At 55.9% G+C, this 230,686-nt stretch carries 208 protein-coding genes, 2 tRNA genes, 1 pseudogene and 1 other annotated feature (1 of these 212 cut by a window edge); of the genes and pseudogenes, 60 read left to right on the top strand and 151 right to left on the bottom strand.

Annotated elements, in window-relative coordinates; all coding sequences use genetic code 11:
- Nucleotides 1–133 precede the first annotated feature (133 nt).
- From BN4275_RS11770 to BN4275_RS11750, 5 genes are all read right to left on the bottom strand, one after another.
- The gene (locus BN4275_RS11770; RefSeq protein ID WP_066458478.1) at nt 134–1,387 is read right to left on the bottom strand and encodes an ABC transporter permease subunit; all 1,254 of its coding nucleotides are present in this window, start codon (nt 1,385–1,387) and stop codon (nt 134–136) included.
- A complete protein-coding gene (locus tag BN4275_RS11765; RefSeq protein ID WP_066458473.1) occupies nt 1,384–2,433 on the bottom strand; it encodes an ABC transporter permease subunit in 1,050 nt (349 codons plus the stop codon). The genes BN4275_RS11770 and BN4275_RS11765 overlap by 4 nt, the downstream gene beginning before the upstream one ends.
- Entirely contained in the window at nt 2,430–4,025 is a 1,596-nt protein-coding gene (locus BN4275_RS11760) for a sugar ABC transporter ATP-binding protein (RefSeq protein WP_341423443.1), read from the bottom strand. The genes BN4275_RS11765 and BN4275_RS11760 overlap by 4 nt, the downstream gene beginning before the upstream one ends.
- A gap of 78 nt (nt 4,026–4,103) precedes the next feature.
- Entirely contained in the window at nt 4,104–5,327 is a 1,224-nt protein-coding gene (locus BN4275_RS11755; protein ID WP_066458470.1) for a DUF3798 domain-containing protein, read from the bottom strand.
- A 168-nt stretch (nt 5,328–5,495) separates the two neighbouring features.
- On the bottom strand, nt 5,496–6,329 hold the full coding sequence (locus BN4275_RS11750) for a class B sortase (RefSeq protein ID WP_066458468.1): 834 nt from the start codon (nt 6,327–6,329) through the stop codon (nt 5,496–5,498).
- A gap of 288 nt (nt 6,330–6,617) precedes the next feature.
- Here BN4275_RS11750 and BN4275_RS11740 point away from each other — a divergent pair, with 288 nt between their 5' ends.
- Nucleotides 6,618–8,108 (top strand): oligosaccharide flippase family protein, encoded by a 1,491-nt coding sequence (locus BN4275_RS11740; protein WP_066458463.1) that lies wholly within the window; start codon nt 6,618–6,620, stop codon nt 8,106–8,108.
- Nucleotides 8,109–8,155: 47 nt separating this feature from the next.
- Here the strand turns inward: BN4275_RS11740 and BN4275_RS11735 are convergent, their stop codons facing one another.
- From BN4275_RS11735 to BN4275_RS11655, 17 genes are all read right to left on the bottom strand, one after another.
- Nucleotides 8,156–8,986, bottom strand: a complete 831-nt coding sequence (locus BN4275_RS11735; RefSeq protein ID WP_066458459.1) for a sugar phosphate isomerase/epimerase family protein — start codon at nt 8,984–8,986, stop codon at nt 8,156–8,158.
- A 42-nt stretch (nt 8,987–9,028) separates the two neighbouring features.
- Nucleotides 9,029–9,355, bottom strand: coding sequence for a cupin domain-containing protein (locus BN4275_RS11730; RefSeq protein ID WP_066458456.1), 327 nt, complete (start codon nt 9,353–9,355; stop codon nt 9,029–9,031).
- Nucleotides 9,352–10,092 carry a GntR family transcriptional regulator gene (locus tag BN4275_RS11725; protein ID WP_066458453.1) on the bottom strand — a complete coding sequence of 247 codons (741 nt, stop codon included), beginning with the start codon at nt 10,090–10,092 and terminating at the stop codon, nt 9,352–9,354. The genes BN4275_RS11730 and BN4275_RS11725 overlap by 4 nt, the downstream gene beginning before the upstream one ends.
- A 96-nt stretch (nt 10,093–10,188) precedes the next feature.
- Nucleotides 10,189–11,481, bottom strand: a complete 1,293-nt coding sequence (locus BN4275_RS11720) for a TRAP transporter large permease (RefSeq protein WP_066458450.1) — start codon at nt 11,479–11,481, stop codon at nt 10,189–10,191.
- Complete coding sequence (locus BN4275_RS11715) at nt 11,481–12,053, bottom strand: TRAP transporter small permease (protein WP_066458447.1); 573 nt, start codon at nt 12,051–12,053, stop codon at nt 11,481–11,483. Before BN4275_RS11715 ends, BN4275_RS11720 begins: the two co-directional genes overlap by 1 nt.
- A gap of 97 nt (nt 12,054–12,150) precedes the next feature.
- Nucleotides 12,151–13,218: a TRAP transporter substrate-binding protein gene (locus BN4275_RS11710; protein ID WP_066458444.1), complete on the bottom strand. Its 1,068-nt coding sequence runs from the start codon at nt 13,216–13,218 to the stop codon at nt 12,151–12,153.
- A 66-nt stretch (nt 13,219–13,284) separates the two neighbouring features.
- Nucleotides 13,285–13,656 carry a cupin domain-containing protein gene (locus tag BN4275_RS11705; protein ID WP_066458442.1) on the bottom strand — a complete coding sequence of 124 codons (372 nt, stop codon included), beginning with the start codon at nt 13,654–13,656 and terminating at the stop codon, nt 13,285–13,287.
- Between the two features lie 309 nt (nt 13,657–13,965).
- Complete coding sequence (locus BN4275_RS11700; RefSeq protein ID WP_066458440.1) at nt 13,966–14,910, bottom strand: AEC family transporter; 945 nt, start codon at nt 14,908–14,910, stop codon at nt 13,966–13,968.
- Between the two features lie 202 nt (nt 14,911–15,112).
- Nucleotides 15,113–15,742, bottom strand: a complete 630-nt coding sequence (locus tag BN4275_RS11695; RefSeq protein ID WP_341423441.1) for an RraA family protein — start codon at nt 15,740–15,742, stop codon at nt 15,113–15,115.
- A 38-nt stretch (nt 15,743–15,780) separates the two neighbouring features.
- The gene (locus BN4275_RS11690) at nt 15,781–17,520 is read right to left on the bottom strand and encodes a CoA-transferase (RefSeq protein WP_066458430.1); all 1,740 of its coding nucleotides are present in this window, start codon (nt 17,518–17,520) and stop codon (nt 15,781–15,783) included.
- Between the two features lie 17 nt (nt 17,521–17,537).
- Nucleotides 17,538–18,827, bottom strand: coding sequence for a TRAP transporter large permease (locus BN4275_RS11685; RefSeq protein WP_242863652.1), 1,290 nt, complete (start codon nt 18,825–18,827; stop codon nt 17,538–17,540).
- A complete protein-coding gene (locus BN4275_RS11680) occupies nt 18,824–19,330 on the bottom strand; it encodes a TRAP transporter small permease (protein ID WP_066458427.1) in 507 nt (168 codons plus the stop codon). The genes BN4275_RS11685 and BN4275_RS11680 overlap by 4 nt, the downstream gene beginning before the upstream one ends.
- A 40-nt stretch (nt 19,331–19,370) precedes the next feature.
- Nucleotides 19,371–20,411 carry a C4-dicarboxylate TRAP transporter substrate-binding protein gene (locus BN4275_RS11675; RefSeq protein WP_066458425.1) on the bottom strand — a complete coding sequence of 347 codons (1,041 nt, stop codon included), beginning with the start codon at nt 20,409–20,411 and terminating at the stop codon, nt 19,371–19,373.
- Between the two features lie 11 nt (nt 20,412–20,422).
- The gene (locus BN4275_RS11670) at nt 20,423–21,106 is read right to left on the bottom strand and encodes an enoyl-CoA hydratase/isomerase family protein (RefSeq protein WP_242863650.1); all 684 of its coding nucleotides are present in this window, start codon (nt 21,104–21,106) and stop codon (nt 20,423–20,425) included.
- 62 nt (nt 21,107–21,168) lie between these two features.
- Entirely contained in the window at nt 21,169–22,347 is a 1,179-nt protein-coding gene (locus BN4275_RS11665) for a type 2 periplasmic-binding domain-containing protein (RefSeq protein ID WP_066458412.1), read from the bottom strand.
- Nucleotides 22,348–22,365: 18 nt separating this feature from the next.
- Complete coding sequence (locus BN4275_RS11660; RefSeq protein WP_066458410.1) at nt 22,366–23,565, bottom strand: CaiB/BaiF CoA transferase family protein; 1,200 nt, start codon at nt 23,563–23,565, stop codon at nt 22,366–22,368.
- 145 nt (nt 23,566–23,710) lie between these two features.
- A complete protein-coding gene (locus BN4275_RS11655; protein WP_066458408.1) occupies nt 23,711–24,775 on the bottom strand; it encodes a LacI family DNA-binding transcriptional regulator in 1,065 nt (354 codons plus the stop codon).
- A gap of 227 nt (nt 24,776–25,002) precedes the next feature.
- Between BN4275_RS11655 and BN4275_RS11650 the strand changes: the two genes are divergently transcribed.
- Both BN4275_RS11650 and BN4275_RS11645 read left to right on the top strand, forming a co-directional pair.
- On the top strand, nt 25,003–25,443 hold the full coding sequence (locus tag BN4275_RS11650) for a cell wall hydrolase (protein WP_161940202.1): 441 nt from the start codon (nt 25,003–25,005) through the stop codon (nt 25,441–25,443).
- 15 nt (nt 25,444–25,458) lie between these two features.
- Entirely contained in the window at nt 25,459–25,839 is a 381-nt protein-coding gene (locus tag BN4275_RS11645) for a hypothetical protein (protein WP_066458403.1), read from the top strand.
- A 229-nt stretch (nt 25,840–26,068) separates the two neighbouring features.
- Here BN4275_RS11645 and BN4275_RS11640 read toward each other — a convergent pair whose 3' ends face one another.
- The 9 genes from BN4275_RS11640 to BN4275_RS11600 all read right to left on the bottom strand — a co-directional run bounded on the left by BN4275_RS11640 (nt 26,069) and on the right by BN4275_RS11600 (nt 33,712).
- Complete coding sequence (locus BN4275_RS11640; protein ID WP_066458400.1) at nt 26,069–27,394, bottom strand: MATE family efflux transporter; 1,326 nt, start codon at nt 27,392–27,394, stop codon at nt 26,069–26,071.
- 184 nt (nt 27,395–27,578) lie between these two features.
- Complete coding sequence (locus BN4275_RS11635; RefSeq protein ID WP_066458398.1) at nt 27,579–28,640, bottom strand: type IV pilus twitching motility protein PilT; 1,062 nt, start codon at nt 28,638–28,640, stop codon at nt 27,579–27,581.
- 21 nt (nt 28,641–28,661) lie between these two features.
- Complete coding sequence (locus BN4275_RS11630) at nt 28,662–29,165, bottom strand: hypothetical protein (RefSeq protein ID WP_066458396.1); 504 nt, start codon at nt 29,163–29,165, stop codon at nt 28,662–28,664.
- Nucleotides 29,166–29,203: 38 nt separating this feature from the next.
- A complete protein-coding gene (locus tag BN4275_RS11625) occupies nt 29,204–29,659 on the bottom strand; it encodes a type IV pilus modification PilV family protein (RefSeq protein ID WP_066458394.1) in 456 nt (151 codons plus the stop codon).
- Between the two features lie 32 nt (nt 29,660–29,691).
- Nucleotides 29,692–30,177: a DUF4860 domain-containing protein gene (locus tag BN4275_RS11620; RefSeq protein ID WP_066458390.1), complete on the bottom strand. Its 486-nt coding sequence runs from the start codon at nt 30,175–30,177 to the stop codon at nt 29,692–29,694.
- Between the two features lie 21 nt (nt 30,178–30,198).
- Entirely contained in the window at nt 30,199–30,549 is a 351-nt protein-coding gene (locus BN4275_RS11615) for a hypothetical protein (RefSeq protein WP_066458386.1), read from the bottom strand.
- Nucleotides 30,550–30,677: 128 nt separating this feature from the next.
- On the bottom strand, nt 30,678–31,730 hold the full coding sequence (locus tag BN4275_RS11610; protein WP_066458378.1) for a type II secretion system F family protein: 1,053 nt from the start codon (nt 31,728–31,730) through the stop codon (nt 30,678–30,680).
- 33 nt (nt 31,731–31,763) lie between these two features.
- On the bottom strand, nt 31,764–32,813 hold the full coding sequence (locus BN4275_RS11605) for a transglutaminase-like domain-containing protein (protein WP_242863648.1): 1,050 nt from the start codon (nt 32,811–32,813) through the stop codon (nt 31,764–31,766).
- Between the two features lie 32 nt (nt 32,814–32,845).
- The gene (locus BN4275_RS11600; protein WP_066458375.1) at nt 32,846–33,712 is read right to left on the bottom strand and encodes a sortase; all 867 of its coding nucleotides are present in this window, start codon (nt 33,710–33,712) and stop codon (nt 32,846–32,848) included.
- A 227-nt stretch (nt 33,713–33,939) separates the two neighbouring features.
- Here BN4275_RS11600 and BN4275_RS11595 point away from each other — a divergent pair, with 227 nt between their 5' ends.
- The 4 genes from BN4275_RS11595 to crcB all read left to right on the top strand — a co-directional run bounded on the left by BN4275_RS11595 (nt 33,940) and on the right by crcB (nt 36,999).
- Nucleotides 33,940–35,160, top strand: a complete 1,221-nt coding sequence (locus BN4275_RS11595) for an AfsR/SARP family transcriptional regulator (protein WP_066458372.1) — start codon at nt 33,940–33,942, stop codon at nt 35,158–35,160.
- 193 nt (nt 35,161–35,353) lie between these two features.
- Nucleotides 35,354–35,863 (top strand): hypothetical protein, encoded by a 510-nt coding sequence (locus BN4275_RS17720; protein WP_242863646.1) that lies wholly within the window; start codon nt 35,354–35,356, stop codon nt 35,861–35,863.
- A 143-nt stretch (nt 35,864–36,006) separates the two neighbouring features.
- A complete protein-coding gene (locus BN4275_RS11585) occupies nt 36,007–36,591 on the top strand; it encodes a sugar O-acetyltransferase (protein ID WP_066458368.1) in 585 nt (194 codons plus the stop codon).
- A gap of 30 nt (nt 36,592–36,621) precedes the next feature.
- Nucleotides 36,622–36,999, top strand: coding sequence for a fluoride efflux transporter CrcB (gene crcB / locus BN4275_RS11580; RefSeq protein WP_066458365.1), 378 nt, complete (start codon nt 36,622–36,624; stop codon nt 36,997–36,999).
- Nucleotides 37,000–37,056: 57 nt separating this feature from the next.
- Here the strand turns inward: crcB and BN4275_RS11575 are convergent, their stop codons facing one another.
- The 5 genes from BN4275_RS11575 to BN4275_RS11555 all read right to left on the bottom strand — a co-directional run bounded on the left by BN4275_RS11575 (nt 37,057) and on the right by BN4275_RS11555 (nt 42,421).
- Nucleotides 37,057–38,733 (bottom strand): carbon starvation CstA family protein, encoded by a 1,677-nt coding sequence (locus tag BN4275_RS11575; protein ID WP_066458363.1) that lies wholly within the window; start codon nt 38,731–38,733, stop codon nt 37,057–37,059.
- Between the two features lie 92 nt (nt 38,734–38,825).
- Nucleotides 38,826–39,109: a binding site (T-box leader), on the bottom strand.
- A 166-nt stretch (nt 39,110–39,275) separates the two neighbouring features.
- The gene (locus BN4275_RS11570; protein ID WP_066458359.1) at nt 39,276–39,872 is read right to left on the bottom strand and encodes an ATP-binding cassette domain-containing protein; all 597 of its coding nucleotides are present in this window, start codon (nt 39,870–39,872) and stop codon (nt 39,276–39,278) included.
- Nucleotides 39,869–40,657, bottom strand: a complete 789-nt coding sequence (locus BN4275_RS11565; protein ID WP_066458356.1) for an ABC transporter permease — start codon at nt 40,655–40,657, stop codon at nt 39,869–39,871. Before BN4275_RS11565 ends, BN4275_RS11570 begins: the two co-directional genes overlap by 4 nt.
- Nucleotides 40,632–41,726 (bottom strand): ABC transporter substrate-binding protein, encoded by a 1,095-nt coding sequence (locus BN4275_RS11560; protein WP_066458353.1) that lies wholly within the window; start codon nt 41,724–41,726, stop codon nt 40,632–40,634. The genes BN4275_RS11565 and BN4275_RS11560 overlap by 26 nt, the downstream gene beginning before the upstream one ends.
- Before the next feature lie 38 nt (nt 41,727–41,764).
- Nucleotides 41,765–42,421 carry a Crp/Fnr family transcriptional regulator gene (locus tag BN4275_RS11555; RefSeq protein WP_066458352.1) on the bottom strand — a complete coding sequence of 219 codons (657 nt, stop codon included), beginning with the start codon at nt 42,419–42,421 and terminating at the stop codon, nt 41,765–41,767.
- Nucleotides 42,422–42,555: 134 nt separating this feature from the next.
- Between BN4275_RS11555 and BN4275_RS11550 the strand changes: the two genes are divergently transcribed.
- A complete protein-coding gene (locus tag BN4275_RS11550) occupies nt 42,556–43,011 on the top strand; it encodes a metallopeptidase family protein (protein WP_066458351.1) in 456 nt (151 codons plus the stop codon).
- A gap of 57 nt (nt 43,012–43,068) precedes the next feature.
- Here the strand turns inward: BN4275_RS11550 and BN4275_RS11545 are convergent, their stop codons facing one another.
- Nucleotides 43,069–44,376 carry an amidohydrolase gene (locus BN4275_RS11545; protein ID WP_066458343.1) on the bottom strand — a complete coding sequence of 436 codons (1,308 nt, stop codon included), beginning with the start codon at nt 44,374–44,376 and terminating at the stop codon, nt 43,069–43,071.
- Nucleotides 44,377–44,621: 245 nt separating this feature from the next.
- On the opposite strand from BN4275_RS11545, the gene BN4275_RS11540 reads away from it, so the two are divergent.
- A complete protein-coding gene (locus BN4275_RS11540; RefSeq protein ID WP_066458340.1) occupies nt 44,622–45,248 on the top strand; it encodes an RICIN domain-containing protein in 627 nt (208 codons plus the stop codon).
- Between the two features lie 68 nt (nt 45,249–45,316).
- Here BN4275_RS11540 and BN4275_RS11535 read toward each other — a convergent pair whose 3' ends face one another.
- Nucleotides 45,317–45,841, bottom strand: coding sequence for a transcription repressor NadR (locus BN4275_RS11535; protein WP_066458336.1), 525 nt, complete (start codon nt 45,839–45,841; stop codon nt 45,317–45,319).
- Nucleotides 45,842–45,876: 35 nt separating this feature from the next.
- Nucleotides 45,877–46,422 (bottom strand): phosphodiesterase, encoded by a 546-nt coding sequence (gene yfcE, locus BN4275_RS11530; protein WP_066458334.1) that lies wholly within the window; start codon nt 46,420–46,422, stop codon nt 45,877–45,879.
- 149 nt (nt 46,423–46,571) lie between these two features.
- Between yfcE and BN4275_RS11525 the strand changes: the two genes are divergently transcribed.
- Entirely contained in the window at nt 46,572–47,915 is a 1,344-nt protein-coding gene (locus tag BN4275_RS11525; protein WP_066458332.1) for an MATE family efflux transporter, read from the top strand.
- Between the two features lie 29 nt (nt 47,916–47,944).
- Here BN4275_RS11525 and BN4275_RS11520 read toward each other — a convergent pair whose 3' ends face one another.
- The 3 genes from BN4275_RS11520 to BN4275_RS11510 form a co-directional block, all read right to left on the bottom strand.
- On the bottom strand, nt 47,945–48,724 hold the full coding sequence (locus BN4275_RS11520) for an HAD-IIB family hydrolase (RefSeq protein WP_066458328.1): 780 nt from the start codon (nt 48,722–48,724) through the stop codon (nt 47,945–47,947).
- Between the two features lie 238 nt (nt 48,725–48,962).
- Nucleotides 48,963–49,496 carry an RNA 2',3'-cyclic phosphodiesterase gene (gene thpR, locus BN4275_RS11515; protein ID WP_066458327.1) on the bottom strand — a complete coding sequence of 178 codons (534 nt, stop codon included), beginning with the start codon at nt 49,494–49,496 and terminating at the stop codon, nt 48,963–48,965.
- Nucleotides 49,497–49,588: 92 nt separating this feature from the next.
- Complete coding sequence (locus tag BN4275_RS11510; RefSeq protein WP_161940201.1) at nt 49,589–50,908, bottom strand: serpin family protein; 1,320 nt, start codon at nt 50,906–50,908, stop codon at nt 49,589–49,591.
- A 224-nt stretch (nt 50,909–51,132) separates the two neighbouring features.
- Here BN4275_RS11510 and BN4275_RS11505 point away from each other — a divergent pair, with 224 nt between their 5' ends.
- Nucleotides 51,133–52,236, top strand: a complete 1,104-nt coding sequence (locus BN4275_RS11505; RefSeq protein WP_066458318.1) for a Gfo/Idh/MocA family protein — start codon at nt 51,133–51,135, stop codon at nt 52,234–52,236.
- A gap of 53 nt (nt 52,237–52,289) precedes the next feature.
- Here BN4275_RS11505 and BN4275_RS11500 read toward each other — a convergent pair whose 3' ends face one another.
- The gene (locus BN4275_RS11500) at nt 52,290–53,900 is read right to left on the bottom strand and encodes a gamma-glutamyltransferase family protein (protein ID WP_066458317.1); all 1,611 of its coding nucleotides are present in this window, start codon (nt 53,898–53,900) and stop codon (nt 52,290–52,292) included.
- A gap of 116 nt (nt 53,901–54,016) precedes the next feature.
- On the opposite strand from BN4275_RS11500, the gene BN4275_RS11495 reads away from it, so the two are divergent.
- Entirely contained in the window at nt 54,017–54,892 is an 876-nt protein-coding gene (locus tag BN4275_RS11495; protein ID WP_079988361.1) for an NAD(P)-dependent oxidoreductase, read from the top strand.
- Nucleotides 54,893–54,922: 30 nt separating this feature from the next.
- Here BN4275_RS11495 and BN4275_RS11490 read toward each other — a convergent pair whose 3' ends face one another.
- The 6 genes from BN4275_RS11490 to spoVG all read right to left on the bottom strand — a co-directional run bounded on the left by BN4275_RS11490 (nt 54,923) and on the right by spoVG (nt 60,273).
- A complete protein-coding gene (locus BN4275_RS11490; protein ID WP_066458312.1) occupies nt 54,923–55,369 on the bottom strand; it encodes a MarR family winged helix-turn-helix transcriptional regulator in 447 nt (148 codons plus the stop codon).
- The gene (locus BN4275_RS11485; RefSeq protein WP_242863644.1) at nt 55,369–56,742 is read right to left on the bottom strand and encodes an MATE family efflux transporter; all 1,374 of its coding nucleotides are present in this window, start codon (nt 56,740–56,742) and stop codon (nt 55,369–55,371) included. Before BN4275_RS11485 ends, BN4275_RS11490 begins: the two co-directional genes overlap by 1 nt.
- Nucleotides 56,743–56,883: 141 nt before the next feature.
- Nucleotides 56,884–57,453, bottom strand: a complete 570-nt coding sequence (locus BN4275_RS11480; protein WP_066458310.1) for a dipicolinate synthase subunit B — start codon at nt 57,451–57,453, stop codon at nt 56,884–56,886.
- Nucleotides 57,453–58,334 (bottom strand): dipicolinate synthase subunit DpsA, encoded by an 882-nt coding sequence (gene dpsA, locus BN4275_RS11475; RefSeq protein ID WP_066458307.1) that lies wholly within the window; start codon nt 58,332–58,334, stop codon nt 57,453–57,455. Before dpsA ends, BN4275_RS11480 begins: the two co-directional genes overlap by 1 nt.
- A gap of 92 nt (nt 58,335–58,426) precedes the next feature.
- Nucleotides 58,427–59,827, bottom strand: coding sequence for a D-alanyl-D-alanine carboxypeptidase family protein (locus tag BN4275_RS11470; RefSeq protein ID WP_066458304.1), 1,401 nt, complete (start codon nt 59,825–59,827; stop codon nt 58,427–58,429).
- Between the two features lie 116 nt (nt 59,828–59,943).
- Nucleotides 59,944–60,273, bottom strand: coding sequence for a septation regulator SpoVG (spoVG, locus tag BN4275_RS11465; RefSeq protein WP_066458301.1), 330 nt, complete (start codon nt 60,271–60,273; stop codon nt 59,944–59,946).
- Between the two features lie 155 nt (nt 60,274–60,428).
- Here spoVG and murC point away from each other — a divergent pair, with 155 nt between their 5' ends.
- Together murC and BN4275_RS11455 are read left to right on the top strand one after the other, a co-directional pair.
- Nucleotides 60,429–61,793, top strand: coding sequence for a UDP-N-acetylmuramate--L-alanine ligase (murC, locus tag BN4275_RS11460; protein ID WP_066458299.1), 1,365 nt, complete (start codon nt 60,429–60,431; stop codon nt 61,791–61,793).
- Nucleotides 61,794–61,947: 154 nt separating this feature from the next.
- A complete protein-coding gene (locus BN4275_RS11455) occupies nt 61,948–62,727 on the top strand; it encodes a CAP domain-containing protein (RefSeq protein ID WP_066458297.1) in 780 nt (259 codons plus the stop codon).
- A 110-nt stretch (nt 62,728–62,837) separates the two neighbouring features.
- On the opposite strand, the gene BN4275_RS11450 is transcribed toward BN4275_RS11455, so the two are convergent.
- The 3 genes from BN4275_RS11450 to BN4275_RS11440 are packed head-to-tail and all read right to left on the bottom strand — an operon-like array spanning nt 62,838 to nt 65,786.
- Nucleotides 62,838–63,206, bottom strand: coding sequence for a VOC family protein (locus BN4275_RS11450; protein WP_066458295.1), 369 nt, complete (start codon nt 63,204–63,206; stop codon nt 62,838–62,840).
- A gap of 46 nt (nt 63,207–63,252) precedes the next feature.
- Nucleotides 63,253–64,044 carry a dihydropteroate synthase gene (locus BN4275_RS11445; RefSeq protein WP_066458292.1) on the bottom strand — a complete coding sequence of 264 codons (792 nt, stop codon included), beginning with the start codon at nt 64,042–64,044 and terminating at the stop codon, nt 63,253–63,255.
- Nucleotides 64,041–65,786, bottom strand: coding sequence for a bifunctional homocysteine S-methyltransferase/methylenetetrahydrofolate reductase (locus BN4275_RS11440; RefSeq protein ID WP_161940200.1), 1,746 nt, complete (start codon nt 65,784–65,786; stop codon nt 64,041–64,043). Before BN4275_RS11440 ends, BN4275_RS11445 begins: the two co-directional genes overlap by 4 nt.
- A 228-nt stretch (nt 65,787–66,014) precedes the next feature.
- Between BN4275_RS11440 and BN4275_RS11435 the strand changes: the two genes are divergently transcribed.
- From BN4275_RS11435 to BN4275_RS11415, 5 genes are all read left to right on the top strand, one after another.
- Nucleotides 66,015–66,377, top strand: a complete 363-nt coding sequence (locus BN4275_RS11435) for a BlaI/MecI/CopY family transcriptional regulator (protein ID WP_066458288.1) — start codon at nt 66,015–66,017, stop codon at nt 66,375–66,377.
- A 4-nt stretch (nt 66,378–66,381) separates the two neighbouring features.
- The gene (locus BN4275_RS11430) at nt 66,382–68,667 is read left to right on the top strand and encodes a M23/M56 family metallopeptidase (RefSeq protein WP_161940199.1); all 2,286 of its coding nucleotides are present in this window, start codon (nt 66,382–66,384) and stop codon (nt 68,665–68,667) included.
- A gap of 177 nt (nt 68,668–68,844) precedes the next feature.
- Entirely contained in the window at nt 68,845–69,282 is a 438-nt protein-coding gene (locus tag BN4275_RS11425) for a MarR family winged helix-turn-helix transcriptional regulator (RefSeq protein ID WP_242863723.1), read from the top strand.
- A gap of 4 nt (nt 69,283–69,286) precedes the next feature.
- A complete protein-coding gene (locus tag BN4275_RS11420) occupies nt 69,287–71,020 on the top strand; it encodes an ABC transporter ATP-binding protein (protein ID WP_464833773.1) in 1,734 nt (577 codons plus the stop codon).
- Nucleotides 71,020–72,876 (top strand): ABC transporter ATP-binding protein, encoded by a 1,857-nt coding sequence (locus tag BN4275_RS11415; RefSeq protein ID WP_066458277.1) that lies wholly within the window; start codon nt 71,020–71,022, stop codon nt 72,874–72,876. Before BN4275_RS11420 ends, BN4275_RS11415 begins: the two co-directional genes overlap by 1 nt.
- A 129-nt stretch (nt 72,877–73,005) precedes the next feature.
- Here the strand turns inward: BN4275_RS11415 and BN4275_RS11410 are convergent, their stop codons facing one another.
- The 3 genes from BN4275_RS11410 to clpB form a co-directional block, all read right to left on the bottom strand.
- Nucleotides 73,006–74,097 (bottom strand): anti-sigma-I factor RsgI family protein, encoded by a 1,092-nt coding sequence (locus BN4275_RS11410; protein ID WP_066458265.1) that lies wholly within the window; start codon nt 74,095–74,097, stop codon nt 73,006–73,008.
- On the bottom strand, nt 74,097–74,657 hold the full coding sequence (locus tag BN4275_RS11405; protein WP_066458263.1) for an RNA polymerase sigma factor: 561 nt from the start codon (nt 74,655–74,657) through the stop codon (nt 74,097–74,099). The genes BN4275_RS11410 and BN4275_RS11405 overlap by 1 nt, the downstream gene beginning before the upstream one ends.
- Nucleotides 74,658–74,836: 179 nt before the next feature.
- Nucleotides 74,837–77,443, bottom strand: a complete 2,607-nt coding sequence (clpB, locus tag BN4275_RS11400) for an ATP-dependent chaperone ClpB (protein WP_066458261.1) — start codon at nt 77,441–77,443, stop codon at nt 74,837–74,839.
- Nucleotides 77,444–77,680: 237 nt separating this feature from the next.
- On the opposite strand from clpB, the gene BN4275_RS11395 reads away from it, so the two are divergent.
- Nucleotides 77,681–77,998 carry a DUF6442 family protein gene (locus BN4275_RS11395; RefSeq protein WP_066458258.1) on the top strand — a complete coding sequence of 106 codons (318 nt, stop codon included), beginning with the start codon at nt 77,681–77,683 and terminating at the stop codon, nt 77,996–77,998.
- A gap of 1 nt (nt 77,999) precedes the next feature.
- Nucleotides 78,000–78,209: a helix-turn-helix transcriptional regulator gene (locus BN4275_RS11390; RefSeq protein WP_066458255.1), complete on the top strand. Its 210-nt coding sequence runs from the start codon at nt 78,000–78,002 to the stop codon at nt 78,207–78,209.
- 67 nt (nt 78,210–78,276) lie between these two features.
- On the opposite strand, the gene fba is transcribed toward BN4275_RS11390, so the two are convergent.
- Nucleotides 78,277–79,140, bottom strand: coding sequence for a class II fructose-1,6-bisphosphate aldolase (gene fba, locus BN4275_RS11385; RefSeq protein ID WP_066458252.1), 864 nt, complete (start codon nt 79,138–79,140; stop codon nt 78,277–78,279).
- A 177-nt stretch (nt 79,141–79,317) separates the two neighbouring features.
- On the opposite strand from fba, the gene BN4275_RS11380 reads away from it, so the two are divergent.
- On the top strand, nt 79,318–80,703 hold the full coding sequence (locus BN4275_RS11380) for an alanine/glycine:cation symporter family protein (protein ID WP_066458249.1): 1,386 nt from the start codon (nt 79,318–79,320) through the stop codon (nt 80,701–80,703).
- On the top strand, nt 80,693–81,382 hold the full coding sequence (locus BN4275_RS11375; RefSeq protein WP_066458247.1) for a YjjG family noncanonical pyrimidine nucleotidase: 690 nt from the start codon (nt 80,693–80,695) through the stop codon (nt 81,380–81,382). The genes BN4275_RS11380 and BN4275_RS11375 overlap by 11 nt, the downstream gene beginning before the upstream one ends.
- Before the next feature lie 44 nt (nt 81,383–81,426).
- On the opposite strand, the gene BN4275_RS11370 is transcribed toward BN4275_RS11375, so the two are convergent.
- The 6 genes from BN4275_RS11370 to BN4275_RS11345 all read right to left on the bottom strand — a co-directional run bounded on the left by BN4275_RS11370 (nt 81,427) and on the right by BN4275_RS11345 (nt 88,568).
- A complete protein-coding gene (locus BN4275_RS11370) occupies nt 81,427–82,545 on the bottom strand; it encodes a chorismate mutase (protein WP_066458246.1) in 1,119 nt (372 codons plus the stop codon).
- Between the two features lie 19 nt (nt 82,546–82,564).
- The gene (gene aroF / locus BN4275_RS11365; RefSeq protein WP_066458244.1) at nt 82,565–83,584 is read right to left on the bottom strand and encodes a 3-deoxy-7-phosphoheptulonate synthase; all 1,020 of its coding nucleotides are present in this window, start codon (nt 83,582–83,584) and stop codon (nt 82,565–82,567) included.
- A 326-nt stretch (nt 83,585–83,910) separates the two neighbouring features.
- Entirely contained in the window at nt 83,911–84,222 is a 312-nt protein-coding gene (locus tag BN4275_RS11360) for a hypothetical protein (RefSeq protein ID WP_066458236.1), read from the bottom strand.
- Between the two features lie 59 nt (nt 84,223–84,281).
- A complete protein-coding gene (locus tag BN4275_RS11355) occupies nt 84,282–85,316 on the bottom strand; it encodes a sugar kinase (protein WP_066458233.1) in 1,035 nt (344 codons plus the stop codon).
- A 140-nt stretch (nt 85,317–85,456) separates the two neighbouring features.
- Nucleotides 85,457–86,848, bottom strand: coding sequence for a cation:proton antiporter (locus BN4275_RS11350; RefSeq protein WP_066458229.1), 1,392 nt, complete (start codon nt 86,846–86,848; stop codon nt 85,457–85,459).
- Between the two features lie 154 nt (nt 86,849–87,002).
- Nucleotides 87,003–88,568 carry a ClC family H(+)/Cl(-) exchange transporter gene (locus tag BN4275_RS11345; protein ID WP_066460386.1) on the bottom strand — a complete coding sequence of 522 codons (1,566 nt, stop codon included), beginning with the start codon at nt 88,566–88,568 and terminating at the stop codon, nt 87,003–87,005.
- Between the two features lie 289 nt (nt 88,569–88,857).
- On the opposite strand from BN4275_RS11345, the gene BN4275_RS11340 reads away from it, so the two are divergent.
- Nucleotides 88,858–90,171 (top strand): hemolysin family protein, encoded by a 1,314-nt coding sequence (locus tag BN4275_RS11340; protein ID WP_066458226.1) that lies wholly within the window; start codon nt 88,858–88,860, stop codon nt 90,169–90,171.
- 60 nt (nt 90,172–90,231) lie between these two features.
- Here the strand turns inward: BN4275_RS11340 and BN4275_RS11335 are convergent, their stop codons facing one another.
- The 10 genes from BN4275_RS11335 to BN4275_RS11290 form a co-directional block, all read right to left on the bottom strand.
- Nucleotides 90,232–90,492 carry a zinc ribbon domain-containing protein gene (locus tag BN4275_RS11335; RefSeq protein WP_066458224.1) on the bottom strand — a complete coding sequence of 87 codons (261 nt, stop codon included), beginning with the start codon at nt 90,490–90,492 and terminating at the stop codon, nt 90,232–90,234.
- 10 nt (nt 90,493–90,502) lie between these two features.
- Nucleotides 90,503–92,029, bottom strand: a complete 1,527-nt coding sequence (gene putP / locus BN4275_RS11330; protein ID WP_066458222.1) for a sodium/proline symporter PutP — start codon at nt 92,027–92,029, stop codon at nt 90,503–90,505.
- Between the two features lie 64 nt (nt 92,030–92,093).
- Nucleotides 92,094–93,890: an ABC transporter ATP-binding protein gene (locus BN4275_RS11325; protein WP_066458219.1), complete on the bottom strand. Its 1,797-nt coding sequence runs from the start codon at nt 93,888–93,890 to the stop codon at nt 92,094–92,096.
- Nucleotides 93,891–94,063: 173 nt separating this feature from the next.
- Nucleotides 94,064–95,431, bottom strand: a complete 1,368-nt coding sequence (locus BN4275_RS11320; RefSeq protein ID WP_066458217.1) for a citrate/2-methylcitrate synthase — start codon at nt 95,429–95,431, stop codon at nt 94,064–94,066.
- 121 nt (nt 95,432–95,552) lie between these two features.
- Complete coding sequence (gene mutY, locus BN4275_RS11315; RefSeq protein WP_066458211.1) at nt 95,553–96,611, bottom strand: A/G-specific adenine glycosylase; 1,059 nt, start codon at nt 96,609–96,611, stop codon at nt 95,553–95,555.
- Nucleotides 96,608–97,168, bottom strand: a complete 561-nt coding sequence (locus tag BN4275_RS11310; RefSeq protein WP_066458207.1) for an NUDIX hydrolase — start codon at nt 97,166–97,168, stop codon at nt 96,608–96,610. Before BN4275_RS11310 ends, mutY begins: the two co-directional genes overlap by 4 nt.
- Nucleotides 97,155–97,610, bottom strand: a complete 456-nt coding sequence (locus tag BN4275_RS11305) for a DUF3795 domain-containing protein (RefSeq protein ID WP_066458204.1) — start codon at nt 97,608–97,610, stop codon at nt 97,155–97,157. The genes BN4275_RS11310 and BN4275_RS11305 overlap by 14 nt, the downstream gene beginning before the upstream one ends.
- A 103-nt stretch (nt 97,611–97,713) precedes the next feature.
- Nucleotides 97,714–98,823: an immunoglobulin-like domain-containing protein gene (locus BN4275_RS11300; RefSeq protein WP_066458201.1), complete on the bottom strand. Its 1,110-nt coding sequence runs from the start codon at nt 98,821–98,823 to the stop codon at nt 97,714–97,716.
- Between the two features lie 10 nt (nt 98,824–98,833).
- The gene (locus tag BN4275_RS11295; protein WP_066458199.1) at nt 98,834–99,901 is read right to left on the bottom strand and encodes a DUF4367 domain-containing protein; all 1,068 of its coding nucleotides are present in this window, start codon (nt 99,899–99,901) and stop codon (nt 98,834–98,836) included.
- Nucleotides 99,898–100,437 carry an RNA polymerase sigma factor gene (locus tag BN4275_RS11290; protein ID WP_242863722.1) on the bottom strand — a complete coding sequence of 180 codons (540 nt, stop codon included), beginning with the start codon at nt 100,435–100,437 and terminating at the stop codon, nt 99,898–99,900. The genes BN4275_RS11295 and BN4275_RS11290 overlap by 4 nt, the downstream gene beginning before the upstream one ends.
- A 333-nt stretch (nt 100,438–100,770) precedes the next feature.
- On the opposite strand from BN4275_RS11290, the gene BN4275_RS11285 reads away from it, so the two are divergent.
- Genes BN4275_RS11285 through BN4275_RS11275 form a run of 3 tightly spaced genes read left to right on the top strand, consistent with a single transcriptional unit; the run spans nt 100,771 to nt 105,519 of the window.
- Nucleotides 100,771–101,346, top strand: coding sequence for a hypothetical protein (locus BN4275_RS11285; protein ID WP_066458194.1), 576 nt, complete (start codon nt 100,771–100,773; stop codon nt 101,344–101,346).
- A 1-nt stretch (nt 101,347) separates the two neighbouring features.
- Nucleotides 101,348–102,997, top strand: coding sequence for a GH3 family acyl-acid amido synthetase (locus BN4275_RS11280; protein WP_066458192.1), 1,650 nt, complete (start codon nt 101,348–101,350; stop codon nt 102,995–102,997).
- On the top strand, nt 102,994–105,519 hold the full coding sequence (locus tag BN4275_RS11275; protein ID WP_066458189.1) for an HD domain-containing phosphohydrolase: 2,526 nt from the start codon (nt 102,994–102,996) through the stop codon (nt 105,517–105,519). Before BN4275_RS11280 ends, BN4275_RS11275 begins: the two co-directional genes overlap by 4 nt.
- A gap of 54 nt (nt 105,520–105,573) precedes the next feature.
- Here the strand turns inward: BN4275_RS11275 and BN4275_RS11270 are convergent, their stop codons facing one another.
- The 8 genes from BN4275_RS11270 to rlmD (BN4275_RS11235) all read right to left on the bottom strand — a co-directional run bounded on the left by BN4275_RS11270 (nt 105,574) and on the right by rlmD (BN4275_RS11235) (nt 115,674).
- Complete coding sequence (locus tag BN4275_RS11270) at nt 105,574–105,999, bottom strand: VOC family protein (RefSeq protein WP_066458186.1); 426 nt, start codon at nt 105,997–105,999, stop codon at nt 105,574–105,576.
- Between the two features lie 28 nt (nt 106,000–106,027).
- Nucleotides 106,028–106,570, bottom strand: a complete 543-nt coding sequence (locus tag BN4275_RS11265; protein WP_066458182.1) for a GNAT family N-acetyltransferase — start codon at nt 106,568–106,570, stop codon at nt 106,028–106,030.
- Between the two features lie 27 nt (nt 106,571–106,597).
- Complete coding sequence (locus tag BN4275_RS11260; RefSeq protein ID WP_370219249.1) at nt 106,598–107,935, bottom strand: sodium-dependent transporter; 1,338 nt, start codon at nt 107,933–107,935, stop codon at nt 106,598–106,600.
- A 195-nt stretch (nt 107,936–108,130) separates the two neighbouring features.
- Nucleotides 108,131–108,748, bottom strand: a complete 618-nt coding sequence (locus BN4275_RS11255; protein ID WP_066458178.1) for a DUF1847 domain-containing protein — start codon at nt 108,746–108,748, stop codon at nt 108,131–108,133.
- 68 nt (nt 108,749–108,816) lie between these two features.
- Complete coding sequence (locus tag BN4275_RS11250) at nt 108,817–109,659, bottom strand: GIY-YIG nuclease family protein (RefSeq protein ID WP_066458176.1); 843 nt, start codon at nt 109,657–109,659, stop codon at nt 108,817–108,819.
- Nucleotides 109,656–110,828 carry a 23S rRNA (uracil(1939)-C(5))-methyltransferase RlmD gene (gene rlmD / locus BN4275_RS11245; RefSeq protein WP_066458169.1) on the bottom strand — a complete coding sequence of 391 codons (1,173 nt, stop codon included), beginning with the start codon at nt 110,826–110,828 and terminating at the stop codon, nt 109,656–109,658. Before rlmD (BN4275_RS11245) ends, BN4275_RS11250 begins: the two co-directional genes overlap by 4 nt.
- Complete coding sequence (locus BN4275_RS11240) at nt 110,825–113,854, bottom strand: bifunctional diguanylate cyclase/phosphodiesterase (protein WP_242863642.1); 3,030 nt, start codon at nt 113,852–113,854, stop codon at nt 110,825–110,827. The genes rlmD (BN4275_RS11245) and BN4275_RS11240 overlap by 4 nt, the downstream gene beginning before the upstream one ends.
- Nucleotides 113,855–114,315: 461 nt before the next feature.
- Entirely contained in the window at nt 114,316–115,674 is a 1,359-nt protein-coding gene (rlmD, locus tag BN4275_RS11235) for a 23S rRNA (uracil(1939)-C(5))-methyltransferase RlmD (protein WP_066458167.1), read from the bottom strand.
- A gap of 216 nt (nt 115,675–115,890) precedes the next feature.
- Between rlmD (BN4275_RS11235) and BN4275_RS11230 the strand changes: the two genes are divergently transcribed.
- The 5 genes from BN4275_RS11230 to BN4275_RS11210 all read left to right on the top strand — a co-directional run bounded on the left by BN4275_RS11230 (nt 115,891) and on the right by BN4275_RS11210 (nt 121,187).
- Nucleotides 115,891–116,352: a GNAT family N-acetyltransferase gene (locus BN4275_RS11230; protein ID WP_066458164.1), complete on the top strand. Its 462-nt coding sequence runs from the start codon at nt 115,891–115,893 to the stop codon at nt 116,350–116,352.
- Nucleotides 116,353–116,503: 151 nt separating this feature from the next.
- Nucleotides 116,504–117,505, top strand: coding sequence for an ATP-binding cassette domain-containing protein (locus BN4275_RS11225; RefSeq protein ID WP_066458162.1), 1,002 nt, complete (start codon nt 116,504–116,506; stop codon nt 117,503–117,505).
- Nucleotides 117,502–119,298, top strand: a complete 1,797-nt coding sequence (locus BN4275_RS11220; protein WP_066458154.1) for a COG1361 family protein — start codon at nt 117,502–117,504, stop codon at nt 119,296–119,298. The genes BN4275_RS11225 and BN4275_RS11220 overlap by 4 nt, the downstream gene beginning before the upstream one ends.
- A complete protein-coding gene (locus BN4275_RS11215) occupies nt 119,285–120,715 on the top strand; it encodes an ABC transporter permease (RefSeq protein WP_066458151.1) in 1,431 nt (476 codons plus the stop codon). The genes BN4275_RS11220 and BN4275_RS11215 overlap by 14 nt, the downstream gene beginning before the upstream one ends.
- Nucleotides 120,708–121,187 carry a hypothetical protein gene (locus BN4275_RS11210; protein WP_066458148.1) on the top strand — a complete coding sequence of 160 codons (480 nt, stop codon included), beginning with the start codon at nt 120,708–120,710 and terminating at the stop codon, nt 121,185–121,187. Before BN4275_RS11215 ends, BN4275_RS11210 begins: the two co-directional genes overlap by 8 nt.
- 15 nt (nt 121,188–121,202) lie before the next feature.
- On the opposite strand, the gene BN4275_RS11205 is transcribed toward BN4275_RS11210, so the two are convergent.
- The 14 genes from BN4275_RS11205 to ruvC form a co-directional block, all read right to left on the bottom strand.
- Nucleotides 121,203–121,430: a helix-turn-helix domain-containing protein gene (locus BN4275_RS11205; RefSeq protein ID WP_066458146.1), complete on the bottom strand. Its 228-nt coding sequence runs from the start codon at nt 121,428–121,430 to the stop codon at nt 121,203–121,205.
- 271 nt (nt 121,431–121,701) lie between these two features.
- The gene (locus BN4275_RS11200) at nt 121,702–124,014 is read right to left on the bottom strand and encodes an ATP-dependent Clp protease ATP-binding subunit (protein WP_202614990.1); all 2,313 of its coding nucleotides are present in this window, start codon (nt 124,012–124,014) and stop codon (nt 121,702–121,704) included.
- Between the two features lie 138 nt (nt 124,015–124,152).
- Nucleotides 124,153–124,707: a CDP-alcohol phosphatidyltransferase family protein gene (locus BN4275_RS11195; RefSeq protein ID WP_066458136.1), complete on the bottom strand. Its 555-nt coding sequence runs from the start codon at nt 124,705–124,707 to the stop codon at nt 124,153–124,155.
- 24 nt (nt 124,708–124,731) lie between these two features.
- Entirely contained in the window at nt 124,732–125,454 is a 723-nt protein-coding gene (locus BN4275_RS11190) for a CvpA family protein (RefSeq protein WP_066458134.1), read from the bottom strand.
- A 110-nt stretch (nt 125,455–125,564) separates the two neighbouring features.
- A complete protein-coding gene (locus BN4275_RS11185) occupies nt 125,565–126,989 on the bottom strand; it encodes a DUF5711 family protein (RefSeq protein WP_066458132.1) in 1,425 nt (474 codons plus the stop codon).
- A gap of 17 nt (nt 126,990–127,006) precedes the next feature.
- A complete protein-coding gene (gene truA, locus BN4275_RS11180) occupies nt 127,007–127,744 on the bottom strand; it encodes a tRNA pseudouridine(38-40) synthase TruA (protein ID WP_066458124.1) in 738 nt (245 codons plus the stop codon).
- A gap of 130 nt (nt 127,745–127,874) precedes the next feature.
- Nucleotides 127,875–128,696: an energy-coupling factor transporter transmembrane component T family protein gene (locus BN4275_RS11175; RefSeq protein ID WP_066458121.1), complete on the bottom strand. Its 822-nt coding sequence runs from the start codon at nt 128,694–128,696 to the stop codon at nt 127,875–127,877.
- A complete protein-coding gene (locus BN4275_RS11170) occupies nt 128,689–129,558 on the bottom strand; it encodes an energy-coupling factor transporter ATPase (RefSeq protein ID WP_066458119.1) in 870 nt (289 codons plus the stop codon). Before BN4275_RS11170 ends, BN4275_RS11175 begins: the two co-directional genes overlap by 8 nt.
- Complete coding sequence (locus BN4275_RS11165; protein WP_066458117.1) at nt 129,555–130,406, bottom strand: energy-coupling factor transporter ATPase; 852 nt, start codon at nt 130,404–130,406, stop codon at nt 129,555–129,557. Before BN4275_RS11165 ends, BN4275_RS11170 begins: the two co-directional genes overlap by 4 nt.
- Nucleotides 130,407–130,498: 92 nt before the next feature.
- Complete coding sequence (locus tag BN4275_RS11160) at nt 130,499–131,368, bottom strand: class I SAM-dependent methyltransferase (RefSeq protein WP_066458115.1); 870 nt, start codon at nt 131,366–131,368, stop codon at nt 130,499–130,501.
- Nucleotides 131,369–131,387: 19 nt separating this feature from the next.
- Entirely contained in the window at nt 131,388–132,743 is a 1,356-nt protein-coding gene (gene glmM / locus BN4275_RS11155; protein WP_066458113.1) for a phosphoglucosamine mutase, read from the bottom strand.
- A gap of 24 nt (nt 132,744–132,767) precedes the next feature.
- Complete coding sequence (gene ruvB, locus BN4275_RS11150) at nt 132,768–133,823, bottom strand: Holliday junction branch migration DNA helicase RuvB (RefSeq protein WP_066458110.1); 1,056 nt, start codon at nt 133,821–133,823, stop codon at nt 132,768–132,770.
- Nucleotides 133,824–133,841: 18 nt separating this feature from the next.
- Nucleotides 133,842–134,450 carry a Holliday junction branch migration protein RuvA gene (gene ruvA / locus BN4275_RS11145; protein ID WP_066458108.1) on the bottom strand — a complete coding sequence of 203 codons (609 nt, stop codon included), beginning with the start codon at nt 134,448–134,450 and terminating at the stop codon, nt 133,842–133,844.
- 49 nt (nt 134,451–134,499) lie between these two features.
- Complete coding sequence (ruvC, locus tag BN4275_RS11140) at nt 134,500–134,991, bottom strand: crossover junction endodeoxyribonuclease RuvC (protein WP_066458106.1); 492 nt, start codon at nt 134,989–134,991, stop codon at nt 134,500–134,502.
- Nucleotides 134,992–135,553: 562 nt separating this feature from the next.
- On the opposite strand from ruvC, the gene BN4275_RS11135 reads away from it, so the two are divergent.
- Nucleotides 135,554–135,629: transfer RNA gene (locus BN4275_RS11135), tRNA-Val, on the top strand.
- Nucleotides 135,630–135,820: 191 nt separating this feature from the next.
- Here the strand turns inward: BN4275_RS11135 and BN4275_RS11130 are convergent.
- The 21 genes and pseudogenes from BN4275_RS11130 to BN4275_RS11035 all read right to left on the bottom strand — a co-directional run bounded on the left by BN4275_RS11130 (nt 135,821) and on the right by BN4275_RS11035 (nt 157,461).
- Complete coding sequence (locus BN4275_RS11130; protein ID WP_066458103.1) at nt 135,821–136,384, bottom strand: chromate transporter; 564 nt, start codon at nt 136,382–136,384, stop codon at nt 135,821–135,823.
- Nucleotides 136,381–136,938, bottom strand: coding sequence for a chromate transporter (locus BN4275_RS11125; RefSeq protein ID WP_066458100.1), 558 nt, complete (start codon nt 136,936–136,938; stop codon nt 136,381–136,383). The genes BN4275_RS11130 and BN4275_RS11125 overlap by 4 nt, the downstream gene beginning before the upstream one ends.
- 30 nt (nt 136,939–136,968) lie before the next feature.
- A complete protein-coding gene (locus tag BN4275_RS11120; protein ID WP_066458098.1) occupies nt 136,969–138,579 on the bottom strand; it encodes a gamma-glutamyltransferase family protein in 1,611 nt (536 codons plus the stop codon).
- 98 nt (nt 138,580–138,677) lie between these two features.
- Nucleotides 138,678–139,931, bottom strand: a complete 1,254-nt coding sequence (locus BN4275_RS11115) for a dicarboxylate/amino acid:cation symporter (protein ID WP_066458090.1) — start codon at nt 139,929–139,931, stop codon at nt 138,678–138,680.
- Nucleotides 139,932–140,151: 220 nt separating this feature from the next.
- Complete coding sequence (locus BN4275_RS11110; protein ID WP_066458088.1) at nt 140,152–140,796, bottom strand: GntR family transcriptional regulator; 645 nt, start codon at nt 140,794–140,796, stop codon at nt 140,152–140,154.
- Nucleotides 140,797–141,369: 573 nt separating this feature from the next.
- Nucleotides 141,370–141,543, bottom strand: coding sequence for a hypothetical protein (locus tag BN4275_RS17335; RefSeq protein ID WP_154018879.1), 174 nt, complete (start codon nt 141,541–141,543; stop codon nt 141,370–141,372).
- 133 nt (nt 141,544–141,676) lie between these two features.
- Nucleotides 141,677–142,585: a LysR family transcriptional regulator gene (locus BN4275_RS11105; RefSeq protein ID WP_242863721.1), complete on the bottom strand. Its 909-nt coding sequence runs from the start codon at nt 142,583–142,585 to the stop codon at nt 141,677–141,679.
- A gap of 86 nt (nt 142,586–142,671) precedes the next feature.
- The gene (locus BN4275_RS11100) at nt 142,672–143,943 is read right to left on the bottom strand and encodes a TRAP transporter large permease (protein WP_066458083.1); all 1,272 of its coding nucleotides are present in this window, start codon (nt 143,941–143,943) and stop codon (nt 142,672–142,674) included.
- The gene (locus BN4275_RS11095) at nt 143,943–144,464 is read right to left on the bottom strand and encodes a TRAP transporter small permease (protein WP_066458078.1); all 522 of its coding nucleotides are present in this window, start codon (nt 144,462–144,464) and stop codon (nt 143,943–143,945) included. The genes BN4275_RS11100 and BN4275_RS11095 overlap by 1 nt, the downstream gene beginning before the upstream one ends.
- A gap of 67 nt (nt 144,465–144,531) precedes the next feature.
- On the bottom strand, nt 144,532–145,620 hold the full coding sequence (locus BN4275_RS11090) for a TRAP transporter substrate-binding protein (RefSeq protein WP_066458076.1): 1,089 nt from the start codon (nt 145,618–145,620) through the stop codon (nt 144,532–144,534).
- A 41-nt stretch (nt 145,621–145,661) separates the two neighbouring features.
- Nucleotides 145,662–147,026 (bottom strand): dihydroorotase, encoded by a 1,365-nt coding sequence (locus BN4275_RS11085; RefSeq protein ID WP_066458074.1) that lies wholly within the window; start codon nt 147,024–147,026, stop codon nt 145,662–145,664.
- On the bottom strand, nt 147,023–148,573 hold the full coding sequence (locus BN4275_RS11080) for a nitrilase-related carbon-nitrogen hydrolase (protein WP_066458071.1): 1,551 nt from the start codon (nt 148,571–148,573) through the stop codon (nt 147,023–147,025). The genes BN4275_RS11085 and BN4275_RS11080 overlap by 4 nt, the downstream gene beginning before the upstream one ends.
- Nucleotides 148,574–148,790: 217 nt before the next feature.
- Nucleotides 148,791–149,021 carry a hypothetical protein gene (locus BN4275_RS11075; protein ID WP_066458069.1) on the bottom strand — a complete coding sequence of 77 codons (231 nt, stop codon included), beginning with the start codon at nt 149,019–149,021 and terminating at the stop codon, nt 148,791–148,793.
- A gap of 16 nt (nt 149,022–149,037) precedes the next feature.
- A complete protein-coding gene (locus BN4275_RS11070; protein WP_066458066.1) occupies nt 149,038–149,250 on the bottom strand; it encodes a hypothetical protein in 213 nt (70 codons plus the stop codon).
- 104 nt (nt 149,251–149,354) lie between these two features.
- A pseudogene (gene ilvD, locus BN4275_RS11065) lies at nt 149,355–151,087 on the bottom strand (dihydroxy-acid dehydratase).
- Nucleotides 151,088–151,135: 48 nt separating this feature from the next.
- Entirely contained in the window at nt 151,136–152,155 is a 1,020-nt protein-coding gene (locus BN4275_RS11060; RefSeq protein ID WP_066458064.1) for a Gfo/Idh/MocA family protein, read from the bottom strand.
- Nucleotides 152,156–152,298: 143 nt separating this feature from the next.
- Entirely contained in the window at nt 152,299–153,951 is a 1,653-nt protein-coding gene (gene ilvD / locus BN4275_RS11055; protein ID WP_066458062.1) for a dihydroxy-acid dehydratase, read from the bottom strand.
- A gap of 28 nt (nt 153,952–153,979) precedes the next feature.
- Nucleotides 153,980–154,408 (bottom strand): RbsD/FucU family protein, encoded by a 429-nt coding sequence (locus tag BN4275_RS11050; protein ID WP_066458058.1) that lies wholly within the window; start codon nt 154,406–154,408, stop codon nt 153,980–153,982.
- 15 nt (nt 154,409–154,423) lie between these two features.
- Nucleotides 154,424–155,704, bottom strand: coding sequence for a TRAP transporter large permease (locus BN4275_RS11045; protein ID WP_066458057.1), 1,281 nt, complete (start codon nt 155,702–155,704; stop codon nt 154,424–154,426).
- A 61-nt stretch (nt 155,705–155,765) separates the two neighbouring features.
- Complete coding sequence (locus tag BN4275_RS11040; protein ID WP_066458054.1) at nt 155,766–156,248, bottom strand: TRAP transporter small permease; 483 nt, start codon at nt 156,246–156,248, stop codon at nt 155,766–155,768.
- Nucleotides 156,249–156,375: 127 nt separating this feature from the next.
- Nucleotides 156,376–157,461 carry a TRAP transporter substrate-binding protein gene (locus tag BN4275_RS11035; protein WP_066458051.1) on the bottom strand — a complete coding sequence of 362 codons (1,086 nt, stop codon included), beginning with the start codon at nt 157,459–157,461 and terminating at the stop codon, nt 156,376–156,378.
- Between the two features lie 356 nt (nt 157,462–157,817).
- Here BN4275_RS11035 and BN4275_RS11030 point away from each other — a divergent pair, with 356 nt between their 5' ends.
- Nucleotides 157,818–158,963, top strand: a complete 1,146-nt coding sequence (locus tag BN4275_RS11030) for an iron-containing alcohol dehydrogenase (RefSeq protein WP_066458048.1) — start codon at nt 157,818–157,820, stop codon at nt 158,961–158,963.
- A 106-nt stretch (nt 158,964–159,069) separates the two neighbouring features.
- Nucleotides 159,070–160,197: a GntR family transcriptional regulator gene (locus BN4275_RS11025; protein WP_066458045.1), complete on the top strand. Its 1,128-nt coding sequence runs from the start codon at nt 159,070–159,072 to the stop codon at nt 160,195–160,197.
- 29 nt (nt 160,198–160,226) lie between these two features.
- Here the strand turns inward: BN4275_RS11025 and BN4275_RS11020 are convergent, their stop codons facing one another.
- From BN4275_RS11020 to BN4275_RS11005, 4 genes are all read right to left on the bottom strand, one after another.
- Nucleotides 160,227–160,991, bottom strand: a complete 765-nt coding sequence (locus BN4275_RS11020) for an HpcH/HpaI aldolase family protein (RefSeq protein ID WP_066458041.1) — start codon at nt 160,989–160,991, stop codon at nt 160,227–160,229.
- A gap of 24 nt (nt 160,992–161,015) precedes the next feature.
- On the bottom strand, nt 161,016–162,008 hold the full coding sequence (locus BN4275_RS11015) for a Gfo/Idh/MocA family protein (protein ID WP_066458037.1): 993 nt from the start codon (nt 162,006–162,008) through the stop codon (nt 161,016–161,018).
- A 66-nt stretch (nt 162,009–162,074) separates the two neighbouring features.
- A complete protein-coding gene (dgoD, locus tag BN4275_RS11010) occupies nt 162,075–163,223 on the bottom strand; it encodes a galactonate dehydratase (protein WP_066458034.1) in 1,149 nt (382 codons plus the stop codon).
- Between the two features lie 259 nt (nt 163,224–163,482).
- Nucleotides 163,483–164,712, bottom strand: coding sequence for a YgeY family selenium metabolism-linked hydrolase (locus tag BN4275_RS11005; protein WP_066458031.1), 1,230 nt, complete (start codon nt 164,710–164,712; stop codon nt 163,483–163,485).
- Nucleotides 164,713–165,044: 332 nt separating this feature from the next.
- Between BN4275_RS11005 and BN4275_RS11000 the strand changes: the two genes are divergently transcribed.
- Both BN4275_RS11000 and BN4275_RS17330 read left to right on the top strand, forming a co-directional pair.
- Nucleotides 165,045–165,833, top strand: coding sequence for a FadR/GntR family transcriptional regulator (locus BN4275_RS11000; RefSeq protein WP_066458029.1), 789 nt, complete (start codon nt 165,045–165,047; stop codon nt 165,831–165,833).
- Nucleotides 165,834–165,982: 149 nt separating this feature from the next.
- On the top strand, nt 165,983–166,156 hold the full coding sequence (locus BN4275_RS17330) for a hypothetical protein (protein WP_154018877.1): 174 nt from the start codon (nt 165,983–165,985) through the stop codon (nt 166,154–166,156).
- A 43-nt stretch (nt 166,157–166,199) separates the two neighbouring features.
- Here BN4275_RS17330 and BN4275_RS10995 read toward each other — a convergent pair whose 3' ends face one another.
- From BN4275_RS10995 to BN4275_RS10960, 8 genes are all read right to left on the bottom strand, one after another.
- A complete protein-coding gene (locus tag BN4275_RS10995; protein ID WP_066458027.1) occupies nt 166,200–166,727 on the bottom strand; it encodes a cysteine hydrolase family protein in 528 nt (175 codons plus the stop codon).
- A gap of 51 nt (nt 166,728–166,778) precedes the next feature.
- Nucleotides 166,779–167,720, bottom strand: a complete 942-nt coding sequence (locus tag BN4275_RS10990) for a 1-phosphofructokinase family hexose kinase (RefSeq protein WP_066458020.1) — start codon at nt 167,718–167,720, stop codon at nt 166,779–166,781.
- A gap of 30 nt (nt 167,721–167,750) precedes the next feature.
- Nucleotides 167,751–169,760: an ATP-dependent zinc metalloprotease FtsH gene (ftsH, locus tag BN4275_RS10985; protein ID WP_118479415.1), complete on the bottom strand. Its 2,010-nt coding sequence runs from the start codon at nt 169,758–169,760 to the stop codon at nt 167,751–167,753.
- A gap of 107 nt (nt 169,761–169,867) precedes the next feature.
- Entirely contained in the window at nt 169,868–170,407 is a 540-nt protein-coding gene (hpt, locus tag BN4275_RS10980) for a hypoxanthine phosphoribosyltransferase (RefSeq protein WP_066458018.1), read from the bottom strand.
- Nucleotides 170,397–171,788 carry a tRNA lysidine(34) synthetase TilS gene (gene tilS, locus BN4275_RS10975; protein WP_066458016.1) on the bottom strand — a complete coding sequence of 464 codons (1,392 nt, stop codon included), beginning with the start codon at nt 171,786–171,788 and terminating at the stop codon, nt 170,397–170,399. Before tilS ends, hpt begins: the two co-directional genes overlap by 11 nt.
- A complete protein-coding gene (gene dnaB / locus BN4275_RS10970; RefSeq protein ID WP_066460382.1) occupies nt 171,778–173,094 on the bottom strand; it encodes a replicative DNA helicase in 1,317 nt (438 codons plus the stop codon). Before dnaB ends, tilS begins: the two co-directional genes overlap by 11 nt.
- 66 nt (nt 173,095–173,160) lie before the next feature.
- Nucleotides 173,161–173,610 carry a 50S ribosomal protein L9 gene (rplI, locus tag BN4275_RS10965; protein ID WP_066458013.1) on the bottom strand — a complete coding sequence of 150 codons (450 nt, stop codon included), beginning with the start codon at nt 173,608–173,610 and terminating at the stop codon, nt 173,161–173,163.
- Nucleotides 173,611–173,774: 164 nt separating this feature from the next.
- Entirely contained in the window at nt 173,775–175,751 is a 1,977-nt protein-coding gene (locus BN4275_RS10960; protein WP_066458010.1) for a DHH family phosphoesterase, read from the bottom strand.
- Between the two features lie 241 nt (nt 175,752–175,992).
- On the opposite strand from BN4275_RS10960, the gene BN4275_RS10955 reads away from it, so the two are divergent.
- Together BN4275_RS10955 and BN4275_RS10950 are read left to right on the top strand one after the other, a co-directional pair.
- Nucleotides 175,993–176,475 carry a DUF6530 family protein gene (locus BN4275_RS10955; RefSeq protein ID WP_066458008.1) on the top strand — a complete coding sequence of 161 codons (483 nt, stop codon included), beginning with the start codon at nt 175,993–175,995 and terminating at the stop codon, nt 176,473–176,475.
- Nucleotides 176,475–176,816, top strand: coding sequence for a GIY-YIG nuclease family protein (locus tag BN4275_RS10950; RefSeq protein WP_066458007.1), 342 nt, complete (start codon nt 176,475–176,477; stop codon nt 176,814–176,816). The genes BN4275_RS10955 and BN4275_RS10950 overlap by 1 nt, the downstream gene beginning before the upstream one ends.
- A gap of 166 nt (nt 176,817–176,982) precedes the next feature.
- On the opposite strand, the gene BN4275_RS10945 is transcribed toward BN4275_RS10950, so the two are convergent.
- Together BN4275_RS10945 and BN4275_RS10940 are read right to left on the bottom strand one after the other, a co-directional pair.
- Complete coding sequence (locus BN4275_RS10945) at nt 176,983–179,202, bottom strand: RNase J family beta-CASP ribonuclease (protein WP_242863639.1); 2,220 nt, start codon at nt 179,200–179,202, stop codon at nt 176,983–176,985.
- Between the two features lie 213 nt (nt 179,203–179,415).
- Nucleotides 179,416–181,734: a sugar phosphate nucleotidyltransferase gene (locus BN4275_RS10940; RefSeq protein ID WP_066458005.1), complete on the bottom strand. Its 2,319-nt coding sequence runs from the start codon at nt 181,732–181,734 to the stop codon at nt 179,416–179,418.
- Between the two features lie 223 nt (nt 181,735–181,957).
- Between BN4275_RS10940 and rnhA the strand changes: the two genes are divergently transcribed.
- The 3 genes from rnhA to nifU all read left to right on the top strand — a co-directional run bounded on the left by rnhA (nt 181,958) and on the right by nifU (nt 184,154).
- Nucleotides 181,958–182,407, top strand: a complete 450-nt coding sequence (rnhA, locus tag BN4275_RS10935) for a ribonuclease HI (protein WP_066458002.1) — start codon at nt 181,958–181,960, stop codon at nt 182,405–182,407.
- A gap of 88 nt (nt 182,408–182,495) precedes the next feature.
- A complete protein-coding gene (nifS, locus tag BN4275_RS10930; RefSeq protein WP_066457999.1) occupies nt 182,496–183,686 on the top strand; it encodes a cysteine desulfurase NifS in 1,191 nt (396 codons plus the stop codon).
- A gap of 39 nt (nt 183,687–183,725) precedes the next feature.
- Nucleotides 183,726–184,154 carry a Fe-S cluster assembly scaffold protein NifU gene (gene nifU, locus BN4275_RS10925; RefSeq protein WP_066457997.1) on the top strand — a complete coding sequence of 143 codons (429 nt, stop codon included), beginning with the start codon at nt 183,726–183,728 and terminating at the stop codon, nt 184,152–184,154.
- A 235-nt stretch (nt 184,155–184,389) separates the two neighbouring features.
- Here nifU and BN4275_RS17325 read toward each other — a convergent pair whose 3' ends face one another.
- Nucleotides 184,390–184,581: a hypothetical protein gene (locus BN4275_RS17325; RefSeq protein ID WP_147349458.1), complete on the bottom strand. Its 192-nt coding sequence runs from the start codon at nt 184,579–184,581 to the stop codon at nt 184,390–184,392.
- Between the two features lie 118 nt (nt 184,582–184,699).
- On the opposite strand from BN4275_RS17325, the gene BN4275_RS10920 reads away from it, so the two are divergent.
- Entirely contained in the window at nt 184,700–184,927 is a 228-nt protein-coding gene (locus BN4275_RS10920) for a helix-turn-helix domain-containing protein (RefSeq protein ID WP_066457995.1), read from the top strand.
- A gap of 335 nt (nt 184,928–185,262) precedes the next feature.
- Here BN4275_RS10920 and BN4275_RS10915 read toward each other — a convergent pair whose 3' ends face one another.
- From BN4275_RS10915 to BN4275_RS10905, 3 genes are all read right to left on the bottom strand, one after another.
- Nucleotides 185,263–186,198 carry a magnesium transporter CorA family protein gene (locus BN4275_RS10915; RefSeq protein ID WP_066457991.1) on the bottom strand — a complete coding sequence of 312 codons (936 nt, stop codon included), beginning with the start codon at nt 186,196–186,198 and terminating at the stop codon, nt 185,263–185,265.
- Between the two features lie 370 nt (nt 186,199–186,568).
- On the bottom strand, nt 186,569–187,045 hold the full coding sequence (locus BN4275_RS10910) for a DUF4358 domain-containing protein (protein WP_066457989.1): 477 nt from the start codon (nt 187,043–187,045) through the stop codon (nt 186,569–186,571).
- Between the two features lie 13 nt (nt 187,046–187,058).
- Nucleotides 187,059–188,012, bottom strand: coding sequence for a GDSL-type esterase/lipase family protein (locus BN4275_RS10905; protein ID WP_066457986.1), 954 nt, complete (start codon nt 188,010–188,012; stop codon nt 187,059–187,061).
- Nucleotides 188,013–188,540: 528 nt separating this feature from the next.
- On the opposite strand from BN4275_RS10905, the gene BN4275_RS10900 reads away from it, so the two are divergent.
- Nucleotides 188,541–188,623, top strand: a tRNA-Leu gene (locus tag BN4275_RS10900).
- 160 nt (nt 188,624–188,783) lie between these two features.
- Entirely contained in the window at nt 188,784–190,565 is a 1,782-nt protein-coding gene (locus tag BN4275_RS10895; RefSeq protein WP_066457983.1) for a glycerophosphodiester phosphodiesterase family protein, read from the top strand.
- 78 nt (nt 190,566–190,643) lie between these two features.
- On the opposite strand, the gene BN4275_RS10890 is transcribed toward BN4275_RS10895, so the two are convergent.
- Both BN4275_RS10890 and BN4275_RS10885 read right to left on the bottom strand, forming a co-directional pair.
- The gene (locus BN4275_RS10890) at nt 190,644–191,255 is read right to left on the bottom strand and encodes a hypothetical protein (RefSeq protein WP_066457981.1); all 612 of its coding nucleotides are present in this window, start codon (nt 191,253–191,255) and stop codon (nt 190,644–190,646) included.
- A gap of 375 nt (nt 191,256–191,630) precedes the next feature.
- Entirely contained in the window at nt 191,631–192,659 is a 1,029-nt protein-coding gene (locus tag BN4275_RS10885; RefSeq protein ID WP_242863637.1) for a YeiH family protein, read from the bottom strand.
- A gap of 186 nt (nt 192,660–192,845) precedes the next feature.
- Here BN4275_RS10885 and BN4275_RS10880 point away from each other — a divergent pair, with 186 nt between their 5' ends.
- The 6 genes from BN4275_RS10880 to BN4275_RS10855 all read left to right on the top strand — a co-directional run bounded on the left by BN4275_RS10880 (nt 192,846) and on the right by BN4275_RS10855 (nt 199,484).
- Entirely contained in the window at nt 192,846–193,742 is an 897-nt protein-coding gene (locus tag BN4275_RS10880) for a LysR family transcriptional regulator (protein WP_066457979.1), read from the top strand.
- Between the two features lie 136 nt (nt 193,743–193,878).
- Nucleotides 193,879–194,325: a C-GCAxxG-C-C family protein gene (locus tag BN4275_RS10875; protein ID WP_066457978.1), complete on the top strand. Its 447-nt coding sequence runs from the start codon at nt 193,879–193,881 to the stop codon at nt 194,323–194,325.
- Between the two features lie 427 nt (nt 194,326–194,752).
- A complete protein-coding gene (locus BN4275_RS10870; RefSeq protein ID WP_066457972.1) occupies nt 194,753–195,436 on the top strand; it encodes a response regulator transcription factor in 684 nt (227 codons plus the stop codon).
- On the top strand, nt 195,433–196,728 hold the full coding sequence (locus BN4275_RS10865) for a HAMP domain-containing sensor histidine kinase (RefSeq protein ID WP_066457970.1): 1,296 nt from the start codon (nt 195,433–195,435) through the stop codon (nt 196,726–196,728). Before BN4275_RS10870 ends, BN4275_RS10865 begins: the two co-directional genes overlap by 4 nt.
- A gap of 315 nt (nt 196,729–197,043) precedes the next feature.
- Nucleotides 197,044–198,126, top strand: coding sequence for a hypothetical protein (locus tag BN4275_RS10860; protein WP_066457968.1), 1,083 nt, complete (start codon nt 197,044–197,046; stop codon nt 198,124–198,126).
- Between the two features lie 419 nt (nt 198,127–198,545).
- Nucleotides 198,546–199,484: a hypothetical protein gene (locus BN4275_RS10855; protein WP_242863636.1), complete on the top strand. Its 939-nt coding sequence runs from the start codon at nt 198,546–198,548 to the stop codon at nt 199,482–199,484.
- A 70-nt stretch (nt 199,485–199,554) separates the two neighbouring features.
- Here the strand turns inward: BN4275_RS10855 and BN4275_RS10850 are convergent, their stop codons facing one another.
- Together BN4275_RS10850 and BN4275_RS10845 are read right to left on the bottom strand one after the other, a co-directional pair.
- Nucleotides 199,555–200,280, bottom strand: a complete 726-nt coding sequence (locus tag BN4275_RS10850) for a response regulator transcription factor (protein WP_066457963.1) — start codon at nt 200,278–200,280, stop codon at nt 199,555–199,557.
- Nucleotides 200,281–200,679: 399 nt separating this feature from the next.
- On the bottom strand, nt 200,680–201,117 hold the full coding sequence (locus tag BN4275_RS10845; RefSeq protein WP_066457960.1) for a MarR family winged helix-turn-helix transcriptional regulator: 438 nt from the start codon (nt 201,115–201,117) through the stop codon (nt 200,680–200,682).
- Nucleotides 201,118–201,326: 209 nt separating this feature from the next.
- Here BN4275_RS10845 and BN4275_RS10840 point away from each other — a divergent pair, with 209 nt between their 5' ends.
- Nucleotides 201,327–202,715: an MATE family efflux transporter gene (locus BN4275_RS10840; protein ID WP_066457957.1), complete on the top strand. Its 1,389-nt coding sequence runs from the start codon at nt 201,327–201,329 to the stop codon at nt 202,713–202,715.
- Between the two features lie 153 nt (nt 202,716–202,868).
- Nucleotides 202,869–203,864 carry a DUF4397 domain-containing protein gene (locus BN4275_RS10835; protein ID WP_161940198.1) on the top strand — a complete coding sequence of 332 codons (996 nt, stop codon included), beginning with the start codon at nt 202,869–202,871 and terminating at the stop codon, nt 203,862–203,864.
- 82 nt (nt 203,865–203,946) lie between these two features.
- On the opposite strand, the gene BN4275_RS10830 is transcribed toward BN4275_RS10835, so the two are convergent.
- Nucleotides 203,947–204,456: a hypothetical protein gene (locus tag BN4275_RS10830; RefSeq protein ID WP_066457952.1), complete on the bottom strand. Its 510-nt coding sequence runs from the start codon at nt 204,454–204,456 to the stop codon at nt 203,947–203,949.
- A gap of 148 nt (nt 204,457–204,604) precedes the next feature.
- On the opposite strand from BN4275_RS10830, the gene BN4275_RS10825 reads away from it, so the two are divergent.
- Nucleotides 204,605–205,153 carry a glutathione peroxidase gene (locus tag BN4275_RS10825; protein WP_066457949.1) on the top strand — a complete coding sequence of 183 codons (549 nt, stop codon included), beginning with the start codon at nt 204,605–204,607 and terminating at the stop codon, nt 205,151–205,153.
- Between the two features lie 52 nt (nt 205,154–205,205).
- On the opposite strand, the gene BN4275_RS10820 is transcribed toward BN4275_RS10825, so the two are convergent.
- From BN4275_RS10820 to BN4275_RS10785, 8 genes are all read right to left on the bottom strand, one after another.
- Nucleotides 205,206–208,322 carry a UvrD-helicase domain-containing protein gene (locus BN4275_RS10820; protein WP_066457944.1) on the bottom strand — a complete coding sequence of 1,039 codons (3,117 nt, stop codon included), beginning with the start codon at nt 208,320–208,322 and terminating at the stop codon, nt 205,206–205,208.
- A gap of 127 nt (nt 208,323–208,449) precedes the next feature.
- A complete protein-coding gene (locus BN4275_RS10815) occupies nt 208,450–211,209 on the bottom strand; it encodes a hypothetical protein (protein ID WP_066457942.1) in 2,760 nt (919 codons plus the stop codon).
- Entirely contained in the window at nt 211,178–211,576 is a 399-nt protein-coding gene (locus tag BN4275_RS10810; RefSeq protein ID WP_066457939.1) for a hypothetical protein, read from the bottom strand. Before BN4275_RS10810 ends, BN4275_RS10815 begins: the two co-directional genes overlap by 32 nt.
- Entirely contained in the window at nt 211,570–211,965 is a 396-nt protein-coding gene (locus BN4275_RS10805; protein ID WP_066457936.1) for a BlaI/MecI/CopY family transcriptional regulator, read from the bottom strand. The genes BN4275_RS10810 and BN4275_RS10805 overlap by 7 nt, the downstream gene beginning before the upstream one ends.
- Nucleotides 211,966–212,102: 137 nt before the next feature.
- Nucleotides 212,103–212,900: a gluconate 5-dehydrogenase gene (locus tag BN4275_RS10800; RefSeq protein ID WP_066457934.1), complete on the bottom strand. Its 798-nt coding sequence runs from the start codon at nt 212,898–212,900 to the stop codon at nt 212,103–212,105.
- Nucleotides 212,901–212,914: 14 nt separating this feature from the next.
- Nucleotides 212,915–213,757, bottom strand: coding sequence for a 5-dehydro-4-deoxy-D-glucuronate isomerase (gene kduI / locus BN4275_RS10795; RefSeq protein ID WP_066457931.1), 843 nt, complete (start codon nt 213,755–213,757; stop codon nt 212,915–212,917).
- A 161-nt stretch (nt 213,758–213,918) separates the two neighbouring features.
- Entirely contained in the window at nt 213,919–214,122 is a 204-nt protein-coding gene (locus BN4275_RS10790) for a hypothetical protein (RefSeq protein ID WP_066457926.1), read from the bottom strand.
- Between the two features lie 199 nt (nt 214,123–214,321).
- Nucleotides 214,322–214,531 carry a hypothetical protein gene (locus tag BN4275_RS10785; protein ID WP_066457925.1) on the bottom strand — a complete coding sequence of 70 codons (210 nt, stop codon included), beginning with the start codon at nt 214,529–214,531 and terminating at the stop codon, nt 214,322–214,324.
- Nucleotides 214,532–214,784: 253 nt separating this feature from the next.
- Between BN4275_RS10785 and BN4275_RS10780 the strand changes: the two genes are divergently transcribed.
- Nucleotides 214,785–215,108 (top strand): helix-turn-helix domain-containing protein, encoded by a 324-nt coding sequence (locus BN4275_RS10780; RefSeq protein ID WP_066457924.1) that lies wholly within the window; start codon nt 214,785–214,787, stop codon nt 215,106–215,108.
- A gap of 12 nt (nt 215,109–215,120) precedes the next feature.
- Nucleotides 215,121–215,894 carry an ImmA/IrrE family metallo-endopeptidase gene (locus BN4275_RS10775; protein ID WP_066457922.1) on the top strand — a complete coding sequence of 258 codons (774 nt, stop codon included), beginning with the start codon at nt 215,121–215,123 and terminating at the stop codon, nt 215,892–215,894.
- 90 nt (nt 215,895–215,984) lie between these two features.
- Here BN4275_RS10775 and BN4275_RS10770 read toward each other — a convergent pair whose 3' ends face one another.
- Together BN4275_RS10770 and BN4275_RS10765 are read right to left on the bottom strand one after the other, a co-directional pair.
- Nucleotides 215,985–217,280, bottom strand: a complete 1,296-nt coding sequence (locus BN4275_RS10770) for a HAMP domain-containing sensor histidine kinase (RefSeq protein WP_079988222.1) — start codon at nt 217,278–217,280, stop codon at nt 215,985–215,987.
- Nucleotides 217,277–217,963, bottom strand: coding sequence for a response regulator transcription factor (locus BN4275_RS10765; protein WP_066457920.1), 687 nt, complete (start codon nt 217,961–217,963; stop codon nt 217,277–217,279). Before BN4275_RS10765 ends, BN4275_RS10770 begins: the two co-directional genes overlap by 4 nt.
- Nucleotides 217,964–218,153: 190 nt before the next feature.
- Here BN4275_RS10765 and BN4275_RS10760 point away from each other — a divergent pair, with 190 nt between their 5' ends.
- The 3 genes from BN4275_RS10760 to BN4275_RS10750 all read left to right on the top strand — a co-directional run bounded on the left by BN4275_RS10760 (nt 218,154) and on the right by BN4275_RS10750 (nt 223,940).
- Nucleotides 218,154–219,635, top strand: coding sequence for an efflux RND transporter periplasmic adaptor subunit (locus tag BN4275_RS10760; RefSeq protein WP_066457917.1), 1,482 nt, complete (start codon nt 218,154–218,156; stop codon nt 219,633–219,635).
- A gap of 15 nt (nt 219,636–219,650) precedes the next feature.
- Nucleotides 219,651–222,725, top strand: a complete 3,075-nt coding sequence (locus tag BN4275_RS10755) for an efflux RND transporter permease subunit (protein ID WP_066457915.1) — start codon at nt 219,651–219,653, stop codon at nt 222,723–222,725.
- 285 nt (nt 222,726–223,010) lie between these two features.
- Entirely contained in the window at nt 223,011–223,940 is a 930-nt protein-coding gene (locus BN4275_RS10750) for a transglutaminase domain-containing protein (protein WP_066457912.1), read from the top strand.
- A gap of 28 nt (nt 223,941–223,968) precedes the next feature.
- Here BN4275_RS10750 and amrB read toward each other — a convergent pair whose 3' ends face one another.
- Together amrB and BN4275_RS10740 are read right to left on the bottom strand one after the other, a co-directional pair.
- Entirely contained in the window at nt 223,969–224,910 is a 942-nt protein-coding gene (gene amrB, locus BN4275_RS10745; RefSeq protein ID WP_079988220.1) for an AmmeMemoRadiSam system protein B, read from the bottom strand.
- Nucleotides 224,907–229,850, bottom strand: a complete 4,944-nt coding sequence (locus BN4275_RS10740; protein WP_066457907.1) for an Ig-like domain-containing alpha-2-macroglobulin family protein — start codon at nt 229,848–229,850, stop codon at nt 224,907–224,909. The genes amrB and BN4275_RS10740 overlap by 4 nt, the downstream gene beginning before the upstream one ends.
- A gap of 335 nt (nt 229,851–230,185) precedes the next feature.
- On the opposite strand from BN4275_RS10740, the gene BN4275_RS10735 reads away from it, so the two are divergent.
- A complete protein-coding gene (locus BN4275_RS10735) occupies nt 230,186–230,608 on the top strand; it encodes an Hsp20/alpha crystallin family protein (RefSeq protein ID WP_066457906.1) in 423 nt (140 codons plus the stop codon).
- 62 nt (nt 230,609–230,670) lie between these two features.
- Here BN4275_RS10735 and BN4275_RS10730 read toward each other — a convergent pair whose 3' ends face one another.
- Nucleotides 230,671–230,686, bottom strand: the final stretch of a protein-coding gene (locus BN4275_RS10730) for a hypothetical protein (protein WP_066457904.1). The gene runs 197 nt beyond the window's last position; only the last 16 of its 213 coding nucleotides appear in the window; its start codon lies beyond the right edge, outside the window — the gene reads right to left on this strand; its stop codon occupies nt 230,671–230,673.

The following is a 230,686-nucleotide window of genomic DNA, read 5'->3' as shown; positions in this document are numbered from 1 at the left end:
CCCATTATAACACACCAAACCTGCTTTGAAATTGTGTCAGGAACCAAAAATTCACCAGTTTTTGTGGCAATACGAACATACCAGGACATACAGAGGAAAGCGCCCCGGCCAAAGGCCGGGGCGCTTTCCTCATTCAAAGGAGCTTATTCTTTTCACGCTGCTGCACAACCTTTTTCCAAGCGTAAAGCGCCAGCGTCACCGCGATGATGCCGTATGCGATAAACACCCGGAAATATTCGCCGATCTCGGCGCTGCCGAACAGGTTCTTGCCCGCCATCGGGGAGACGTTAAAGAGCAGGTGGAAGAGCACCGTCCCCATCAGCGCCTGCCCAACCGTGGCTTTCGAGACCGCCGCGCCGCCAATCAGCAGCGCCGCCGCCGAAAACATGCCGACATTTTCGTGCGCATTGTAAGTGGAAAGATTGCCGAGGTTCTGCAAAAAAATGATCTGTCCGAGCGCCGCGATCACCGTCGAAATACAAATGGCGATGATACGGGTACGGTTGACATCGATGCCCGCCACAGCCGCGACCCCCATGTCCTGTCCAACCGCGCGCATCTCCTGACCCAGCTTGGTCCTCAAAAACGCGGGGATCAGCAGGCACAGTCCCGCGATCAAAAGAAACGGCGCCATCGGAATCTTTACCAGCATCTGATAGGAGGCAAACTGCGGCAGTCTGCCTCCCACCAAACCGAACACGGTTACGGTCCCCCAGAGCACGGTTATGGAAATACGTCTCCTGACACGATTTTGCGGCCGCAGAAGACGGATTGCGTTCACCGCAAGCAGCAGCGCGCCAAGCAACGTGATGCCGGTGAATAGATCGACCTTCCAGAGGTTATCAAGCGCGTATTTCATATTTCCAAGATCGATCGTATTGCGCACGCCGACCCCTGTACCGAGCATGATTTCCGGTGCGTCAATCGGGAAGATCCCGCCGAGCGCGAACAGAAAGATAAACTGGTAGACGCCCGCCGCGAAAAAACCCAGGATCATGCTGGTGATCATCTCCTGCCCCTTCGTGCGGTTTAAAAGCAGGCCGGACAGCCATCCGAACAGCACGGCCAGTGGAATCGAGATCACCGCCGCGATGAAAACGGCGGTCATACCGGTCAATCCAATGACACAGACAATAAAAATAGCGACCTGCCCGGCCATCGCCCCGAGCACGATGCCGAAGTTGAGACCCAAACCGGTGAGGATCGGGATGATCAGAGAAAGCACCAAAAAAGCATTGCGGTCAAAACGCGCGACCACATCCATCAGAATGACAGCCGGATTCGAACCGGAAAAAAGGACGCCCAGAAGGCAAATTGCCGAAAAAAGGATTGGCACGATATTCGCAACCAGAAAGCGCTTGACTGCGCCGGATTTTGGACGATTCATTTTCCTTTCCCTCCCGTCTGCGAAAGCGCGTATAGGATGATGCCGTTTGAAACAATGATCCGGATGACCTCCGACAGGCTCCCCTCCGGCATCAGCTGGTTTGCGACGGGCAGCGCGATGGTGAGCAGCGCCTGGAACAGGAAGGTGCCGAGGATCACATGCGAAATGCGGATCTTCCCAGCCGACGCGCCGCCCAGCAGCACCGCCGCGACCGGCGCGAACGCCATATTGAGCGGCGCGTTATAGAGCTGGTAAAAACCAAAGCTCTGCGCATAGAAAATGATCCCAACCGCGCCGATCACCGTGGAAAGCACTGTGCCAACCATCCTGCTGCGGTCGACCGAGATTCCGCTTGCCGCCGCAAAGCGTGGATTATCGCCCGCGGCCTGCATGGAAATACCGGTTTTTGACCGGGTGAACAGCCACATCAGCAGGCACGCAAACAGTGAAAACAGGATGAGTCCCGTCGGGATCTTCACCCCGAATACGGTGAAGGAGAGGAAGTTGTTGAAGATGGCGTCATAGTTCCCGGCGAGCGCGATGGTTGAGCGCAGGCCCGATCCCTGCCCGCCGATCGGCCAGACCATCTCCGGCGACCGAAACGGGATCACCAGCCAGCCGATGCACATAAGCGATACGACCGAATAACCCACATAGGTGCCAACCACCATCTCAGAACCCTTGACCGCGTTTAAAAGTTTTCCGTAAAGCCAACCCGCCGCCGCGCCAATTGGCAGCGAAATGGCGATTGCCGCAAGGATTCCCGCCCAACCGAGAAGCCCCAGCTCGATACTGATCAGCCCGGCCAAAATGCCGCATAAGAGCCCGACCGGCAGGCCAAAGTTCATGCCGGTGCCGGAAAGCACCGCCGGCACCATCGCAAGCGACATGACCAGATTCATTCCGAACCGCACCAGCACGTCGGAGGTGAGTGTCGCAAGGTCCTGCCGCTGGAAAACCGCCGTCACGGTAAGCAGCAGCAAAAACGCCAGGATGATGAGGCGCGGAAGTCCCATCTTTTGAATCATCAATTTCGGATTGTTCATTGCGCGCCTCCTTTCCCGGTGCTGCCGGACATCGCAAGCCCAAACGCCGCGTCCGCATCGTCCGGCCGCAGGACGCCCGCCAGTTTTCCGCCGGTTATGATCGCGATCCGGTCGCAGACCAGCCGCAGTTCAGCCAGCTCCGACGATGTCATGATGACCGTGAGCCCTTCATCCTGGTTGAGTTTCACGATCGTGTCAAGCACCAGGCTTTTCGCGCCCACGTCGATTCCGCGGGTCGGTTCCGAGATGAGCAGCACATCCGGGCCGAGCAGCAGGGCCCGCGCGATGCAGACCTTCTGCTGGTTTCCGCCCGAAAGGCGGCGCACCGGCTGGGCGGGCCCAGTACAGCGGATGTCGAGCTCCTGAATATACCGATTTGCGGTTTCACGTACTGCGGCCATATCGAGCTGGCTCAGGACGCCCACCCCTTTCAGAAACCGGTTCTGGTTCACGGCCGCCGGGATGACCATATTCAGTTCAATCGCGGTGTCCGGCAGCAGCCCAACGCCGCGCCGGTCCTCCGAAACAAAACTCAGCCCGGCGGCGATTGACGCTTTCGCATCGTTCAGCTTGAGCGGCTTTCCGGTGACAAGAACCTCCCCGTCCGCCGGATAAAGCCCCATGAGCCCATTGGCCACGCCGATCTTTCCCTGCCCGGCCAGACCGCCGAGGCCGAGGATTTCGCCTTTATAAACATCGAGGTCGATCCCGCGCACCATTTCGCCCGGCATCTGCACCCGGAAATTGCGCAGTGAAACCGAAATCTGCGACCGGTCTCCCGAATAGGCGCTTTCCTTTTGTTTAAGGTCAATCTTTCGGCCAACCATCAGCTCGGCAAGCTGCTCGATGGTGGTGTCCTCCTTGTTAAGCGTCCCGATCAGCGCGCCGTCGCGCATGATTGTTACCTTGTCCGCCGCATCGATCACCTCGTCGAGACGGTGGGTGATAAACAGAATCCCCACCCCGTCCTCCGCCAGCTTTTTCATCGCTTTGAGCAGGCTTTTCGCTTCGCTTTCGGTGAGCACAGCGGTCGGCTCGTCAAAGACGAGCAGGCGGGTGTTCTCCCGGTCGATTTCGCGCGCAATCTCAATAAACTGCATATATCCCACCGGAAGCCCCGCCACCGGTAGCTGTTCATCCACATCCATCCCCAGCCGGTCGAGCGCCGCACGCGCATCGGCCGCCATCTTTCCGGCGTCGAGCGTCTGCAGCTTTTGGCCGAACAGCATCCCGAGCAGTCCAGGTTTCAGCGGCTCACGGTTCAGCTTGATATTTTCCGCGATGGTGAAGCCCGGGATCAGCATAAATTCCTGATGCACCATCCCAATCCCCAATTTCATCGCGTCGGATGGACTGCGCACCGCGACCGGCGCACCGCCAATCTCGACCGAGCCGGTAAAACCGCCTGTCTCATGGATCACCGGCATCCCGAAAAGGATGTTCATGAGGGTTGATTTGCCGGCGCCGTTTTCGCCGCAGAGCGCGTGGATCTCGCCAGGCATGACCTCAAGCGAGATGCCCTTGAGCACCTGGTTTCCATAATATTCTTTTTTGATATCCCTCATACGAAGGACGGGTGTGGTCTCCTGCAAAACGCATCGCTCCTGGTTTTGTTGGTTTTGTTAGAACGCGCGCCGCGGGAATTTTCCCGCGGCGCGCCGGTAGGTTCTTCAGATTTCCGAAGCAGCTTCGGAAGCGGAGGCTTCTTCCCCCGCCGCATCCGCGGCGCCGCCGTAAGTGTAGTAAGGCGACAGCAGGGTGAAAAAGTTGTCGTATTCCTTGCCGTTTTCGGTGAGCTTGCGCAGGGAGGTGCCCTCCGAAAGCTCTGCGCAGATTTCGGCCATCGCATCCATGTCGCTGCCCGATTCGATCTTGCCGTCGAGATAATCCATTGCATACTGGACGCCCGCGCGGACAAACAGCATGTTGATCGGCACCGGCCAGGTGGACATCCGTCCGGCGTTTTTGCCTTCGGTGATCTTGCGGGTGGTTTCCGAAAGAATATAGCCAACGTCACCCGCTTTATCCTCGGGGATCGCGATGCCGAGCGCGCCCGGATAGCCGTGATACGGGCTCGGGCAGCACTGCTGCGGGAAAATCGCGCCGCCCGCGATAACCTGCTTGATGAGCGGTTCCTGCATCGAGCAATTGGTTGCGAAGAAGGCGGTGTCCTTACCGTATTTGGCAATCATCTTCGGCACATCCTCAAGGATAAACTGCTGGGCGCCGGGCACGCCGGAATCGCCTGTCGGGTCGGGCGCTGTGGCTTCCACAAATTCGATGCCAAGTTCCTCCGCGGTTTGTCTCAGCAGGTCGCGGCGGCCGGCCAGCAGCGCGACCGACATGTGGCGCGGGAAGGAGTAGTGCACGAAAGTTTTCGCACCCATCGCCTTCGCCTGCTCCATAATGGTGCGTCCCATGCCGAGCTCATCCGCATTCAGCACCATATCGGCTTCCCGCGCGATGACCGCCGGATCTTCTCCGGTCACGCCCGCGATCACCAGCAGATCGGGACGCAGTTCCTTCGCTTTGGAAATGGCCGCCGCCGCGCCGGGCACCGCCTGCAAAAAGACCAGCGCCTTGACTTCCGGATCGGCCACGAGGTTCAGGACGTTTGAGATGGTGGTTTCCTGTTCCTTTGAGAAGTTGTCCGGGTAGGTCGCTGTGACGACGATATCCGGATATTTTTCCTTCATCTCCTGCGCGGCGCGGAATTCCTCCTCGCCCTGGGAAACAGTGCCCGTGATGATTGCAATTTTATAAGGTGCGGCGGCATCTCCCTGCGGCCCGCTGCCGGAAGAACCGGAAGGTGCGCCAGAACTGGATGAGGTGCCGCAGGACGCAAGGCCGAAGGCCATCGCCAGCGCTAGCAACGTTGAAATCAGTTTTTTCATTTGGAAATCCTCCTAAAATGGTATGGATTCTACAATCCGGAGCCTAACATACCACAACCGTTCGTCCGGCGCAATCTCCAGAGGCAGATGCTGGCGTGTCGGCCATCATTTCAAGTCGGGAATTTCCAAAAAAATACGAATTCAGCAGCGGCTGGCAAGATCATTTTCCTAAAATTGCGGAGCTTTTGGGGACGCATTGGCCGTAAGATTCGCGGTTTCGTGATAGCTCTCCCCGGGTTTTACCAGACGCCCCAATACAATATACCGCTGATCCGGATTCTGGGAATAGGTACCATATTTATAGGAACAGGTGGAAAGCGTGATGATCCGGTCCTCCGGTGCGACATCTACGTCATAGGTGTATTGGGAACGCGCTTTCATGTCCGCGATGAGCGCATCGAATTGTTCGTCCGAGTATTCCGCGTAGTGATATGGGACCGGCGTAGTCTCGCTTTCGCAGTAGACAACCGCAAAAATTTCAAAAATATGGGTTTCGGCCGGGGTGGTGAAATAGATATAGGGGGTCTTTTTGGCAATCTCGATATCATCGAGCTTTAAAAGCTGCGCGAACTTCACCCCATCCGGATTGTCCTTGACGCCCATTGGATCTCCGAGGTTATGTCCATAGATGATGCTGTTCTGCGCAAGATCGGCGCCGTCGTCGAATAGGAGGCTTTCGTAGTCGAGATAATAGCAGCCTTCATAGGCATATTTTTTCTCCACGTCGCGCCGCAGGTAATATTCGTTGTCGGTGGTCTGCACCACCGCCTCATTGATGGCGGTGTTCGGCAGCTGCAGCCAGCCAACCACATCGCCGTTCTTTGCAATCGCCGCTTCGAGCTGCGCGCTGACATCCGGCACCTTCGGCTGGTATCCGCCGCCCGATGTATATTCGCCTTCCGGCGGCAGGATTTCTCCCTGCTCCTTTTTGCAGCCGGCGCATTCGATCAGCAAAAGCACGCCAAACGCCGCGGCCAGAAGCCTTCGAGGGATTGCCGTCATGCTCAATCATCCTTTCAGAGAATGCTTTTCCCGATCTATTGTGTGCAAAGGATCTCTGGATATTACACGGCACACAAAAATCCACATCTGGAGGATAACGCCATAAAGGAATAAAACAGCATCATCGACGCCGCGCTGGGCACGAAAAATGAAATCGCCGCGCCAGCGCTTTTCACTGTTAAAGAATAAATGCTGGACAAAATCCACCCGCTTTCCTTTGGAAAACGGGCTTTTTTCGGCTCGCGTTTCATATAGTTATTTGTAATCAACAAATATTGTGGTGAAACTATGAAACGTATCCAGATCTTTTTGGTCAACGCCGGCATCCTCACCGCGACCTCCCTGCTCATCAGCAGCGCCGGGGTCTGGTTCAACCTTTATATTTCCGAAAAGCTCGGCGCGGTCGGCATGGGCGTGTTCCAGCTGATGATGTCGGTCTATTCGCTGACTGTAACGCTGGCTTCCTCCGGCATCAACCTCGCCGCGACCCGTCTGGTTGCCGAGGAAACGATCCGCGGCGGCGCGGGCGGCAGAGCCGCGATGCGCCGCTGCCTTGCCTACAGCCTTTTCTTCGGGAGTCTTGCGGGCTGCGCGCTCTTTTTCGGCGCAAACTGGGTCGGTACAAACTGGCTGCACAATGAGGATACCATCCGGCCGCTCATGGTCATGGCGCTTTCGATGCCGCTCATTGGCATGTCCTGTGCGCTCACCGGATATTTCACCGCCGTGCGCCGGGTAGCCAAATCCGCCGCTTCGCAGATTCTCGAGTCCTTCCTCAAGATCACCCTCACCATCTTTGCCCTCACCTTCCTGATGCCTGAAGGGCTAGAGCATGCCTGCCTTGCAATCACCCTCTCCGGCGTGATCGCGGAGGGGGCCTCCTTCCTCTTCGCCTATGCGCTCTACCGTGTGGACAGCCGCCGCCATCAAACGCCCGGCGCGCCATCCAGAGGGCTCACTGTCCGGTTGCTGGGCATCGCACTGCCGGTCGCACTGAGCAGCTATCTGCGTTCCGGGCTCGCCACCGTCAAAAACCTGCTCGTCCCGGTACGGCTTCAAGCGGGCGGCGTGGCCGCCGGGGATTCCTTTGCCATGTTCGGCCTGGTGCATGGCGTAGCGCTGCCGGTCATCACTTTCCCATACGCTTTTTTGAACGCCTTCAACGCGCTCATTGTCCCGGAGCTTGCCCAGTCGCACAGCCAGCACCAGAATGTCAGCCGGATGATTGAGCGGATGTTCCAGCTCACGCTTTTCTGCGCGTTTGGGGTCTGCGGGGTGCTCTTCGCCTTTCCGCATGAGATCGGCGCGATGGTTTCCCAAAACCCGGATACCGCCGTCTACATCCGGCTGCTCGCCCCTGTCATTCCGGTGATGTACCTCGATACAGCCGTGGACAACATGCTCAAGGGCCTCAACGAACAGCTCAGCGTCATGCGCTACAACGTGATCGACGCCTTTCTCAGCATGCTGATGGTCTACGCCCTGCTGCCGTTTTGGGGGATCAAGGGGTATATCATCGTCATCTGTTTAAGCGAGGTATTCAACTTTTCGTTAAGCGTCGGCCGGCTCATCAAAGTCACTCAGTTCCGATTTGATCTCACCGAGCGGGTCGTCAAGCCGGTCCTCTGCATCGCCATCGCGGTGCTTGTGAGCCGCATACTGATGCGCGGCGTCCCGGCCGCCTTCCTCCCGCTTATGCGTTCGGTGCTGCTTTGCGGCTTCGCGGGGAGCATCTACACCGGGCTGCTGTTCCTCTGCGGTTATTTTAAACGCGGTTAAATAAAAAGAAGGGATTGGCCGGGGCCAATCCCTTCTTTTTATTCTTTTCAGGCTACCGCGATTTCCCTTGCCGCGCGCTGTGCCGCGCCGGAGAGGTATGCGCAGGTCTGGTCGATATCCTCCGCGAGCGATCCGAAATTGCGGCCTTCGATCGTGATCGTCCCGTTGTAATTTAAGCCGCGCAGCGCGCGCAGGACCGCATGGAAATCGATCGCGCCGAAACCGGGATAATACCGGTTGTTGTCGGAGATGTGCAGATTCCGGAAGAGCTCCCCGTACGCGCTCAGCGCTGCCACCGGGCTGCATTCCTCGATGTTCATGTGGTAGGTGTCTGGCAGAACCTGCACCGGGCCTCCAGCCTCCCGCGCGAAAGCCGCGCCTTCGGCCACCGTGTTCACCAGGAGCGCCTCATAGTGATTGGTCGCCTCCAAGTAAAGCGGCGCGCATTCAAGCGCCCCGCGTCCGGCAAGCTCACCGAGTGAACGCCGCATCTGCGCGGCGCAGACGGCGTGATTGCCGTCCGGGCCGCCTTTGAGAAAGCCGCAGATCACGCCCGCGCCGCATTTCCCGGCATATTTCAGGATTTTTTCCAGCGCATCCACCGTGGCGGCGCGCGCGGTTTCATCCGTGCTGCTCAGGGAAAGTCCGTTTTGTTTGGCATATGCTCCGGACGCGATCATCGTGAGCTTCAGCCCATGCGCATCCAGAACCGTCTGGAGCCTTTGCCGCCCCTTTTCGGAAAAATCCAGCAAGTTCAGCTCCACGCCGTAAAATCCACGCGCCTGAAGCTGCCCCAATATGCGCAGGAATTCCGGGTTGTCCGGATCCGGTGCCGCCGGCAATTGGATGCAAAGCGGATATAGATATGGATGTTTCATCGGTCAGTCTCCTCGAAAGACCGGGAAACTGAGAACTCCTTTTTAAAAATGGAAGAGGAATATCTTCAATTCCCCGCAATCTTTGTCTTTTTTGATTTGATGCTTGACCCCGGCGGGCGCATAAAAGCAGCAGCCCTCCGAAATCGCGGTCTCCTCGTCTCCGACCTTCGCCATCCCTTTTCCAGCGTAGACATAAAAGCCTTCATTGTCCTCATGGACGCCGGGCACGGGGTATTCGTCATTGAGATAGACGGCGGCGGATGCCGAAACGCCGGATACCGGTGCGTTTTCAGCCGTAAAAATGGGGTAATTGACCGAACCGTGCGGCTCGGTATAGACAGCAGGATTCATCCTGGCAAAATAACTCATGCAATATCGCTCCTTCCGGGATAGAGGGTTTTCAGCGCCTGGGGTGAAGTCAGGTTGCGGATCAGCCGAATCCACTCCTTCGCGGACATCCGCTGCAGCGCGTTTTTATACCGTTCGACAGTGATGTGCAGGTGCGCGCGCATCGCTTCCTCCGCGGCATGGATATCACGCGCTTCCAGCGCGTCGATAATGTCAGCATGCTCCCGAACCGTAAGCGCGCTGCGCTGGTCATCGATCAGGGTCAGGAACCGGTAGCGCCGCATCTGCAGCTGGGACACCCGGAACTGTTCAAGCATACGGCTGCTCTTCGATTTTACCGCGATATAATCATGGAGCCGTTCATCGATTTCGAAGGTTAGATGGATCTGGTTGGCCTGGTTCATCTTTATCATCTCGTCGTTGAACGCGCGCATCTGCGCGATATCCTGCGCGGTGAGCTCCCCATTCTGGATGGTCAGGCGCAGCATCATTGTTTCCAACGCTTCGCGCATATGGCAAAGGTCGGTTAGGTCGCCGGCGTCAATTTTCCGGACAATCTGCCCTTTTTCACTCATTGTGACAAGGCCGTCCTTCACAAGGGAGGCCAATGCTTCCCGTACCGGTGTCCGGCTGATCCCGAGCTGCTTGGAAAGGGTGAAATCCGAAACGCGCTGCCCTGGTTCCAGGTCGAAGCAGAGGATCATATCCCGGATCATGGTATAGGCCTGGTAGTTGATTGAATCGTTCGTCTTTTTCATGGTCTCCCTCGATTGATGTTTCATTGTAAAATCATCAGAATTCTTATCCTATTATTTTACATGAACCAACCCTATTAATCAAGCGGTGGATTTGTTTTAGAACGACCAATCCGGTTTAATCAGTCGTGGGACCGCAAAGGCAATGTCCGGGAAAAACGCAAGCAGCACCGCAACCGAAGCCGTGACCGCTATGTAGGGCAGCACCGCTTTGAACGCCCGGTGGATCGGCATGTGCGCGATATCGCTTGCAATCAGCAGGCAGAGCCCATAAGGCGGCGTGACCTGGCCCACGGCGAGCGTGATGACAATGACGATCCCCATCTGTACCGGTGTGACGCCGAAGGTTTCCCCAATCGGCAGAAGCATTGGGACAAACAGGATCATAGCCGGGTTGGCGTCCATGAAGGTACCCAGGAACAGGAAGAACAGGAACACCATGAACATAAACATAAAGCGGTTATTGACGATACCGTTTTCAAAGAACGCGGCGATGATCGTGGACACCTTATAGTAGCCCAGCAGCTGGCCGAGCGCATTGGCCGAAGCCAGCGCAAACAACGAAATCGCACTCGTCTTTGCGGATTCCATAAAGATCTCCGCAATATCACGCGGATGGATGGTACGGAATACGAAAATACCCAGGATTCCCGCATACAGGCAGGCAATACACGCCGCTTCAGTCGCGGTGCATACCCCGGCGAGCACGCCGCCCACAATGATGACCGGAGCCACCAGCGAAGGCAGGTTGATAAACGCCTGCCGGGCGATCTCTTTGAGCGGTACGCGCGGGCGGCAGGGGTAATTATGAATTTTCGACGCAATAAATACAACCGCCATCTGTCCCAGGCCGATCAGAATACCCGGGATGACGCCGCCCAGGAACAGCGCACCGATTGAAGCGTTGGCCACGCTGCTGTAGACGACCATTGGGATGGAGGGCGGGATGATGATGCCGATGGTGCTCGAAGCCGCGGTCACGCCGACCGAGGTTTCCTCCGAAAAACCCTCCTCGATCATGCCGGGGATCAGGATCTTTCCGATACCGGCGGTGTCCGCCTGCGACGAGCCGGAAATACCGGCGAACAGCATCGACACCAGGACGTTCGCATAGCCGAGCCCGCCTTTGATGTGCCCGACCAGCGCACAGCAGAAATCAATCAGCTTGTTGGAAATCTGGCCGCGGTTCATCAGGTTTGCCGCCATGATAAACAGCGGGACTGCCAGAAGCGTAAAAGAATTGAGCCCGCTGAACATCCGCTGTACGACCGTGATAAGCGGGACCGTCCCCATCGCCATAATGCCCGCGACGGCAACCGCCACCAGCACATACGCAATGGGAAGACCCATGATGAGCAGAAGGATAAACAAACCGACCAGTGAAACGCCCATCAGCGCTGGCCTCCTTTCTGGTTCTGTGTCTGCCCGGCCTGTTGTTCCGCAAGCTCCGCCTCGCGGATTGCCGCGGTCGCCTCATCCACGATTTCGCGGGAGGAGGGATCACGGATGAATTTGTAGATCGCCTCGATACAGTACATGGTCGAGGTGAATCCGCAAAGCGGCAGGCAGAGCCATGCCCAGCCGAGGCTGACGGAAGAAAGCGAGGTGAAATGCCAGGTCCAGAACTTTTGGGTAAGCTGCGCGCCGTGCACCAGCATCAAAAGACTGATGCCCAGCAGGATCAGCATGCAGATCATCTCGTTGGCCCAAAAGAGCTTGCCCTTGAATTTTGCCGCGATCGCGGTGAAACGGAAATGGCGGTTCTCCCGGAGCATCAGCGCCGTTCCCATAAAGGTCACCCAGATAAACGCATAGTTGGAGACCTCTTCGGTGAAGTTCGCCGGAATGCCGAGAATCCGGGAGAATACCTGAAAGGCAACCCCGCAGAAAAAGACCGTCAGACACGCAACCGCAAACCAGGTCTGTATTTTAAACAGGATATTGTTTAACTTGGTTAAAATCATAGAAATCTACCTTTCGGAGATACTGTGTGAAGTTCCATATAAGGGAAGGAGGCCATCGTCTGACCTGGCCCCCTTCCCATCGCGGGAATTTTCCGCCTTATTTGCTCAGTTCCACAATCTTTGCATACTGCTCGGAAACGCCGAGCTTCTCCGCGACCGATTCGATGACCGGGGTCGCGGTGGCGATCCACTGGTCGATGTCCTCAACTTCGATGAAGGTGCCGCCTGCGGCTTCGATATCCTTCTGGGCCTTTTCGGTCAGCGAAAGGTCATATTCCCACTGTTTCTCACGGGAGATCTCCGCCGCTTGGTCGACCCAGGCTTTCTGTTCGTCGGTCAGGCTGTCATATTTGGCTTTGCTGATAACGCACATGCGGGTCGCGTAGTCATGCTGGCTGAGCGCGATATACGGGCCGGCCTCATAGAATTTCTGGAGCAGGATATTGCCGAGGTCGTTTTCCGCGGCGTCGATGACCTTGTTCTGCAGGCCGGAATAAAGCTCGTTATACGCGAGGGAGGTCGGCTGCGCGCCGAGCGCCGCCCAGATCGCCTGGACATTTTCACTGCTGTGGACACGAATCTTCACGCCCTTGAGATCGGACATATTGTGAATTTCCTTGGTGCTGAAGATGCTGCGGATGCCGCACATCCAATAAGCGGTGATGCGGAAATCGGATTTTTCTTCGAGCAGCTGCGCCATCGTCTGGCCGACCTCGCCGGACGTGACCTCTTTCCAGTGGTCAACGCTGGTGTAGAGGAACGGCATCGAGAACAGGTCCATTTCCGCGACCGAGGAAGCCAGGAAACTCGGGGAAGTTGCAATCACGTCGACCGTGCCGGTGGCCATCTTCTGAACCAGCTCGGTTTCATCGCCGCCAAGTTCGCCGTTACCGTGGACTTCCAGCGCCATTTTGCCGCCGGAAACTTCTTTCAGCGCGTCGGCAAAGGCCACCATGCCGACATTGAAGGAGCTGTCATCCGAGTTAACATGGGCGCCGATCAAGGTAACTTCGGGGGTGACTTCCGCGGACCCGGCCGCGGAGGAAGCAGGAGCCGCCGTGGAACCCGCCGGGGCTGCGGAAGATGCCGGAGCGGCAGAACCGCCGCAGCCAACCAGGTTTACAAACATCAGGGCGCTTAACAGGACACCAAAAATTCTCTTCATATCCATTCTCCTTATCTTTTTCTCGGGATAAACTTTGCCTCCTGACGGAAACAAAGATGCGGGCCATTATTTTTGATTGTAGCGCGCAAGGATCAGGTCGGTACAGGCGGGGTCCGAGAACACATAGGTATGGTAGGCGGGCTTTTCGGTACGGTTGAAGATCTGATGCCACTCGCCGGCCGGCACATAAATCACGTCGCGCGGGCCAAGCACTTCGGTCCTGTCTGCAAAAACGAACTCGAGCTCGCCTTCGACCACATGCATCACCTCGTCCGCATCATGCACATGGTTTTGATTGCTGCTGTGCGGCGGGACTTCGCAGCCGCCGCAGCCAAGCCGCACACCGTCCGCAGTTGAGAGCTGCACAAACGAAGTGCGTTTCGGCTCGTCAAATACGACTGCGGCGGCATCTTTGAAATGATTTACCTTGTGTTCCATGTAAAATTACCTCCAAAGTGTATACATATTTTTCTTATATTTCAAAATATATTTGAAATATTATGTATACATAATAGCCCTACAACATCCCAATGTCAAGCTTATTTTACCATATTTGTTTATATTGTTAGGATAATATATGCTTTTATTGTCAATAATCCATTATTTCAATTTGATTTTGAATCTGATAAATGTATACACATCCGTTTCTTCCGGAATTCGTGCAAAAATCTACAGAAATGTAAGACAAAGAAGCCCATCTTCCCCAAACGAGGGAAGATGGGCTTCTTTGCTGAAAAATGTATACAGTTATTGCAGCAGCCCCGCCACCAGCGGCAGGGTGAACGCGCTGCAAAACACCGTGATGATCGCCGCCTGCGAAGCGTAGTCCACCTGGGTATTCCCGTAATCCCGGCACATCAGCGCAAACATGCTGCTGGAGGGCAGCGCCGTAATGAGCGTCAGAAAAATCCGAGCCGGTTCATAGATTCCCAACCAGCCAGCCACATGGTGGACCAACAGCGGAGCCAGGATCATCTTGATCACCACAACCGCAACAGACGGCCATCCCCGGTAAAGCTTACGCAGATCGATCCGGGCGATACTCGCGCCGATGCAGATCATCGCCAGCGGCGAGGAACAGCTTCCGATCTGTCCCAGCGCCTCCATTACCAAATTATCGGTTGGAACCCGCAGCAGCATAAATAAAAGTCCGATAAATACGCCCACCGACGCGGGCTGGAGGATTTTTCCCAACCGGTCCCGCATGGTAAGCGGCCCGTTGTCATCCGTCTGCCCGCGCGAAAGCGCCAGTCCAATTGTCCAGCAGGCGATATTGTCGACAATCGAATAGATCCCGAAAGCAGCCGCCCCCGCGGGCCCCCAAACGGCCTTCACCAGCGGGATTCCAAAGAATCCGAGGCTGCCGAAACTCATGAGCGCCATCTGCGCCTTACGCAGATCCCCTTTAAAGCGCATCAGAACCGCACTGATCCATCCAGCCCCCAGCAGCAGCAAAAAGGTGCAGAATCCACCGGCTGTCATTGGGAGAAACAGCCGTATATTTTCCGGGCCGGCGCTTCTGGTCATCGTATCGATCAGCAGCGCCGGCAGAATGAGCCGCATAATAATGGTATTGAGCCGGTCGTGCAGTTCATCGGTCAGCAGCCCGCACTTCTTGGCAAAAAAGCCGAATGCGATCAGGATGAGAAATCCATAGAGGCGCGCGGTTAAAATCTGCATATCGATCTGCATGAAACCATTCCTTTCGTCTCATCCGCCCCAAAACCGGATAAAAATACGGTTTTAATCATAGCCAAACCATCCGGCAAAGTCAATAGAAAGTTCCGCGGCACCCTTCTCTGTCCGCTGTTTTCGCAAGCTTCTTTACAGCAAACGGGCTCCAGGCCGATGCCCGGAGCCCGTTTTATTCAGGATAGGAGCTGGCGCGGCCTTCTCAAAGAATGCCAAATTTGGCAAATGCGGCCGTAGCGGTCATCCCGCCTTCAATTGCCTGGCGCACCACCTTTTCCCCGCGCGCTTTTTCAAGCGCCTGTTCAATCACCTCATGTTCTACCGCGCGCGGGATAATGAGCACACCGTCCACGTCGCCAAAGACCAAATCTCCAGGTTTGACCGTGACTGCTCCAACTTCAATCCGGCAGCGATAATCGATGACCTGCGTGCGCACGGAGGAGTCCTGCGCAAACCTTCCCCGGCTGAAAACCGGAAAGCCCTGCGCTTTCACCTGCGGGCTGTCACGGTAGTAACCGTTGATCACAGCGCCCACACAGCCGCGCACACGCGCCGCAGCGGTCAGCAGCTCTCCCCAATAGGCGCAGCGCATCTCTCCTCCGCTGGCAAGATAGACCTCTCCTTCCCTCAGCTGGTCGAGCGCCTCGGTCAAATAGCCGAACGGTTTCTTCTGCGGGCCGTAGACGTCGGTCATCAAAACCGGCATTGCACGGCCTACAAGCTTGTCCTCCTCCCGGATTGGGGACAGCCCCGCCGGCAGGAACTGGTGATAATAACCCAATCCATCCAGGATGTCCCCCACCACAGGGGTATACAGTTCCGTCCTGATCATTTCAAATAGCTCTTTGTCCGAATTCCACATATTTTGATTCAACCTTTGTCCTTTACCTCTATTAGTTCCGCTTCCTTTTCTAAGATTTCGCGGATTAGGTTCATCCGTTCTTCCCCGCCCGTGAACTCCAATCGGCGATAACCGAACGGGTCGATCTCATGGCGGATTTTGTAAAGCTCGTCTGCCGTGGGCGGCTGTGTTTCCTGTACGTCCGGGCTGAACATCACGTCGAACCCCGTATTCCGCCGGATCTGCTCCCGTGTGACGCCGGGATGAATCTGCGTGACCCAAAGCCTGCGGCTTTGCTGTTCTAGCTCCAGAACGCAGAGATCGGTAATAACCCGCATGCAGCCATCCGGCAGCCCCTGCTTCTCCCGTTCTTCGGCGGTGACATAACAGAACCTGCCTCCGGGATAGGAGACCGCTTCACCAATCCGGCGCGGCTCATGTTTTGTAATGTAGTAATAGGCATTGTGATGCAGGTTCAGGATATCTGCCAGTCCAGCCTGTCCCGGCAGCAGCACCTTGAGCGCACCCTGTGTATCACGGATTTGAGAATTGTTGATATTCCCGTTTGCATCCAGTTGGGCGCATCCGCCAAATTCCACCGCGGTGAGACTCTTCTGGTAAATCCATTGCCATAAATCTTCAATCGCCCAGTGCGCAGCAGCCGCATGATAGGCCACCGGTTCCGCAAAGGAAAGGGACGCCGGGCCATACGGCAGATCGACCAGCCCACAGAACGGGATCAGCGTACAGTGCGGCGCGCGGGTCCCCTTGGCCAGCAGATAGGCGACCATCGCAAGCGGGGTGTTCGAACCTACTGTCGTCACCATGTGATCCTGGATCTGCCGGGACATCAGGCAGGCCATCAGTTCATCCGGCGTATAACCCTCCGGATCCGGGGTCCGCGCGCACGGCGCAATCGCCTTTCTCAGCCGGTTATTGGTCATCCCCGCATATTCGCGGAGCCTCGCAAGGCGCACTTTTAAAGGGTTCTGGAAAGGCTCCCCGGGCAGCGCTTCGAGCAGCCGTTCATAATCGGTGGCATAATACGGCAGACAGGAGGCTGGATAAGCCCCGCCACTGTGCACGCATAAGCCGCTGATCAAAAAATGCGGAAAGATATGCGCACGGCTGTCCTGTAAAAAATTATGCGGCTCCACCAATTCCTCCACGCTGACAAAGGCTTTTTTGGACGCTCCGATATAGAGTTTGTCCAGCCCCATCGTCCCGAATACCGCCACATTTCCTTCCCGGTCGGCCTGCTGCGCGTGGATGAGCGCAACATCCGGGCAAAGTGCCCGTACAAGCCCTATTTTCCTGCCAGTAAACGGACAATCCGCATGCCGGTAGGAACTGGTTTCCCGGTCGAACGAGGAACCTTCCGGCGGCTGGAGCACCCCATAGGGAAGTCCCAGCCGCGCGGCTTCCAGCGCGGTGTTCATCTGTAAGGCGGTCCACTCCTCGTATTCGATCTTCCCGTTCTGGCAGGCCGACCGAAAAGCCGGTGCAAGCCCGAGCAGATCAAGGCTGATAAAACTGTAGATCACCTTTTTCACAAGCCCCGCACAGATCAGCTGTTCCAGCGCGTAACCGCTCGCCTGCGTTATGATGGTAAGGTCTTTTACACCCCTTCTGACCAGCGCCCCGATGAGCGCCAGAGGAAGGCGGATGAACCACAGCCCCCCAAGCGCCACCGTATCTCCGTTGTGAATCTGCGCGGCAATCCCATCCGCGTCATAAAACGCGGCCGCGCCTAAATTGCGGTAATCCATTCCACCCCTCCGTCAGATCACATCAAAAGATTCGGCAGGAAAGTCGCAAGCGGCGGGATGAAGGTGATCATCACCAACACCACCAGCAGTGCTGCCAAAAACGGCCAAACATCCTTGATAAAATCGGCAATCCGCAGTTTCAGCACCGAACAGACGGTGAACATAATGGTTCCAAACGGCGGCGTCACGCCCCCGATGGTGATGTTGACCACCATGACGATTCCAAAATGAATCGGATCGATCCCCAGCGCGGTGATCACTGGAACCAAAAGCGGCGTCAGGATGATCAGCGTAGGCGTACCTTCCAGGAACATCCCCAGGAAGAGCAGGAACACGTTGATAATCATCAGCATCAGGTATTTGTTGTCCGTGAGGCCGACAAGCATCTCGGAAATCATCTGCGGGATCCGTTCCCAGCTCATATAATAGCCGAAAGCCGACGCCGCCACGATGATCAGCATAACTGTACAAGTCGAGAGGACCGATTCCTTGATAATGGCGGGAATATGCTCAAACCGGAGCTCTTTGTAGATGAAAAGCCCGACCAGGACGGTGTAGACCACCGTCATTGCGCCCGCCTCGCTCGCGGTGAACATTCCCAGCCGCATTCCCATGATGAGCCCGAACGGCAAAAACAGCGCCCAGATGGATTTTTTAAATTCTTCCCAGATCTCCCGTCCGGTCGCGCGTTTCTCACGAGAGGGTTTATAGCCGCGCTTTTTAGAGATAATCGATACCACAATCATCAGAGCAATGGTGATCAGGATACCCGGCACATAGCCCGCTAGGAACATCTTGCCCACCGACACGTCCGCCATGAAAGCAAACAGAATCAGGCTGATGCCCGGTGGGATGATCGGCGTGATGACTGCCGAGGTTGCGGTGATCGCGGCGGAAAAGCCCATGTCATAGCCGCGGCGGACCATTTCCGGGACGAGCATCTTGCTCTGCATCGCGGCGTCGGCATTGCCCGATCCGGACACGCCGCCCATCAGGGCGCTCAGGAGAACATTGACCTGACCGAGCCCGCCTCGCATGTGCCCGGTGAGCACATCCGCAAAATTGAGCAGGTGCGCCGAGATGCCCGAATAGGTCATGATCGTACCGGCCAGAATGAAAAACGGAACCGCCATCAGCGGGAAGGACTCCGCTCCGGAGACCATCCGCTGCACCACCATTTCGATCGGCATGCCTGTATCAAAAAACAGGAAATACGAAAGGGTCGAAGCGATCAGGCAGTAGGCCACCGGAACCTTGATCAAAAAGAGCAGGAACAAAAGGAGCAGCGGCAGCATTCCCATATTCATATCGGCTCCTCCTGTCCTTCGATTTTTTCCGGCGCGTTGAAATTTCGGATATCACCGATGAGAAACTTAACGGAATAGATCGACATCAAGCCGAACCCGACCAGAGCCGCAGCGTCAATGACGCTGTAGGGCATGCGCAGCGACGGAGTCAGCTTGCTGCCAGCCGACAATGTGAGCTTCCAGCTCAGATAGGTCATGTAGAAATTGACCGCCAGCAGCAGGACATCCACCGCAATTTCAACTGCCCGGCGCGCTTTCAGCGGCAGAAAATTGACAAAGCAGTCAATCCCAATGTGGCTCCTTTCCTTGTAGCAGACGCTTGCCCCCACGAAGATAAGCCATACAAACATGGAGGTTGCGATCTCCTCCGCCTGCATCAGCGGGGAATTGAAAAAATAACGCGAAATAGCGTTTACCGCAACGATCAGCGTCATGATCGAGATCGCAGCTCCCGCAGCATACAGGCCGAGTTCCTGCACAGGCGGCTTGGCGCCTTTTTTCATCTTCACATCTTCCTTTCAGAAAGCCGGTATCCTTACCGACTTATTTCAGCGCTTCCTGAACGGTTTCATAAAGTCCAGGGGTCCACTCGGGGAATTTGTCGTACGCAGCCTTCGCAGCCTCGGCAAACGGCGCGCGGTCGACCTCGTGGACGGTCACGCCTTCGTCGATCAATTTCTGTTTCCAGGATTCCTCATCCGCGATAACTCCCGCGCTGTATTTTTCCCCCTGCTTGGCTACCTCTTCAGTGAGGATGGTTTTATGCTCGTCGGACAGCGAATCCCAAATCTGCTGGGACATCTCCAGGCCGATGATGCCGGTGAAGTGACCGGTCAGCGAAACGTTTTTGGCCGCTTCCTGCAGTTTCGAAGTGTAGATGGTTGAGAGCGGCGCTTCCGCGGCTTCCACAACGCCCTGTTCCAGGCCGCTGTAAACTTCGCTCCACTGCAGAGTGGTCGGAACAGCGCCCATGGCTTTCATCGTTTCAGCCCACATGGTTGCAGACGGGACGCGCACTTTCATGCCTTTGAGGTCGGCGGGCGTCTGGACCGGCTTTTTCGAGATGATATGCCGCTCGCCGAAATACCAGTTCATCGCCAGCACTTTGATTCCCTGTTCGCTGCATTTCTCCTCGATGCCGTCATGCCACGCGGAATTATAGAGCTTCTGCAGGTCGTCGTTCGATTTGAAGAGGAACGGTCCGTTCATGACACTGTAGTCGGGAACATAGTCAGCCATCAGCGCCGGGTCGGCATTGGCAATGATATTCGCGCCATTTTTGATCTGCTCCAGGTTGTCCTTGTTGCTGCCCAGCTCAGAATTCGCATAGACCTGGATTTCCAGCGTGCCGTTCGAGCGCTCCATCACATTCTTCGCCAGTTCTTCAAACGCCGCGTGCGCGGGGTCGGTGTTGCTCTGGACGTGATTGAGCTTCAGGAGCACGTGCTCCTGTTCGGATTGCGCCGGCTGGGATGCGGACGCGGCCGGCTGAGAAGCGCCCGCGCCGGACGAAGCTGCCGGAGCCTTCGACCCGCAGGCCGAGAACATCATCATAAGGGCGAGTAGCAAAGCAATCTTTTTCATTTTCATTCTCCTCATCTGTTTTTGTTCATAAAGTCTTCTATCTTCTGCCTGGCCTCCGGCGTTTTAAACAGCCGCAGGACCGTATTGCCTTCTTCGGTCATCCGCTCGTCGAGGTCCTTGGGGCAGGTGCTCAGGTAAACCAGCCGCTTGAGTTCCGCAAGCGCGGCCGGACTGCGCCGGGCAAGCTTCTGCGCGATTGAAACAGTGAACGCTTCCAGCTCCTCCGGTTCGGTCACATAGTTGACCACACCCCATTCCTGCATCTGTTCGGCAGTGTATTGGTCTCCCAGGAAAAGCATCTGCTTGATGCGGTTGATGCTGAGCTTCTGGATCAGGCGCTGGGTTCCGCCGCCGCCCGGAACCAGCCCGAGATGTACCTCCGGCAGGCCGAACTTCGCCTCCTTGGACGCGATAATCAGATCGCAGGCGCAGGCGATTTCAAACCCGCCCCCCAGCGCGAAGCCGTTCACCATTGCGATAAACGGCTTTTTGCCGCGTTCCGCCTGGCGGTAAAGCGCGGTCCCGCGTTCCTGGAACGCGAGGAACTGCGCATCGGTCTGCACAGCGTATTCCTTGATGTCGGCGCCCGCCATAAAAGCCCGGCCGTTCCCGGTTACGATTACAGCGCGCACCTCGTCGTCCGCGTTCATCTCGGTGAATGCCTCCACGATCTCATCCATGAACGCACGGTTCATGGCATTGAGCTGGTCCGGCCGGTTGAACCGTACAAACCCAACCGGGCCCTGTTTTTCCTTAATCAGATACTGGCAGATAACAATCTCTCCCCGGTTTTCAGATATTCATGATACAGCTCATTGAGTTTCTGCAAAATTGTATCGGTTTTCATATTCTTGGAAATCCCGTCACACAGCGCCACCGATCCGGTTTCCTGGAACCTGTTCCAATTGGGTACACGCGGGCGCAGATAGGCGTGTTCGATCGTTTCGATGGTATTTTGGAAAAAGCCGTTGCTTGCCTGGTTGATTTCACTGGAAAGCCATGCGTCCCGCTGTCCGGGCTGACCGCCGCCGGAAAAATAAATTCCCTTTTGCACCTCGGGCAGCGTGACATATTCCACAAACCGCGCGGCGCTGCCGGTATGCGTGCACTGGCTAGAGATCGCAATACCCACGCCGCCCAGAATCGGCGCATACCGTGCAGATTCCCAGAGCGGGGAATTGTAAAAACGCACGATATTCGGATAATTCCCCGGGATGGAATAGTTGACATACCCAAACAGGAACGGGCAGTAGACCGCATCCTCCCGGCAGGACATCTCATCGAGTACATGCACCGGGTTCATTGCGAAGGGGTTTCCGCCGCATATTTTTGCAAGTGCCCGGATATTCTCAATCTGCCGCCCACCGACAGCAGGGTCAATCCCATCCTGTTCCCGCAGAAACGCGTCCCCCGCGTCCGCCGCGCACAGGCTCAGGAAAAGGCACCAGATATCGGTGGGGCAAAGCGGCGCCAGGATTTCCATTCCAGACGGAAGGCGTTCTCGCAGACGGAAAACCTCCGAAAGATTTTGGGGACGCTCGATCCCCAGCTTTTCTAACAGATCGTCCCGGGAGGCGCTGACCAGCGCCGCAACGTCCACCGGAAAGGCCAGCTGTTTTCCATCGTAGCAATAGCTGGAAAACGACCTGCCAATCTCCTGCTTTCGCACCAGTTCGAAATGTTCCGGGGATATGCAGGTTTCCAGATCCACATAAAGCTGCTTGCGGCAGGCTTCCCCGGTGAAGGGATGATCGATCAGCAGCAGATCATAATCCGCCGCAAGCTTTTCCACCGGATAATCTCCAAAATCACGCAGGGAACGTTTCTTCCAGGTGATTTTTATATCGGGATGAAGGCTTTCAAACTCCTTTGTAACATGAATCAGCGGATCGAAACCGCGTTTATGATCCCAGGTGATCCCATTTAACTCTATCAAACTCGTTACTCCTCAGGTTCAAATTTCCTCGCTGATGATATGCTCGTTCAGAAGTTCTTCGATCTGCGCCTCGCTCATGGAAAGCTCGCGCAGGATTTCACGGCTGTGTTCACCTACCATCGGCGGCGCCAGATCGATGGTGGGCTGTGTTTCACTCATCGTGATGGCCGGGGCGACACACCGGAAGGTCCCGGCTTTTCTATGTTCAAAACTGCCGATTGCGTGCATATGCTGCACCTGCGGATCGAATTCCACTTCGGTGATGTCTTTGACAGGGGCAACCCACAAATCGCGTGAAAGCATCGTTTCCAGCCAGTGGTCAACCGTCTTGGTGGATGTGACTGCTTCGATCGCGGCAAAGACTTCGTCCCGCCGCTCATAGCGTACAGTTGGATCGGCATAGCAAAGGAGATCCGGATCGCCCAATGCGTCCACCAGGACCTCAAACGGTCCCATCGCAATGGCAAGATACCCGTCCGAACAGCGGTAAATTCCAAAGGGGGCCATCTGGAACGGATGTGCGATACCGGAATCCGGACGCTCATATTTCACATCAGAATTGAGAAGCATCATAAATTCCTGGCTTTCCAGCGCCATCGACGAACGCATCAGATCGACCTCGATACGCTGTCCCTCACCGGTGCGCTGGCAGTAGATCAGCGCGGAAAGGATCCCATAGACCAGATGGAAGGAGGAAAGCTGATCCGGCAGACCGGTCCCAAGCGGCGTGGGCGGGTCGTTTTTACGGCCGGTCAGGCCGGCGAGGCCCACAAAACTTTGCAGCAGCAGGTCCTGTCCAGGCCGTTTCACATACGGGCCGGAAGAGCCAAACCCGGAATTGCTGGCGTAAATCAGGCGGGGATTGATCTTTTTGAGATCCTCGTAGCCGAAGCCAAGCTTATCCATGACGCCGGGACGAAAGTTTTCGACAACAACGTCGGCCTTTTCAACCAGTTTATAAAGGATCTCCTTTGCCTTTGGATTTTTCAAATCCATGGCGATTGAACGCTTGTTGCGGTTCCACGCCATGTAATTTGGGGAGCTGTGGCCTTTCAGGAACTCATTGCAGAAGGTGTGGGTCCGAAAGTTGTCTCCGACGTCCAGGCGTTCCACCTTGATGACTGAAGCGCCCATATCCGCGAGCATCATCGTGGCAAACGGTCCGGCCAGAAACTGGCTGAAATCAAGGATGGTGATGCCTTCCAATGCTTTTTTCATAATCTCTTCCTCTCTCAATTTTTATGAACGCGCGTTTATAAATAATTATAAATAATGCACTATATTTTTAAAGAACAGCGGTTTATAGCCTCATTTTTGTGAAAGCGCGTTTATGAATCTCCAAAAGCAACCGGAGAACGACCGCCTATATATCGGTCGGCGTCTCCGGGGCATTGATGTTCAGGATACTTTCCCGCACAATCACTTCAAATTCTTCCAACTTTAGATTTTGCCTGAGACATTCCTTCCCCTCCACCAGCGCAACAAGATTGTCAATCGCCAGGTTGGAAAGCTTTTCCACGCTGGCCGCCACCGTGGAAAGAGGTGGAGTTGTGAACCGGCTGATCTCGGTATTGTCAAACCCGATGATGGATACGTCCTGCGGAATCCGGAAACCCATATCGCCCAGAGCACGCATCGCACCCAAGGCAAGCAGGTCATTACTGGAAAAAATCGCGGTGGGCAGCCGGCCCTGGTTGTTTGCAAAAATCTGCTTGGCAGCCCAGTATCCGTTTTCCTCCCGGTGGATGTTCATTTTAACCACCAGGTTTTCTTCAAACGGAATTCCGTTTTTAAGCAGGCAGTCCCGATAACCTTCAAACCGTTCGCGTGTCGAGCTCTTATCGATCGAACCCGCAATGTGCGCAATCCGTTTGTGCCCGTTTTCGATCAGGGTATTGACCGCCTCGTAGGCGCCCCAATAGTTCTCCGTATTCGCTGTCAGTATCCCGGGATAATTGACCGATTCACGTTGGTTGATTAAAATCGATGTACAATGCGCGTCGGACAGAGCCTTCAAAATCGAAGAAGGCACCAGGTCGCCCATGAAAATACCGCCAGAGACCATATTCTCCTGGAACATATTCAGGATGTTTTTCATCTGCATCCGGTTTTTGATCACCGAAACCAGCAACTGGTAACCTTTTTGCTGAAGGCGGTCGGCCGCATAGGTCAGAAAAGCCGAATAGAACGGGGATGCGTGGATGATATTCTCGCTCGTTTCGTCCAAGTCGACAATGAACAAGCCGACGATCCGGCTCGGCTTCCCCGCAAGGTTGCGAGCCGCATTGTTGGGGGAATATCCATATTTTTCAACAACGTCCATCACCCGTCTGCGGGTTTCGGGCGGCACATTGCTGTATCCGTTGATGACCCGCGACACGGTGCTCCTGGAAACGCCTGCGAGTTTTGCAATTTCTGTCGATTTCATTGCGCCTACCTCATGAACACGTGTTTATGATTTTATTGTAACATATTGTATCTGCTTGTCAACAAAAACTCCCTATCATTTATTCCAATTTTTTTAACTCATTTTTATCATTGTTGCTGATTTCTAATTCAAATTTCACAAAATTCAAGTTCTATTTTTAACCACCTCTTTCCGGGATCATAAAACTTGGGAGCCATACATATTCATTAACAAGAAAAAGGAGTGGTGTGTGCATGACCGACAGGGAATTGTTTGCGCGGCTGATCCAATGCGAAGCTGGAGGGGAAGGTGACAACGGCATGAAGGCGGTTGCCAGCGTCGTCATGAACCGTGTGAACGCCACCGGCGGTGAATATAAGCGCGTCGGACAGGGCAGCATCCGGAAAATCCTCTATATGACCGGCCAATTCGTCTGCATGTCCGAAACCGAACGCGGCAAATACAATCCCCAGAATATTTACAACATGAGCCCGGAACCGATCCATTTTGAGATTGCGGACTGGGCGATCGCAGGCAACCGGCTGCTCAACCTGGAGCTGGCCCTGTGGTTTTATAACCCATTCTCCCCGAACTGCCGCCAGAATTTCCCTAGCAAAATTGGCTATTGGGTGACGCGCATCGGTGACCATTGTTTTTATAATCCATCTTCCTCTTATTTTGAAACCTGAAAGGAATGATTTGTTTTGCCAAATGAACAGCTCTCCAGCAATATGCAGCAGACGCAAAAACCGGTGACGCAGCCGGACAGCACCAGTGAATTTTACCGGGAATCCTTCGCCGAAGTCCTGGTCGACAACATCGGCATCTATGTCACATGTGAATTTCTCATCGGCACGGGTGGTCTGGTCGACAAATCCGGCATCCTTTATGCCGCTGGCGTCAATTTTGTCACCTTGTATGACGATGAACAGGACCGCTATATCACCTGCGACCTCTATTCGCTTAAATTTGTGACCTTCTACGGTTCCCGGCCCACTCCGCGCAATCCAAACCCGGCCAGCCGCACCATGCAGAACAATATGTCCTATCCGCAAAATCCCAACCGCCCGATGGGACGCGGATAAACAGATCTTCCCGATATTTGCAAAAGCAGTTTCATGGCACATTACAACACCCCCAGATGCGAAAATCAAACCGCATCCGGGGGTGTTGCCGCGTCTTTCAGCCCTTTCAAACAACTACTGATGCCTCACATCTTAAACTATTTTCCCTGTCCAGGCTAAACATGCTGTCACAGCCCCAATTGCGAACCATAAAAATCCATGCTTCACCATTGACCCGAGCCATCCAATCTCAGATAAAGTTTTTGTTCATCCATCTGCCTCGTACAAATCGGACTGTGAATACGGCCGACCGGAAGATCCAATCGATGCACATCGCGGCCCAAACGCCAAACACGCCCCAGCCAAGGTATTGCCCCAAAAAATAGCTGAATCCAACCCGGAAGATCCACATTGACAAGATCGAAGTGGTCATGGTAAACCGGACGTCGTTCGCGGCCCGCAGGCCATTCGGCAGCGTGAATGAGAGCGGCCACGCGATACAGTCCATGACACAGGCCAGCGCGGAGATTTCCCAAGCGATTTCAGCAGTCTCCGCTGGAAGCGCAAAACAGGCGATGATTGGGTTTAATAAGAAAAAGACCAACAGGTTGCAGCCGATCATCAGCCCATAGGATACCCCCATAAGCTTGATGGTGTAGCTCTTCGCAGCCAAAAAATCCCGCGCGCCGACACACTGCCCCACAACGGTGATCATCGCCAGACCGACCGCCGCGCCCGGGATCTGCGCCATTGCAAGGATGCTGTTGGAAACAGCGTTCGCGGCCAGCGCGACCGTCCCGAATGAGGTGATGAGCCCCGCTACGAGGATCTTGCCAATATGGAACATGCTGTTTTCGAGGCTGTTTGGGATACCGAGCCGAAGAATATTCTTCACCATTCGCCCATCCAGCCGAATTCCCTGCTCCCACTCCAAATGGATGCGGTGTTCGCCTTTATGCAGCAGGAACATCAGGAACACCGCGGCAAACGCACGCGCCGCGAGGGAACCGAGCGCCGCGCCCGCGACGCCCATATGAAATCCAAAGATAAACAGCGCGTTCAGTGAGATATTGATGATATTCATGATGAGCGCGGCCAGCATCGAAACGCGGGAATTCCCCTGCACGCGGAACAGCGCCGCCCCCACGTTATAGAGTGCGATCAGCGGATAGGTCAGCGCCGAGATCCAGAAATAGGTCTGCGCATTCTGCATGACGGCGGACTCCGCCGAACCGAACAGCGCGTAAAGGATCGGAGCCTTCCCGATCAGGCAGACAGCCCCCACCAGAAGCCCAGCCCCGGTTGTCACCATCAAGAGCTGTTTGGCGGCGATATTGGCATTTTCGCGATCCTCTCGTCCGAGGTACTGCGCCGCCACGATGGCGCCGCCAGTTGCGAGGGCTGCAAAAATGCTGTTGAGCAGCAGATTGATCGAATCCACAAGTGAAACGCCGGATACCGCAACCTGCCCAACCTGAGCCACCATGACGGTATCCGCGATGCCGATGGTCGCGTTTAGGATCTGTTCGATCACCAGCGGCACGATCAGATTAAAGAGATCTCTGCGCGTAAACATGAAATTCCAATCCGTCCTTCCTTCATTCTGTTACCATATTGCACCTTTTTTACCAAGAGATCAAGTCTTTTTTACATTTTCGTGATTTGGTCACTATGTGGTAAATTTATCAAAATTTTCTAGTGCATTATTACAAATAAAAAGAAGAACCGAATGGAATTCAGTTCCTCTTTAGGGATTTCTCTTAAAGTTTCAACTTTTTGGCCATCGTATCCGGATTGGTGGAATATGCAATTGCATCCGTTTCGGAAATCTTTCCCTGTTTATACAGGGCCAACAGGCTCGCATCCATCGTGACCATCCCCTCGCCCGCCGACGAATAGATCACCGTGTCGATCTGATGCACCTTCGATTCGCGGATCATATTGCGGATCGCGCCGTTGACAAGCATGATCTCGAACGCGGGCACCACCTTGCCGTCGGTCGTAGGGATCAGCTGCTGGGAAACCACCGCCTGCAGCACCATGGCAAGCTGGATGCGGATCTGATGCTGCTGATTCGGCGGAAATGCGTCGATGATGCGGTCGATGGTATTCGCCACGCCGATCGTGTGCAGCGTTGAAATGATCAGATGCCCTGTTTCCGCCGCCGTCATGGCCACGTTGATCGTCTCATAGTCACGCATCTCCCCAAGCAGGATCACATCCGGCGACTGCCGCAGCGACGCACGCAAAGCCTTCACATAGCTGTCGGTATCGGTGGTAATCTCGCGCTGGCTCACAATGCTCTTCTTATGCCGGTGCAGATACTCGAGCGGGTCCTCCAGTGTGATCACATGCGAACTGCGGGTCTGGTTAATCCGGTCGATAACACACGCGAGCGTGGTCGTTTTTCCGCTGCCCGCGGGCCCCGTGACAAGCACCAGCCCTTTGGAACGGCTGCCGAGCTCCAGAATGACCTCCGGGATGCCCAAGTCCTTCGGATCCGGCAAGTCGAAAGTGACCACCCGGATCACCGACGCGAGCGAACCACGCTGTTTATAAGTGTTCGCGCGAAAGCGTGAAACCCCTTTGATTGCAAAGGAGAAGTCGTCGTCCCCGCCGAGCAGCACATCGTTCACGTCCCGTCCCCCGGCAAGCTGATAGACCCCTCGGACAAATTCCTCCGTCTGCGCGGGCATGAGGCTCTCCTCATTTGTGCGCACGATGTGGCCGTTCACCTTGTAACAGACTGGCAGGCCGGCCACCACATAGATGTCCGACGCTTTCTGCCGGACCGCTTCGGTTAAAATTGCAGCAATATCCATCCGTATTCCCTTTCCAAAAGCTCAGGAGCCCATCAGGTTCATTTCTTCCCCGCCATCCCAAAGATTGAGGGTATCGTCCGCTTCCCATTCTCCGGTGTACACGGACTGCCAGGCGGCCAATTCGTAACGCGGCTGGCCGGCGCCGCCGGGATAAATGAGCAGCAGCCGCACCTTCAGTGTGTGGCTCTCGTCAATCGGCACCTCGTAAGATGCAAAAAACGATCCCGCGTCCTGTTCGAGCGTTACACCGCCGGGCATTCGGGTTTCCGCGGCTGAAAAATAACTTTCCGGGCTGTCCAGTGGGATCTGTTTCAACTGGTAGTCAATCTCTGCAAGCAGCGTCTGTGCCGAAGCATCCGCCTGATAGTATGCCGCCGTCGCTTCAGCGGTTTTCCGGGAAAGCTTCTGATCCGCGTTCGCGCTCACCAGCGAAAGGGTTGCAAAGGTTGTCAGGCACAAAAGCACAAAGATCACCAGGATCGATGCGCCGCCGACATTCACGCCGGTTTCAGCGCTCCGCTTCATCCTGCATCCCTCCTCTTTCGTATCGTATTCCGGCGGGCTTACGCGCCCAGCGGATGGTATTCTTCATTTTCCAGATATTCGCCCACTTCAAGTGAAAAGACTGTCTCCCCGCCCATCTTTTCCACATCGATCCGCGCAATTACGGGGTTTCCTTCGATAAGCACCACATTTAACCGGTAAGCGGCCAGGGATTCACTTGCCGGAGCCCAGTCCCGATCGTAGTAAACCGCCACGCCGTTCCCCGCAGGCTGTGCGCCGTCCAGAAGCTGGGTGAGTTTTTCCGCCGAACCGTCCGCGCTTTTGAAGCATTCGGCCGCAGTCTGTGCTGTAACGGTCGCCATGCTGAGTTCGCTACTCGACACGCTCGTCAGATGCGCCCAGGCAAACAGCCGGATGCAGATTGCGCTTGCAAGCGAAAAAAACAGGATCGCGATCATCAGCTCCATCAGGAATAACCCCGACTTGGAAGAACGCCGCTTCAATTCAATTTTCACAGGGCGTCACCTGCCTTTCCATGGTCCCCGTATCAGCCGCACCGCGGGCTCACCGCAATCTGCGCGCTTTTGCCGCTTTCATCGGTCACCGTGAAGCGGTAAAGGCTTTCTCCTGCCTGTTCAGCCGTAAAACCGCCGGCCCGCATGATCTCTTCGCCGTCCGCAGGGCTCATATCCGCCCCCTCTGCGACAAAAAGTTCCCTGATCGCGCCGCTGTCATAATAAATCCAGGTCTGGTAAGTTTCTCCTTCAAGCTCCTGTTCAAGCACCAGGGCATTGCCTTCCCCAAATTGTTCGAGCCGCACGCCGCCCATAAGATCGTTCTGCCGGACTTTCTGCGCAACATACGAAAGGGAGGTCCTCAGGTTAAAGTTTCCGTTCATACTGGAAACGGTACCTTTATAAACGTTCGCGCCGATGATCACCACCATCAGCGACGAGGCCGCGAACACGCAGAACAGCGCCAGCGTAAAAAGCAGGTCCACCATATGGGCGTGGGTTTTTCTGGGCGTTCTCATCGCGCCGCCTCCTTTCCAGGATTATTTGGGATCTTTTGCAGGCTCCAAACCGAGCACCGTGATGTCCGGCATGATATTTGAAGCAAAACACTGGTAATCCACCAGATACTTTTCCCGGTCGATGCGCAGGCCGTACTTCTCTTCCAGGTACTCCAGACTTGGTGGATAGGCGCCCTCCACCGCATAGCAGTGCACCGCCGCACGGGTGATCGCCTGCCGGGTGGATTTGAGCTGCTCGGCGCTGGCTGCGGCCGAAACGGATTGGATGCCCTGCACGAACAGAACCGAGATCACAGCGAATAAAACGGCCGGCAGCACCAGGCCGCGCAGCAGCATATGGCTGCGTCTGGATTTCGCAAAGCGGTTTTTCATCCGCCGTCCTCCCTTTCAAGTTTTCACGCCGCAAAGGCGGCACGCACAGCCGGTTTTCACCGGCTTCGCCGCACCGCCGCCAGAGGCGGCGGGCCTGCGGGCTTTGCCCGCAAGGGAAAACCGGCCCTTTAGCCGATCGATGACATGATGCCCATGAGCGGCAGCATCACCGACAAAAGGATCATGCCGACTATAATGGAAAGCACCGCCACCAGGGTCGGCTCCAAAATCGAAATGGTGTTGCCGATCTGCGCGTCGATCTCATCTTCATAACGGTCGGCCAGCTTTTTCATGACCGTATCGACAGAACCGGTTTTAAATCCAACCGAAATCATCCGGGCATAGACGCCGGTAAAGATTTCTGTTTTCGCCAGCGCGTCCGAAAAGGAAACGCCCTGGGCAATATACTGTTTGCAGGCGGCGATTTTTTCGCTGATGGTCACATTGTCCACCAGATGCCCGACCATCTCGAGCGACTGGTCGGTGTCGAGCCCGCTCGAGAGCATCAGCGACATGGCCGAAGCGAACCGTCCCGAAGCAATCTTGGCGGACAGCTTGCGGGTGAGGAAGAAGGTCGCGCGGAAACGACTGAGCATGTCGCGGCCCCCCTTGGTCGCACGCATCACGAAATAGGCGGCCGCCAACACGGCGATCACGCCCACAATCACCGCGGAATACCGGCCGACGGCGCTGCCAAAGTTCATGATGCCCACCGAAAAATCGGACATCTCAGCGCCGAGCTGTGCAAACACCTGCGCGAAAATCGGCAGAACCTTTACAATCAGCACACCGATGACAATTACCATCATCGCAATCATGATGAGCGGATAGGTAATTGCGCTTTTGACGCTCTGCGCGATACTCTCCTCCCGCTCATAATAGTCGCAGAGGGAATCCATGACTTCATCAAGCCGGCCGGACTGCTGGCCGATCTCGGTCATATCGATCACATATTTTGGAAAAACGCCGGTTGCGGCAAGCGCCATATGCAGCGGTTCGCCCGCCTCCACATGGTCCTGGATCACCCCGATGATCCGCTGTCCATCGGAATTTTTCATATCCTCCCGCATAATTGCAACGCCTTCGCTCACCGGAATCCCCGATTTGAGGATCATTGCGATCTGGGTGCAGAATGTGGAGATTTCATTTGGGGAGAGCATCCCGCCCGTCCTGTTTGCCATGGTCCGGTCTCCTTCCTCTATGTAAGGCAGATTCTAATAGACATACTTGGTACTGTAGTTGCTTCCATTGCCGATAAACTGCATGATGCTGTCACTGCTGTTGCCGTTCGATGCAAAGGTCGGGTCCATCAGCTTCCAGCTGGTGCCGTCAAAATAGATGATCCCGTTGACCCAGCCGATCTCCTTGAGGTAAACGCTCACCCACGCATGATAGGTGCCACCCGATACGTAACCGACTTCCAGGCGCGTGGGGATATTCTGGGTGCGCAGCATGGTCGCCATCACCGCGGCGTAATCGAAGCAAATCCCCTTACCGGAAGCGAGGACGCTGTCCACCTTCGGCAGATAGCCCGACTTGACCGACGAAGCCTTGTTGTAATCGTATGTAATGTTGCTGATCACATAATTATAGACTGCCTGCACCACGCCCAGGTCGTCCGCCGCTCCCGCGGCGAGCTCCGCTCCTTTTTGGACGGTGGTGGAATCGGCGGAAAAATTCACATACTGGTTCGGATAGAGATATGGCAGCAGCGAACTCGAAAGCTCGACCTTGATCGATTTTGAATAGAGCTGCGCGTACTGATTGCCGGAAACATTTTTAAAGACCTTGATCGAATAGCTTCCGCTTCCGGAGGTCAGCGGAAATACCTCATAGCCGCCTTTTCCAAGGTCATAGGTGTAGGTGGTCTTGTTGCTGCCGGTAATCTGCAATTTGATCTTTCCGCCAGCCGAACACTTGACCATCACATACCCTTCGAAAGCATTCGAAGCGTCGATGGTCACCCCACCGCCCGAATAGGTCGTCACGCCGGACGCATCCGGCACGCGGATGGTGGTCTGCACCGGACGCGCCGCTATCGGGACCTCCCCATCCAGGATTTCGGTAAGCCCTCCGCCCTGCGGCAGCAGCTGGTTCTCCTGTTCGGACGGGTTCAGCCCGTCCTGCACCGGCCGGGAGGCCTGCGGAACCTGCGGCTGGCTGGAGAGGTTGTTTTGGGACACAGAAGAACAGCCCGCCGTCAAAACGGCAAGCATCAGCGCAAGCAAAGCCAATATCATTTGTTTGGAACGAAACATATTCATACAGCAACCCCTTTGCTGTGTTGCTCAAAATGTCAGGTTTGACCTTCTGTCATGGTTTCCGGTGCCGAAAGTTCGGCAGGCGCACCGGACGTTTCCAGCGTCTCGCTTTCTCCGGACGCGCTAGGCGCGGGTTCCTCCGGCAGGTCGTTCACCGCGATGAGACGGCCGGTAACGACGATCCGGTTGAGGTGTGTCCCGATCGGGTCGCAGGAGGTGAGGGTCAGACGGTTATAATCCTTGATGCGGATCGGGTCCCAGTCATCGGCCTGGATAATCTCAGTGCCCTCGTATTCATAGACATATTCCTTGCCTTCATAATCGAGGTACATCAGATCGCCGTCGGTGACCGTCTGAATATCGAGGAATTCGCAACCATAGATATCCCGGTGGCCGGCGATACTGACATTCGGGTTCCCTTCGCCCGGAACCTGTCCATATTCGTAAAGCCCAACGCCGCCCTTGAGCGTCTCGTCATCCGAGCCGCCCCGCACCTCGGAGACAAGGTTCAGGCGCGGGACACGCAAAACCATCGATTTATCCACATAGGCGGAACGTCCGTGCGTGCCGACCAGCTTGCCGACCGGATAGACCTGTTCCCGGTACGGTGCGAGCGGATCGGCCGGTTCAGATTCGGAGGAGCCGGGTTCCGGCTCTGGTTCGGAGGCGGAAACAGACGGCGCTTCCGAGGAGGGCGCGGGCGCGGAAGCCCCCTGCCCGGCAAAGAGGAACGTCCATGCGCAATATCCCAACAGCGCCGCACCAATTACCGCAAGCAAAGCAGGCAGCAGGCGGTTTCTGCGCCCATTGGGCTTTTTCGGCGCGGGTGTTTGGAGCTGATTTTTTGACTGTGGGGACGTATCGTTCTGTTCCCGGTTCACGGGATTCGGATTTTCTTCCATTATAGACCTCCCGCAGGATATCGTTAGATGTTTTTATTATATACATTTTGACAGAAAAAGCAAAGCCTATTTTATCCTCATATTCGGCCGAAAAGATTTTCTGATCTGAATAAGCGGTCACAAATTCCGTCTAAAAAGAACTTTACTTTTACCCAAAATATGATAAACTTAGCTTGAGAGAATCCGACTATTTATTCATAATGCTTTATTTTTGGAGGAATTCGGTCATGGATCAGTCTGTTCAACCGCCGCAGGACAATACCATTTACATCAGCATGCTCGGTGGATTTAAGCTAACCGTGCAGGATAAGGTCCTCAGCGACACCCTCAACCGAACCCACCAGCTCTGGAACCTTCTGGAATATCTGATTGCATTCCGCAACAAGACGGTTTCACAGGACGAGCTGATTGAAGCGCTCTGGCCGAATGACGGCAGCGAAAATCCCGCCAATGCACTCAAAAACCTGATCTACCGGATTCGCAACCTCTTCACCAACCACGAAATCCCCTTTGCCAAAGAGATTATCATTTTTCATCGCGGTTCCTACCGCTGGAACAACCAGCTTCCCTGTGTGGTGGATATTGAAGAATTTGAAAAGACCTTCCGAATCGCTTCGGATGTGGAGCAGCCGAGCGAATTCAGGATCGAGCAGTACCGCAAGGCGCTCGATCTCTACAAAGGTGATTTCCTGCCCGGGTCGAATTACGAGGAGTGGGTTGTCCCCCTCACCGGCTATTACCGGTCGATCTATTTCAAATGTGTCTATGAGGCGATCAGGCTGCTCATCAAACAGGAAAAGTTCGACGACATCCGGATTATCTGCGAACAGGCCATTGTGATCGATCCATTTGAGGAAGGCGCGCATAAACACCTGATCCACGCGCTGGTCAAGCAGAATAAGCAGAGCGAGGCGCTCGCCCATTATAACTATGTGACCGATCTGTTCTACCGGGAGCTCGGCGTCAGGCCCTCCGACGCCATGCGCAACCTCTACCGCGAGATTGTCAAATCGGTCAACAATGTCGAAACCGACCTGGGCATCATCAAGGAGGACCTGAGTGAGCGCAATGCCGTCAAGGGCGCGTTCTACTGCGACTACGAGGTCTTTAAAAACATGTACCGGCTCGAAGCGCGCACCGCCACCCGCACCGGCCAGTCGGTCTTTATCGGGCTCATCACTGTGACCAACTCGAAAGATGAGGTTCCCGATCCGCAGACGCTCAGCAGGATCATGGACCAGCTGCTCGAAACGCTGCGTACCAGCCTGCGCCGCGGCGACGTGATTTCCCGCTTTTCTTCGACGCAATATGTCCTCATGCTGCCTACGCTTACCTATGAAAATGGCGAGATGGTTATCAGCCGGATCTGTAAAAAGTTCCGTTCCGAATGCAAGCTGAAGGATGTCAAGCTCCATACTACTTTACAGCCCCTCGACCCGATCCTCTGAAAAACAGACACCGCCCGGCTGCAAGCTCACCGCAGCCGGGCGGTTTTTGGCTGGATTTTCCTGTTTCTGTCGCATTTTGTAAACGCGGTCATATTTGCTCAACATCAAATCTTGTCTGGATTCGAAATTGTGACCGCCGTATGACCGTTCCATGCAATAATAAAAACAGTAAATTATAAAGGGGGATTGTTGCTTGCCGATTCGTGGTTCCACAATGCTTCCCAGCAATGTCACCCGAACGCTCGTCTGCATTGACCAGGCATTCGTTGCAGAAATGGCCGGCCGCCTTTATAATCCGTTCGCAGAGCATCCCATCGAGTTCCATGGGGTCATCGATATGGCGACCCGGATGGACCGGCTGTTTGATGCCCTGTCCTTTCCGCAGGTTTATTTCGACTACCGTTCTTTCCGGAAGGAAAACACCGCGCCGCCGGCACGTTCCAAAGCGAAGGAGGTTCAACGCTATATGGATGACAGCATTTTTGAAACTGAAAAAGGGCAAAAGGCCACTTTTATCGTCCAGGTACAGTTCCGGCAGAACGCCACCTGGCAGGGAACGATCCAATGGGCTGACCAGAAAAAAACCCGGCGTTTTCGCAGCACGCTGGAAATGATCAAGCTGATGAGCGACGCGCTCGAAGAGGAGAGCGGCGATTCAGTCGAGCTTGCCAGCTGGGAGAAAGAGCCTGAAAATGAAAAATAGATGATTTCCGCTCCACTGTCCGGCTTTACCGGGCAGTGGACTTTTTTTCCTGCGCCGCTGGTTTCGCTTGATGTGCGGCCGCCAATTGGATATAATGATATCAATTTAAGCCTTCCGGCGCGCCGGAAGGAAGGAGGCCTTCCATGAACGAAAAAGAACGGATGCTGTCCGGCGAGTTCTATCATCCCGGAGACGAACAGCTCGTCGCCGACCGCCTGCGCGCCCGCTCCCTCACCATGCGCTACAACGCTCTGCCGCCCGGCGCCTGGGACGAGCATGCAAAAATTCTGGAGGAGCTGCTCGGCCACGCGGGATATGACTGCTGGTTTGAACCGCCGTTTCATTGTGACTACGGCTATAATATTGCGGTGGGGGACGGTTTTTATGCAAACTTCAACTGCACCCTGCTCGACTGCGCGAAAATCCAAATTGGCAGCCATGTGATGTTTGGCCCAAACGTGGTCATTGCCGCCGCGACCCATCCGCTGCTCCCGGAACAGCGCAACAGCGGTTTTGAATTCGGCCGTCCGGTCACCATCGGCAACAATGTTTGGCTCGGCGCGGGCGTGGTTGTCAATCCCGGGGTAACCATCGGGGATAACGCGGTCATTGGCAGCGGCAGCGTGGTCACAAAGGACATCCCGCCGGATGTGCTCGCGGTGGGCATTCCCTGCCGCGTGCTGCGCCCGATCACCGAGGCCGACCGTATGGAGATGGGCCGTCCCTGAGCATACCGGCTGTCAAAAGGAGTGTCCAAAATGAAAACCTGCCTGCTAATCGGGATCGGCGGCGCGGCCGGCGCGATCCTCCGTTATCTGCTCGGCATGCTGCCGCTGTCGGGAGATTTCCCGCTGGCCACCTTTCTCACCAACCTGCTCGGCGCTATTGCGATTGGGTTGGTCATTGGTGTATCCGAACGGTTCCCACAGCTGCCGCGCGAACTCGTCCTGTTTTTAAAAACTGGATTCTGCGGCGGCTTTACCACCTTTTCCACCTTCTCGCTGGAAACCCTAACCCTGCTCGAAGGCGGACAGGCCGTGCTTGGGAGCCTTTATGCCGTCCTAAGCGTCCTTTCCTGCGTGTTCGGCGTGTTCCTCGGCCGGCTGTTGGCGGTTTCCCTCTCCCCGGCCATCTGACCCAAACGCGAAAAGGCGCGCACCGTGTAGCGGTGCGCGCCTTTTTAATCATTACAATTACGCAGCGGCTTTTGCGCCGGTCTTTTCGGTCAGCTTGCGAATACCCTGGAAAGCGACCACAACGCCAAGCGCGAAGAGAAGGACTGCAAAGACAAGCTGCAGGCCGTCCCCAAAGGCATTGGCCGAGGCGGAAAGGCCGGTGGCAAGCTGGACAATCTTCATGGTGAGCGCGGTGAAGGTGACCGCCAGCATGCAGACCATCGGGATCCAGAGCATGAAGCCTTTGCGGTTGGTGTGTTTGAGGAAAACCGCACAGGCGATCAGCGAGAGCGCGCCGAGCAGCTGGTTGGCCGAGCCGAACAGCGGCCAGATATTTGCATAGCCCATCTTTGCGAGGATGAACGCGAGCACCAGCGTAATGACTGTGGCAAAATATTTATTCGAAGCGAGCTTCATCGCAGGGCTGAGGTTCGCCGGATCAGCGTCCGGATCGGCGAAAAATTCCTGGAAAGAGAGGCGGCCGATACGCGCCACCGAATCGAGCGAGGTGAGCCCGAACGCGGAAACCGCCAGCAGGATCAGGGTGGTGGAAACCGATTCAGGGATCGACAGCTTGGTGAGGAAGGTTGCGATTGCGCTTGCAAAGACCTGCGGCGGGGTTCCTTCCGGCAGGGTTGCGCCGGAGGCAAGGAATGCCACACAGATCAGCGCGATGATGCCCAGCATGCCTTCGAGCAGCATGGCGCCGAATGAAACCGGCAGCATATCCCTTTCATTTTTAATCTGTTTGGATGCGGTGCCCGACGATACGAGCGAATGGAAACCGGAGATCGCGCCGCAGGCAATGGTGACGAACAGGGTCGGGAACAGGTACTGACCTTTTACCACGAAGCCGTTGAAAGCGGAAAGGTTGATCGACGGGTTATAGACGAAGATACCCACAATCGCGGCGACAATCATCGCGACCAGCAGATAGCTGTTGAGGTAATCACGCGGCTGCAGCAGCGCCCAGACCGGAACAACCGACGCGATAAAGATGTAGATAAAGATCGAAATATGCCAGAAACCAGTGGTCTGGTGGATCGGGAACGCAAGCCCCAGCGCAATGCAGGCAACCAGCAGCACAAGCGCCACCGTGGTGTTGATCCAGGTTTTCTGTTTTGAATACTTGAGGAACATCCCGAGCCCCACCGCCGCAGCGATAAAGAGGATTGAGGTGGTTGCAACCGAGCCGTTCGCGTCGATCATCGCGCCATCCGCGGCAAAACCGTTGAAGGTGCCCGCGACGATGTCCGCGAAGGCGGCGACCACAAGGATGCAGAAGAGCCAGCAGAAAAGCAGGAACAGCTTCTTGCCGACCTTGCCGATATACATTTCAATGATGATGCCGATCGAATGGCCTTTGTTTTTCACCGAGGCGTACATGGCGGAAAAGTCCTGCACCGCGCCAAAAAAGACGCTGCCCAGCAGGCACCAGAGCAGAACCGGCACCCAGCCGAAGATCGCCGCCTGGATCGGGCCGTTGATCGGGCCCGCGCCCGCGATCGAAGCGAACTGGTGTCCAAAGACCACATTGGCATCCGCGGGAACATAGTCCACCCCGTCCTCCAGTTCATAGGCCGGGGTCTTGGCTTTCGGGTCTACGCCCCAGGTTTTTGCAAGGTAGCGCCCATAGACCAGATACGCGCCGCCCAGCACCACCAGGGAGATTGCCATGATTGTTAAGCCGTTCATTTTGATTTCCTCCAAATCTTCTGTTTTACAGCCGGTAAAACAGTTGCTGTTACAGAACCGAAACGCAAAAAAGGCCCCGTCCCTTAAAACTTTTAAGAGACGAAGCCGAAGCCCCGCGTTACCACTCTTGTTGCCGTACGTACACGGCCGCTCTGCCATATCGAACAATCCGACCGCGCGGCCACCTCAAAGCAACACGGTTTCGTTGTTGAATATGTTTCCCGTTAACGGTGGAAATCCGGTCACACCTACTGGGTTTCCCGTTCAGCTGACTGCTCGCAGGGGATCAATCTCCGGGCTTTCACGCCGCCTTTCAGCGGATGGCGGCTCTCTGTGGCGGAAACTTCCAGAAACCATTCCTGTTCATCGCATTTGCATGATTCTGTATTGTGATGATTCTAACAACATTTGCGCGGTGCGTCAATGCGCTTTTCACACTTTTTCTGAAATATTGCAATATTATTCCCTTTTCTACAAAAATCCGGGCCAATCAAAAACGCTTTTCAGCAAAATTTATTGTATAAGTTGCTAAGCAATCAGGCTTATTTTTCGTCATTTCGCCCTAAGTCCCGCATCTGCAAAATTTGGGCGTCCAAAAGCCGCGCCTCGGCCGGATCGTGGGTCACAGCAAACAGGACCCGGCCCCGCGCATGGTGCAGAAGGAACCGCGCGGCGCGCTCCCTGTTTTGCTCATCAAGTCCGGTGAACGGCTCGTCAAGCAGCATCAGCGGGCTTTGAAAGGCCGCCGCCCGCGCGATCGCCGCGCGGCGCTTCATCCCGCCGGAAAGTTCCGCTGGGTAACGCCCCGCTTCCTCCCCAAGCCCCAATTCCAAAAGCAGCGTTTCCAGCTCCCGCGCCGGCCGGCGCGGTGCTACCAATGAAAGATTATCCAAAAGGGTCAGCTGTCCGACCAGCCGGTTTTCCTGAAACACCATCGCAACCCCTTCCGGCGGAAGCCCTGCGATGCTTCCCGTGTCCGGGCGTTCAAGCCCGGCAAGCAGGCGCAGCAAGGTCGTTTTTCCGCAGCCGGACGGCCCCATCAGAGCGGTTCGGCTGCCGGGCTGCAGCGTAAAATTCAGGCCCCGCAGGATCTGCTTTTCACCGTAGGAAAAGGAAACATCCCTGCATATGATCTTCATTCCCGCACCTCCCGCTTCATACGGCTCAGGCGCTTGGTCAGCGCGTCAAAACCCACCAGCATCATCCGTTCAAGCAGCACCGACAGCAGGATAATCACCGCTGTCCAAGCAAACAGGTCGGCCGTTTCGAGGTAGACCTTTGCATTGTAGAGCTGGGTGCCGATCGCAGCCGTGGGAATGGCAATGACTTCGCCCGCGATGCCCGCTTTCCACGAAAATCCAAGTCCCACCCGCGCGGCCGATAAAAAATACGGAAGCGCCGCCGGCACGGTGATTGAACGCAGAACCGAGGCGTGCGGCAGCCGGAACACCTTTGCCATTTCCAAAAGCTTCGGATCGGTACTTTTGATTCCCTGATGGACATTTGACCACACGAGCGGCAGCACCATCAGGAAAGCGATAAAAACCGAAAGGTTTTTCCCGCTGATCCACACAAGCGCAAGGATCACAAAGGAAGCGACCGGCGTTGCCTTGATGATATTCATCGGCAGTGAAACGAATGCGTGAGCCCATCTGGAATGCGCGGTGGCAAAAGCAACCGCCGTACCGCAAACGAGCCCCAACAGGAATCCTGTAAGGATCCTGCCGAGGCTTTGGACGATGATTCCCCAAAAGCTGCCGCTCACGGCGAGCTGGGCCACCCGGACAAGGGTGGCTGCGGGAGAGGCCAGCAAAAGGTCCTCCCCCACAGCGAGATAAGCCGCCTGCCACAGGAGCAGCCAGAGGACGATCACAATGATTCTTGTCGGGAACGGGTGTTTATCCGAGGAAGTAGAGGTTTTCATCCGGCAGCTTGCCTCCTACTGACTGGGGGTCCGCGTCGAACAGCACTTGATAGAATCCGCTGGCGATCGTCTTCATCTCCTCACCGGTTTTGAATACGATGCTGCATTCGGGGATTGCGGCTTTTGCGATCGGCGCTTTGGGGATGATGCCCCGCGCCACAACCAGTTCAGCCGCCGCATCGAGATTGGCAGGGTCGGTCACGAATTCGACCGAGGCCCTGTAGTTTTCCAGAAAGGCCTTGACCGCTTCGGGATGTTCTTCGATGAACTGCTGCTGGATGACGATGCAGCCCATTGTCAGGCCGCCCGCGCCGCCAGAAACCGCATCCCATTCCTTAGTCAGGTCAAGCGCCACGCGGATGTCCGGATTCTGCATGGTGACGGTGGTGACAAACGGCTGCGGCAGTACCGCCAGATCCGCCTGGCCCGCCGCGAGCAGGTTTGCAAGCTCGGTGTGCTCGGACTTGTATTCGACGGTTACCTCCCCGAGGATATCGTTCTGCGCAAGGATATAGTTGAACGCAAATTCCGGCACGGAACCTTTTCCGGTCGAATAGACCGTCTTGCCGGCAAGGTCGGCGATCGACTGGATGGTATCGCCGTTTTCCACAACATACAGGATTCCCATTGTATTGAGCGCCGCGAGCTTCACTTTGCCCTCGGTCTTGTTATAAAGGGTTGCGGCAAGGTTGGTGGGCACGGCAGCGATGTCAAATTCTCCTTGGATGATTTTTCCGACGATCTCATCCGGCGCGCCCGCCATCGTGAATTTGTAGTTTGAAAGGTCTTCGCCGTCAGCTTCCTCCATCAGCTTGACCATACCGATCGCGGTCGGGCCCTTGAGCGCCGCAACGCGCACCTCCACATCGTCGGTGGGGATGGTGAATACGGGTCCTGCCGGAGCGGGAGCTTCGGATAGGGCAGGTTCGGCAGAAGCCGGCTCAGCTGTTCCAGAGGAAGCGGGCGCACTCTCAGGCATGACGGAAGAAGACGGGGCTTTTGCCTGGCCGCAGGCGGCAAAGGAAAGGGTCAATGCGAGCGCCAGCAAAATGACGGATCGTTTTTTCATAGGACAGGTCCTCCTTATGCAATTGGAAATTATTTTTGTCAGAATGGATGTTTCAGGGCTGCCGGGATGCGAACCGCAACCGTCTTCTCAGCGCGGCGGATAATCCCCCGTTTCTCCAGCACGTCGAGGCTCCGGTAAAGCGAAGCGCGGCCGATGTTGAGCTGGCGGGCGAGCTGTGCATAACCCTGAGAAACGACCACCGTGCCTTCCTGTTCATTCTCCAGCAGGTAAAAGCGCAGGGCCTCCAGCGCGCTCGGCGCGGTAAAACGCTCAATCTTACGATTGAGGAACCGGATACGGCAGGAAAGAAACGCGATGTAGTTGACCGCTGTCTGCGGAAACTCTGCAAAAAGTCCGGTCAGCTGCCGGTCGGTGATGAAAACAACCTGTGCCGCCGTTTTGGCTGAAACCGTTGCGATATAGTCCTCTTCCGGCGAGAAAAGCGCCGCCACTCCAAAGCAGTTTCCGGCGTCAAGTGTGTTGAGCAGCACGCCAGACGCATTGTGAACAACCGCCGCGCCTTTGGTAACGAACCCCACCGAGCGGGCGAACGCGCTGGCTGTATAGATTTCTGCGCCAGCCGCAAAGCTTTCGGCATGCAGCTCGTCAAGGAATCCCTCCACCAGCTGCGGGGGGATCTGCTCAAACAGGAAACTGCCGAGCAGCAGCTGTTTTTGCCGGTTTGTCAGCGACACAAGGCACTCCTCCCCAAAACTGTCTCATTTGATACAGATTCATTATATCATGGAAGTATTTTCTGTCAAGCCGCAGTTGCGTCAAAGCCACAAACATGCTATGCTGGGAACATCAAAACCGCAAGGAGGCCGCGATGATTTCGATCGACGAAATGCAGGAGATGCTTTCTGAACTGCTTGATGAACTGCCGGAGCCTTTTTTTGCCGAGCTCAACGGCGGCGTAAGCCTGCTGCCCGAGGCAAAACCGAATCCGGCAGCCCGCGCCGATGATCTCTATATCCTTGGGGAGTACCATTCGGGCGGGTTCCTCGGCCGGGCGGTCTTTCTTTATTATGGCTCGTTTGAACGGGTATTCGGCCATCTCGCCCCACTGGCGCTCAAGCGCGAGCTGCGTAAAACACTGCGCCACGAATTCCGGCATCACATCGAATCGCTCGCCGGTGAGGACGGGCTCATCCTGGAGGACAAGCGGCAGCTCGAAGAATACTTCCGGCAGGACGCCGCGCACCGCGCACCCGGTGAAGCCGCCCGGCAGGCGCATGAAAACGGTCTTCGCGAAGGCCTGCGGTTTCGCCGTAAGTCATTTTAATATACCGGCCAACGGCCAATAAGCAAAAAAACAGCCGTTTTTGCGGCTGTTTTTCTATTATTTTTTGTCGAGTCCTTCCACATAAGCCGTATAGCTTTCCTTTGTAAACACCGGCTGGAACTCCGCTTTGATTCGGCGGGCTTCCTTTCCGCCGTCCCGGAGCAGCTGATAAACGGTAAGCGCCATCAGCTTGGCCGGAACGGCCAGGGCTTTATATTCGTCGGTAATGGTGAAATCCTGGCTGTGCAATGATCCGGAAAATCCGCCGTGGGTGAAGTTCACGACCGGCAGCAGATGCGTCAGGTCGCCCACATCGGTGGATGCGGTGTTGTGGCGGATGATATCCACCGGCTCCCAGCTCACGTCCTCGAGCAGCGCGGCCGATTTCAAAAGGACCTCGTCCGCCTCCCGCGCGATGATCGGCAGATACCCCTGTTCGTCCAGAATTTCGGCAGTCGCACCGATCGCATACGCCGCGCCGGTGAATGCCCGGTCGACCTTTTCGCTTGCCGCGCGCATCGCGCCAAGCGTCTTCGCGCGCACCTGCATCTCCAACCGTACCTCGTCCGGCACGACATTGACTGCGCTTCCGCCTTTCGTGATGATCGGATGCACACGGACATAATCCTGCTCCCGAAAGGTTTCCCGCAGCATCCCGATGGCGGAAAGCCCCAAACTGGCTGCATTGAGCGCGTTTACAGCGAGATGCGGCGCATTCGCCGCGTGCGCCGCCTTGCCATGCAAAACGACCGTCTTTGCAACAAAACCATTGCAGGAAAGATTTCCAAGCAACAGATCACTGCCGCATTCGACCATATGAACATGGGTGGTAAGCGCCACATCCACATCGTCAAACGCGCCAATCCGGATCAGCTCGCTCTTGCCGCCGTTAAAACGGATCTTCCCGGCCTCGCGCAGCTCCCGGCGTATAGGAGCGTCGACATGCTCCTCCGCGGGCACCGCGAAAAAGACTGCGTCGCCGTCAAGCGCTTCGCGCACCTCTGGGTCGGTAAGCGCCATCGCCGCGCCAAGCATCGCGGTCATCTGCGCATGATGCCCGCAGGCATGCGACACACCGTTTTCCGGATTCGCAAAGGGATGCTCCGCGCAGCGGATCCCATCCAGCTCGCTGATGACCGCCGCTGTCGGACCCCTGCCGCTGCCAAGCCGCGCCTTCACGCCGGTGACCGCCAACCCTTCCGCTACCGGCAGGCCAAGCGCCCTAAACTGCCGCGCAATTTTTCCAGCAGTACAAAATTCCCGGAAGCCGGGCTCCCCGCGGGAATAAATATCATTTGCAAACCGATACAGTTCCGGCGTTTTTTCATCGATAATCGTAAGAATCCGCTGTTCAATCGGGTCCAAATCAGTCACCTCACCGCTTTATTTTTTGACGCTCCCATTTTACTCTCCTTGGCCTGTTTGGTCAATTCCCTTTATTTTCAATATATTTCCATTTTAATTGTGTGATTCCACTAATAAAATGCGTTGCTGTTTGTCCAAGTCGGTGAATCCTCTGTAAATTTCAGGAATCGTTTGACAATCTAAACAGAGCGGGTATAATTTAAATATGCAAATTAACTACCAACTGCTTAAGGAGTGTGAACAGGATGGCTTTCAAGAAAAACCAGTATTACCTGATCCTTTCCCGTGTGAACAAAAAGGCCCTTGGGATTGAAAACGCGAGCTTGGAAAACGGCGCCCTGGTGCAGCTGCAGGATAAGGACGGCAGCGACGCGCAGCAATGGCAGGCCATCGGCGGCGAGTCATCCTTCAAGCTGATTAACAAACTTTCCGGGAAGGCGTTGGACGTCGTCTACGGCGGCACCGAGTGCGGCTCCTGGGTCCACCAGTGGGAGGATCTGCCCACCGATACCCAGCAGTGGTATCTGGAACACGATCTCGACGGTTATGTCCGCATCAAATCAAAAAAATCCGGGCGTTGCCTTGACATTGTGGCAATGGTCGCCGCATACGGCGCGAACATCCAGATTTGGGACGACGTGGACGGCATGAATCAGCAGTGGACGATCGAACCGGCTCCGGCTGCCGAAAAGCCCGCTAAAAAAACCGCCGAAAAATCAGAAAAACCCGCTGACAAGAAACCGGCTGCGAAAAAGCCCGCTACGAAAAAGCCCGCCACCAAAGCGCAAACCTCTGCAAAGGCGGAAAAACCCGCTGCAAAAAGGGCCGCGAAAGCACCGGCTAAAAAAGCCGCCGCGGAACCTGAAAAGTAATCCGCAGATTACAAAGGAGCGTCCCTGATGGGACGCTCCTTTTATACGCGAAAAAATCGCTTTGGGATTCAGTGTATAGAATTTTCAAACAGGATGCCTTTTTCCGCGAGCGCCGCGCAGATGCGGCGGAAAGTTTCCTGATCCGGGCAGGAGATGGTGTGCAGGTGCACGCCGCCGGTCAATGCGGAAAGCGGCGTACCGCTGCTCGCGCGCAGCTTTCTCAGAAAGGAGTCCGCGTCGTAGCGGGAAAAAACGTGCAGCTGGCCGGAAATCTGGCCGTAGACCGCATGTTCGACCACCACGTCGATAACACCGCCGCCGTTATCGACCACCGCGTACAGCTCCTGCGCAATCTGGTCCTGTCCATGTTTGCAGGCGACCGTATAACAACGCTCCCGTTCGGATTGCTGCGCAAGGATATAGCCGCGCGGGGTGGCAGATATTGTCAAATTGGAAGCGCGCAGGAGCGCGATATCCCCCACGATGATCTGCCGGCTGACACCCATCTGCTTTGCAAGTACACTTGCGCTGACGGGCTGGCCCGCCGCCATCAGAAGTTCTTTGATTTTTTCACGCCGCTCGGAAGCGACCATTTCCATCACCGCCTTTTTTGATCGTCCGCTTTCTGTCAGCGGATGCTATAGTTCCTGATCTCGTTCCCGCTGAGATCCTTGATGGTGAACAAGCCGTCCTCATAGGTCATATAGCTGTGGGCGTTTCCCTCCTTCGGAATCGCGACCGAACCGGGGTTCAGGTAAACATAGTCCCCAACCGCTTCCATCGCCTGCACATGGGTATGGCCATGCAGCAGGATGTCGCCCCTTTTGAGCGGAGGAAGCGCCCCTTTGTTGAAATGATGTCCGTGGGTGGCAAAAACCATCCGTCCGTCGAGCCAAAGCGCCATATATTCCGCCATAACCGGGAAATCCAGCACCATCTGGTCGACCTCGGCCTCACAGTTGCCGCGCACGCAGAGCAGCTCGTCCTTCATACCGTTTAACAGCGCAATCACCGCCTTGGGATTATAGTCGCGCGGAAGATCGTTACGCGGCCCATGATAGAGCAAATCCCCGAGCAGAATCAGTTTTTCGGGCCGTTCTGTTTTCCAGCATGCGATCATCTTTTCACAATAATAGAGCGATCCATGAATGTCGGACGCAATCATCAGTTTCATAAGGAACCTCCTGGATTGATTTCTATTCCATTGTACGACAATGTGAAAATTCCGTCAATTACCCCGTGCATTTTTACGCCAAAAAGCTTTTCCAACCGGTTCCATCGTAGTATAATGGTTCGGGATTTAATTGTAAAGAAGGTTCGGAAATGCTCACCGATATGACCGAAGGTTCCCCCGCCAAAATTCTCTGGCGGTTTTCCATCCCCATGCTGCTGAGCGTGGTCTTCCAGCAGCTCTATAACATTGTGGACAGCATCGTCGCCGGGCAGTATGTCGGCATGGACGCGCTCGCCGCGGTTGGAGCCTCCTTTCCGGTCACAATGATCTTCATGGCGGTTGCGACCGGTTCCAATATCGGCTGCTCGGTCGTGATCTCACAGTTGTTCGGCGCAAAGGATTTCAGCAAGATGAAAACCGCCGTCAGCACTTCTCTTATTGCGAGCGCGGCGCTCAGTTTTCTGCTCACCCTGTCGGGATTTTGGTTCTGCGGCCCGCTGATGCGGCTCCTGCATACCCCACAGGAGATCTTTTCAGACGCGGAGCTCTATCTGCGCATCTATACCGGCGGGCTTCTCTTCCTGTTTCTCTATAATATCTGCACCGGAATCTTCACCGCGCTCGGCGACTCCCGCACCCCGTTATATTTCCTGATCGCCTCGTCACTCGGCAATATCCTGCTCGACCTTGTTTTTGTGATCGTTTTTAAATTTGGGGTGGCAGGCGTGGCATGGGCCACCTTTCTGGCACAGGGGATTTCATCGGCCTCAGCGCTCGCGGCGCTCGTTTTCCGGCTGCGGGCGGTCCCCTCCGGGGGCGCGGTTGAACGGTTTTCTTTCCCGATGCTTGGACGTGTCGCGGTCATTGCCGTGCCGAGCATTTTGCAACAGAGCTTTATCTCAGTCGGCAACCTGTTTGTGCAGGGGCTGGTGAACACCTTCGGCGCGGCAGTGGTCGCGGGCTTCTCGGCTGCGGGCAAGCTCAACACTTTTGCAATCACCTCTTTCACCACCCTCGCAAACGGGCTTTCCAGCTTCACGGCGCAGAACATCGGCGCCGGAAAACTCGATCGGATTGGCCGTGGCTTCACAGCCGGGCTCATTATGGTACTGTGCGTGGTAAGCTGTTTCTTCGCGGCTTTTTTTGTATTCAGCGGACAAATGATGGGTATTTTCCTCGATGCCGAGAATACCGACGTGATTGCGGCGGGTTCCGCCTTCCTGCGCGTAGTTTCACCATTTTATTTTGTCGTTTCAGTCAAACTCATCGCAGATGGCGTCCTGCGCGGCTCCGGCGCAATGGCGCCCTTTATGATCGCCACCTTTTCCGATCTCATTTTACGGGTGGTGCTGGCCTTTGTGCTGGCCGCGCGGCTTGGCTCCGTCGGCATCTGGATCGCCTGGCCGGTCGGCTGGACGATTGCGGCAGCGCTTTCGTATGCTTTTTATGCAAGCGGGATCTGGAAAAAGAGGCTTTTCCGCGAGGAACTATAAAAAAGGCGGCTGCCCAGCAGCCGCCTTTTTTATAACAGCCTTCCCTCCAGGAAGGCTGCCAGTGTATCCTCCACACGTTTGGCATGCAGCGGAAAGCGCTCCCTGAGCGGTTCGGCTGCGTTCTCCATGATATAGCCATGCCCAACAGCCTCCAGCATCTGCAGGTCGTTGTAATTGTCTCCAAAAGCCATCATTTCCGCCTTTTGAAAGCCGAATTTCTGCTGCAAAAGCCGGATGGCCCCACCTTTGTTGGCAACCGTGAAATCCATCCATTCCTCGCCCGAAACAGCCGCCGAAACCACGCCGCCCCATCTCTCCTGGAAATGCGCCGCCGCATGTTCGATACCTTCCGGATCGAATGCTGAAATTTTCAGGAAAGGTTCGTCCACCTGCGCAAAATCATCCACAATCGTCACAGCGTTGCGGGTGTCATAGAGCAGCGCGGCGGCCAAATCTTTGGATCTTGTGTGCAGATAGGAGGTGTGTTTTCCCGAAAGCAGCACCTCGCAGCGTCCATAGGTTTCGATGTCCCGGATAATCGCAAGGCCGGTTTCCCGCGCGACGGGATACGATGCGATCACTTCCCCGTGCTGCATCATCAGCGCACCGTTCTCCGCCAGAAAAATCATATCCTGCCACACCGGTGAAAACAGCCTGCGCAGATTCGGATACTGTCTGCCGCTTGCCGCGGCAAAGACGATCCCTTTGCGGCGCAGCTCCCGGATAAGCGGGAAAACTTCCGGATTCAGCTTCTGCGCGCCGTTCTGCAAAAGCGTACCATCCAGATCACTGGCAATTAACTTGATCATACCGATCCTCCGATTTCCTCTAAAATGGGGATGGAAGCTTCCCATCCCGGCCGCAAATGGCTTTCCAACAAGATTGGACCGCAGCGGAGCGCCAAGCCGCGCGGCCAACGGCCCCGCCTCTTGTCCCTGCGGATATTGTACCATATCCGGACATGGAAATCCGATACGCCGCGCGGAGAATCTGCGCGGCGTATCGCCGGATATTCTGTTGAAATTGCCTCATCCGGACTGTACCGCATCAAAGCAGCCGCTCGTAAACAGGCGTATAGGCAATTTCCCCTCCAACCCGGTCGGAACGCATCAGGCTGACCCGCTCCGCTTGCATGGCAACCGGCTCCATAAGCCTTTCCAGCCTTTTTGCATCGACGCCTGGCGCGAGAATCACCTCTCTGCCGAGGGTGATATGCGGACAAAAGGGCCTGCTCTCGAGCGCAAAGCCCGCCTCCCGCAAATTTTTGCAGAGCTCTGCCTGCAAATCATACAAAGGGCTCGATTTTTCCACCCCGGCCCAGTAGAGTTTTTCCGATCCGCGTCCGGAAAAGCTCCCAATCCCGCAAAAGACAAGCGGAATCGGTCCAAATCGCCCCACCGCATCCAGGATCGCTTTGGCCGTATCCACCTCTGCGGTTTCTCCAAGGAACGCAAGGGTCAGATGCAGGTTTTCCCGCCGGGTAAAGCTGCCGCGCACAGCCAGTTTGCGCAAATGCCCGATTGTCCGGCAGAACTGTTCCCCAGCCTCCCCGGACAGATTCACCGCGATAAAAAGCCGCATGGCGTTTCCCCCTTTCCATCAAAACAGCTGCAAATATCATAGCACAAAAATACCGTCCGGCAAAATCGCCGGACGGTATTTTCACTTTGTTTTTATGGACTCATAATTGCCCCGCCGAATAGGATGAGCCCGGTTTCATTGTCCACAATCGCGGCGTAAAACGGGCGGTCGCAGACCATTACGGTCTGATCGAGCGCCATCGATTTGCCAGCGATCCCAAGCCCGGTCATGCCGGCGGCCTCGGTGCCCTCCTCATCGACCTTAAGCGCCGTCTTATGGACCGCGCTGCTCACATAGAGGCTCTGGTCGCCGGTGATACCACTCAAATCCGCGTTTTCCCCGAACACGTCGGTCACACCCAGCGCCTTCATCGCATCGATCAGGCTGGTGCCATACTGCAGATCCATCTTCGGCATCTCGAAGAACACCTTACGCGATACGAGATCCGCAAGCACACTTTCGATGAGCCCGGCGTTTACCGTCTTGAGAAAATTCGTTTCACCCTCCCGCGGCAGCAGGACAATCATAGAAGTCTTTCCATCCTTATATGGCAGCCGGATTGCCTGATACTGGTCGTTTTCCAGATAATCAAAGTTTGCCTCGCGCCGCATCATCTGCACCTTGATATCCCCGGACGGCGCATGGAAATCCTGTTCCCGCGTACGGCCGGGATCGAAGGCATCCTCCCACTGCGCTTTGAAATAGATCGTGTTGACCAGATACATAACCGTGTTCGGATCAATTTCCCCTTCAATCAGCTTTTCAATCAGGCCGTTGGTATTGCTTTTGATCCAGTTGTTGATCTTCCCGGCAGCCTCGGCACTGTCAAAATCGAGCGCTTCCACATGTGCGCTGAAAGCCGACTGCACGGCGTCCACAAACTCCTGCCGGATATCCTTAGCGGCGCTCTCCCGCATCCAAAGCGAATTGGAAAGCCGCATATCGGTCTCCCCGCGTTCCTCCAGGAGCTGTTTTTGCAGCTGCTGGCAGAATGCGTTCAGCACGGCGGTATCCTGTTGTCCAAGCAGGCTCCCGAGCTGTTCGGCGCTTTCCCCTGCCGCGCCGTTTTGCAGCATCCCGAATGCAAGATAGATGCTCACCGGCGACAGGAAGGTGTTTTCATCCTCCTTATAAAGCTGTTCATACAGCCGGAAGCCAAATCCGTTCACCGCGCCGACACCCTGCGCGTCAAGCACGCCGCCCACCGCAGCGGGCAGTTTTTCGGTCTTTTGCGATCCGGGTTCGGAAGACGAAGCGGCGGACGCGCCGGATGGCGCGGGCGCCGCCGGTTCTGACGCTTCCCCGCTATTCACCGCCTGCTGCGGCTCGCTGGACGAAACCGGCGCGGGCGCGCAGGCTGTCAGCAGCATCGACAGGCAAAGCGGATAAATCCAAAGTTTCTGCCATTTCATATCCAGTTCCCCTTTCATGGCTTTCACCAGAAAAGTGGCAATTTTTTTTGAAAATCATGCATCCCGCAAGAAGAAATCTCCACTCCAATCCGGGTGGGGATTTCTGCATCATTCCGTGCCAGCCAGTCTGTCATCAAAATCCACCGCTGGCAAATTCCAGACTAGGAACCACCGCGCGATTATGCTATACTATATAAAATCCTAACGAAAAGAGGCGCAACAGCTTGGAGAAAGTCAGATTTGGAATTGTCGGTATGGGCGTTATCGGTTTGATCCATGGAAAATCTCTTTTAGACGGAAGTGTCCCGGACGGCATTCTCACGGCCATCAGCAGCCGCAGCGACAGCTGTCTGCCGCGCTGCCGGGAGGCTTTCGGATGCGATCTTCCCTTTTTCACCGACTATCATGAAATGTTCCGTTCCGGACTTATTGACGCGGTTATCATCGCGACACCGCACAAATTCCACCCGGAGCAGGTGATTGCTGCTTTCAAAAACGGCCTGCATGTGATGGTGGAAAAACCCGCCGGTATCGACCCGCAAAGCGTTGAGGAAATGAACCGCGCGGCAGCGCAGTCCGGCAAGGTGTTTGGAATCATGTTTAATATCCGCACAGAACCAGTTTATCAAAAACTGCGCGAGCTGGTACAGGGCGGACAGCTTGGCCGGCTGAAGCGGATCGGCTGGACCATCACCGACTGGTACCGCTGCGACCCGTACTACGCTTCCAGCAGCTGGCGTGCAAGCTGGAAGGGCGAAGGCGGCGGCGTACTGATCAACCAGTGTTCCCACACCCTCGATCTGTGGCAATGGATGTTCGGCGTGCCCGACCGCATCCAGGCCTTTTGCAGTTTCGGCAAATATCATCCAATCGAGACGGAAGACGACGTCACCGCCTATATGGAATACAATTCCGGTGTGACCGGCACACTGATCACCTCAACCGGCGAGCTGCCCGGCACCAACCGGCTGGAAATCGCCGCCGACAACGGAAAACTGGTTTTTGAAGATGGAAAAATCCATCTCTACCAGGCGGAGTGCCCAGAGCCGGAATACCGCAAGCTCGACCGCAAGCCGTACGATCAGAAGGTACCCTGCACAGTCCGCGAAATCCCAGTGGAAGGCACCGCCTCCTGGCGCGCGGGGATACTGGAAAATTTCTCGTCCGCGATCCTGCGCGGCGAACCGCTCATCGCACGCGGCGAAGACGGCCTTGGCAGCCTGCGTATGTCCTGCGCCATGGTCCAGTCGGCCTGGACCGGCAAAATGGTCCATATCCCGGATGATCTTTCCGCCTATGCCGAGCTGCTCCGGCAGCATCAAAAGTAAAAAACAGAAGAAAGCAGCGCGTCCGCACGCGGACGCGCTGCTTTCTTCTGTTTTCACCACGCGGCGACCGTGCCGTCCGCGCGCGGCTCCGCGCCGCCGCAGAGCACGCCGTTTTCCATCCGCCAGATGATTTCACCTTTTCCCATACAATCGTTGTCGTTCAGAATTACAATTTTATGTCCGCGGTCTGCAAGCTCCTGGGCGATATGGGCGGGAACCTCCCGCTCGAGATAAACTGTCTTTCCTTCGATCCACTGCCAGCGCGGGGCATTCAGCGCGTCCTGCGGGTTCATTGCGAAATCAACCGTATTGGCCACCACCTGCACATGCCCCTGCGGCTGCATAAACATGCCCATCACGCCGAACGGCCCCACCGGTTTCCCATCTTTGGAGAGAAATCCCGGGATGATCGTATGGTACGGACGTTTGCCCCCTGCAATGAGGTTGTCATGGCCCGGCTCGAGCGAGAAATTGTTCCCGCGGTTATGCAAGGCGATGCCGGTGCCCGGCACGACCAGGCCTGACCCCCAGCACATATAGTTCGACTGAATGTAGGAAACCATGTTTCCTTCGTTGTCCGCAGCGGCAATGTAGACCGTCCCGCCTGGCTGCGGCCTGCCCGCCTGCGGAAGGATCGCATCGCGGCCGATCAGTTTGCGGCGTTCGGCGGCATATTCTTCGGACAGCAGATCCGAAACCGGTATCGACAAGAGCCTTCCGTCGGTCACGTAGCGCTTCGCATCGACAAACGCAAGCTTCATCGCCTCGAGCTGGAGATGGTAGCTTTCCGCGGTTTCGCGGTGCGCACCAAGATCAAATCCGTTCAAAATGTTAAGCGCCATCAGCGCCGCAATCCCATGTCCATTCGGCGGGAGCTCGTGCACGTCGTAACCGCGGTAGTGGACACTGATCGGTTCGACCCATTCCGGTTTGAAGTCGGTGAAGTCGCGCGGCGCGAACCATCCGCCGCACCGGTCGGAAAAAGCAACGATCTTTTCCATCAGGTCCCCGCGGTAGAAGCTTTCCGCTTTGGTCTTGGCGATCGATTCGAGCGAATCCCCCAGCTCCTTGCAGCGGAAGATTTCCCCCGCTTTCGGCGCGTGTCCGTCGATCGAAAAAGCCTCGAACCAATGGCGGTATTCATCACCTTTGAGATCCTTTTGGTAGCGCGCGTACATCTCCTGCCAATCACGGGCGTTCGCAATTGAAACCGGATGCCCCTCCCGCGCGTAGGAAACGGCGGGCTGCATCACTGTCTCCAGCGGCAGGCGGCCGAAGCGTTCGTTCAGCGCGGCCCATGCGGACGGCGCGCCGGGAACGGTCACCGCGTCAAAACCATATTTGGGCATCTCCTTGTGCCCCTTTGCCCACAGCTTCTCCGCGCTGATCGCACGGGGCGCCGGGCCGCTGGCATTGAGCCCATAGAGCTTTCCCCCGCTCCAGACCTGTGCAAACGCGTCCCCGCCGATGCCCGTGGAGCTGGCCTCCACCACAACCAGCGCCGTTGCGGCGGCAATGGCCGCGTCAATTGCATTGCCGCCGCGGCGCAGCGCTTCCAGCCCCGCCTGTGCGGCGAGCGGCTGGGCGGTGGCAACCATCCCTTTCCCGGCATAAACAACATTGCGCCGGGAAGGATACCGGTAAACCGTTGGATGAAACTGCATGATTTTATCCCCGCTTTCCCCATAATCTGTCCCCAGTATACCACATTTCGTACAGCAGCACTATTGCTTTTGTGATTCGATGCGCCTAAAATAGAAATGGAATTTTAAAAATGGAAATGGAGGATTTCCCAATGAAGAAAATTGGATTTATCGGGCTCGGCGTGATGGGCCAGAGCATGGCCCGCAACCTGATGAAAGCAGGCTTTTCGCTTACCGTCTACAACCGCACGAAATCGAAAGCCGACGGGCTCATTGCCGAAGGAGCCGCCTGGGCGGATACCCCCGGACAGTGTGCAAAGGATCAGGACGCGGTCATCACCATTGTCGGCTATCCAAAGGATGTACACCAGGTTTACTTTAACGAGGATGGCATTCTCGCAAACGCGAAGCCAGGCGCCTATCTGATCGATATGACCACCACCAGCCCCAAGCTGAGCATCGAAATCTATGAAGCCGCCAAAGCGCGCGGCATTTTTGCACTTGACGCACCGGTTTCCGGCGGCGATGTGGGGGCAAAAAACGCGACTCTCGCCATCATGGTTGGCGGTGATCAAGCGGCTTTCGACACCTGCATGCCGATCTTCTCCGCAATGGGGCAGAATATCCGCCATATGGGCGCGGCAGGCGCGGGTCAGCACACCAAGATGGCCAACCAGATCGCCATCGCTGGCGCGGTCGCGGGGGTTTGCGAGGCGCTCGCCTACGCAAAAGCGGCCGGACTCGACCTGCAGGGCGTGCTCGATGCAATCAGCACCGGCGCGGCAGGAAGCTGGCAGATGAGCAACAACGCGCCGCGCATGCTGGCCGGCGACTACGCCCCGGGCTTTTTTATCAAGCATTACATCAAGGACCTTGTCATCGCCAAGGAGGGCGTGGACGGCGTGAGCCTTTCGCTGCCGGTAGCAGAAGTGGTGCTGGGCATGTACCAGCAGCTGCAGGAGGAGGGCTTTGGGGACGACGGTACCCAGGCGCTCATCAAATATTATAAATAAAACGAGAGGCGCGGCCAGCCGCGCCTCTCGTTATTTTAGAGCTTCCTCCCCGGCCTTTTGAAAATGGGCGGACAGATTCTCCTTCATCCGCCGGGCAAACGATGCAGCCTGGACAATCTCCTCCTGCGACATCCCGCAGTACAGGATCTCATGCAGCTCGTCAATCACCGATTCCACCCGGGGCCGCAGCCGGAGCGCTGTTTCGGTCGTATAGATATGGTTGATCCGGCGGTCCGCCGGATCAACTTCCCGGCGTACAAGCCCTTTTCCCTCCAGCTTTTTGACGCCGCGCGCGACCGCGCCCTTGTCAAGCCCGCGGTTCGCCGCAATCTGATCTTGTGTCACGCCGGGGAACTGATACGCCTGCATCAGCACCGGGAGCAGTCCGACCTCAAGGTCAAGCTCCCCAAGGCGGCCGGTAAAAAAACGCTGCCCATACCGGTAGAGGATCGAAAGGTCGCGGTTGATCCGTTCCATCAGGCATCGGCACCCCCCTCCTGCGCTTCCCGCAGCTCCCGCAGGACCCTGATCCCGATCACCACCGAAAGCGCGAAACAGAAAACATCTGAAACCGGCTGCGCCATCTGAATTCCCAGAACACCGGCAACCGGAGGCAGAATCAAAACCGCGGGCACGAAGAAGAGCCCCTGCCGCGAAACTGAAAGCAATGTGGCGCGGCCCGATTGGCCAATCGTCTGGGTCATCATATTGTTGAGAATGACCCAGCTCATCAATGGAAAGGTGATACACTGCAGACGCAGTGCGAGCGCGCCGACCGCAACAACCTGCGCGTCCTCCCCGCGAAACAGCGCAATCACTTGCGGAGCGAAAATGAAACCGGCGGCTGCAATACAGACCAATACGCCGACCGCGGCGCGCATACAGAACCAGAATGCTTCCCGCACCCGGTTATAGTATTTCGCGCCGTAATTGAAGCCGCAAACCGGCTGAAACCCCTGCCCGAAACCAATCAGCGCGGATGACGCAAACATATTGACCCGCGAGACGATCGACATCGCCGCAATGGCCGCGTCCCCATAGGCGCCTGCCGCGTGATTTAAAAAGATTGCCGCCACACTTGCCAGCCCCTGCCGCCAAAGCGACGGCATGCCCCCACGCAGGATTTCAGAGAAAAAGTGCCACTTGAAAGTCACCATTTTCCAATGAATGCGCAGATTTCCGCCGCGCGTGCAGCCGTAAAGCAGGATACAGAAACTCACAAACTGGCTGATGACTGTCGCGAGCGCCGCGCCGCCCACCCCCATGTCAAACACAAAGATAAACAGCGGGTCAAGCGCCACATTCAGAACCCCGCCCGCCGTGATGCCCACCATCGCATTCATTGCGCTGCCTTGGAAACGCAGCTGATTATTGAGTACCAGCGACGCAACCATATACGGCGCGCCAAGCAGGATATATTTCGCATAATCGCGCGCAAGCGGCAGGATGGTTGGGGTCGCGCCAAGCATCGTCACCAGCTGATCCAGAAAAATTTCTCCAAGCAGGGCCATCGCGCCGCCCGCGATGAGCGCGGAAAAAAAGCCGGTCGCCGCCATGCGGGAAGCTTCCTCAAATTCCTGTTCTCCAAGTTTGCGGGAGATATAGTTACCCGAACCCTGCCCGAACAAAAAGCCCAGCGCCTGGATCACCGCCATCAGCGAAAAAACCACGCCAACCGCGCCGGTCGCGGTGGTGCTGATGCGCCCGACAAAAAACGTGTCCGCCATATTATAGATCGAAGTGATCAGCATGCTGATGATTGTGGGTACTGCCAGGGTGCAGACCAATTGGGGGATGGGGGTCTGGGTCATACGCAGAAATTTTTCGTCGGCCGTTTGATCGCTTTGCAAGAAAACCGCTTCCTTTCTCTTTCCTTCCTATTGTACATGGGGACAAATTAGTTGTCAAGTCAACTAATTTGTCCCCAAAAAGCAGCAGTGGCTGCCGTATGCATACGGCGGCCACTGCTGCTGATTTATATGGAGGCGCTCTTAAAGGTAGAGCGGCTGGAGCTGTTTTCCGGAGAGCGATGCCTCGACCGTCTCCCCGATCTTATCAAAATGCGCCACCAGCGAGGTGGGCTTCCCCTGCGGATCGTCCTGCGACATCGGGACGAAATAAACATTCTTTGCATTCATAAGCGTGGCGATGTTGCGTGCCGACGCGCCGAGCGCGTCGTTTGTGGAAACCGCGATCACCAGCGGATTCGCGTTGCGCAGGCTTGCCTTGCAGGCCATGCAGACACAGGTGTCCGTGATACCGTTCGCAAGCTTTCCGAGGGTATTTCCAGTGCACGGCGCGACCACCAGCGCGTCGAGCAGGTTTTTGGGGCCGATCGGCTCGGCCTGTTCGATCGTGCGGATCACTGGGCGGCCGCAGATCTTCTCAATCTTTTCAATCCACTCATCCGCCTTGCCGAAGCGGTTATCGGACACGCAGGAAATCGGGGAAATGATCGGCATTATCTCATAGGTTTTCGCGAGCTTCTCCATCTGGGGCAGCACATGCCCCCAGGTACAGAAGGAACCGGTCAGCGCAAAGCCCAATTTCAGCTTTTCCATCAGAGCACCCCCTGTTCCGCAAGGCAGTTGCCGATCGTTTCAAGGATGATGTCCCCTGCGGATATCGGCGCGCATTTCCCGGGCAGCGAAAGCGCCCAAACGGTCTTGATCCCCAGTTCCCGCGCCGTATCAAATTCAACCCCGCCGGGTTTCGAGGCGAGGTCGATAATGAGCGCGTCCTTGCGCAGTTTCGACAGGATCTCGCGGCCGAGCACACAGGCGGGCACCGTATTGAATACCAGATCCGCCCTGCCGACATGTTCGGCAAGCGAAGCGATATGTATCGCATGGCAGCCCTCGGCTTCGATCCAGGCAAGATCCCCATATTTTCTTGCGGCGACAGTGACCTGCGCGCCCATTGCATTGAGCACGCGCATCAGCGCGCGGGAAATCCGTCCATGGCCGGTGATCAGGCATTTTGAGCCGAACAGCGCGGTCGGCATCTCTTCCATCGCAATAGCAATTGCGCCTTCCGCCGTGATCACCGCATTTTTAACGGCGAGCTCCTCGCGTTTGAGATAGTCGGCCAGGGCCATTTCTTTTTTTGCGGCAAGCTCCTGCATGGCGGGGCTCACTTTTCCGGCAAAAACCGCAGCGCCGGGCCTGATGCAGTCAAAGCATTCTTTTACAAAAACGCGCTTCTGGGAAAATGGCGCGTTAACAGTGGCTTCGTCAGTGGTGAGCGGCAGCGGAAAGATCACCACATCGCACTCCGGAAGCACTTCGGCCGGATCGTCCGGACAGGAAAGCTCCGGCCGAAGGGTCGCATTGTTTTCGAGCAGCAGGGCGTAGACCCGGTTGCCCTGTTCGGCCAGCCGGTTCGCAATGTGCGCCTGGCGCAGATCGCCGCCGACCACCGCTATGGTTTTATATTGAATCATAAAGACAACCCCCATAGGAATTTAATGTATCCGTACATTGTTACATCCTATGAGGGTTTGACATGATGGGTGATTTATTTTCAAAGATTTTGTCAGGTCTCCCGTTCATCGATCACAGTGATCCGGTTTTGTTTTTTCTTATCCACCGTCACATCGATCACCTGCTGCTGCGCCCGCCGCGCCGCAATACGCTCGCGGGCCTGCATCTGCCGTCTCTGGCGCGCAGCCTCCTGTTTTCTGCGTTTTTTTGCGTAATGGCCGCGTATTATCATACGCAGAAGCACCAGCAGCAGTACCAGCGCCAGCAGTCCGGCGCCTGTCCACTTCACGAACGCGGGCAGCTTTGGCGGACCGCTCTTCCCAGGCTGTACCGGCTCACTTGCCGGCGCGGCAGCCGGCCGGGCCTTCACAAAAGTCAGCGGGACCGACGCGACCTGTGGGTCCATGAATGTTTTAACCGATTCCGGCGCCGTAATTTGCAGCATGTTTTCGCCATCCAGCTCCATTTTAAGTGAATCCGCCGAAACCGCGTCCGGAAGCAGGATGGCGAGGTCCTTTCCCAACTGCCAGACGCCATCCTCCGTTTCCCGCGTGGGCAGCTGCTCCTGCGGGATGGTCACCTTTTGGAAATTGTCAAAACCATAGTCAAGCAGCGCGGTCGAATCCTTGAATTCCCCGTCGACCGTACCGGATGGTTTCATCACCACGCAGATGAGGGTCACGCCATCCCGTTCGGCCAGCGTCACCAGTGTTTTGCCCGATTCCTCGCTCCAGCCGGTTTTTCCCGCGAACGCGCCCGGGTAGGTGTCATTCAGGGTGAACATATACTGACGGTTATTGAGTTTCCGGGTTTCCGGCTGTTTGTTGGTGGGAGGGATTTCATAATGCTGGGTTCCGGCCAGCGTCCGGAACTCCGGGTGCGTCATTGCCTCCCGGGTGATGAGCGCCATGTCGTAGGCGCAGGTGTAGTGGTTATTCTCCGGCAGGCCGTTCGGGTTATTGAAATGGGTATTCACCGCGCCGATTTTTTCCGCGCGCAGATTCATTTTTTGAGCGAACGCCTCGAGCGAGCCCGCCAGATGAATCGCGATCCCATTGGCGGCGTCATTGGCCGATTCAACCATCATCGCGTATTCAAGCTGTTCAAAAGTGATCTCCTCGCCCGGCGTGAGCGCGATATGTGTGGTGCTGCGCGGCACCGACCAGACCCCTTCGTCGGTCATCGTGACCACGTCAGCCGGATTTCCTTCCTCCATTGCAATGAGCAGGGTCATGATCTTCGTGATGCTTGCCGGGTGCATCCGGGCGGTCTGCCGCTTTCCGTAAAGCACCTGGCCGGTATCGCAGTCCATCAGGACGGCAGCCTCGGAATAGAGGCTCGGCGGCGACGGCTTCTGAGCCCGCGCGTCCGTCCCCTGCGCGGCAAGGGCCGCGGCCGGGATATTCAAGCATAGAAACGCCGCCGTGAACAGGGCGGTCAACAATTTCCGCATCTTAACGCCTCGCTTTGTCCGGGATAACATACGAAAATTATTTTAACATATCAGCGGGGATTGTTTGTGAAATCCTTGTGAAAATTTTCCGAAGTAAAAAGAAAAATCCTCCGCGCTTACTGCGCGGAGGCGTGTTCATCCGGATGGTTTCCTGACGCATGTCCGACAGCGGCATCTTCCTGCTGCTTGGCCGCCATATGTTCCTGATATGCCGCGAGGATGCTGTCTTCAACCTGCCGGCGCGCGGCGGTCGTGATCGGATGGGCGATGTCACGAAAGACGCCGTTGTCGTCCCGGCGGCTGGGCATCGCCACAAAGAGGCGCTCCGGGCCTTCGATCACCTTGATGTCGTGGACGGCGAGTTCCCCATCGACCGTGATGGAGACCAGTGCGCGCAGGCGGTTGTCCTGATAGGTGCGGCGGATTTTGATATCTGTGATATTCATTGCTGTATTTCCTCCTAAATGTTTGTCAAGGATAGTATTTGGCACGATTGGCAAAGATATACACTGAGGCCGGACCACGGGCTTGAATTTTTCACAGAATCAGCCTATACTACATAGGAATAGGTTATCTGAATTGTTTTGGAGTTGAAAACACCATGTTTGATGGAAAGATCCTCAAAAATGCAAAGCATATCCACTTTATCGGAATCGGCGGGTCCGGCATGTTCCCCATCGTGCAGATCCTGCATGGGCAGGGCTATCACATCACCGGCAGCGACAACAACGAAACCGACACCCTCGCGTTCGAGCGGGACATGGGCATTGAAATTTTCCTTGGCCAGCGCGCGGAAAACATCAAAGGCGCGGATCTCATCGTCTACACCATCGCGATCATGGACGACAACCCCGAACTGATCGCCGCGCGGGAAAGCCGCGTCCCGCTTGTTGAGCGCGCCGAGCTGCTCGGCTACCTCACCAGCCTGTATGAAAACTGCATCTGTGTCTGCGGCACCCACGGCAAAACCACCACCACCGCCATGCTCACCCAGGTGCTTATGCAGTCGGGGCTCGATCCGACCGTTTTTATCGGCGGAAAGCTCCCGCTCATCGGCGGCAGCGGCCGCACGGGAAAATCGGAACACATGGTCTGCGAAGCCTGTGAATTCAAAGATCATTTTCTCCAGCTTTTCCCGGATGTGGCAGTCATTCTGAACGTCGACGCCGACCACCTCGAATACTTCAAAACGCTCGACAACATCATCAAGTCCTTCCACCGGTTCGCCCAAATGGCTACAAAAGCCGTCATCGTGAACGGCGACGACGTAAATTCGATGAAAGCGGTCGAAGGGGTCTGCGGCAAGCCCATCGTCACCTTCGGCTGGGGCGAGAAAAACGACTACCGTCCGGCGGATCTCGTCATGAGCCGCGGCGCGCAGTCCACTTTCACCCTTTATGAGCGCGGCCAAAGCCTTGGAACCTTTACGCTCAACATCCCCGGCCGCCACAATGTCCTGAATGCGGCAGCGGCGGTCGCCGCCGCGCGGATGGCGGGCGCGCCGCTCGAGGAAATCCGCGCGCATCTCGCGGAATTTCACGGCGCGGGGCGGCGCTTCGAAATTCTTGGCCGCCCGCGCGGCGTGACCATCGCGGACGACTACGCGCATCACCCGGCTGAGATCGCCGCCACCCTCAAGGCCGCCAAGGAAATGCCCTTTCAAAAGGTCTGGGCGGTCTTTCAGCCATTCACCTACTCGCGGACCAAAATCCTGATGGACGATTTCGCCAAAGCGCTTTCGATCGCGGACGAAGTGGTCATGAGCGAAATTATGGGCAGCCGCGAGAAGAACACCGAAGGCGTTTACACCAGCCAGCTCGCGGAGAAAATTCCCGGTTCTGTGTGGTTCCCCACCTTCCAGGAGATGGCCGACTACGTGATGGGCCGTGCCGGGGAGGGCGACCTGGTCATCACTCTCGGCTGCGGCGATGTTTACAAATGCGCCAAACTGATGCTTAATAAATGAAAAGAAAACGGGGCAAATGCCCCGTTTTCTTTTATATACAACGGATAAAATTCCCGGAAGCTTAACCATTCCGTAAATTTTTTCATCCATGCCTTGCATCGAAAATATGATTGTGCTACCCTTAAATTGAATCTTGTTTAAAGGAGCCGTTGCCATGAAAAAAATCGCATTCCTGCTTGCCATATTGCTCGCCCTGTCCGGCTGCGGCGCGCCCGCCGCTGAACCGTCTTCCGCTCCAAAGCCTTCAAACGCGCCCGAAGCTTCCTCCTCGGAGCTTTCCGCTTCGGAAATCGCCGCGTCCGAGGCTGCCGAAAAAGCCGCTGCGTCCGAGGCTGCTGCAAAGACCGCTTCCGAAGCCGCTGCCGCCGAGGCTGCCGCAAAGGCCGCTTCCGAAGCCGCTGCCGCCGAGGCCGCCGCAAAGGCCGCTTCCGAAGCCGCTGCCGCCGAGGCCGCCGCAAAAGAAGCCAAATCCCAAAACAAAGCGGTCACCGGTTCAAATTTTTACAGCAAGGTCGAATCGGCCATCATCAAAAAAATCAACAAGGAACGCGTGGACAACGGCCTGGAGGAACTTGAATACAATGAGGATCTGCGTTCGGCGGCGCGAATTCGCAGCCGGGAGCTTTGCAAGGCCCGCAAATTTTCCCACACCCGGCCCAACGGTGACGACTGGTCGACTGTCATCAAAGAGGATGTGCCGATCGATTTCATCACAGCCGGTGAAAACCTCTGCACGACCGAATATAACGACCCGTCTGCCAACTACGCGACGTCCGCGTCCTTCTGGTTCAACGAGTGGAAGGACAGTCCGCCCCACTATGAAAATATCCTGCGCGAGGACTTCACCCATATTGGCGTGGGCGTGTATATCGTGGAGAAGGACGGTTGGACCCGTGCTTATGCCACCACTGAATTTGCGCACCTGCCCAACTGACCTATTGATTAAAAGCGGCCCCGCTCCTATGGAACGGGGCCGCTTTTCATATTTTTTCTGCCGGCGCATCCGGCCAACTGCCGAAACAGCAGAGCGCGCCGGCCATACCGTCATATGTTCCGCGGAACAATTTCAATCCAGTAGCCGTCCGGGTCGCTGATGAAATAGATTCCCATACCGGTATTTTCAAAGCAGATGACATCCATCTCCCGATGTTTTTGGCGGGCCGCTTCAAAGTCGTCCGCCATCAGTGCCAGATGGTACTCGAGATCCCCCAGGTTGTAGGGCTCCTTACGGTCTCGCAGCCAGGTCAGCTCCAGGGTAAATCCGGTCTGTCCGTCGCCCAGGTAGACAATTTTGAACGAACCGTCTGCGGCGTTTTTTTCACGCACCGGTTTGAGGCCAAGCGCTTCCTCATAAAATTTGAGGCTGCGCTCGAGGTCGAGGACGTTGAAATTGAAATGGTTGAAAGTGAGCATTTACATTCTCCTTTTGCTTTCGGAATTGGATATTTATTGAAGCGGATCATGCTTCCTGGCTGCGGATATAGGTGATATACTCCATACAGTAGTCGTCCAATCCAGCCACGACATTCGCGGCTGCAAGCGCATCCCGCATAGCCGGGCTGGCCGGGTCGATAATCGCGCTCGAAAGTCCCGTGAACACCGCCGCCGAAAGGAACGCCGCATTCACCAGCGCCCGGCGTGGCAGGCCGAACGAAACGTTTGAAAGCCCGCAGGTGGTTTTCACATCGGGATAGTGTTCCCGCACATGGCGGACAGCGCCGATCGTATTGCGCGCGCTTTCGCTGCCTGTCGCAAGTGTCTCAACCAACACGTCGACATAGATCTTTTCATCCGCAAAGCCGGCCTCCCGCAGTTTTTTCACCAGAAGGTCGATCTTACCACATTTGTCTTCAAGCGAATGCGGCATGCCGTCCGCATCGATTGGAAGCCCTACGACCGCCGCCCCGCTTTCCCTGGCAAGCGCGGTCACCCAGCCGAACCGTTCGTCAATTGTTGCTGAATTAAGGATCAGTTCCCGTCCGGCGGCGGCTTCAACCGCTCTGGACATAACCGCTTCATCAGTCGTGTCAATCATAATTCCACAGTCGCAGTGCGACTTGATCAGCCCGATCACCCAGAGCATCCGATCAAGCGCGTCCTCCCCGCAGATCGCGGTGTTCACATCGAGAAACCGGGCGCCCGCGTCCGCCTGACGGCGGATCAGCGCCACAATCGAAGCTTCATCCCGCGCGTTCATCGCTTCACAGGCCGCAGGGATCGAGCTATTGAGTTTTTCTCCGATTAAAATCATCTTCCTGTTTCCCCCATTTTTTTGATTTCCCGCATCAGGCCGCGCACGATTGCCACCCTGCGCAGCGGCGTCATAATATAAAAACCGTCGGCTTCGTCATAAATCTGCCGCGCGATCCCCGCGCTGTAGGCTATCGAGATCTCCGCCGCCTCTTCAGGGGTTTTGTCTCTGAGACGTTCCACCACGTCGGGCGGTATCTCGATACCGGAGACCTCATTTGCCAGAAAGACCGCGTTGCGGTAACCCGCGACCGGCAATATCCCCGCAAACAGCTTGCATCCCAACGCCGCGCGCGCCGCGCGGAAATTTTCAACCGCCTCCCGGCTGAAGATCGGCTGGGAAAAGAGCATCTTCGCCCCCAGCGCCACCTTGCGCTGGGCACGCGCGAGCTCCGCTGGGAAATTCACCGCGTTGACATTGAGCGCCCCCGCGACCAGGAACGGATTCTCGGTGAATAGTTCATCATTGAGGCTCTCAATGAAGGAAATGAGGTCATACGAATTAAAACTGAACACCCCGTCCGGCTTTCGCCCGCCTGTCTGGATTGGCGGGTCCCCGGTGAGCGCCAGTATTCTGGAAATCCCTTCGGACGCCGCGCCGAGCAGGCTTGCCTTAAGCGCGTTCTGGTTGCGGTCGCGGCAGGTGATGTGCGGCAGCACCTCAATCCCGGCTTCGCGGCGGATCCGCGCCGCCATCATGACGCTGTCCGCGCGCGGACGCGAAAGCGGCGAATCCGCAATCGTGATCATGTCCGCGCCATCCGCTTTGAGCGACGCCGACGCGGAAAGCAGAAACGAACAGTCATAATCGAGGGGCGGGTCAAGCTCAACGGCGATCACCTTGTCGGTTCGCGCGAGGAAGTCGGTATTTTTCCGCCGTGTTTCCGAGATGCCGTGTTGTCCGGACGGCTGTACCGTTTTTTCCCGGCGTTCGGCCCTCCGGACCCTTTCGGACGCAAGCGCGATATGCCGCGGCGTGGAGCCGCAGCAGCCGCCCAGAATATCCGCACCCGTCTCATAGAGCTCCGCCAGCTTCTGAGCGAAATAGTCCGCATTGTCCTCAAAGACCACCCGTCCGTTTATCGCGGAAGGATATCCGGCGTTTGGCATTGCGATAAACGGCTTGGGGAACCCCCCAAGCGACCCGGCCAGTTTCAGCATATGGCTGGGACCGCAGACGCAGTTGAGGCCCGCCGCATCGATCCCCCCATTTTCCCAGGCCTCGCCCAGCAGCGTGCGGTAATGCAGGCCGCGCCGGGTATAGCCGTCCGGCGAAACGGCAAATGAAACAAACACCGACGCATCCGGCGCGGCCTTTTTGATTTTCTCCACCGCCGGAACGATCAAAGCGTATTCCGCGAGCGTTTCAAATAGAAAATCCTTCGCGCCAAGCGAAAGAAACCACCCGGAAATCTGTTCATAATCGGCGGCGGCGGTTTCGAGCTCACTCCCCCCGATATCCGCGAACACCCGCGCGCCATAGGGTTTTGCGGCGGCACAGGCATTTTCCCATCCCGCTTTGATCACTGCATAAAGACGTTCCGGGTCCGCTTCCAGCGACGGATTGGCAGCGAAGGTATTGGTTTTGATAGCGTTGGAACCGGCTTCGAGGTACTCCCGATGAATTTTCCGCACCGTCTGCGCATCGGTACGGTTTGCAAGCTCGCACGGACGTTCGTCCCCGGTGAGGCGCAGATAGTAGGTTCCGAACGCGCCGTCAAAAAACAGCGGTCCTGCCGGCACACGATCCCCTCCCCTCAAGCATTTTCGTTTTATGATACCGCAAGCGCGAAGCGTACGGTGGGATAATTGGCCATCGGATAATATGATAGAATAGCCGCTCTGCGGCTATTCTATCATATTATTTATGAAACTTCCAGTGCGGCTGGAACATTTCGCTTGACATTTACTACATGATGTAGTAATATTTAATCACTACAAGCCGTAGTATAAAAACAGCGAGGTGAGATCATGCAAAAACTTTCCGATTCCGAGCTTGCAATCATGCAGCATATTTGGCGTGGGGCCCGCCCTGTCACCGCAGGCGGGCTGGTCGGCGCCTTCTGCGAAAGCCGCGGCTGGAAGATTCAAACGGTCAACACCTTCCTCACCCGGCTGACGGAAAAAGGGTTCCTGACTGTACGCAAGCAGGGGCACCAGAATTTATACAGCGTGACGGTCAGCGAGGCCCAATACCGTGCCGCTGAAACCCGCAGTTTCCTCGACGAAATCCACGGCGGTTCGGTGCAGAGCCTGATGGCCGCGCTTTACCAGTCCGATGGCCTCACAGCGGACGACGTCGCGGAACTCAAGCGCTGGCTCAGCGAGAGGTGAAATGATGACAGCATTCTTTTTTGAAAAAATCCTTCCCCTGACCCTTGCCGGTTCGGCGGTCGCCCTTCTGGCGCTGCTGTTTTCCCCGTTCGCACGCAGAAAATTCTCCTGCCGTTGGAATTACTACAGCTGGGCAGCGGCGCTGCTGCTCTTCCTCATCCCGTTTGCGCTGCCGGTCCGCTCCGCCGCGCATACCGCTGCGGCCGTTCCCGAATGGACCGCAGCCATTCCGTTTGCCGTCCCGGATTTTGCGGCAGCGGCGCAGGCCTCCGCGATTTCCGCCATCCCCTGGCAGACGGTTTTTGCGGCAATTTGGCTTGCCGGAACCGCGGCGCTGGGTATAAGATATCTCGTCGCCGCCGCACGTTTTTACCGGGAGCTGAAAAAAGCCTGCGTGCCGGCCGAAGAACCGGAAATCCAAAACCTTTTCGCAGCCTGCAAAAAAGAGCTGCAAATTCGCCGCAGCATCCCGCTCTCTCTTTGCGGAAAGGTTTCCTCCCCGATGCTTGTGGGGCTTTTCCGACCGCGCATTGTCCTGCCTGACACGGCGCTTCGTCCGCAGGAATACCGGCTGGTCTTTCTGCACGAGCTGACCCATTACCGGCATGCCGATCTCTTTTATAAAGCGGCGGCACTTGTGGTCTGCACGCTGCACTGGTTCAACCCGCTCGCCTGGATCGTCCTGAAACGGGTAAACCTTCTCTGCGAACTCGCCTGCGACGAATCGCTTGTGCGCGGCATGGAACGCGAGGAACGCCGCAATTACGGGATGGCCATCCTCAATATCATGGGCGACACACGGTTTGCGCCCCCGGTTTCCTCCGCCTTCAGCCTGCAGAAGGAACAGCTCCGACAGCGGCTTTCCCGCATCATGGACGGCCAAAAATCCACCCGTCTGCTTGTCTGCGCCGGGGTTTTCGCCGCCGCGCTGCTGCTATTTGTCGGTGTTTCGGTTTCCTCTTTCGTGCTTGCGGACAGGGACGGAGAGGCAGTCGTCATCGGCGGAGCGGACGGTCCCACCGCCGTCTTCACCGTCTCAACGAAATCGGAGGAACTGCCCGACGAATTGATTGGGCAGGTGATGGCTTCGATCAAATTCGATACCGAGCAGGGGCTTATCCGGTACGGCCTGCCCGCTGGCGCGGATAAAATCCGCGCTGAAAAGGGCTGGCGGATAGAGTTGGTAATCGCCGGCCGGCGCGCCGGCGGAAACTATCAGGAATTCTTACGCGAAAAGGATTTACAGGGCGGCTCCATCAACTTCTGCACGGTGGACTTGCATGAAATGGAATCCTGCTGGACGGAAATCACCCTCTATGACAGGGACGGAATTTTCCTCGTGCGCGCCGCCGTGCCGTGGGAACCCGGCCAGCAATCCGATCCGATCCCTGCGCTCAAAACCTTCTATGACCAACTTGGCGCTTCGGCGGGCGACACCATCCGGCTCACCAGCGGCGACGGCGCGTCCGGCACGATGGTCCTGCCCGACCTGGACGTGGTCTCCGACCTTCCCGCCGCCCAGAGCCTGCTTTTACAGCTGACCACCGCGCCAGTGGTAGAACTCATCGGCAAAACCGACGGTTCGGTTTTGGCCGTCCGCACCAATCCCAAGCTGGAGATGGAAACCTCCCGACTGCGTCTGCCAGTTCCGCTGCCGCAAAACCGCGCTGTTTCCATCTCGATTACCGCAATCCAGAACGGCAAAGAAACGGCTGCTGAAACGATCCAGCCGGAGGATGCAGACCAGTGGTCACCGGCGCTCGCCGGAAAAGGGCGCGAAACGGTCGAAATCCAGCTCGACGGCGCGCCGTATAAGGTTTATGAGGTGGATTTCGTCCAGCGCAGCTACCTGCTCACCGGGGATGGCAGCGCGGACACGGCCCTGCCGCCGGACGACGGGATCTATACCGGTGAAGCACTTGACATCAGCCTGCAAAAACCGGTGGACAACGCATATGTCAGCGCCGGGTTCCAATCCTATCACGGCCATACGGGGATCGACCTCGCGGCGGAAAAAGGGACGGAGATCCGCGCGGCCGCGGACGGGGTCGTCCTCACGAGCAAATATTCCGTGTACGGCTATGGGAACTATCTGATCATCGACCATGGGAACGGCATCCAGACCCTTTACGCACAGTGTGACGAACTTGCCGCCGAAGCCGGCGATAAGGTGGAGCAGGGGCAGTTGATCGCCACCGTCGGGCGCACGGGAAACGCCACCGGAAACCATCTGCATTTTGAGCTGCGCTGCAACGGACGGTATGTGGACCCGACTGCATATTTTATTTGAGAAATCCAATCTCTGATGGGGCAAACTGCTAAAATTAAGTGCGAATTTTTTGTGAACAATTCCCTTTTCACGTTGACTTTGGTTAACAATTCCTCTAAAATTAGTTAGACGGCTAATAATTAGCCGTCTAACTAATTTTATTTACAAGCAAGTCAAGGAGATGGTCTTTTGAGCGATGTGAACGATGCAATCCGTTTGGACTGGGCGCTGCATGCCCTGCAAAAACAGTGCCTTGCCCGACTGTTTTTCAATCACAGTATCCATTTTGGCCAGCCGCCCCTGCTCTGCACGATCAAAAAGCTCGGCTCATGCAGCCAGAATGAGCTGGCGCGCACCCTGAATGTATCCCCCGCGTCGATCGCGGTTTCGCTCAAGCGGATGGAGAAATCCGGCTATATCCAGAAGATGCACGATCCGAACGACCTGCGTTCCAACCGCATCGCGCTGACCGCCGCGGGCCAGGAAGCCGCATGCTGGTCGGAAGACGTGCTGCGGGATGTAACCCGCCAGAAATTCGCTGGCTTCACCGAGGAGGAATGCGGCCAGCTTATGCATTTTTTTGCCAGAATGCAGCAAAATCTCATTGACTACAAAAATCAGCTCGAAACGGAGTGACCCTATCTTGCGGAAAATTCTTTCCTATTTTTCCCCTTATAAGAAGCCGATTGTCATCGCAGTCGCCTTCATGCTGCTCGACGTCGTCTGCGAAGTGATACAGCCCACCTTGATGTCGAATATCGTCGGAAAGGGCATCCAAAGCGGCAACATCCCCTATATCCTCGGTACCGGCGCCATCATGATCCTGACCGCGCTCATCGCGATTGTCGCGGGCTTCGGCAACGCGCGCAATTCCGCAATCGCGGGTGTCGGCTTCGCGGCAAACCTGCGTCGGGGACTTTTTGAAAAGGTACAGCAGTTCTCGTTTAAAAACATCGACGATTTCTCCACCGCGTCGCTCGCCACAAGGCTCACAAACGACGTCACCCTCATGCAGAACTCCGCCATCATGGGGCTGAGGCTGATGATCCGCGCGCCGCTCATGTTCATCTTCGCGATGATCATGGCGGTCCGGATGAACGCCGAACTGGCCGTGATCCTCTGCATTATCATCCCGGCGGTCGTGCTCTCGCTCGCCTTTATCATCCGCAAAGCCATGCCGCTTTTTGACAAGATGCAGGGCCGGGTCGACGCGCTCAACGGCAGCGTGCAGGAAAACCTCACCAATGTGCGCGTCGTCAAGTCCTTCGTCCGCCAGGACTACGAAAAGGAAAAGTTTGAAACCGCCAACAACAGGCTGATGGAAGCCTCTCTGCGTGCGATGAACGTGGTCATCTTCAACATGCCGGTGCTCATGTTCATCATGAATATGTCCGCCGTCTCGGTCATCTGGTTCGGCGGCGGTCAGGTCATTGAGGGCAGCCTCAATGTGGCCGAAATGACCGCCTTCATCAACTACATCTTTCAGATCCTCATGAGCCTCATGATGCTTTCGATGATGTTCATCCTCTTCTCCCGCGCGTCCGCTTCCTTCAAGCGCGCCCGCGAGGTGCTCGAAACCGAGATCGACCTCACCGACAGCGAAAACGCTGAAAGCGCGCCAAAAATCCGCGGCGACGTGGAATTCGACCACGTTTCGTTCAAATATGCGGCGGAACATGAAGAATACATCCTGAAGGATATCTCCTTCACCGCGAAGGCCGGCGAGGTCATCGCGATCATTGGAGGCACCGGCGCGGGCAAGAGCTCGCTCGTGCAGCTCATCCCGCGGCTTTACGACGCAACCGAAGGCGCAGTGCGCATCGATGGGAAGGACGTGCGCGGCTACACTGTCGAATCCCTGCGCAGCCAGATTGGCGTGGTACTCCAGAAGAATACCCTCTTCTCCGGCACCATTGCACAAAATCTGCGCTGGGGCAACCCGCACGCCACCGATGAGGAGATTGTCGAGGCCGCGAAGGCCGCTCAGGCGCACGACTTCATCGAATCTTTCCCGAACGGTTATGACACCTGGATCGAACAGGGCGGCGTAAATGTCTCAGGCGGGCAGAAACAGCGGCTCTGTATCGCGCGCGCCATGCTCAAAAAACCGCCGATCCTGATCCTCGACGACAGTACCAGCGCGGTTGACACCGCAACCGAACAGCGCATCCGCCAGGCGTTCGACACCACACTGAAGGACACCACCACCTTCATCATCGCGCAGCGTATCTCGTCGGTGAAGGACGCGGATAAGATCATCATCCTTTCGGATGGGAAGGTCAGTGCGATCGGTACGCACGACGAGCTGCTCAAAAATAACGAGGAGTACCAGGAGATCTATTACTCCCAGCAGGAAAAGGAGGCGACTGCGTAATGCCGGGACCGCATAAACAATCGGCCATGCAGAAGCCGAAAAACTTTAAGCTTTCGATCGCCTTCGTCTGGGGTTACCTGAAACGCCGCAAGGTCCTGCTCATCCTGGCGGGCTTCATGGTGTTTCTCAATATCGGCGCTTCCTTGGCCGGAACCGCCATGCTCCAGCCCATCATCGACAATTTCCTGCAGCCGGTTCATGAAATTACCGCCACGCAGCGGTACGCGGGACTCGCGTCCGGTGTTCTCACGCTACTGTGTATCTATCTGGTTTCGGTGGCTGCAAGCTATCTGCAATCGAAACTGATGCTGAACGTCACCCAGGGGTCCATCAACGACCTGCGCCGGGAACTTTTTGACCATCTGCAGGAGCTCTCGGTGCGCTATTATGATACCCATACCCACGGCGAGATGATGAGCCGTTTTTCCAACGACGTGGACACCCTCAATGACGCGCTCTCGAACTCGCTTACCTCCCTCTTCTCGAGCGTTATCACCCTGGCGGGCATCCTGGGGCTCATGCTTTCGAAAAGCATCCCGCTCACCATCCTCACCCTTGCGATGGCGCCGCTGATGCTGTTTGTGGCGGGCCGGCTCATGAAGCGCAGCAGCAAGTACTTTATCGCCCAACAGGCGAATCTCGGAAAGGTCAACGGCTACGTCGAGGAGATCATCACCGGCCAGAAGGTCGTCAAGGTCTTCTGCCATGAGCCAGACGCGGTGGAGGAATTCAACCGCCTCAACGGCGAACTGCAGGAGGCGGCGACCACCGCGCAGAGCTATTCCGGTCTCATGATGCCGGTCATGATGAACATCACCACCATCAACTATGCGCTCGTCGCGGTCATCGGCGGCGTATTGTCGGTCTTCGGCATCATGAGCGTGGGCGCGCTGGTCGTCTTTCTGCAGCTCACCCGCCAGTTCGGCCGCCCGATCACCGAGGCTTCCAGCCAGTATAACGCGGTCATCACCGCGATCGCGGGCGCTGAACGGATTTATGAGGTCATGCGGGAACCCGCTGAAGAACCTGATCCGCCGCATGCGGCTGACCTTGTGCAGGCTGGCCATGACTATTTCTGGCAGCGCTACCACGAGGATGGGACCCCCGCGGACCGGGTGCCGGTCGCAGGAGACGTGCGCTTTTCCGATGTGACTTTTGGCTACGTCCCGGAAAAGACGATTCTCAAGAACATCTCGCTCTATGCGAAACCCGGCCAGAAAATTGCCTTCGTCGGCTCCACCGGCGCGGGCAAAACCACCATTATCAACCTGCTCACCCGCTTTTATGATATTGAACACGGCACCATCACAATCGATGGGATCGATCTGCGTGCGATCAAAAAAGACAGCCTGCGCCGTGCCATGTCGGTGGTCCTGCAGGACACCCACCTCTTCACCGGAACCGTGCGGGAAAATATCCGTTACGGGCGGCCCGCCGCCACCGATCAGGAGATTGAGGACGCTGCGAAGCTGGCCTCCGCGCATTCGTTTATCTCCCGCCTTCCGCACGGCTATGACACGGTGATCGAAGGCGACGGCGCGAACCTTTCCCAGGGACAGCGCCAGCTTCTGAACATTGCGCGCGCCGCAGTAGCCGACGCGCCGGTGCTCATTCTCGACGAGGCGACCAGCTCGGTTGATACGCGCACCGAGCGCCATATCGAACATGGACTCGACCGGCTGATGAAAGGCCGTACCACCTTTGTGATCGCGCACCGTCTGTCGACCGTGCGCAACTCCAACGCCATCATGGTGATGGAGCAGGGCCAGATCATCGAACGCGGCAACCACGAGGACCTGATCGCGGAACATGGGCGTTACTACCAGCTTTACACCGGCGTGGCCGAACTCGACTAATCCCCAAAATTCAAAAGGCTTGCCGCATTCTTTGCGGCAAGCCTTTTGATCGTCTTTCAGGGCGGTATTTCAGCAGCAGTCCCAGGGATTCAAAACCCTGATGAAATTAAATCGTGTCAGATTTTCCATTTAGTCGTCATCATTGTCATCATCGCCGTCGTCATCATCGTCGTCGCCGTCGTCATCATCGTCGTCATCGTCATCATCGTCATCATCATTCTGAGGGCGGCTCTTTTGTTCGTATTTCTCACGGTCATCGTCGTCCTGGTTGTCGTCCCAATCATCGTCATCCCGATCGTCATCGTCCCAATCGTCGTCCCAATCGTCGTCCCGATCATCGTTATCGTCCGTGTCCTCGATCCAGTCGTCGCGGTCGTCATCCGCGCCGCTGCGGTCGTTCAGTTCGTCGATCGTATCCTCGATCTTGTCGTCGAGGTCGTCATCCCAGTCATCATCATCCACGATCACGATATCGTTGATGTTGAGGCCGCGTTCGGAAATGAGCCTTGCCAATTCCTTAATCGGCAGCGTGACAAGCTCTTCGGCGGTAAGCGACGGGTCCTTCGCGATCAACTTCCGGATAAAATCCGCGCGGCCGATTGAGATGCTGTACCGGTCGGCAAACTTCTGCAAATCTTCAAGACCGCTGTCCAGCGTTTCGCTCTGGCGGTAGACCCTCGCCTGCGTTTTACTTTCCCGCAGCATCCCATCCACCATGCCGGCAAGCCGCTCCTGGAGCGCTTCGGCCTTCTGTACATCCTTATTTGCAACCGAAATCAGGATTGCATTGTCGGCTCTATCGGCGCTGAGATAGCCGTTTTGAAACATCGAGCCGATAATCGCGTTGGTCGCCACGTCGATCTGCACCTTGCGCAGATCCATCCCGCCGAGCACCTTTTCTGCATCGGCACCCGCTGCCTCACACTTGATCACCCTCTCCTTATCATCGATCGAAAGCTCGACGCCAGGATTCACATCGATGCTCACGAGCGCGTCGACCCGTGGGACAAACGCCGTCAGCCCGCCCAGGCAAATCAGGAACGCCGCCGCTGCCGAACCGACCGCGGTCACCAAACGCCTTTTTCGTTTGGGCGGCTGAATATTTTCAAACCGCACCACATTGCCGCCGTTTTCCGCGTCCGCTTTCAAAATCCGATCCAGGAGATCTGGGGATGGCGAAACCGCGCGCCGAAGCGACGCTTCAATCTCACTGCGTTTCATCAGTATCCCGCCTCCTTCATCGCTTTCTGTAATTTTTTGATCGCCCGGTTGTAGGCTGAAAGCGCCGAACCGATCGGCATTTCAAGCTGTGCGGCGACCTCCCGGAACTTGAGCCCGGCCACCGCGTGCAGCAGCACGATCTGCCGGTCGCGGTCCTCAAGAATTTCCAGCGTCTTTTGCAGCACCAGTTTATCGACGCTCGAAACGGTATCGTCTTTCGTTAGAAAATTTTCATAATCCGCAAAATCGGCGGTTTCCCGCTTTTTGCGCAGTTCCATATAAGCCAAGTTCTTTGCAACCGTAAAAATCCATGCCAGCGGCTTGCCGCGCGGCTGGTAGGAGCCGATCGAACGCTTCACCGAAAGATAGGTGTCCTGCATCAGGTCCTCGGCGAGCGCGTGGTTTTTGACAATCGAAAGCAGCAGACAGTAGACCGCCTGCTGGGTCGCATGATAAAGGCGTGCGAATGCGTCGCCATCGCCCTGCGCGACCAGAAGCATCATCTCATCGGTCAGCGCGGGTGGTTTTGTTTCAGTCTGGATGGTGGCGAACAACAGCATATCCTTTACCCTCTCATCTACCTAATGCGCCGCCCGGCTGTTTTATTGCAGGCCGGCGCAAAAAAATTTTCAAAATCCATTATACCGGAACCGCACCCGTCCCGCAACCTACTTTACAAGGATTTTACACTAGGACGAAAAAAAGGCCGCATCCAAATGGGACGCGGCCTTTTGATGACTTATTTTACAATGTGGATCACAAGGTCTCCACCGCTGACATCCACCTCGAGGCGGGTATTCGGCGCGAGATCCTCGGCAATGATCATGCGGGCAAGCAGCGTTTCCACCTTGTGCTGGAGGAACCGTTTGAGCGGGCGCGCCCCATAAACCGGGTCGTATCCGTGCTCGACCACAAACTCCTTTGCCGCCGGCGTGATCGATAGAGTGAGCTGTTTGTCCGCCAGGCGTTTTTGCAGACCGGCCATCAGCAGATCGACAATCTGCCCGGTCTCCGCCCGGGTGAGCGGTTTGTAAAACACAATCTCGTCGAGCCGGTTGAGGAATTCCGGACGGAACTGCTGCTTTAAGAGCACATCCACCTGTTTGCGGGCTTCCTCGGTGATCTGCCCATTCTGATCAATACCGTCGAGAATATATGGGGAACCAAGATTGCTGGTCAGGATGATAATCGTGTTCTTGAAATCGACCGTGCGGCCCTGGCTGTCGGTGATACGGCCGTCGTCGAGCACCTGTAAGAGGATATTGAAAACGTCCGGATGGGCTTTTTCGATCTCGTCGAACAGCACAACCGCATATGGTTTGCGGCGCACCGCTTCGGTGAGCTGGCCGCCTTCCTCATAGCCGACATATCCCGGAGGCGCACCGATAAGGCGGCTGACCGCGTATTTCTCCATGTATTCGCTCATGTCGATGCGCACGATGTTCTTCTCGTCGTCGAAAAGCGCCTGCGCCAGAGCCTTCGCGAGCTCGGTCTTGCCGACGCCGGTCGGGCCCAGGAACAAAAATGATCCGATCGGGCGGTGCTGGTCCTGGATGCCCGCGCGCGAACGCAGAATCGCTTCCGAAACGGTCCGCACCGCCTCATCCTGGCCAATGACCCGCTTATGCAGGATATTCTCCATGCCCAGCAGCTTCTCGCGCTCTCCTTCCATCAGCTTCGCGACCGGAATGCCGGTCCAGCGGCCGACGATCCGCGCGATCTCCTCTTCGGTGACCTTGTCTCGCAGAAGGGTGCTGTCCTTTTCGGCTTCGCCCGCGAGCTTCTCCTCGGCTTCCAGCTCCTTCTGCAGGGCGGGGAGTTTGCCGTATTTGAGCTCGGCGGCCTTATTGAGGTCGTAGCTGCGTTCCGCCTTCTCGATGTCGGCGTTCACCTGTTCAAGTTCCTCGCGCAGCTTCTGCACCTTGCCGATGGCGTTCTTTTCGTTTTCCCAGCGCGCTTTCATCGCCTTGAAGCGTTCGCGCATCTCAGCGAGCTCCTTCTGGATCTCTTTCAGATGTTCCTGCGAAATCTGGTCCTTCTCCTTCTTGAGCGCGGCCTCTTCAATCTCATGCTGCATGATCTTGCGCGAGAGATCGTCGAGCTCGCTCGGCATCGAATCCATCTCGGTGCGGATCATGGCGCAGGCCTCGTCCACCAGGTCGATCGCCTTATCCGGCAGGAACCGGTCGGAGATGTAGCGGTTCGAGAGCGTCGCCGCCGCAATGAGCGCCTGATCCTGGATCTTGACGCCGTGGAATACCTCATACCGCTCCTTGAGCCCTCGCAGGATCGAAATGGTGTCCTCCACGGTCGGCTCCGGCACCATGACCGGCTGGAACCGGCGTTCGAGCGCGGCATCCTTCTCGATGTACTGGCGGTATTCGTTCAGGGTGGTCGCGCCGATGCAGTGCAATTCGCCGCGGGCGAGCATCGGCTTTAAAAGGTTGCCGGCGTCCATGCTGCCCTCGGTCTTGCCCGCACCGACAATGGTGTGCAGCTCGTCGATGAACAGGATGATTTTGCCCTCGCTCTTTTTGATCTCCTGCAGCACAGCCTTGAGGCGCTCCTCGAACTCGCCGCGGAACTTTGCCCCCGCGATCAGCGCGCCCATATCGAGCGAAAAAATGGTGCGGTCCTTGAGGTTCTCCGGCACGTCCCCGCGCACGATGCGCAGCGCAAGCCCTTCCGCGATGGCGGTTTTGCCGACGCCCGGCTCGCCGATCAGAACCGGGTTGTTCTTGGTCTTGCGGGACAGGATACGGATGACGTTGCGGATTTCGTTGTCACGGCCGATAACCGGGTCAAGTTTCTGGTTGCGGGCCAGCTCGACGAGGTCAGAGCCGTATTTTTTGAGCGCGTCATAAGTGTCCTCCGGGCTGTCCGAGGTGACGCGGGTGTTGCCGCGCACGCTCACGAGTGCGTTGAGGAAACCGTCCTTGGTGAGCGAAAACCGTTGGAAGATCGCTTTGAGCGCGCTGTTTGGGCTTTCGAGCAGCGCGAGCATGACGTGCTCGACCGAGACGTACTCATCCTTCATGCGTTCGGCGTGGCGTTCGGCCGCGACGAGCGTGCGATCCACCTCCTGGGAGATGTAGATCTTGCCCTGTTCCCGGCCGGGTCCGGAGACGCGGGGGAGTTTCTCAATTTCGGCACGGACCTCCCGTCCGAGCGCGGCGGCGTCAGTCCCCATTTTTTTGAGCATCTGTCCGATGAGCCCTTCCTGCTGGGAGATCAGCGCGTCGAGCAGGTGCTGCTGCTCGATCTGCATGTTCTGGTACTCGACCGCGAGGTCCTGCGCGGACTGCAGGGCTTCGAGCGATTTCTGGGTAAATTTCTGAGCGTTCATAGGTGAAATCCCTCCTCATGTATATGAATGAATGTTTTAACCAAATAAAGCTTGTTAGCACTCTATATGATTGAGTGCTAATTGTATTGTAAATCACTTCTTCCCAAAAATCAAGTACAAATTGTAAACTTTTTATTGCAAAGTTTTCTTTTCATATTGACAAGTTTACTTGACAATATGAAAAGTTTGCTGTACACTGTAGTTGCAGTAAAACACATGAGGAAAAGAGGACTCTCTATGGACCGGGAAGAAATCCTGAAGCGCGGCCGCGAAAGCAACCTGGACGAACGGGAAAAATGGATCGACGACCACGCCAAAATCGTCGGTGTATCCGCCTTTCTGGTGACGTTCATCGCTCTGGTGATCGCAAAGCTGGCCGCCGGGCAGCCGACCCACGACCTGCAGGCGCTTTTCTGGGCGTACGCCGCAACGGAAGTGTACTGCCGCTATCGCCACAAAAAACAATCGGCGCTTCTCGCCACCGCGATCCTCAGCGGCTTTTGCGCGCTTGCAAATCTCGCCGCGGCACTCATCGGGCTGTTCGCAGGTGGCTGATATGGAAGAAAAACTGGTTTTGCAAAACCGCCTGCGGGTCGCCCGGGCGGAAAGGCGGATCTCCCAGGGGGGGCTGGCGGAAATGGTCGGCGTCTCCCGCCAAACGATCAGCTCGATCGAAAACGGACAGTTCTGTCCGAGCGCAAAGCTCGCGCTGCTCTTATGTGTGGCGCTTGAGAAGCGGTTTGAAGAGCTTTTTTATTTTGAATGAGCAAGAGAAAACGGGCGGGATTCCTGCAAAAGCATGAATCCCGCCCGTTGCACATAGGATTTTACAGTCAGGCCTTCCCCGCTGAGCCGAACAGTTCCATTTTCTCCCGAATCGTGTCACAGATTGCCTGGGTTCCCGGTGCAAGCAGCTTGCGCGGGTCAAAGCCCTTGCCCACAAGGTCCTTGCCCGCCTCAATATACCTGCGGGTCGCCGCGGCAAACGAAAGCTGGCATTCGGTGTTGACGTTGATCTTCGCCACGCCCAGCGAAATCGCCTTTTTGATCATCTTTTCCGGGATGCCGGTGCCGCCGTGCAGTACCAGCGGCACCCCATCGGTCAGCGCCTGGATCTTTGCGAGCGCGTCAAAATCAAGTCCTTTCCAGTTGGCAGGGTATTGGCCATGAATATTGCCGATGCCCGCTGCGAGCATGGTAACGCCGAGGCCGGCGATCCGTTTGCATTCCTGCGGGTCGGCGATCTCGCCCGCGCCGACCACGCCGTCCTCCTCGCCGCCGATCGACCCGACCTCGCATTCGACCGAAAGGCCCTTTTCCCTGCACAGCGCAATGATTTCCCTGCTCTTTGCAATATTTACATCGATCGGATCGTGCGAGCCGTCGAACATGATCGAGGTGAAGCCCGCCTCGATTGCTCTTTTCGCTCCTTCATAGGTGCCGTGGTCGATATGAAGAGCCACAGGGATGGTAATCCCCAGTTCCCCGATCATCGCCCGCACCATTGCCGCGACTGTACAAAAGCCGCACATATATTTGCCCGCGCCCTCGGATACGCCAAGGATCACCGGCGAATTTTGCTCCTGTGCGGTAAGCAGTACCGCTTTGGTCCATTCCAGATTGTTGATATTGAACTGCCCGACGGCATATTGACCAGCTTTGGCCTTTGTCAGCATTTCTTCTGCGGATACCAGCATCGTTTCCCAGCTCCTACTCTTTGGTTTTTTTCTAACAACGGTTTCTTTATGTGGAATAAGCGCAGACCATAAAACGTTTTGTCCATTCCGTACTGCTTTACAAACGAATCGCCCATGATATATAATTTTGCTTAGGTGTAGATGTGTTTATGCAAAATAGGATGGAGGAGGTATCATATGGAGGGGTTTGTCAAACTGGTTACCGATCTTAACAAACTGGTCAATGATTTTGTCTGGGGACCGGTTATGATCGCTTTTCTCATGCTGGTCGGCGTCTATTTCACTATCGGCACCGGTTTTTTTCAGATCCGCAAATTCGGGCTTTGGATGAACGAAACGCTGTTTGCCATTTTTCGCAACAAAGAGGTACATAACAAACGCGACCCCCACGCCATCTCCCAGTTTCAGGCGCTTTCCACCGCACTGGCGGGCACCATCGGGACCGGAAACATCGTCGGCGTGGCCACCGCGATCGTCTCCGGCGGCACCGGCGCGGTCTTCTGGATGTGGGTGAGCGCCTTTCTTGGGATGATGACCAAATATGCGGAAAACGTCCTGGGCAACCACTACCGTTACAAAAACGAAAAGGGCGCGTGGGTCGGCGGCCCGATGATCTATATCGAACGCGGACTCCACTGTAAATGGCTGGCGGTGCTCTTTTCGCTTTTCTGTCTGATCGCCTCATTCGGCATCGGCAACATGACCCAGGCCAATTCGATTGCGGGCGCGCTTTCGGCTTCGCTCGGCATTGCGCCGCTCGCGACCGGCATCGTGATCTCGCTGGTCATCGGTCTGGTGATCCTCGGCGGGCTCAAGCGCATCGCCTCGGTCACCGAAAAGCTGGTTCCGTTCATGGCGCTTTTCTATATCACCGGCGGCGTCTACATCCTCATTGTCAATCACAAAGCGATTCCGGCGGCGTTTGCCTCCATCTTTGCGAATGCGTTCAGCTTTGAGGCGGTCGGCGGCGGCGTGGGCGGTTACGTCATCATGCAGGCGATCCGCTACGGCGTGGCGCGCGGCATTTTCTCGAACGAAGCGGGGCTTGGCAGCTCGGTCATCGTAAACTCCGCCTCAAACGTCAAGGAACCGGTCCAGCAGGGCATGTGGGGCATCTTTGAGGTGTTCGCGGACACGATTATCGTCTGTACGATCACCGCGCTCACCATCCTCACGACCGGGGCGACCGAAATCGGGCTTGAGGGTGCCGCGCTTTCCATTGAGGCGTTCTCACATGGGTTCGGGGCATTTGGCGCCGTTTTCATCACAGTGGCAATTGCCTGCTTCGCATTTTCCACCATGCTTGGCTGGTCGTATTACGGTGAACGCGCGCTCGAATATCTCTGCGGATTAAAGCCGCTTATCCTCTACAAGCTTTTGTTCATCGGCATGGCCTGTGTCGGCTGCGTCACCAATCTGAAGCTCGTGTGGGACATCTCTGACACCTTCAATGGCCTGATGGCCATCCCAAATCTGATTGCGATCGTCTTTCTGTCCGGGAAGGTTTTTTCTATCACCCGGGATTATCTTGCCCGAAAAAGGACTGATAAATATGAAATATGACATTCTTTTACTTGACGCGGACGATACCCTCTTTGATTTTGGCCTTGCCGAGCGGGAAGCCATCCGGCGGGTCTGCCGGCAGCGGAGCTTGCCGGCCAGTGACGCGGTCTGTGACCGTTACAGCGAAATCAACCTTTCACTCTGGAAAAAATTTGAGCAGGGCCTGGTCACACAGGACCGGCTGCGGGCCGAACGGTTTGAAATCCTGCTCGCAGAGCTCGATGCCCGGGACGACGCGCACGCATTCAGCGAAGCATACACCGATGCGCTCGGTGAAGGAGCATTTCTGCTCCCCGGCGCGTACGAGCTCTGTAAGGAACTTTCCGCGCGCTGTCCGCTTTACATCGTGACAAACGGCGTCATCCGCACACAGAAAAACCGTCTCGCGCATTCGCAGATCGCACCATTTATCTCCCGGATGTTCATCTCCCAGGAGCTCGGCGCGCCGAAGCCCCGCCGGGAATTCTTTGACCGGGTATTCGAGGCGCTCGGCGGACCGGACCGGTCGCGCGCCATTATCCTGGGCGACTCGCTCACCTCCGACATGGCGGGCGGCCGCAATGCCGGCATTGCCTGCTGCTGGCTCGCGCCATCCGGCGCCGAAGGCGATCCCGCACTTTACGACTACCGCATTGATACGCTCTCCGGCTTTATCCCCATCGTAATGGGAGAATCATAAAAAACGGGCCTTCCGAATTCGCCGGAAGGCCCATTTTTTTGTCGTCACTTTGCCGCGCGATAGGCCCCGAGCAGCCGGTAGCGGACCGAATCGCGGGAGAGCTTTTCGAGCGCCGCACGCACCGCATCGTCCGCGATATTGCCTTCAAAATCCACATAGAACAGGTAATTCCACGCCGCGTCGGGCAATGGTCGGGATTCGATCTTCACCATGTTGAGCCGGTTGTCGGCAAAGGTGCGCAGCGTCTGGTAAAGGTTCCCCGCCTCGTTCGCAATCGAAAAAACAACGCTGATCTTGTCGGCGTTCTCCGGTTCCAACGTGCGGCCAATCACAATGAACCGGGTCATGTTGTCCTGGCGGTTGTTAATGTCCGGCGCGATGACCGAAAGGCTGTAAAGCGCCGCCGCGCGTTTGGACGCGATTGCGGCTTTGGTGAGGTCGCCGGATTCGGCCACCATCTTGGCGGACACCGCCGTATTATGGTAAGGGACCAAATCCCATTCCCGATGCCCGTTCAGGAAGGTGGAACTCTGTTCGATCCCCTGCACATGGGAGTAGACCGTTTTGATCGTCTTGAGCGTCGCCCCCGGCAGGCCGACCAGATTCTGGCTGACGCGGCAGCAGTGCTCTCCGACAATGAAAAATCCATAGCTGCCAAGCAGGTCGTAAACAGCGGAAATCGCGCCGGTGGAGCTGTTTTCGATCGGCAGCACGCCGTAGTCGATCTCCTTTTTTTGCAGTGCCCGAAAGACGTCCTCAAACTCCGGATAGGCGATCCGTTCGCGTTCGTCCCCAAACGTCTCGACCAGCGCCTGCTCCGAGAAGGAGCCGGCTACCCCCTGGAATCCCACCGCCCCGGTGAGCGGATGCGCGGCGGTGACAGGCGGTTCGCCCGGTTCGATGTCCCGGCGCTGGGCCGCGCGGGAAATCTCCATCGCGGCATTCATAAAGCGGGCCGCGTCCTGCGCGTACCCCTTGTCCTGCAGGTGCTCCACCGCCTGCCGCAAGACCGCCTGCTCCCTGCCCGCCTGCAAAACCGGCAGATGGTTTTCTTTTTTGTAGCGGCCGACTTTGCGCACCACATCCATCCGCTGTTCAAACAGCCGGATGAGCGCGGCATCTATCTCATCGATTTCCTTCCGGTAGCCATCCAGTTCCGACATGCTGTTTCCTCCCCAGTCCTTATGCAATGTTACGGCCGATCGCTTTGGCGATGCCGCGGATTTCTTCCATCAGTTCCCCGAACACACAGGGTTTGATCGACTGCTGGCCGTCGCACAGGGCGTTGGCCGGATCGTTATGCACTTCGACGATGAGTCCGTCCGCGCCGACCGCGACCGCCGCTTTCGCAAGCGGTTCGACCATCCACCATTTGCCCGATGCGTGGCTCGGATCGACCACAACCGGCAGGTGGCTCAGCTTTTTGACCGCGGGGATCGCGGAAAGGTCGAGCGTGTTGCGGGTGTAGTTCTCGAAGGTGCGGATGCCGCGTTCGCAGAGGATAATCCGCTCGTTGCCGCCTGACATAATATACTCGGCGCTCATCAGCCATTCCTCGATGGTGGCGGAAAGCCCGCGCTTGAGGAGGATCGGCTTGTCGGTGTGGCCGAGCTCCTTCAGGAGCTCGAAGTTCTGCATGTTGCGCGCGCCGACCTGGATGATGTCCACGTCCTTGACGAAAACCTCGATATCATAGGGCGACATGATCTCGGTGACGATCGGCAATCCGGTCTTTTCGCGCGCCTCCATCAGCAGTTCGAGCCCGTCGTATTTGAGCCCCTGGAAAGCGTATGGAGAAGTGCGCGGCTTGAAGGCGCCGCCGCGCAGGAAATTGGCTCCGAGCGCCTTGACCTGTTCGGCAATGCCGCAGATCTGCGCCTCGCTTTCGATCGAGCAGGGGCCCGCGATCACCGCCAGCGGGCTGTCCCCGCCGATCTTCTGGCCGCGCACGTCGATCACGCTCGGTTCGGGATGGAACATCTTATTCGCCTTTTTGAACGGCTCTGCCACGTGCATGACCCGTTCGACGTTGCGGTTGGCTTCGATCCAGGTATCGTCAAGCTTGCTGGTATCGCCGACCAGACCCAGGATAATCAGGTTTTTACCGATGACGGGATTTACCTCCACACCTTTTGCAGTGAGCGCGTCGGAGAGCTTTTCAATTTCCTTCTGTTGGGTGCCGGGTTTCATGATTACGATCATCTTTTGTTCCTCCAAATCTGTTTCATGCGCATGGGCCCCATTTTCGCACATACAAAAAGAGAACCCATTGCGTCAATGAGTTCTCTTACAACAATTTCTGAAAAATCTTTGGAAATTCCAGAACCTACCTGCTCATCAAACACAATCTATTTTCGCAGCAAAAAAAGCCGGTGCTAAAGTAAAAGCCCCAGCTAAAAAAGCCGAAAAATCGATTCTGTTGTGCATTCGGTCTGTTCATGATAAATCTCCGTGAATGGATTTTTGTTATCCTCATTATAGCAAGATTATACAATCTGTCAAGCGTTTTTTTCATTTTTCCTACAAGTTCAACGATCTTTCCACCTGCGGAACAGCAGCCCAAACAAGCATCCCAACAGGTTTACGGCCGCAAATGCCGGAACATAGATCCATGCGGATTCGTTATAAAAAATCCAGATGGTTGGAAGCATGAACGCCCCGACCAGCACCGGAAAATACCAGCAAAACGGATGTCCGGCTGTGTATAGGAACCCGCCCAAAAAGCAGCAGAGCGGCATAATAAGAAGCAATGCGATGATGAAAAAGCCAGTGCTGCCCCCAAACGGCGGAAGCAGATAAAACGGCAGAACACACAGCAAGAGATATGGGAGCATTTTCATTGGGTAACCTCCTAAAAAATCCCCGTCGACCGGCGGGGATTTTTATTTGTTCTCTGGTTTTACCGGTTGAGTTCGTCCCCAGCAACGCCGGAGTTGTGCGCCGCGATCACCCGGCTGATCTCCGCAAAATCGGAAGCGGGCATGTCGCCCAGGGTGGTATTCTTCACAGCGGACATCGCATTGCCATAGTCGACCGCCTGCTGGACACTGTCATATTTGAGCAAGCCGAACAACGCACCCGCGACATACGCGTCGCCGGAACCGATCCGGTCGACCACGTCGATATCCTCGAATGGACGGCCGGTGTAAATTTTATCCTCCGCATGGGAGTAGATAATCGAATTAAACGAATGGCATTTCGGACTTTTAACCTTGCGCTGGGTCGACGCGACGATCCGGCAGCCGAACTGCTCGCAGTAACCGCGCATGATCTCCTCCATCGTACCCGAGCGCTGCATCATCCGGCGGCTGGTCTCCTCTGAAACGAACAGGATGTCTATGTACGGCAGGATCTTGCAGATGGTTTTTCGGGCCGTTTCTTCGTCCCAAAGGTTCGCGCGGTAGTTCACATCGAACGAGATCGCCGCACCGTTTTCCTTAAAGCGCCTCACCATCTCGACCGCGGTATCCCGCACCTGGTCGCTCAGCGCGAGTGTGATGCCGCTGGTATGAAAAACGCGGGTACTTTGATAGATTGCCGGATCGATCTCCCCAATCGAAATACTGTTGATCGAAGAATACGCCCGGTCATAGAGAACCGCGGGCTTGCGCGGATAAGCGCCGCTTTCGGAATAATAAATGCCGACGCGGGCGCGCTCGGAGGAATCATAGATAAGATAGTCGTCGCTCACGCCATAGAAACGGATCTTATTTTTGATGAATCGCCCCATGTCATTGTCCGGAATCTTGGTCACAATACCGGTACGCAGCCCCAGGAGTGAAATGCCCGAAACCACATTGAGCTCGCTGCCGCCCGGCCGCTTCTCCAGAAGCTCTGACTGGCTGAGCCGCTCGAGTCCCGGTGGGGAAAGCCGCAGCATGATCTCACCAAAGCTGATGACGTCAAATTCCCTTTGTTCACCGCCAAAATTCATAGTACACACTCCAATTTCATTCGAAAATCCCTTCGATTTCGAAACTACCCCACTTTAACAAAATTATACCACATTTCGGCCCGCTTGCAAGTGAAAAACAAAAATTCCCGCCCCACGTCAAAAAACGTGAAGCGGAACTGTCAGACATGATGCCCGTTGCGGCGCCCTTTTCCTTTTTGCGGCATTTCACCGGCGCGGCGGACTATTTTGGGGCCGCAGCTTTTTCCTGCGGGTTTTGCCGCGCCGTCTTTTTCCAGAGACAATGCGGCTATCCGGCCTTTTTCTTTTGCGGCAGACGTTTTTTTTGACTCCCTGCCCCCTGAAATCGGCGGCTCCTCAATCGTGTGGGACAAAAGAAGAGCCATCTTTGCTGAAGCCGGGCCAACCATTTCATACAGCACCCCCGACGACAGGATGATGGTAGAAAGCAATGCGCCCGCCCCAGCAGGCAGAATCCGCTGCCCAAGCGCCGCCAATCCAATTGAAACACCTGCCTGCGGCACCAGCGCCAAACCGAGGTAATTGCGAATAACGGCTGAAGCCCCGCTTACAACCGCACCGGCATATGCGCCTACATATTTGCCGATGATCCGCACAAAGAAATAACCGACGCCGATCATCCCGGCAGTGGCCAGCATCGGGACATTGAGGCGCATGCCGGAAAGGACGAAGAACAGCAGCATAATGGGCGGCGAAAAGTGGTTGACCTGCTTAAAGAGATCCTTATCCGCGATCACATTGATATAAACCGTTCCCATCACCATACAGGAAAGCAGCGGTGAAATATCGAGCAGCGTACAGAACCCAGTGAGGCTGAAGATGACCGCATTGATTAAGATGAGCCGGTGCTCACGGGTACGGCGCGCAGATATGATCCAACGCAGCAGATAGCCGCAGATAGCCCCAAGCCCGATAGCGAACAGATTGAGCAGGAGCGGCTCCAGAAAGAGCTTCCAATTTAGGCTCCCGGAGCCGGATTCAAGCTCACCCACAATAGCCGCACAGATGGAAAACGCAATCAGCGCAACCGCATCATCAAGCGCAACCACCTGCAGGATGGTGTTTACCAAGTCTCCTTTCGCCCGGTATTGTCGGATGGTCATAATCGTTGAAGCCGGGGCGGTGGCCGAACCGATCGCGCCAAGCAACAACGAAAACGACACCGATAAATGAAAAACAAAAGTCATCATCAATGTGACGGCAAGTGCTGCTGCAAGCGCTTCAAACAGCGTAATCAGGATGACCTGTCTGCCGCTTTTTCTCAGTTCGGAGAGCTTAAAGTATTTGCCCACTCCAAAAGCGATATAGGCCAGCGCGATATCGGTGACAAAATCCATCCCATCGATCATCTCCTGCGGAACCAGACGAAAAACATAAGGTCCGAGCAGAATCCCGGCGACAATGTAAGCCGTCACATCCGGCAACCGCAGCTTCTTGGTGATCCTTGTCACAAGGAATCCAGAAAAAAGGATGATTGCCAGGCTCAGGATGACAGCTGCGGAATGGTTGGCGGACTGCTCCAGGAAAGTCATTTTCTCACGCCCCTTTCAAATCGCATCTTTTTTAATGATGTTTTATTATAACATTTTTTGAGCATATTTTATATGAATTTTATCTAAACTTTACAAAACAGCCGGAGGCAAACCGCCTCCGGCTGTCAGAAATCCATCTTCTTCCAGATATTTTTCAGACGCACAGCTCCCCCAGCTGCGCTGCGATTTCCGCATAGTCCTTTGTATCGGCCAGCGCCACCAATGTGTCGCTCGCCATAATCACCGTATCTCCGCGCGGAAGCAGCTCGCGGCCGCCGCGCCTCACCGCCACCAACAGGCAGTTATACGGCAGGTCCAGCTCGCTCACCCGCTTGCCGATGATCGCGGAAGCATGCTGCACCACGGCCGTGGTGAGGATTTTTTCACCGGTGTCCTCCGGCTCCTCGATCCCCTGGTTGCGCAGGATATTCTCGAGCAGGCTTTCATAAATCGGCTCGGATTTGAGCAGGTAGGCCACCACATAGGCGATGATTGACACCGCCGCGAGGGAAAGCAGGTGGGAAAGCGAGCCGGTCATCTCCGCAATCAGGATAATCCCGGTCACCGGCGCGCGCACAATGGCGGTGAAATATCCCGCCATTGCCAGGATGATAAAGTTGTTGAGCAATTCCGGATCCACTCCGCAGTACCGGATTGCAAGCAGGCCGAATGCGCCGCCGATATATGCCCCGATGACCAGCAGCGGGAAGAAAATGCCGCCTGGCGCGCCCGAGCCGAAGGACAAAAGCGAGAACAAAAATTTCACCGCGAGCAGCAGCAATACTCCGGAAAGCAGCAAATTGCCCTCGTAAAGGTGCTCGATCATCGCATGCCCGCCTCCGAGCGTAAGCGGCATCGTAAGCCCCAGCACACCCGCCAGCAAAAACGGGATGACCATCCGGAAGCTTTGCGGCAGATGCTTATAAGCCCGCTGAGAAGCCATCGTAGAAGCGTTATAGGCCGCTCCACAGATGCCGATGAGCACCCCCAGCAGAAGCAGCAGCCAATAGTGATCGAGCGGAAGCACCCGGCCGACCGAGAAATGAAAGACCGAATCCAGCCCGAAAACCGTCTTTGACACAAAGTCTGCCGCGACTGCCGCGACCATCACCGAAGTCAGCGCCGCCGCTGAAAAGTTCTTGTGAATCTCCTCAAGCGCGAACAGCACGCCGGCAAGCGGCGCATTGAATGCCGCGGCGAGCCCGGCGCCCGCGCCGCAGATCATCAGGTATTTCTCCTCTGTCTTCACCCGATGCAGCAGACGGGAAATCCCCTTGCCCACCATCGCGCCAAGCTGGACAGACGGCCCCTCGCGCCCAAGCGACAGCCCCCCCAAGATGCAGGCCGTTCCTCCCACTAGTTTCCCCACGATCACTTTGACCCAGTTCTGATGCAGGTATCCTTTCATTTCTCCGCTCACCTGCGGGATGCCGCTGCCCGAAATCATCGGTTCCCAGCGAACCAGTCGCGCCACCAGCAGCGCCACAAAAACAAGCCCCACAAACCATCCCGCGATCATAAGGCCATTTCCCTGCACTGCCGCAAGCATCCAGCGCAGAATTTTTTCCCCGCGGTCGAGCATAATACGGTAAAGGACCGCGATACCGCCGGCCGCAACGCCGACAAGCAGCCCATTCACCACAAGCGCGTACTGCATATATTTTGCATCCTTAATCACGCGCACCGTGTTATTTTCATTTCTAGTCTGCACAAAACACATCTCCCGGAAAATGCATTCCCCGTCCAAAATATCGCCGCTATATGCTTTTGAACGGTTTCTAAACTTATTTTTCAGCTTGGCGCGATTGGCAGCCGCCAATTGCCTGCGCTTATTTTAGCATAAAACCGGCATCAGCAAAAGGGAAATGTTCCAAATGCCAGCTCTTTTGTTATAAATCCCGTGGAAGGGCCGTTTCATGCGTTTTTTACGGATTGACTTTCCAGCATCGCACCCGTTACCATAATATTGTATTGCATGCACGCATTCTGACCAAAAAAGGAGACAAAATATGGAACCCGACGGCAACCTATGGGTCTACATCCTGTTACTGTTTGCCCTGATCCTCACAAACGCTTTCTTTGCCATGAGCGAAATCGCCATCATCAGCCTGAATGACCAGAAAGTCCGGCGAATGGCCGCCGACGGCGATAAAACCGCCGCCATCCTTGCAAAGCTGGTAAGCGAACCGAGCAAGTTTCTGGCCACCATCCAGGTCGGCGTAACCCTCTCCGGCCTGCTCGCTTCGGCGGTCGCGGCCGACACCTTCGCGGAATACATCGTCTACGTCCTGCGCGCCGCGCCGGTCAATCCTGCCGTGGTGCGGGTGGTTTCGCTCGCGGTCATCACAATGGTCCTCTCCTTCTTCACTCTGGTGTTCGGAGAATTGGTTCCCAAGCGTCTCGCGATGACCAGCTATGAAAAGATCTCGTTCGCGATTGCCCGGCCGCTCCTGTTCATCTATAAGGTCGAACGTCCGTTTGTGGCGCTGCTCTCCTATTCGACCAACGCGGTGCTGCGTCTGCTCGGCGTCGACCCGCACCAGAAACCGGAGGAAGTCACCGAAGAGGAAATCCGCATGATGGTTGACGCGGGCAATGAATCCGGCACGATTGAAAAACGCGAGCGCGAGATGATCAACAATATTTTTGAGTTCGACGACCGCACGGTCGGGGAAATCATGACCCATCGCACCGAAATGGTCGCCCTCGAACTGCATACCCCGCTTACCGAGGTGATCCGCGCGGCGACTGTGGAGGGGTTCTCCCGCATTCCGGTCTATGCCGGCAAACTCGACGATGTGGTTGGCGTGCTCTATGTCAAGGATCTGCTTGGCCTGGTGATGGAAAACCCGGATGTTCCGTTCTCTCTCGAAAACCACATGCGCAAACCGATCTTCGTCCCGGAAGGCAGCCGCTGCACCGCGTTATTTTCGCGTTTCAATGAAGAAAAGGTGCAGATCGCCATCGTGGTTGACGAATACGGTGGCACTGCCGGCATGGTCACGATGGAGGATCTCATCGAATCGATTGTCGGCAATATTCAGGACGAATACGACGACGAGGAAGAAGAAATCAGCGCGCTGTCCGACGGTTCCTGGTCGATCGACGGAACCGTCCCGCTCGAAGAGGTGGAGGAGCTTTTCCAAATCCACTTTCCCGCCGACGGCGACTACGACACGCTCGGAGGTTACATTATCGATACGCTCGGACATATTCCCGCCGCAGACGAACATCCCTCGGTCACAGTCGGGCTGGTGGAATTCACCGTCGCCGCAATGGATGACCGCCGGATTGAGCGGGTCCTCGCCCGGCCGCTCGCCTGAGCTCGCATCCAGAAACGAAACGGCCGTTCCGGCAATGCCGGAACGGCCGTTTTATTCGGGTTATTTCCAGCGTTTCAGCTGGGGCATAAACTGCCGCATCATCTCACGCGCCTTCCCAGCGGTCATGCCGGGATTGGCCTCCACCATCGGCGGGACACAGATTTCAATCATCTCGTCCAAGGTCACGTCCGCAGTGAACGCGCCGCCTTTGTAACAGTAAATGCAGTATTCCGGATTTTTGCTTCCATCGGCATTGGTGCCGCACAATTCGCTTTCCGGGGTGAGCGGCATGCCGCAGCTCTGGCAAAATGTTTGTTCCACAAATGCCTCCTTACTTTGTTTCGAGAGTCATGGATTTTGCGGTGTCGAATTCCTTCTGGATTTCAGCGGAAGGTTCCGCGGTGAGCTTGGAAACGATGATGATGGCAAGCGAGCTCAGGATAAACGCCGGAAGCAGCTCATAAAGCCCAAAAATTCCGCCGAGCGGGGAAAGCAGAAGCTTCCAGACGAGCACCGTCACGCCGCCCGCAATAACGCCCGCAATTGCACCGGGCAGATTGGTGCGCTTCCAGTAGAGGGAGAAAAGGATCAGCGGGCCGAACGCGCCGCCAAAGCCCGCCCACGCGAACGAAACGATCTTGAAGATCGAGCTGTCCGGGTTGAGCGCAAAAGCACAGGCCGCACCCGCAATAAGGATGATCGAAACATGGGAAACCTTCATGATCTGCTTTTCGGTCGCGTCCTTTTTGATCAGGCCCTGGTAAAAGTTCTGCGCGACCGCCGAAGACGCTGCCAGCAGCTGGCTGTCCGAGGTGGAGATCTGCGCGCCAAGCACGCCGCAGAGCATTACGCCCGCGATAATCGGCAGCGCGCCGCCGGTCAGCAGGTTTTTGCACATCATGATAAAGACGCTTTCGGTAGCGCTTCCGGAAAGCGCGTCCGGATAAAGCGTCCGGCCGAGCACACCGATGAGCACCGCCATTGCAAGCGAAAGCACACACCAGGAGGTGCCGATGCGGCGGGACTTTTTCAGTTCGGAAGCATTGCGGATTGCCATGAACCGCACCAGGATGTGCGGCATGCCCATGTAGCCGAGGCCCCATGCCAGCCCGGAAGCGATGGTGATCCAGCTATAGGTGGAAGCGCCGTCCGGCGAATAGGTCGAAAACATCGAAAGATATCCGTCGTACTGGGCCACGTTCGCGGAAATTTCCCCAAAGCCGCCCGCCGTGCCCACTCCGATTCCCACGATGATCATGAGCGCGAAAAACATAACCGTTCCCTGCACAAAGTCGACGTGGCAGACCGCCTTGAAACCGCCGTAGGTGGTGTAAAGAATGATGACCAGCGCGCTCACCAGCATTGAGGGCAGGTACGGGAAATTGAACAGGGTTACAAACACCTTGCCGCAGGCCACAAAGCCCGAAGCGGTGTATACCACGAAGAAGATCACAATGAACAGTGCCGCAACATTCATCAGGATTTTGCGTTTATCGTGGAAACGGTTGGAAAGGTAATCCGGGACGGTGATCGAATTGTTCGCAACCGCCGTATAGTTGCGCAGCGGCAGCGCGATCAGCTTCCAGTTGATATATGTGCCAAGCGCAAGGCCGATGGCGGTCCAGCCGGCGTCCGCAATGCCGGTCGCATACGCAAGGCCCGGTAATCCCATCATGAGCCAGCCGCTCATATCCGAAGCCTCGGCGCTCATCGCGACCACCCAAGGGCCCATGCCGCGCCCGCCCAGATAGAAATCATGGCTTGTTTCATTCTTTTTGCTGAAATAGTTGCCGACGCAGATGATCATAATGAGGTATACAACCATCGCGCCGAGCATCATAATCTGGCTTGTGTTCATTCACTACACTCCTCTTTTTCTCTAAGCTTTGCCGCTGTGCTATAGTAGACACGAAAAAAGTATATCACATCTTTATATGTTTTTCCACAAAATTTTCCGCGTTCCCCATGTTTTCCCCATACATACTGTAAAGCTGGTAATAAATTCCACGTCTCTTCATGAGTTCGTCATGGCTGCCCTGCTCCTCGATGCCGTTTTCGGTCAGCACCAGAATGAGCCGCGCGCCGCGGATGGTGGTCAGCCGGTGAGCGATGGTAAAAGTGGTGCGCCCGCGCGCAAGCTTCTCCAGCGACTGCTGCACAATCCGTTCGCTCTCGTTGTCGAGCGCTGAGGTCGCCTCGTCCAGAATCAGGATCGGCGGATTCTTGAGAAACACCCGCGCGATTGAGATCCGCTGTTTCTGCCCGCCGGAAAGGCGCACGCCGCGCTCGCCCACATAGGTGTCATATCCGTCCTCAAACGAGCTGATGAAATCGTGCGCGCCCGCGAGCTTCGCCGCCGCTACAACTTCCGCATTGGTCGCGCCTGGCTTCCCATAGGCGATGTTCTCAAACACCGTCCCGGCAAAAAGGTAGACATCCTGCTGCACAACGCCAATCTGACCGCGCAGCGAATGGAGCGTGAGTTTTCGGATGTCCTTGCCGTCGATGAGGATACGCCCGCCGGTCACATCGTAAAAACGCGGGATCAGGTTGCAGAGTGTCGATTTGCCACTGCCCGACGGCCCGACCAGCGCGACGCTGTCGCCCGGATGTACAGTGAGACTCAGATCCGAAAGAACCGGATGGTCATCATCCGCATAATGGAAAGAGACATGCTCAAAGGTGATCTCACCTTTGACATCGGTAAGATCCTCGGCGTCCGGCTCGTCCAGGATGTCCACCGGCGCATCCATCACCTCGATAAACCGCTCGATGCCAGTCATGCCGCGCTGGAACTGCTCGGTGAATTCGACAATCCGCCGGATCGAGGTGAGCAGCGTGGTTACGTAAAGCAGGTAGGCCATCAGGTCAGCGGGGGTGATCTGCCCATGAATCATAAAGAGCGCGCCCGCCACCACGACGGTGATATACATCACCCCGTCATAAGCGCGGGTCGTCGACTGGAAACCCGCCATATAGCGGTACATCTCCCGCTTGATATCGAGGAATTTCCCGTTTCCCTCCTCGAATTTCTCCTTTTCGACCTCCTCGTTCGCAAAGGATTTGACCACTCGTACGCCGAGCAGACTGTCCTCTACCTGCGCGTTGATTTCACCGGTCTGATTGCGGCTTTTTTTGAAAGCGCGGCGCATCCGGGTGTTGAAATACATCGAACATACGAGCATCAGCGGGATGATCGAGAAGATGATCAAAGTGAGCCACAGGTTGGTGCGCGCGAGGATCACGAATGAGACAGCGATTTTGAGTCCCGCTATCCAGAATTCTTCCGGGCAGTGGTGTGCGAACTCGGTGACGTCGAACAGATCGCTCGTGATGCGCGCCATCAGCTGACCGATCTTGTTGCTGTCATAAAAGTTGTAGGAAAGCCGCTGCAGATGGGCAAACAGGTCGCTGCGCATGTCAGTTTCGATGTGCGCGCCCATCATATGCCCAATGTTCGCCATGAAATAGTTGGCGGCGGTGTCAATAATCCGTAAAAGGATATAAAGCGCGCCGATCTTTAAAATGATCGCGGTGGTGAGGCTGGCAAGGTCGTTCATCCCGCGTTCGGTGATAAAACGCACCATCAGCGGCAGGACAAGCTCGCACAGGGTGGTGAGCGACGCGCAGAACAAATCGAGCAGCAGAATCCACAGGTATTTTTTAAAGTACGGCGCGAAGCGCCCCAGCAGCACGCTGGTTTTCATGGTACGATCCATTCCTTCTCTTCTCCTCTTTCTCACAGGTCATAGTTAGATTCTAGCACATCTGAACGGGAAAATGAACAGCGATTCCTCCATAAATCCGGCGTTCCCGTCCACAAAACAGAGAAAACCCGGCCCAGGTCTGCAGCCCGGGCCGGGTACCTTCTGTTTTTCATCAAAAACCTGAATCAGCGCTCCGCAAGCGGCACGTATGGGACTTCTTCCTTGACTCCTTTATAAGCGGGACGGATGATCTTCCCGGAATTGCTCAGCTCCTCAATGCGGTGCGCGCTCCAGCCCGCGATGCGCGAAATGGCAAAAATCGGGGTGAAAAGCTCGGTCGGAAGGTTGAGCATGCTGTAAACAAACCCGCTGTAAAAGTCGACGTTGGCCGAAACGCCTTTATAGATGCGGCGCTCCTCCCCGATGACCTTCGGCGCAAGCCGTTCCACCAGCGAATAGAGCGCGAACTCCTTATCGAGCCCTTTTTCCTCCGAAAGGGATTTGACGAAGAATTTAAACACATCGGCACGCGGGTCGGAGAGCGAGTAGACCGCATGCCCCATGCCGTAGATGAGCCCGGCGTGGTCAAACGCCTCTTTATGTAACAGCCGGCGCAGGTAATCCTCCACCGCGTCCTCATCCGCCCAGTCGGAAAGGTTCTGCTTCATGTCGTCGAACATCTTCACGACCTTGATGTTCGCGCCGCCGTGCCGCGGCCCTTTGAGCGAACCGATCGCCGCCGCCACCGCCGAATAGGTGTCCGTACCGGAGGAGGAGACGACATGGGTCGTAAAGGTCGAGTTGTTACCGCCGCCATGCTCCGCATGGAGTACCAGCGCCACATCGAGCACACGCGCCTCCAGCGCGGTATAGGAGCTGTCCGGGCGCAGGATACGCAGGATGTTTTCCGCAGTGGAAAGCTCCGGCAGCGGCGAATGGATGTACAGGCTCTGTCCCTCGTGATAATGGTTGTATGCCTGATAGCCATAAACCGACAGCAGCGGGAACAATGCCACCAACTGCAGGCACTGGCGCAGGACGTTCGGAATCGAAACGTCATCCGCCCGGTCATCATAGGAATACAGGGTGAGCACACTACGCGCAAGCGTGTTCATCATATCGCGGCTTGGGGCCTTCATAATGATGTCGCGCACAAAACTGGTTGGCAAAGTCCGGTAATTTGCCAAAAGTTCCGTAAACGCCCGCAGTTCCTCCTGTTTGGGCAGGCTCCCGAACAAAAGCAGGTAGACGGACTCTTCAAACCCGAACCGCTTTTCCCGGATGAACCCGTTGACCAGATCCTTGATGTTGACGCCCCGGTAGAACAGCTTTCCCTCGCATGGGATGGTGGCGCCGTTCTCATCGACCGTGCTGGAACAGACCTCCGAAATCTCGGTGAGCCCGGCCATAACGCCTTTGCCGTTAATGTCGCGCAGCCCTCTTTTCACGTCGTACTTTGCATACAGTGCGGGGTCAATCGCACTGCTTTTCCTGCAAAGCTCGCTCAGTTCCAGTATCTGCGGGGTAATCTCCGAATACGGATTAGACGGCATTATACAGCACTCCCTTTCTTTCTTTGTTCATCATTTTTTATAAAACTATACATTTTATTATAACAAATTTTATCGGTGGTTTTATGTCTATTCTGTGACCAAACATTGAACGCCCAGTGCCCTATCCGCCATACTTTTCCAGAAATGGTTGCAGATAGGCAGAAAACGCGGACGGAAGCGGATAGTCTTCCGTCAGGCGCTCCGGATCTACCCACACCAGCCCCGCGGATTCGCAGTCCTCCGCGACGGTGATCCGCCATCCGGTCATCCGCCATTCGATGTGCGTGAAAATGTGTTTTGCATCCGGAAGCTGTTCAGCGCGCAGCGGCTCAAATCCCCATTCCCGCGCCTTTGCAATCACGCCGGACTGATCGAGCGTTTCATCCACACCGGGCAGCTCCCACAGCCCAGCCAGCAGTCCGCGCGCCGGGCGTCGTCGGATGGCGATCCGCCCGTCCCGTACCAGCGCCAGAATGGTGCGCGGCTGGATTTTGCGCGGCTTTGCCGCCGCTTTGACCGGCAGTGTGGTCTGGATACCGCGCCGGAATGCTTCACACCCGCTGGAAAGCGGACACCGCGCACAGTCCGGCGGGCCATTCGGGACACAAACGGTCGCGCCCAGTTCCATGATCGCCTGGTTGAAATCCCCGGGGCAGCTTGCGGGTATAATGGCCGCAAGCCGCTCCTCCATTGCCTTTTTCGTCCTGGGGTCTGCAATGTCGGCGTCATCCGCAGTCAGCCGTGAAACCACCCGCAGGACGTTTCCATCCACCGCCGGCACCGGGATGCCGAACGCGATCGAGGCGACCGCGCCCGCCGTATACGATCCAATCCCCGGCAGACCGATCAGTTTTTCATAAGAAGCGGGCAGCTGTCCGCCATATTCCGTCACAATCTCTTTTGCCGCCTTTTGCAGGTTGCGGGCGCGGCTGTAATAGCCGAGCCCCTCCCACAGCTTCAGCAGCTGCTGTTCCGGAATTTCCGCAAGCGCCTTCGCATCCGGCAGTGCCGCTGTAAAACGCAGAAAATAGTCCTTTACCGCCTCCACGCGGGTCTGTTGGAGCATGATCTCCGAAATCCATACGCGGTAAGGCGTCACTTCCCGCCGCCAGGGCAGGTCCCGTTTATTCGCCCGGTACCAGGCGGTAAGCGGGTCAATCATCTCTTTCAGATCCGTCATAGGCTCTTCAGTTTCTCCATCAGTTTTTGATATACCGGCAGCATGTGCCGTTCGGTCACATATTCCGCAAGCTGCGCAAGCAAAATCCATCCGACCGCACTGTTTTCATCCGGTTTCTCAGCCAGCGGCTGATCCTCCGGCGCCTCCAGCAAAAACGAGGCCGTCAGATGCAGGTGCGCGCTGATATACGCGCCATGTTTTCTGTGCGGTGTGACGCCGAGCACATCCAGCCCGGCGATTTCCCGGCAAAGCGGGCGCAGGCGTGTGATCCCGGTTTCCTCTTTCGCCTCGCGCATGGCCACCGCGAGCAGGTCGCAATCCCCGTCCGCATGGCCGCCGGTCCAGGACCAGCTCTGGTAGATATTGTGATAGACCATCAGCGCTTTGTCCCGCTTTTCATTCACCACGAAACCGGAGGCGGTCAAATGTGACGCAGGGCATTCCCGCGTCAGGATCGTATCCGGGAATCGGTCGATCATGCAGAGCATCAGCGCCTGGTCCGCCGTTTCCTGCTCGTTCACCGGCCGGTAAGCCGCAATCGTTTCACGCAGTCCCATTCCCCGCCGCCTCCCGTTCTTCCCCAGTTGAGGGCATCTTTGCCTGGCATTCGCTGCATTCCCGGTCATGGATTGAAAATACTCCGCCGCAAGCCGGGCAGGTAAAGGCATCTTTCTGCCATTTTAGAAAAGCCGCCAGCCCATGTGTTTTTACAAACAGGCTGTTTTTCAGAAGGCTTGTCCCATAGCGTTTGTGATAGCTTTTCTCCAGATTTTTGATCCATTTACAGGGGAAAGCGGGACATTCATAACAATAGGAAAGGCCCTTCTCCTTTACGCAGTCATAAATCCTGCAATTCCGGCAATGTTCCGGTTTCCCATCCTCACCGCGCAGACAGCCCGCGCACGGCTTTTTATGATAACAGTGCTTATAGCAGACCATGCAATTCATTCCGCACGGCGCGAAAAAATCCGCTGTGATCCCTTCCGCAGGCATTTTCATAAGCGCGTCCCTTTCCACCGTTTCAAAGATGCTCTATTTCAGTATAACACATTGCGCCGCCGGCATAAAGCCGGCGGCGCAATTCAAAAAAGGATTCTTTTTGCTATGGTTCCTGCAGCTCCGGCTCCCCGCCAAATTTCATGGCGCAGTCCATGAGCTCGCTGTAGATATCCGCGTCGAGCGAATAGTACCACTGCTGTCCGTCGACAAGCAGATGGGTGATTTTCGTCATCGTACCGTCCGGGTTTTCAATAAATGCATTCGGATCGACAAACAATTCCCTCTGCATCCCGTCCGGATAGATCAGCGTCAGCAGAGCACCGTCAGTTTCCGCCGCGCCCCCAAGCTTCATATCCTCCTTCACCGGATGGAAGGTGTCGAGCTTCTCCATCACGAAAGATACCGGGGATTTTCCCTCATATTTCTGTTTGAGGGTCAGGGTCGTTTTGGTCATATACTTGCCGTTTCCGATCGAAATTCTGACCGATTTCGGCTTTTTCAGTTCGAGCGTCCCTTCGGGCGCGCCGAGCGAAAACCCGGCGGAAAGGGTAAACGAATATTCCGGTCCGGCAAATTCTTTGCTTACACGGTATTCGCCAGTGGACAGTGGCTGGGCAAAGATGTCGAGCGCGATCTTTTCCTCCACCGACTGACCCGGCGGGATCAGCTGAGCGATATCGGCAAAGGCGGTGTCGTCTTTGAAACGCACCTTGTTCCACTGCCCGTCTTCCTTTTTCTCCAGCGTGAAATAGGTGCCGCTGGAGATTTCCTGCGCGCTGCCGTTGGTAATTTCGAAGGTGATGCTTTTCGCATCGGAGGGATAGCTCTCAGCCGCAGCCTTCATATAAATACTTGTTTCATCCGCGCGGTCGGCCATCACTTCAATCTGCAGCGGGTCCGGCGCACTCGAAGAAGCGGGCGTTTCCGGCAGTTCCTGCGGTTCGGGCGCCGAAGATGGGCCCACGGACGGACCGGCCGGCAGGGAGCTCTGCGCCGCGTCGGACGAAGCGTCCTGCCGCTCGGGCTGCGAAGCATCCGGACCATCAGCCGAAGCGGACGGCGGCGGCCCGGACGAAGGTTCCGGAGCGGAAGATGCCGCCAAAGATGAACTGCCCGGGCCCGGGGCCGAAGAAGACGGTCTGGGCGCAGGCTGTGTACATGCGGATAAAAGCAGGAGCAGCGCCAAGGCCGCCCCAAGCTGTTTTTTAAACATCTGGATCCTCCTATCGGTAGCTGGCTACCTCGGTCGGATGGTCATAATGGCTGCTGTAAAGATTGATGATATAGGTCGTTTTGCCATCCAAAGGTTCCTCTGCGATCTCAATGCTGTCAAAATCCTCCTGTTGAACCCAGGGCTGATCCGATTCCTTGTCGAAGGAATCGTCCCTGTAAAAAGTGATCTTGGAACCATCATACGCAAGGCTTCTCAGCCGGATGCCGCCTGTCCCGGTAAAAATGCTGAGCGTGATCTCATCCGGTACCCCGGCGGCAAAATTTTTCATGAATCGGTCGAGTTTGTCAAGATTTCGGTTATCTTCCGGCGCCAGCACCACATCGCCCCTGTCCGCCGCCATGTCGGCGTCAAAGCCGCTGGGCAGGCCTTCCGGTACATTTTTGACACGCACGCTCCCGGCTATCCGCAGCGTCTCTTCACGCGGCAGGTCGCTGGTGAGCATAAAGCAGTACTGGTCGTCGTACCAAAGCACCGTCTGCATCCCAAGATTGCTTAAAAACTGGGCCGGTTCGCCGTTCAGGGTGATCGGCTCCAAGCTCGCGCCCTCGGTGTTGAGCCCGATGGCAATCGAATCGATCCTGTTCTGGTCAAACGAAATCATGTGCTCTTCGCCGTCCTCATAGACGGCATAATTAAAGAAATCACTGTAAGAAAACTGGGTGCAGGTAAACCCGTCCGGAATATCGGTGATCTCGTACGGGATGAACGGGCCTTCCGGCACTTCCCTGCCCGAGGTGTTTTCAAAGGTGATGCGGCTGTGGTCGGGGAATTTTTCCTCCACCATCTGAAAAAATTGTGCGCGCCAAGCCTCCACGCCCATCAGGCAGGCGGAAAGCCCCACAAACGCCACCAGCGCGAGCACCGCCGCGCGGCGGGAAATCCTGCCCAGGCTGCGCTGCCACTGCGGGCGGCGCTGTGAACGCAGCATTTTTTCCATTTTCTTTTCAAAGGTTTCGGAGAACTGGTGTTCCGGCTGCTCTCCAGACGGGAGTTCTTCGAGCATCTGCCCGGCCGCTTTTCTCGCCGCGCGCGCAAATAGTTCGTCATCCATCATCATGGCGCCTTCACACCTCCCATCACCTGTTCAAGTTTCTTCCTGGCCCGCTGAATCCGTTTTTTCACGTTTTCTTCGGATAGCCCGAGCATCTGCGCAATCTCTTTGGTGGAGTAGCCGTTGTCGTACTTAAGCATAAGCACGCCGCGGTAACTCTCCGGCAGGCTGGCAATCAATCCCGCGAGGCGTTCGTAATCGTCCTGCGCTTCGACTGCGCCGGCAGGCGAAAGGTCGCCGGGCGTCCAGTCTTCCAGCTCGTCGAGCGAAAGAACCGCGTGCCGTCTGCGGGAATTGTAGAGATTGATCGCGATGTTTCTAACTATAATAACCACGAAACTTTTGGTTTGGGGACACTCGGCAGAGGTAATTTTATCCATATGGCCAAGGATGCGCAGAAAAGCCTGCTGCACCGCATCCTCTGCGAGCTGTGGGTCATGCAGGATGCTGTTTGCTGTGCGGAACATCATCTGGCGATAGGTGAGATAAAGTGTTTCAAACTTTGACTTGTCCTGATCCTCCTCAAGCAAGGATAGATACACCAGCAAGACCGCCGCACCTCCCGTATGTCATCCGGCCGGATACAACTGGCCTGTTCCCTGTTATTTTATCACACTTTTTCAAAGAAAGGAAGTAGGAAATCTATCCGGCGGGAAATCGCGGTCGCAAACCGGTATAGATTTTTCCATTTTATTATCTATTTGCGACTGTTTTTGTGACTGAAATTTTATTTTTGTGACTGTCAGCACATTTACCAAATCTTTCCGCTAATTTTTTTGTGTACCTGTGCGATTTATGAATAAAAGCGTCGAATTTTGTTGCAATTGCGATAAAACTTTGATAGAATAAATTAGAATTCCTTTCTGGAGGCTGCTATGCTGCACCTGATTCTGGGCGCTTTTTCTTTTCTGATGTTTCTTTGTTATGACCTCAACAACATCACTGCCCGTTCTTTTGCCGGGAAAGCTCTGTTTCCCCTCGCAGCGCTCCTTTTGCTGTATGCAACCATCCAGGCAGCGGTTCTGCCCTCCGACGGTTTTCTGCCGCCCGTTTTTCTGAGGATCCTGTTCTGGGCGCTGGCGGCGGTTTTTCTGTTGTTGCTCGCGTATACGCTGCTCATTGTGATGGTCCTGCCGGTTCCGGCGGACCCCACGCGGCCGCCTGCGGTTTATGACCGCGGCGTCTATGCGCTCTGCCGGCACCCAGGCGTCCTGTGGTTCGCGGGCGCTTATTTCTCCGCATGGCTCGCCATGGGTAAAAACAGCCTGCTGGCTGCGGCGTTCCTTTTTTCCCTGCTCAACCTCCTGTATGTCGTAATACAGGACCGGTTCATTTTCCCGCGCCAGTTTCCCGAATATCCGGCCTACCAGGCTTCCGTCCCGTTTTTGATTCCGAACTTTGAGAGTGTGAAACGTTGCCTTGAGACGCTGAAGGCGTCAGAGGAGTTTTAAGATGAACTTTGAGGAGAAGCTCAAAAAACAGCAGTTTGATCTGCTCTGGCAGGAGTATTGCGGCTTTTTGGACCTGGATCTCCCCTCCTATATGGAGATCCAGAAACGTCTGATGCTTGAGCAGATTCAAATGTGGTGCAACTGCGAGCTGGGGAGACGTATCCTTCCCGGCTTGCCGCCGCATACCATCGATGAGTTTCGCGCGCGCGTACCGCTGACCGATTATGCGGATTACGCCGACGTCCTGCTCCAGAAACGCGGCGACATGCTCCCGGACGACCCGGTCATCTGGATTCAGACCACCTGGGAAAGCGGCAAACATCCGGTCAAGCTCGCTCCTTACACCAAGAGCATGCTCGACGTCTATAAAAACAATGTCATCTCCTGCCTCGTGCTGTCCACCAGCAACGAGCGCGGGAAATTCAATGTGGGCCACAACGACAAAATGCTCTATGGCCTTGCGCCGCTGCCCTACGCCACCGGCATCCTGCCGCTCATCCTGGGAGATGAGATGAGCATGGAGTTTCTGCCGCCGGTCAAGGTTGCGGAGAAGATGTCCTTCTCCCAGCGCAACAAGCTCGGCTTCAAGCTCGGTTTCCAAAAAGGGATCGACATCTTTTTCGGCCTGAGCAGCGTGGCCTATTACATCAGCAGCAGCTTCGGGGATATGATCTCCTCCAAGGGGGCTTCCGGCGCTGCACATGACGGCGGTCATTCGCTCCGCTTCTCTCCGAAGATGATCTACCGTTACCTTTCCGCCCGCTACCACAGCAAAAAGAACGGCACGCCGATCATGCCCAAGGATGTTTTCCGCCTCAAGGGCTTCGTCTGTGCGGGCACCGACAGCAGCCACTATAAGCGCGCGCTCGAGGAATTCTGGGGCGTGCGGCCACTGGAAATCATGGCGGGGACCGAGCCCACCTGCATCGGCTGTGAAAGCTGGGAGAAAAACGGGCTTTACCTCTTCCCGGACGCCTGTTTCTATGAATTCATCCCGGAAAACGAGATGCTGCGCAACTTTACGGACCCCTCTTACAAACCCAAGACCTATCTCATGGACGAGCTGGTCCCGAACCAGAACTACGAGCTGGTCATCAGTGTCTTTAAGGGCGGCGCCTTCATGCGTTACCGTGTGGGCGACGTTTACCGGTGCCTCGGGATGGGCAGCCAATCCTCCGGTATCCGCCTGCCGCGGTTCGCTTATGTCGACCGGGTTCCCACTGTCATCGATATCGGTGGCTTCACCCGCATCACCGAGGCCTCCATCGAGGAGGTCATCCGGCTTTCAAAGCTCGGGATCGCCGAATGGTTCGCCCTCAAGGAATACAACGAGGAGGGCCGGCCGTATCTGCATATGTACGTTGAAATGAGCCAGGAGGCGGTCGAATCGAGCGCGCTCTCCCGCCAGGTGCTGGAGGAGCATCTGAGCGTCTACTTCACCTATTTCGACAGCGATTACCACGACCTGAAACGGCTGCTCGGCATCGATCCGCTCAAGATCACCTTCCTGAAATCCGGAACGGTCGCCGCCTATCGGAAAGCCACCGGGCACACGATCCGACGGATCAACCCGTCCTCCTATGATATGCTCGAACTGCTGCGTTTCCAGGAACGCGACCTCTCGCTGGAAGGGGGCTGCGTCTACTTATGATCTTTGTAGCAGTCCCGCTGACCGCCCTTTCCTGCTATCTGTTTTTGCTGCTTGCCTTCCTGGCCGCAAAGAAAAACAAGGTGATCTATTCGTTCATCGCGCTGCTGATCATCTTCATCATGTGGACCGGCGGCTCTTTCTTCATGCGCATGCAGCTCTATCCCGGCGTCCCGTTCTGGTGCCAGGTTTCAAACCTCGGCATGTTCTGCATCCCGCTTTTCTACTACAATTTCATGTGTGATTTCCTTGGTTACAAGGGGTATTTCCTGCGCGGCGCCTGGACGGCGGGCACGGCGATCATCCTCATCATGAGCCTATGCGATGTGTTCATCACCAACCCGCAGGTTCTGGACATCGGTGACGGGCAGGCCAGCTTTATCTACGACATGAGCCCGCTGGTTGCGATCCCGGTCTTTTTCTGCATGGCGGTGGTGCTCTCGATCATCCTGATGGTGGTCAAGGACATCAAAAAGAACGGCACAGCCTCCACCAGAATCACGCCGGTGCTAATCGGGCTGGCAATCCTCTTTTTCGGCAACATCGCGGCCTCCTTCCCATTCATCGGCCGTTTTCCCGGCGATACCCTCTCCGGCATCATCAATGCCGGTTTCATGTTCTACGCGCTCTATAAGCGCAGGCTGTTCAAATTGACCCTGCTTGTCTCGCGCGGCACCACCTATCTGCTCGCCGCGATCTTCTCCTCTCTGCTCTTCATCAACATGGTGCGGCCGCTGGAGGATTTCATCCGGCGTTTCTTCCCGCAGTTCTCCGATTCGACCACGCTGGTCATCGCAATTGTCTTTGCGGTGCTCACCTTCACCATGTATAAACTGATGAAAACACTGCTCGACAACCTCTTCATCAAGGAGGAGGCCGCCCGCACCCAGCAGCTGCGCGATTTCTCCACGAATATTTCCAAAAGCCTGAATCTGGATGACATTCTCGACCAGCTTGTCACCGTCGTCAAGAGCGCGGTCGACGTGGAAAAGGTCTATGTCTGTCTTGCGGATGACAAAACCCAGTTTTACCGGACAATGGCGTCAGCCAGTCCGCTCGACTCCCACAGCTTTGCAATCTCGTTTACCAACCCCTGCGTGCGGTGGATGCGCGAGCAGGAAAACTGTCTCATCCTCAAGGAATTTTCCCGCACCGTACCGTATAAATCGATGTGGGAAAGCGAGAAGCGGCAGCTGCGCGATCTGGACATCGAATGTCTCGTACCGCTCGTCTGCGACGAGGAGCTGGTCGGCATCCTGTGCCTTGCCAAAAAGTATAAGCACGACAATTACACCTTTGACGACGTAACCTTCCTGGAATCGGTCAACTCGATCGTTTCCATCGCCATCAAAAACGCGAAGCTCTATGAAAAAGCTTACTATGAATCCCGCATCGACAATCTCACCGGGCTTCTGAACCGCAAATTCTTCTACGAAAAACTGGACGAGGAATTCGAACGCTGCCGTGACCGTTCGCTTGCGCTCGTGATCCTCAATGTCGACGATTTCAAGCTCTATAACCAGCTTTACGGCAATATGGAGGGCGACCTCGCACTGCAGAGTATCGCGCGGATCATCACTGCCTGTGTCGGGCAGAATGGTATTCCCGCCCGGTACGGCGGCAAGGAATTTGCCATCATCCTGCCCTGTTACGACGCGATGGCGGCCTATAACCTCGCCTGTACGATCAAGCAGCAGATCATTGATATGAATAAGCATGCCAAAGGAGCCGCGCTGCGGGCGCTTACCCTCTCCGGCGGCGTCTGCGCTTATCCTTATGCCGCGTCGAATGTCAAACAGCTGGTCGGCAATGCCGATATGGCGGTATTCAACGCCAAACGCAGCGGGAAAAACAAGATCATCATCTATTCGCTTCAGAAAAAGGGCGAGCTGATCGATGTGAAAGATTCCCCTGTGGCAACAGGCGTCTACGCCGAATATGCCTCCACGATCTACGCGCTGACCGCCGCGATTGACGCCAAGGACCATTACACCTTCAGCCACTCGCAGAATGTGGCGGAATATTCCACCGCTTTGGCGGTTGCGCTGAACCTCAACAAGGACCACATCGAAATCATCCGTGAGGCCGCTTTGCTGCACGACATCGGCAAAATCGGCATCCCGGAGGAGATCCTCAACAAACCTGGCAGGCTGACCCGGGAGGAATTTGAAACGATGAAAACCCATGTGGAGCATTCGATCGCCATGATCCGCCACCTGCCCTCGCTTGATTACGTCATCCCGGCCGTCATCGGCCACCACGAACGCTGGGACGGCAAAGGCTACCCGCGCGGCATCTCCGGGGAGGATATCCCCATCGCGGCCCGCTGCCTTGCAATCGCCGATTCGTTCGACGCAATGACCTCCAAACGTTCCTATAAGCAGGCTCTTCCGGTCGATTTCGCCATTAAGGAGATCGAAGATCAGGCCGGGCGCCAGTTCGACCCAAGGCTTGCGAAGGTCTTTGTGGAAGAGGTTCGCGCGGGTAGGATTCAGGTGCATCCTTATGTAACAGAAAATAGCTGAAACTTATAAAAGAATGCGGCCGGTTTCAACCGACCGCATTCTTTTTATACTTTTCTATCGCAGTGCAAAATAGGGACTCTCGATGACTGATTTCATCTGGCATAAGCAAAACGGGTGCCCGGCGGGATCAAACATCACCCTCCAGTCATCGGAGAACTGCTTGTCCGCCACCTTCGCCCCACAATCGACCGCATGCTGGACGGCTTTTTCCAGATCGTTCACAGCAAAATCCATATGCGCCATCTGCTGCTGCGCTTGCGGCTCCTGCGGCCATACGGGCGGTTCATACGTGGGGTTTCGCTGGAACAGGATGCCGGGATATTCCCCCTGATTGGTTCCCGGAGCGCCCAGGCACGCCCATTCTTCATTGGAAAACGGGATTTCCCAATGAAGCAGCGCCGCATAGAATGCCGCCAGTTCCTGTGGATTTTTGCAATCCACCGTAAATGCGTACAGTTTAATTTTCAGCGCGTCCTCCATCACACCATTACCTCCCGATATGGATTGTTTACCGGGCGCTTTTCCAGGCGTCTTTTGTCAAGCAGGAAATATGTTCTGTCCGGATATCCCCCATCAGCTCACATGCGATTTCCTTATTTGTGTGATGATAGACGAATCCACATTTTTCCTGCACACGGCGGGATTTTTCGTTGCCGTCAAAATAGCCGCACCAGATTTTTTCCAGGTGCAAATTCTCAAAACCATGCCGCAGCAGCTCCCGCGCCGCTTCGGGGATGAGCCCCTTTCCCCAATACGGCACCCCGATCCAATAACCGAGTTCCCCCTCGTTTTCGCCAATTTGAAAGTTGCTTGCCTTCCCGATCATAAGTCCGGCACTTCCCACGGGCTGTCCGGTTTCTTTGAGCACAACCGCATAAGTCTCGGGCGCGGACAGCACGGTCCTTATGATCCCGCGGCTGTCTTCCACACTTGTATGCGGCGGCCAGCCTGCGGCCGGGCCCACCAGGGGATCTTTTGCATATGCAAATAAATCTTCCGCATCCGTGTCCCGCCATGGACGCAAAATCAACCGGCGCGTTTCCAGATTCATGACGTATTCCTTCTCCCCAATATCATTTTATCCGCGCACGGTGTTGTAGATACTGATAAACCCAATGATGGTGACAATTGTTATCATCACCGGAGTGATAATCCGCACACACCAGAGCCAGGCCTTTTTCAGCTTGAAGCTGATGCCGTCCGATTCGATATGGGCGATGAGTTTTCCGGGGCCCCAGAACCAGCCGATGTAAACACACATCGCGATACCGCCCAGCGGCATAAGGATGTTGTCGGTGAGCATCCCCATGAAATCGAAGAAGGAATAGTTCAGAATGGTGAAATCAGCAAGGACTCCATAGGAGAGCGCGCTCGGCACACCGGCCAGGAATACCAGTAGCCCCAGAACCAGCACCGACTTTTTACGGCTCCAGTGCAGGTCGTCCATCGTGAAGGAAATCACACATTCGAGCAGCGCGATCGCGGAGGTCAATGCCGCGAAGAATAGCAGGATGAAGAAGAGCAGCGCGAAGAAAAGCCCCCCGTACAGTTCCTGGAAAACCTTCGGGAGCGTCCCAAAGATGAGACTTGGCCCCTGCGCCGGCTCAAGTCCGAACGAAAAGACCGCCGGAAAGATCGCCAGGCCCGCAAGCACCGCCACCGCTGTGTCAAGCCCAGCCACTGTCAGACAGCTTTTGGGGATGTCCGCATGGCGGCCGAGATAGCTGCCATAGGTGATCGTGATGCCCATACAGAGCGAAAGCGAATAGAACACCTGTCCCAGCGCAGCCGCCAGCGATGCAAAGCTGAACTTGGAGCCGGTCGCGGAAAAGATAAACCGCAGCCCGTCCCCCGCGCCCGGCAGGGTCACCGAGCGCACAATGATAATGACCAGAATGATGAAAAGCGCCGGCATCATGATGGTGGACGCCTTTTCAATGCCATGAGTGCCCTTATAGCAGATGATGCAGGTGGCAAGCATGAATACCAAATGCCATACCACTGGCTGCACCGGTTCGGCAATATAGGCCGCAAAATCCACCGGCGCGGCAAAGGTGGTCGCATAGGAAGCGATATATTTGAGAATCCAGCCGCCGATCACACTATAATAAGAGAGGATGATAAAGGCGGAAAGCACCCCCATCACCCCGATGAAGGTGGTTTTGCGGTTGATGGTACGGTAGGCGTCCACCGGGTTGCGCTGGGTATACCTGCCGATGGACATCTCGGTGATCATCACCGGGAGCCCCAGCAGCACCACAAACACCAGATAAGCCGCTAAAAACTGGAATCCCCCGTTCTTTCCCATCAGGTATGGGAACTTCCACAGGTTTCCCAGCCCGACCGCCGCGCCCGCCGTCGCAAGGATAAATCCCAGCCTGGACGCCCATTGATTTCGTTTCTTATGACTTGACAAATCCATTCACCCCGTCGATTCTTTTCTTGTATTGGGAATTCGTTCTATATTCTTCACGCTTTTGCGCAATTTATCATTTCTTCCGCCGCGCAAGGCGTGTTCCATCGTTTTTATTCGGCTTTTCGCCGCGGTATAAACAGGCAGGCCCGCCGTATCGATACGATACGGCGGGCCTGCCCATCTGTCCGTTTCGTTTTATCGCGTCAATTTTTTCTTGTAGTAACCCTCCGCGCAGTAAACCGCGCCAGCCGGGTTATGCGCCAGCACCCGGTCTTTGGTGATCAGGGTGGTGACCATTGCATCCGAATATTTATAAAAGAGCGAGTCATGCCCAACACACAGTCCTACCACGATGTTGAGCTGGGTCTTTTGCTCATTGAGAAGCGCCGCCTGCGCAATTGGGTTGCACATCGGCTCGAATCCCTTCCCCAGTTTTTGTACAATTCCGGCCTGTTCCTTCGGGATTCCACCGGTTTTGCAGATGACCGATACGACCGTAAATCCATTTTGCCGCAAAACCCGGCTGATCACTTTCGCCTCCCACCGAAGCCCGCGGCAGAACGCCAGCCCAAGTTTCTGATAACCCATATTGCGGCAGAATTCCATAATCTCCTGCATCCGAGTCCACTGGCCATAACCGATCGCTTCGATCTCGGACGCTTTGATATAAAATTCATGCTGCTCCGGCTTTTCATATTCCCTGAAAGTCTCGGCAAAGAACCCGTCCTCCCTGCGCATCGGACAATTCTTAGGCAGATTGTCCCGATTTTCTTCATTGCAGGCATGGACGGCGCATTCCGCGCAGGTGTACATAACTTCACTTCCCTCCAAGTTTTGTCCGGATGGGCCGGCGCCCGTCCGCCGTATCCGGTTTTATACGGCTACAATTCCGCTTCCATTTCCTTGAGCGGGATGCCTTTTTTCGTTTTCCAGGCAACTCTGCCATTGATGTTATATCCCACAACAACAGTGGCCGCCAAGGTTGGGCTGCTGAACGCCCAGTCCTGTGTAAAGACGTTCTGTTCGTCAATGATCCCCTTTTCGACCAGCATACTGCGCCGATTGACGGTTGAAGGAGAAAGGGATGGCTGTACAGCTTCGGCAATCTTTGACCCTTTCAATACGACAAAGCCATCCGAACTCATCTTTCCGCTGGCATTGGCCCCGGTGCGCTCGTGCAAATAAAACACAGCGGTGCCCTTTCCATGTGAAGTGCCGCGCGAAGGCTCCAGAACCTTATGCCCCAAAACGCTTAGGATCAGCCGCATATTGTCAATAAACTCATCCATTTCCGCGCGATCCATCTCCGATATGGACGATTCCGTCGGCGTATTGGTATTCAGGATTTCATATTTATTGGCCTCTTTCGCAAGGAGATAGAGGTGGTATTCAAGATATTTGACATGCGCTTTGTTGAGGTTATTGTCTTTGCTGATGAAAACCACGCATTCGGTCCAAAAATCCTTTTCGGTCAAATGCGCTTTTATCCGGGTCAGGATATTTTCCGCTTCGCCGATGTAGACCTGGTCCATATCTGTATCGTCATTGCGTCCGAAAAGGAAATACACCCCGGTATTGTTCAAATCGCTTCTGTCGCCACAGGAATTCACATAGGTCCGCGGGATTTTATAGCTCTTCCCCGTCCAATTCGACAGCTCGCTCACCCATCTTCCATCTGCCTGGCCTTCAATCAAAAAATGCCGGATCGCCTTTCCACGCATCATAAAACCTCCCGTTCCAACAAACAGACTGTTTCCACATGATTGGTGTGCGGGAACATATCCACCGGCTGGATCGTCCGCACACGGTAACCGTTACCGGTCAGATGCATAAGATCCCGCTCCTGCGTTTCCGGATTGCAGGAGATATAAACAATCCGGCTGGGGGCAAGCCGCTCGGCCGACAGAAGGAACCGTTCGTCACTGCCAGCGCGCGGCGGGTCCATAAACACCACGTCGGCGCGTTTTCCTTCTTCGGCCATCTCCACCATAAATTCGCCCGCGTCCGCGCAGGTAAACCATGCGTTCCTGATGGCGTTGCGTTTCGCGTTGGAAATCGCGTCGCGCACCGCGTCCCGGTTATTTTCCACCCCGATCACATTGCCCGCATGGCGGCTCGCAATGAGCCCGATCGTACCGATGCCGCAGTAGGCGTCGATCACTGTCTGCGTCCCATCAAGACCCGCATATTCGATCGCTTTGCCATAGAGAATTTCGGTCTGTACAGGATTGATCTGGTAAAACGACCGCGCTGAGATTCGGAAAATACATCCGCAGAGGGTATCCTCGATATACCCCGGCCCATAAAGCACCTGTTCGCGTTCCCCAAGCACCAGGCTTGTCCGATAGGGGTTCACATTCTGGAGCACGGTGGTAATCTGCGGATGCGCCTTGCACAGGGCCGTCACAAAGCTGCGCTTTGCCGGGAATACCGGCGAAGCGGTCACAAGCACGACCATGACCTGCCCGCTCTGGAAACCGCGTTTGACCAGCACATGGCGCAGCAGCCCGCGCCCGCTGTCCTCATCGTATGGTTCAATGCGAAAGCCGCGGAGCATCGAACGGATGGTCACGATAATCTCATCCGCAAGCAGGTCCTCGGTCATGCAGCGTTCCACCGGTACGATCCGGTGACTGCTCGACTGATAGACCCCGGAAATAATCCTGCCCTCCCGTGTGCGGCCGAACGCGGCCTGCACCTTGTTGCGGTAGTGGAACGGGTTCTCCATCCCAATGATCGGCTCGATCCTGCCAAAGCGGCCGAGCAGCCGCTGCACCTTGCGCTGTTTAAAGGCAAGCTGTTCCGGATAGCTCAGATTTTGCAGCTGGCAGCCCCCGCATTTTTTATAAAGCGGGCAGGACGCCGCTTTGCTTTTCAAAACCGTATCGGTCATATATCCATTCCTTCCTTCGGGTTTGCCGGATAGACGGCAAGGAAGTCCCGTTCTTCCATCGGCCGGCCAAACAGATAGCCCTGGATGAAATCCAGGCCCATTTCACTCACAACTTTGTATTCCGCTTCTGTTTCCACCCCTTCGAGACAGACCTGGATGCCCACATCGTGGCAAAGAGCCACCACAAAACGAATGAAGGTCGCGTCGAAATTGCTGATACGGATATCCTTGATAAAGGCCTTGTCGATCTTCACAAGATCCGCCGGCGATTTTTTCAGGATTCCAAGCGCCGAATATCCGGTACCGAAATCATCCATCGCGATACGCACGCCCATTTCACGGATTTCCCGGAAAATTTTCTGGACCCGCGTATCTTCCTTTGCAAACGCGGATTCCGTCAGTTCCACCACAAGATCCCGCGGGGAATAGGCTTCCTCCTCCAGCGCGCCGCGCAGGAAGGCGACAAAATCCGAATCCTCCAGCTGCAGATAGGAAAGATTTACATTCACCGCAAGCCCGGGACGGTTCCAACTTTTGCAGGCGCGCACCGCTGTGCGCAGCACCCATTTCCCCACCGGGATGATCAGGCCGCTCTTCTCAAGAAGCGGAATGAATTCCACCGGGGAAACCTCCCCATACTTGCCGCAATGCCAGCGGGAAAGCGCCTCCACACCGGCCAGCGTGCCATCCACCGCATTGACGATCGGCTGAAAGCAGATCCGAAAACCGGAAAAGTCATTTTCCACGCTTTCGCGCAGCAGTTCCACCAGCTCAAGCGCGCGCGTCCGGTATGCCAAGATATCCTTCGAGTAGAAAACACAGCGCTTTTTGCCATGGCTCTTCGCGTATTCCAGCGAATAGCCCGCGTATTTGAACAGATCCAGATAATTTTGCGCGTCCTGCGGATAGAACAGGCATCCGGCCGACAAGGTGCAGTAATACTTTTTCCCTTCGTATTCCTGTTGGCTCTGGAAGGTCTGCCGGATTTTCCGATAGATCTTCTGTATCCCTTCGACCCCGGTATCCCGCGCGATCACTCCGAATTCGTCTCCATCCAGCCGGTAGACAAAAACACCGTTCGGCAAAAGCACCCGTAGTTTTTGGGAGGTGATCCGAATCACCTCATCCCCGAAAAAGCGGTCGTAAAGGTCGTTGATATGCTTCAAATCGTCTATTCCAAGCACCATGACCGCAAACCCTTTGTCCGGGTCGCTTTCCAGCAGATGCTGGATCTGATCCTCAAATTCAAACTTGTTAAAAAGGCCGGTTAGATGGTCGATATTGTTCTTTTTGCCAAGGTTCGTGATAAAGCCTGCGAAAAGTACCGGTTCCCCATCGTCATCAAGCTCCACATGCCCTCTGCACCGGACCCAGACCCATTCCCCATGCCGGTTCATCACCCGGTATTCGACACAATGGGAGGTTGCGCGTCCGTCCGCAATCTCCTGGTTTGATTCCAGGAATGCCTGCCGGTCGTTTTCATGCACCTTCGCGCCCCACACCGCGGCGGCATTCTCAATCACTTCGCCGGGAAGCCCAAATTCTTCCACCATCGCCGGCGTGTAACGGAACACCCCGGTTTTCAGGTTGCAGACATAGACATAGTCGTCGGTGCTCTGCACCAAAGCATGATAGAGCCGTTCTTTATCGTACGAAAACTGCATATCCGGAATTTTGAACCCGTTTTTTCGTTTCCGTTCGTTATAAAGGATGTGATAGCTGCGTTTATGCTCGTACATCCGCTCGTCGGCAAGGGTCAGTACTTCCTCCAGTGAGATTGGCCGGTCGGGCTGCACTTCCACCAGCCCATAACAAAAACCGATCCGATATGCCTCGCTTCCGCTCTCAAGCTTCCGCAGCACACCCTGCATCCGGCTCTGGACATTTTTTCGCCTGGCCAGGAACACGACAATAAATTCGTCCCCGCTTAACCGGAAGGCATAATCCCGTTCGGTCAGTACCTCCCGCACTTTTTCCGCGACGACCGCGAGAATGCGGTCGCCTTCGGCATGTCCATAGATGTCGTTGATCTCCTTAAGCAGATTGACGTCATACATGCACACCGTGACCGTTTCCCCATTTTCACAGGCCTTTTCCAGAGTCTTGCGCAGAGCTTCTTTCCCAGCGCGCCGGGTCATCATCCGGGTCAGCTCATCGGTGTAAGCGCTTTTCAGCTCAGTCACATCGATCGACTGCTGAAAATGGACGATCGATCCGTCCAGCCAGCGGATCAGGCTGTCATAATTTTGATAGGTCCGGCCGGTGACCGGGTTTTTCTCCTCCCACTGGTGGGACGGATTCTCTGAACCGCTTTCCAGCAGCGTTTTTATCGGGCAAAACGGGCAGCGTTCGTGCATTCCCTTTTGCAGAACCTGCCAACAGACCTTCCCTTCGGGATGCTCGATGCCGAACTGTTCACGCATGGTCCTGTTCATGAACAGAATCCGGTCGGTAACCGGATCTGTGATATAAAGGCTCGCCTGCATCCCATCCATCACCGTATTAAAAACGAACCGGTAAAGTTCCTCGTTTTCGAGGTGGGTGCGGTCGGAGAGTGCCGCCCCCAGGATCTTCCCCGCGAACGCGGCCAGCTCCAGTTCCTCCTGCCGCCAGGGAGCCTCTATTTTCTGCACAAGCAAAAGGCCTGCCAGCCGCCCTTCAAACCGCAGCGGAAAAAGCGCACTGCAAAGAGCCGGGATACCGCCGCCTGTCAATAGCTGTTCCAGTTCAGGGCCTGTCAGGCTCTCCTGTTTCCCAAGCAGTGCGAGCAGCCGTTTCAGCCGAGCCTGCAGAAATCCATGAAGGTTCGGTCCGAACAGGTCCGCGTCCCCCCAGATGGCCGCCTCCCTGCACACTTCGGGGTTTCGGTCGTCAAGACGCACCACCATCAATTTTTCACACGCGGTCAGCCCCGAGACAAACCGCCCGATTGCCGCGACATCCGCTTCCAGCGAATCTGTTCCCGCAAAATACGGAAACAGCTGAGGAAGCCCTTCATAAAATTTTTCCAGGCTGACTGGCAGCATTTTTTATCCTTCCTTATCCTGGTAATGCAGCATCTTTTTGATCTCCTGGATCTTTACATGTCCCTGCGGGGAGGGAAAAGATCCCGCGTTTTTCGAAAAGCTCTTACAGCATAACCGCAGGCACACTCCGTGCCTGTATGCCGTAAAGCCGCATTAGAAACGGCAAAGCCGGGTTCGGCTATGATGAAATGTACGCGCGCCGCGGCGGCGTATCCGCGCTTTGCGCGGAAGGAAAGCGGCCTGCGCCGCTTTCTGTCGCGTCCATTATCCCACACGCGCGAAGCACGCAGTGGGATAATGGGCCATCGGGCAGGGAGTCGGCTTTGCCGACGCATCTGCCTGGTCATAAACCCGGTATAATAGCCGCTCTGCAGCTATTATACCATCTATTCCGGGAAAACAAAAGCCAGCGAGCCGCAGCCGGACAGAAAAATCCGGACTTTTCCCAATCCCGGGCAGGTTTAGGTCGACTCCCGGCAGAGAAGCGACACGCTTTCCACATGCGCGGTGTGCGGGAACATATCCACCGGCCTGCACCGCACCAGCGTATATCCCTTTCCCGCCAGTATCTTGCAGTCCCGCGCCATGGTGGCGCTGTTGCAGGATACCATCACAATCTTCTGCGGTGACATCCCGGCTACCGTATCAAGCAGCGCCGCTTCACAGCCTTTGCGCGGCGGATCAAGGATGATCACATCCGGCCGGACCCCTTCTGCGGCCAGCCGCTTCGCGGCCTGCACCGCATCCGCGCAGAGAAACCGCGCGTTTGTGATTCCGTTTTTTTGGGCGTTCGAAGCCGCGTTTTCCACCGCCTGCGCAACGATTTCCACCCCGATGACCTGTTTGCACCGGCCAGCCAGTGAAAGGCCGATTGTTCCAGCGCCGCAGTACAGGTCGAGAACTGTTTCTTCTCCCGTCAGCGAAGCATATTCCTCCGCCACACCATAAAGCCGTTCGGCCCCGGGGTTGTTGACCTGATAAAATGCGTGCGGCGAAAGGTCAAACCGCACACCACACAGCGTATCGGTAATATGATCCTTCCCGTAGAGAAGCCGGGTGCGCTGCCCCAAGATGACATTGGTATTACGCGTGTTTTCATTAAGAAGGATTGAAACAATCGACGGATTGCACGCGCGCAGCGTCCCGACCAATTCTTTTTCGTGCGGCAAGCCCGAACCGTTCACCACCAGGCAGACCATAATTTCCCCACTCTGCTGGCCGCAGCGCAGATAGACATGCCGCAGCAGTCCCTGCCCGGACAGTTCGTCGTAGGCCAAAACGCCATATTTCTCCGCAAAGGAAAGCACCGATTCCAGAATGCCCTGGAAGCCTGGTGGCTGCAAAAGGCAGCTGTGGCAGTCGATCACTTCATGGGTGCGCGGCGCGAAAAATCCAGCCGCCAGCTTCCCCTTCTGCATCCGCACCGGATACTGGGCCTTGTTACGGTATCCGTCAATCTGCGGAGATGGCTCGATGGGCTCTGTCAACAATGAAAAACCACCGATCCGTTCAAGGTTTGACTGGACAAAATGCTGCTTATATCTGAGCTGCGCCGCATAGGAAACATGCCGGAACACACAGCCGCCGCAGCGGCGGCTCACCGGACAGTCCGTTTCCACCCGGTCGGGCGACGGGCTCATAACCTGCTCAATTTTCCCAAAGCAATGGGTCTTGTTGACCTTCAGAATCCGCACGCGCAAGCAGTCGCCCACGGCAGATGCCGGGACAAATACCGCCATCCCTTCGTAATGGCCGACGCCGCTTCCTTCATGGGTCATATCAGTGACCGCAAGATCGATGATCTGGTTTTTCTGCAGCATAACCGCTACCCTTTCCATTGCCGCGGGCAAAGCCGGCCCGCACTTGCTTTTTTCAGATTCTATGGTATACTCGAACTGTATTGTTTTAAACCATACAGTCCATCGGCCGCAGCGGCCAAAACCGCTGGACAGGCTTCTTTATTTTAACATAAACAGCTTGTTCTTACAAGGAAGCGAGGCCGGCCCTGTCTCACAGATCGAAAGGACGCAAAAGCAATGGAAAACAACCGGATTATCCCGCTGCGGGACCATCCCGATTATCTGGAGACTGCAGCGGATTGGTTCAGCCAAAAATGGGGAATCCCCGTCAGAGTCTATCGGAAAAGTATCCAGGCATGCATTGCAAAGCGGTACGGTGTTCCGCAGTGGTATCTTTTTCTGGATGGAAAGCAGGCGGTGGCCGCTGGCGCGGGCGTTATCGAAAATGATTTTCACGACCGGCCCGATCTATCGCCGAATCTGTGCGCGCTCTTTGTGGAGGAAAGATGCCGCAACCAGGGGATTGCCAGGTCGATCCTAGACTTTGCGCGCAAGGATTTTGGACGGATGGGCTTTCAGAAGCTCTACCTGGTGACCGACCACACCTCTTTTTACGAACGGTGCGGATGGGAATTCTTAACGCTGGCAACGGATGCCGGCGGAGCATCTGAACGCGTATACGCCGCACCTACGCTTTGAGTGCATACAGGGACGGCAGCATCCTTTGGAGGCCTTTTCCAATTGTGATATAAAGATCTTGGAAAGCTGTAAAAACTGTGAAATACTTGCAGTAATTCCCTGTGGGAAATACACTTTATGATAGGTATTATCGGGAAAGGAGGCGGCTATTTTGGAAGAGCATGCAGTCGCTGTTTTGCCGCCGGAAAACACCGGACTTCCGCAGACGGCACCGGTGCTTTCCGCCGAAGCATCCCTGTGCGCGCCGCAAAAAAAGCCGCGGGTGATGATCAGCGTGCGGCATCTGCGCAAGGTGTACCGCATCGGTGATGAAAAGGTCGTCGCGCTCGCCGATATCAATCTGGAAATTTTGCAGGGACAGGTCGTTTGCATTGTCGGTACCTCCGGTTCTGGCAAATCCACCCTGCTCAACCAGCTCGCGGGCCTGGAAAAGCCGACCCGCGGTTCAGTTTATATTGGGAAGGTCAACATCTCGAAACTCACGGAAAACCAGCTGGCACGTTTCCGGCAGGAATACCTGGGGTTCGTTTTTCAATCCTATAACCTGCTTCCCACCATGACCGCTATGGAAAATGTCGCGCTGCCGATGATCTTCAAGGGAATCAGCAAACGCAACCGCAATAAGGCCGCGCTCAAGATGCTGGCGGCGGTCGGGCTGAAAAAACGCGCCCGCCACAAACCGACCCAAATGTCCGGCGGACAGCAGCAGCGTGTCGGCATTGCACGCGCTTTTGTTTCCAAGCCGAAGGTCGTCTTCGCGGACGAGCCAACTGGAAATCTCGATACCCACACAACCATCGACATTATGAAGATGATGGTACGCTTTGCACGCAAATACCGTCAGACGCTCATCATTGTCACCCACGACCCGGAGATTGCGGATTACGCTGACCGGGTGGTCACCCTCATAGACGGTGCAATCACCAGCGATCAGGTGCATGAACCGGTTTATGACGGCACTCCCGAACCAAAGAAGGAGAAAAAAGCTGTTCCGGAACCGCCGGAGCTTGACGAGCTGCCCGATGGGGCTCCCTTTGAACTGCCGGAGCCTGACGTGCTGTCCGAACCGGACAGCAATGAACCCGGTGAATCTGAACCAAACACGGCCGATGCCGAACATGATGCCGATAGCAAAGGAGAAATGAACCCATGACCCGTTCTTCCAGCCGTATCTTATCCCTGGCGCTTGCCTTCCTTTTTCTGCTTTTTTCCGCCGGTATTTCGTTTGCGGCAGTACTTCTCGGCATTCCGGTACAGGCAGCGGATCTGCCGCGCGTCGACAGCGTCGAAGCGGACGGCCAAGATATTACGAAAGTGGCGTTAAGCAACGGTAAAATTGATTCTCTGGTTATAAAGCTGCGGCAGGCCGCCGGTACAGCGGTGCCGGATCCCACGGGGGAAGTGACCGTGGAATTTACCACCGACAACTTCCAGCTGTCAGGCGACAGCGACAAAGTCATTTCCGAGGTCAACACGGGTGAGGATATTACCTATACGCTCACAATCACCAATGTCAATTACACCGAAAAGAAGACCGGGAAAATGAGCTTCAAGCTCACCTATCACATTGATGGAAACCCATCCAAAACGGAATCGGTCGACTTCACCTTCGACAACATTCTCACAAACAGCACCGAAGGCAACTACTCCATCTCTTCCGCGACGTTTTATAATTCCAGCGGTCGCCCCATTTCCAAAGTGACAAAAGGAAGCTATAATTCCTTCCGGGTGACCATTCGGGACACCAATCTGTCCAAATCAGAATTCCAAGCGATCAAAGACAACGTCACCTTCAACATCAATTCGGACTTCATACGAAATTTTACCTCCAGTGAAATTATCGAGGTCAAGGGAAGCGACGTTGTTTCCTATACGATCGAATTTAAGGGGCCCTATTATACGGGCGACACCAACCGGATGATTTTGGATGTGGATTATCACGACAGTTATTACGCGACCCGTCATTTCAATGAGATTATCGACGGCTGTGAAATCTATGAACGCGACAAGGACGACGATGACGACGACGATGATGACGACAGCTCCAGCAAGCCGGACATCGCGCCGCCCACGCCGAATATCATCGTTTCTGAATTTGATTACGGCAGCGGCAGTGTGACCGCGGCCAGCAACTTTGATTTGAAGATCACCTTCACCAACACCAGCCAGAAGCTTCCGGTTGACAATATCGTCCTGAAAGTCACGGTCCCGGAGGCCTTCACGATGAACGGTTCCTCCAATACCTTTTACATCGACAAGCTCTCGAAGAATTCCTCGGTGCAGCGGACGCTGCATCTGTCGGTCAAACCAAACGCCGAACCGATCTCCCACCCGATCAAACTGAGCTTCGCGTTTGAGTCAGTCATCGAGGAGGCACGCAAACAGTTTACCTCCGAGGAGGAGATCAGTATCCCGGTTTCCCAGCTTGACCGTTTTTCTCTCGAACCGGTTGAAGTCCCGAACGAAGTCTATGTCGGGGAGGATTCCGGCATCGAAGCCACTTTCATCAACAAGGGTAAGACCACCGTTTATAATGTGACCGCTGAAATCACGGGAAATATCTCCCAGCCGGGCCAGCGCCAGTTTATCGGCAATATCGAAGGCGGCAAGGAGGAGAGCGCCGATTTTCTGATCGGCGCCCTTGAGGCCGGCCCGATTTCCGGGGAAGTGATTATTACATATGAAGACGCCAATATGAATGTCGGCGAACTGCGTTCCCCGTTCACCACCAACGGCATTATGATCGAGATGCCGCCAATGGATCAGGAAATGATAAATCCTGAAGATATGCCGCCGGAGGAAAGTCCGGCCTGGTATGCACAGATTCCGATCTGGGCGTATATGGTTGGCGGCGTGGTTCTGATCATTGTGCTGGCATTCATAGCCAAAGTCATTCGCAACCGCCGTGAGCAGAAACTGCTGGAGGACGATGATGAGGATATCTGATATGATTTCCATGTGCCTTGGAAATCTGTTCCGCCGCAAGATGCGCACACTCCTCACCATTGTGGGAGTCATCGTCGGCACCTGCGCGATCGTCGTCATGATCTCGCTCGGTCTCGGCATGAACCTGGCACAGGAAGCCATGCTCGCCCAGATGGGCGATTTGACCATCATCAATGTGATGAACTACGGCCGCAGCGAAACCGGTGAAAAAATGGTGATGGATGACGAAGCGGTTGCCAAGATGCAGGCGCTTCCCAATGTGGTGGTTGCAACACCGGTTTATAACCCGCAGTATTTCAACCCGTCGCTCGTCGCGGGCAAAAAAGACCGTTACCGGCTGAACTGGGCAAATGTGATCGGCATCTATGCCGAAGCGATGCCGCTGATGGGGTATCAGCTGCTTGAAGGCGAATATCCTACCGGCCCACAGGTCAACAACCGCAAGCCGATGAACGTGGTGATCGGGCAGTACACCGACTATGATTTCGAGGACACCAAAAGCAAATATAATAACTACACCTGGCCGGAAACCGACGAAAACGGCGAAGTCATCCGCGACCCGTTCGTAGAGATGATGACCGAGGATTTTTATCTGACCAGCGAACAGGACGACCGCTACAACGATAATAATGAGGATGATACCAAGCATATCACCCGGGACCTCAAAGCGGTTGCACGGATTAAAGAGGACTGGAACAAAGGCTACGAAACTTCCCGCGGCATTATCATGGACATCAACGACCTGAAAAAGCTGGAGGAAGAATACATCAAAGCCAATAAAATTTTGGTCAACAAAAAGGAGAACACCGGTTACAACAATGTCACCGTCAAGGTAAAATCGATGGATGATGTTGACCCGGTGGAAACCCAGATCCAGGCGATGGGTTTTGAAACGCGCTCGATGGAAACTGTGCGTAAGCCGATGCAGGAAAGCGCCCGCAAGCAGCAGATGTTCCTTGGCATGATGGGCGGTATCTCGCTGATCGTCGCCGCAATCGGCATCACCAACACAATGATCATGTCGATCTATGAGCGCACCCGTGAAATCGGCGTGATGAAAGTGCTCGGCTGTGTGGTCGGCAACATCCGTACCGTCTTTCTGATGGAGGCCGGAGTCATCGGGTTTCTGGGAGGCTGTATCGGCGTGGGGATCAGCTATGCGATCTCCTTCGCCATGAATTATTTCAATTTTTCAACCGGCATGGGAGATTCCGGTATGGGCGCAGGCAGTTATATGAGCTATGGCATGATGATGGGCGCAGGCGGTGAACAGGCCGCCACAGCCGTTTCGGTGATCCCGCTCTGGCTGGTGTTCGCCGCCATTGGCTTCGCTACTTTGATCGGCTTGCTTTCCGGCATCCTACCTGCCAACCGCGCGATGAAAATCTCCGCGTTGGAGGCGATTAAACATGAATAAAAAAGCAGTGGCCGCCGCCGTACTCGTCCTGGCGGCTTTCCTGCTGTGTGGGTACGGCTGGCGGCTGCACGTGCGTCAAGAGCTGATTGAAACGCCGGTTTACTCCTCTTTTATGCGGATGATCGCGGAGGAAACCCCTGGCGGCGTGCTTACGGAAGTCGCCCTGCGCAGTGAAAAGATGCGGGTGGAGGGCATACAGCTTTATCATGTGCGCTATTATCCACAGGCGCGGACGGTGGTCTGCACCGTGGATGAGGTAAAAAAATTCCCCTCGATGGGCGCGCGGCTGATCGGGGAAAACGGGGCGGAAATCTCAGGCTGGTACCTGCCGGCGCAGATCAAGCAAGGGGTGGTCAAGCTGTTTTTTGAAGAGGTGGAGCATCCGGAAACGCTCGCCTTTCTCGAGCTGATCGACGTGGCGCGGCCAGACAGCACCGAAGCGGAACCCACCATCCGCTTCCCCCTGAAATAAAAGAGAGGGCGCAGTTCAGTCTGCGTCCTCTCTTCTTCGATATGGCGTTGGGTCATCTGACAGGTCGATTAGATAATCGATGCTGACCTGCAATGTGTCCGCAAGTCTGATCAGGCTTGCGGCGCGCGGTGAACGTTCCCCTTTTTCAAACTTTGCAATGGCCGTCCGATGAATTCTGCTCTGTTTGGCCAGTTCTCTTTGGGAAAGGCCTCTCTGTAGGCGCAGTTCCTTCAAACGTTTCATTTTCATCACCCTATACCAGAATAGCAAATTTTTGCAGCGCCGCTAGGGTGAAATTGACCTATAATGCGTAACAGGGAGACGTCATATAGGAAAAGGACCGGGTCAATTGACCCGGTCCTTTTCCTTCTTGTTCCTTTTTTCTTGAAAAAGGAACCGAAAAATCGCCTGAAGCAGGGCTGCGGCCCAAGCCGCGGGGGCGCAGCCCCCGCGACCCCCGCAAACTTTCGAGAAAGTTTGATCAAAGCTTTTGGTGATGCGCGAAGGGTGCAAATCAATTGCAGATTAAATCGAGCTTATCGCCTGAAGCCGAAAGCTTCATCAGAGCGGGCGGATTATCGATATTTTCCACCAGCCTGAGACTGATGACATCCTCGACCTCCTTGCGGATGACTGTGCGCAGATCGCGCGCGCCGCTCTTTTTGCCATATGCCTTGTGCGCAATGTAAGCGAGCGCTGAATCGTCCCAACCGAATTTGATTCCCTTTTCAGTCAGCGGTTCCTTCAGCTCGCCGAGCATGAGCCCCGCGATCCGACAGTAGTCCTCCTCGCCCAGCGGACGGAAAACGACAACCTCATCCACACGCGCCAAAAATTCCGGCCGCAGGAATTCGGAAAGCGACTTCATCGCCTTTTCCTTCGCAATCTCTTCCGGCTGGCGGTTGAATCCCACCGTGCCCTCTTTGCGTTCACTGCCCGCGTTCGAAGTCATGACCACCACCGTGTTCTCAAACGAAACCACGCGGCCATGCGCATCGGTGATGCGGCCTTCGTCGAGAATCTGCAAAAGGATGTTGAGCACATCCGGATGCGCCTTTTCAATCTCGTCGAACAGCACAACCGAATACGGCTTGCGGCGCACCTTTTCGGTGAGCTGTCCGGCTTCGTCATAGCCAACATATCCGGGCGGCGAACCGACAATCCGGGAAACGCTGTGCTTCTCCATGAATTCGGACATGTCGAGCCGGATGAGCGGATCGGTCGTGTCAAAAAGCTCCTTTGCAAGCACCTTGACAAGCTCGGTTTTTCCCACACCGGTCGGGCCGACAAAGATGAACGACGCCGGACGGCGGCGGGCGGAAATCTGCACCCGGCTGCGGCGAACCGCAGCGGCCACCAGATCCACCGCCTCATCCTGCCCGATAATCTTCTTTTTCAGGACTTCTGCAAGATGCGCGACACGGCGCAGCTCAGTCTCCTGAATCTTCGCGGCCGGGATGCCCGTCCACAACTCGATCACCTTGGCAAGGTCCTCTTCGGTCACCCGCTGGTTGAGCGCCTGCGGTTCCAGCTTGACGCACTGGCCCTCCAGCACAAGCTTCTGTGAGCGCAGCCGCGCGATCTGTTCGTAGTCGCCCGGCGGTGTGGCGGTTTCCAGCTCCTCCAGCTCGTCGGTGACGTTTTTCAGCTCCTTTGTTTGCTTATCGTATTCGGCAAGCTCCTTGTTGCGCAGCACCGCGCTGGAGCAGGCCTCGTCCATCAGGTCGATCGCTTTGTCGGGCAGGTAGCGGTCGGTGATATACCGTTCGGACAAAACCACCGCCAAGCGGGCGATCTCATCGCTTACAACCACCCGGTGATGCTGTTCGTAGTAGCCCTTGATGCCTTTGATGACCTCCACCGCGTCCGCAATAGAGGGTTCCTCGACCGTGACCGGCTGGAACCGGCGTTCGAGCGCCGCATCCTTTTCGATGTTCTTGCGGTATTCATTGAAGGTGGTGGCGCCGATCACCTGGATCAGCCCGCGGGAAAGCGCGGGCTTCAGGATGTTGGCGGCGTTCATCGAACCTTCCGAGTCCCCCGCGCCGACAAGATTGTGCACCTCGTCGATGAACAGGATGACGTTGCCCGCCTCCTTGACGTCCTCAACGAGCCCCTTGACGCGGCTTTCGAACTGGCCGCGGAACTGCGTCCCGGCCACAAGCGCGGTCAGGTCGAGCAGGTAGAGTTTTTTATCCGCGAGCCGAAACGGCACGTCGCCGCTCGCCAGCCGCTGGGCGATGCCTTCCGCGATCGCCGTTTTGCCGACGCCCGGCTCACCGATCAGGCAGGGGTTATTTTTGGTGCGGCGGTTGAGGATCTGCAGCACGCGGTAGATCTCCCGATCGCGTCCGATGATTCGGTCGATCTTGCCCTCCTCCGCCTTGCGCGAAAGATTCTCGCAGTAGGCGTCGAGATATTTGTACTTTTTCTCCGGGGCTTTCTTTTTGCGGTCGCGGGGGCGTTCCCGGATGGTCGGGGAGATGAGGTCTTTGTCCGCGTCGGAGGCCTCCTCCTTCTTCGGGACAATCGCATTGTTCGCGTCTCCGCCAAAGATACTCTGCAAAAAAGGCAGCGACTGGGCGCCGCCCATCTCAAAGCCGCTTTCCCCATCCTCGCCGCCGAACATCTCGATCATCTGATCGGACATGTTGTCCAAATCGTCGTCAGAAATGCCCATTTTATCCATCAGGTCGCTGACCGGTTTGAGGCCGAGCTCCTTCGCGCAGCGCAGGCACAGCCCTTCGTTGACGGTTTTACCACCGTCCAGCCGGGTCATGAAGACCACAGCCACCCGTTTTTTACATCTAGAACACATGATATCCATATATTTCACCTTTTCATTTGCGCCATTTCTCTGTTAACAGGGACGTACAACGCACCCATTCCAGGATACTATTGTATATGCACCTTATGAACTACATATTAATAGGCGTTAAACATTTTATACGATTCCGGTGTAGTTTCAGAACGCTTTTCCGCCATCCGACCGGATCAGCCTGCGGAACAAAAACACATATTGCAGCAGTGCGAACAGCATCACGGCCAGTAGCACAGCCAGCATCAGGACAATCGTCCGATCGGTGAGCTGCGGGACAGCCACAATGATAATCATCACAATATAAAAGAGGATCGTCCCCAATTTTCCAAACCATTTTGCCCCTTCGATCGTAATTTTTTTGTGGTGCAGCCGAAGTCCCCCGAGCAGCATGAGCACTTCTTTGGCGATAAAAAGCGCGTAAAGCGGCCAGAGGTGCGGCTTTTGAATCCAAAGCGCCGCCACCACCGCGGCCAGCGTCAGCTTGTCCGCCACCGGGTCAAGAATCTTCCCCAGCTGGGTGATCATGTTAAAGTGCCGCGCGATCCATCCATCCACCGTATCGGTCAGGCCGGATACGGCAAGGATCACCGCCGCGGCCACATATTGGGACTCATGCTGCGCGGTCAGATAGGTGTACAGGAAAAACGGGATCAACACGATGCGCATCGTGCTCAGTGCGTTCGGGACATTCATTCTCATTTTTGCCCACTCCCCTCACATGCCTCAGGCATAAAGCTGTCTCAGCCAATCGAAGTCCATAAAATATTTGAATACATAGCTCTGGCCAACCGCATCCTGGGTAAACACCCACCAGCCTTCCGGATAGATATGCAAAAGCCCCTGCAAAAGGATGGCCAGAATCCAAACCAGCAGGATCCCCTGCAATGCGCCCACCGCCGCACCCAGCAGCCCGTTCACTGTCCCTACCACCGGCAGATAGTTGATGATGCCCAGTGCTGAAAGCAGACAATTTGCAAGCATTGACAGGAGCGCGAACAATACCACAAAACCGATCATCCGGATCGCGCTGATCATCAGCGGGCGGATGGTCGCGTCCGCCAGATCATCAATCAGGCCGTCCGCGACCGCTTCCGGGTCAAAATCCTCCGGCAGCAGCCCTTCCAGCGAATCAAGCACACCATCCAGCGCGCCGCCTGCCGCGAGCAATCCAGGTGGCGCCATGGAAACCAGCGCGGCGTTGCTGGGGGCTCCCTGCGGCAGCGCCGCTCCCCCATGATGTTCCTCCAAGAGCATCGGCTCCACCACACGGTCATAAATGACCGGCGCGGCCGCGTTTGACAAAAACGACGCGGCCAAAATGACCGCGACATACGCGACCATCTGGATCACCGTACGCAAAAAGCCTTTCTTAGCTGCGGCATAGATACAATATCCGACAATGGCAACCGCCGCCAGATCCAGCCCGATGGCAACATAAAAGTCCATAGAGTCTCCTTCATCTGCGGAAAAAGGCGGATGCTTTTCCCGTTTCCATTGTAGCAAATTCCTTCCAGTTTGACAAATCCGCAACCCGGGCTGCCAAAAACCAAGCCGGGCTAGGCCTGCGGTTCGGATTCCTGCAAAGGCTCCGCCGCACTGGATGTGGGCGCCTGCGATTCTGTTCCGTCCGAAACCGCGGTCAAGGCCGATTCTTCCGGTTCCTGCGCGGCGCTTTCCTCCTCTTCTTTCAACGAATTTCCGCTTTCAGAATCTTCATCCCGCCCGCCGGACGTCTGTCCGGAAGTGGAAGCGTCCGGCTTCTTTCCGTTGGAGGAACTCTGTCCTTTTTGATCTTTTTCTTCCTTTGGCGCGGTCAGTTCCTTGACGTCCGCCGCGCGGATTTCCGCATTTGTGGTGTAATAGAGAATCCCCTGCATCGGCTCCAGGTTGTGCAGATTGGCAACCGGCAGGCTGGCCTGCAAAGTACCGTCCGACCCACGGATTTCAATCCCGTCTTTTGTGGCCAGATAGATGTGCTCGAGATCCGTCTTGACACTCATGAGGTCATAGTCGATCCTAAAATCGGCAAGCTTTGAAAAATCATCCGCCAAAGTAACCACCCGCATCTGCTTTTCCTGCGCAAAACTGCCAAGCACAATTACCAGCCGCCCGTTTGAGCGGTTTACAACCCGGTCGAGCTTCTCGCTGCCGAACGGGAAGGACGCCAGCTCCTTAAGATCACCGTTAAAAAGGACCACCCGCTTATCGGTCAGCGCCCGGATGGTGTTCCCGCCGCGGTAATCCACCCAAAGCAGGAGCTCACCCGGATCGAGATCCACGGAAGCAATCGCGCCTTCATTGATGCTGAACTGAAATTTACTGATATTCGAACGATAGCTGCCATCCGAAACGTCCACATGTCCCACCAGCATATAATCCCGGTTATCCGAAAGCGAAACGCTCACAATCGGCTTGGTGGAAAGCCAGTTGAAGATGTTCTGGCCGCTGCGGTTATAAACAGCAACCTTGGCGAGCGTTTCATCCGAACCGGCGGCAACCGCATAGTTTCCGTTCTGTGCGATGTCCGCCGTGTAGATGGTGTGGTCAAAGCTGACCGTTGCGGTCTGCGCCGACTTTGAATAGATCGACACCCGGGTTCCGCCCCGGTCGTAGAGCAGGACCCGGTCGCCAGCCGTTGAGAGCGACGGAGTTCCCATGTTGTGCTGGGCATTCAGAAGTTGACGGCCCGAAGCATTGTAGCTGTAAAGATTGGTGTCGGACAGCAAGAACAAAACATCCTCGGAAGCCTCCAGACGGCTGATCTGCCCGCCCGGCATTGTCACCGGATAGCCTTCTCCGGTGACAATGCCGGCTTTGATGTCACTGTAGGCGGTAGCCAGGTCGAGTTCCCCCGCATATTTGATAAGCGAGACGCACAGCGCCACAATCAATGCGAACACCGCGAGGATCATCAGGTTTCGGATGGTCCGCCGCCTGGAACGGCGGCGGCGTACTTTTTCAAGATCGGTCAGCTGCGCCATCTGGCGGCCTCCTTTTTCTAATCATAATAAACCATATCGAGGTAAAGCCCGTGTGCCGGCGCCGTGGCGCCCGCTTTTTCCCGGCGGCGGCTTTCGATGATTGCCGGGATTTCCTCCGGATGGATCTTTCCGGCAGCCACTTCGAGCAGCGTCCCAGTCATAATGCGCACCATGTTGTAAAGAAAACCGTTCCCGGTCACTGTGAAGGAAACGAGCTCCCCCTCCCGTGTGACCGAAGCCGCCGTGATGGTGCGCACCGTATCCGTCACGCTTGACCCGGCACTGCAGAACGCTGCGAAATCGTGCGTCCCGCAAAATCCCTGCGCCGCCAGGTGCATCCGCTTTTCATCGAGCGGGTATTTCCACTGCAGCGCAAGATCCGCGCCGAAGGGATCTTTGAGCGGGCTGTTGTGAATCCTATAGAGATACCGCTTGCCGGTGCAGCTGTAACGCGGATGAAAGTCATCCGCCACTTCACGGCAGGCGGTAACAGCGATGTCTTCCGGGAGATTTACGTTCATGGCGCGCACCAGCGCGTCACAGGGGATCAGGGAGCCGGTGCGCAAAGTGAGCGCGAAACAGTTCGCGTGCACGCCCGCGTCGGTACGCGAGCAGCCTTTCACATCCAACCGCGCGCCGAACACCCGCTCCACCGCGTCCTGCACGGTCGAGGCGACGGTGCGCGCGTTCTTCTGCACCTGGAAGCCATGGTAATTCGTGCCCCGGTAACGGAGCGTCAAAAGCAGTTGCCGCACACGACCGCCTCCTTCTTCTGTGTCCTTCGCGCGCCCAACAAACGGCCAGCTCAGGGCTGAAGCCGGCGTTTCGCGCTCCTTGCATTGGGAGAGACGAAGTCTTCTGTTCTTTGCGCTGGGGGCGTTTTGTTCAGCGCATCGGCAGGAGCACGGGCGCCCAGAGGTTGATCGCAACCACGCCCGCGACGCAAAGGCCGACAAAGACCGCGCTCCAGATGTCGAAGCCGTGGATCTTGAGCTGCTTCATCCGGGTACGGCCCTCTCCGCCACGGTAGCAGCGGCATTCCATCGCGAGCGCCAGCTCGTCCGCGCGGCGGAAAGCCGACACGAACAGCGGGATCAGGATCGGGATCAGCGCCTTGGCGCGCTGGATGAGCCCGCCGCTTTCAAGATCCGCGCCGCGCGCCTTCTGCGCGGACATGATCTTGTCTGTCTCCTCGATGAGGGTCGGGATAAAACGCAGAGCGATGGTCATCATCATCGCAAGCTCATGCACCGGCAGCTTGAACCGCTTGAGCGGGTTGCAGAGCCGTTCGATGCCGTCGGTCAGGGCAATCGGAGAGGTCGTATAGGTGAGCAGCGAAGTGCCCGCAATGAGACAAACAATCCGAATAGACATCACAATCGCGGTGGTGACGCCCTGCAGGGTGATCTTGATGACCCACCACTGCCAGAGCACCTTTCCGTCGATGAAAAACATGTTGAGCACCGCTGTGAAAAGAATGATCGGCACGACCGGCTTGAGGCTTTTCAAAATCATCGCGCCCGGGATCTTCGAAACAGCGTAGGTCAGCACCAGAAACAGGATGCCGATCAAAAGGCCGATCGGATTGGTCGCAACGAACAGCATGACGATATACGCCATCGTCAAAACGATCTTCATGCGCGGATCGAGCCGGTGGATGAGCGAATCGCCCGGGAAATACTGCCCAATGGTGATATCCCTAAGCATCGGCCCCATCCCCCTTTCCCAAAAGGCGCAGAATCTCATTTTTGGCAAAATCCATTGTGTAGACGCTCTCGTCCACCGGGTAACCCTTCTCCCGCAGCTTGTCAAAGATACGGGTGACCTGCGGGACCGAAAGGCCGATGTCGGTGATCTCCTTCGCGCGGGAAAAAACCTTCGCCACATCGTCGTACATCACGACACCCGCGCGGCTGAGCACCAGCACCTTGTGGGCATACTTCGCGATGTCCTCCATCGAATGCGAAACGAGCAGCACTGTGCTGCCCCGCTCCTTGTGGTACTGCTTGATCTGTCCGAGGATGCGTTCGCGCCCCTTCGGGTCAAGCCCCGCGGTCGGCTCGTCGAGCACCAGGATGTCCGGGTTCATCGCGAGCACCCCCGCGATTGCCACCCGGCGCTTCTGCCCGCCTGAAAGCTCAAACGGAGACTTTTCCATATGGTGGGGCTTCAGGCCGACAAAACGCGCGGCTTCCCGCACCCGTTCATCCACCTGTCCCGGTGAAAGGCCCATGTTCTGCGGCCCGAAGGCAATATCCTTATAAACTGTCTCCTCAAAAAGCTGATACTCCGGATACTGGAACACCAGCCCCACCTTGAAGCGGTATTCGCGCAGGTTGGTCTCCTTGGCCCACAGGTCGGTCCCTTCGATCAGCACCCGGCCGGAGGTCGGCCGGAGCAGCCCGTTAAAATGCTGGATCAGGGTGGATTTCCCCGATCCGGTATGACCGATCACGCCGACAAATTCGCCCTGCTCGATCTCCAGGTTCACATGGTCGACGGCGGTCTTTTCAAATGGCGTGCCGGGAGAGTAGGTGTATGTCAGATCTTCGGTTTTGATTGCAATCATCTGTGTCCCTCCAGCAGCTTCACGAGCGCATCGACGCATTCGTCCTCAGTCAGTACGTCGTTTGGCAGGTCAAGCCCGCACTGGCGCAGCAAAAAGCAGAGCTCGGTCGCCTGCGGGACGTCGAGCCCCACATCCTTCAGTTCCTGCACATGCGAAAAAACCTCGCGCGGCGCCGCGTCGAAAAGGATCCTGCCGTCGTTCATCACAACAACCCGTCCCGCCTGGGCGGCTTCCTCCATATAGTGGGTGATGAGCACCACTGTGATGCCCAATTCCCGGTTCAGCCGCCGGATCGTCGAGAGGACCTCCCTGCGGCCCTTTGGGTCGAGCATGGCGGTCGGCTCATCAAGCACGATACAGCGCGGCCGCATCGCGATGATGCCCGCAATGGCGATCCGCTGCTTCTGCCCACCCGAAAGCTGGTGCGGCGCGTGGGTCTTATATTCGGTCATGCCCACGTCGGCGAGCGCTTCATCCACCCGGCGGCGGATTTCGGCGGGCTCGACCCCCATGTTTTCCGGGCCGAACGCCACGTCTTCTTCTACGATGGTCGCGACGATCTGGTTGTCTGGGTTCTGGAACACCATGCCCACCTGCTGCCGGATCTCATAAAGCCGGTCCTCCACCTTCGTATTGATCCCACAGACGGTCATCTCCCCTTCGTTGGGAAGGAGGATCGCGTTCATATGCTTGGCAATGGTGCTCTTGCCCGAGCCGTTGTGCCCAAGCACCGCGACAAATTCGCCCTCCCGGATCGTCAGGTCGATTCCGTGCAGCACGATGTTCAGTTCGTTATTGTCCTTGGGGTAACCAAACGTCACCCCCGAGGCGGTGATGATATCACGCATCGTTCGTTTCCCTTTTCTGTTTAAAGTCCCGCGGCGCCCATCGGGAGACCGCGTCAAAAATTCCGGAAGAGGATTTCAGCGGCAAAGATTGTTTAAAAAGGCTCTCCCTGCCAGACCGCGGTCGAACCGCATGGCAGCGTGAGCCCGGTCTTTTCAACCGGAAGCCCAATTTCATCAGCGGTGACCCGCCCGTCAAACCGTCTGCCCACCGTGACCGACAGGATGTACGCCATCACCGACGGTGAAAGGCCGGTCGTATAGGAATTTAAAAGGAAAAAAGCGGGCCTGTCCGAAAGCGCTCCGGCACAGAGCCCCACCAGGTCAAAGACGCAGTCCTCCAGCTTCCAAACCTCGCCGCCCGGCCCGCGGCCGTAACTTGGCGGGTCCATTACGATCCCATCGTACCGCACGCCGCGCCTTATTTCCCGTTCCACAAATTTTTTGCAGTCGTCAACAATCCACCGAATGGGCTTTTCCGAAAGGCCGGACAGCGCGGCGTTGTCCCGCGCCCACTGGACCATCCCTTTCGAGGCGTCCACATGGCAGACCTTCGCGCCCGCCGCCGCGCAGGCAAGCGTCGCGCCGCCGGTATAGGCAAACAGGTTCAGGATGTTGAGCTGCCGCCCAGCCTTTTCAATGATCCCGCGCATCAGGTCCCAATTGACCGCCTGCTCCGGAAAAAGCCCGGTGTGCTTGAATCCGGTCGGGCGGATATGAAAACGCAGATCCCCATAAGAGATCTCCCACTCGTCGCGGCGCAGCGAACGCGCATCCCAGCTGCCTCCGCCCGATGAGGACCGGTTGTACCGCGCGTCGGCCGACCTCCACTCCGGGCCCTTCGGAGTATTCCAGATGACCTGTGGGTCGGGGCGGATGAGGGTCACATCCCCCCATCGCTCCAGCTTTTCCCCGCCGCTTGTATCGATAACCGCAAAGTCTTTCCATTCGGTTGATGCCCGCATGTAACTTCCTCTTTCTGTCTTAACGTCTTGCGCCCTGTTTCTGGATCGCATCGGCAATCCGGCGCGCAATTTCTTCAATCTGCCGGTGGTCCTGCCCTTCGACCATGATCCGGATGAGCGGCTCGGTCCCGGAGGGCCGCACCAGAATCCGCCCGTCGCCGCCGAGCTCCTCCCCGAGGGAATTGATCACCTGCTGCACCGTTTCATCATTTGCGAGCGCTTCCTTCATCTCGGCCGTCGCCGTGATGTTCAGGAGCGTCTGCGGATAGGTGCGCATCACGTTCGCCGCCTGCGAAAGCGGTTTTTGGAAGGTCTTTAAGAGGGAAAGCAGCTGCACGCCCGAAAGCTGGCCGTCCCCGGTCGGCATGTAGTCAAGGAAAATGATATGCCCCGACTGCTCGCCGCCGATGTTAAAGTTCTCATTGCGCATTGTTTCAAGCACATACCGGTCACCCACGCGGGTGGCGCGGGTGTCGATGCCGTGCTTTTCCGCAAATTTGAAAAAGCCGAGATTCGACATAACGGTCGCCACAACGGTATTATTTTTCAGTTTGCCCTGCTCCTTGAGATGGTATGCGAAAAGCGCGATCAGCCGGTCTCCATCGACCAGCTCGCCGTTTTCGTCCACCGCAAGGCACCGGTCGGCGTCCCCATCGAACGCAAGCCCCGCGTCGTACCGCCCGGCCTTCACGAGTTTCGCAAGCTCCGCGATGTGGGTGCTGCCGCATTTTTCGTTGATATTACGGCCATCCGGCTCCGCGTGGAAAATGTCGCAAACGGCGCCCAAGCCGCAGAAAAGTTTTTTCGCTGTGACGCTGGCCGAGCCGTTCGAACAGTCGATCGCCACCCGCAAGCCGGAAAGGTCGCAGTCAACGGTGGTCTTGAGGTAATTTACATAGTCGTCCGCCGCATTTTCCGCGCGGGTGATGACGCCGATCTCCCCCGCCGATTTGAGCGGGAAAGGGCGCGCCCCATCGAGCACGATCTCCTCGATTTCCTCCTCCTGGCTGTCGAGCAGCTTGTAACCCTCGCCGGAAAAGATTTTGATGCCGTTATATTCGAAGGGGTTGTGGCTGGCCGAGAGCATCACGCCCGCGTCCGCGCCGTATTTTGTCGTGAGATAGGCGACCGCCGGGGTCGGCACCACGCCAAGCTGCACCACATTCGCTCCGGCGCTGCAAAGGCCTGACGAAAGCGCCGCTTCGAGCATATCAGAGGAGATGCGGGGGTCCTTTCCGACCAATACGGTCGGGCGGCGGCCAACCGACTCCTCCACAACCATTCCGGCGGCACGGCCGATCTGCATCGCAAGCTCGATCGTCAGATCTCCGTTGGCAATCCCGCGCACACCGTCAGTTCCAAAAATCCTGCCCATTCAGAGTTCTCCTATCGTATGTATTCATTCGGTAAGGGTCAGCTGTTCCAAAACCGCCGCGTCCTTCGGAGGGCGGAGTCCCAGATGCTGATAAGCCGGCAGCGTCGCACAGCGGCCGCGCGGCGTGCGTGACAAGAAACCCAGCTGCATGAGGAACGGTTCCACCACGTCCTCAAGCGTCACGCTTTCTTCCCCGATTGCGGCCGCCAGCGTGTCGAGCCCAACCGGCCCGCCGCCGTAATTGCGGATGATCGTCGTAAGCACCCGCCGGTCGATGTTGTCAAGCCCCAGCTTGTCGATCTCCAGACGATTTAAGGCGATGTCCGCGATCTCGGCGGTGATGATGCCGTTGCCCATCACCTGCGCGAAATCACGCACCCGCTTTAAGAGCCGGTTCGCAATACGCGGGGTCCCACGGCTGCGGCGCGCCAGCTCATACGCGCCGCTCTCCTCCACCTGGATGCCCAGGATCTCGGCGCTGCGCCGGATAATCGTGCAGAGTTCCTCGTTGGAATAAAGCTCCAGCCGCTGGATCACGCCGAACCGGTCGCGCAATGGCGCGGTCAGCTGCCCGGCGCGTGTGGTGGCGCCAATCAGGGTGAAATGCGGCAGGTCGATCCGGATCGACCGCGCGGACGGCCCCTTGCCGATGATGATATCCAGCGCATAGTCCTCCATCGCGGGGTAGAGCACCTCTTCGACGCTGCGGGACAGACGGTGGATCTCATCTATAAATAGTATATCGTTTGGCGCAAGATTTGTGAGTAAAGCGGCCAAATCCCCCGGTTTTTCGATCGCGGGGCCGCTCGTCACGCGGATATTGACCTGCATCTCGTTTGCAATGATCCCGGAAAGGGTTGTCTTTCCAAGACCCGGAGGGCCATACAGGAGTACATGGTCAAGCGGTTCTTCCCGTTTCTTGGCCGCCTGGATGAAGATGTTCATATTCTCCTTGACCTTTTCCTGGCCAATGTACTCGTTCAGGGTCTTTGGACGCAGCGAAAGCTCCGCGTCGCTGTCCTGCGCGGAGTAATCGGGCGTCACGATCCTGTTTTCAAAATCCATCTCATTGTCAAACATCCATCCGTCTCCTTATCCTCAGCGCTCGATGCGGCCCGCGAGCGCCTTGAGCCCGCGCTTGATCATCTCGTCCACCGGCGTGTCCGGGTCGATGCCGGCGAGCGCCTGCGCGGCCTGCGACTGGCTGTAACCGAGCACCACCAGCGCGCTCGCCGCTTCGCTCGTGTTGCTCTCCTCCTGGCGCAGCTGCAACGCAACATCTCCGATTCCGGACGCCAGGCTTTCGTTTGAAATCTTGTCCTTGAGCTCCAGGATGATCCGCTGCGCGGCCTTCGGGCCGATACCCGGCGCACGGGTCAGGCTCTTCACATCGCCCGACGCAATACAGAGTGAGAGCTTTTCCGGGGTCATGTCCGAAAGCACCGCGAGCGCGGACTTCGGCCCCACGCCGGAAACAGCGATCAGCATTTTAAACGCGCTGCATTCGCTTTCCGAATAAAAGCCAAACAGGTCGAGCGCATCCTCCCGCACATTGAGATGGGTGTATAAGGTAATTTCGCTGCCCACTGGCGGCAGGCAGGAGAGGGTGGTCATGGTGGTCATGCACTTGTAGCCCACGCCCGCGCAGTTGACTACCGCAAAACCTTCCTCCAGATGGCTCAATTTTCCGGTCAGCGAATAATACATTCCAGTTTCTCCTTTTATGAGGTACCCTGTGAGGGCGGATTTCCTGCATTCATTTGAGATAGGTCAAAAGGGAATTTGCACTGTGTGCATGGCAAATGGCCAGCGCGAGCGCATCAGCCGTGTCGTCCGGCCGCGGCACCTCGCTGAGTCCCAGCAGCTGCCGGGTCATCTCCATAACCTGATGCTTTTCCGCCTTGCCGTATCCCACAACGCTCTGTTTAACCTGCATTGGCGTATACTCAAAAACCGGCACGTTGTGCTGTCTGGCCGAAAGCAGAATCACTCCGCGCGCCTCGGCCACCTCGATGGCGGTTGTTTTGTTGTTTGTGAAAAAAAGCTTTTCGATCGAAAGCGCCCGCACCGGCGTGCGGTCGAGCAGCGCGGTCATATCCTGATAAATCATCTCAAGCCGTGCCGAAAATTCCATTCCGGCGGGCGTTGTGATCGCGCCGAAACGCACCGGAGAAAATCTTCCATATGTATAGTCCACCGCCCCATAGCCAACAATGGCATAGCCGGGATCGATTCCAAGGATCAGCATAGGCCCTCCACGAAGTTCCTTTCCCGCCGGCGGTATTTCCCCTCGGCTTTCGGGGCGTCCTGGCTGCGCCGGCACAGGAAGGAGCTTTTACGTTTTATTATACCACACGCGCGAAGCGCGCGGTGGGATAATGGGCCATCGGGCAGGGAGTCGGCTTTGCCGACGCATCTGCCTGGCCATAAACCCGGTATAATAGTCGCTCTGCGGCTATTATACCACACGCGCGAAGCGCGCGGTGGGATAATGGGCCATCGGGCAGGGAGTCGGCTTTGCCGACACATCTGCCTGGCCATAAGCCCCCGTATAATAGCCGCTTTTCGGCTATTATACCACAGTTGCGGCAACTGGAACAAGTACCTTTCAGTCGGTTTTGCCAAGAAAGCCCGGTCAAATATTGACAGTTTTACCGAATTTCTGTCAGGATTCCATTATAAAAACTTCTTTTACATCCTGCATAAAAAATTATGTCAACTTTTTTGATTTTTTTACTTGCATTTTTGCAAAAACTATATTATAATAATCAAGTCGCTAAGAGAGACAAGCAGTCAAAACAAAATTATATGGACGGTTAGCTCAGCTGGTAGAGCACCTGCTTGACGTGCAGGGGGTCAGCGGTTCGAACCCGTTACCGTCCACCAGGGGTGCTGTTCGGGCAATCGCTCGGGCGGCATTTTTTTGTCCCCGGAAACTTGTTTATTTTGCAAGTTTCCGGTTTTTTTCTATTTTTAACGCAGTTTTCAGATCAAAACAGCCTACATTCCATCTAAAAATAGGATGGCAAAGTCAATTTGACTTTGCCATCCTATTTTTATGGGGTGTTGAAGGGGTTTTAAAATTTGGCAATGATCCCAACGAGAGCGGAAACCGCTATATACAGCACAGGATGTTTATTAAACTTCCAGATGCAGAAAAAGATGGCAACAAAGAAAAGGATCTTCATCGGGTCAAACAGGTCAAGCACCGCATGTGTGGCAAGAAAAGCCTGTACATTCAGCATGGAAACTTTTATAACATCCCATCCCGCTGCCGCGATCAGCCCCGTCACCGCCGGACGCAACCCGTAAAAAGCATAGTCCACCAACGGGCTCTCCCGAAACTTCTCCATCGATTTGGATACAATCGTGATGATCAGGATAGATGGCAGCACTTCGCCAATTGTCGCCAGGATTCCGCCGGGAATTCCCGCAACATTAAACCCGACATAGGTCGCCATATTGATACCGATCGGCCCCGGCGTTGATTCGGAAATCGCCACCATATCGGTGATAAAAGAGGTGGTGAACCATCCTGTTGTCTCTGACAGGTTCTGCAAAAACGGAAGCGTTGCCATACCGCCGCCAACCGCAAACAGCCCAATTTTGAAAAATTCCCAGAAAAGCTGCAGGTAGATCATGCCTTATCCCCTCCCTGCTGCTTCCCGCGCAATTTTTGGAAGAGAATCCCCGCAACCGCAGCGCCGATAATGAATAAAATGGGCGAAAGGCCTGTGAATTCCGTGGCGCAGAACACAAGGATACAGATTGCAAATCCCAATTTGTCCTTGACGCCTTTTTTCCAAAGCCCGAGCACGGCATTGAGGATCAGCGCGGCAACACAGACAGAAATACCGGCAAACGCGTGTCGTACATAAGGATTTTCCTGAAAATTGGAAAGGAACGCCGCGATTGTCATGATGATAAGCAGGCAGGGGGACACCACGCCCAGCGCTGCGGCCACACCCCCGGGAATCTTGCGGCGTTCGTACCCGATAAATACGGATACATTTACCGCAATGATACCCGGCAGCCCTTGGCTGACTGCGTAATAATCCATCACCTGTTCACTGGAAATCCACGCTTTCTTTTCAACAACCTCTTTCTGCAGGATTGGAAGCATCGCATATCCTCCGCCAAAGGTCACCGCTCCCATCTTGAAGAAGGATATATACAGTTCCCACAACTCCTTCATCGCCATTCCTCCCATTCGCAATCGTCTTATTTACCAGGCTGCAACCGTTCCATCCGCACGCGGTTCGGCACCGCCGCAGAGCACGCCGTTTTCCATTCGCCAGATGATCTCGCCCTTACCCATGGTGCTGTACTGATAATGAATCTTGATTTGATGCCCCCGGTCCGCCAGTTCCTGCACGATCCGCTGCGGCACATCGCATTCGAGGTCAACCGCTTTTCCGCTCATCCACTGCCAACGCGGAGCGTTGAGCGCATCCTGCGGGTTCATATGGAAGTCAAGCGTGTTGGTCACCACCTGCACATGCCCCTGCGGCTGCATAAACGCCCCCATCACGCCAAACGGCCCGACCGGCTTCCCATCCTTTGTCATGAATCCGGGTATGATGGTGTGATAAGGCTTCTTTCCTCCCGCAATTAGATTGTCATGACCCTTCTCCAATGAGAAGTTGTTTCCCCGGTTGTGCAGCGCAATGCCCGTATGCGGCACAACCAGGCCGGACCCCCAGCACATATAGTTTGACTGGATATAGGAAACCATATTCCCGTCATCATCCGCCGCGCACAGATAAACCGTCCCTCCGCTCTGCGGTTTGCCGACGGGTGGGAGCATTGCGGTCTTGCCGATCAGGCGGCGGCGCTCATCCGCATAAGCGTCCGAAAGCAGATCCTGCACACTTACTTTCATATAGCGCGGATCGGTCACATAGGTCTTGGCGTCCATATAGGCAAGCTTCATTGCCTCAATCTGCTTATGGTAGACTTCGGCGCTCTCGCGCTCCCCATCGAATGCAAAGCCCTTGAGAATGTTCAACGCCATCAGCGCCGAAATCCCATGACCGTTCGGCGGGATCTCATGGATATCATAACCCCTGTAATTCACATGGATCGGTTCCACCCATTCCGGGCGGTATTCTTCAAAATCCGATCTTGAAAAATAGCCGCCGTACTGGTCGGAGTAGTCCACCATCCGTTCCATGAGCTCTCCGCGATAAAAGCTTTCCGCATGTGTCTCTGCAATCGATTCGAGCGATCTGGCCATATCTTCGCATTTGAATAGATCGCCGGCGTTCGGCGCCGCGCCGTTCACACTGAAGGTATCAAACCACGGCTTGAATTCGTCCCCTTTGAACTCCTTGGCATAAACGCCATAGAGATACTGCCATTTCTGTGCATTATTCACCGACACGGGATGCCCCTCCCGCGCGTAGCGGATAGCAGGCTCCATCACCTTTTTAAGCGGCAGCCGCCCATATTTTCGGGAAAGCTCCGCCCAGGCGGATGGCGCCCCGGGAACCGTAACCGGTTCAAAACCATATTTCGGCATCTCCTGAAACCCTTTTGCCCAAAGCTTTTCCGCTGAGATGTTTTTTGGCGCCGGGCCGCTGGCATTGAGCCCGTGCAGTTTCCCACCTGTCCAAACCAGCGCGAACGCATCTCCCCCGATTCCATTAAAGCCGCATTCAACCACCGCCAGGCAGGTGGCCGCAGCAATGGCAGCATCGATGGCATTACCGCCTTGGCGCAGGATTTCAAGCCCGGCCTGTGCCGCCAACGGCTGCGAAGTTGCAACCATCCCCTTTGCGCCATACACCACATTGCGCTTGGACGGATACTGATTAATCATCGGATTGAAGTTCATCTGACTCCCTCGCATTCCTCATCTTAAACTTTTCCGGCAGGCTCTCCGCTCTCGCTTCAAAGCGCGGCAGGAGAGCTCTTGCCGGAAAATTCATTCTGCTAAAGCTTTGCCACGCATTTTTCCCTGTCAAGCGTGCCGTCCAGGGAAGCGATACAGGTTGCTGTCACCCAGTCGCCCATAACGTTCGTCGGCGTATGCGCCGTATTTACAATACGATGGATACCGGTGACCAGGCCAATCGCCTCAATCGGAAGGCCGAAACTGGTGAGCAGTGTGGCGCTGAGCACCAAAGCGATCGAAGGGACCGCCGCGCATCCAATCGCCATCAGAACCGACTGGATGACAAGGATCACATATTGCGAAATGGAAAGCTGGATTCCCATCAGCTGGCAGGTAAACACCACAATCAGGCCAAAATAAACCGCTGTGCCGTTCATATTGGCCGTGGCGCCGAGCGGAAGTACAAAATCGGTGGTTGATTTCGGTACGCCGATTTTCTCGGTACAGGTTTTCATGCCAAGCGGTAGGGTCGCCACCGAAACCAGCGTCGCAATCGCGATCATAATGGGCTCCTTGAACTGCGCCCAGAATTTGAATGGATTCATGCGGCAGATAAATACCAGCATGATGCTGTACATTACCACGATTGTAATCAAAGCCGCGATCCAGTCGCAGGCAATAAAGGTAACCAGGCTGCCGACCACCTTAGAGCCATATGTTGCAATCGTATCGGTCATAAGCCCCAGGACGCCGATCGGGGTGAATACCAGTACGAGATCGGTCACTTTGAACATCAAGCTCTCCATATTGTCTATAAAGCTTGCGAATACTTTGACCTTTTCCCCAAGAATGATCATTGCAATGCCCGCAAAGATTGCAAAAACAATAATCTGCATCATATCGCCGCTCGTCAGGCTGGCAAAGATATTGACCGGGAACATATTGGTAATCGAATCGAGCACATTGATTTCAGCGGTCGCCTCATAACTCGCGGCGGACAGTTCCTCCATTGTGAATCCGGCGCCCGGCTTTAGAAGCATTGTGACAATCAGCCCGAAAACAACCGAAATCGCGCTCGTCACAAAGAAAAACAGAAACGTTTTGATCCCAAGGCCCGTAAGCTGTTTGAGGTCGCCCAGTTTTGCCACCGAATTCAGAATACAGGCAAATACCAGCGGCACCGACAGCATTCTCAGCATTCTCAGATAAATACCGCCCACAAAAGAACAAGCCTTCATACTCACCGCGATCCAGCCGACTTCCCTGCCGCCCATCGCACTGAAGATAAATCCAAGGACAATGCCAATAAACAGTGCAATCATTGTCTTTTGCCACAATTTGAGTTTCTTCAAGCTACTACACTCCTTTCAATGAAAAGGCATTTTTCGTGTAGGGTACCCTGAACGATTCTTTGCAAAAAAACAGGTTGCTGTCCGGACTCTATCCTTCAGCTTTTTAGCTGGGAAAGACTTTCTATTCCCGCGCGCGGCACGGCATTTTTTCAATCGACTTATAATCGATCACTTGTCGACATATTGCGGCAAAATCACGCTTTCTATCTAAAAGTGGAGATCAAAGATTTACATATTCAAAACTTTCCATTGTATTCTGCTTAATATATTCCAAATGGCTGCGCAGCAGGTCCTCGCTCTTTTCCAAATCCCGCGCTTTGAGCGCTTCCACAATCTCAAGATGCTGATCCCGGGAGCGCACAAAATATTGCCGGGCGCATGGGGTGCTGCGGTTTACCAGCAGGATCTGCATGCTCAGCATCTGATAAAAATTCTCCGCCCGCTTATTGCCTCCAAATGCGATGATTGTCTCATGCAGGTCAATATTCGTCTTGGAATACTCGTCAAAAGGCGAGCCATCTTCCAGAGCGGACAATTGTGTCTTTATGCGATCCAACGTTTCATCCGGAATCCGATGAATCGAAGTTTTCAGGCAAAACAATTCCAGAACCACGCGAAGGTCGATGATTTCCTCCACGTCGTGCCGCGTAATCGGCGCGACAAAAGTCCCCCGGCCGGGATAATGATTTACAATCCCCTGCGCCTCCATTTTTTTTAAAGCTTCCCGAATCGGCGACCGGCTGCTGCCCAGCTCAACCGAAAGCTCATTTTCAAAAATCGGGGCGCCCAGCGGAATTTTATGCGTCAAAATCAAATTAAAAATTTTATCATATACATTGGTTTTACTGCTTCCGTTATCAGACATGTTAATCCTCCAAACAAAGTTAGTCTCCCAATCTATATAAGTATAATATAAATGGAATAAACTTTCAATTGGAAGATACCCTTTTCTTTTCCGATGAATATTTTAAATCGATTCTAAGTCGATTCTCTGTCGACACGTTTAGAATAGCATGATGCCGGACTTTTGTCAATTGGTCAATATCCTCAGTTTTTTGATCTCTTTTATGTGGAGTTCATGAAACGGTTTATACGCGGGAGGGCCGGTCCAAACACATCGCCAGCTGGCGTCGAAGCCGCAAAAAATGAATTACACAGACTTGTGTCGATCTTCCTTCATCTATTATGCTTCATGGTATCGTTTGCGGCAGTGTCTGTTCTTATGGGAATACACAAACTTTCAAACCAAACGCCGATTTACGATATATCCTATTGAGTATGTCTTATATTTTACGGTAATCTATAAACACTCGATGCTCCGAGAATATAAAGATCTCCCTGAAAAATGCCCGCCATGCGCGGGCATTTTTGCATAAAAATCCCCAGGCTGCTTTTCCTGACGCAGTCTGGGGATTTTATGTCACTGAATCTTTTTTGTTTAAAAACCGGTGCCCGGATTGGCTTTGTCAGCTTCGGGCGCCTCTTCCGGAATGTTCTCCGTTTCGGCTTCGGCCGCCGGCGCGGCCGCGAAGATGTAGGTGCCGAGCTGCCGGGTCTTCATCTGGAAAACGAAATCGTCGTCATCGAGATACGGAACGTTCGATTTCTTCACAGCTAGCGCAATACCAGAAATTCTTTTTCGCCTTGACCGTCAGCTTGAACTCCTCGTCGTTATAGGAATTCTTGAGCTTTACCGCGATATACCAATCACGCGCCTCACAAGAAAATTTTGGAAATCGCGCGGGTCAGTAGCAGATGGATTTTGGTTTCCCGGCATTTTCCTTGATATAGGAAATAAAGGTCTGGACCGAAATTGGAAGGTAAACATCCTTTTTGGAAATCATAACCACATCCCAGTGCGCCGAACGATGGTTGAGATCGATCTGTACAATATCCGGGTCGGGATACATCTCCAGAATCTGACGCGGCAGGATTGACACCCCAATGCCCACCTTGACAAGCTGCACGACAAAATCCCACTGGGATGCCTTCACAACAATCCGCGGCTCAAAGCCCGCGTCCCGGCAGCCCGCGATAATATTGTTGTAAAGCATGTACTCATCGCCCAGCAACACAAATTTGTCATTGCGCAGGTCATTGTAATCGACGGCTTTCCTGTGCGCCAACGGATGCTGCCGGTTTACCACCAGCACGTTGAGATCCTCAACAATCGGCACAACTTCAAACGCGTCGGAAATGATCGGCATAATGGTAAAAGCCACATCCAGCTTGTTTTTATCCACCATCTGCTGAATCTGATTTGCTCCATGCTGGTCGATTACAAATTCAAGCCCGGGATATTTCTCCACAAACCCCTTAATGAGACGGGGAAACACACAGGTGCCAATGATGGGAGGAAAACCCACCTTGATGATCCCTTTTTGCAGGCTGGTGAGTCCGTGCATCGCATCATAAATGGCCTGATGCTGTTCGACGATCCCCTGTGCCATAAAATAAAGCTGTTTGCCATAGTTCGTAATCTGGACCTTTTTGCCGGAAATATAAAAAATCTGGATGCCCAGTTCTTCCTCCAGATGTTTCATCGCCTTGCTCAGCGTAGGCTGTGAAACATACAGGTTCCTTGCTGCCTCAGAAAAGCTCTGTGCCTCCACGATTCCGATAAAATACTTGAGCTGCTTGATATCCAACTTCATCACCCCGCTACCCCCATAGTAATGATTGCATTCCGGTTTGTCAACCGGGAAAAAGGGCCGCGCCCGGCGGGCGCGGCCCTTTTCGTTCACTGCATGGTATTCGGCAGCCACAGGGAGATTGCGGGGAACGCGTTGACCAACAGCAGTACGCCAAGCATCATCAGGATATACGGCCACAGCGGACGTACCACCTTGTCATAAGGCGTATTGAAGGTTCCAATTGAAACGAAAATATTCAAGCCAAAAGGCGGGGTCAGCATGCCGATGGCACAGTTGAGCACAATGATCATGCCAAGATGGATCGGGTCGATCCCGATTGCCATGCCCAGCGGATAAACCAGCGGGGTCAGTACGATGACAATCGAGTTCGGGTCCATAAACATGCCCGCGACCAGAAAGATCACATTGATGATGATCAGAACCATATAGGCCGGTGCGCCCTGCGTCAGCGTGACAATGCTCTGCGGGATCTGCGCGGCGGTCAGTATCCAGGAGAGCAGCGATCCCGAACCGATCAGGATAAAGATCATCGCGACCATTCGCCCTGAGGTGATCCCGATCTCAAAAACCTCCTTGAAAGAAACCGAACGGTAAATGAACAGCTCAATCACCAGTACATAGGCCACAGCGATCGCGGCTGCCTCGGTTGGGGTCATGACGCCCGCGTAAATCCCAACCAGGATGATGACCGGAAGTCCCAGCGCCCAGAAAGCATCACGGGTGGCCTTGAGCACCTCTTTGAAGGTTGCGGGCCTCTGTCGAGGGATCTTGTGGCGAATCGCATCGATGCACACATAGATGCTGAAGATGACAGCTACCAGAACGCCGACCGAAAGGCCGGACATGAAGAGCTTGCCGACCGACGCGCCGGAGGAAACTCCATAGAGGATCATTGCGATGCCGGGCGGAATCAGCATGGCCAGGGTGCTGCTCGAGGTGATGCAGCCGATTGCCCGCCCAGGCTCGTAGCCCTGTTCGCACAGGGCGGGATAGAGGATCATCCCGATCGCCACGATCGCGGCCGGTCCGGCGCCGGAGATCGCGCCGAAAATGGTGCAGGTAACCACCGTGGTGATCGCAAGCCCGCCGGGCAGATGCCCAACCAGCTTGTTGGCAAAATTCACAAGCTTATGGCCAATATCGCCTTTTGACATGATATCCGCCGCAAACATAAAAAACGGGATTGAAAGCAGCGAAAAGGTGTCGATCCCGCCAACCATTCGCTGGACGGCAAGCCCCATATCCATGCCGGGGAAATTCATCGTCAGCGCGGCCAGGCATGGGATAAGCATCGCAATAAAAATGGGGGCGCCAAAAATCAGCAGGCAGAAAAATAAGCCTCCGCAGACAACGAGCATCAGCAGCTTACCTCCTTTTTGGTTTTTCTGCTGGAAATGACTGCCATGAGCTTACGCAGATAGACATAGCTCATGAGCGCAAAACCAATATTGGTGGACAGATAGATCAGCCAGATCGGGATGGTGATGGCAATGCTGGTGTTGCCGCCCTGATACTGCAGGATGGTAAACTGGATGCTGATATAGGTCATGTACAGCGAGATCCCCATACACAAAAGATACAGCAGAACCTGATGAATAAATTTTGCGGACCCTTTGAGCAGGTTTGGCACAAGGTCGACGTTGACGTGTTCGCCGTATCGCGCGCAGGAACTGATTCCAAAAAAGGTGACCCACACCACGACATATCTGGAAAGCTCCTCCACCCAGGTGAGCGACATCTGGAAGAAATAACGGGTGATGACATTTATGAATACGATGATCGAGATGAAAAGCAGTCCCACGCTCATGACGACATTTTCGATCTTTTCGGTAGAATCGTCAATCAGGCGCAGGATGCTTTTCTTTTCGGCATTTTTCATCGGTGCTCCTCCTTATGATTCAAGGCGGCAAGGCAATGAAGTTTTCATTGCCTTGCCGATCTGACGGTTATTCCCCGGTGATGCTTTTCCGGGTTTCCACAATGGCATCATAAATCGCAGCGCCTGCGTCGCCCTGGCTGGTACGGGCAAACTCCTGTACCGGTTTCATCGCTTCTTTCCAGGCATTGAGCTGATCCTCGGTGAGGTCATGGATCGCAGTCTTACCGGTGTCTAAAATCAGCTGCCGGTCCTTTTCTGCAAGGGCAAGGGTTTCGTCCAGGCAGACGCGCCCGCCCTGCTGGATACCATCGTCAATGGCGGCCTTCACATCGTCCGGAAGCCCGTCGAACCATGCCTTGTTGACCAGTACAACCTGGTCGAGACCCGCATGATTGGTAATGGTGATATCGGTCTGTACTTCATGGAACTTCATATCATAAATGGTGTCGATCGGGTTTTCCTGACCATCAAGCGCCTTGTTCTGCAGCGCGCCATAGGTTTCTGAGAAATCCATAGTGATCGGGCTGGCGCCGAGGATCTCCGCCTGCTTAAAGAGGATGGGCGAGTTCATGACGCGCACCTTCAGCCCCTGCATCTCCGCCGGATCGATCAGCGGCTTGTTGGCGGTCCACGCCTTGTATCCGGTCTGCCAGATCGCTTTGGTATAGAAGCCCTTTTCGGTCGTTGTGTCCATCAGCGCTTTGATCGCGTCAGAATGGTAAAGCTCGTAGAGCTGCTCCGGATCTCCCGGCAGCAGGTACGGGGTGTCCAGCAGAGTCATCATCGGGGTGGTGCCGCCCAGATACGAGGTCGGGACGACAACACACTCAATTGTGCCGAACTGCGCCCCTTCCACCTGGTCACGCTGCCCGCCGAGCTGGGAGGAAGGATAAACCTGCGCCTCCACCTTGTCTCCGACGGTGGCCTCCACTACTTCCTTCAGCTTCTGGCAGCCGAGGTCGCGCGCGCTGCCCGGGGAAGAAACATGGCTGATTTTCATCGTGATCTTTTCACCGGGCGCGGGCTGTGCGCTGGAAGCGGCGGGCTGACCTGCGGCAGAGGGTTCCGCTGCGGGCTGCTGTGTGCCCGCGCAGGCGGAAAACGAAAGCGCGGCGGCCAGCACAAACACGGCAATAGCAAACATTTTTCTTTTCATATAGATCCTCCTTCAATTCTGGGACACTATTTCTGTTCGATTTAGATGCAAGGTTTGATACGATGCACAAACTGTCCGTATCCGACCTGTCCAACGAATTTTCCATCTTTCGCAACCAGTTTTCCACGCAGATAGACAGCGGCGGGGACTCCTTTGACGGTCTTGCCGTCAAACGGGGACCATTTACATTTGGATACGATACGGTCGTTGCTGATGACCTCCTCCTTATCCATATCCAGGAGCACCAGATCGGCGTCCGCTCCGACTGCAATGTGGCCCTTTTTCGGGAAAACGCCATAAAGTTTTGCGGGATTCTCGCACATGCACTCCACGATGCGGTTCAGGGTTGTTTTTTTCTGACTGACGCCGTTGAGCATCAGCCGCAGGGAAGTTTCCACACCCGGGATGCCGTTCGGCGCATCCCAAATGTTCTTTTCACCCGGGAGTTTCTGTTCCTTTGGATACGGACAGTGATCGGAACCTATGGTGGTGACATAACCCAGATCAAAAAGTTTCCACAGCTCCTCCACCTTTTCCGCGGTGTTCATCGGCGGCGTGAATTTTACCCACGGACCTTTTTTCTCCAAATCTTCAACGGTGAGGTTAAAATAGTGCGGGCAGCTTTCCGCATAGGTCCGGTAACCTTCCTCCCGCGCCTGATGGAGCAGGCGAAGCAGCTCCGGCTGGCTGACGTGGGCGATATTGACCCGGCAGCCGGTTTCCTTCGCGATTTCGATGACCGTTTCCACCGCCACCCGTTCAGCAAGCTTGGAGCGCCATTCCCACTGGGAATGATAATCCGTGCGGCCCGCGGCGCGCAGGGTATCTTCCTCATACTGGCAGATACCGTCGTCCTCACAGTGGATCAGCACCGTGCCATCCATGCGGGCAACCTCTGTGAAACTGCGCATCAGGAACGCGGTGTGCATCGCCTTGACGCCGTGCAGATTACAGGTAAACGTCTTGAACCCAGTGATCCCCGCATCCCACATGGCTTGCAGTTCCGCGGTATTTTCCGGTGAAATGCCGCCCTTCAGGCCGAAGTCAACGCAGGACTTATCCGAAAGATATGTAATCTTCTCCAGCAGCGGCTCCACCGAATAGACTGCCGGCAAGGTCCGGTGATGGTCGATTGCGGTGGTGATTCCGCCGACAGCGGCTGCCATCGTCCCGGTGGTGAATTCCTCCCGGTCGGTATAGCCGGGGTCCATCATATGGGTGTGCCCGTCCACACATCCGGGCATGATATAACGTCCGCCGACGTCGATCACTTCGGCAGCTTCACATCCGCTTCCAGGTGCGAGCAGCGCCTCGATTTTCCCATCACGGACAAGGATATCCGCGGGAATGCTGCTTTTGGATGAGACAACGACAGCGTTTTGGAACAGTAAATCTCCCTTTTTCATACGATTAGCTCCTTATAAAAATCTGGTATGCGGTGAAATACAATGTTGGTGCCCGGTACAACGTCCTTTGATTTGCTCAGGGCAGTGTTGACCAGTCCGGAAGCGGTATGCTCCCGCGTTTGGAAGGTTGTGCAGATGACGCCGCCGTCCGGATTCACCAGAACGCTGTAATCATCCTGGCTGCAAGCGGCGCTGCGCGCCACGAACATCTTGTTTTCAGCGGCCCGGGTTTGCATCCATTTGAGATAGAACGCGTCCTCCCCACTCCCGTCAAACCAGAGGATCAGGTCAGCGCCCTCCAGCATGGCACAGCGGGCGATCTCCGGGATCTCAATTTCGCGGTCAAACAGGGCGGACACCCGGATACTCTCGGTAAGTTTCAATGCCTGGATTTTCGTCTGTGGCGGCGAGCCCTCCAGATGGGTGCTGTAAAGTTCGCCGATCATCCGATCCTTTTGCAGGAAAACAGCTTTTTTTCCACCGTTCTCCCCAATCCCAACCGCCACAATCGCCTGGCCGTGCAGGCTTTTGGACAGACAGGAGAGATCTTCGCAATCCAAAGGGCCTTCATAGGGAGGAAGTACGATCAATCCCGCGTCGATCCCTTCACAGATTTGGATGTATTCACATGCCTTGGCCAGATAAGCCGTCTTGTCCTCATAAGCATAGCGCACCAGTGAGGTGTAAATTGTAAGATCCTGTAAGCGATAGGCGCGATTGACAAGCTCCGCAACTGGAAGCGCATCCGTTTCCCGCGTCAGGGCACTATACAGCGATGGGCGGCGCGGCGCGGCTTGGACCGGTGGGCGGGGCAGATCGAGTTCACATATGCGGATCTCCGCTCTGTCCGGAGAACACTGAACCGGCATACTCCCATCCGGCGCCGTGATAAAGCTGCGGCCCAAAAAGGTGATTACACCGCTTTCCACACCGGCCTTGTCGCAGACGGCAATATAGACCCCGTTTTCCTTTGCGCGCGCCTGCAGGATGAACTGATACTGCTGGTTTGTCAGCTGCTGCGGGCTGGCCGCGGAAGCCACCAGATTGACGCAGTCCAGAATCAGCCCCGCGCCCTTCAGGCGCAGAAGCCGCGCAATCTCCGGGATGCGTCCGTCCGCGCAAACCATCACGCCGACCCGGCCAAAATCAGTATCAAATACCTGTGCGGGCCGGCCGGCGGCAAACCATTTGCGGTCAAAATGCCAGAGGTTGGATTTGTCGGCGCGGTTGGCCAGCGCGCCTGTGCGGTCAAAGACCACCGCGCTGTTATAAAGCTCTCCGCCCTCCTCCAGCGCAATTCCAATCACTATGTAGCTGCGGTAAAGTTTTGCCAGAGCGGAAAGCGCGTCCAGCAGGCGGATGGTTTCCCTCAGGGAGTCCCGCGTTTCATCCAGCCCAATGTAGTAGGCGGGATAGGCGCATTCGGGCAGAAGCACAAGGTCCGCGCCGGATTGGCAGGCCTGTTCGGTCATCTGGAGGATCTCCTCCAATGTCTCGCGGTAATCAGAGATATCATGCCCTTGCAGTTGGATCAAAGCAAGCTTCATTCTATCACAGCCTCTCCACTATCAATATTCTCCAATGTTTTCCTGTATCCTCATTATAATTTGTGCATATCACAGTGTCAATATTACTAACAAGAATAAACGATACATTTATTTCATGATATCTATAGATTTTTAGAATAATTAATTATCAGTGAAACATTACGGCGGGATGCATTTAAAACGCATCCCGCCGTATCCCGCTATATCCAAAGCCCATTTATAGGACAGTTTCCTCCTCTTCGATCTCGTTTTCCTCCTCTTGTTGCGGTGTCTGGGGACCTGGAGAAAGGAGGGCCAGATTATAGATCCTGACAATTGCCGCCAGCATCACCAGTGCATTGATCAGATTGTTCAGCTGCAAGCGCTCCCCTTCAATAGGATCGTCCACCGGATTTTCCAGCGCTTCGCCCGAAAGTCCCAGAAAAAAGGATGACGCGCTCAGAATCATTATCGCCGCAGTGATCTCAAATGGAAAGAGATCGCGCTCCGCAAGCGGGTCTTCCTCCCCATTGATCGCCGCAAGGACCCGCTTCTTTTTGCATAAACACCGTAAAATAATTCACCAGGACCGCCGCGACCACAAGCCCCATATAATCCAGCGCCTGGGAGACGGTTTCATACTGCTGTTTCAATACATCCAAACCGGCCGCCGCTCCGGTATTCTCCGTGGTTTCCATCCTTTCACCCCTTTTCCCCAGAATATGAAAAACCAGTGCCCTTCGACAGACCGAAAAAACAAACCGGCGCCCGGCATCTCTGCCGGGCGTCGGTTGCAATTGAGTTATTCCATATACCCGCCCTTCATGGGAGAAACCGCGTGCTCGGAAAAAATCTTCAGCACGCCGTGTTTATATTTCGATTCGCGGGGTTTCCATGCCGCTCTGCGCTGGGCCAGAACCTGCTCAACCGCATCCGGCTCCATCCGCTCCCCACCTACGCCAACGACGGCCAGCCGCCGGTTCGGGATATCGATTTCGATGAGATCGCCCTCCTCCACCAGCGCGATCGGGCCGCCGTCCGCAGCTTCAGGCGATACATGCCCAATCATCGGGCCTTTCGACGCGCCCGAAAACCGGCCGTCGGTGATGAGGGCGATCGAAGCCGACAGCTTGGGATCGGAGGAGATCGCTTCCCCGGTGTAGAACATCTCCGGCATGCCGGAACCCTTCGGGCCTTCATAGCGGATAAAGACCGCGTCGCCTGGCAGAATCCGGTGATGAAGCACCGCATCGATGGCCTCCTCTTCGGAGTCAAATGGCCGCGCGCGCAGCACCGCGCGGAACATCTCCTTCGGGCAGGCGGTGTGTTTGATCTCCGCGCCCTCCGGCGCAAGGTTCCCCTTCAAAATCGCGATGCTTCCATCGGTGCCGATCGCAGTATCGAAGGTGCGGATAATGTCGGTGCGCCCGCAGCCGGTCTTTGCGAGCAGCTCGTCGCAGCGCTCATAGAAACCGTTCTGTTTGAGCTCTTCCAGATTTTCACCGAGTGTTTTGCCTGTGACAGTCATCACGTCGAGATGGAGCATCGATTTGATCTCCTCCATCACCCGCGGCACACCGCCCGCATAATAGAAATATTCAGCGGGCCAGCGGCCGGCCGGCCGGATGTCGAGCAGATAGTGGGCGCCGCGGTGCATCCGGTCGAAGGTGTCCGCGTCAATTTCGATACCGAATTCGTGCGCTGCAGCCGGGATATGCAAAAGCGAGTTGGAGGAACCCGAAATGGCCGCGTGCACCATGATCGCGTTTTCAAAGGACTGGAGCGTGACCATGTCGCGGGGGCGCAGTCCCAGTTTGGCAAGCGCAACCGCCTGTTTTCCCGCGCGCACCGCGACCTCATTCAGATCCTCGCAGGTGGCGGGCATCAGCGCGCTGCCGGGCAGCATCAACCCGAGCGCTTCCGCCATGACCTGCATGGTCGAGGCGGTGCCCATAAAGGAGCAGGCCCCGCAGGAAGGACAGGCATGGTGTTTATAATAGGTGAGCTGTTCGGCGGTGATCTCGCCGCGTTCGTACATGGCGCTGTACTTTCCGATCTGCTCGAGGGTGAGCAGATCCGGACCCGCCTCCATAACACCGCCAGTGACGATGATCGACGGGATATTGATCCGTCCGACCGCCATCAGATGGGACGGGACCGCCTTGTCGCAGCTTGAGATGAACACGCCCGCGTCAAAAGGCGTGGCGTTTGCATGGATCTCAATGAGGTTGCAGATGGTATCCCGTGAGGCAAGCGAATAGTTGATGCCGTCGTGGCCCTGGGCCATGCCGTCGCAGATATCAGTCGCAAAATAACGCGCCGCGCGGCCGCCCGCGGCCGCGCGGCCGCCCGCGGCCGCACGCCCACGGCCGCGCTGTCGACAAACCGCAGCAGGTGCGCGCTGCCCGGGTGGCTGTCTCCAAAGGTGCTTTCCACCATGATCTGTGGTTTTTCAAGATCTTCAACCGTCCATCCCATGCCTATGCGCAGCGGATCCATCTCCGGCGCGAGCTTTCGGATTTCCTGACTGGTCATGTTCGCATCGACTCCGTCTCTTTTCAAAATTTTGCTTCCTGTTTTTCATTATAAAAGGGTCGTTTCCTTCTGTAAAGCGGCAAGCGCCCGATCAAATATCCCCGCCGCCTCGACGGTATCCGCCAGCGGCATGATTTCGCTTTCCATCTTCCCGGCGCGGATACACTGCGCCGCATGTTCAATCTGGAATTCGAAGCCGGACGGCGTGGGCGAAAGAAAAACGTCCGCAGGTTCCTGCAATTCGTAAGCCGAGCTCGGCGCCATCGGTTCGGTGAAAAGCTCCGCTTTCTGGGCATAATGGAACCACGGAGCGATCCGGATATAGCCTTTGTCGCCGCAGAGATAGGCCTCGTTGCGCGCATGGAAGGTAACCGCGCATTTTACTTCCCCCACCAGCCCGTCCGCATAGGAAAGATGCAGGAACGCCGCACCGTCCACACCGGTGCCGGAGGGCACCAGCGTCGTCCGAATGCCGGAAAGTTCCCTGTTTTTGGCGAACAGCTGGACAAATTCAATCCCATAGACCCCCAGATCGTACAGCGCGCCGCCGCCGAGCGCCGGGTCATACAGGCGTGGATAGCCCTCCTGGGGGCGGCATGCGCAAAGCGACGCGCTCACCGCACGCAGACTGCCGATACGGCCCTGCCGCACCCAGCCGAGCGCGGCGTTCGTCGCGGGCAAAAAACGGCTCCACATCGCCTCCATCAGGAAAACGCCCTTTTCACGCGCGGCCCGTGCGAGTTCCTTTGCTTCGCGGGCAGTCATCGCCAGCGGCTTTTCGCACAGCACATGCTTACCCGCCGCGATGCTGCGCATGCAGCAATCGTAATGCGCCTGGTTGGTGACGGCGATATATACCGCGTCGACCTGTGGGTCCGCGAGCAGCGCATCATATCCCGCGCAGACGCGCGGGATATGATATTTTTCTGCAAACGCCTCGGCTTTTGCCGGGCTGCGTGAGGCAACCGCGGTAAGCTTTGCTTTTTTTACCAGCCCCATCTGGAAGGTTCCAGCGAATTTTTCCGCGATGCCTCCCGGCCCAATGATCCCAAACCGGCACTGTTCCATTTCAGCAGCTCCTTTCAAATTCCAGTTCCCCCGCAGCGCGTTTTTGAAAAGCAGGCAAGGCCGATACAAGACGCTGCTCGCACCGGCCCTGACTGTGATTCGACAGGGGAAATACCCCCATATAGAAAAGGAAGAAAGAAAACTTAATAAATCGTCGCGCCTTTATGGGTCGGGGAGCACATCTTTTTATAGAGGGAAAGCCAGCCCATACTGTCTTTTTCAAGCGGCTTCCAGCCTTCGAACCGGCGGGCGATCTCCTCGTCGGAGATTTCCACATTCATGGTGCGGTTCGGGATATCGATCGAGATCATATCGCCGTTTTTGATGATGGCCAGGTTCCCGCCGGAATACGCTTCCGGGGAAAGGTAGCCGATCGCCAGGCCGCGGGTCGCTCCGGAGAAGCGGCCGTCAGTGATGAGCGCGACATCCTCATCCAGTTTTTTGCCGCAGACAGCCGCCATGAAGGTCTCCAGATGCGGCATACCCGGTGAGCCCTTCGGGCCTTCATAGCGGATAACCACCACGTCGCCCGCTACAATCTCATCGTTTAAGAGCGCCTGCCAGCCCTCCATTTCGGACTCGTAAACCTTGGCCGGACCGCGGAATTTGAGCGCGTGCTCCTTGACGGCGGAGAATTTCACAATCGCGCCTTCGCTGGCAATATTGCCGCGAAGCACCGCGATGCCGCCCTTTTTCGCGATCGGATTGCTCACCGGATGAATCACATCGGGATCATGGTTTTCCACGCCCTCCAGCAGATCGGAAAGCTTCCCGCAGACGCCTTCGGTCGAGGTGTCGATGAGTCCCGCCTTGTCGAGCTCCTTGAGCACCGTCAGGATGCCGCCCGCGCGGTCGAAATCGGGCATCGAATAGGTCGGATGGCTCGGATAGATGGTGGAAATCAGCGGGATCTGATTGCTGAGCTGGTCGAACAGGTCGTATTCGATGTCGATACCGGCCTGTTTGGCCACTGCTGGCATATGCAGCACGCTGTTCGTGGAACCGCCGATCGCCATGATGTATTTGATGGCGTTGATGTAATTTTCGCGCGTGATGTGGTCACGGGGCTTCCAGTCGGCAATGGTGAGCTCGACAATCTTTTTGCCCGCCTCCTTCGCCATCTGGCGCCACTCATCCGAGCAGGCCGCCACATTGGCGTTGCCCGGCAGCGAAAGCCCAAGCACTTCGGCAAAGGCGCACATCGTGTTGGCGGTGCCCATGAAGGGGCAGGCGCCGGTGGTCGGGCAGGCATTTCGCACAATGCCTTTGTAATCCTCTTTGCTCATCAGCCCGCCGATGTATGCGGCATAGGCCTGTTTGGTATGCGTCAGGGTGATCATCTTGTCCTTATAGTGGCCGGGCTGCATATAGCCGCCCGTGAAGATAAGCGACGGGATATTGAGCCGGTTCGCGGCCATCATCATGCCGGGGACAACCTTGTCACAGCTGCCAAGCATGATCATGCCGTCAAGCATATTGCCCTCCACCTGGCTTTCAATTTCAGAGGAGACCAGATCACGGCTGGGCAGGGTGTAACGGTCGCCCGCGGTGTTCGAACAGATGCCGTCGCAGATGCCGGTCACCGGGACCTCGATGGGGAAGCCGCCCGCGTCGCGGATGGCCTCCTTGATATCGTCGATCACGAGCTTAAAATGATAATGGCCGGGATTGAGCTCGTTCCAGGCATTTACGATTGCAATCTGGGGCTTATACATCATCTCTTCTTCCACGCCCATGGCGAAGAAGAGCGCGTTGCGGTGGTCAATCGCCTCTTCAGAAAAACTTTGGGAACGCATGGAAAATTCCTTCCTTCTTCTTTAGATTTTATCGGACAATCCCTTTGCGCAGGATGAGGTTCGCAAACCGCGCGGTCTCGCCGGTGGCGACCACCGCGAAAGCGCGGCCCGCCCGGTCGTAAAAGTCCCAGCGGTCAAGCTGTTCAAACTGCACGGGTTTCTCATGGAACTCATCCAACAGGGCTTTATATTCCCCCTGGATATTGCCGGTGTAGTCGCTGTCGGCCGGAATACGCATCACAACCGCCGGCGTGTCGGTTGCATAATCGATCGGAAAATATTCCAGCACCGCCCGCAAAAGCTCCTGGATTCCGACGCCCGGATAGCGCACCAGGCGCTGGGCATGGCTGACGGCGGGAAAGTTCCGGTCGGAAAAGACGATTTCATCGGTGTGCCCCATCTCCATCAGGATCTTCATCAGCTCCGGCGTGATCAGGGGGTTGATCTTTTTCAGCATAAGCGCACCCCTTTCCTATGACACAAAGAGATTCGGCAGGAACATCACCAGCGGCTCGCAATAGGTGATGAGCATCAGTACCACAAGCATAGCCAGGAAGAATGGAATAAAGGCTTTTACCACACTTGCGATCGAACATTTCGCAATGCCGCAGGAAACGAACAGGCAGACGCCAACCGGCGGAGTGAACAGCCCGATGGCCAGGTTGACAACCATGATAACGCCGAAATGCACCGGAGAAATTCCGAGTTGGGTGACGATCGGCAGCAGGATTGGGGTGAAGATGATGACAGCGGGGCTCAGGTCAAGCCAGGTACCCACAAAGAGCAGCAGAAGGTTCACCAGCAGGAGGATCAGGAAGCGGTTGGTGGTGATGCCGGTGAGCCAGCCGCCAATCATGGCCGGAACGCCCTGCTGCGCAAACAGCCATGCCAGCGAGGAAGCGGTCGCGATCATCAGGGCTACCTGGCCGGTGGTGCGCGCCACTTCGGAAAGGATCTGCGGGATATCCCGGAAGAACAGCTCCTTATAAAGAACGCGGCCGATAATGAACGAATAGAGCGCCGCGATGCCGGCCGCTTCGGTCGGGGTGAAGAAACCGCCCACGATGCCGCCGAGGATGATGATGACAGTGAGCATGGCGGGGATTCCCTTGATGATGATCCAGACCGCCTCTTTGAAGGAAACCCGTTCGTCACGGGGATAATTGCGCTTTTTCGCGTAATAGGCGGACACGATCATCAGAGCGATGCCGACCAGGATTCCCGGGATGATGCCGCCCATAAAGAGGCTTCCGATCGACGCGCCCGCAGCCACGCCGTAGACGACCATTGGGATCGACGGCGGAATCATGACGCCGATGGTGGAAGAAGTCGCGGTGACCGCGACCGAAAAGTCGGTGTCGTAGCCTTTTTCCACCATGGCGGGAATCAGGATGCCGCCGATGGAGGAGGTGTCGGACGCCGCGGAACCGGTGATGCCCGCGAAAAGCATGCTGGCCACGATGTTGATATAGGCAAGCCCGCCCTTCATGAAGCCGACCATCACCTTGGAGACATTGATCAGGTCGCGGGTGATGCCGCCCAGCGCCATGAACCGTCCGGTGAGGATGAACAGCGGGACTGCAATCAGGGTGAAAGTGTCCATGCCGGTGAACATACGCTGCACCATAACCATCATCGGCACATCATTGGTCACAAGGATCCCGCCGATGGTCGCCAGGCCGGTACAGATTGCGATTGGGACGTTGAAGACCATGAGACCGATCATGATGGCAAATACAACCAATGCGATCATAAAAAGCAACCTTTCTTTCTAAATCTATCAGTGCCCGTCGGGGCAGTTGCAAAGCGGGGCCTCAGGCCGCCGCGCTCTTTCCTTCTTTAATATGATGGTATAGCATATCAACGCCGAGGATCGCATATAAAAGCCCGGAAATCGGCAGGGCCATATATACATAGACCATCGGCATGCGCATAACCGGCGATTTCTGGATCGAAACGATCTCCAGCAGCATGGTGCCGAAAAAGGCAACAAACGCGCCGAAAACAATCACCAGTGCGTAGACAAAGATACGGTTATAAAATTTCACTTTCGGCGACATCTTACTTTCAAAGTAATCGATGCCAAGATGCATATTGTGGCGTAGAGTCATAACGCTGCCCAAAAAGCAGAACCAGATAAAGCTGAACCGCGCGAGCTCGTCCGTCCAGGAGAACGGCACTTTCAAAAGCAGGCGGGTGCCGATCTGGCAAAGGATGCTGATGGTCATGACAATCCCCACGATGCGCACGAGGTTATCTACAACCAGGTCATAAAGGATATGGATCATTTTTTTCATACAAGATATCCCCCGTCTATCGAATCAATTGTAATCGGATCAATTGGAAGGGCGCGGCGCGCTTTTGCGCCGCGCCCTTTTGAAAAATGGTCGTGGAATTTTCAGTTTATTACTGATTGCAAAGGATTTATTTCAGGAACGCGTCGATGATCTCGCCGCCGATTTCATCGCGGTATTCGTCGTACAGCGGTTTTACTTTTTCAATGAAGGAGGTTTTGTCCGGGCACTCGTTGACTTCCATGCCAAGGCCCTTGAGTTCTTCGATGGCCGCGGATTCACTGTCGGCATCCAGCTTGGTGGCGATAGCGCCCGCTTCCACACCGGCGTCCAGAACGATCTTCTGGAGGTCTTCAGGAAGCTTATTAAAGAATTTCGCATCGATCGTGATGACGTTCGGGGTGATGAAGTGCTCGGTCAGCGAGAGGTAGTTGGTAACTTCATATTCCTTCTGCGTGATGATCAGCGGAACCGAGTTTTCCGCGCCGTCGACCACCTTGGTCTGCAGAGCCATGTAGCGTTCGCTGGCGGCCAGCGGGACCGGGACAGCGCCCAGCAGCTCAAAGGTCTTGGTCATGACCGGGCTTTCCATGATGCGGATCTTCATGCCCGCAAAATCATCCGCCGTGACGACTGGGTTTTTGGAGTTGTAGAGGCTGCGCGGGCTGCGGATCATCCAACCGATGATCTTGATGCCGGTTTTCTCTTCAAGGGACTGGACCAGGGTGTCGTTGAGGCCGTCATCCAGAACCTGACGGAGGTGGTCGGTGCTCTTGGAGATATACGGCAGGTCGAATACCATGAACTTGGGATCAAAGCCGGAAAGAACCGCGGTATTGATCTCAGCGGCCTGGATGCTGCCCATCTGCATGCCTTCGATGTAGTCGCGGTGCGCGCCGAGCTGGCCGCTGTGGTAGATTTCCACGGCGATCCGGCCGTTCGAACGCTCCTCGACCATCTTCTCAAACTCGAAGAAGGCGATGACACAGTTATCTTCCGGGTTTGAAGGGGTTGCCATCTTGATGGTAAATTCCGCTTCAGCGGCCGGAGCATCGGCAGCCGGTTCGGAAGCGTCCGCCGCGGGCTGACTGGCCGGAGCGGAAGCCGCGGGCGCAGCAGAAGAGGAAGGTGCCGGTGTGCTGCCACCGCAGGCGGCGAGGGAGCCGATCAGAGCCACGGATAAAGCAAGCGCTAATACCTTTTTAACCATTTTCATTTGTCTCCTCCTAGATTTGTTTGGTTTTAGACTGGTTTGGTTTTTCAGCCTACAGGTCCGCAATATCCACACCATTTTACAACATATTGCAAATCTGTTGTTAAAAGCATAGCATACTGTTATTTTAATTACAACCTAATTTTTGCATTAAAAATGAAATTTGTTCATTTTATATTTAAATTTTATTAATTTATTGGTTAAATTACCGGGTTTTCTGCCGAAAATAAAATTTCTTTCCTTCTTTTTTAAGAAGCACTTGACATTTATGTGCAATGGATTTAAGATAGATGTTACAAACATGTACCAAACATGATCTGTATTAAAATGATAATATTTATAAACGAGGAGGACAAATTATGTGGGAAATGATTCAAAACCGCCGTGTGATTTTTGGCGAAGGCAAAGTCGGTGAGATCGGTGAGATCCTCTCCTGGTATGGTCTGCGGAAGGCCTTCTTTGCAATTTACGACAAAAACGCACCCGTCTACCAGTCGATCTGCGCCGACCTGGACGCACATGGGATCGCCCATGTTGCTTACGACGCCATCAAAGGCGAACCCGACCTGCATGTGATCAACAACGGGCGTGACCTGTATGTCGAAAGCGGCTGCGACTGCACCCTTGCGGTGGGCGGCGGCAGCGTTATCGACACCGCAAAGGCGATCGGCATGATGAGCACCAACGGCGGGCTTGTGGAACAGTACCAGATGGAAGGCCGCCCGGTCACCAAGCTGCCGCCTTTCTATATCGCGGTACCCACCACCGCCGGCACCGGCGCCGAGGCCACCAAGGTGGCGGTCGTTTCCAACAACTATAATGGACTTAAAAAGAGCCTCTATCACACCACCATGATCGCCGACGTCACCATCCTCGACCCGTCGCTCACAGTGGGGCTCGGCGCCAAGGCCACCGCCGCTACCGGGATGGACGCGCTGAGCCACGCGATCGAAAGCTATGTTTCGCTCAACGCCAACCCGGTCACCGAGATCTATGGGCTGCGTGCGATGGAACTGGCGGCCAAGGCGCTGCCTGTCGCCTGCACCGAGCCCGGCAACCTGCAGGCGCGCGGTGACATGCTTGTCGCCAGCTATTTCGGCGGCGTGGCGATCAGCGCGGGCATCGGCATCGCGCACATCATGGCACAGCCGGTCGGCGCAATGTACAAAATCCCGCACGGCGACGCCTGCTCGATCTTCCTGCCGCTCGCCATGGAATTCAACATCGATCACGCCACCCGCAAATACGCCGATGTGGCCCGCGCGCTCGGCGTGGAGAAGATCGGCGCCAGCGATATGGACAACGCAAAACGCGCCATCGAAGAGGTCAGGCGCATCCGCAGCCTGGTGGGCGCGCCTGACACCCTCGCCCCCTATCTGCACGGCGAAAAGCCCGATCTCGATTTCGTGGTTGACACGGTAAAGAAAACCACCGGGCACATCACCTGCAATCCACGGCCGGTCGACGCGCAGGTCTATCGCGATATTTTTGAAAAAGCGATGTAAGCAGCCGCCCAGGAGATTGACATTATGACGCATCCCGCGCTATAATGTAATGTAATTGGATTGTAACCAAACCAAGCGGAAACAAATAGTTTAGGCGGTTTAAGTGATGTCTGGAAAAAGATATTTATACGAGCAGGTTTACGATAGCCTGAAGGAAAAAATCGAATCGGGCGCATATGGCTGCGGAGATCTTCTGCCTTCCGAGCGGGAGATCGGAGAAACGTTTAATGTGGACCGTACCACCGTGCGCCAGGCGCTAAAAATGATGGTTGCCGACGGCCTGGTGGAAAAGCAGGCGGGTGTGGGCACCCGTGTGGTACAGCAGGCCCCGCCCGCGCATAAACCATCCCCCAGCCGGATGCTGGCTTTCTTCCTGCCCACTTCCACCAAGAAAAGCGATCGGATCACCGAACCGTTTTACGCTACCTTGTTCTATAATCTGGAAAAGGAGTGTAAAAACCACAACTACACGCTGGTCTACTCCACGCTGGACAGCAACGACGACTTTCCAGCGATCCTTCAGGGGAACAATTACGCGGGAATCTTCTTCACCAGCAATGTGGACCGCCGTTTTATCGATTACGCATTGTCGGCCGGCATCCCGTCGGTGCTGCTCAACGACTATTACCCGCCGTTGATGTCGGTGGTTCCGGACAATTTCTACGGGATGATCTCCGCCTGTGAGCATCTGCTCTCGCTGGGCCACCGCCGGTTCGCACTGATTAAAGGCATCAGCTCCTACCTGTCCACCGCGGAGCGCTACTCCGCCTGTGTTGTTGCTTTCCAGCGGGCAGGGCTCGATATTGAAAACATGTATTCGGAGGAAACCACCTGGGAATCCGGCAGCGGCTATACGGCCGCCCGGAACATCCTTGAGAAAGCCGCCGGCGATCTGCCCACCGCGATCATCGCCTTCAACGACAGCCTCGCAATGGCCGCGCTGCAGGCAGTGCATGAAAAAGGGCTGCGGGTCCCGGAGGACATCAGTGTCGTGGGGTTTGACGACATTGAGCAGGTCAAGCACACCTATCCCCCGCTCACGACCGTGAGCCAGAATATCCCGCTGTTTGCCAAGACAGCTCTGCACAATCTGCTCACCCAACTGGATAACCCTTCGGACGTCTACAAAGTGCGGGTTATCATCCCCAGCACACTGGTGGTGCGCAATTCAACCGGCGTCCCAAATGCCAGCCGCCCGCCCCTGCAATTACCGAAAAAGGCCGCCAGAGCTTGATGCTCTGGCGGCCTTGCCGCATCTGTAGATTATTTTGAAAACTCCCCGGCCATCTTCAGGGCAGCCTTCATGCCCGTTGCTAGGAAATAGGTGTCGATGCCCAGCGCAATGAAGGTGAACCCCTTCTCCAGATAGGAGGACACCGATTCACACGTGGGGGTGACAATATGAATCCCCGCGGCTTTGCCGGCTTTTTTGCAGGCCGCGACGACCTGGTCACAGGCGCCGGTCACCAATGGATCGCCCGTCTGGCCAGGAATGCCATAGGAGCCGCTCATATCGTACGGACCAATGAACACTCCGTCCACACCCGGCACAGCCAGGATTTCATCGATGTTCTCCACGGCTTTTTTGCTCTCGATCATCACGATGACAGCCACCTCGTCATTGATGCGGGCGACATACTCGTCGAAATCCTCCCCCCAGTTGTTGGCCCGGCAGAAGGCGAATCCCCGAACCCCTTCAGGCGGATACTTCGCGGCGGCGACCGCTTTCGCTGCTTCCTCCGCCGTTTCAATCAGCGGAACAATCACGCCGGAAGCGCCCATATCCAGCGTCTGGCGGATCGCCAGCGTATCGTTGGAGCGGACGCGCGCCATCGGGGCGGTATTCTGGCCAAGGCCGCGGAAAAGTTCGATGGTCTGTGCGTTGGTGGTTTCGGTGTGTTCGATATCAGCCGCCACCCAGTCAAATCCCTGGCGCGCCATCATTTCGGCAATGTCGGCGCTGGGAATCTGAATCCAGCTGCCGATGCAAACCTCGTTGTTCTGCAGTTTTTTCCGGATGCTTCTCATGACTACTCCTCTTTCCGCTGATATTTATGAGTTCTGGTTTAAATAAGACTGCCACATGCCGCAGCAGATTTCCATTGTACGCATGGCGGTGTCCAGCGTGCTCGAACAGTTTCCCCTGCCGAGCAGGTCGTCCACGATGTCCTGCACCTGCGGCGCGCCGACATAGCGCTCCTCCGGCACGCAAATCTCCCGCGTGCCGCTTTCATTTTCCAGGATCGTGGGGCTGGAATTGTCCGCGTAGTGAAAGCGGATAAGCCCTTTGTCCCCGCAGATCTCCACCTCGTCCTGAGGCTTCCAGGCAGCGTAATCCCACAGCCCGCTGATGAGCACCCCCTCCTGTCCGCGCAGGATAATCGAAGCGAGATCCTCAGCCGGATAGGCGTCGGTGAGCCGGTCGGCGCAAACCTGCCAGCAGGTGAGCGGCCCAACCAGAAAATCCATCAGGTCGATCAGATGGACGTCACCCTCAAAAAAGATTCCGCCGCCGCTGTAAGCGGGATCATATTTCCAGTTGCGTTTGCCGGTCTTTGGGTCCGGCAGCACCGCCCGTTGCGAACGAAAGATCCGGATACACCGCACCCGGCCGATTTCACCTGCCAGCAGCAGCTCCCGTATCCGTTTAAAGCGCCCCATCCCCCGGCGGTAATGGGCCACAAAACACCTTGTCCTGCTTTTTCGGAAAGCCTCCTGGATCTCCGCGGCCTCCCGCATATTCATGGCGATCGGTTTTTCCAGATAGCAATGCTTGCCCGACTCGGCCGCGAGCAGCGCATACTGTTTGTGGCTGTCCGGTGTGGTAGCCACATACAGGATGTCAATTTCCGGGTCGCGGGCCAGCGCGGCGGCATTCTCATATACCCGCCCATGCCCGTGGCGGTCCGCCCATGCCTGCGCCCGCGAAAGGGTACGGCTGGTGATCCCCACCAGCCGGGAATCCCGGGCGAGATAAAGACCCGGCCCGGTTTTGGTCTCAGTTACCTCCCCGCAGCCGATCATGCCCCAGTTTACCGTTTGCATCCACATCCCTCATTTCTGCTTCATCAGACCCGCCCCCTCCGGCTTCCGGGGGGAGCCAGCCCCCCTTTACCACTCGGCGATCGAACCGTCCGCATGCCGCCAGACGGGGTTTTTCCATCCGTGCGGGTTCTTCGCTTCCTCCAGCACCAGTTCCTTATTGATCTCCACGCCGATGCCCGGCTTTTTCGGCAGGCGCACATAACCATCCACAAAGTCCAGATCCTCTTTGTTCAGAATATAATCGAGCACACCGGCGCCTTTATTATAATGGATGCCCATACTCTGCTCCTGGATCACCGCATTGTGGCAGGTGGCATCCACCTGCAGGCAGCAGCAGAGCGCGATCGGGCCGAGCGGACAGTGCGGCGCCAGCGCCACATCGTACGCCTCTGCCATTGAAGCAATCTTTTTCACCTCAGTGATGCCGCCCGCGTGGGACAAGTCGGGCTGGATGATGTCGGCATAGCCCTGCTGCAAGAGGCGCTTGAAATCCCAGCGGGAGAAAAGCCGCTCGCCGGTGGCGATCGGGATATGCGTGTTGCGGGCCACATCGGCAAAGCTCTCCATATCCTCGCAGAGCACCGGCTCCTCAATAAACATCAAGTCGAACTGCTCGAGCTTTTTTGCCAGCACCTTTGCCATCGGACGGTGCACCCGGCCATGGAAATCGACCGCGATGCCGAAATATTTCCCAGTGGCTTCCCGGATCGACGCTACCCGTTCGAGCACCGCGTCCACTTTATCATAGGTGTCTATGTATTGGAGTTCCTCGGTCGCATTCATTTTGATCGCGGTGAAGCCCGCCTGCTGGCGTTCCTTCGCGGCCGCGGCCACATCGCTGGGCCGGTCGCCGCCGATCCAGGAATAGACCCGCATCCGGTCCCGGCAGGCTCCACCCATCAGCTGGTAAACCGGCGCGCCAAAGAATTTGCCCTTGATGTCCCACAGCGCCTGGTCGATCCCAGCGATGGCGCTCATGATGACCGGACCGCCGCGGTAGAACCCCGCGCGGTAAAGCTTGGTCCAGATGTCTTCAATCCGCATGGGATCTTCACCCAACAGGTAGGGTTTCATTTCCTCCACACAGGCAAGGACTGTGGCGGCTTTTCCTTCGACCACAGGCTCGCCCCATCCAACGAGCCCACCGTCGGTCAAAATCTCGACAAATCCCCATCTTGGGCGAACTTGATAGGTGTTTACCTCGGTAATTTTCATCTGATTTTCCTCCCTGTTTTGTTCTATGAGGCCCGATCTTTCAAATACCAACAGGTAGTATATTGGTTTAATCTTATTATACCTGTTCCCATCAGCACTTGCAATAGAAGAAGCAGAAAAACAACAGGGGGTTTTTTGTTTCCCGTTTCGCCGACAGGGCTTCCGCCTTTCCTTTCGTAAATCAGAAAAGAGAAACCGGGCCGCCCAAATGGGCAGCCCGGTTTCTCTATAGGATGTAAAAATAAGAAGGTATCAATGTTTACGCCTGTCCACAGACTTCCAGGCAGATGCTGGCGTTTCCGGCCGCGCACTTGACGAGCATGTCGATATTCACGCGATCTTTCGGACGGTGGGTATAGATTTCTTCACAGCAGGAATAGCCGATGGTCGGAATCCCCAGATAGCAGAAGGTATAGGCGCCGTCGGTGCCGAAATTCCATTTGTCAAAGCCGGGATTCTGGCCCAGCTTTTTGAGGGCGGCCACCGTCTTGACCACATACGGGTTATCCTGTTCCACCAGATAAGCCGGTTTATCCATGTTCTCGTCCTCTTTGAGGCCGGTGTAGCTCGTATGGGACAACACCCTCATATTGGCGGTCACGTTAATCTCCGGGTCCTTCTCCTTGCATGCGGCGATCACCCGGCGGATATCCGCGAGAACCCCTTCCGCGCTTTCACCAGGAATATACCGGCGGTCGATCCATACGCGGCAGACATCCGGGACCGTGCTTCCCCAACCCGGCGTGCAGCTGATGTGCGTGACCGATTGGGTGGATTTCCCGAGGAAGGCATCCTCTTTCATATCCTTTTTGAGTTCTTCCAGAGCCGCGAGGACCGGAACCATCTTGTCAACCGCGTTGACACCCAGCCACGGGGCGCTCGAATGGCTCATAACGCCGCGGCTGATGAGTTCGATCTCAGTGCGGCCGCGGTGGCCGAGGTAGACATCCAGCGAGGTGGATTCGCCAAGCACGCCCAATGCGATCGGAATCTTTTTGAGATAGCCTTCACAGAGGTGCTTCATACCCCACATGTCTCCCGGCTCCTCATCGATGACAAAGGTCAGCAGCACATCACCCTTGAGCCGGATGCCCAGCTTCTTGAGAATATAGACGCCGTAAACCTGCGCAGCCATCGCGCCTTTTGTGTCAGAAGCGCCGCGGCCATGGATATAGCCGTCAGCAACCGCACCGCTGTAGGGCGGATATTCCCAGTCATCCGGGTTGCCGGAAGCAACCTGGTCCATGTGGCAGTTGAAAAGAATGTTGTCCCCGCCGCCAGTACCTTTATAAATGCCGACAACATTCCCATAAGGATCGGTGAACACCTCGTCAAAACCGAGTTTGGTCAGCTCTTCGGTGATCAGCTTTGCAACATTCTCCTCATGCTGCGATTCGCTCGGAGTCTGCACCAGACGCTGCACAAAGCTGACCATTTCTTCGCGGAAAGCTTCGGCATATTCGGTGATCTGTTCATAGAGTTTTTCCATCGACAAATTCTCCTCCTGTTAGAAAACTAAAATTGGTATCAACAGCCGAAAAAGTTCACAACCGGCTAAGTGACCAGGCCAATTTTCAAAAAATAAACCCAAATCAAATCTCTAACACTCTGTTTTATAATTTAACATCTCAGCTAACGATTGTCAATAGTTTTTAAAAAAATAAACTTGATAAATCACATTTATGCAATGTAACCATAATCCTGTTCCTTCCGGGAAAGCCCAGCGGATAAAGCCGATTGACAGCTTGTAACAAGAAAGTTATAATAGCAGATGTTATGACCTGTCCGCAGTGCGAATACACAGAAGGAATGGTGCGCACAATGCCAAACTTGAAACCCATTGTGAAAAAAACAGTCGTCGACGAAATCATCAACAGTGTTGTCGAAATGGCTAAATCCGGAAAAATACAGCCCGGCAACCGCTTCCCCAGCGAACGGACGCTCGCCGACCAGTGGCAGGTGAGCCGCGCTTCCGTGAGCGAGGCAATGCGGGCGCTGGCCTTTTCCAATATTGTCACCATCAAGCCCGGTGACGGCATTTATCTCAATGAAATTCCATTTGATGCAATGGAAGCCGGCATGACGACAAAAAACACTTCCCTCATGCGCGAGCAGTCCGACCTTTTGGAATGCCTGAAAGCCCGCCGTGCCCTGGAGGGGCAGATTGCACAGCTTGCGGCGATCCGCGCCACCGAGGAGGATATCGCCACACTGCAGTCGCATATGGATAAGATGCTCGCTCACCTGTCCGATTCGGAGGAAGATCTCAAAATCTATGTGGCGGAAGATTTTGCTTTCCACCAGGCGGTTGCCCAGGCGGCACAAAACCCCTATCTTTACAAAGCGATTAACGCGATCTGGCAGGCGACCCATCGCTGGATCTATCGGATGACCGTCATCTCCGCGGGCCGTGCCGAGATCACTTCCCAGGAGCATAGCGCGATCTTTGGGGCGATCAAGGAGCGGGATCCCGCGGCAGCCGACCGTGCCGTCGAAATCCATTTGCAGCGGATCATGAACCGCTATCAGGATTACTTCGACACGCAGACGCAGGAGAAAAATGAGCCGAAACGCAGAAAAAAATCCCAGGATGCTTTGGCCGGGAAATGAAAAAGACACCCACGGATTCTTCTGCAAGCACCTTCGCTTAGCCGTCCCAAGGATCGCTTACCCACCACATTGGCAACTGTAAAATAAATTTGATCTTTTTTCTGTATGGTTTCCCGCCGCATTGCAGATACTATCTGCGGGGTGATTCTATGAAACCGTATGAGGACCTTTATAACCTGATCGCTCAGAGCCCGCAGGCTCATCAATTTTTTACCACTTTGCCCGATAATGTGCGGGACGCTGTGAGCTGGAGGGCCAAGGAACTTCATTCTTTGGGCGATCTGCAGCAGTGCGCGCAGGAACTGCTCAGCGATTATGACTAAAAAAGGCGGCGCCGCTTCCATAGCGGCGCCGCCTTTTTTCCTTTTACCTTCCGATGACCTCTACCTGGAATCCTTCCATCACGTCGAGAGCTCTGCAGTTGGCCGCAGGGTCCATGCAGGACGTGCCCTTCGCATCCACCACAACCCGCGCCTCCGGCAGCGCGGCCTTTGCCAGCGCAGCGTTCGAAATGACGCAGATATTCGAGACAAGCCCGCAGAGCTCAACCTCGTCATATTGCCCAGCGCGCAGATAGTCAAACAGCTCCGCTGACCCGAACGCAGGCTTTTTAAACACTCGGTCACCCGGTTTTTGGCAGTGTGCGACCGCGCCATAAAGCTTCCAGCCATCCGTGCCGTCAATGCAGTGGACGATCGGGAGTTTCCTTCCTTCCTGGGTCGAAAGGTAATTGTCCCCATGCGTGTCAAAGGTAAATGCCACTTCGCCGCCTTGGGCACGGCAGGCGGCGATCTTTTCACAGATCGGGCCTTCCAGCAGCTCCGCGCCCGAAAAGCCGAGCGCCCCATCCACAAAATCCTTTTGGTAATCCACAACGACCAGCAATTTTTTCATCAGAACTGCCCCTTTCAAAAAAAAGCCGGACAACCGTCCGGCTTTTCAATTTTAGATTTCATATACCTTGACCTGATTGTTGATCATGGCCACCGAGATCCTGCGCGGCGGATTAGTGCCTTCCACCAGGCAGGAAGCAGTCCCAAACGCCGCCGCAAGCTGCAGCGAACGCTTGAGGTCATATTTGTAGTCATGCGCGATGATGAACCCCGCGAGCGCCGCGTCGCCGGCGCCGATGGTGGACTTTATTTCCGACAGCTCCGGCACATCCGCCTTGTATGTAACCTCGCCGTCAGTGTAGAGCGCGCCCTCGGCGCTCAGGCTCACGAGCACGTGCCGGATACCCAGCCCGGCAAGCCGCTTGGCCGCGCAGACAACCTCCTCGAGGCCATTCAGTTCGTGTCCAACCAGCGCGCACAGCTCCGCATAATTTGGCTTGATGACCCAGGGCTGGATCTTCGCAATGTTCTCGAGCGTTGCCGACTTGGTATCAAGTGCGATGGAACCGCCGTTTTCCCGGATAAATGAACAGATTTCGCAGAAGATGTCGTCGGTCACGCCCTCCGGCATGGCTCCCGCGACCACCACCAACGTAGCGGGTTCGATCTCCTCCGAAAGGGCGATCTCCAGCTCGTTGATTGCGCGAGAAGTCAGCCTGGGGCTTTTGCGCACCAGGCGCACCGACCTGCCCTTCGGGTCCACGATGTTGATGCTCTCCCGAAGGCGTCCCTCGGTATAGATGACGCGTGTGCTGACATTTTCGTCCTTGAGGCGGTTGAAATAGCGCTTGCTGTTCTCTTCCCCGGCGACGATCAGCGCAGTGTTCGCGATACCGTAGCTCTGCAGCACACGGGATACGTCAACCGCCTTGCCCGCCGCGTCATACAGTTCGCTTTCCACCATGATGTCCCCGCCGGGTTCAAAATTTTCCACATAACAGGTGATATCCGCCACCGGGTTTAAGGAAAGTGTGATGATCTTTTTGAATAGCATACGACACCCACCCTTACATTGGTTCGGAATTTATTCCCGCGGTTCCCCTTCTCCGCCGGATTCCTCCGGCTGCCGCGGCTGAGCGGGCTCAGACGGTTCGCTGCTGGCGGTTCCACCGGGCTGTGCGGGCGGCTCGGACGAGGCTGTCTGCTGTTTCGCAGCGTCCTCGGCAGCCTGCCGTTCCTCCTCTTTTTTCTGCGCGGCGGAGAAGATTGAATAGTCCGGTTTTTCAGGCAGCGGGCGGCCTTCCATCATTGCCGCGAATTCGTCGCCCTCCATTTTTTCGTTCTCGAACAGGAATTTTGCCACTTCATGCAGCTGATCCATATGCTCGGTCAGGATATCCCGCGCGCGTTCGTAGGCAGTGTCGATGATCTCGCGGATTTCCGCGTCGATCTCCGCCGCAACATTGTCCGAATAGCTCGGCGTGCTCGAGAAATCACGGCCCAGGAATACTTCGTTCTCATCGTGCCCATAGACGATCGGTCCCAGCTTCTCAGAGAAGCCGTACCGCATGATCATGTTGCGGGCAACTTTTGTAGCGCGCTCGATGTCATTCGACGCGCCGGTGGAGATGTCCTCCAGCACCAGCTTTTCGGCCATCCGGCCGCCGAGCAGGGTGACGATGTCATCGTTCATCTCACGCTTGGTCACATAGGATTTGTCCTCGCCCGGCAGGGAGAGCGTATAACCGCCCGCCATGCCGCGCGGAATGATCGAGATCTGGTGCACCGGGTCCTGCGTGGGCAGGTAATAGGTACAGACCGCATGGCCCGCCTCGTGGTAGGAGGTGAGCTTTTTGTCCTTCTCGGTGACCACATGGGATTTCTTCTCCGGCCCGGCGATCACCTTGATGGTCGCCTCCTGGATCTCCGCCATGGTGATCGCCTTGAGGTTCTTCTTAGCCGCGAGCAGCGCGGCTTCATTGGTGAGGTTTTCGAGGTCCGCGCCGGTGAAGCCAGCCGTCGAGGCCGCGATGACCCGCAGGCTCACGTCCGGGGCGATCGGTTTGTTGCGGGTGTGAACCCGCAGGATCGCCTCACGGCCCTTGATATCCGGGTAGCCGACCATGATCTGGCGGTCGAAACGGCCCGGGCGCAGCAGCGCCGGGTCGAGGATATCGCGCCGGTTGGTGGCCGCGATGACAATGACGCCCGAGTTGGTGCCGAATCCGTCCATCTCGACGAGCAGCTGGTTCAAGGTCTGCTCACGCTCGTCGTGTCCACCGCCAAGGCCCGCGCCGCGCTGGCGGCCGACCGCGTCGATCTCATCGATGAATACGATGGCCGGGGCGTTCTTCTTCGCCTGCTCGAACAGGTCGCGCACGCGCGACGCGCCGACACCGACGAACATTTCGACAAAATCGGAACCGGAAATCGAGAAGAACGGAACTCCCGCCTCGCCCGCTACCGCTTTCGCAAGCAGGGTTTTACCGGTTCCGGGAGGGCCCATCAGCAGTACGCCCTTGGGGATGCGCGCGCCGAGCGCGTTAAACTTGCTGGGGGCCTTGAGGAATTCGACAACTTCGACGAGCTCCTCTTTTTCCTCCTCTGCCCCCGCGACATCCGCGAAGGTGACCTTTGGGCCTTCGTCCGGCATGCGGGGCTTGGCCTTGCCAAAGCTCATCACGCCGCCCGCGCCGCCTCCGCGCGCCTGGCGCATCATCATCACATAGAAGAAAATGAGCGCGCCCAGCAGGAGCAGGGATGGCAGCATGGCGACCCACCACGGCGTCTCCTTTGGACGGATAAAGTTGACGGTCATCTTCTGATCGGGATGCGCCTCATTATACTGCTGGATGTAGGTGGGCGACCCGTCGTAATGGTCGTAATAAACGTCCGTCAAAAAGAGGTTTACATTCGGGACCTTGTAATCCGTCAGTTTCCTGTCGTCCTGGAAGGTGGCGTTTAAAACGCCGGTACCCAGATCCAGTTCAAACTCCTTGATCTCCTGTCTTTCAAAATACCCGATCACCTCGGAATATTTCACGGTAACAGGCGTTGTCTGCAGCGAGGAGAGCAGCAGCGTCGCCATCAGCATCAGCAGCAGAAACACCGAGATGTATACGCCAACGCCCTTAGACCTTTTGTTCAATCGTGGTTCACTCCTGTCATTTTGCGTATCATGATTCTTCTATAGCATGCGGCTTATTCGCCGTAAACTTCCGGTTTGAGCACGCCGACATACGGCAGGTTACGGTACTTTTCCGCGTAGTCGAGGCCGTAGCCCACAACAAACGCGTCCGGCACCTCGAAGCCCTTGTAGTCGGCGAAGATATCCGCCGCGCGGCGGGAAGGTTTGTCAAGCAGGGTCGCAATTTTGATGTTGGTCGCGCCGCGCTGCAAAAACAGCCCTTTGAGATAGCTCAGCGTAAGCCCGCTGTCGAGGATATCCTCCACAATCAGGATATTCACATTCTGGGGATTGATGTCAATATCCTTGATTATCTTAACCACTCCCGAGGTTTTTACCCCGCTGTGGTAGCTCGATACCGCCATAAATTCCACTTCGAGCGGAATGTCGATCGCGCGGATCAGGTCGGCCATAAATATAAACGAACCCTTGAGCACGCCAAGAACCAGGAGGTTTTTCCCCTTGTAGTCCTCGCTGATCTGTTTTCCAAGCTCCTGGACCTTCCGCCGCAGTTCCTCTTCGCTGATGAGGACCTTTAAAATATCATCCTTCATTGCCGCTTCCCTCCGTCGTTTCGGTACTGATGGCAAAAGTCAGCACCGTTTTGGTCCCGCCGTCAATTTTGACCCGTTCGTCCGCGCCGATTCCCTCACAGAAAAGCACGCCTCCGCTGTCCGCGATGACACACAAGCTCTCACGGCCTGCGAGCATAAGCTCGTTCATCAGCTTTCGGAGCGGTTTTGAACATCCCCGCCCCACTGGCCGGATCCGGTCGCCGGGCGCGCGGGAGCGCAAAAAAATATCAGTTTTTATTTTATCATAATCCACCGCGTTTTTTAAGACCGATTCGGTATTGTTCTCAAAAATTTCATAATCTGCACAGTTTATGCGGGAAAATTCTATCGTTTTCCCACAGCCGAGCGGTACGCGCAGCCCATCGAGCGCTTCCTTTTGGAATTGACAGGCTTTAAGCGGCCCGACCCGGTGCCGTTCCCGGCGTTCCAGACGCAGTATGCCCCTTTGCACCGTCACATAATCGCCCCGACCGACCTGCAGAACCGATTTGCTTTTGCCGCCAAGCATCCCTTCTATAAGCGCAATGCGTTCCGCGCTCCGCTCGATCCCATTTGCCGCGAGCAGGTCCGCGATCACCCGCGAACGAATCGCGGGATGCCGCGCGGCAAGCGCCAAAGCGTCAATCCCGCCTTCCTTTGCGAGACGTTCCCGCTCCTCTCTCGCCTGGCCGGCCAGATAATCGGCGTCCTGCCGCAGCGCGTCGGTCATCCGGCCGATCGCCGTGAGCGCCGCCGGGTTCACCCGGTTGAGCTGCGGAAGAACGTTTTGGCGGATGTGGTTTCGGGTGTAGTCACAGGAGAGGTTGGTCGAATCGGTCACAAAGCAGAGCCCATGGTCATAGCAATACTGTTCGATCTCCGCCCGCGAACACGCGATGAGCGGCCGGATAAGGTAATCCCGCACCGGCGGGATGCCCGCGAGCCCGGCAATTCCGGTGCCGCGCGCGAGGTTCAGCAGCACCGTTTCGGCTGTGTCCGAAAGGGTGTGGGCGGTGGCAACCCTGCCTCCGTGCTGCTTCTGCAGCGCGGCAAAAAAGGCGTAGCGCTCATCGCGCGCCGTCTCTTCAATCGAGGTGCCGCGTTTGCCCGCGAGCGGGCGGATCTCCACCCGCTTCACATCGAGCGGCACGCCGTATTCCTGGCACATGGTACGCACGAGCTGTTCATCCCGGTCGCTTTCCTCCCCACGCAGACAGTGGTTCAGATGACAGGCGCGGACAGTCAGCGAAAGGCCGGCAAGCGAACACAAAAAATCGAGCAGGGCGACCGAATCCGCGCCGCCCGAAACGGCTGCAATCACCGTGTCACCCTGCCTGAGCATTGCGAACTGTTCAATTGTGGCTCTCGCCTTACGGTTCATCACGCGATAACTCCAAATTGGTAAATCTTGTGTAGCGGTTGTCCCAGCCAAGCTTGACCGTGCCGACTTCACCGTGACGGTTTTTCGCCACATCGACATCAACCACGTTGCGCTCCTCCGCCTCTTCCCGCTCGTAATAGTCCTCGCGGTAGAGCAGCAGAACGATGTCCGCATCCTGTTCGATCGAACCGGATTCACGCAGGTCGGAAAGCATCGGCTTATGGCCGGCGCGGGATTCCGGACCACGGGAAAGCTGCGAAAGGGTGATGAGCGGAACGTTCATCTCCTTTGCCATGATCTTGAGGTTTCGGGTGATCTCCGAGACTTCCTGCACGCGGTTGTCGATCCGGCGGCCGGAGGACATCAGCTGCAGGTAGTCGATGATCACAAGGTCAACTTTGCGCAGCCTTCTGAGCTTCGCTTTCATCTCGCCCACCGTGATGCCCGGCGTATCGTCCATATAGATCTCCGCTTTCGAGAGCACCTGGGACGCCATTGCGATTCGCACCCAGTCGTCCCCCGTGAGCTCGCCGGTGCGCAGGCATTTGCCCTCGATCGACGCCTGGGAGGAAAGCAGCCGCTGCGCGAGCTGTTCGTTGCTCATTTCGAGTGAAAAGATTGCGACCGTCTTGCCGGACTTGACCGCCACGCTTTCCGCAATGTTCAGCGCAAACGAGGTCTTTCCCATGCCGGGGCGCGCGGCGACCAGGATCAGGTCGGTGCGGTTGAGCCCGGTGATAACATGGTCGAGCGCCGGGTAGCCGGTCGAAATGCCCTTATACTTGTCCCGGTCCTCCCCGGACAGGTGCTGGAGCGTTTCATAGGTTTCGGTGATCGCCGTCCGGATATGCTTTAACGCGCCCGAACTGCGCCCCTGGCGGATTTCAAAGATATTCTGTTCGGCTGAGTCGAGCAGCACGTCCGATTCAGCCTGGCTTTCCTGCGCCATTCCGATGATCTCCTGCGAAGCAGTGATCAGCCTTCGGACGTAATATTTTTCGCGCACGATCCGGCAGTATGCCTCGACGTTCGCCGCCGAAGGCACCACCTGCGCGAGGTTGGTCAGATAGATTTTGGCGTCCTCATCGGTCTCAAAGATGTTCTCCCCTTTGACCGCGTCAAGGACGGTGATGAAGTCCATCGTGCGGCTACCGTTAAACATGGCGGCCATCACTTCAAATATCTGCTGGTGCTGCGGGCGGTAGAACGCCTCCGAACGCAGGTTTTCGAGCACGACCGGGAAGCAGGAAGCGTCGATCAGCACCGCGCCGAGCACGCTTTGCTCCGCTTCGAGGCTGTAGGGCATCTGCTGGGCGTACTGCCCGTCGAAATCTGCCAATGCCCGCACACCCCTTCCGTTTCGTTCTTTCACTTAGTCCGCTTCTCCCACGACCACATACATACTCGCGGTGATGCTTGGATAAAGCTTAAGCTGCGCCGTATAGCTGCCGAACGCCTTGATATCGCCTTCGAGCACAATCTTGCGTTTATCGACATCCGCGCCGAACTGCTTTTTGACCTCCTCCGCGATCTCCTTCGAGGTGACCGAGCCGAACAGTTTGCCATTCGCGCCCGCTTTCGCGGTCAGCTTGACCGTCTTGCCTTCAAGGCGCTTCGCCAGATCCGCCGCGGCCTGTTTTTCCACCTCGATCTTGTGGGCGGCGGCCGCCTGCTTGGAATTGAATTCATTCATGGCCTGCGCGTTCGCTTCAATCGCAAGCCCGCGCGGAATCAGAAAGTTGCGGGCGTACCCGTCCGAAACATTGAGCAGCTCGCCTTTTTTGCCGCTGCCCTTAACGTCCTGTTTGAGGATGACTTTCATGTTACATTCTCCTTCTATCTTAAAAATTCGTGTTGCCAAAGCTGCTTCTTTCTTTTTTCTCTTGTAAAAAAGAAAGAAGCAAAGAAATCATACGCCGAAAACGGCACAAGCCCGGATTGCACGCTCCGTAAAGCGCCCAAAGGCAAACCGCGGCAAAAACGCTCTTATTTGCGGGAGTTTTCCTCGAAATAGGCGTCGATCGCGCCGACAAGCAGCTCCTTCGCCTTTTCGGCGCCGATCCCGGTCATCTGCGCGCCGGCCATCGTGAGGTGCCCGCCGCCGCCAAGTTTTTCCATAATGATCTGCACATTGATCTGGCCCATGCTGCGCGCTGAGAAGGAAATCCCGCCGTTCAGCTCAAACACCAGGAACGAAGCCTGCACACCGGTGATATTGAGCAGTTCGTCCGCCGCCTGCGCCGCCGTCACCTGGATGTCCTCCGCGTCGCCGTGATCGGTCGAAACGGCAATGGCGCATCCCTTATAAATCTGCGCGTTGGCCACCAGCTTCGCTTTGCGCTGATACGACTGCATCGGGCTGGCAAACAGCCGCCGCACCTCCACCGTGTCTGCGCCGATCTTGCGCAGGTAGGCCGCGGCTTCAAAGGTGCGCACGCCGGTCTTGATGACAAAGTTTTTGGTATCGAGCATGATGCCCGCCAAAAGCGCTTCCGCTTCCATGCGTCCCAGACGGAATTTCTCTCCGAAATACTGCACCAGCTCGGTGACCATTTCGGACGCGGAGGAAGCATATGGTTCATGGTAAAAGATCACGGCGTTGTCGATGTGGCCGACCATCTTGCGATGGTGGTCGATGACGACGACCGTTTTGCAGGCCTCATAAACGTCGCTTGACTCCAGAAACTGTTTAATATGGGTATCGCAGATGATGAGCAGCGTCTTTTTGGTGACGAGTGAAAGCGCTGTTTCCGGTTCAATAAAGACATTTGTATATCCGTTTTCCTCGAGCTTGCCGAAAAGCGGATCGACCAGATTCGCATTGCGCCGGATGCAGATATAAGCGTCCTTACCCATCAGTTTCGCGGCTTTCGCAATCCCCACCGAGGCGCCGAAACAGTCGAGATCCGAAAGCCTGTGCCCCATGACGATCACATTGTCACTGCCGCCTATGAGTTCCGCCAGCGCGGTGGCGACGATCCGGGTCTTGACCTTGGTGCGCTTCTCCACGCCGCTCGACACGCCGCCAAAAAATTCATATCCCGACGCGCTGCGCACAGCGGCCTGGTCGCCGCCGCGCCCGAGCGCCATATCGAGCGCCTGCCGCGCGAACTGTTCGCTTTCCGAAAGATTCGCCGCGTCGCGCCCCACGCCGATCGAAAGGGTAGCGGCAACGCTTCCCTCGATTTGGATATTGCGCACCTGCTCGAGCAGCGCGAACCGCGCGGAGATGATCCCCTGCAGGTTGCGCTCCTCGATCACCGCAAGAAAGCGGTCGCGCTCGGTGCGCAGCATCAAAGCGCCGCTCTCGGTCAAGAACTTGCTCACGACATATTCAATCTGCCCCATGACGCGGGTGCGTTCATTGTCCTTGAGGTTCTGAGAAAGCTCTTCATAGTTGTCAACAAGCAGGATCATCACCGAAGGCCGCGTCTCGAAATATTCGTCCGCATACCGCCGCAGCTCGGTATTTTCAAAGAAATACACCATATAAAGTTCGCTGTCCCGGCTGACGGCGCGCACATTGTACGCCACATAGCTGCGGCCCTTGTAGACGACCTCATGCCCTTTTTCCGGGCATTTGCGGGTGACGTCCAGGCCGGGCGCGACCGACTGGATGCTCTTTGCATAGACGTTTTCGTCCTCCAGGACATGGTTCTGCGCGAGCCGGTTGCACCAGAGGATCTCTCCTTCCCCGTTGCAGACAAACACCGGGATTGGGAACGCGAGCAGCGCGTCCTGCTGGACGGTCGTCAGCGCGCGGCCCATCTCGATGAGGAAGGTGTTGATATACCTGCGGATCACATACAGCTGCCAGAGGATCAGCCCGGTGCAGACCAGTGTCACGCCAAGGCAGATGTAAAACAGCGGCAGGCTGAAAAACAGCGACGCCAGCGTCATTGCCACGCAGCATCCAGTCACGATATACAAAATCGGCCGGAACAAATTTACGTTCTTTTTCACAGTGAAACCTCATTCATCACAATGTCGATCAAAGTGGGAAAGGCCGCCATCCTGCGGGAAAGGCCCGCAAAGACCTATGAACCCTATTATCCTGCTTATTATATCACGATCCTCTTTTGGTTGCAATCTTTAGAATCTTTTGCGGCGAAAATGCGGCGAAAACCTTGACAATCCCGTCCCATTCCGCTACACTTGTAACTACTAAATTACTATTTTACTAATTTACTAAAGGAGAGCCCTTATGAATATCCCAACCACACTGAAACACAAGCCGGTCATTGTCGCGGAGGATTATGAGCAGATCGATGGCCGCAGCGCCTATCATTCCGATGCCAAAGGGCTTTCCCTCGGCCTTGCCCAATGGAACGACCGCGGCAAACTTGACATCTCCGCCAAGGTCTGGCGCTATACCGGCGAGAAATGGTCCCGCCAGTCGGAGGAGCTGCCGCTGCATCGGGTCGTCGATCTTGCCATCCTCATCTGCCGCGCCAGGCTTTTCTTCCGGGAGGAGAGCTACCGTTTTCCCAAGGGCTACGATCCCGAAAAGCCTGTCATCGACCGGGTCGGGCTGCAGGGTGACGCCATGACCGTTTCGGTCTGCACTGAAAATCCCATGATCGACGAGGACATGAAACTTTTTTCCCAGGCGCTCGCCCAGGACGACGAACTGCTTGGGGAACGTCTCGCGGTCCTCGCGCGTATTTTAAAGGAGCTGAATTACTGATGGATTCCCACAAAAAGGACCTGATCAACGCCTACAAACAGCGGCCGCTGTCCGGCGGGGTCTATGTCATCCGCAACACAGAAAGCGGCCGCTACCTGCTGCAGGCGGTGACCAATCTCGAAGGCAGCCGCAATCAGTTTCAATTTTCTCAGATGACCGGTTCCTGCGTCAGTATGAAACTACAAAAGGATTGGAACCGCTTTGGCGGAAAAGCCTTTGTTTTTGAGGTTATCGAGGAACTCACCCAAAAGGAGGACCAAACCCCGGAAGAATTCAAGGCCGATCTCGAAGCGCTTGGGGAACTCTGGGCCGAAAAATTCGACCCTGCCCTTTCCTATTAAAAGAAAACCACCGCCCGCGGCAGAACCGCGGGCGGTGGTTTTCTCTATTCAGGCCCACCAACCCCGGAAGGATGGGGCCCATGGGGAAGGGCGGGCCGCCCTTCCCTATGAGGCGCATCGCGCGGTCGTTCGCCAGCGGCGAACGGGCGCCGCAAATGACATGCGCCTAGATTTCCTGGATCACAGGCAGGATCATCGGACTTCGTTTGGTGCGGCTGTAGAAATAGGAGGACAGCGCGTCGCGCACCTGGTTTTTCAGGGTGCCCCACTCATGGACATTGTTTCTGCGGCATTCCTCAAGCGCCTGACGCGCGATATTTTTCGCTTCGGAAAGCATATCCTCCGCCTCCCGCACATAGACGAACCCGCGGGAAACGATATCCGGGCCCGAAATGATCTCGCCGGTGCGCTGGTCGATGGTGGTCACCACGACGATCAGCCCATCCTGGCCGAGATGCTTGCGGTCGCGCAGCACGATACTGCCGACATCGCCCACGCCGAGCCCGTCGACCAGCACGCGTCCGGACGGAACGGTCTCGTCGGATTTGACCGATACGCCGTCCAACTCGAACACCTTGCCGTTTTCGCCGATAAAGACATGGTCGGAATCCATGCCCATTGCCAGCGCAAGGCTCGCGTGCCGCTTGAGGTGCTTGAATTCGCCGTGCACCGGGAAGAAGAACTTCGGACGGGTCAGCGCCAGCATGATCTTGAGTTCCTCCTGGCAGGCATGGCCTGAAACGTGTACCTCGTACATCCGCTCATAAATCACATCCGCGCCCAGCCGCATCAGCTCATTGACCACGCGGCCAACCGTCTTTTCATTGCCGGGGATCGGGGTGGCGCTGATGATGATGAAGTCGCCCGGGCTGACGCTCACCTTGCGGTGGTCGTTGGTCGACATACGCGAAAGCGCGCTCATTGGCTCGCCCTGGCTTCCGGTGGTGATGATCACAACCTGGTCCGGACGGTACCGGTTCAGGTCATCGATGTCGATCATGACATCTTTGGGCGGGGTCAGATAGCCCAACTCGATCGCGGTCGCAACCACATTGACCATGCTGCGTCCGGAAACCGCTACCTTGCGCCCGTGTTTGGCGGCCGCCTCGCAGATGAGCTGTATCCGGTGGACGTTTGAGGAGAAGGTCGCCACGATGATCCGTTTTTCGGCAGCCTGCTTGAAGAGCTTGTCGAAGCTCTCGCCAACGGTGCGTTCGGTCGGGGTAAAGCCCGGCCGTTCGGCGTTGGTCGAATCGGACAGCAGCGCGAGCACGCCGTGGCTGCCGAGTTCGCCAAACCGCGCAAGGTCGATAATATCCCCGATGATGGGGGTGTAATCAATTTTAAAGTCGCCGGTCTGAATAATCACGCCGGCAGGGGTGTGGATAGCCAGCGCGACCGCGTCCGGGATCGAATGGTTCACCCGGATGAACTCGACTTCCATGCAGCCGAGTTTGATCGTCTCGCGCGGTGCGATCTGCACCAGCTTGACCTTGCCGTAAAGCCCGTGCTCCCGCAGCTTGTTCTCGATCAGGCCGATGGTCAGCTTGGTGGCATAAACCGGGACGTTGTACTCCTTCAGGAAATACGGCAGCGCGCCGATATGATCCTCATGCCCATGCGTGATGACCACGCCGCGCAGCCGGTCGCGGTTCTTTGCGATGTAGCTGAAGTCCGGCAACACCAGGTCGACGCCGAGCATCTGCTCATCCGGAAAGGTCATGCCGCAGTCCACCAGGAACATATCCCCCTGGCATTCGTAGGCGGTCATATTCTTGCCCACCTCGAGCATACCGCCGAGCGGGATGATCCGTACCGGGGGCTTGCGCTGCTCCTTCGCGCCTTTCTGACCCTTTTTGCCCTTTTTTCCGCCAGGCGCAGGGGCCTGGATCGCCGTCTCCTGCACCGGCGCTTTTGCCTGTGCAGGTTTTGCACCGCGGCGGTTCTGTTTCGGAGCTTCCGGTTTCTTTTCCGGCTGCTGATTTTTCTCAGCCTGCCGTTCGGGCTGTTTTCCCGCCGACGGCTGTTTGGGCTTGGCGGATTTCTTTTTCTGCTGCAAAGCTGCGTTCGCGGCAGGTTTATTCGCGGGCTCCGCTTTATTGGCTGCAGAGACGCCCGCCGTACTGTTCTTTTTACGGCGCTGCGCCTGCTTTTCGGGCTGTTTTACCTGCTGCGGCTGCTCCGGGGCCTGCGTTGCGGGCACATCCGGCTGTTTGGGCAGCGCCTTTTGCAGCAGTCGGGCCGCGACGTCTTTTACCGCCGCCTTGGGCTTTTTCTGCTTCGGCTGTGCATTCCGTTCCACAACCGAACGTTTCTCCAGAAAATCCAACCCGAGCTCGAGCTGTTCTGCTGTCAGCTTCCCGCCGACTTTTTTTTCATCTGTCACAAAATTTACCTCCGTACATTGTGCAATTATTCTTTTTAAGCACAAGAAAAATGAACCCATCCGCTCCGCGTTTTTTTATTCCGAACAAACGCAAATGCAAAAGATAGGCGATCCTAACGTGCGATATTCAGTTAACCGATCCCGGCCGGGGCAACCCACCCGGCCGGCGATTTAGGAAACTTGCGAAAACCGAACACATCATTACTGTATATTTTAACCTTTCTCATGTTCCTTGTCAAGCAAACCGGAGAGCCTGCGGGAAACGTCGTCGCACAGCTCCTTTGCGGTTTCCCAGTTCGCCGCCTCCGCGAACACCCGGATCGCGCCCCCCAGTTTGCGCGGACGCAGCAGCACCACGCCCCGGTCCTGCCGCAGCAGCACCCCTTCCCCGGCCTGTTCAGGGGAAAGCCCCGCCAAAATCCGCGCGGGCGGCAGGTCGATCTGCACCACCGCCTCTTCGGTGGAAAAGGCCGGGATCATCGCATCCAGTTCCCGCAGGCTGATCCCATGCCTGCGCATGTAGTCAAGCAGGCTCACCGAAAGCATCAGCCCGTCGCGCATACACTGCTGCTTCGCGGCAATCTTCCTGCCTTCCGAGTCACTGCCGTCCGCCGGACAGAGCAGGTACCGGTAGACCCTCCGGCCGCGCTGCGCGGCAAAAGCCTCGAGCGCGCGCGGGAAGTCGTTTTCCACCGCCACGTCCCGCTCCTGTTCAAACTGCGCCATACACCATGCGGCGGCCGCCCGATGTCGGCTGACGGACACATTGTCCTGCGCAAGAGCCAATGACATCCCGTTCTCCGAAATGTTCAGCTGAATCCCGCCGCCTGAAACATCGCACCCGAGCTTTTGCAGCACGTCGGTAAGAATCCGCCGCACTGTCTTATTCTCGGAACGCACCGAGGCCGACATTCCGGAAAGTCCGTCCGGCGCGAGCCGCAAAAGTTCGGTCAGGTACATCACGCCGATGCCGGACATATCCACACAGTCCCCGTACCCCTCCTTTGGCGCGCGCGCAAACTCCCCGCGGGAAAGCGCCTGTTCAATCTCCCGCTCGATTTTCCGCGTTGCGGGAAGGCCCGCGTCACAGGCCACCTTGATCGTGCTCTGTTCGCCCGCGCAGAGATAAACGCCCAGCCCCAGCGCATTATAGGCCATCGCAAATCCAAAGAGCGCTTCAAACGCCCCGCCGAAATCAAGAACCGGCGTGCCCGTTGAACGGATACCCGCGATCAGCGCGGCGCCGAGCACTTTTGAGCATCGAAGGTCGCTTGTCGCAACGCCGACCGCCCGGCCCCTGGCAATGGTGCCGACCGCGCAGCCGACCCGGACCGCAACCTCCGGTGTAATCTCCACGCCGATTTCCCCGCAGAGCCCTTCGTCGTCAAACGAGCAGGCCGCGCCGCCGCGCGCGGTGATGTGATCGGAAACAACCGACCCGTCATTTACCTTCGCGCCGCCCGCAATGCGCACCCCCGCGCGTACAACCGCTTTCGCGCCGATGACCGCCCCTTCCCCGACCGCGGTGCCTTCGAGCAGGGTCGCTTTGGACTTGACCGACGCATCCGCGCAGACAACGCTTGAAAGCACGCCCGCGCGCGCCCCGATTACACAGCGCGGGAGCAGCACCGCTTCGCTGATCGTCGCGCCGGACGACACCGTCACCCCATCGTCGAGCACGCTGCCCGCGTTTACAACCGCGTTGTCCCCAATCTGCACGCCCGCGCCGATATAAACCGGCGGGATCAGTTCATATTTGCCGGAGGGCCGCCTGCCCGCCAGGATATTCCCCGCGTAGTCGCGTTCTCCCGCCAGATGGCACCGCACCTTCCCGTCGAGCAGATCCTTCTGCGCGCGCCGGTAGGCCGAAAGATCCCCGATATCACACCAGTAGCCCGAAAGCGCGCAGCTTTGCAGCAGCATCCCGTCCGCGAGCATCCGGGGAAAGAGATCGGATGCAAAATCATATTTTTCCCCCTCCGGGATCATATTGACCGCCTCGGGAGACAGAATATAGATACCTGTGTTTGCCAGCTCACTGGTCGCCTGCGCAAACGACGGTTTCTCAACAAACCCGGTGATCTTTCCGGATTCGTCCGCGAGCACCAGACCGTATTCCCGCGGGTCGCCGACCTTGGTCGTTACGAGCGTCACCGACGCACCGCTTTTTTTGTGCGTTTCAACCGCTTCCTGTAAAGGGAAATCGCAAAGCGCGTCTCCGCTGATGATGAGCACCGGTTCGGCCGTTTCGCCCACCGCGTGCTTCACGCTGCCCGCCGTACCGAGAGGCGTATCTTCTTCCACGAACGAAAGCGCCATCCCCGCAAAATCCCCTTCCGGGAAACGCGCGCGGATCACTTCCGGCAGGTATTGCAGGGTCAGGATGCTTTCAGAAACCCCGTTTTGAGCAAGCAGTTCCAAGATATATTCCACGATCGGCCGGCCACAGAGGCGGGCCATCGGTTTTGGCAGGCGTTCGGTCAGCGGGCGCAGCCGTGAACCCTGTCCGCCCGCCATAATTACCGCTTTCATAAAGAATGCGTCCCTCCATTTTCCATTTTGCAGTCGTATGGATAGTATGGACAGGTTCCCGGCTGTTTATCGTACAGCGTCTAAAAAATTCCATGCTGTGAACGTCTGTCTGCTTTCTACCGGATAAAATCCGGTAATTCAGGCGGTTTGCCCTTGTAAAACAGAGGAATATGGTATAGAATAAAGAATTGAAATTACAACAAATGACAGCGGAGGTTCACCGATGCCAAAACAAGTGGAAATTTTCACCGACGGGGCCTGTTCCGGTAATCCCGGCGCGGGCGGCTGGGGCGCTGTGCTCCGGTTCGGCGCGCACGAGAAGGAGCTTTCCGGCGGCGAGGCCGAAACCACAAACAACCGTATGGAACTCACCGCCGTGATCGAGGCGCTCACCGCGCTCAAGGAGCCCTGCGAGGTCACCGTCACCACTGACTCAAAATATGTGGTCGACGCGATCGAAAAGGGCTGGGTCTACGGCTGGCAGAAGAAAAACTGGATGCGCGCGCCCGGCGAGCCCGCCAAAAACGTCGACCTGTGGAAGAAACTGCTCGCGCTGCTGCGGCAGCACAAGGTTCAGTTCCAGTGGGTGCGCGGCCACAACGGCCACCCCGAAAACGAACGCTGCGACACGCTTGCGGTCGCCGCAATTGAAAAGATCCGGGGAAATTTGTAAATTTTTTTGATTGCCTATTGAATTCTATACCAATTCAGTATAGAATTGAGATGTAAAGAACAATTCCCGTCAGAATGGAGTTTTGCATATGAAAAAATTTGTATACGCGGACAACGCCGCGACCACACAGATTTCCGACGCTGTTTTGGAGGCGATGCTCCCCTGGCTCAAGGACGGCTACGGCAACCCTTCCAGCATCTACGCCAAAGGCCGCGAGGCCGGACATGCCATCGAGGCCGCGCGCAAACAGGTGGCCGGTGCGCTCGGCGCGCGGCCGGATGAAATCTACTTCACCGGCTGCGGCTCTGAAAGCGACAACTGGGCGATCAAAGGCGCGGCCCATAAGCTTGCCTCCAAGGGCAAAAAGCATATCATCACCACCGCGTTCGAGCATCATGCGGTCCTTCACACCTGTGCCGCGCTCGAAAAGGAAGGCTTTGAAATCACCTATCTTCCGGTCGGTCCGCTCGGCGTGATCGATCCGCAGCAGGTCGCGGATGCGATCCGCGCGGATACCGCGCTGGTTACGATTATGTATGCGAACAATGAAATCGGCACCATCCAGCCGATTCCTGAGATTGGGGAGATCTGCCGTTCAAAGGGCGTGTGGTTCCACACCGACGCGGTGCAGGCAGTCGGCAACGTCCCAATCAACGTTGTTGATCAGAAGATCGACATGCTCTCCCTTTCCGGGCACAAGATTCACGCTCCGAAGGGCGTGGGCGTCATGTACCTGCGAAAAGGCATTGTCCTGCCAAACCTCATCGACGGAGGCGGCCAGGAACGTGGACGGCGCGCGGGAACCGAAAATGTCGCCTCGATCGTCGGGCTTGGCACGGCGATTGAGATCGCCTGCGCGGACATCCCGGCCCGCATCGCAAAGGTTACGCCGATGCGCGACCGGATCATCGGCGAGCTGCTCAAAATCCCGATGTCCCGTCTCAACGGCGATCAGGAACACCGCCTCTGCGGCAACGTGAATATCTCCTTCCCGGGCGTGGAGGGTGAATCCCTGCTTCTGTCGCTCGATCTTGTCGGCATCTGCGCCTCCTCTGGTTCCGCCTGCACATCCGGTTCGCTCGATCCCAGCCATGTGCTGCTTGCAATCGGCCTTTCCCATGAGGTTGCGCATGGTTCTCTGCGTATCTCGATCACCGACTGGAACAATGACGCGGACATCGATCATATCATTGAAAGCGTCCCGCCCATCATCGAACGGCTGCGCGCCATGTCCCCCATGTGGGAACACATGATGAAAGGCGAGCCGGTCAATCTGTAACCCGTATATTTTTGATTGTCATAGAGAGGAAGTTCTATTATGCTGTATTCTGATAAAGTGCTGGAACATTTCGCCAACCCCCACAACGTCGGCGAAATTGAAAACGCGGACGGCGTCGGCGAAGTCGGCAACGCCAAATGCGGCGACATCATGAAGATGTACTTAAAAATTGAGGGCGGCGTCATCTCTGACGTCAAGTTCAAAACCTTCGGCTGCGGCGCCGCTATCGCAACCAGCTCGATGGCGACCGATATGATCAAGGGTGCCACCATTGAGGACGCGCTCAAGCTTTCCAACAAAGCTGTTGTCGAAGCGCTCGACGGTCTTCCCGCTTCCAAAATTCACTGTTCGGTTCTGGCCGAACAGGCTGTCAAATCCGCGCTGGCCGATTACTACCGCAAGAACGGCGTCGATCCCACCCCGATCGTCGGGAATATTGAGGACTGCGACGCCTGCCACAACCTTTAATTGCACGTTTCGCCGTGCGCACGAGTGACTTTCTTGCGCGTCCAAGAAAGTCACCAAAGAAGGACGTTCAAGGGGGCTTCCAACAGCCCCCTTGAAAATCCCCTGTGAGTACGTCCGCTTAGACAAAACGCAACTTGCCGCGTGATAAAAAGCACGCGGGACAAATCGCCGCAACCTTGCGGCGATGCGCTGCGCGCAATAAGGACAAACCGATCGAAAAACCGGAGAACCGCTCTCAGCGGTCCTCCGGTTCTTTGTTTATATAAAGTTCCTCCGACTCCCGCTGCGCGTCCCGCAGATCCTCCACCGTCACCCCCAGCGCCCGCTGCGCTTCCATCGGTATCCCCGGAATCTGCATGATCCGCTCTAACGTATCCTCCACTTCCGTTACACGACTGAATAATCTGAAATAAGGATCTCTTTCCATTGCTACTCCCTCCGTTTCTTGTCATATGGTGACAGGAATTAAAACTATTGTAACATGACATGCTCTAATTGTAAACATGGCAACTGGTGACAAGATTTTTACGATTGGAGCGATAGCAATGCCGGTTAACAGCGACATTTTAAAGGAACTGCGCAAAGATAAAAAGTTGACACAAGATGATATTGGTGAACGGCTCGGCATGGCCGGTTCAACCTATGCAAGCTACGAAACCGGACGGAGACGCATGCGGATTGAACTCTTGGAGAACATCGCCGACGAGCTTGGCACATCCACCGATTACATTTTGGGCCGTACCGCGATCCAGAAGCCTTACCCAAAGCGATAATGGTCCCGCGCGCCTTGCGAAGCACCAGCGCGCGGCGCACCCAGCTTTTCTTCGAGCGGCTGCGCCGCCTATGGCGGATGCGGGGCTCACCCCGCACACCGCCATCGAAGCGGCGCGGGGTCGCGGGGATACCCCGCGCGTGTTCTTTCCCCCATTTCTTGCACGAGCAAGAAATGGGGCCCGGGCGCGCGGAGGGCGCGTTCCCCAGCCGCGCGAAGGGCGCGTCGTTCCCCAGCCGCGCGAAGGGCGCGTTCCCCGAGCGCGCGGAGGGCGCAATGCCATGGGCGCGGCGAAACGCACAAAAAACACCCCCCGGCTTACCCGGGGGATGTTTTTTATCGGAACATATTCTTTTTCCAGAGGATAAGCGCCGCAATCCCGCAAAGCCCGAGCGACAGCGCGATTGGAAACCACGAATACGGCAACGGCAGATCCACCACGTTCATGCCGAAGAAGCTGAACACCATATTGGGGATGGCCATGACGATGGTGATGGCGGTGAGCACCTTCATGACGATATTGAGGTTATTCGAGATGACCGACGCGAAGGCGTCCATCGTCCCGGAAAGGATATTCGAATAGATATTACACATTTCGATCGCCTGCTTGACCTCGATGAGCACATCTTCCAGCAGGTCCTCGTCCTCCTCATACAGCTTGATAATCCGGCCGCGCAGGATTTTCTCGAGCGTGATCTCATCGGACTTGAGCGATGTGGAGAAAAACACAAGCGATTTTTCCAAGCCCAGAAGCTGGATGAGCTCCTTGTTGCGCATCGACTGATGCAGGCGTGTTTCGGTCATTGAGGAGATTTTGTCGATCTGCTTGAGGTACTGCAGAAAGCGCGCGGCGATCCGCAGCAGGGTTAAGAGCAGGAAACGCGTTTTCAGCGAGGTTTGCAGGCCTTTGACACGGCCTTCCGCCATTTCGCTGATGAGCAGGTTTTCCCGCAGGCAGACGGTCAGGACATAGTCCCGCGTCATAATGATTCCCATTGGCATGGTGGTGTAGAGGATGGTTTTGTTTTCGTCATCCTGCTGATCAGCCACCGGGTAGTCAACAATCACCAGCGTCTGGCCTTCCTCACTCTCGATGCGGGAGCTTTCCTCTTCGTCGAGCGCGGCACGCACGAAATCCGGCTCGATCTCGAGGTCGCCGGTGAGGTAGGCGATCTCCGCTTCCGAAGGGCTGATGGCACAGATCCAGCAGCCGGTTTCGGGGGCGTCGATCCTGATAATACGATTGTCAACGGTTTTGTAGAAGTTAAGCATCGTAATACCCCTTTTCCGCAGGGGTACGGTCTTAGCGGTTGGATGTGCCCCTGCCGATATTCTCTTTTCTGATCACGCGTTGTCGAACTGGACAACTACTTCCAGGGTCAGGGTTCACATCTACACCTCCAAAAATTCAATTCCGGCAGATTTCTTACAGGCCGCCGCCCGTTTTACGCCTTATCTATTATAGCACAACCCCAGACGAATGCAAGCGCATTTTCGCGTTATCCGGCAATAAAATTAACTATTTGTCGAAAACTGGTCAAATCGGGGTTTTTTGAACAAATCCCGCCTTTTTACGTCTTTTTTACCCAAAACATACAAAAAGGCCCCCTTCCCGGACGGGGAGGGGGCCTGCGGAGCATGTTCAGAACTGCGCATTAAAGGTTTCTTCCACTTTGGAGGTGTCGTCCGCCATGACGAGGATCACATAATTGCCATGCGTGAGAGTGACCGCACCGTTGATTTTGACCATCTCCCCCGGATTGTAGCTTTCATAGGCATGCTTCTGGTCGTCGATGCGTTCTGCAACCGCATCTTTCACCATCTGCAGGTCAGCGGAGTCCTTCACCTGAAAAACCGAAACCTCCTCGGCCGTTGCACGGCTGCCGCTGATGTAGCAGGATTTGTCTGCAATCTTTTCCATATCCAGGTTGTAGATATTTTCAACCATGTCGTCTTCCAGTGTGATCATCGCATCTTTAAAGGTAAGCTCATCCGCAACCGCCTTGACCACGTCCGCCGCCGCGGGCTGTTTACCGGAGTCCGCTTCCTTTCCGCCGCAGCCGGCCAGCAGCGCCGCACACGCGGCAATCGCCAAAATTCCTGATATCAGTTTTCTCATTGCAATCGTCTCCTTATTCAACCGTTTCCAGCTCCGCTCCCGGCTCTGGGAAGGAGCTGCTTGTTTCCGCCGCCAGGTCTTCCGGTTCAGAAGAAGCCGCCGGCGGCATGCCTACGACATGGGTCTTGAGATAGGTGAACCAGATCTGATAGTAATCCGGGCCGAAATGCATGCCATCCGCCGGGGATGCCGCGTCCGGCAGCCGGCCGTTTTCATCCTTAAACTTCTCCGCGACATTCAGATAGTAGACGCCCTTCTCCTTGCAGAGTTCAAGCAGCGCGGCATTAAAAGTGTCGATCTTGTCGTTGTTCATATTATACTGATTGTTCAGGGTCACCGGCAGGATCGACTGGACGTAGACGAGCGCGTTCGGCTGGATTTCACGCACGTCGTCAATGAGTTTTCCATAGCGGCTGATGAAGGTCTGCTGGTCTTCGTCACGTACTTCGTTGCCGCCCAGCATGATGTATACCTTTGCATACTGTTTCTGCCCGAGCGCGTCCATGATGGGGATCCGGGTTCCGTCCTCCTGCTTAACCGCTTCCTTGGTGTAGACCGAGCCGAGGTTTACACCGGTATCCGCCAGCACGTCGGTGTTTTTCATCACGCCATAGAGGTCGATGCCGGTTGTGATTGAATCGCCCACAAAAACAGCGTCGTCAAAATAGGTGCTTTTCACGCGCTCGCTTTCGGGTACTGCCCCATCAAAGACCAGCAGTTCCTCCTCTTCCGGTTCCGAAGAGGACGGCGCCGCGGAGGATTCTTCCGGCGTGCTCGGCGGAGGGCTGCTCGAAGACGCCGGCGAGGAGCTGGGCCCGCTTGACTGCGCCTGCGCTCCCCCGGCCATACTCTGCCATACGAAAGCGATGATCAGCGCAATGGCAATCGCGGCGCCAATCAACCCCAGCACCGGCCAAATGGAATTCTTTTTTGGCCCGCGGTTTATTTTAATCGGTCTGTCTGACATGGCAATTTCTCCCTAAATCTCATGCGGCCTGCCCAGGATGGACAAGCATTCGTCGTATCGGTTAATTATACAACAACTCTTCCACAATTGTAAACAGGCGGGCCCCTGCGCAAAATGAACAAAATGTAAAAAATAGGAGTATACAAACAGTTATAAACACTTTCCACCGAGTTTTCCACAGCTCTGTCCGCCCAATCGGCCGCGAATTCACATGATATCCCCAACCATTTCAACGGTTTATCAACTGTATATTCGTCTCGAGGCCGAAAAATATGCATCCATTTGCCTGCAAAATCTCGGCATTTCACGCACTCTTCACAAATTATACATAGTGTCATAGCATCTTTACACATTTGGGCGTCCTTCCATTATAGTGCTGCTTTTTTGTAAAACTCCTGCCGCGGCCAGCCAGGTTTTCCAAATTCTCCAAGAAAATCAAATTTGTCCTTGACACGCCTCCTTCAATATGATAAGATGTAATTCGTCGAGTGAAGCTCGCGCGTTTTCCGACGGTTCTTTCCCTTCTTTGCGGCAGTGCTGGAATCGGCAGACAGGCACGTTTGAGGGGCGTGTGCGCGAGCGTGTGGGTTCAAGTCCCATCTGCCGCACCAAGACCTTGTAGATTGGCTTTAAAAGCCCATCTGCAAGGTCTTTTTCTTTTTTCGGAAAAGTCCCCGTGAAGCCGGTATTTCTCTGCTGCTTTGGGAAAGATAGGACAGACTCATTTCAATGATCCGGCAATGGGTTTCGACACACTGAGGAGGGATTCAGATGCGTGAAAAACTGGCGGAGATTTTTGGCGTTGTCCTGCGCGGATGGGATAAGCTGCTCTGCTTTGAAGTGCTTTATAAAACGGCTGGATTCGGCATTTTGTTTCCCTTTCTCCAGTCCCAGATGGAAAAGCTCCCCAAGCTGGCGGGTATTCCCTATCTGGGGCCGCAGAATCTGGGGCTAATCCTGCGCTCCCCGCTGGCGCTGCTGTTGGCCGCCGGGCTCCTGCTTTTGCTGGCTTTCTATCTGCTTTTTGAAATCATTGTGCTGTTTTTGTACTGTGAATCCGGCTGGCAGCGGCGGGATCTCACTTTCCTGGGGCTCTGGAGGGAAAGCCTCCTGCGCACCGCCAGCCTTTTCCGGATGAAGCGGGCCGGTGTGCTGCTGCTTTTCCCTCCGCTTCTCCTCTCCGCATTCTCCCTTTCCAGCGGCTGGCTGCAAAACATACGCCTCCCGGAATTCGTCCTGGATTATATCCGCGCGGCGCCCCTGCTGACCTTGCTCTATGCGGGCGTGGTCCTTCTCTGCAATCTGATCCTGTTTCGCTATCTGTTTGGTTTTCCCGCGATGTTCTTAGCCGGCGCATCCTTCCTTGATTCCTGGCGGGAAAGCAGTCGCCTGCTGCGCAAAAAAAATCTGCGCATCTTTGGCATGCTGCTCTGCTTCGCTGCTGTTTTTACCGCTGTTCTGGCGTTCGCCGCAGCGGCCGCAGTCCTGCTGCTGGCCGGATATACAAGGGCGTTTTATCCTCTGGCACAGGCACATGCGCAGTTCCAATTCTATTTTATTGCCTTTCAGCGCGCGGGGACTATCGCAGCCGCCACTCTCGCCTCGGTATTTTTGTGCGCTGTCACCGTCGTGCTGTACCATGCCTGCCGGCAGGAAAAGCGCCCGTCGGCCGTCCCAGGGAAAAAGACAGGGTTCATAGGCATTCTGAAACGGACAGCATTTGCCCTGTTTACCCTTGTCTTTTTGATCTTTGCCAGCGAATCGGAAATAGGCGGCCCGTTTCCGCGGCTGCTATGGGAGAATCCACAGATTGTCGCACATCGGGCGGGTGGATTCTTTGCGCCGGAAAACACGGTTGCCGCGCTTGAACAGGCGATCAGTGACGGCGCGGATCAGGCAGAAATCGACGTGCAGCAGCTTGGAGACGGCACACTCATCGTGCTGCATGATACAAATTTCCAGCGCACTACCGGTAGCAACGGGCAGGTCTGGGACGCCTCCTATGCTGATGTCCGCAGTCTGGAAGCCGGGTCTCATTTCTCCCCCACATTCACCGGTGAACCGATCCCAACACTGGAAGAGATGCTGACGGCCGCAAAAGGCCGGATTGGTCTGATGATCGAGCTGAAATCAACCGGGCATGAGACCAAACTGGTGGAATCAACATTGGAGCTCATCCAAAAGCACGGGATGCGGCAGCAGTGCAGCATTGCTTCAATGGATCTCAATATCCTCGCGCGCACCAAGGCGCTGATGCCGGAAATGCAGACGGTCTACATCTGCGCACTGCTGGTTTCCGACCGCTACGACCTGCCAAATGTGGACTGCTACAGTGTGGAAACCTCCTCCCTGTCCGCGGGGATGGTGGCACAGATTCATGCTGAAGGCAGAATGGTATACGGCTGGACGGCCAACTCCACGAAAACGCTGGCAAAACTGCTGTACTGCGAGGTGGATGGGCTGGTCACCGACAATATAATCCTCGCGGAGTACTGCATTGAAAATAACGGTGAAAACCTCCTGCTGGACGCTGTGACCGGCCTGTTTTTCTAAAACGGGAAAGCGCAGGAAACAGCAGCAGATCCCCCGGTGAATATCCGGAGGATCTGTTTCCTTATTATATAGAATCCTTTATGGCAGTTCCCGCATCTTCTTAAGCAGTTTTAAGAGCCCATCCCGGTTCTTCGCCTTCTTCATCCAACCCGGGAGCCGCTGCGCCTGTCCGCTTTGGAGCACATACCAGTCCCCTGCGCCGTTTGTGGAGAGATGTTTCTCACGCAGGCCGGCGCCGATATAATTGATAAGATATCCGAGATGTTCCCGATTGAGCGCCCAGACGACATGCCCGCGGTAGGCCCCCTTGAAATAGAGCTCCAACCCATCCAGAACATCCGCACCGGAAAAACCAATCCTCCGGACTGGAGCGGTCTGTTCGATCCTGCAGTACGGGCAGGCCACCTTCGCGCGCGGATAAGGGGCCAACTGTTCCGGCAGCCGCAGATTGAACCAGCGTCCGCAGGCGATACAGGCGTTCTGCGCGGCGACCACCGGTTTCATCGGAACACGGGTCTCACTGAAGCGGCAGCTTTCGCATGTCAGGCGGTAGTCCTCCCCCCGCAGTCGCAAAACCGCCGCTCCGCCGCATTTGGGGCAGCGTACGAGGACGCCGCCGCGCCGCAGCTGGCTATAGACATTGTATTCTTGCGGCGCGTCCGTAAAGCGCCGCCTGACGGATACCCTCATGGATTTTCCCTCTTTATGACGTGGTGATGGACGCTGTTTTCGTTTATCATATCACAAAGCTGGTGAAAAAGGAACCGTCAGCCGGCGGTTCCTTTTTTAAAAGCGCAAAGGAGCTCCACAATATTCCTCGCTTTGCGCGGCGTGCTGGAAAAACGCCTTGACCCGGGCCACCAGTTGAAGCGGCAGAAACGGCTTCACAAGATAATGGCCGCTACAACACGAAATCCGCTCCACCCGACCGGGCGGAGCGTCCTTGGCTGAAACGATGACGGCCGATGTTTGCCCAGGCCCGCGATATTCTGTAAGCTGACGCAATACGGCAGACGCCGGGCAAATGCCCGGCGTCTGCCGTATTTGTGTATGTGGGATAGAGGATCAGCGGAAGAATAAAAAGATGAGCGCGAGTGCGAACAGGATCTGGCAACAGCCGACCAGCCCGCCATAGAGCATGGCGCGCGGACCTTCCCGCAGCAGGTCGGCAAACTTGACCCGCATGCCAATGGCGGCCAGCGCGATGATCTCAAACTGGCTGCTGACCGCTTTCGCAGCAGCGCTGGCCGGCGCAGGGATCAGCTGCAGGCTGTTCACCACACTGAAAATGAAAAATCCGATAATGAACCATGGAACACGCGCCTTCACGTGCACGTCGTTTTTCGGGTGGGAGGCGAACAGGCTTGCGCCTTCCTCGGTGTCCAGTTTTGAAAAGGTAAGCGCCACCAGCACCAGGAAAATAATGCGGATAATCTTGAAGATGGTGGACATCTCGATAACCGGACCGCCGACGATCTCGGCGGAAGCGATCACCTGCCCGATCGACTGCAGCGTCCCGCCGATCATCGCGGAGGTATGCAGCACCTCATGCCCGTAGATAAGTCCGGTCAAAACCGGCAGCAGGATCATCAGCGCCGTCCCGGTGACGTTCACAATGGTGATCGAAATGCCCTTGTCCTTTGCGTCGCTCTTGACAATCGGCGCGACCGTTCCGATAGCGGATGATCCGCAAACCGCATTCCCAGCGCACATGAGCAGGACAAATTTTTTTCCAAAGCCGAGCCTGCGCCCGATGAGGTAAGCGGCGGTGATGGTGAGGGCCATCTGGCACAGGATATAGCCGATTCCGCCAAGCCCCACGCCGAGCATATCGTTCAGATCCAAGGTCATTCCGGTCAGCACGATCGAATATTCCAGCAGACGGCTTTCGGAAAATTTTGTCCCGGTATCGAAAGCCGGGCGGTTCAAAAAGGTATTCCCGGCGAACATCCCAATTCCAATGGCAAACAGCGCCGCTCCGACGGTCGGGGCGAGCTTCACCACCACCTGAGCGATCAGGGCGATCACAAGGCAGGCCAGGAAGCCCGGAAGCAGCCCAAACAGTTTCTTTTGATCGATTGCAGGTATTCTCAAATGCAATTCGGTTCCTTCTTTCCAAACAGTCTGATCCCCATTATATGGGACGCGGGCGCCGCTTCGCAAATTGAAATGTCGGATTCCCCCATTGCAAAATTCAATACCTCCGTATTCCGGCTTGTCGAACGCCATCCGGATGCTGTATACTGAAAAGGAAAGAACTACGGAATGGGATGAAACAAGATGTTTGAAGAACTGCGCACCTTTGTGGCGGTGGCGGAGACGAAAAGCTTCACCAAAGCTGCTAAAAAGCTTTCCTTTTCTCAGCCGACCGTCAGCCAGCAGGTAAAACGGATGGAAATTTTCTTTAACGGCGCAACCCTTCTGAACCGCTCCTCCTACGGCGCGAACGTGGAATTGACCCCGGAGGGGGAGCTTGTCTATGAGCGCTGCGTGGAGATCCTCGCGCTCGTGGACGCGACGGTGCGCGAAGTGTTGCCTCATAAGGGGAAAACGCTTGAACAGCTGCACGTCGGCGCCAGCCGCACGGTCGGGGATCACCTGCTCCCGGCAGTGCTGCGCGCCTTCTCGGACGCTTGCCCCGCGGCGGTCATCAGTGTCACCATCGGCAACACCCGGCAGGTCTGCGACTGGCTGCGCGGCGGCGAAATCGACATTGGCCTCATTGAAGGCCGCAACATGTATTACGATTTTGAACGGGCGGACTTTTACACCGATCAGCTCATTTTGGTCGCCGCCCCGTCCCTGGCAGCCGGGATCACCTCGTTCAACCCCGCAAAGCTTGGCGAGCTGCCCTGGATCACCCGGGAATCCGGTTCCGGCACCCGGCAGTATCAAAGGGATTTTCTCACCTCCAGCCAGATCAAGGTCTCAAGCCAGATCGAATGCAACTCCAACACCGCCAATGCCGAACTTGCGCGGCAGGGCCTTGGTGTGACGCTCATCTCGGAAAGCGCGGTCCGCCATGAGCTTGATTCCGGCACACTGGTCGCGCTCCCGATGGAAAAACCCTGCTCCCGCAAATTTTCCTATATCCTGAACGGCAGGGACCCTACCGATCCTCTGCTGTCCCAGCTGATCCGGATTCTCAGATCTTTGGAAAGCCAAACCGCCGGCTGACCGCCGGCGGTTTTTTGGATTCGTTTTCTGAATAGGGGAATTCAAAATGCCCATCGCAAATTGTACCGAAAGGGCTTGATTCTTTCCCGGGAGGGATTATAATAGGGGCGAACAAAAGAAAAAGGGGTCTTTACAAATGGAAAAAAGCAGAGTCGGCATCTCCGCGCAAAAGCATCGGGACGGTTATAACTGCTGTCAGGCGGTCGTCTGCACCTACAGCGATCTTCTGGGAATGGATGAGATCACCGCTTTCCGCGCTTCCGAAGGCTTTGGGCTCGGCATAGCCGGCATGTATGAAACCTGCGGCAGCGTCTGCGCCATGGTGCTGCTTGCCGGGCTCAAAAACAGTGACGCGAATCTCGAAAAACCCGCCTCTAAATTCTCCACCTTTGAACTCGGGCGCAAAATGGCGGATCGGTTTTCCGAAATGAACACCACCACCCTCTGTAAAACCCTGCGCGGCACCGATGGGAAAACCGATCGCCTGCGCAGCTGCCGCGGCTGTGTGATCGACTGCGCCAAAATTGTGGAGGACACCCTTTTCCCCGGCCGGTTTGAGGTATATGACGGCCCCAACGAATAGCGCTTTTCTGGACGGCACCCCAGCCGGGCGGCGGAAATTTTCCGCCGCTCATTTTTATGCCTGCAGCCTGGGGCAGAGCAATCTGCCCGGCCGCCTTGCAAAAAACGCAACTACCCGGTGACGCTGCGCAGGGGCCGCCTGATGGGAACAGCCGAAACAGTTCTCCGGAAGAAAAAAAGAAAGTTTCTTAAAAAATACAAAAAAGGCGCGCGGCCAGTCCGCGCGCCTTTTTTGTATCCGGATACGCAAGAATTTTTTGGGAAAAAATAGAAAGATAAACCAAATATTAACCCTAAAACTTGGATTATGAACTTCCTGCAAACAAATGGCCAGACCTGATGACAGGCGAAAATCGTGGCGCTATACTTTATAATTGTTGTTTTATGCCTTTCAGCAAATTCATGGCACATGATTGGGAGGGAGTTCAATGGCGGTAATCCTGATTGTGGATGACGATCCGAAAATTCGAAAACTGGAAGACATTTACCTGCGATCGGAGGGGTTTGACACCCTTTTTGCGGGCGATGGGATCCAGGCGCTCGGCATACTCGAAAAAAATCGGGTGGATCTGATCGTCGCGGACATCCTCATGCCAAATATGGATGGAGAAAATCTTGTGCGTTTGCTGCGCAAACATCATCTGAACATACCTGTCCTGGTCGTCACCTCAAAGTCCACTTTTGACGACAAACGAAAACTGTTCGCGGTCGGCGCAGACGATTACCTGATCAAACCGGTGGATCTGGAGGAGCTGGTCATGCGAATCCGCGCGATCCTGCGCCGCTGCAACATCAGCTGTGAAAAGCAGCTGCGCATCGGGGACGTCGTGCTCGATTATGCCAGCCTGGAGCTGCGAAACGGCAAAGGCGTCTGTACGCTTCCGCAGAAGGAATTCTATCTGCTGTTCCTGCTGCTCTCCTATCCTGGGCGCATCTTTACCCGCCAGGAACTGATGGACGAGGTTTGGGGTGTCGATACTGACACCAACCCCCGCACAGTCGACGTACATATTAACCGGCTGCGCGAACGCTTCACCGGAGATTCCCCCTTCACAATCGATACCGTGCGCGGACTCGGATATAAAGCAGTCATAAAGGCTGAGCGCCTATGAAAAAACAATATTTTCTAAAGGTCATTGTACTTCTCCTGGCGGCATTTATTGCTTCAGGCATCGTCACGATCATCTGGTCACATTGCATGTGGAAAGGATATTATGAGCATGCAATCGAAATCCCCGCGGACCGCCTGCTTGATCACATCTCGGACATGCTCGTCTGTGAAGGCGGAAAGGATGCCGCTTCACAAATCTTTCCCGATGGGCAGGAGGAATGCCTGATCCTGGAGTCCCTGTCCGAAGAAAATCTCACCGAAGCACAGCTTCAAGAACTGATCGAAACCGGTTCGGTGACCATTTTCGAGCGTGTACCCGGGATGGCTCTTACCGTGACGCAATATCGCCGTGTGGACACAGGCGGATATATCCGTCTGCGCATCCATTCGCCCGAACTGGAACGCGGGTTTATGAAATCTGTCCTGACACTGTTCACCATCTGTCTTTTGATTGGCATCGCCGCAATCCTGCTGGTTATCCGGCACATTCTGCTTCCCGCCGCCCGCCTGAGCCGCGCGGCGCACAAGGTTGCCGAAGGAGATTTCAGCGTGCGCGTGCCGGAATTGCCGGGGAACGGCGGAATGAGCCTGTTTGTCCGGGATTTCAATCTCATGGTTGGCAAAATCGAAAACACCACCATCCTGCACAAAAACTTTATGTCGGTCTTTTCACATGAGTTCAAAGCCCCGCTGGCAGCGATCAGCGGGTATGCAAAACTGCTGGAAAAACATATCCACACCGAACAGGAACCGCTCTATATCCAGGCAATCAACATGGAACTGCAGCAGGTGACCGAAACGGTTGACAATATTCTTCTGGTTCGCAGTCTGGACCGCAAGCCCTCGCCCGAAATGCTGGAAGAAGTGGACATCTCCGAACAGATCCGCCGGGTGTTTGTGTCCATGGAGCCGCGATGGACGGAAAAGGAGCTGTCGCTCGATCTCAATCTGGAAAAGGTGCCGGTGACCGGCCACAGATGGATGCTGGAACATGTCTGGAGTAACCTGATTGACAATGCGATCAAATTTTCCCCGCAGGGCGGCAGGATCGAGGTGCGTGTATTCCAGGCAAACGGGCATTCGGTCGTCACCATCCGCAACGGCGGGGACCCCATCCCTCCGCAGCAGCTTGAGCGGATTTTCGAGCGGTTCTTCCGGGCAGGGAATGGCCGGGAGGTACGCGGCCATGGGTTGGGAATGTCAATTGTTCAGCAGATCGTGCAGCTGCACGACGGAAATGTGACCGTGGAAAGCAGCACGGATACAGGGACCGTCTTCACCGTGACCTTATGATACTGTAAAAAAAACGGGGCGCCATTCGGAAGATTGGCGCTTCGTTTTTTCCTCCACCGACCCATAACTTAACTTCCATATTTTCATCATAAAATCATCATCATTTGTGCATATTTCCAGAAATATTCTGTGTAATATGCTAAAATTGCCACTTCAATTGGTGCATTTCACAAGAAAGGTTACAAAACGGTAACAAACACAATTGACCAAAATTTCCCGCAAAGCTATAATTTTTAACATCAGGGATACAACTGGAGAGGTGACCCTGAGCAAAATGCGCAAATTTCAAATATTTTTTCTAGGAGGAGATTCCCAATGAAAAAGGTACTTGCACTGGTTCTGGCGCTTGCTACCGTCATGAGCATGGGCGTTGTCGCTTTTGCGGCTGATCAGGCGCTTGCTCTGACTGATGGCGAAGGAGACGTCGATGCTTATGATTCGGTTTTTATGAAAGACAGCACCACTAATCTAGAGAATGGAACTAACACACTTGAAAGCCTGCCGGACAAAACCTATTATTTTGTCGTTCCGACCACAACCGGTACTGCTATCACCAACAAAGAGTTCGGTGATGACGACCTGTTCAAATTCAAGTATAAGAAGACCGAGAACGGCAAATACATCAAATCGATCAAACTGGTCGACAAAGCAGTTGTTCCAGGGAATTCAAATCGTGTCACTGCGATCGAGGTTAAACTCGTCGACGATATGACCGACAACGAGTATAAGATCAGCTTTGAAGCTTCCTTCTCTTCCAAGACGGATTGGGATGATGCTCATCCTGCCGCCAAGGATATCACTGTCAACATGCCTGAGTTCACCATCTGGATGAGCAACGATGTTGACACCACCGATGACAGCGACGAGATGGCTGGCACCGGCGGCAAAATGATCAAGCCGGTTAAGAACGAAGAGAACACCATCACCTGGGAAGACGAGAACGATACGCTCGCAGTCCTGACCTTCAACGCTGATTCCGATGTTGCGAAGTACTTCCCGAAACTCTCCACCAAGTGGGACAACGTGAAGTATGCTGAGCTCTTCAACGATCAGGACGCTTTCGTCCGTCAGTGGGTTGGTACTCCGGAGATTTCCTCCACCTCCCGTGCGGTTCTCGAACTGGTCGTTCCTTACGTTGACGAAGATGGCGATCTGACTGTTGACGAAGATGCGATCATCGTTTACGAAGAGACCGAAGATGGCGAGCTCATCGACATCACCGACAAGGGCTCCTTCGACTACAATGACGACGACGAGTATGTCTTCACCATGAAGACCCGCCGCCTGGGCACCTATATCTTCGCTGAAGCTCCGGTTGCGGATGCTGACGCTGACGATGAAGTCCCGGCTGACGAAGTTGTCGACGCTGACAAAGTCAACCCCGGCACTGGCTTCTAATTAACTGATTCAAACCGGAAAGAACGGATGACTCTCCACATCCGTTCTTTCCCGAACATTTTAAAAGGGAATTTCCAAAAAGCGGAAGTCCGGGGTATTGGAGGATACCCTTGACGATAAATTGATCAAAACTATTTTTCTAGGAGGAATTTCCAATGAAAAAGATTCTTTCGGGAATCCTGGCCGCTGCGATGGTCATGAGCTTTGCTTCCGTCGCTGCTCTGGCTGCGAGCGATATCAACATTTCAAAAGTATACGATGATGATGATGAGAATGTAACCGCTGACTATACTCTTGGTAAGGAGATTGACGGCGACGGCATTATTCCGAATCAGACTTTGTATTTTATCATTGATGACGGTGATGTCAATGTTACTGGAAGTCGTGTAGCATCGACTGATGATCTCAAAGATGATGATATGTTCAAATTCGACTATGACAAAGATACCAATGGCAAGATGATCAAATCCATCAAACTGCTGACCGACAAGAAAGTGGCTGGCGAGGCTCGTGCAGACCTCGTGATAGAAATCGTTCTTGCTGACACCACTACCACCGATGAAATCCACACCGATGGTGAAATCACTTTCACCGCGAAGAAGGATTCCACCGATGACAAGATCAAAGATGATGTTAGTGGAAATGCTACTTTTTTGGAAGATGACGAGATCGTGATCCCGTATTCTTTCTGGATCAACAACGAAAAAACCGAGAATGACGACAACCCGGATTCCGGCGACCGCGTTTACTTCGATCCTGACGACAACGACACCAATACCCTGATCTGGGGCGACGACCGTGCCGCTCTGAAGTTCGAAGCTGACGACGATGCTTCCAAATTCTATGCCCGTCTGTCCACCAGCACCGACCGCACCCTGTACGCTGAGTACGGCGATCCGGTTGACGCTGACCTGTGGTTCTATGACTTCGTCACCAACCCGACCATCCCGTCGACCTCCCGCGCGACCCTGACCCTTGGCATTCCGTGGGACGAAGATGATGACGATTATATTCCGGATCCGGAAAGCTGCTTCATCTACGAGAAAGATGCTGACGGCAACCTGACCGATGTCACCGACAAGTTCACCTTCTCCGAAGATGACGAAGAGATCCCTGGCTGGTCCATGAAGACCCGCGTCCTGGGCACCTACGTCCTCTCCGACACTGAGCTCGACATCGAAGCGATCAACGCTGACGATGAGGATGACGACGATGCAGCTGCCGATGTCACCACCCCTGACGGCGGCAAAGACATCCCGCAGACCGGTTCCAGCGACATGGTTAACGTAGCGGTTGTTGCCGCTGTTGTTTCTCTGACTGCTGCTGGCGCTGTCGCGTTCAAGAAAAGCTCCAAATAATTAAGATCCTGCCTTAATAAGAAAACCCGCCGGTTGCCTCCACAACCGGCGGGTTTCTTTTTGCTGCAATTTATTCGGCATGCACCGCACTTTTTTCCGGCAGGTTCCAGACGAATTTATAGCCGACACTGCGCACAGTGACAATATGCCGTCCAGCCCAACCCAGTTTGCTGCGCAGAGCTTTCACATGGCTGTCCACCGTGCGTTCCTCCCCTGCGTAATTCCATCCCCACGCATGATTGAGGATTTGGACGCGGGAAAGCGCAAGATTCGGATTCTTTGCAAAGTAGTAGAGCAGCTCGAATTCCTTTGGCGTAAGATCAAGCTGTACACCGTCCAATTCCACCACATGCTCCGCCAGACTGATTCGCAGCTCATCAAAAATCAGCTCCGGCGCGGGCAGCGCATCCGCCCGGCGCAAAAGAGACTTTGCATGCGCAATGATAATCTGGTCACTCACCGGGCGGCGCAGACAATCGTCCGCGCCGTTGTCGAGAATTTCCAGTTCGGTACGGTCGTCGGTCGCGTCGGTGATGACAAGGATCGGCGCATCGGTGAGTTCCCGCATCCGTTTGAATTGTTCAGCACGGTCTCCGCGATATCCTGCCGCGTCCAGGATGATGAGCGACACTTTCTGTCCCTCCAGGTAATGATGAACCTGTGAGGCTGTCGAGGCATTCAACACCTGCCATCCTTCATCATAAATCCGTTGAATGAGCCGCACACGGTGCTGCCGGGCGGTTTCCGCATTTCTGACATTCGTTTCGTTCTGGGCAAATAGTACCATTGGAACCATCCGTGTTTTCCTCCCTGTTGTCAGCCGGGCCGGATCGAAGCCCGTTCATAAAAAATGTCCGGATTCTCAACCGTTTCCACATGAATCCATAACACAATTTGCATATGCACACATTATAATATAAATAACATTTAGGGGTCGGCATTGCCGATGGGCTTAAATGCTCATGAGCCTCGGATTCCTCATCCGGGCACATGCCTCCTGTAAATCAGTTTAAAAGCAAAAACTCTCCAACAAAAAAACCGCTGTGGCGGTTTTTTTGTTTTCCGCCCCAATTCGGCACTCTATGGCATTATTATACAATTTCCGTTTAAATCCAATGTTAATTCCCACGTGGCAAATGTAAATTTTCTGCCGATAAATCGAAACGAGCCCCCCAGATGGGAGGCTCGTTTTCAGTCAGTCAAAATATGCGGCCGTGTTGCCGGCTACTTTTTTCAGCAGCTCATAGAAAACAGCCTGCTCGATCCCGGTGAGGCCCGAAGTCATCTGGGCCACCCATCGTTCCCCCACCTGCTCGAGAAAAGGATAAATTTTATACGCCTTGCCGGTTGGACAGATGTCAAAAGACCGGCAGTCATCCGCGTTGACCCTGCGGGTGATATAACCTTGCGCTTCCAGGCGCGAAAGCATCTTGGCAACGGTGCTTTTGTCCATATCAAGCAGCTCGCCCAAACGGCTCTGCGGCAGGCCTTGAGTCTCGCAGACAATCATGATGAATGGCGCCTGCCCGCCGGTGATTCCGACCGAAGCGAACTGTTCATTGAGATACATCTGGGTTTTACGCTGCACCACCGAAATCAGCTTCAGCAGATCCTGTTCCGGGAATTCCAACATCCTGTCCACCTCCGGTTCTAACAGTTTCAATTGCAACTTTTATATTACCTTGTGCAATTTGCATTGTCAATGAATTTCTTCAAATTTTTGGCTTGACAAATAAATTTTAATTCCATAGAATAGTAAATGTGCTGAATTGACGCGATAAAAAATGCTCCAACTTCCGCTGATTTGGTTGCATTTCCAACATTTATTAGGGAGGAATACATATGAACGAAAACACTGCCCAACCTGCGGAGAATAAAATGGGCGTTATGCCGGTGGGAAAACTGCTCATTTCCATGTCCCTGCCGATGGTCATTTCCATGCTGGTACAGGCGCTTTACAACATCGTGGACAGCATGTTCGTGGCACAGCTGAGCGAAAACGCGCTCACCGCCGTGTCGCTCGCGTTTCCCGCGCAAAGCCTGATGATTGCTGTTGGCACCGGTACCGGTGTCGGCATCAATGCGCTGCTCTCAAAAAGCCTTGGGGAAAAGAACTTCCATCTTGCCAATAAAACCGCTGTCAACGGCATTTTCCTGGCCGGGCTCAGTTTCATCGTTTTTGCGTTTCTGGGGATCTTCTGCACCCGTACCTTCTTTCTGATGCAGACCGATATTCTTGAGATCGTGGTCGAAGGCACCAGCTATCTCACCATCTGCTGTGTCTGCTCATTCGGGATATTTGGTCAAATCGTTTTTGAAAAGCTGCTTCAGTCGACCGGCCGGACTTTCTATACGATGATTACCCAGGGAACCGGCGCCATCATCAATATTATCCTTGATCCAATTATGATCTTCGGGCTTTTGGGATTTCCAAAGCTTGGCGTGGCCGGCGCGGCGGTCGCCACTGTGACCGGTCAGATCGTCGCTTTCATCCTCGCAGTCTATTTTAACTGCAAAAAGAACGAGGAGCTCGACCTGCGGGCAAAAAATTTCCGTCCAGACAGCGCTGTCATCGGAAAAATTTACGCAGTTGGCGTGCCTTCGATCATCATGGCCTCCATCGGTTCTGTGATGACCTTCGGAATGAACAAAATCCTCATCGCGTTCACTTCGACCGCCACGGCAGTGTTCGGAGTCTATTTCAAACTTCAGAGCTTTATCTTCATGCCGATTTTCGGGCTCAATAACGGTATGGTTCCGATCCTTTCCTATAATTTCGGCGCGCGCAAACCTGACCGGATGGCCAAAACCTTCCTGTTAAGCGCCTGCTATGCGGTTGGGATCATGTTTTTGGGGGTGGCTGCCTTTTGGCTCTTCACGCCGCAGCTTCTTTCGATCTTCAACGCCTCCGAAACAATGATCGCCATTGGCGTGCCTGCTTTGCGGATCATCAGCCTGAGCTTCGTCTTCGCGGGCTTCTGTATCTGTTCGCTGTCGGTTTGTCAGGCGCTTGGGCATGGCTTTTTGAGCCTTTCAGTCTCGGTTGTGCGCCAGCTGATCATCCTGCTGCCCTCCGCATGGCTGCTCGCCAAGTTCGGCGGGCTGGAGGCGGTGTGGTGGTCGTTCCCACTCGCTGAAATCTTCTCGGTCGCGCTCTGCGCCGTTTATATGGCCTACCTCTACAAAAAGGAGATCAAACCCCTGCGCGAACTGTCCGAACAAAGCGAATAGGGGCTCTTTCCCCCGCCGCGATCCCGGCGGGGGATTTTTTGTGTCCAAAATCAATAAAGTGCGGGAAAAGCCGTCTTTTCAAGGGGATTGTCTATCACCAAAAGATCCCGGAGCTAATATGATAGTACAAAACCTGAAAGGAGATGGAGAATCTTGAACGCTTCATCTGATAACATGGACGATTATTCCATGTGGAGCCGGTCGTCCGTCCCGGGCAGCATGCTTCCGAACCCCGGCGAAGGCGGGCCTGTTGCAGCTCCAGGCGGCGGCATCCCCGGAAACCTGCTGCCAAATCCCGGCGAGGGTGGGCCTGTTTTCCCCGGCAGCGCAAATACGCCGGGCAACATGCTTCCGAATCCCGGCGAGGGCGGGCCTGTTTTCCCCGGCGGTGAAAACGTCCCGGTCATCCCCCTGCCAAACCCCGGCGAGGGTGGACCGGTCGCACCAGGGGATACCTTCCCCGTATTTCCGCAGCCCAATCCCCCGTGCTTTTTCTGTAACACCGGCAAACGCAACGGACAGGTGCGGTTCCTGAACGCGGCCTATGGATACCGGCCGTTCCGAGTCTACATCAACAACCGTTACATCGCGGGCGGGCTTGGCTTTGCGTCGCTCACTCCGTACGGCAGGGTGGCCAGCGGCTTCCAGACCATCACCGTAACCGGCTCAAACGGATATGTCTATCTGCAGAAATCCATGCCTTTCCGCTCGGACGACGCCAGCACCATTGCCATCATCAACTCGGCCAGCGGGCTGGATTTGATGCAGATTTCCGACTCGCCCTGCCTCAAACTGCCCGGCATGTCCTGTTTCCGGGTCTGCAATCTCGCGTACAGCTCGAATCCGCTTGACATACTCCTCGCGGATGGCCGCGTGGTCTATTCCGACGTGCGCTTCAAGGAAGTGACCTCTTTCAAACGGGTACGCCGCGGGTCTTATGAGTTCTACATCACCGAAACCAGCCTGCGCCCGACTCCGCGTTTCGAGGATATCGAAACGCTTTCCTCCAACATAGCGACCCTTGAAATGCCGGAAGTGCTCGTCTCCTTCTATGTGGACGTACGGCCAAACGCGATGTATACCGTCTACATCCTCAGCCGGGACAGCTCTCCCGAAGCGCTTCAGACAATGGTCGTCGAGGACCGCTGACCCGCCCTCTCCAGTTGCCTGTACATCAGGCGCCCGGCCCACCGGCCGGGCGCTTTTTCGTTCCTGGATCCGCCTTCCGGCCTTACAGCGCGCGGCGTTCCACCAACTTTGTCCACACCTGCCTGCCCAGCGTTTGGTCAGCGCGGAAAAGGTAGCCGATGACACAGCTTTGCATTTCAGGTGAAGCCTGCCGCAAATCGGCGGCCAGGTTTTCGGCCAACTGTTCCCACCGCGTTCCAGGCGCTTTTTCCTCCTCCCGCACACAGGGTGGCTCCAGGACAGACTCCTTCGGAACGGCCTCACAGACGGCAGCTTCCTGCACCGCATTCCCCATCCGAAAAGCCTCTGTCACCGGTTCCGTCTCGGAGATAGGTTCCGTCTCGGGGATGGGTTCCGCCTCGGGGATAGGTTCCGTCTCGAGGATGGGTTCCGCCTCGGGGATGGGTTCCGTCTCGACGATGGGTTCCGTCTCGAGGATGGGTTCCGCCTCCGCGGGCGGTTCTTTTGTCGCGGGCCGTGCCCGGCGCTGCATCTGCAAAAGCATCTGGTTGTATCTGTGCACCTGTTCTTCATAAGTTTCCTGTGTAAACATGAATTTCCCAGCTCCTTTTTCACAGTTATTTCGCACTTTCCACTTTCATTCTATGATTTTTAACCCGTGAATGTGCTATTTCGGCACAGAAACACGCATAGCAGCGCGTTTGCTCCATATAATACCTGCGAAAAGAGGTGTTCCTTTCATGCAGATCTATGATTTCACCGTCCAGTCGATCGATGGGAGACCAGTCCCGCTTGCGGAATTTTGCGGTAAGGTGCTGCTGATTGTCAATACGGCCAGCAAATGCGGCTTCACACCCCAGTACGCGGAGCTCGAGATGCTTTACACAAAATGGAAGGGCAAGGGGTTTGAGGTGCTGGGTTTCCCATGTAACCAGTTCCTGGACCAGGAGCCGGACAGCAACGAAAGTATCCAGGCCTTCTGTCAGAAAAACTATGGCGTGACCTTCCCGATGTTCGCCAAAATTGATGTGAATGGCCCGAATGCCAGCCCGCTCTACGACTACCTACGTGCGCAAGAGCCCTTCGGAGGCTTTGATCTTTCCCACCCGATCGGAAAAAAGCTGGATGAAATCCTTTCCGAAGGCGGAAAAAACTACCAAACCGGCAACGATATCAAATGGAATTTTACCAAATTCCTGGTGGATCAGACCGGCCGGGTAGTGAAGCGTTACGAGCCCACCGCCGACCTGTCGGTGATCGACCATGAGATTGCCCGTCTGTTAAATTAAGACAAAAAACACCCCGCGGCCGGCGCGCAAGCCGGATGCGGGGTGTTTTTCATCATTCAAACAGGCTCAGCTGCTTGCCGCCGGATGGATTTTTCACCGGCGACGCCTTGCCTTTTTGCAGGCATCCCTGCGGAATCTCCGTGAAAAACGGCGACGGCTCGCCAGGCATAAGCAAGGTTAATTCGTCCTGGGCGCGGGTCATACCAACATAGAAGAGCCTACGTTCCTCCTCCAGATCGACGCTGCGGCCAGGGGCGTCGAGCGGGAGCACCCCTTTTTTCACGCCGCAGAGGAATACGACCGGAAACTCAAGCCCCTTCGCGCCGTGCAGCGTCAGAAGCGAAACCGCGTCGGAGAGGTAGCTTTTGCCGCCGCTGCGGATGAGATCACCCTCCCCGCCAAACGCAAGGTTCTGCAAAAACGAAGCCATGCCGTCATGACAGACCGCTATGCCGAGCAGCTTCTCCATTGCCGGGGAGCCAGAGAGTTCCCGCTCCGAAATCCAGCGTTCGAGCAGCTTCTGTGGTTTTTCCCGTTCCATAAGCGGCTGAAAAATTTCCGCAAGCGCCTTGAATTTTTCCGGCTGCTGTTTTGCCGCAAGCCGGTGAAGGGGCGCTGTACCCGGATCGGACAGCGCGCGGAAAAACTGGACGGCTTCCCGCACGTCCGGGTCAGTAAGCAGCTTGTCCCGGCCAGTCACAGTATAGGGGATACCTTCGATGCGCAGGCATTTTTCCAGCACTTCCGTCTGCCTGTGGGTACGGTAGAGCACCGCGATGTCCGAAAATCCCCGTGCGCAGCCGGCTTCCCGACGCTCCTGCGCGTCGAGCATATCGATACCGCCGACCAGGCGGTTGATTTCTTTGGCGATGAAGATCGCTTCGGAATATTCGTCAGCGGCAAAAAGCGCCCGTACAGGCGCGCCGGATGAGCGAAACGCCTCAAGCGAACGCGCTTCGCCGCCGTTATGCGCGATAAGCGGCAGAGCGCAACCGATCACTTCCGGCGTCGAACGGTAGTTACGCAGGAGGCGGATCTGCCGGAGATGCGGCAAATCCTGCGCAAGCCGGGCAAAACAGCGCGCGTCCGAGCCTCGAAAGCCATAGATCGACTGGTCCGGATCTCCAATCACAAAGAGGCTTTCGCCCGCCCGGCTCCATGCCTGTACCAAACGGTACTGCAAATCGTTGATATCCTGAAACTCGTCCACCAGCAGGTGGGTAAAACCGCGCAGGGCGGATTCTTTCCGATTTTGCGGTTCAAAGCGTTCGAGCGTTTCCAACAGCAGGTCATCAAAATCGCGCGCGCCGTAATCCGCGAGTTTTTCGCAGTAGCGAAGATAGGCCTCCTGCGGGAGCTTTTCCTCCGCTTCATCGGGCGGCGCGCCGTTTTTGCGGCGCGAAACCTCCTGGAGCAGTTTTTTTGCCGAGATCCGAAGCCCGCATTCCCGCACCGTTTCCTCCGCGACAAACAGCGCTTCGGATTCGTCCGCCAGCATCACCACATCGTCTAAAAGCCGCATACAGACCGCGTGGAAGGTTCCGATCCGCATGGCGCGCGCGGCGCGTTTTCCAATCTGTTTTTCCAGCCGTTCGCGCATCTCGCCGGCTGCCTTATTGGTAAAAGTTACAGCGGTGATCTCGGCGGGTTTCACACCGCGCTCCTGCACCAGATATGCAATGCGCGCGACCAGTGTTTTGGTTTTTCCGGTGCCTGGCCCGGCCACGACCGCCACCGCCGCTTCTTCGGCGATGACCGCAGCTTTTTGCTCATCATTGAGCCCCGCCAGCGGGCCCCTCTCCTCCGTTTGCGGCCCTTCCCGCGTCCCGGCCGGAGCCGGGCTGGATTTTGCCGCACGCCGCGCAGGGGCCTTTCGGGCCGGTTTTTCATCCGGCGAGGCGCCAAACAGGCTTATCTGACCGGAAATCCGGTCGATCTCTTCGGCGGTGAGCAGCTGGATCTTCCCATATTCACCGTCAAAGCCGGGGACGCGTTCCACTTCGCCGGCCCGCATCCGGCGCACACCCTCGGCGATGAGCGGCCCGGCTTCCCGGACGATCTCATCAAGCGGCGCCTCCCGCAGAATGTAAAACTCCGGGCCGAGCTTTCCAAGAAGCTCCAGATACCGCGCCTGCACCCGCACGCCGGCCGGTGACATGCCGAGCGACGAACCGATCACCTCCGGCAGCGGCACCAAACTTTCAAACGGTTTTCGTCCCTGCGGCAGGAATCCTTCCGGCCGGTCGGCAAGCTGCTGCACCCGGTGCCACACACCCGTCGTGAGCTTTTTGCCGCAGACCGGGCAGCGACCCTCCAGCTCCTCCGCTTCGGAGGGAGAAAGGCAAATTCCGCAGTTTCGATGGCCGTCGCAGTGGTACTTTCCCTCCTCCGGGAAGAATTCGATCGTGCCCGCAAAACCGCCGTTCCCGGCGATCGCCCCCGCCAAAGCGGGATAGGAAAGCTCCGTATCCAAAAGGTTCGCCTCCCGGCCAAGTTTGGCCGGGGAGTGTGCGTCCGAATTTGAAACGAGTGTAAACCGGTCAAGCGCCGAAAGCCGCCAGTTCATCGGCGGGTCGGAGGAAAGCCCGGTTTCAACCGCATGGATGTGAGGCGTAAGATCCTCGAAACACTCCTCGATCGTATCGAATCCCGAAAACGCTCCAAAAAGCGAAAAATGCGGCGTCCAGATATGCGCGGGAATAAAAACCGCATCCGGACAGCATTCGAGAGTGATCTCCAGAAGATCGCGGCTGTCAAGCCCCAGGATCGGCCTTCCGTCCGAGTGGACATTGCCGATCGCCTCGAGCTTTTTTGCAAGCTCCTGCGCCGATTCCAGGCTCGGCAGCAGGATTACATTGTGCACCTTGCGCACCCGGCCGTTCTTTTTATAGATCGAGCTGATCTCCCCGGAAAGGACAAACCGCGGGCTTTTTTCCCCGCCCGTCAACTGGTCCGGCAGGCGGAAATTTGCTTTCAGGCGGTAAAGCCCGTCTTCAGCGGGTTCGAGTTTCTCCCGAAGTTCTTCCCGCCAGGCTGGGTGGGTGAAATCGCCGGTGCCGATGAGGTCGATCCCCTTGCGGCGCGCCCACAGATCGAGATATTCCGGAACGCATTCCCGACTGGTCGCGCGCGAATATTTTGAATGAATATGCAGATCAGCAATATACATGCCCGTTCCCCCGGTTTTCGTAGGATACCTTCATTTTAGACTTTTTGCGGTAGGGTTGCAAGCCTTGTAATCCTCCAAAACGCGCGAAATCGAGCTCGGTGGAAGAATAAAAGCCGGGAACCCGCCGTCAAGCGGCGGGTTCCCGGCTTTTATTTTCTTTCGGGATATGCAGGGGAAGCCCGGAACCGTTCACGCCCACGCCGACGACATATTCGTCCACGCGTTCGTCAAACAGAATTTGGGGCGTATAGCGCTTTGCGTCGCCATTCTGGTCATATGCGATGATGCAGCGGACATCCGGAGAATCATACGCCCAGATCTGATACACATAGGGCGGCGCGACAAGCATCAACGTATCGCCGTCGAGCAGCACCGCCCGCGCAAACCGCGTAAGCCGTTCGCCGTTCACGATCCCGCCGTCCACATAACCGGCCCAATCCTGCCCGGCAAGAAACTGCGGGAAGCCCGGCCCAATCTGTGAAAGCGCGCCGGCGGCCTCCCGCGCGGCGGTGGGATTTGCAAGGCCGGCGCCACCGCCGCCGGTGCCCATGCTCTTGATGCGGTAACGGTCAAGGTCTTCGCGTATCGCGCGCACTTCGAGATAACAGTCGGTCCAGACGCCGGGCGACGGATTTTCGCCGTTCGCACTCATGAACCGATCCGGCTGCGCCGACGTGATATCGTAAGAAATTCCCACACAGAACTCGTCTCGGTCGCCCGCTACGAGCCGCGCCTCCCGAATGGTAAATTCCAGAATGCGGGAAGCGTCCACGATATCCGGGTTCATGTAGCATTGCTGGTAATTCTCAAAGAGCTGCCGTCCGATCTCCACCGGGTCCTGTGCCCCAGTCGTAAAGGTCAGCGACCTTTCCGCAAATACACGGTTCTGTGTCTGCATGAAATCCACAAGCGCCTGCATCGTTTCGCCGCCGTCCGCGGGCAGATAGCACCGCTCGTGGCCGCCGGTCAGAATCGGATCGAACAGGCTGAGGCAATAGTTTCCATCCGGAGCGGCATAGAGCCGCAACTTCGCGCCGTTCTGATACCCCTCGATGGCAACGCTCGCGAGCTGATCAAACAGCCGGAAATCCTCATCCGGGTAAGCCGCGTCCATCCGAACGCTTGCGAGCAGCTCTTGCGCCCGCGCAATGTCGTTTCGATAGACCAGGTCGCCAATCGTGTATTCCGCCCGGTCGGCCGGTTCGAGATAGAAGCGCGGGACGGTCCTCTGCTCGGACGCGATCTGCTGCAAAAAAGCATTCGCCTCATCGGGCGAAAACGGCGGCGCGGCCGGATTTTCGCGCATAGACGCCTCCAGCCCGAACAGGAAATCCGCGCACCAGCTGTCATCCAGCGGGAAGGTGTAAACCATATCCGCGTCTTCATATCCGATCACGCCGACCGCGTTTTTGCCGGCGTAAAAATGAAGCGCAGTGTGGGAATAGCCTGCAAACTGGTAGAGATAGCATTCGAGCGCTCGGTATTCCGGCTCGCCGTCCGGGAAAGCTTCGGTCAGCGGCTGCACACGTTCCGGACGCGCGGCCGCGATCCCATCCATCACATAGTGGCAGACGGACGATTCCACCGTGACTGGGAAACTGTAATCCGCCGCCTCTGAGCCGTTATGCAACCCCACCGTCTCGACGCCCCAAATGTCCGGCAGGCGAAGGCCGCCTTCCAGCGCCCGCTCACCGCTCATCAGCTCATCAAGCGGCCGCATCACCCAGGAGCTTGCCGCGTCTTCCTTATATTCCACCGTCACCCGCACGCCCGCCACCGGGCTTGGGATTTCGGTTTCCAGCGGGTTTTTCGCCATAACGTATTTTTCATATTCCTCGAACCGCTCCTCTGGGATCAGGTTGACATAGCCGGACGCAAGCGCGCCCACATCGTCCCGGACGGAAAGGTCCGCTTCGGTCTCAACGAGGCAGCAGACCATATAGCGGTAGCTGCCGCCCATATTTTCCGCACCCTCCAGATTGCGCCAGGCGGTCACAACTTGGCCCTGAAAGCTGCTCTCGTCAAGATACCGTTCGACGATCGGCACCACCTGTCCAGCCAGCGCGGCAAAGGGATCGTCTTTTTTATCTTCCGCCGTTTCGGTGTAGTATTGCTGGATCAGCGCGTCATCATCCGAATAGATCACATCCGGATCATATCCGTGCCCGCCTGAGCCCGGGAATTCGGAAAGGGCATACTGTTCGACCAGCTTTTCGAACTCCGTTTTCGGGATCTCACAGAACTTCACAAAGTTCACGATGTTCACATCCGCGCCGGAAATATTGTGTTCAGGGCCGTCGGAATATTCCCGCAGAAAGGCGTCTATTTTGTCCTGTCCGACGTACTGAATGAGCCGGTTGTCGATTACATGATAGGCGCCGGTGTGTACCGGGCATCCATCGCTGCCAAACCGCGGGAACTCGGTCATTCGCACGCCGTCGGTGATCGCTGTGATCCGCTCGTCGTCCCAGCCTCGCCGCAGAAGATCGCCGATCTGTTCATCCGAAAGGCAACGCTTATAGGCCTGCCAGCGGAACGCTTCGGCCTCTGCTTCGGTTTTGGCCCAGACCCGGCCGTCCGGGAAAAAACGGATTGTCCAACCATCCATAACCGGCCCGCCCGCCTCCTTGACCAGCCCCGCGTCGAGAGATCCCTCGATAAGGCCATCCGCCTCGAGCGGCTCGATATAGGTTTTGCCCAGTTCCCAGACGTAGTTCTCGCTCTCCGTGTCAAGGGCGTGCCAGCTCATCTCGCTGTCCGCGCCCATCCGGATGCTTCCGCTCACATGCAGATAGAGTTTATGTCCCGCCGGAAGCTTTTCCGGGACGGTGAAGCGCAGCTCGCCCGCCGCCGGGTCATAGGCGACCGAGCCGGCAAAGGCCCGCATCGTCCCGGCGGAGTCCGGCCCGCCGCGCTGGTTCTGCCTGCCTGGCCTTTGGCTGGCCGGCAGCGGCCCGCGCCGGTTCCGGCACGGGCGAAGCAGGCGCGGCCTCTGTGGGAGCGGTAAACGTTGGCGGCGTCTGCCGGGCGGCCGGCGCCAAAACTGCTGGAGCAACCGGAATCGTCACCGGTGGTTCGGGAAGCGTGAAATTCCATGGGATGAGCAGCCGCACCGCCAGCAGCAGCCATGCCCAATACCGCCATTTCGCGGGATAGCGGCGGCCGAGCAGCGGCGAAAGAACCAGCAGCAGCCCAATGAGCGCCGATGTCGTCAGGGATACCAATAGGAGCGTTTCAAAAAGGTTCTTCACCATTTGGGGTCCTCCTTCGTGGCGTCGTCGATAAAGCTGCGCAGCTCAGCCAGATCTTCTTCGGTGATTGCCCGGCCGTTATAGAGGGACGATACAAACGTTTTGAGCGAGTTGCCGCACAGCCGTTCCAGGAAAGATTTGCTCTCTTTCTGCAAGTACTCCTCCTCCCGCACCAGAGCGGTATAGAGGTTGCTGCGGCCCTGCTTTTTGCAGGAAAGAAATCCCCGCTCGCACAGCCGGGAGAGAAAGCCCAGCGTTGTGGGCAGCACCCAAGTCTGTCTTCCTTTGAGCTGCTCCTGAATATAGGACGAGGAAACCGGCTTTCCCGCTTTCCAAATGATCATCATAACCTCCAGCTCCGCGTCCGGGAGTTTTTTTAATGTTTCACTCATTTTGTATCCCCCACTTATTAGTCAATTGTCTAAATTCAATTTTATTTTACACTTGTCTAATAAAATTGTCAATCGCTTCCCCGCACTTTCCCAATAAAAAACGGCGGCATTTCCGCCACCGTTTTTTCCTGTTTTGGTTATGGCTGCCTGCCAATATAGGCAAGGATTCCGCCGTCCACATAAAGGATCTGCCCATTGACAAAATTTGAAGCCTCCGACGCGAGGAACACCGCCGGCCCGGTCAGGTCATCCACCGTGCCCCAGCGTTCGGCCGGCGTCTTCGCAATGATGAACGCGTCGAACGGATGGCGGCTGCCGTCCGGCTGCCGCTCGCGCAGCGGCGCGGTCTGGGTGGTTGCAATATATCCGGGGCCCAGGCCGTTGCACTGGATGTTCCGGTTCCCGTATTCCGCGCAGATGTTGCGGGTCAGCATTTTAAGGCCGCCCTTCGCCGCCGCATAGGCCGAAACCGTTTCGCGTCCAAGCTCGCTCATCATCGAGCAGATGTTGATGATTTTTCCGTGCCCCTTTTTGATCATGCCGGGGATCACCGCCTTCGAGACGATAAACGGCGCGTTCAGGTCGAGGTCGACCACCTTGCGGAATTCCGACGCGTCCATTTCGCACATTGGCACCCGCCGGATCATCCCGGCGTTGTTCACGAGGATATCGACCGGCCCGAGATCCGTCCCGATCCGCGTGACCATCTCCCGCACTGCCGCTTCATCGGTCACATCACAGAGATAGCCCTTCGCGTCAATCCCGCGCGCATGCAGCTTACCGAGCGATTCTTCCATGTGCGCCGCGTTGTGCCCATTGAGTGCGACCCGCGCGCCCGCTTCGGAAAACGCCTGCGCAATCGCAAAGCCGATTCCGGTCGCGCCGCCAGTGACCAGCGCGACTTTTCCATCCAACCGGAAACTGTTCCTGTTCATCTGTCCACCCCCGTTCAGCGCAGCGCGTTCGGCGCCAGCACGTCCATGTCGTCAAATTCCTTATTTTCGCCCGCCATCGCCCAGATGAACGCGTAGTTGCAGGTGCCGCAGCCCGCGTGGATCGACCAGGAAGGGCTGATGATCGCCTGTTCGTTGCACATCACGACATGGCGGGTTTCACCCGGTTCGCCCATCAGATGAAAGACCACATTGTCCTCCGGGATATCAAAGTACAGGTAAACCTCCATCCGGCGTTCGTGGGTGTGGGCGGGCATCGTGTTCCAGACGCTGCCCGGTTTGAGGATGGTGCAGCCCATCGACAGCTGGCAGGTCTCGAGCACGTCCGGATGCACATACTGATTGATCGTGCGGGCGTTTGAGGTCTCCAGTGCGCCGAGGTCGCGGTGGATCGCCTTGTCGAACGGGATCGCCGTGGTCGGGCAGGGCTTGTGCGCGGGGGTGGAACAGCAATAAAACTTCGGTGGGTCGGCCGGATCGGCCGCGCGGAAGGAGACCTCCTTCGTCCGCATTGAGACATAGAGTCCCTCCAGCCGATTCAGGACGTATTCCGTCCCATCCGTGATCACAATTCCCACGCCGCCGATGTTGATGATCCCCAATTCCCGCCGTTCAAGGAAATAGTCCACCCCGAAGTTCGCCCGACAGTCAAGGTTCTGATCAAGCCGAAGCGTCCCTTTGACTGGCATAGCGCCCATCGTCACGATCCGGTCGACATGCGAATAGACCGCCGTCACGTCGTCCGGGACAAAGAGCCTTTCAATCAGGAATTCCCTGCGAATTTCCTCCGTATCATAACGTTTAAAATCTTTCTGGTTTGCAGAATAGCGGATATCCACTGCTATGCCCCCATTTTTCGCAAATTCGCGGCAGAGCCGCCTGCCCCTATTGTAAACCATCCGCGGCGGAAAGGCCAGCGGCCCTGCAAAAAAAGTGTCCCGTAGAGAAAAAAACCTCCATGCGGACGGGCCCTCAGGCCCGTCCGCATGGAGGTTTTTATTCAGTTCCAGCGTTTGCAGCGGGAGAGCAGACGCAGCGCCTCAAGCGTGTCCCGTTCCTCCGCCGCGAGCGTATCAATCCGGCGCAATAGATCGAGATATGCTTTTCCGCGCACCAGCCGGGTGCGGCGGCGCAGCTCTTCCCGGCGCTTCTGCAGCGCGGTGATTGTCTGCTGGTAACTCGCAATCAAGTCATTCAGCGGCAATAAAAAAGAGCCCCCTTTCCCTCCCGTTTTTCGGGAGGTCTGTTTGGCTCGTGGCTCTAAGGCTCCTGGCTCTCGGTGTTCACCTGAAAAAGTTCCTTACATTGTTTGCACATGTAGGTCAGATTGCGGATGACAGTATCCCTGCCAATTGGAAAAAGTTTTTTTTTGCATTTTGGGCAGATCACCCAACCCTTCTGAATCATTCCCGCTCCCCTCCTCTGCCGGCCGCAAGCGTGCGGTCATACTTTAGAATGTCCGTCTCCTTTGCAATGCAGTCGTCAAAGGGACAGCTCTCACATACCGGATGCAGCTGGCATCCGGTTCCCCCCAGGGGCAGCCGCGCTGAAGCATGTCCGGGCGTACCGCCCGCACAGGCCTCCCAAAGCGCCTCGATCAGATCTTTCGCCATTTTGCGGCATCTCCTGCCTTTCCCTGTGTTTTTTATGGGCCTGCCCGCCTCCAATACAGGATTGCAGGCGGATTTTCCCAAAAAACCTTTTGAAAATAGTTGAATTTTTTGAACTGTTCTGCTATAATAAAGCAAACAGTTCATTTAATTAAACTTTCTACCTTTATTATAGTCCATTTAAATGAACTTTTCAAGAGGATTTGTACAAATAATTCAACTTTATAACTTTTTACAAAAATGGGAGGTCTGACCTGTGTTTTACGACAGATACGTCGCGCTCTGCAGCCAACGGGGGATCAAACCCTCCGCTGCCGCCGAGCAGATGAAAATCAGCAAGACGACCGTCACCAACTGGAAGAAAAATCCGGCGGCCATTCCCAGCGGGGATGTCCTGCAAAAGGTCGCCTCCTATTTTGGGGTTACGGTCGATTCCCTGCTCGGGCGGGATGAGCCGGCCGCGGACAGCCGGCTGGAAGGCGTTTACTTTAACTTTGCAAAGGACGCACAGGACAACGGCATTGACCCGGAGGATATCCGGCTTGCCATCGAGACAATCAAACGACTGCGTGGAAAATGACGGAGGACAGGGATGAGCGAATACTGCGCCAAAGAGCTGTTATATCATAAAATAGCGGCGCTGCGGGAACGGCTCGGTCTCGGGGAGGACCAAATCCCGGACGACCTGCCGGACGCCTGCCGCAAAATCCCAAATCTGGCGCTTGAGGTGGTCTGTTTCAATACCCCCGGCCTGCGTGGGATCGCCTGCATCGGGGACGCGGATTCTAAGGATGTCATCCTTTTGAATCGCTCCGAATCCCCCAAGGAACAGAGTTTTTCCTGCGGGCACGAATTGATCCACATCACCCTTCACCGGAGCGCGAAGCGCAAGACCTGGAGCTGTTTTGACAAGGTCCGGGAAAACCAGAACCGTTTTCTGGAATGGCAGGCCAACGAAGGTTCCGCCGAGCTGCATCTGCCTTACCGGCTTCTGCTTCCCGCCATACGGGAATACCGCGGTACGCTGGACAGCTGGCGTGGTATTTCCGCAATGAAGAAGGAGCTTGCCGAACGATTTTGCGTGAGCGAAGTTGTCCTGCAGTTCCGGATCGAAAGCCTCAAATACGAGATCGAACAGTATCTGCACGACCTGCCGCTCGATGAAGTGCGCATCCTCTCCGCAAGCGGACAGGAACGGCTCGGCATCCGTATCCGTTCGCTCAACGCGGCCGAAGAGGAAGGCCGCCGCCGCGACTGCGAGGCGCTGCTGCATGAACCGCCGCCGGCGCCCGATGCCCTGCCGCTCAGCGACCGGGATCTCAGACTCCTTTCCGATTTGGAGGAGCGCTGGCTTTACGATGTGTGACGGGGATTTTTCCGCCGGACAAATAGAAAAACCGCCCCGCGGCCATTGGGCCGCGGGGCGGTTTCCTGCTTTCGTTCGGCGCTTTCCGGATCAGAGGAGGACCAGGAAAGTGCTGCCTTCTCCAGGTGCGCTTTGCACCCGCACTTCGCCGCCGTGCAGCTGAGCCACCCGCCGCACGATCGAAAGCCCGAGGCCGTTGCCATCACCGCCGCGCGAACGGTCGGCCTTGTAGAACTTTTCAAAAATGTGGTCCTGCTGTCCGGGCGGGATACCCGGTCCCTGGTCGGTGATGGCAAAGGTCACCCGTTCGCCGGTGCGGTGCAGTGAAATCATAATCTCCCCATCCGGCGGCGAAAATTTCACGGCATTGTCAACCAGATTGGTCCACAGCTGCATCAGCAGCACATCGTACACATCCAGGGTGATCTCGTCAAGCTCAAGTTCAAGATTAAGCCGCTTGGCCTCCCATTTCGATTCACACAGCGCCAACGCGCGGCGGATCTGCTCGTCAATGCGCACCGGCGCTTTGCGCGCCGGTATGTTGCCCTTTTCGATCCGGTTGAGCATGAGGATATTGTCCGCCAGAGTGGAAAGCCTGCCGGTCTCCTCGGTGATAATCTGGACGTATTCCCGCCGCTCCGTGTCGTCCTCTTCGTCCTCAAGCAGTTTTGCATAGCCCTCGATGGCGGTGAGCGGCGTTTTGAATTCGTGGGAAATGTCCGAAATGAAGTTGCTGCGCAGCATCTCCACGCTGCCCAGCTCCTCGGTCATTGTGTTGAAGCTTTCAATCAGCGTGGAAAACTCGCCGTTCGTCCTGCGCAGCGGGACGCGCTGGCTGAAGTCGCCGGCCGCAACCTTGCGGGTGGCCGCGTCCAGTTCCCGCAGCGAACGGGTCATCCTGTGGCTGGCAAACAGCATCCCGCCGGTGCCGAGCAGTACCGAAACCAGCAGGGACAAAAAGCCCGCGCTGCGCATCTGCTGGAAGATATCGGAAAGGTTGAACCGGCAGAGCACATAGCTCGAGCCGCTCCGGGCAATTGCAACGAACTGTCTGGGGAAGCTGTCAAGCTGTGCAAAGACCACCGTCCGCTCCTCTGAATCCAGCTTCGCGCGCTGCTCCCCAGTGAGTTCGATACCGTCCAGCCGGTCGACCGCCGTCATAGAAACGACTCCGGTCATATACAGGTCGCCCACATCGGAAAGCGGGCGGCCATGGGATTCCAGATAATCGATCGTGCCAAGCATTCCGCTGACAATCTGTTCCTGTACGATCGTGTTAAACTTTTTGCGGCTGGTGTGTGAAAAGACCATATATGGCACCACCATCGTAACGATGATGATGAACACCACTACCGCAGCCACCTTTTGATAAACGCCGCGCCTCATGCCGTTCCTCCGGCATGCTGAACGCCCTTATAGCCGAGTCCGCGGATGGTCACGATCTCCAATTCCTTCACATGTTCGAACCGTTCCCGCAGCCGTTTGATATGCACGTCCACCGTGCGCGGGTTCGTTTCGGTATCAAAGCCCCAAATCTCGTCCATCAGCTCCTGCCGGGTAAAGATCCTGTTCGGATAGGAAAAGAGCTTGTAAAGCAGGTAGAATTCCTTTTGCGGCAGCACCACCGTTTCCTCCCGCAGGCGCACTTCCAGTGAGGCGTGGTCAAGCACCACCGAACCGATAACGATCTGGTTTTCGCTGTAGATCCGGCTGCGGCGCAGAAGCGCCCGCACCCGCAGCACCAGTTCCTCCATATCGATCGGTTTGGTCATGTAATCATCCGCGCCAATTTCAAAACCCTTTTTCTTGTCCGCAAATTCCGTTTTGGCTGTAGCCATCAGAATCGGCGTGTCGACCCCATTCCCGCGCAGCGTTTTAACAAGGTCGTAGCCGTCCATCCCAGGCATCATGATGTCCGAGATGATCAGGTCGACCGGCTGGTTCGCAAGCACCTGCAACACCTCGCCCCCATCCGCCGCCAGCACGATGTTAAAACCCTCCCGGCGCAGATAAATGCCGATCAGTTTGCGGATTTTGGCGTTGTCATCCACAACCAGGATTGTCGCCATTCCCGTCCCTCCTGTTCTCTTGGCTTTCTTTTATCCTAGCAGAAAATCGGCGCTTTTAAAAGGTTTTTTTCCTTTCACAATACGTTCACACTTTTTTCACAACTTTTTTGCCTTATGACATCTTAGGTTCACAATTTTTTTCTATACTTATGGTCATTGTGAGAATTATCTACATTTGGAGGTACTCTACGTGAGCAAGCGTAAAAAGATCGTTGTTTCCATCTGTTGTGTGGCAGCCGCCGGTGTTGTGGGGCTTGGCGCCTACCGCATCGTCAGCCGGGGGGAAACCGCGCCGGTTTCGGCACAACCCTCCCAGGTGATCGTCCAAGCACAACTCCCACAGTCCGGGGAAATTTCCCATTCCACCGAATTTATCGGTACGGTCGAGCCGGACGAAGTGGTAACTGTCACGCCAAAGGTTTCCGGCACCGTTTTAAAAACCTACTTTGAGGTCGGCGACACGGTGAAAAAAGGCGACCTGCTCTATGAGCTTGACCCGGTCGATATCCAGCTTTCCCTCACCGCGGCCGAGGCGCAGCTCGAAGCCAACCGGATCTCCGCGGAAGTCGGGCTGGGCAGCGGCTACGACGCCCAGATCATCCAGGCCAAATCGAGTCTCGACGCGGCGCAGAAGGCCTACAATACCGCGCGCGCCAATCTCAAGGACTGGGACGACGCGAATGACGATTCGCTGCGCATGCTGGAAAAAGAGATCACCAAGCTCGAAACCGCGATTAATAGCGAAACTGATCCGGCCAAATTGGAGGAGCTTGAAAAACAGCTTTCTCTCGCCAAGGCCAACTACAATGAGCGCGACGACGATGACGACCCGAACCACCGGGCGCTGCGCACCGCCTTTACCAACGCGCAGATCAGCTACAACGCCGCGAAGGATGCCTATGACCTTGTGGTTGGGCAGGCGCGCTCCGACGCGGAGCTGACCACCGACGCGTCTCTGAAGGCCGCCGAAGCCGGCCTTGCCGCCCAGCAGAAACAGTTGGAATACACCAAGGTCTATTCCCCGATCGACGGCGTGATCGAACAGAAAAACGTCACCGAGCACCAGGTTTCCGGCGCGGGTTCCCCGGTCTACTATACCGTTTCAAACAAAACCCTGATGGTGGTCAAGTTCAGCGTTTCCGAAACCGCCGTCCAGAATATTGAACCGGGCGACAAGGTCGTTATGGAAAAGAGCGGCCAGACCTTTGACGGCACCGTGACCGAGGTCGCCACAATGGCTGATCCGGCCAGCGGCCTGTTTGTGGTCAAGGCGGCTGTCGATGCCGATGACATCCCATTACATACCGGCTCCACCGTCAAGATCAGCGCCCAAACTGAAAAATCCCCGGATGCGATCCTCGTTCCGCTCGACAGCGTCTATTATGACGAAGGCGAGGCATATGTCTATACCTACGTGGACGGCGTTGCAAAACGCACCCCCGTCACCACCGGTATTTCCAACAAAGAAGTGATCGAGATCACTTCCGGACTGACCAGCGACGACCAGGTGATTACCACCTGGCATCCGAAGCTGCTCGACGGCGCGGCGGTCGTGCTGGATGGGCAGGCAGATGCCGCGCCGGCTGAATCCTCTCAGGCCGCGGATGCGCAAAGCGCCCCCGAAGAGTCATCCGGCGAACCGGCTTCCTCCGGACAGCCGGATGCGCAGTAACGGAGGCGGCCGTCCATGAATTTGACAAAACTGACCCTGAAACGTCCGGTATCAGTCATTCTGGTAGTGCTTGCACTCGTCGTTTTCGGTATCGGATCGATCTTCACTTCCCCCATTGAGCTGACCCCGGACATGGAGATGCCGATGCTGATCGTCGCCACAACCTATCCTGGCGCGGGCCCGGAGGATGTGGAAAAGCTTGTCACCAAAGAGATTGAAAGCGCTGTCTCCACCCTGAGCGGTGTCAAAAACGTACAGTCGGTTTCCCAGGAAAACATGTCAATGGTTGTGCTCGAGATGGAGTACGGAACCGATATGAACGTCGCGCACGCCGACCTGCAGCAGAAGGTCACCACCTATGCAAGTTTTCTGCCGGACGACGCCAGCGACCCGATCATCATCGAGATGGACATCAACGCGATGCCCACCGTCATGCTCTCGGCCACCGCGACCGGCGATTTGAACCTGTTAAACTATATCGATGAAAATATCGTCCCGGAATTTGAAAAGCTTTCCGGCGTGGCAAGTGTCGATGTCTACGGAGGCCAGCAGGACTACATCAGCGTCCAGCTGATGGACGACCGTATGAAACAGTATGGCCTTGATATGTCCTCGGTGGTCAGCGTCCTTTCCACCGCCGACTTTTCGATCCCATCCGGCACCGCCGAACGCGGCAGTCAGGACCTCACCATCAAAAGCGGCGTACGCTACACCTCGGCGGACAGCCTCAAAAACGTTCCGATTCCGCTGCGCAACGGCAATGTCATCCACCTTTCGGATGTGGCAACCGTCTTTGAAACCACCAAAAAAGCCGAATCACTCAGCCGCTACAACGGCAATGAGACCCTCACTCTGAGCGTCACAAAACGTCAGAGCGCCAGTACGCTGGACGTTTCCAAGTCGGTCTTGCGCCAGATGGATCAGATCAACCGCGACGAGCTCGGTGTGAAGCTCGAGGTGATCAACGATTCGAGCGAGCAGATCGTGGATGCGGTTTCCACAGTCGCGAGCACCCTCGTCCTGGGCGTTCTGCTTTCGATGTTCGTGCTCTTCCTTTTCTTCGGGGATTTCAAAGCTTCGCTCATCGTCGGCAGTTCAATGCCGGTTTCGCTGCTCTTCACTTTTGTGCTGATGAAGATGATGGGCTTCTCGATCAATCTGCTTTCGCTCGGCGGGCTGGTCATCGGCGTCGGTATGATGGTCGATAACTCGATCGTTGTGCTCGAAAGCTGCTTCAGGCAGCGCGCCGGCCAGCAGTCCTACCGCACCGCCGCGCTTGAAGGCGCCAAATTCGTCACCAGTTCGATCATCGCTTCGACCATCACGACCATCGTCGTTTTCCTTCCGATCAGCCTGATGGAAGGGATGAGCGGCCAGCTCTTTAAACAGCTCGGCTTCACAATCATCTTCTCGCTGACCGCGTCGCTCATCTGCGCACTGATGGTCATTCCGCTCGCCTTCACCTTCTTTAAACCGAAGGAAAAGACCGAAGCGCCAGTCTCCAAACTGGTGCGCAAAACCGAAATTGCCTATGGCAACCTGATGCGGCGGCTGCTGCGTTATAAAAAATCTGTGGTTGCCTTCTCACTTTTGCTTCTGGTCGGCTCAGTCGCCCTGATCCCGCTGCTCAACATCGAGCTGATCCCATCGATTGACCAGGGCACGGTTTCGGTTTCGGTCGAAGCCAAACCCGGCCTCAAGCTGGAAGAGATCAACAAACTGATCTTCAGCATGGAGGACATGGTCAAAAACCATCCGGATGTTGAACGCTATACCATGACTTCGGGCGGCGGCGGTATGAGTTCTATGATGGGCGGCGGCGGAAGCGCTTCCTTCACCGCATACCTGCGCAGCGACCGTGAAATGACCACCAATGAAATTGTCGAGGAGTGGCGCCGCCAGACCAGAAATCTGATCAACTGCGAAGTGTCCGTATCATCTTCGAGCGGCATGAGCTCAATGATGTCCGGCGGCTCAAGCGCACAGATCAGTCTGCAGGGAAATGATTACGATCAGATCAAGGCCGCTTCCAAGCAGGTGGAAGCCATGATGTATGAAAATCCCGGCGTGGTCAAGGTTTCCTCGACCATTACGCAGGGCAATCCGCAGGCGGAAATCATGGTTGACCCGCTTCTGGCAGCCGGCGTGGGTATGACCCCGCAGCAGGTCGCGGGCACTTTGAACATGGTGCTTAGCGGCAAGGAAGCTTTCACATTATCCTCAAACGGCGAAGAATACAGTGTGCGGGTGGAATATCCGGAAGGTCGTTACCAAACGGTCGACGATCTGGCCGGTCTTGTGCTCACCAGCCCCACCGGCAAACAGGTTCCGCTCATGGATATCGCGACGATTTACTATTCCGACAGCCCGCAGCTGATCCAGCGGAAAAATAACCAGTATATTGTCACTGTGACCGGCGATCTATCTGAGGCTACCAAATTCACTGCCAAAGATGAGATCACCAAAGCCGCAGCCACAATGAGTTTCCCTCGCGGCGTTTCGCTTGCCAAAAGCGATATGGACGTGCGCATGGTCGAAGAGTTCACCTCCCTGCTCACTGCAATTGCCGCCGCCGTACTGCTCGTCTTCCTTGTGATGGCAATGCAGTTTGAATCCCCGCGGTTCTCGCTCATGGTTATGATTTGTATCCCATTCAGCCTTGTCGGTTCGTTCGGGCTGATGTTCCTGTCCGGCGTGACGCTCAGTATGCCTTCCCTCATGGGCTTCCTCATGCTGGTCGGTATCGTGGTCAACAACGGCATCCTGTTTGTTGATACCACCAACCAGTACCGCGCCAGCATGGATATCGAAACCGCACTGGTCATGGCCGGCCGAAGCCGTCTGCGTCCGATCCTGATGACCACTCTGACCACCGTACTTTCGATGGTTCCAATGGCCTTCAACCTCGGCAACGGGACTGAGATCATGCAGGGCATGGCGATTGTCATCATCGGCGGTCTGTGTGCGTCAACCCTGCTGACCCTGCTGCTGCTTCCGACCTTCTATCTTATCTTTGCACGCAAAAAAGCAAAAAAAGACCGCGATCCAGAGCCAGAGCAGCAGATCGCTGACGAAGGGCTCATGTATTAAACGTTTCCTGTCCTACGGCCGGAGCGTCCTTCGGACGACGCGTTTTCAAAGGGGGCTGCATGTCCCCTTTGAATTCCCCGCAGGGCGCCGTCTTTGGCGGCCCGGCCCTGCAAGCCTTCGGGCCGGAGTTGGGAAATTGCCTGCGGCGATGATTTTTTCAATGAAACAGCGTCTGTAAAACAAAAACGGCGCATCCGCAATTTTCCATTGCGGATGCGCCTTGCTTTTTGTCCCGGTTTCTCTATATAATAGAGTTTATATCAACAGAGGAAGGAGGCTGTCCGGTTGCGCAGAGAGTTCCTTTTCGTATTGGCGTGCGCGGCAACTTTGTGCGGCTGCGCGGCTGCTGTGGGACAACCGCACAATGAAGGCATCGTACCGCCGTCAAGCCAGTTCATCTCTTCTGAGGAAGCTTTTCCGGCCTCACCGGCCGTGTCTGAAGCAGACAGCGCTGCCGAGCCGGAAGCGCGGCAGGAGAATTACATTGTCCGGCTCGCGGACGGGATTGCGCAAGATCTTCTGGCACCCGGGATGGATGAAACAGAAAAGGTGCGGGCCGCTTACGAATATGTCATTCAAAACACCTGGTTTGCTCCGCCGATTGGGTTGGATGCCTGGCGGTGGCGCGGGGATGGGCCGCAGCCGGATTATCTTGAGCAGCGCGCGATCAGCCCGCTTGCTTTCGGCATCGGTTCCTGTGAGGATTATGCGGCCGCCCTTACACTGCTGCTTTGCCGCATGGGTTTCGAGGCGAAATACCTGCCCGGACTCACCATTTCGGCGGGCGGAGGGTTCGTTGATCACGCTTGGGCCGCTGTACGGATCGGGAATGTCTGGTATCATCTCGATCCACAGCTTGAGGACAATGTCCTGCATGAAAACCGGCTCACTTACCGGTATTTCCTCAAATCCGATCAGTATATGCTCGCTGATCACCGCTGGGGTGAAAATATGCTTGCTTTCGGCGGGTTCAATGAAACGCAGGCCGCGCTGGTACGGGAAAGCTACTGTATCCCTGCCTGTCCGCTTGACGCGCCCTCCCCAGTGCCAAAGCAGATCCAGAAAAGTCCCCGGCCCAGTCAAAGCGCCATTGAGCAGGCGCTTTCTTCCGAACGCGCTGCTTATGAACGGGAAAACGGCCCGCTTTCCGCTATCGAACTCGACATCACGCCACCCATTTTCGGGAATATGGGCTACGGTGATCCAAATTATTAAAAAAGAACCTCCAACAGGAGGTTCTTTTTTATCGCGTCGCCGCATAAACATAGTAAGTTGTGATACCTTCATCATACGCCGGATTGGTCAAAGCAAACGGCAGCTTTTCCGGCGAGCTCGAATGTCCCAGTCGGGTCAGTGTCATTGGTTCCGCAACCTTCAGAAAGGTGGTCACCGTCTGCGGAGAATCGACATTGGCATCTGAAAAACCAAGGATTCGGCCGTAGTCAAAACGTTCGATCGCCTCGGCTGTTTCTCCGTCCCTTTTTGCCGCGTCCGCAGGCATCAGGTAATGGGAACAGTCCGCCGAGGCGACCAGCAGCACCCGGTTTTCCGCACAAACTTTTTGCACAGTTTCCCACACGGCGGACAGCCGTTCCCGTGAAAGCCTGTTGGAAAGCAGCAGCACCGCCGCTTTTGTATTCGGAAGATAATACTTTACAAATGGAATGAGCCCCGCCGCCCCATGATCGGCTTCCACCGCGTCCGGGTTGTTTTCCGCCGCGATCCGTCCGTTTTGCAGGAACGCCCGGACAATCCCGCTGTCCACCGGCAGGTCTCCATATGGCGTATCCCATCCGGCGTTCGCGGTGACCGCGTCGCTTTTACAGTTCTCCGGGAAGTGGGATGGGGATATGATAAGCACCGAATCGTACGCATCCTTCTGTTCTCCTGCCAGCGAAAAGAAGCCCGCAATCATATCCGCAGCCAGCAGGTGGTGCGGCACCATCCCGGCGGCAAGCTGCCCGTCCGCTTCGTAGGCCGCCGGGGAGGCGATCCCACCCCTCACCAGCTCCGCATCGTAATAGAGGCAGGCGAGCTCCTGCAAAGGCCGCGCCCCGGACGGCTCTGGGGGAGCCGTCCCCGCCGGCAAAGCCGGCTGTGCCCCGGCCTTTGGGCCGGGGCTGGGCGCGGCGCAGCTGCAAAGCACCATGCATGCCGCCAAAATCCCCAGAAATCGCCGGATCATCCGATGGTCACGCTTTCGCGTTCGGTACAGCCCCAGATGTCGGAGGAACTGCTGGAAATATAGGCGCTCTCCACCACATATTCACCCGGGACAGCGCAGCGCGCATAGTAAACGATTGGATCAAGCGGGTCCCCATAGACGCTGAACTGGAGCCGCTGTCCCTGGCGGCTGCCCAGATACCAGCCGTGGCCGTAGCTGCGCTCCGGGTCGTCCACCGCGCCATAGCGTTCAAACCGCATGCCTGACGGGACGTATTCGTCGATCACCATCCAGTTATCTCCAATATCGAGGTCGAGCCCGGCAAGATCCGGCGTCAAAGTGATCTTGACAAGGCTCCCCTGCCGGATTGGGCCGTCCACGCCTTCCACCTTTCGGGTCAGGCCGAGCTTTTTGCGCGATGCATCCATCTTCTGCTCCGGCGCGCCAACATAATAGAGGTCGGCATAGACTTCACCGGCATCCACTCGGAAAGAACTGTTGGCCAGCTGTTCCCGCGACAGGGTCAGGTATTTCATCCCGCGGCCAAGTTCCTCGGTCACCGTTTTGCCGTCCACCGTATAGGTGAATTTTGCCTTTGCGCCGGCTGGCGGGACAAAACGGCCAAGATAGATCATCTTTTCGAGCAGGTACGGGTCATATTTGGAAGGCTTCTCCACCAGGTAACGGGTCAGCGCTCCCGCTTCATCGGTACCAAGCACCGACGCGAGCATCGACGCGGAGGCGGTCCAATCCGCCACATTGAGGCTCTGCTCGAAAATGGAAACATACATCGCCTGTTCGCCCGAAATACCCTCGCGCGTTTTGAGGTTCGGCTTCACCAGTTTGTCGTAAGCCGCCCGCGCGCCCGCCGTGTCACCGGAGACTGCAAGCGCGGTTGCAAGGTACATCTTATCGACAAAATCGAGCGAAGCTCCGCTTTCGATCATCTGTGTGAGATCCGCATCGAGCGGATCTCCCGCGAGCGCCCGCGCCAGATAGACAGCGCTCTTGCGGCCGGTAAACCAGTCGCTGTCCGCGACCGACAGCCCGGAAATCTCCCCATGGTTTTCATCAAACAGTTCCGGCATCGCCAAATGTGCCTTGACTGTGAGCTCGATGTCCTGCGCGTCATACGGCAGCAGGTTCATAACCCCATACAGATTCACGTCCGAAAGCGTGTCGGCAAGCGCCGTTTCGTCATACCAGCGGGCGCCTTCCTCCTTGAACAGCTGCGCCACATAGCGGGCCGCGATGCGCATGTCGGTACGCGCGCCGCCGCTCCACATGCTCACGTCCGACAACACCCGGCTGTAGTTCTTATACGCTTTGTCGTAAACCGCCGCCGTCACCGGATACCGCAGCGGGGTGACCGAAAGGCCGTCTTTGAGATTCACCGTTTTGACCATCGAAACCTCAACCCCAGAGGATACCACCGCAAACGGCAGTTCAACCGCGTCGCCGTATTCCCCGCAGCTTCCACGGACAGTGACCGTGTATTCCCCGGCTGCGAGCCCGTCGAACAGGACATTCGTATAAGCGCGTGCCGCCCCCGAGGCCTTCTGTGACTCATTCACGCCATTGCCCTTGATTGTGACTTCATATTCCACCGGATCGGTATCGGAAATCGCTGTGCCCATACTGCGCAGACAAACGGCAAAGCTGTCTCCCACAAGGATTTGTTCGTTCACGATCGGCTGGACAAAAAACGGCTGGGTCGCATAAATATTTTTTTTGCCGTCGCCCGCCTGCAAATCGTCGGTGAGCGCAAGCCCGGTCAGCCGCCAGCTGGTGATATTGTCCGGCAGCTTAAATGAAAATTTCGCCGTACCGGTGGCGTCTGTTCTGGCGGTTTCAAAAAGCGCCGTATCCGCAAAGTCCTTGCGGGTCTCGCCGTCGCCGCCACCGCCGCCCTTTTCGCCTGGGCCGCCGTATTCGGTCTGCACATAGGAGGTGTATTTTCCGATGTTCGGCCAGAAGGCATCCTGGTAAATGCTTTCAAGCAGGTCCGGCGTCTGTTCACGCATGGCGAAGATCGCCTCGTCCACTGCCGCCAGCACAACGGTCGCGTCCTTGGCAGGCTGCCCGGTCAGCTTATTTTTGATCTTCGCGATTACATTCACCTGATCCGCCGGGCTGTAAGTCTCCTTTTCCGGCGTGATCTCCACCGCAAGCTCCCGGTGGGAAGGATTAAACTTCATCGATTTATTGGAAAGCGCATAGATGTGCTTTCCGTCAAAATATGCGCCGGTGATGACATAGTTCGGCAGCAGCTCCTCCGCGTAAGGCAGGGTGAAGGAAGCGGAATCAGAGAATTTCAGCTCTCCAAATCCGTCCTGCGCCACACAGTAGAGCAGCTTCCCTTTGAAGCCGGTAACCGGTTCATCGTTGTCCTCCAGCACGAAAGTGACATCCTCGTCGTCCACAAACTGCGAACGCAGATCGGAAAGCAGCCAGTAGTAGTCGCTTTCGTTCAGGCTGTTCAGGTCGATTTGGCTCAGGTCGGCTTGCTTATTGAGCCCATAACGATGGATGCCGTCCGCGCTCATCTGCCGCCGGTCAAAGATTGCGCCGAGGTAAATCGTCTCCTCCACCCGCTTGCCGCGCGAATCAGCCGCGGAAAGCACCACATAGTAGCAGTTCTCCGCGTCAGACTGGGGCAGGCCGGTCAGCGCATAGCGGCCGTCCGCCGTCGTGAAGTCGAAGGTATTCACCACATCGTTATGCTCCTGATAATAGTAGGAGTCCTTCGTTTCTTTGTTGATAAAGTCGTAATAGGTCCCCTGGATCACTTTGGTGTAATAGACATGGTGGACCTCCGCCCGAACCGCGCTGTTGGCCGGCGCGCCTTTGAGCGCGTCCCGTTCCCAGAGATCGGCAGGTTTTTCAATCCCGGAGATGTCGATCCGGTTGGTGATCACCTGAACCGCCTTCCCGCCGTCCTTCACTTCGCCGGTCAGCATCAGATCCCTGTGGATTACATTGACCGTGCCATATTCATAAAAATTCTCCGATTCGGCCCCGGCATTTGAGAATACATACCGGTAGCTCTGCGGTCTCCAGGTATTCCGCGCGTCGCCGATCACAATCGGAACATTCAAAACACCCTGTTCGTCGGTGATGTAGCGGACATTTGGCGCCGGGGCAATCATGCTGTCCCAGCTTTGGAAATCCGCCTGAAAAGAGGAGGCGGGCGTGCCGTCAAAGGTTGAAACCTTGAGTGAAACATGTGCCTGCGCACCATTCGAAGTGAGGTACACCGGCTTATCGGTTTGCGTTTCAGCGGTATAAATCGGTTTGACATAATCCTTGATCCAGACCGATTCGCCGGTCAGCGAACGCTCGTCATCCAGCCACAGATCGAACGACTGCCACATATCCACCGCAAGATCCTCAAACGCAATCTCCGCCGTAAACTGACCGTTTCCCTGCACTGGGACCTCCTGCTCAATGGAAGTGCCCGAAAGCGTGATCCGCACCGACTTCGGCATCGGGACTGCCGGATCACGCGGCCGCACGAAACCCCACAGCTTGGCGGTGTCGGTGGTGCGGTAGATTGGGCGGTCGGAGAAAAGGTATGCGTAATAGCCGTAAGAGACATCCCCCTGATTCCAACTGTCAAAATAGCGGTTATCCACATAGGTGTGTTCCCCGGCTTTGATTGTGAATATCCCGTTTGCCGAATCATACTCATTTTCGAGCCCCTCAAAAACCGCCTTGTCGATCCGCAGAGTCCCGTCGGCGCCGGTGGTGCCGGAAGCCCGATAGTTGCCTTCACAGCTGAATTCGGCCCCTTCAACCGGCTGTCCGGTGGAAGCGTCGTTGATCCAGGCGACCAGCTCTTCGCCCATCGTCATGAAGAAAATTGACAGGTCGCTCGACTGCAAAAAGATCTGCCGGGTAACAGTTACGCCGTCCGACACCTGCATACTCAGATCGGCCGCATACCAGCCCTCAGGCAGCGGCTCGGGAAACTGGAGGATCTGGTTTTGCACCCAAAAGTTCTGCAAATCACTGACTGGCGTGACCGGCTGCGCCTCGAAGGAGGCGTATTGTGAGAGCTTCGAGGTGTCGATCTTGGTGTCGCCGTATTTGCGGTCGCGGTGACTGGCATTTTCCGCCATCTGCGCCGCGTACTGTCTGGCCGTATCGAAGCGGTAGACCGCAACTGATACTTTCCGGCTTTCCGGCGGGATGCTGTCATCAATATAGACGCCCACCGTAGCCGTTTCATCGGTGAGGGTGTTCAGGCTGCGGCCGTTATTGGCAAGCTGGAACTTCCATTCCGCTTCCTGCTGCGCCTCGCTGATTGTCGTAAAGGAAAACCGGAACGCATTTGCAAGCTCCGCGCCGCCCGCAGAGGAAAGCGGCGGGTTCAGCGTAACGGTATAGCGGGTGCCGTAAGCCATCGAATCCTCCGGGTAGAATACAAACTTTCCATCCCCATAAGAGATGCCGCCAACCACCGGCGGATCGATCGAAAACGCCTTTTCAAAGTCTGCGGAGGAAACATCGCTTGTGTTAAAAGCGAACTCGATCCCCGAGCGGATCGGCACCTTTTCGCCGTTGTCCATAGGGAAAAAGGATTTTACCATCAGGATGTTCTGCACCTGACAGGAAAAAACCTGCGGCTTGCCGTTTTTCCCCGCGACCGTGATCGTAAAGCTGCTGCCCGCGTCGAGCAGGTTCACCGGCTTTAAGAGAAATTCGCGGTCGTTCTGCGCGGTCAGCTCATAAGCGATCTCTGGATCGGTCGTAATTTTTCCACGCAGCGCGGCCGCGTCGGTGTCGTACGGCAGCTTGATCGTGAACGCGCTGTCGGGCGAAACGCCCGCGCTGGCCGTGGATACCGCGGCGATCTCGGCTTTTCCGCCGAACAGGGAACATCCCGCAAGACAGATCATCGCCGCAAGAGCCAGCGCGCCGCAGACACACCCCCATTTTTTCCATCCGGAACGGTTCATAAAAAGACCTCCTCACACATCTTTCCATCACAATCTCAGTATACCGGGTTTCCCAGGGGCTTGCAATGGCAGCGCCTGGCGGTTGGTTTTATTCCCAATTAGCACTCATATATATAGAGTGCTAAAAGTTTACAAACTGATAATAATCCATGTATTCTTTTGTAACAAACGCAGGTTATACTATAGTTAATGAAAAAAGAAAAGAGCACCGCAAGGTGCGAAGAAAGCAGGTGATTGCCTTGTGTGACACCAAGGTTTCCCCTGTGGGCAATCCCGCAGGCGGTCAGAACAACACTTAAAACACAAACACGGTAAACTTGAAAGGGGATTTTTATATGTTTGATCTGATGCCTTTTGAACGCAGAGAACACAATTTGCAGAAATATTTTGACGATATGGAAAAACAATTTTTCGGCCATCTGGGTGACTTTGCACAGTTTAACACTGATATCCTTGATAAAGGCGATAAATTTGTGCTCCAGGCCGAACTGCCGGGCTTTCAGAAAGAAGATATCCACATCGATATCGACAACGACCGCCTAACCATCACCGCTCAGCACAGCGAGGAAAAAGAAGACCGGAAGGACCACTTTATCCGCCGCGAACGCAGCTATGGCTCGTTTGCAAGAAGTTTTGACATCTCCGGCGTCAAAGCCGATGAGATCACCGCCGAATATAAAAACGGCGTATTGGAACTCTTCCTGCCCAAACGGGGTGAAATCCCGGCGTCGTCCCGCCGGATCGAAATCCAGGGATGACCGGCCGTTTCCAAATAGAAAGGGGCGTATCCGCCAAAGCGGATACGCCCCTTTTATTGTTTTCAGACTGCCTGCAGC

This window comes from Anaerotruncus rubiinfantis, assembly GCF_900078395.1.
Classification (GTDB): Bacteria; Bacillota; Clostridia; order Oscillospirales; family Ruminococcaceae; genus Anaerotruncus; species Anaerotruncus rubiinfantis.
Note: the sequence above shows the minus strand (reverse complement) of the source record. Positions and strands in the feature narration are given on the sequence as shown.

What these genes read in the sequence shown, in the direction of transcription:
- yfcE (WP_066458334.1), bottom strand. Translation starts at nt 46,422, where the DNA reads ATGAAACTGATGATTGCGTCCGACATTCATGGATCGCTCTATTATTGT.
- BN4275_RS11310 (WP_066458207.1), bottom strand. Translation starts at nt 97,168, where the DNA reads ATGGGACTGCGTGAAACGATTGCGGCTTACCGGCCGGTGAACGAGCAG.
- BN4275_RS10740 (WP_066457907.1), bottom strand. Translation starts at nt 229,850, where the DNA reads ATGAACCGTTCCGGATGGAAAAAATGGGGGTGTGTCTGCGGCGCGCTG.
- BN4275_RS11360 (WP_066458236.1), bottom strand. Translation starts at nt 84,222, where the DNA reads ATGAAAATGCTCCCATATCTCTTGCTGTGTGTTCTGCCGTTTTATCTG.
- BN4275_RS11070 (WP_066458066.1), bottom strand. Translation starts at nt 149,250, where the DNA reads ATGGAAACCACGGAGAATACCGGAGCGGCGGCCGGTTTGGATGTATTG.
- BN4275_RS10915 (WP_066457991.1), bottom strand. Translation starts at nt 186,198, where the DNA reads ATGCTTAACTTCTACAAAACCGTTGACAATCGTATTATCAGGATCGAC.
- BN4275_RS10895 (WP_066457983.1), top strand. Translation starts at nt 188,784, where the DNA reads ATGCGTGAAAAACTGGCGGAGATTTTTGGCGTTGTCCTGCGCGGATGG.
- BN4275_RS11025 (WP_066458045.1), top strand. Translation starts at nt 159,070, where the DNA reads ATGTCTGGAAAAAGATATTTATACGAGCAGGTTTACGATAGCCTGAAG.
- BN4275_RS11620 (WP_066458390.1), bottom strand. Translation starts at nt 30,177, where the DNA reads ATGAGAACGCCCAGAAAAACCCACGCCCATATGGTGGACCTGCTTTTT.
- ruvC (WP_066458106.1), bottom strand. Translation starts at nt 134,991, where the DNA reads ATGCTGATCCTTGGAATCGATCCCGGCTATGCCATTGTTGGCTATGGG.
- BN4275_RS11700 (WP_066458440.1), bottom strand. Translation starts at nt 14,910, where the DNA reads ATGCAGATCGATATGCAGATTTTAACCGCGCGCCTCTATGGATTTCTC.
- BN4275_RS11595 (WP_066458372.1), top strand. Translation starts at nt 33,940, where the DNA reads ATGGATCAGTCTGTTCAACCGCCGCAGGACAATACCATTTACATCAGC.
- BN4275_RS11275 (WP_066458189.1), top strand. Translation starts at nt 102,994, where the DNA reads ATGATCTTTGTAGCAGTCCCGCTGACCGCCCTTTCCTGCTATCTGTTT.
- ruvB (WP_066458110.1), bottom strand. Translation starts at nt 133,823, where the DNA reads ATGTTTGACAATGAGATGGATTTTGAAAACAGGATCGTGACGCCCGAT.
- BN4275_RS11635 (WP_066458398.1), bottom strand. Translation starts at nt 28,640, where the DNA reads ATGGATATTGCTGCAATTTTAACCGAAGCGGTCCGGCAGAAAGCGTCG.
- BN4275_RS10875 (WP_066457978.1), top strand. Translation starts at nt 193,879, where the DNA reads ATGGAAAAAAGCAGAGTCGGCATCTCCGCGCAAAAGCATCGGGACGGT.
- glmM (WP_066458113.1), bottom strand. Translation starts at nt 132,743, where the DNA reads ATGGGCAGGATTTTTGGAACTGACGGTGTGCGCGGGATTGCCAACGGA.
- BN4275_RS11495 (WP_079988361.1), top strand. Translation starts at nt 54,017, where the DNA reads ATGGAGGATTTCCCAATGAAGAAAATTGGATTTATCGGGCTCGGCGTG.
- rnhA (WP_066458002.1), top strand. Translation starts at nt 181,958, where the DNA reads ATGCCAAAACAAGTGGAAATTTTCACCGACGGGGCCTGTTCCGGTAAT.
- BN4275_RS11220 (WP_066458154.1), top strand. Translation starts at nt 117,502, where the DNA reads ATGACCCGTTCTTCCAGCCGTATCTTATCCCTGGCGCTTGCCTTCCTT.
- BN4275_RS10890 (WP_066457981.1), bottom strand. Translation starts at nt 191,255, where the DNA reads ATGAGGGTATCCGTCAGGCGGCGCTTTACGGACGCGCCGCAAGAATAC.
- BN4275_RS11020 (WP_066458041.1), bottom strand. Translation starts at nt 160,991, where the DNA reads ATGAGAAGCATCCGGAAAAAACTGCAGAACAACGAGGTTTGCATCGGC.
- BN4275_RS11520 (WP_066458328.1), bottom strand. Translation starts at nt 48,724, where the DNA reads ATGATCAAGTTAATTGCCAGTGATCTGGATGGTACGCTTTTGCAGAAC.
- BN4275_RS11175 (WP_066458121.1), bottom strand. Translation starts at nt 128,696, where the DNA reads ATGCTTAGGGATATCACCATTGGGCAGTATTTCCCGGGCGATTCGCTC.
- BN4275_RS11605 (WP_242863648.1), bottom strand. Translation starts at nt 32,813, where the DNA reads ATGAATATGTTTCGTTCCAAACAAATGATATTGGCTTTGCTTGCGCTG.
- BN4275_RS11435 (WP_066458288.1), top strand. Translation starts at nt 66,015, where the DNA reads ATGCAAAAACTTTCCGATTCCGAGCTTGCAATCATGCAGCATATTTGG.
- BN4275_RS11035 (WP_066458051.1), bottom strand. Translation starts at nt 157,461, where the DNA reads ATGAAAATGGTTAAAAAGGTATTAGCGCTTGCTTTATCCGTGGCTCTG.
- tilS (WP_066458016.1), bottom strand. Translation starts at nt 171,788, where the DNA reads ATGAACCGTAAGGCGAGAGCCACAATTGAACAGTTCGCAATGCTCAGG.
- BN4275_RS11575 (WP_066458363.1), bottom strand. Translation starts at nt 38,733, where the DNA reads ATGAACGGCTTAACAATCATGGCAATCTCCCTGGTGGTGCTGGGCGGC.
- BN4275_RS11285 (WP_066458194.1), top strand. Translation starts at nt 100,771, where the DNA reads ATGCTGCACCTGATTCTGGGCGCTTTTTCTTTTCTGATGTTTCTTTGT.
- BN4275_RS11355 (WP_066458233.1), bottom strand. Translation starts at nt 85,316, where the DNA reads ATGAATTTTGGCGGTGAACAAAGGGAATTTGACGTCATCAGCTTTGGT.
- BN4275_RS11755 (WP_066458470.1), bottom strand. Translation starts at nt 5,327, where the DNA reads ATGAAAAAACTGATTTCAACGTTGCTAGCGCTGGCGATGGCCTTCGGC.
- ruvA (WP_066458108.1), bottom strand. Translation starts at nt 134,450, where the DNA reads ATGTATTATTCGCTGACCGGAAAATTGAGCCATCTGGAGGAAGGTTTT.
- BN4275_RS11670 (WP_242863650.1), bottom strand. Translation starts at nt 21,106, where the DNA reads ATGAACCGTGCGTTCATGGATGAGATCGTGGAGGCATTCACCGAGATG.
- BN4275_RS11130 (WP_066458103.1), bottom strand. Translation starts at nt 136,384, where the DNA reads ATGATCTACCTGCAGCTTTTCTGGGAATTTTTCAAAATTGGGCTGTTT.
- BN4275_RS11125 (WP_066458100.1), bottom strand. Translation starts at nt 136,938, where the DNA reads ATGAAGGAGTTGTGGGAACTGTATATATCCTTCTTCAAGATGGGAGCG.
- BN4275_RS11120 (WP_066458098.1), bottom strand. Translation starts at nt 138,579, where the DNA reads ATGAACTTCAATCCGATGATTAATCAGTATCCGTCCAAGCGCAATGTG.
- BN4275_RS11655 (WP_066458408.1), bottom strand. Translation starts at nt 24,775, where the DNA reads ATGAAATCGACAGAAATTGCAAAACTCGCAGGCGTTTCCAGGAGCACC.
- BN4275_RS11100 (WP_066458083.1), bottom strand. Translation starts at nt 143,943, where the DNA reads ATGCTCGTTGTCTGCGGAGGCTTATTTTTCTGCCTGCTGATTTTTGGC.
- BN4275_RS10825 (WP_066457949.1), top strand. Translation starts at nt 204,605, where the DNA reads ATGCAGATCTATGATTTCACCGTCCAGTCGATCGATGGGAGACCAGTC.
- BN4275_RS17325 (WP_147349458.1), bottom strand. Translation starts at nt 184,581, where the DNA reads ATGGAAAGAGATCCTTATTTCAGATTATTCAGTCGTGTAACGGAAGTG.
- BN4275_RS11090 (WP_066458076.1), bottom strand. Translation starts at nt 145,620, where the DNA reads ATGAAAAGAAAAATGTTTGCTATTGCCGTGTTTGTGCTGGCCGCCGCG.
- spoVG (WP_066458301.1), bottom strand. Translation starts at nt 60,273, where the DNA reads ATGAATATCACAGATATCAAAATCCGCCGCACCTATCAGGACAACCGC.
- BN4275_RS11510 (WP_161940201.1), bottom strand. Translation starts at nt 50,908, where the DNA reads ATGAAATGGCAGAAACTTTGGATTTATCCGCTTTGCCTGTCGATGCTG.
- BN4275_RS10785 (WP_066457925.1), bottom strand. Translation starts at nt 214,531, where the DNA reads ATGGCGAAAGATCTGATCGAGGCGCTTTGGGAGGCCTGTGCGGGCGGT.
- BN4275_RS10920 (WP_066457995.1), top strand. Translation starts at nt 184,700, where the DNA reads ATGCCGGTTAACAGCGACATTTTAAAGGAACTGCGCAAAGATAAAAAG.
- BN4275_RS11550 (WP_066458351.1), top strand. Translation starts at nt 42,556, where the DNA reads ATGATTTCGATCGACGAAATGCAGGAGATGCTTTCTGAACTGCTTGAT.
- BN4275_RS11165 (WP_066458117.1), bottom strand. Translation starts at nt 130,406, where the DNA reads ATGCGTGATATCATCACCGCCTCGGGGGTGACGTTTGGTTACCCCAAG.
- nifU (WP_066457997.1), top strand. Translation starts at nt 183,726, where the DNA reads ATGCTGTATTCTGATAAAGTGCTGGAACATTTCGCCAACCCCCACAAC.
- BN4275_RS11005 (WP_066458031.1), bottom strand. Translation starts at nt 164,712, where the DNA reads ATGGAAAAACTCTATGAACAGATCACCGAATATGCCGAAGCTTTCCGC.
- BN4275_RS10940 (WP_066458005.1), bottom strand. Translation starts at nt 181,734, where the DNA reads ATGAAAGCGGTAATTATGGCGGGCGGACAGGGTTCACGGCTGCGCCCG.
- BN4275_RS11250 (WP_066458176.1), bottom strand. Translation starts at nt 109,659, where the DNA reads ATGATGCGTGGAAAGGCGATCCGGCATTTTTTGATTGAAGGCCAGGCA.
- BN4275_RS11325 (WP_066458219.1), bottom strand. Translation starts at nt 93,890, where the DNA reads ATGGATCGTACCATGAAAACCAGCGTGCTGCTGGGGCGCTTCGCGCCG.
- BN4275_RS10845 (WP_066457960.1), bottom strand. Translation starts at nt 201,117, where the DNA reads ATGTTGGAATTCCCGGAACAGGATCTGCTGAAGCTGATTTCGGTGGTG.
- BN4275_RS11690 (WP_066458430.1), bottom strand. Translation starts at nt 17,520, where the DNA reads ATGGATTACCGCAATTTAGGCGCGGCCGCGTTTTATGACGCGGATGGG.
- BN4275_RS11170 (WP_066458119.1), bottom strand. Translation starts at nt 129,558, where the DNA reads ATGATTGCAATCAAAACCGAAGATCTGACATACACCTACTCTCCCGGC.
- BN4275_RS11715 (WP_066458447.1), bottom strand. Translation starts at nt 12,053, where the DNA reads ATGATTTTAACCAAGTTAAACAATATCCTGTTTAAAATACAGACCTGG.
- BN4275_RS11445 (WP_066458292.1), bottom strand. Translation starts at nt 64,044, where the DNA reads ATGATTTTAATCGGAGAAAAACTCAATAGCTCGATCCCTGCGGCCTGT.
- BN4275_RS11470 (WP_066458304.1), bottom strand. Translation starts at nt 59,827, where the DNA reads ATGCGGAAATTGTTGACCGCCCTGTTCACGGCGGCGTTTCTATGCTTG.
- BN4275_RS11615 (WP_066458386.1), bottom strand. Translation starts at nt 30,549, where the DNA reads ATGAAAAACCGCTTTGCGAAATCCAGACGCAGCCATATGCTGCTGCGC.
- BN4275_RS11015 (WP_066458037.1), bottom strand. Translation starts at nt 162,008, where the DNA reads ATGCAAACGGTAAACTGGGGCATGATCGGCTGCGGGGAGGTAACTGAG.
- BN4275_RS11540 (WP_066458340.1), top strand. Translation starts at nt 44,622, where the DNA reads ATGGCTTTCAAGAAAAACCAGTATTACCTGATCCTTTCCCGTGTGAAC.
- BN4275_RS11390 (WP_066458255.1), top strand. Translation starts at nt 78,000, where the DNA reads ATGGAAGAAAAACTGGTTTTGCAAAACCGCCTGCGGGTCGCCCGGGCG.
- BN4275_RS11345 (WP_066460386.1), bottom strand. Translation starts at nt 88,568, where the DNA reads ATGTGTTTTGTGCAGACTAGAAATGAAAATAACACGGTGCGCGTGATT.
- BN4275_RS10820 (WP_066457944.1), bottom strand. Translation starts at nt 208,322, where the DNA reads ATGTATATTGCTGATCTGCATATTCATTCAAAATATTCGCGCGCGACC.
- BN4275_RS11480 (WP_066458310.1), bottom strand. Translation starts at nt 57,453, where the DNA reads ATGGAAAAGCTGAAATTGGGCTTTGCGCTGACCGGTTCCTTCTGTACC.
- BN4275_RS11195 (WP_066458136.1), bottom strand. Translation starts at nt 124,707, where the DNA reads ATGAGAATGAATGTCCCGAACGCACTGAGCACGATGCGCATCGTGTTG.
- dpsA (WP_066458307.1), bottom strand. Translation starts at nt 58,334, where the DNA reads ATGATTCAATATAAAACCATAGCGGTGGTCGGCGGCGATCTGCGCCAG.
- BN4275_RS10810 (WP_066457939.1), bottom strand. Translation starts at nt 211,576, where the DNA reads ATGGTGAAGAACCTTTTTGAAACGCTCCTATTGGTATCCCTGACGACA.
- BN4275_RS11500 (WP_066458317.1), bottom strand. Translation starts at nt 53,900, where the DNA reads ATGCAGTTTCATCCAACGGTTTACCGGTATCCTTCCCGGCGCAATGTT.
- BN4275_RS11750 (WP_066458468.1), bottom strand. Translation starts at nt 6,329, where the DNA reads ATGACGGCAATCCCTCGAAGGCTTCTGGCCGCGGCGTTTGGCGTGCTT.
- BN4275_RS11765 (WP_066458473.1), bottom strand. Translation starts at nt 2,433, where the DNA reads ATGAACAATCCGAAATTGATGATTCAAAAGATGGGACTTCCGCGCCTC.
- BN4275_RS11085 (WP_066458074.1), bottom strand. Translation starts at nt 147,026, where the DNA reads ATGAAAAAGGGAGATTTACTGTTCCAAAACGCTGTCGTTGTCTCATCC.
- BN4275_RS11350 (WP_066458229.1), bottom strand. Translation starts at nt 86,848, where the DNA reads ATGACTTTCCTGGAGCAGTCCGCCAACCATTCCGCAGCTGTCATCCTG.
- BN4275_RS11295 (WP_066458199.1), bottom strand. Translation starts at nt 99,901, where the DNA reads ATGATGATGGATGACGAACTATTTGCGCGCGCGGCGAGAAAAGCGGCC.
- BN4275_RS11075 (WP_066458069.1), bottom strand. Translation starts at nt 149,021, where the DNA reads ATGATTCTGAGCGCGTCATCCTTTTTTCTGGGACTTTCGGGCGAAGCG.
- BN4275_RS11255 (WP_066458178.1), bottom strand. Translation starts at nt 108,748, where the DNA reads ATGTACACCTGCGCGGAATGCGCCGTCCATGCCTGCAATGAAGAAAAT.
- BN4275_RS11340 (WP_066458226.1), top strand. Translation starts at nt 88,858, where the DNA reads ATGGAACCCGACGGCAACCTATGGGTCTACATCCTGTTACTGTTTGCC.
- BN4275_RS11720 (WP_066458450.1), bottom strand. Translation starts at nt 11,481, where the DNA reads ATGGGCGTTTCACTGGTCGGTTTGTTTATCCTTCTGCTCATCATGGGT.
- BN4275_RS11095 (WP_066458078.1), bottom strand. Translation starts at nt 144,464, where the DNA reads ATGAAAAATGCCGAAAAGAAAAGCATCCTGCGCCTGATTGACGATTCT.
- BN4275_RS10765 (WP_066457920.1), bottom strand. Translation starts at nt 217,963, where the DNA reads ATGGCGACAATCCTGGTTGTGGATGACAACGCCAAAATCCGCAAACTG.
- BN4275_RS11200 (WP_202614990.1), bottom strand. Translation starts at nt 124,014, where the DNA reads ATGGATATCATGTGTTCTAGATGTAAAAAACGGGTGGCTGTGGTCTTC.
- BN4275_RS11725 (WP_066458453.1), bottom strand. Translation starts at nt 10,092, where the DNA reads ATGAAAAAGACGAACGATTCAATCAACTACCAGGCCTATACCATGATC.
- BN4275_RS11610 (WP_066458378.1), bottom strand. Translation starts at nt 31,730, where the DNA reads ATGGCAAACAGGACGGGCGGGATGCTCTCCCCAAATGAAATCTCCACA.
- rplI (WP_066458013.1), bottom strand. Translation starts at nt 173,610, where the DNA reads ATGAAAGTCATCCTCAAACAGGACGTTAAGGGCAGCGGCAAAAAAGGC.
- nifS (WP_066457999.1), top strand. Translation starts at nt 182,496, where the DNA reads ATGAAAAAATTTGTATACGCGGACAACGCCGCGACCACACAGATTTCC.
- BN4275_RS11660 (WP_066458410.1), bottom strand. Translation starts at nt 23,565, where the DNA reads ATGAAAAAAGCATTGGAAGGCATCACCATCCTTGATTTCAGCCAGTTT.
- BN4275_RS11160 (WP_066458115.1), bottom strand. Translation starts at nt 131,368, where the DNA reads ATGCGGGCATCAACCGAATGGAAAGACTTTGCGGTTATCGATACAAGC.
- BN4275_RS11705 (WP_066458442.1), bottom strand. Translation starts at nt 13,656, where the DNA reads ATGGAACACAAGGTAAATCATTTCAAAGATGCCGCCGCAGTCGTATTT.
- BN4275_RS11230 (WP_066458164.1), top strand. Translation starts at nt 115,891, where the DNA reads ATGGAAAACAACCGGATTATCCCGCTGCGGGACCATCCCGATTATCTG.
- BN4275_RS10805 (WP_066457936.1), bottom strand. Translation starts at nt 211,965, where the DNA reads ATGAGTGAAACATTAAAAAAACTCCCGGACGCGGAGCTGGAGGTTATG.
- BN4275_RS10840 (WP_066457957.1), top strand. Translation starts at nt 201,327, where the DNA reads ATGAACGAAAACACTGCCCAACCTGCGGAGAATAAAATGGGCGTTATG.
- ilvD (WP_066458062.1), bottom strand. Translation starts at nt 153,951, where the DNA reads ATGCGTTCCCAAAGTTTTTCTGAAGAGGCGATTGACCACCGCAACGCG.
- BN4275_RS11375 (WP_066458247.1), top strand. Translation starts at nt 80,693, where the DNA reads ATGAAATATGACATTCTTTTACTTGACGCGGACGATACCCTCTTTGAT.
- BN4275_RS11675 (WP_066458425.1), bottom strand. Translation starts at nt 20,411, where the DNA reads ATGAAAAAGATTGCTTTGCTACTCGCCCTTATGATGATGTTCTCGGCC.
- BN4275_RS11455 (WP_066458297.1), top strand. Translation starts at nt 61,948, where the DNA reads ATGAAAAAAATCGCATTCCTGCTTGCCATATTGCTCGCCCTGTCCGGC.
- rlmD (WP_066458167.1), bottom strand. Translation starts at nt 115,674, where the DNA reads ATGCTGCAGAAAAACCAGATCATCGATCTTGCGGTCACTGATATGACC.
- BN4275_RS11730 (WP_066458456.1), bottom strand. Translation starts at nt 9,355, where the DNA reads ATGAGTTATTTTGCCAGGATGAATCCTGCTGTCTATACCGAGCCGCAC.
- BN4275_RS17330 (WP_154018877.1), top strand. Translation starts at nt 165,983, where the DNA reads ATGAAACCGTATGAGGACCTTTATAACCTGATCGCTCAGAGCCCGCAG.
- BN4275_RS11300 (WP_066458201.1), bottom strand. Translation starts at nt 98,823, where the DNA reads ATGTTTAAAAAACAGCTTGGGGCGGCCTTGGCGCTGCTCCTGCTTTTA.
- BN4275_RS11105 (WP_242863721.1), bottom strand. Translation starts at nt 142,585, where the DNA reads ATGAAGTTGGATATCAAGCAGCTCAAGTATTTTATCGGAATCGTGGAG.
- BN4275_RS11490 (WP_066458312.1), bottom strand. Translation starts at nt 55,369, where the DNA reads ATGGAACGGATCAACCGCGACCTTTCGATCCTCTACCGGTATGGGCAG.
- BN4275_RS11185 (WP_066458132.1), bottom strand. Translation starts at nt 126,989, where the DNA reads ATGGCGCAGCTGACCGATCTTGAAAAAGTACGCCGCCGCCGTTCCAGG.
- BN4275_RS10990 (WP_066458020.1), bottom strand. Translation starts at nt 167,720, where the DNA reads ATGCTATTCAAAAAGATCATCACACTTTCCTTAAACCCGGTGGCGGAT.
- dgoD (WP_066458034.1), bottom strand. Translation starts at nt 163,223, where the DNA reads ATGAAAATTACCGAGGTAAACACCTATCAAGTTCGCCCAAGATGGGGA.
- BN4275_RS11205 (WP_066458146.1), bottom strand. Translation starts at nt 121,430, where the DNA reads ATGAAACGTTTGAAGGAACTGCGCCTACAGAGAGGCCTTTCCCAAAGA.
- BN4275_RS10870 (WP_066457972.1), top strand. Translation starts at nt 194,753, where the DNA reads ATGGCGGTAATCCTGATTGTGGATGACGATCCGAAAATTCGAAAACTG.
- BN4275_RS11190 (WP_066458134.1), bottom strand. Translation starts at nt 125,454, where the DNA reads ATGGACTTTTATGTTGCCATCGGGCTGGATCTGGCGGCGGTTGCCATT.
- BN4275_RS10995 (WP_066458027.1), bottom strand. Translation starts at nt 166,727, where the DNA reads ATGAAAAAATTGCTGGTCGTTGTGGATTACCAAAAGGATTTTGTGGAT.
- BN4275_RS10735 (WP_066457906.1), top strand. Translation starts at nt 230,186, where the DNA reads ATGTTTGATCTGATGCCTTTTGAACGCAGAGAACACAATTTGCAGAAA.
- BN4275_RS11630 (WP_066458396.1), bottom strand. Translation starts at nt 29,165, where the DNA reads ATGAAGCGGAGCGCTGAAACCGGCGTGAATGTCGGCGGCGCATCGATC.
- BN4275_RS10800 (WP_066457934.1), bottom strand. Translation starts at nt 212,900, where the DNA reads ATGAACAGGAACAGTTTCCGGTTGGATGGAAAAGTCGCGCTGGTCACT.
- BN4275_RS11680 (WP_066458427.1), bottom strand. Translation starts at nt 19,330, where the DNA reads ATGAAAAAAGGCGCCAAGCCGCCTGTGCAGGAACTCGGCCTGTATGCT.
- BN4275_RS10860 (WP_066457968.1), top strand. Translation starts at nt 197,044, where the DNA reads ATGAAAAAGGTACTTGCACTGGTTCTGGCGCTTGCTACCGTCATGAGC.
- BN4275_RS11045 (WP_066458057.1), bottom strand. Translation starts at nt 155,704, where the DNA reads ATGATCGCATTGGTTGTATTTGCCATCATGATCGGTCTCATGGTCTTC.
- hpt (WP_066458018.1), bottom strand. Translation starts at nt 170,407, where the DNA reads ATGAAGGATGATATTTTAAAGGTCCTCATCAGCGAAGAGGAACTGCGG.
- BN4275_RS10830 (WP_066457952.1), bottom strand. Translation starts at nt 204,456, where the DNA reads ATGTTTACACAGGAAACTTATGAAGAACAGGTGCACAGATACAACCAG.
- BN4275_RS11525 (WP_066458332.1), top strand. Translation starts at nt 46,572, where the DNA reads ATGCTCACCGATATGACCGAAGGTTCCCCCGCCAAAATTCTCTGGCGG.
- BN4275_RS11410 (WP_066458265.1), bottom strand. Translation starts at nt 74,097, where the DNA reads ATGAAACGCAGTGAGATTGAAGCGTCGCTTCGGCGCGCGGTTTCGCCA.
- BN4275_RS11450 (WP_066458295.1), bottom strand. Translation starts at nt 63,206, where the DNA reads ATGCTCACTTTCAACCATTTCAATTTCAACGTCCTCGACCTCGAGCGC.
- BN4275_RS11270 (WP_066458186.1), bottom strand. Translation starts at nt 105,999, where the DNA reads ATGGAGGACGCGCTGAAAATTAAACTGTACGCATTTACGGTGGATTGC.
- BN4275_RS11110 (WP_066458088.1), bottom strand. Translation starts at nt 140,796, where the DNA reads ATGTCTGATAACGGAAGCAGTAAAACCAATGTATATGATAAAATTTTT.
- BN4275_RS10950 (WP_066458007.1), top strand. Translation starts at nt 176,475, where the DNA reads ATGGATTCCCACAAAAAGGACCTGATCAACGCCTACAAACAGCGGCCG.
- BN4275_RS10850 (WP_066457963.1), bottom strand. Translation starts at nt 200,280, where the DNA reads ATGGTTCCAATGGTACTATTTGCCCAGAACGAAACGAATGTCAGAAAT.
- BN4275_RS10770 (WP_079988222.1), bottom strand. Translation starts at nt 217,280, where the DNA reads ATGAGGCGCGGCGTTTATCAAAAGGTGGCTGCGGTAGTGGTGTTCATC.
- fba (WP_066458252.1), bottom strand. Translation starts at nt 79,140, where the DNA reads ATGCTGGTATCCGCAGAAGAAATGCTGACAAAGGCCAAAGCTGGTCAA.
- BN4275_RS11060 (WP_066458064.1), bottom strand. Translation starts at nt 152,155, where the DNA reads ATGGAACAGTGCCGGTTTGGGATCATTGGGCCGGGAGGCATCGCGGAA.
- BN4275_RS11000 (WP_066458029.1), top strand. Translation starts at nt 165,045, where the DNA reads ATGCCAAACTTGAAACCCATTGTGAAAAAAACAGTCGTCGACGAAATC.
- aroF (WP_066458244.1), bottom strand. Translation starts at nt 83,584, where the DNA reads ATGATCGTAATCATGAAACCCGGCACCCAACAGAAGGAAATTGAAAAG.
- thpR (WP_066458327.1), bottom strand. Translation starts at nt 49,496, where the DNA reads ATGCGGCTTTTTATCGCGGTGAATCTGTCCGGGGAGGCTGGGGAACAG.
- crcB (WP_066458365.1), top strand. Translation starts at nt 36,622, where the DNA reads ATGAAAACCTGCCTGCTAATCGGGATCGGCGGCGCGGCCGGCGCGATC.
- clpB (WP_066458261.1), bottom strand. Translation starts at nt 77,443, where the DNA reads ATGAACGCTCAGAAATTTACCCAGAAATCGCTCGAAGCCCTGCAGTCC.
- BN4275_RS11050 (WP_066458058.1), bottom strand. Translation starts at nt 154,408, where the DNA reads ATGCTGAAAAAGATCAACCCCCTGATCACGCCGGAGCTGATGAAGATC.
- BN4275_RS11415 (WP_066458277.1), top strand. Translation starts at nt 71,020, where the DNA reads ATGCCGGGACCGCATAAACAATCGGCCATGCAGAAGCCGAAAAACTTT.
- BN4275_RS11535 (WP_066458336.1), bottom strand. Translation starts at nt 45,841, where the DNA reads ATGGTCGCTTCCGAGCGGCGTGAAAAAATCAAAGAACTTCTGATGGCG.
- putP (WP_066458222.1), bottom strand. Translation starts at nt 92,029, where the DNA reads ATGAACACAAGCCAGATTATGATGCTCGGCGCGATGGTTGTATACCTC.
- BN4275_RS11740 (WP_066458463.1), top strand. Translation starts at nt 6,618, where the DNA reads ATGAAACGTATCCAGATCTTTTTGGTCAACGCCGGCATCCTCACCGCG.
- BN4275_RS11640 (WP_066458400.1), bottom strand. Translation starts at nt 27,394, where the DNA reads ATGTTTACGCGCAGAGATCTCTTTAATCTGATCGTGCCGCTGGTGATC.
- BN4275_RS11280 (WP_066458192.1), top strand. Translation starts at nt 101,348, where the DNA reads ATGAACTTTGAGGAGAAGCTCAAAAAACAGCAGTTTGATCTGCTCTGG.
- BN4275_RS10865 (WP_066457970.1), top strand. Translation starts at nt 195,433, where the DNA reads ATGAAAAAACAATATTTTCTAAAGGTCATTGTACTTCTCCTGGCGGCA.
- BN4275_RS11770 (WP_066458478.1), bottom strand. Translation starts at nt 1,387, where the DNA reads ATGAATCGTCCAAAATCCGGCGCAGTCAAGCGCTTTCTGGTTGCGAAT.
- BN4275_RS11240 (WP_242863642.1), bottom strand. Translation starts at nt 113,854, where the DNA reads ATGCTGCCAGTCAGCCTGGAAAAATTTTATGAAGGGCTTCCTCAGCTG.
- BN4275_RS11695 (WP_341423441.1), bottom strand. Translation starts at nt 15,742, where the DNA reads ATGATCAGGACGGAACTGTATACCCCTGTGGTGGGGGACATCCTGGAT.
- BN4275_RS11565 (WP_066458356.1), bottom strand. Translation starts at nt 40,657, where the DNA reads ATGAAAACCTCTACTTCCTCGGATAAACACCCGTTCCCGACAAGAATC.
- BN4275_RS10955 (WP_066458008.1), top strand. Translation starts at nt 175,993, where the DNA reads ATGAATATCCCAACCACACTGAAACACAAGCCGGTCATTGTCGCGGAG.
- BN4275_RS11600 (WP_066458375.1), bottom strand. Translation starts at nt 33,712, where the DNA reads ATGGAAGAAAATCCGAATCCCGTGAACCGGGAACAGAACGATACGTCC.
- rlmD (WP_066458169.1), bottom strand. Translation starts at nt 110,828, where the DNA reads ATGACCGATACGGTTTTGAAAAGCAAAGCGGCGTCCTGCCCGCTTTAT.
- ftsH (WP_118479415.1), bottom strand. Translation starts at nt 169,760, where the DNA reads ATGCTGATGGCGACGCTGCTGCTCTCCTCGCTGCAGACAACGCCTGTT.
- BN4275_RS10755 (WP_066457915.1), top strand. Translation starts at nt 219,651, where the DNA reads ATGAATTTGACAAAACTGACCCTGAAACGTCCGGTATCAGTCATTCTG.
- mutY (WP_066458211.1), bottom strand. Translation starts at nt 96,611, where the DNA reads ATGACGGATCTGAAAGAGATGATTGACCCGCTTACCGCCTGGTACCGG.
- BN4275_RS11265 (WP_066458182.1), bottom strand. Translation starts at nt 106,570, where the DNA reads ATGAATCTGGAAACGCGCCGGTTGATTTTGCGTCCATGGCGGGACACG.
- BN4275_RS11030 (WP_066458048.1), top strand. Translation starts at nt 157,818, where the DNA reads ATGTGGGAAATGATTCAAAACCGCCGTGTGATTTTTGGCGAAGGCAAA.
- BN4275_RS11570 (WP_066458359.1), bottom strand. Translation starts at nt 39,872, where the DNA reads ATGAAGATCATATGCAGGGATGTTTCCTTTTCCTACGGTGAAAAGCAG.
- BN4275_RS10880 (WP_066457979.1), top strand. Translation starts at nt 192,846, where the DNA reads ATGTTTGAAGAACTGCGCACCTTTGTGGCGGTGGCGGAGACGAAAAGC.
- BN4275_RS11405 (WP_066458263.1), bottom strand. Translation starts at nt 74,657, where the DNA reads ATGCTGTTGTTCGCCACCATCCAGACTGAAACAAAACCACCCGCGCTG.
- BN4275_RS11560 (WP_066458353.1), bottom strand. Translation starts at nt 41,726, where the DNA reads ATGAAAAAACGATCCGTCATTTTGCTGGCGCTCGCATTGACCCTTTCC.
- BN4275_RS11320 (WP_066458217.1), bottom strand. Translation starts at nt 95,431, where the DNA reads ATGCCGTCTAATCCGTATTCGGAGATTACCCCGCAGATACTGGAACTG.
- BN4275_RS11395 (WP_066458258.1), top strand. Translation starts at nt 77,681, where the DNA reads ATGGACCGGGAAGAAATCCTGAAGCGCGGCCGCGAAAGCAACCTGGAC.
- murC (WP_066458299.1), top strand. Translation starts at nt 60,429, where the DNA reads ATGTTTGATGGAAAGATCCTCAAAAATGCAAAGCATATCCACTTTATC.
- BN4275_RS11735 (WP_066458459.1), bottom strand. Translation starts at nt 8,986, where the DNA reads ATGAAACATCCATATCTATATCCGCTTTGCATCCAATTGCCGGCGGCA.
- BN4275_RS11585 (WP_066458368.1), top strand. Translation starts at nt 36,007, where the DNA reads ATGAACGAAAAAGAACGGATGCTGTCCGGCGAGTTCTATCATCCCGGA.
- BN4275_RS11685 (WP_242863652.1), bottom strand. Translation starts at nt 18,827, where the DNA reads ATGAATATGGGAATGCTGCCGCTGCTCCTTTTGTTCCTGCTCTTTTTG.
- BN4275_RS11215 (WP_066458151.1), top strand. Translation starts at nt 119,285, where the DNA reads ATGAGGATATCTGATATGATTTCCATGTGCCTTGGAAATCTGTTCCGC.
- BN4275_RS11080 (WP_066458071.1), bottom strand. Translation starts at nt 148,573, where the DNA reads ATGAAGCTTGCTTTGATCCAACTGCAAGGGCATGATATCTCTGATTAC.
- BN4275_RS11710 (WP_066458444.1), bottom strand. Translation starts at nt 13,218, where the DNA reads ATGAAGAGAATTTTTGGTGTCCTGTTAAGCGCCCTGATGTTTGTAAAC.
- BN4275_RS11040 (WP_066458054.1), bottom strand. Translation starts at nt 156,248, where the DNA reads ATGAAAAAAATGATCCATATCCTTTATGACCTGGTTGTAGATAACCTC.
- dnaB (WP_066460382.1), bottom strand. Translation starts at nt 173,094, where the DNA reads ATGCCCTACAGCCTCGAAGCGGAGCAAAGCGTGCTCGGCGCGGTGCTG.
- BN4275_RS11210 (WP_066458148.1), top strand. Translation starts at nt 120,708, where the DNA reads ATGAATAAAAAAGCAGTGGCCGCCGCCGTACTCGTCCTGGCGGCTTTC.
- BN4275_RS11370 (WP_066458246.1), bottom strand. Translation starts at nt 82,545, where the DNA reads ATGTCGGAACTGGATGGCTACCGGAAGGAAATCGATGAGATAGATGCC.
- amrB (WP_079988220.1), bottom strand. Translation starts at nt 224,910, where the DNA reads ATGATCCGGCGATTTCTGGGGATTTTGGCGGCATGCATGGTGCTTTGC.
- BN4275_RS11430 (WP_161940199.1), top strand. Translation starts at nt 66,382, where the DNA reads ATGACAGCATTCTTTTTTGAAAAAATCCTTCCCCTGACCCTTGCCGGT.
- BN4275_RS10910 (WP_066457989.1), bottom strand. Translation starts at nt 187,045, where the DNA reads ATGAGAAAACTGATATCAGGAATTTTGGCGATTGCCGCGTGTGCGGCG.
- BN4275_RS10905 (WP_066457986.1), bottom strand. Translation starts at nt 188,012, where the DNA reads ATGTCAGACAGACCGATTAAAATAAACCGCGGGCCAAAAAAGAATTCC.
- BN4275_RS11380 (WP_066458249.1), top strand. Translation starts at nt 79,318, where the DNA reads ATGGAGGGGTTTGTCAAACTGGTTACCGATCTTAACAAACTGGTCAAT.
- BN4275_RS10815 (WP_066457942.1), bottom strand. Translation starts at nt 211,209, where the DNA reads ATGCGGGCCTTTGCCGGCTCGGTCGCCTATGACCCGGCGGCGGGCGAG.
- BN4275_RS11305 (WP_066458204.1), bottom strand. Translation starts at nt 97,610, where the DNA reads ATGAAAATGCCTGCGGAAGGGATCACAGCGGATTTTTTCGCGCCGTGC.
- BN4275_RS10855 (WP_242863636.1), top strand. Translation starts at nt 198,546, where the DNA reads ATGTTCAAATTCGACTATGACAAAGATACCAATGGCAAGATGATCAAA.
- BN4275_RS10775 (WP_066457922.1), top strand. Translation starts at nt 215,121, where the DNA reads ATGAGCGAATACTGCGCCAAAGAGCTGTTATATCATAAAATAGCGGCG.